At 41.4% G+C, this 185872-nt stretch carries 188 protein-coding genes, 6 pseudogenes and 1 riboswitch (1 of these 195 running past the window's edge); of the genes and pseudogenes, 37 read left to right on the top strand and 157 right to left on the bottom strand.

Annotated elements, in window-relative coordinates; genetic code table 11:
- Positions 1 to 127: 127 nt before the first annotated feature.
- The 3 genes and pseudogenes from ACFQ4A_RS14575 to ACFQ4A_RS14565 all read right to left on the bottom strand — a co-directional run.
- Positions 128 to 1531, bottom strand: a pseudogene (locus ACFQ4A_RS14575) (excinuclease ABC subunit UvrA); the annotation flags it as partial.
- A gap of 165 nt (positions 1532 to 1696) precedes the next feature.
- Positions 1697 to 3079 carry a histidine kinase dimerization/phospho-acceptor domain-containing protein gene (locus ACFQ4A_RS14570; RefSeq protein WP_382401895.1) on the bottom strand — a complete coding sequence of 461 codons (1383 nt, stop codon included), beginning with the start codon at positions 3077 to 3079 and terminating at the stop codon, positions 1697 to 1699.
- Positions 3076 to 3730: pseudogene (locus ACFQ4A_RS14565) on the bottom strand (response regulator transcription factor). The gene ACFQ4A_RS14570 and the pseudogene ACFQ4A_RS14565 overlap by 4 nt, the downstream one beginning before the upstream one ends.
- 147 nt (positions 3731 to 3877) lie before the next feature.
- On the opposite strand from ACFQ4A_RS14565, the gene ACFQ4A_RS14560 reads away from it, so the two are divergent.
- Positions 3878 to 4918 (top strand): C45 family autoproteolytic acyltransferase/hydolase, encoded by a 1041-nt coding sequence (locus ACFQ4A_RS14560; protein ID WP_382401893.1) that lies wholly within the window; start codon positions 3878 to 3880, stop codon positions 4916 to 4918.
- A gap of 296 nt (positions 4919 to 5214) precedes the next feature.
- On the top strand, positions 5215 to 5661 hold the full coding sequence (locus ACFQ4A_RS14555; protein WP_382401891.1) for a hypothetical protein: 447 nt from the start codon (positions 5215 to 5217) through the stop codon (positions 5659 to 5661).
- On the opposite strand, the gene ACFQ4A_RS14550 is transcribed toward ACFQ4A_RS14555, so the two are convergent.
- Together ACFQ4A_RS14550 and ACFQ4A_RS14545 are read right to left on the bottom strand one after the other, a co-directional pair.
- Complete coding sequence (locus tag ACFQ4A_RS14550) at positions 5552 to 6487, bottom strand: nucleoside hydrolase (RefSeq protein WP_382401889.1); 936 nt, start codon at positions 6485 to 6487, stop codon at positions 5552 to 5554. The two genes, ACFQ4A_RS14555 and ACFQ4A_RS14550, sit on opposite strands and share 110 nt — an antisense overlap.
- Positions 6488 to 6695: 208 nt before the next feature.
- Positions 6696 to 7343: an SDR family oxidoreductase gene (locus tag ACFQ4A_RS14545; protein ID WP_382401887.1), complete on the bottom strand. Its 648-nt coding sequence runs from the start codon at positions 7341 to 7343 to the stop codon at positions 6696 to 6698.
- Between the two features lie 120 nt (positions 7344 to 7463).
- On the opposite strand from ACFQ4A_RS14545, the gene ACFQ4A_RS14540 reads away from it, so the two are divergent.
- On the top strand, positions 7464 to 7703 hold the full coding sequence (locus ACFQ4A_RS14540) for a hypothetical protein (RefSeq protein WP_382401885.1): 240 nt from the start codon (positions 7464 to 7466) through the stop codon (positions 7701 to 7703).
- 597 nt (positions 7704 to 8300) lie between these two features.
- On the opposite strand, the gene ACFQ4A_RS14535 is transcribed toward ACFQ4A_RS14540, so the two are convergent.
- Positions 8301 to 8504, bottom strand: coding sequence for a CDGSH iron-sulfur domain-containing protein (locus tag ACFQ4A_RS14535; RefSeq protein ID WP_382401883.1), 204 nt, complete (start codon positions 8502 to 8504; stop codon positions 8301 to 8303).
- Between the two features lie 134 nt (positions 8505 to 8638).
- Here ACFQ4A_RS14535 and ACFQ4A_RS14530 point away from each other — a divergent pair, with 134 nt between their 5' ends.
- Entirely contained in the window at positions 8639 to 9643 is a 1005-nt protein-coding gene (locus ACFQ4A_RS14530; RefSeq protein ID WP_382401881.1) for a DUF3231 family protein, read from the top strand.
- A 213-nt stretch (positions 9644 to 9856) separates the two neighbouring features.
- Here ACFQ4A_RS14530 and ACFQ4A_RS14525 read toward each other — a convergent pair whose 3' ends face one another.
- The 6 genes from ACFQ4A_RS14525 to ACFQ4A_RS14500 form a co-directional block, all read right to left on the bottom strand.
- Positions 9857 to 10600, bottom strand: a complete 744-nt coding sequence (locus tag ACFQ4A_RS14525) for a hypothetical protein (protein WP_382401879.1) — start codon at positions 10598 to 10600, stop codon at positions 9857 to 9859.
- Between the two features lie 73 nt (positions 10601 to 10673).
- Complete coding sequence (locus ACFQ4A_RS14520) at positions 10674 to 11204, bottom strand: D-glycero-alpha-D-manno-heptose-1,7-bisphosphate 7-phosphatase (protein WP_382401877.1); 531 nt, start codon at positions 11202 to 11204, stop codon at positions 10674 to 10676.
- A gap of 108 nt (positions 11205 to 11312) precedes the next feature.
- Positions 11313 to 11447: a hypothetical protein gene (locus ACFQ4A_RS14515; RefSeq protein WP_382401875.1), complete on the bottom strand. Its 135-nt coding sequence runs from the start codon at positions 11445 to 11447 to the stop codon at positions 11313 to 11315.
- A gap of 136 nt (positions 11448 to 11583) precedes the next feature.
- Entirely contained in the window at positions 11584 to 12183 is a 600-nt protein-coding gene (locus ACFQ4A_RS14510; RefSeq protein ID WP_382401873.1) for a response regulator, read from the bottom strand.
- The gene (locus ACFQ4A_RS14505; protein WP_382401871.1) at positions 12180 to 13316 is read right to left on the bottom strand and encodes a sensor histidine kinase; all 1137 of its coding nucleotides are present in this window, start codon (positions 13314 to 13316) and stop codon (positions 12180 to 12182) included. The genes ACFQ4A_RS14510 and ACFQ4A_RS14505 overlap by 4 nt, the downstream gene beginning before the upstream one ends.
- A gap of 91 nt (positions 13317 to 13407) precedes the next feature.
- Positions 13408 to 14451: a fatty acid desaturase gene (locus ACFQ4A_RS14500; protein WP_382401869.1), complete on the bottom strand. Its 1044-nt coding sequence runs from the start codon at positions 14449 to 14451 to the stop codon at positions 13408 to 13410.
- Positions 14452 to 14898: 447 nt separating this feature from the next.
- Between ACFQ4A_RS14500 and ACFQ4A_RS14495 the strand changes: the two genes are divergently transcribed.
- Positions 14899 to 16476 (top strand): cation:proton antiporter, encoded by a 1578-nt coding sequence (locus ACFQ4A_RS14495; RefSeq protein WP_382401867.1) that lies wholly within the window; start codon positions 14899 to 14901, stop codon positions 16474 to 16476.
- Between the two features lie 165 nt (positions 16477 to 16641).
- Here the strand turns inward: ACFQ4A_RS14495 and ACFQ4A_RS14490 are convergent, their stop codons facing one another.
- Positions 16642 to 17658, bottom strand: a complete 1017-nt coding sequence (locus ACFQ4A_RS14490) for a YeiH family protein (protein WP_382401865.1) — start codon at positions 17656 to 17658, stop codon at positions 16642 to 16644.
- A 134-nt stretch (positions 17659 to 17792) separates the two neighbouring features.
- On the opposite strand from ACFQ4A_RS14490, the gene ACFQ4A_RS14485 reads away from it, so the two are divergent.
- On the top strand, positions 17793 to 18665 hold the full coding sequence (locus tag ACFQ4A_RS14485) for a LysR family transcriptional regulator (protein WP_382401863.1): 873 nt from the start codon (positions 17793 to 17795) through the stop codon (positions 18663 to 18665).
- A 170-nt stretch (positions 18666 to 18835) separates the two neighbouring features.
- Here ACFQ4A_RS14485 and ACFQ4A_RS14480 read toward each other — a convergent pair whose 3' ends face one another.
- Positions 18836 to 19453, bottom strand: coding sequence for a class I SAM-dependent methyltransferase (locus ACFQ4A_RS14480; RefSeq protein WP_382401861.1), 618 nt, complete (start codon positions 19451 to 19453; stop codon positions 18836 to 18838).
- Positions 19454 to 19654: 201 nt separating this feature from the next.
- A complete protein-coding gene (locus ACFQ4A_RS14475; protein WP_382401859.1) occupies positions 19655 to 20950 on the bottom strand; it encodes an MFS transporter in 1296 nt (431 codons plus the stop codon).
- Between the two features lie 165 nt (positions 20951 to 21115).
- Between ACFQ4A_RS14475 and ACFQ4A_RS14470 the strand changes: the two genes are divergently transcribed.
- From ACFQ4A_RS14470 to ACFQ4A_RS14455, 4 genes are all read left to right on the top strand, one after another.
- Positions 21116 to 21301, top strand: coding sequence for an H-type small acid-soluble spore protein (locus ACFQ4A_RS14470; RefSeq protein ID WP_382401857.1), 186 nt, complete (start codon positions 21116 to 21118; stop codon positions 21299 to 21301).
- Between the two features lie 81 nt (positions 21302 to 21382).
- Positions 21383 to 21562 (top strand): H-type small acid-soluble spore protein, encoded by a 180-nt coding sequence (locus tag ACFQ4A_RS14465; RefSeq protein ID WP_382401855.1) that lies wholly within the window; start codon positions 21383 to 21385, stop codon positions 21560 to 21562.
- Positions 21556 to 21726, top strand: coding sequence for a CAP domain-containing protein (locus ACFQ4A_RS14460; RefSeq protein ID WP_382401853.1), 171 nt, complete (start codon positions 21556 to 21558; stop codon positions 21724 to 21726). The genes ACFQ4A_RS14465 and ACFQ4A_RS14460 overlap by 7 nt, the downstream gene beginning before the upstream one ends.
- Before the next feature lie 163 nt (positions 21727 to 21889).
- On the top strand, positions 21890 to 23128 hold the full coding sequence (locus ACFQ4A_RS14455; protein WP_382401851.1) for a dicarboxylate/amino acid:cation symporter: 1239 nt from the start codon (positions 21890 to 21892) through the stop codon (positions 23126 to 23128).
- 499 nt (positions 23129 to 23627) lie between these two features.
- On the opposite strand, the pseudogene ACFQ4A_RS14450 reads toward ACFQ4A_RS14455, so the two are convergent.
- From ACFQ4A_RS14450 to ACFQ4A_RS14410, 9 genes and pseudogenes are all read right to left on the bottom strand, one after another.
- Positions 23628 to 23999, bottom strand: a pseudogene (locus ACFQ4A_RS14450) (hypothetical protein); the annotation flags it as partial.
- Positions 24000 to 24038: 39 nt separating this feature from the next.
- Entirely contained in the window at positions 24039 to 25073 is a 1035-nt protein-coding gene (locus ACFQ4A_RS14445) for an LCP family protein (protein WP_382401849.1), read from the bottom strand.
- A gap of 236 nt (positions 25074 to 25309) precedes the next feature.
- On the bottom strand, positions 25310 to 26197 hold the full coding sequence (locus ACFQ4A_RS14440) for an LCP family protein (RefSeq protein WP_382401847.1): 888 nt from the start codon (positions 26195 to 26197) through the stop codon (positions 25310 to 25312).
- Positions 26190 to 26714 carry a sigma-70 family RNA polymerase sigma factor gene (locus tag ACFQ4A_RS14435; protein ID WP_382401845.1) on the bottom strand — a complete coding sequence of 175 codons (525 nt, stop codon included), beginning with the start codon at positions 26712 to 26714 and terminating at the stop codon, positions 26190 to 26192. The genes ACFQ4A_RS14440 and ACFQ4A_RS14435 overlap by 8 nt, the downstream gene beginning before the upstream one ends.
- A 439-nt stretch (positions 26715 to 27153) precedes the next feature.
- Positions 27154 to 27564, bottom strand: a complete 411-nt coding sequence (spx, locus tag ACFQ4A_RS14430; protein WP_382401843.1) for a transcriptional regulator Spx — start codon at positions 27562 to 27564, stop codon at positions 27154 to 27156.
- Between the two features lie 67 nt (positions 27565 to 27631).
- Positions 27632 to 28240, bottom strand: a complete 609-nt coding sequence (locus ACFQ4A_RS14425) for a TetR family transcriptional regulator (protein WP_382401841.1) — start codon at positions 28238 to 28240, stop codon at positions 27632 to 27634.
- 163 nt (positions 28241 to 28403) lie between these two features.
- A complete protein-coding gene (locus tag ACFQ4A_RS14420) occupies positions 28404 to 28931 on the bottom strand; it encodes a helix-turn-helix domain-containing protein (RefSeq protein WP_382401839.1) in 528 nt (175 codons plus the stop codon).
- 261 nt (positions 28932 to 29192) lie between these two features.
- Positions 29193 to 30098 carry a hydroxymethylglutaryl-CoA lyase gene (locus ACFQ4A_RS14415; protein WP_382401837.1) on the bottom strand — a complete coding sequence of 302 codons (906 nt, stop codon included), beginning with the start codon at positions 30096 to 30098 and terminating at the stop codon, positions 29193 to 29195.
- 231 nt (positions 30099 to 30329) lie between these two features.
- Positions 30330 to 30944 carry an NUDIX hydrolase gene (locus ACFQ4A_RS14410; protein ID WP_382401835.1) on the bottom strand — a complete coding sequence of 205 codons (615 nt, stop codon included), beginning with the start codon at positions 30942 to 30944 and terminating at the stop codon, positions 30330 to 30332.
- Between the two features lie 710 nt (positions 30945 to 31654).
- Between ACFQ4A_RS14410 and ACFQ4A_RS14405 the strand changes: the two genes are divergently transcribed.
- Positions 31655 to 33592 (top strand): heavy metal translocating P-type ATPase, encoded by a 1938-nt coding sequence (locus tag ACFQ4A_RS14405; RefSeq protein ID WP_382401833.1) that lies wholly within the window; start codon positions 31655 to 31657, stop codon positions 33590 to 33592.
- A 30-nt stretch (positions 33593 to 33622) separates the two neighbouring features.
- Here ACFQ4A_RS14405 and ACFQ4A_RS14400 read toward each other — a convergent pair whose 3' ends face one another.
- Positions 33623 to 34654, bottom strand: coding sequence for a S66 family peptidase (locus ACFQ4A_RS14400; RefSeq protein WP_382401831.1), 1032 nt, complete (start codon positions 34652 to 34654; stop codon positions 33623 to 33625).
- 810 nt (positions 34655 to 35464) lie between these two features.
- Between ACFQ4A_RS14400 and ACFQ4A_RS14395 the strand changes: the two genes are divergently transcribed.
- Positions 35465 to 36214 (top strand): hypothetical protein, encoded by a 750-nt coding sequence (locus ACFQ4A_RS14395; RefSeq protein WP_382401829.1) that lies wholly within the window; start codon positions 35465 to 35467, stop codon positions 36212 to 36214.
- Between the two features lie 105 nt (positions 36215 to 36319).
- On the opposite strand, the gene ACFQ4A_RS14390 is transcribed toward ACFQ4A_RS14395, so the two are convergent.
- Entirely contained in the window at positions 36320 to 38137 is a 1818-nt protein-coding gene (locus tag ACFQ4A_RS14390) for a YhgE/Pip domain-containing protein (RefSeq protein ID WP_382401827.1), read from the bottom strand.
- 4 nt (positions 38138 to 38141) lie between these two features.
- On the bottom strand, positions 38142 to 40190 hold the full coding sequence (locus tag ACFQ4A_RS14385; protein ID WP_382401825.1) for an efflux RND transporter permease subunit: 2049 nt from the start codon (positions 40188 to 40190) through the stop codon (positions 38142 to 38144).
- A 162-nt stretch (positions 40191 to 40352) separates the two neighbouring features.
- On the opposite strand from ACFQ4A_RS14385, the gene ACFQ4A_RS14380 reads away from it, so the two are divergent.
- The 3 genes from ACFQ4A_RS14380 (at position 40353) to ACFQ4A_RS14370 (ending at position 42610) form a co-directional block, all read left to right on the top strand.
- Complete coding sequence (locus tag ACFQ4A_RS14380; protein WP_382401823.1) at positions 40353 to 40904, top strand: TetR/AcrR family transcriptional regulator; 552 nt, start codon at positions 40353 to 40355, stop codon at positions 40902 to 40904.
- A 237-nt stretch (positions 40905 to 41141) separates the two neighbouring features.
- A complete protein-coding gene (locus ACFQ4A_RS14375) occupies positions 41142 to 42095 on the top strand; it encodes an alpha/beta hydrolase (RefSeq protein ID WP_382401821.1) in 954 nt (317 codons plus the stop codon).
- Between the two features lie 14 nt (positions 42096 to 42109).
- Entirely contained in the window at positions 42110 to 42610 is a 501-nt protein-coding gene (locus tag ACFQ4A_RS14370; RefSeq protein WP_382401819.1) for an ImmA/IrrE family metallo-endopeptidase, read from the top strand.
- Positions 42611 to 42786: 176 nt separating this feature from the next.
- Here ACFQ4A_RS14370 and ACFQ4A_RS14365 read toward each other — a convergent pair whose 3' ends face one another.
- The 3 genes from ACFQ4A_RS14365 to ACFQ4A_RS14355 are packed head-to-tail and all read right to left on the bottom strand — an operon-like array spanning position 42787 to position 45197.
- Complete coding sequence (locus ACFQ4A_RS14365) at positions 42787 to 43518, bottom strand: ABC transporter permease (protein WP_382401913.1); 732 nt, start codon at positions 43516 to 43518, stop codon at positions 42787 to 42789.
- A gap of 3 nt (positions 43519 to 43521) precedes the next feature.
- Positions 43522 to 44454, bottom strand: coding sequence for an ABC transporter ATP-binding protein (locus ACFQ4A_RS14360; protein WP_382401817.1), 933 nt, complete (start codon positions 44452 to 44454; stop codon positions 43522 to 43524).
- Positions 44454 to 45197, bottom strand: coding sequence for a MerR family transcriptional regulator (locus ACFQ4A_RS14355; RefSeq protein ID WP_382401815.1), 744 nt, complete (start codon positions 45195 to 45197; stop codon positions 44454 to 44456). The genes ACFQ4A_RS14360 and ACFQ4A_RS14355 overlap by 1 nt, the downstream gene beginning before the upstream one ends.
- Before the next feature lie 535 nt (positions 45198 to 45732).
- Between ACFQ4A_RS14355 and ACFQ4A_RS14350 the strand changes: the two genes are divergently transcribed.
- Together ACFQ4A_RS14350 and ACFQ4A_RS14345 are read left to right on the top strand one after the other, a co-directional pair.
- Positions 45733 to 45954 (top strand): hypothetical protein, encoded by a 222-nt coding sequence (locus ACFQ4A_RS14350; protein WP_382401813.1) that lies wholly within the window; start codon positions 45733 to 45735, stop codon positions 45952 to 45954.
- Between the two features lie 188 nt (positions 45955 to 46142).
- Complete coding sequence (locus ACFQ4A_RS14345) at positions 46143 to 47600, top strand: aldehyde dehydrogenase family protein (protein WP_382401811.1); 1458 nt, start codon at positions 46143 to 46145, stop codon at positions 47598 to 47600.
- A gap of 214 nt (positions 47601 to 47814) precedes the next feature.
- Here ACFQ4A_RS14345 and ACFQ4A_RS14340 read toward each other — a convergent pair whose 3' ends face one another.
- From ACFQ4A_RS14340 to ACFQ4A_RS14300, 9 genes are all read right to left on the bottom strand, one after another.
- Positions 47815 to 49038, bottom strand: a complete 1224-nt coding sequence (locus tag ACFQ4A_RS14340) for a Zn-dependent hydrolase (RefSeq protein WP_382401809.1) — start codon at positions 49036 to 49038, stop codon at positions 47815 to 47817.
- A 71-nt stretch (positions 49039 to 49109) separates the two neighbouring features.
- Positions 49110 to 50297 (bottom strand): hypothetical protein, encoded by a 1188-nt coding sequence (locus ACFQ4A_RS14335; protein ID WP_382401807.1) that lies wholly within the window; start codon positions 50295 to 50297, stop codon positions 49110 to 49112.
- Positions 50298 to 50747: 450 nt separating this feature from the next.
- On the bottom strand, positions 50748 to 51737 hold the full coding sequence (locus ACFQ4A_RS14330) for a restriction endonuclease (protein WP_382401805.1): 990 nt from the start codon (positions 51735 to 51737) through the stop codon (positions 50748 to 50750).
- Between the two features lie 178 nt (positions 51738 to 51915).
- Positions 51916 to 52128 carry a YgiT-type zinc finger protein gene (locus ACFQ4A_RS14325; protein WP_382401803.1) on the bottom strand — a complete coding sequence of 71 codons (213 nt, stop codon included), beginning with the start codon at positions 52126 to 52128 and terminating at the stop codon, positions 51916 to 51918.
- Between the two features lie 203 nt (positions 52129 to 52331).
- Positions 52332 to 53354, bottom strand: a complete 1023-nt coding sequence (locus ACFQ4A_RS14320) for an NADP-dependent oxidoreductase (RefSeq protein ID WP_382401801.1) — start codon at positions 53352 to 53354, stop codon at positions 52332 to 52334.
- A gap of 129 nt (positions 53355 to 53483) precedes the next feature.
- Positions 53484 to 54770, bottom strand: coding sequence for a WD40/YVTN/BNR-like repeat-containing protein (locus ACFQ4A_RS14315; protein ID WP_382401799.1), 1287 nt, complete (start codon positions 54768 to 54770; stop codon positions 53484 to 53486).
- 77 nt (positions 54771 to 54847) lie between these two features.
- On the bottom strand, positions 54848 to 54985 hold the full coding sequence (locus ACFQ4A_RS14310; protein WP_382401797.1) for a hypothetical protein: 138 nt from the start codon (positions 54983 to 54985) through the stop codon (positions 54848 to 54850).
- Positions 54986 to 56266 carry an acetyl-CoA hydrolase/transferase family protein gene (locus ACFQ4A_RS14305; RefSeq protein WP_382401795.1) on the bottom strand — a complete coding sequence of 427 codons (1281 nt, stop codon included), beginning with the start codon at positions 56264 to 56266 and terminating at the stop codon, positions 54986 to 54988. It lies immediately after the preceding gene.
- Positions 56267 to 56623: 357 nt separating this feature from the next.
- Entirely contained in the window at positions 56624 to 58129 is a 1506-nt protein-coding gene (locus ACFQ4A_RS14300; protein WP_382401792.1) for a malate:quinone oxidoreductase, read from the bottom strand.
- Positions 58130 to 58364: 235 nt separating this feature from the next.
- Here ACFQ4A_RS14300 and ACFQ4A_RS14295 point away from each other — a divergent pair, with 235 nt between their 5' ends.
- Entirely contained in the window at positions 58365 to 59270 is a 906-nt protein-coding gene (locus ACFQ4A_RS14295; protein ID WP_382401790.1) for a nuclease-related domain-containing protein, read from the top strand.
- Positions 59271 to 59821: 551 nt separating this feature from the next.
- Here ACFQ4A_RS14295 and rlmH read toward each other — a convergent pair.
- Entirely contained in the window at positions 59822 to 60301 is a 480-nt protein-coding gene (gene rlmH / locus ACFQ4A_RS14290) for a 23S rRNA (pseudouridine(1915)-N(3))-methyltransferase RlmH (RefSeq protein WP_382401788.1), read from the bottom strand.
- 168 nt (positions 60302 to 60469) lie between these two features.
- On the opposite strand from rlmH, the gene ACFQ4A_RS14285 reads away from it, so the two are divergent.
- Together ACFQ4A_RS14285 and ACFQ4A_RS14280 are read left to right on the top strand one after the other, a co-directional pair.
- A complete protein-coding gene (locus ACFQ4A_RS14285; protein ID WP_382401786.1) occupies positions 60470 to 61027 on the top strand; it encodes a PadR family transcriptional regulator in 558 nt (185 codons plus the stop codon).
- On the top strand, positions 61027 to 61521 hold the full coding sequence (locus ACFQ4A_RS14280) for a DUF4188 domain-containing protein (RefSeq protein WP_382401784.1): 495 nt from the start codon (positions 61027 to 61029) through the stop codon (positions 61519 to 61521). Before ACFQ4A_RS14285 ends, ACFQ4A_RS14280 begins: the two co-directional genes overlap by 1 nt.
- Positions 61522 to 61617: 96 nt before the next feature.
- On the opposite strand, the gene ACFQ4A_RS14275 is transcribed toward ACFQ4A_RS14280, so the two are convergent.
- The 3 genes from ACFQ4A_RS14275 to ACFQ4A_RS14265 all read right to left on the bottom strand — a co-directional run bounded on the left by ACFQ4A_RS14275 (position 61618) and on the right by ACFQ4A_RS14265 (position 64937).
- Positions 61618 to 62295: a helix-turn-helix domain-containing protein gene (locus ACFQ4A_RS14275; RefSeq protein ID WP_382401782.1), complete on the bottom strand. Its 678-nt coding sequence runs from the start codon at positions 62293 to 62295 to the stop codon at positions 61618 to 61620.
- A 203-nt stretch (positions 62296 to 62498) separates the two neighbouring features.
- Positions 62499 to 63254 carry a hypothetical protein gene (locus ACFQ4A_RS14270; protein WP_382401780.1) on the bottom strand — a complete coding sequence of 252 codons (756 nt, stop codon included), beginning with the start codon at positions 63252 to 63254 and terminating at the stop codon, positions 62499 to 62501.
- A 264-nt stretch (positions 63255 to 63518) separates the two neighbouring features.
- A complete protein-coding gene (locus tag ACFQ4A_RS14265) occupies positions 63519 to 64937 on the bottom strand; it encodes a SpoVR family protein (protein ID WP_382401778.1) in 1419 nt (472 codons plus the stop codon).
- A gap of 330 nt (positions 64938 to 65267) precedes the next feature.
- Between ACFQ4A_RS14265 and gdhA the strand changes: the two genes are divergently transcribed.
- Positions 65268 to 66650 carry an NADP-specific glutamate dehydrogenase gene (gdhA, locus tag ACFQ4A_RS14260; RefSeq protein WP_382401776.1) on the top strand — a complete coding sequence of 461 codons (1383 nt, stop codon included), beginning with the start codon at positions 65268 to 65270 and terminating at the stop codon, positions 66648 to 66650.
- A 136-nt stretch (positions 66651 to 66786) separates the two neighbouring features.
- Positions 66787 to 67134, top strand: coding sequence for a hypothetical protein (locus ACFQ4A_RS14255; protein ID WP_382401774.1), 348 nt, complete (start codon positions 66787 to 66789; stop codon positions 67132 to 67134).
- Between the two features lie 168 nt (positions 67135 to 67302).
- On the opposite strand, the gene yhbH is transcribed toward ACFQ4A_RS14255, so the two are convergent.
- The 3 genes and pseudogenes from yhbH to ACFQ4A_RS14240 form a co-directional block, all read right to left on the bottom strand.
- Positions 67303 to 68466: a sporulation protein YhbH gene (yhbH, locus tag ACFQ4A_RS14250; RefSeq protein ID WP_382401911.1), complete on the bottom strand. Its 1164-nt coding sequence runs from the start codon at positions 68464 to 68466 to the stop codon at positions 67303 to 67305.
- Positions 68467 to 68631: 165 nt separating this feature from the next.
- Positions 68632 to 70116: pseudogene (locus ACFQ4A_RS14245) on the bottom strand (PrkA family serine protein kinase); the annotation flags it as partial.
- A 204-nt stretch (positions 70117 to 70320) separates the two neighbouring features.
- Complete coding sequence (locus ACFQ4A_RS14240) at positions 70321 to 70860, bottom strand: hypothetical protein (protein ID WP_382401772.1); 540 nt, start codon at positions 70858 to 70860, stop codon at positions 70321 to 70323.
- A 240-nt stretch (positions 70861 to 71100) separates the two neighbouring features.
- Here ACFQ4A_RS14240 and ACFQ4A_RS14235 point away from each other — a divergent pair, with 240 nt between their 5' ends.
- Positions 71101 to 72042: a thermonuclease family protein gene (locus ACFQ4A_RS14235; protein WP_382401770.1), complete on the top strand. Its 942-nt coding sequence runs from the start codon at positions 71101 to 71103 to the stop codon at positions 72040 to 72042.
- Between the two features lie 616 nt (positions 72043 to 72658).
- On the opposite strand, the gene ACFQ4A_RS14230 is transcribed toward ACFQ4A_RS14235, so the two are convergent.
- Entirely contained in the window at positions 72659 to 73888 is a 1230-nt protein-coding gene (locus ACFQ4A_RS14230) for an IS4 family transposase (protein WP_382401768.1), read from the bottom strand.
- A 218-nt stretch (positions 73889 to 74106) separates the two neighbouring features.
- On the opposite strand from ACFQ4A_RS14230, the gene ACFQ4A_RS14225 reads away from it, so the two are divergent.
- A complete protein-coding gene (locus ACFQ4A_RS14225; RefSeq protein ID WP_382401766.1) occupies positions 74107 to 74952 on the top strand; it encodes a Cof-type HAD-IIB family hydrolase in 846 nt (281 codons plus the stop codon).
- A gap of 311 nt (positions 74953 to 75263) precedes the next feature.
- On the opposite strand, the pseudogene ACFQ4A_RS14220 reads toward ACFQ4A_RS14225, so the two are convergent.
- The 20 genes and pseudogenes from ACFQ4A_RS14220 to ACFQ4A_RS14125 form a co-directional block, all read right to left on the bottom strand.
- Positions 75264 to 75443: pseudogene (locus ACFQ4A_RS14220) on the bottom strand (recombinase family protein); the annotation flags it as partial.
- Between the two features lie 556 nt (positions 75444 to 75999).
- Positions 76000 to 76857, bottom strand: a complete 858-nt coding sequence (locus ACFQ4A_RS14215) for a tyrosine-type recombinase/integrase (protein ID WP_382401764.1) — start codon at positions 76855 to 76857, stop codon at positions 76000 to 76002.
- Positions 76858 to 77326: 469 nt separating this feature from the next.
- On the bottom strand, positions 77327 to 78973 hold the full coding sequence (locus ACFQ4A_RS14210; protein ID WP_382401762.1) for an FAD-dependent oxidoreductase: 1647 nt from the start codon (positions 78971 to 78973) through the stop codon (positions 77327 to 77329).
- 87 nt (positions 78974 to 79060) lie between these two features.
- Positions 79061 to 79339, bottom strand: a complete 279-nt coding sequence (locus ACFQ4A_RS14205; RefSeq protein ID WP_382401759.1) for an adhesin — start codon at positions 79337 to 79339, stop codon at positions 79061 to 79063.
- Between the two features lie 46 nt (positions 79340 to 79385).
- On the bottom strand, positions 79386 to 81170 hold the full coding sequence (gene arsA / locus ACFQ4A_RS14200) for an arsenical pump-driving ATPase (RefSeq protein WP_382401757.1): 1785 nt from the start codon (positions 81168 to 81170) through the stop codon (positions 79386 to 79388).
- 15 nt (positions 81171 to 81185) lie between these two features.
- Positions 81186 to 81542 carry an arsenite efflux transporter metallochaperone ArsD gene (gene arsD / locus ACFQ4A_RS14195; protein ID WP_382401755.1) on the bottom strand — a complete coding sequence of 119 codons (357 nt, stop codon included), beginning with the start codon at positions 81540 to 81542 and terminating at the stop codon, positions 81186 to 81188.
- Between the two features lie 93 nt (positions 81543 to 81635).
- Positions 81636 to 82055, bottom strand: a complete 420-nt coding sequence (gene arsC / locus ACFQ4A_RS14190) for an arsenate reductase (thioredoxin) (protein WP_382401752.1) — start codon at positions 82053 to 82055, stop codon at positions 81636 to 81638.
- A gap of 1 nt (position 82056) precedes the next feature.
- The gene (locus ACFQ4A_RS14185) at positions 82057 to 82254 is read right to left on the bottom strand and encodes a hypothetical protein (protein WP_200411838.1); all 198 of its coding nucleotides are present in this window, start codon (positions 82252 to 82254) and stop codon (positions 82057 to 82059) included.
- 48 nt (positions 82255 to 82302) lie between these two features.
- Positions 82303 to 83592, bottom strand: a complete 1290-nt coding sequence (locus tag ACFQ4A_RS14180) for an arsenic transporter (protein WP_382401909.1) — start codon at positions 83590 to 83592, stop codon at positions 82303 to 82305.
- Positions 83593 to 83616: 24 nt separating this feature from the next.
- Entirely contained in the window at positions 83617 to 83961 is a 345-nt protein-coding gene (locus ACFQ4A_RS14175) for an ArsR/SmtB family transcription factor (protein WP_382401750.1), read from the bottom strand.
- Positions 83962 to 84128: 167 nt separating this feature from the next.
- Positions 84129 to 84278 (bottom strand): hypothetical protein, encoded by a 150-nt coding sequence (locus ACFQ4A_RS14170; protein WP_382401748.1) that lies wholly within the window; start codon positions 84276 to 84278, stop codon positions 84129 to 84131.
- Positions 84279 to 84342: 64 nt separating this feature from the next.
- Positions 84343 to 85227, bottom strand: coding sequence for a permease (locus ACFQ4A_RS14165; protein WP_382401746.1), 885 nt, complete (start codon positions 85225 to 85227; stop codon positions 84343 to 84345).
- 91 nt (positions 85228 to 85318) lie between these two features.
- Positions 85319 to 85639 (bottom strand): ArsR/SmtB family transcription factor, encoded by a 321-nt coding sequence (locus ACFQ4A_RS14160; protein ID WP_382401744.1) that lies wholly within the window; start codon positions 85637 to 85639, stop codon positions 85319 to 85321.
- A gap of 279 nt (positions 85640 to 85918) precedes the next feature.
- Positions 85919 to 86383, bottom strand: coding sequence for a VanZ family protein (locus tag ACFQ4A_RS14155; RefSeq protein ID WP_382401742.1), 465 nt, complete (start codon positions 86381 to 86383; stop codon positions 85919 to 85921).
- Positions 86384 to 86512: 129 nt separating this feature from the next.
- Positions 86513 to 86818 (bottom strand): ATPase, encoded by a 306-nt coding sequence (locus tag ACFQ4A_RS14150; RefSeq protein WP_209300551.1) that lies wholly within the window; start codon positions 86816 to 86818, stop codon positions 86513 to 86515.
- A 157-nt stretch (positions 86819 to 86975) separates the two neighbouring features.
- On the bottom strand, positions 86976 to 87485 hold the full coding sequence (locus ACFQ4A_RS14145; RefSeq protein WP_135109807.1) for a hypothetical protein: 510 nt from the start codon (positions 87483 to 87485) through the stop codon (positions 86976 to 86978).
- 93 nt (positions 87486 to 87578) lie between these two features.
- Positions 87579 to 88085, bottom strand: coding sequence for a hypothetical protein (locus tag ACFQ4A_RS14140; protein WP_135109808.1), 507 nt, complete (start codon positions 88083 to 88085; stop codon positions 87579 to 87581).
- 211 nt (positions 88086 to 88296) lie between these two features.
- Positions 88297 to 88809 carry a type 1 glutamine amidotransferase domain-containing protein gene (locus ACFQ4A_RS14135; RefSeq protein ID WP_010530576.1) on the bottom strand — a complete coding sequence of 171 codons (513 nt, stop codon included), beginning with the start codon at positions 88807 to 88809 and terminating at the stop codon, positions 88297 to 88299.
- 209 nt (positions 88810 to 89018) lie between these two features.
- Positions 89019 to 89636: a CadD family cadmium resistance transporter gene (locus tag ACFQ4A_RS14130; protein ID WP_382401738.1), complete on the bottom strand. Its 618-nt coding sequence runs from the start codon at positions 89634 to 89636 to the stop codon at positions 89019 to 89021.
- 41 nt (positions 89637 to 89677) lie between these two features.
- On the bottom strand, positions 89678 to 90046 hold the full coding sequence (locus ACFQ4A_RS14125; protein WP_382401736.1) for an ArsR/SmtB family transcription factor: 369 nt from the start codon (positions 90044 to 90046) through the stop codon (positions 89678 to 89680).
- A 425-nt stretch (positions 90047 to 90471) separates the two neighbouring features.
- Between ACFQ4A_RS14125 and ACFQ4A_RS14120 the strand changes: the two genes are divergently transcribed.
- A complete protein-coding gene (locus ACFQ4A_RS14120) occupies positions 90472 to 91578 on the top strand; it encodes an IS4 family transposase (protein WP_382401734.1) in 1107 nt (368 codons plus the stop codon).
- A gap of 372 nt (positions 91579 to 91950) precedes the next feature.
- On the opposite strand, the gene tenA is transcribed toward ACFQ4A_RS14120, so the two are convergent.
- Together tenA and ACFQ4A_RS14110 are read right to left on the bottom strand one after the other, a co-directional pair.
- Positions 91951 to 92637, bottom strand: a complete 687-nt coding sequence (tenA, locus tag ACFQ4A_RS14115) for a thiaminase II (protein WP_382401732.1) — start codon at positions 92635 to 92637, stop codon at positions 91951 to 91953.
- 91 nt (positions 92638 to 92728) lie between these two features.
- A riboswitch (TPP riboswitch) is annotated at positions 92729 to 92831 on the bottom strand.
- Positions 92832 to 93043: 212 nt separating this feature from the next.
- Positions 93044 to 94306, bottom strand: coding sequence for a transposase (locus ACFQ4A_RS14110; RefSeq protein ID WP_382401730.1), 1263 nt, complete (start codon positions 94304 to 94306; stop codon positions 93044 to 93046).
- Positions 94307 to 94323: 17 nt separating this feature from the next.
- Here ACFQ4A_RS14110 and ACFQ4A_RS14105 point away from each other — a divergent pair, with 17 nt between their 5' ends.
- The 3 genes from ACFQ4A_RS14105 to ACFQ4A_RS14095 all read left to right on the top strand — a co-directional run bounded on the left by ACFQ4A_RS14105 (position 94324) and on the right by ACFQ4A_RS14095 (position 95244).
- Entirely contained in the window at positions 94324 to 94578 is a 255-nt protein-coding gene (locus tag ACFQ4A_RS14105) for a hypothetical protein (RefSeq protein ID WP_382401728.1), read from the top strand.
- A gap of 163 nt (positions 94579 to 94741) precedes the next feature.
- Entirely contained in the window at positions 94742 to 94864 is a 123-nt protein-coding gene (locus tag ACFQ4A_RS14100) for an FbpB family small basic protein (RefSeq protein WP_382401726.1), read from the top strand.
- 218 nt (positions 94865 to 95082) lie between these two features.
- A complete protein-coding gene (locus ACFQ4A_RS14095; protein ID WP_382401724.1) occupies positions 95083 to 95244 on the top strand; it encodes a Spo0E family sporulation regulatory protein-aspartic acid phosphatase in 162 nt (53 codons plus the stop codon).
- A 101-nt stretch (positions 95245 to 95345) separates the two neighbouring features.
- On the opposite strand, the gene ACFQ4A_RS14090 is transcribed toward ACFQ4A_RS14095, so the two are convergent.
- Positions 95346 to 95552, bottom strand: coding sequence for a hypothetical protein (locus tag ACFQ4A_RS14090; protein WP_382401722.1), 207 nt, complete (start codon positions 95550 to 95552; stop codon positions 95346 to 95348).
- A gap of 93 nt (positions 95553 to 95645) precedes the next feature.
- On the opposite strand from ACFQ4A_RS14090, the gene ACFQ4A_RS14085 reads away from it, so the two are divergent.
- Both ACFQ4A_RS14085 and ACFQ4A_RS14080 read left to right on the top strand, forming a co-directional pair.
- Positions 95646 to 95876: a hypothetical protein gene (locus ACFQ4A_RS14085; RefSeq protein ID WP_382401720.1), complete on the top strand. Its 231-nt coding sequence runs from the start codon at positions 95646 to 95648 to the stop codon at positions 95874 to 95876.
- A 70-nt stretch (positions 95877 to 95946) separates the two neighbouring features.
- The gene (locus ACFQ4A_RS14080) at positions 95947 to 96282 is read left to right on the top strand and encodes a YolD-like family protein (protein WP_382401718.1); all 336 of its coding nucleotides are present in this window, start codon (positions 95947 to 95949) and stop codon (positions 96280 to 96282) included.
- Positions 96283 to 96422: 140 nt separating this feature from the next.
- Here the strand turns inward: ACFQ4A_RS14080 and ACFQ4A_RS14075 are convergent.
- The 9 genes and pseudogenes from ACFQ4A_RS14075 to ACFQ4A_RS14035 all read right to left on the bottom strand — a co-directional run.
- Positions 96423 to 96581: pseudogene (locus tag ACFQ4A_RS14075) on the bottom strand (JAB domain-containing protein); the annotation flags it as partial.
- A gap of 143 nt (positions 96582 to 96724) precedes the next feature.
- On the bottom strand, positions 96725 to 98593 hold the full coding sequence (locus ACFQ4A_RS14070) for an ATP-dependent DNA helicase (RefSeq protein ID WP_382401716.1): 1869 nt from the start codon (positions 98591 to 98593) through the stop codon (positions 96725 to 96727).
- Between the two features lie 195 nt (positions 98594 to 98788).
- A complete protein-coding gene (locus tag ACFQ4A_RS14065; protein WP_382401714.1) occupies positions 98789 to 99724 on the bottom strand; it encodes a tyrosine-type recombinase/integrase in 936 nt (311 codons plus the stop codon).
- A 186-nt stretch (positions 99725 to 99910) separates the two neighbouring features.
- Complete coding sequence (locus tag ACFQ4A_RS14060; protein WP_382401712.1) at positions 99911 to 101383, bottom strand: multicopper oxidase family protein; 1473 nt, start codon at positions 101381 to 101383, stop codon at positions 99911 to 99913.
- Between the two features lie 395 nt (positions 101384 to 101778).
- On the bottom strand, positions 101779 to 103272 hold the full coding sequence (locus ACFQ4A_RS14055) for an IS5 family transposase (RefSeq protein ID WP_382401710.1): 1494 nt from the start codon (positions 103270 to 103272) through the stop codon (positions 101779 to 101781).
- Positions 103273 to 103394: 122 nt separating this feature from the next.
- On the bottom strand, positions 103395 to 104006 hold the full coding sequence (locus ACFQ4A_RS14050; RefSeq protein ID WP_382401708.1) for a class I SAM-dependent methyltransferase: 612 nt from the start codon (positions 104004 to 104006) through the stop codon (positions 103395 to 103397).
- 207 nt (positions 104007 to 104213) lie between these two features.
- Positions 104214 to 105707 carry a multicopper oxidase family protein gene (locus ACFQ4A_RS14045; protein WP_382401706.1) on the bottom strand — a complete coding sequence of 498 codons (1494 nt, stop codon included), beginning with the start codon at positions 105705 to 105707 and terminating at the stop codon, positions 104214 to 104216.
- A 195-nt stretch (positions 105708 to 105902) separates the two neighbouring features.
- A complete protein-coding gene (locus ACFQ4A_RS14040; RefSeq protein WP_382401704.1) occupies positions 105903 to 106118 on the bottom strand; it encodes a CueP family metal-binding protein in 216 nt (71 codons plus the stop codon).
- A 76-nt stretch (positions 106119 to 106194) separates the two neighbouring features.
- A complete protein-coding gene (locus ACFQ4A_RS14035) occupies positions 106195 to 108285 on the bottom strand; it encodes a heavy metal translocating P-type ATPase (RefSeq protein ID WP_382401702.1) in 2091 nt (696 codons plus the stop codon).
- Between the two features lie 291 nt (positions 108286 to 108576).
- On the opposite strand from ACFQ4A_RS14035, the gene ACFQ4A_RS14030 reads away from it, so the two are divergent.
- The 3 genes from ACFQ4A_RS14030 to ACFQ4A_RS14020 all read left to right on the top strand — a co-directional run bounded on the left by ACFQ4A_RS14030 (position 108577) and on the right by ACFQ4A_RS14020 (position 111929).
- A complete protein-coding gene (locus ACFQ4A_RS14030; protein ID WP_382401700.1) occupies positions 108577 to 109770 on the top strand; it encodes an IS256 family transposase in 1194 nt (397 codons plus the stop codon).
- Between the two features lie 167 nt (positions 109771 to 109937).
- A protein-coding gene (locus ACFQ4A_RS14025; RefSeq protein WP_382401698.1) for an IS3 family transposase occupies positions 109938 to 111060 on the top strand; the annotation gives its coding sequence in 2 pieces (ribosomal slippage) (positions 109938 to 110206 and positions 110205 to 111060; 1125 coding nt in all).
- Between the two features lie 272 nt (positions 111061 to 111332).
- Positions 111333 to 111929, top strand: a complete 597-nt coding sequence (locus ACFQ4A_RS14020; RefSeq protein WP_382401696.1) for a DUF1541 domain-containing protein — start codon at positions 111333 to 111335, stop codon at positions 111927 to 111929.
- 94 nt (positions 111930 to 112023) lie between these two features.
- On the opposite strand, the gene copZ is transcribed toward ACFQ4A_RS14020, so the two are convergent.
- From copZ to ACFQ4A_RS14005, 3 genes are all read right to left on the bottom strand, one after another.
- The gene (gene copZ, locus ACFQ4A_RS14015) at positions 112024 to 112233 is read right to left on the bottom strand and encodes a copper chaperone CopZ (RefSeq protein WP_382401694.1); all 210 of its coding nucleotides are present in this window, start codon (positions 112231 to 112233) and stop codon (positions 112024 to 112026) included.
- A gap of 94 nt (positions 112234 to 112327) precedes the next feature.
- Positions 112328 to 114712: a heavy metal translocating P-type ATPase gene (locus ACFQ4A_RS14010; RefSeq protein ID WP_382401692.1), complete on the bottom strand. Its 2385-nt coding sequence runs from the start codon at positions 114710 to 114712 to the stop codon at positions 112328 to 112330.
- 15 nt (positions 114713 to 114727) lie between these two features.
- Positions 114728 to 115030, bottom strand: a complete 303-nt coding sequence (locus ACFQ4A_RS14005; RefSeq protein ID WP_382401690.1) for a metal-sensing transcriptional repressor — start codon at positions 115028 to 115030, stop codon at positions 114728 to 114730.
- Between the two features lie 226 nt (positions 115031 to 115256).
- On the opposite strand from ACFQ4A_RS14005, the gene ACFQ4A_RS14000 reads away from it, so the two are divergent.
- Positions 115257 to 115466, top strand: coding sequence for a hypothetical protein (locus tag ACFQ4A_RS14000; protein ID WP_382401688.1), 210 nt, complete (start codon positions 115257 to 115259; stop codon positions 115464 to 115466).
- A gap of 205 nt (positions 115467 to 115671) precedes the next feature.
- Here the strand turns inward: ACFQ4A_RS14000 and ACFQ4A_RS13995 are convergent, their stop codons facing one another.
- From ACFQ4A_RS13995 to ACFQ4A_RS13825, 36 genes are all read right to left on the bottom strand, one after another.
- Positions 115672 to 116430, bottom strand: a complete 759-nt coding sequence (locus ACFQ4A_RS13995) for a hypothetical protein (protein ID WP_382401686.1) — start codon at positions 116428 to 116430, stop codon at positions 115672 to 115674.
- 65 nt (positions 116431 to 116495) lie between these two features.
- Positions 116496 to 117602 (bottom strand): hypothetical protein, encoded by a 1107-nt coding sequence (locus tag ACFQ4A_RS13990; protein WP_382401684.1) that lies wholly within the window; start codon positions 117600 to 117602, stop codon positions 116496 to 116498.
- Positions 117603 to 117613: 11 nt separating this feature from the next.
- Positions 117614 to 117928 (bottom strand): helix-turn-helix domain-containing protein, encoded by a 315-nt coding sequence (locus ACFQ4A_RS13985; protein WP_382401682.1) that lies wholly within the window; start codon positions 117926 to 117928, stop codon positions 117614 to 117616.
- The gene (locus ACFQ4A_RS13980) at positions 117918 to 119015 is read right to left on the bottom strand and encodes a tyrosine-type recombinase/integrase (protein WP_382401680.1); all 1098 of its coding nucleotides are present in this window, start codon (positions 119013 to 119015) and stop codon (positions 117918 to 117920) included. Before ACFQ4A_RS13980 ends, ACFQ4A_RS13985 begins: the two co-directional genes overlap by 11 nt.
- 36 nt (positions 119016 to 119051) lie before the next feature.
- On the bottom strand, positions 119052 to 119567 hold the full coding sequence (locus tag ACFQ4A_RS13975) for a JAB domain-containing protein (protein ID WP_382401678.1): 516 nt from the start codon (positions 119565 to 119567) through the stop codon (positions 119052 to 119054).
- A gap of 112 nt (positions 119568 to 119679) precedes the next feature.
- Complete coding sequence (locus tag ACFQ4A_RS13970; protein ID WP_382401676.1) at positions 119680 to 120501, bottom strand: ArdC family protein; 822 nt, start codon at positions 120499 to 120501, stop codon at positions 119680 to 119682.
- Positions 120502 to 120590: 89 nt separating this feature from the next.
- The gene (locus ACFQ4A_RS13965) at positions 120591 to 121190 is read right to left on the bottom strand and encodes a 3'-5' exonuclease (RefSeq protein ID WP_382401674.1); all 600 of its coding nucleotides are present in this window, start codon (positions 121188 to 121190) and stop codon (positions 120591 to 120593) included.
- Between the two features lie 17 nt (positions 121191 to 121207).
- On the bottom strand, positions 121208 to 121609 hold the full coding sequence (locus ACFQ4A_RS13960) for a hypothetical protein (RefSeq protein ID WP_382401672.1): 402 nt from the start codon (positions 121607 to 121609) through the stop codon (positions 121208 to 121210).
- Between the two features lie 17 nt (positions 121610 to 121626).
- The gene (locus ACFQ4A_RS13955; RefSeq protein ID WP_382401670.1) at positions 121627 to 121902 is read right to left on the bottom strand and encodes a hypothetical protein; all 276 of its coding nucleotides are present in this window, start codon (positions 121900 to 121902) and stop codon (positions 121627 to 121629) included.
- A gap of 186 nt (positions 121903 to 122088) precedes the next feature.
- Entirely contained in the window at positions 122089 to 122466 is a 378-nt protein-coding gene (locus tag ACFQ4A_RS13950) for a hypothetical protein (RefSeq protein WP_382401668.1), read from the bottom strand.
- A 3-nt stretch (positions 122467 to 122469) separates the two neighbouring features.
- A complete protein-coding gene (locus tag ACFQ4A_RS13945) occupies positions 122470 to 122748 on the bottom strand; it encodes a hypothetical protein (RefSeq protein WP_382401666.1) in 279 nt (92 codons plus the stop codon).
- Positions 122732 to 123487, bottom strand: coding sequence for a PD-(D/E)XK nuclease family protein (locus ACFQ4A_RS13940; RefSeq protein WP_382401664.1), 756 nt, complete (start codon positions 123485 to 123487; stop codon positions 122732 to 122734). The genes ACFQ4A_RS13945 and ACFQ4A_RS13940 overlap by 17 nt, the downstream gene beginning before the upstream one ends.
- A gap of 12 nt (positions 123488 to 123499) precedes the next feature.
- Positions 123500 to 123949: a single-stranded DNA-binding protein gene (locus tag ACFQ4A_RS13935; RefSeq protein ID WP_382401662.1), complete on the bottom strand. Its 450-nt coding sequence runs from the start codon at positions 123947 to 123949 to the stop codon at positions 123500 to 123502.
- Positions 123950 to 123973: 24 nt separating this feature from the next.
- A complete protein-coding gene (locus ACFQ4A_RS13930; protein ID WP_382401660.1) occupies positions 123974 to 124639 on the bottom strand; it encodes a CHC2 zinc finger domain-containing protein in 666 nt (221 codons plus the stop codon).
- Positions 124623 to 124982 (bottom strand): hypothetical protein, encoded by a 360-nt coding sequence (locus ACFQ4A_RS13925; protein ID WP_382401658.1) that lies wholly within the window; start codon positions 124980 to 124982, stop codon positions 124623 to 124625. Before ACFQ4A_RS13925 ends, ACFQ4A_RS13930 begins: the two co-directional genes overlap by 17 nt.
- Before the next feature lie 63 nt (positions 124983 to 125045).
- Positions 125046 to 125357 (bottom strand): hypothetical protein, encoded by a 312-nt coding sequence (locus tag ACFQ4A_RS13920; RefSeq protein WP_382401656.1) that lies wholly within the window; start codon positions 125355 to 125357, stop codon positions 125046 to 125048.
- A 59-nt stretch (positions 125358 to 125416) separates the two neighbouring features.
- The gene (locus ACFQ4A_RS13915) at positions 125417 to 126544 is read right to left on the bottom strand and encodes a RecT family recombinase (RefSeq protein ID WP_382401654.1); all 1128 of its coding nucleotides are present in this window, start codon (positions 126542 to 126544) and stop codon (positions 125417 to 125419) included.
- 797 nt (positions 126545 to 127341) lie between these two features.
- Complete coding sequence (locus ACFQ4A_RS13910) at positions 127342 to 129537, bottom strand: DEAD/DEAH box helicase (protein ID WP_382401652.1); 2196 nt, start codon at positions 129535 to 129537, stop codon at positions 127342 to 127344.
- Between the two features lie 4 nt (positions 129538 to 129541).
- On the bottom strand, positions 129542 to 131377 hold the full coding sequence (locus ACFQ4A_RS13905) for a site-specific DNA-methyltransferase (protein ID WP_382401650.1): 1836 nt from the start codon (positions 131375 to 131377) through the stop codon (positions 129542 to 129544).
- Positions 131378 to 131513: 136 nt separating this feature from the next.
- Entirely contained in the window at positions 131514 to 134528 is a 3015-nt protein-coding gene (locus ACFQ4A_RS13900; protein ID WP_382401648.1) for a DEAD/DEAH box helicase family protein, read from the bottom strand.
- A gap of 114 nt (positions 134529 to 134642) precedes the next feature.
- Positions 134643 to 134789 carry a hypothetical protein gene (locus ACFQ4A_RS13895; RefSeq protein WP_382401646.1) on the bottom strand — a complete coding sequence of 49 codons (147 nt, stop codon included), beginning with the start codon at positions 134787 to 134789 and terminating at the stop codon, positions 134643 to 134645.
- A 56-nt stretch (positions 134790 to 134845) separates the two neighbouring features.
- On the bottom strand, positions 134846 to 135283 hold the full coding sequence (locus ACFQ4A_RS13890) for a hypothetical protein (protein WP_382401644.1): 438 nt from the start codon (positions 135281 to 135283) through the stop codon (positions 134846 to 134848).
- Positions 135276 to 136304: a DUF6094 domain-containing protein gene (locus ACFQ4A_RS13885; RefSeq protein WP_382401642.1), complete on the bottom strand. Its 1029-nt coding sequence runs from the start codon at positions 136302 to 136304 to the stop codon at positions 135276 to 135278. Before ACFQ4A_RS13885 ends, ACFQ4A_RS13890 begins: the two co-directional genes overlap by 8 nt.
- A gap of 138 nt (positions 136305 to 136442) precedes the next feature.
- Positions 136443 to 136685, bottom strand: a complete 243-nt coding sequence (locus ACFQ4A_RS13880) for a hypothetical protein (protein WP_382401640.1) — start codon at positions 136683 to 136685, stop codon at positions 136443 to 136445.
- Between the two features lie 19 nt (positions 136686 to 136704).
- Complete coding sequence (locus tag ACFQ4A_RS13875) at positions 136705 to 137622, bottom strand: hypothetical protein (RefSeq protein WP_382401638.1); 918 nt, start codon at positions 137620 to 137622, stop codon at positions 136705 to 136707.
- 77 nt (positions 137623 to 137699) lie between these two features.
- Positions 137700 to 138833 (bottom strand): DNA polymerase III subunit beta, encoded by a 1134-nt coding sequence (dnaN, locus tag ACFQ4A_RS13870; protein WP_382401636.1) that lies wholly within the window; start codon positions 138831 to 138833, stop codon positions 137700 to 137702.
- A gap of 123 nt (positions 138834 to 138956) precedes the next feature.
- Complete coding sequence (locus ACFQ4A_RS13865) at positions 138957 to 139295, bottom strand: type II toxin-antitoxin system PemK/MazF family toxin (protein ID WP_382401634.1); 339 nt, start codon at positions 139293 to 139295, stop codon at positions 138957 to 138959.
- Positions 139270 to 139506, bottom strand: a complete 237-nt coding sequence (locus ACFQ4A_RS13860) for a hypothetical protein (RefSeq protein ID WP_382401632.1) — start codon at positions 139504 to 139506, stop codon at positions 139270 to 139272. The genes ACFQ4A_RS13865 and ACFQ4A_RS13860 overlap by 26 nt, the downstream gene beginning before the upstream one ends.
- 46 nt (positions 139507 to 139552) lie before the next feature.
- Positions 139553 to 140491, bottom strand: a complete 939-nt coding sequence (locus ACFQ4A_RS13855) for a DNA methylase N-4/N-6 (protein ID WP_382401630.1) — start codon at positions 140489 to 140491, stop codon at positions 139553 to 139555.
- A 125-nt stretch (positions 140492 to 140616) separates the two neighbouring features.
- Entirely contained in the window at positions 140617 to 140997 is a 381-nt protein-coding gene (locus tag ACFQ4A_RS13850) for a YgiT-type zinc finger protein (RefSeq protein WP_382401629.1), read from the bottom strand.
- Between the two features lie 161 nt (positions 140998 to 141158).
- Entirely contained in the window at positions 141159 to 141572 is a 414-nt protein-coding gene (locus tag ACFQ4A_RS13845; protein WP_382401627.1) for a DUF4258 domain-containing protein, read from the bottom strand.
- Positions 141573 to 141672: 100 nt separating this feature from the next.
- Complete coding sequence (locus tag ACFQ4A_RS18955) at positions 141673 to 141786, bottom strand: AbrB/MazE/SpoVT family DNA-binding domain-containing protein (protein WP_449280307.1); 114 nt, start codon at positions 141784 to 141786, stop codon at positions 141673 to 141675.
- 739 nt (positions 141787 to 142525) lie between these two features.
- The gene (locus ACFQ4A_RS13840) at positions 142526 to 143758 is read right to left on the bottom strand and encodes an MFS transporter (protein ID WP_382401625.1); all 1233 of its coding nucleotides are present in this window, start codon (positions 143756 to 143758) and stop codon (positions 142526 to 142528) included.
- Between the two features lie 17 nt (positions 143759 to 143775).
- Positions 143776 to 144354: a helix-turn-helix domain-containing protein gene (locus tag ACFQ4A_RS13835; protein WP_382401623.1), complete on the bottom strand. Its 579-nt coding sequence runs from the start codon at positions 144352 to 144354 to the stop codon at positions 143776 to 143778.
- Positions 144355 to 144379: 25 nt separating this feature from the next.
- Positions 144380 to 145510 (bottom strand): radical SAM protein, encoded by a 1131-nt coding sequence (locus ACFQ4A_RS13830; protein WP_382401621.1) that lies wholly within the window; start codon positions 145508 to 145510, stop codon positions 144380 to 144382.
- 391 nt (positions 145511 to 145901) lie between these two features.
- Positions 145902 to 146042 (bottom strand): hypothetical protein, encoded by a 141-nt coding sequence (locus tag ACFQ4A_RS13825; RefSeq protein WP_382401619.1) that lies wholly within the window; start codon positions 146040 to 146042, stop codon positions 145902 to 145904.
- Positions 146043 to 146466: 424 nt separating this feature from the next.
- On the opposite strand from ACFQ4A_RS13825, the gene ACFQ4A_RS13820 reads away from it, so the two are divergent.
- From ACFQ4A_RS13820 to ACFQ4A_RS13810, 3 genes are all read left to right on the top strand, one after another.
- Positions 146467 to 147003 (top strand): DUF2975 domain-containing protein, encoded by a 537-nt coding sequence (locus ACFQ4A_RS13820; protein WP_382401617.1) that lies wholly within the window; start codon positions 146467 to 146469, stop codon positions 147001 to 147003.
- A gap of 12 nt (positions 147004 to 147015) precedes the next feature.
- On the top strand, positions 147016 to 147222 hold the full coding sequence (locus ACFQ4A_RS13815; RefSeq protein WP_382401615.1) for a helix-turn-helix domain-containing protein: 207 nt from the start codon (positions 147016 to 147018) through the stop codon (positions 147220 to 147222).
- A 273-nt stretch (positions 147223 to 147495) separates the two neighbouring features.
- Positions 147496 to 147714 carry a hypothetical protein gene (locus tag ACFQ4A_RS13810; RefSeq protein WP_382401613.1) on the top strand — a complete coding sequence of 73 codons (219 nt, stop codon included), beginning with the start codon at positions 147496 to 147498 and terminating at the stop codon, positions 147712 to 147714.
- Positions 147715 to 147803: 89 nt separating this feature from the next.
- Here the strand turns inward: ACFQ4A_RS13810 and ACFQ4A_RS13805 are convergent, their stop codons facing one another.
- The 39 genes from ACFQ4A_RS13805 to ACFQ4A_RS13615 all read right to left on the bottom strand — a co-directional run.
- Positions 147804 to 149687 (bottom strand): vWA domain-containing protein, encoded by a 1884-nt coding sequence (locus tag ACFQ4A_RS13805; protein WP_382401611.1) that lies wholly within the window; start codon positions 149685 to 149687, stop codon positions 147804 to 147806.
- 5 nt (positions 149688 to 149692) lie between these two features.
- Complete coding sequence (locus ACFQ4A_RS13800) at positions 149693 to 150160, bottom strand: hypothetical protein (RefSeq protein WP_382401609.1); 468 nt, start codon at positions 150158 to 150160, stop codon at positions 149693 to 149695.
- 16 nt (positions 150161 to 150176) lie between these two features.
- Positions 150177 to 150872, bottom strand: a complete 696-nt coding sequence (locus ACFQ4A_RS13795) for a hypothetical protein (protein WP_382401607.1) — start codon at positions 150870 to 150872, stop codon at positions 150177 to 150179.
- Positions 150873 to 150885: 13 nt separating this feature from the next.
- Positions 150886 to 151704: a S1 RNA-binding domain-containing protein gene (locus ACFQ4A_RS13790; protein ID WP_382401605.1), complete on the bottom strand. Its 819-nt coding sequence runs from the start codon at positions 151702 to 151704 to the stop codon at positions 150886 to 150888.
- A gap of 56 nt (positions 151705 to 151760) precedes the next feature.
- Positions 151761 to 153536 (bottom strand): type IV secretory system conjugative DNA transfer family protein, encoded by a 1776-nt coding sequence (locus tag ACFQ4A_RS13785; protein ID WP_382401603.1) that lies wholly within the window; start codon positions 153534 to 153536, stop codon positions 151761 to 151763.
- 557 nt (positions 153537 to 154093) lie between these two features.
- Entirely contained in the window at positions 154094 to 154906 is an 813-nt protein-coding gene (locus ACFQ4A_RS13780) for a DNA adenine methylase (protein ID WP_382401601.1), read from the bottom strand.
- A 31-nt stretch (positions 154907 to 154937) separates the two neighbouring features.
- Positions 154938 to 155429, bottom strand: a complete 492-nt coding sequence (locus tag ACFQ4A_RS13775) for a hypothetical protein (protein ID WP_382401599.1) — start codon at positions 155427 to 155429, stop codon at positions 154938 to 154940.
- Complete coding sequence (locus ACFQ4A_RS13770) at positions 155426 to 155617, bottom strand: hypothetical protein (RefSeq protein WP_382401597.1); 192 nt, start codon at positions 155615 to 155617, stop codon at positions 155426 to 155428. The genes ACFQ4A_RS13775 and ACFQ4A_RS13770 overlap by 4 nt, the downstream gene beginning before the upstream one ends.
- Positions 155618 to 155638: 21 nt before the next feature.
- Positions 155639 to 158653, bottom strand: coding sequence for a hypothetical protein (locus ACFQ4A_RS13765; RefSeq protein ID WP_382401595.1), 3015 nt, complete (start codon positions 158651 to 158653; stop codon positions 155639 to 155641).
- A 212-nt stretch (positions 158654 to 158865) separates the two neighbouring features.
- Positions 158866 to 159921: a replication-relaxation family protein gene (locus ACFQ4A_RS13760; RefSeq protein WP_382401593.1), complete on the bottom strand. Its 1056-nt coding sequence runs from the start codon at positions 159919 to 159921 to the stop codon at positions 158866 to 158868.
- A 340-nt stretch (positions 159922 to 160261) separates the two neighbouring features.
- On the bottom strand, positions 160262 to 161038 hold the full coding sequence (locus ACFQ4A_RS13755; RefSeq protein ID WP_382401592.1) for a hypothetical protein: 777 nt from the start codon (positions 161036 to 161038) through the stop codon (positions 160262 to 160264).
- A 380-nt stretch (positions 161039 to 161418) separates the two neighbouring features.
- Positions 161419 to 161562: a hypothetical protein gene (locus ACFQ4A_RS13750; protein ID WP_382401590.1), complete on the bottom strand. Its 144-nt coding sequence runs from the start codon at positions 161560 to 161562 to the stop codon at positions 161419 to 161421.
- 13 nt (positions 161563 to 161575) lie between these two features.
- The gene (locus ACFQ4A_RS13745; protein WP_382401588.1) at positions 161576 to 163105 is read right to left on the bottom strand and encodes a hypothetical protein; all 1530 of its coding nucleotides are present in this window, start codon (positions 163103 to 163105) and stop codon (positions 161576 to 161578) included.
- A gap of 28 nt (positions 163106 to 163133) precedes the next feature.
- Entirely contained in the window at positions 163134 to 163424 is a 291-nt protein-coding gene (locus ACFQ4A_RS13740; RefSeq protein ID WP_382401586.1) for a hypothetical protein, read from the bottom strand.
- Positions 163425 to 163442: 18 nt separating this feature from the next.
- Positions 163443 to 165167, bottom strand: coding sequence for a peptidoglycan DD-metalloendopeptidase family protein (locus ACFQ4A_RS13735; protein ID WP_382401584.1), 1725 nt, complete (start codon positions 165165 to 165167; stop codon positions 163443 to 163445).
- A gap of 19 nt (positions 165168 to 165186) precedes the next feature.
- Positions 165187 to 166500 (bottom strand): hypothetical protein, encoded by a 1314-nt coding sequence (locus ACFQ4A_RS13730; RefSeq protein WP_382401582.1) that lies wholly within the window; start codon positions 166498 to 166500, stop codon positions 165187 to 165189.
- Positions 166501 to 166516: 16 nt separating this feature from the next.
- The gene (locus tag ACFQ4A_RS13725) at positions 166517 to 167719 is read right to left on the bottom strand and encodes an Mbov_0395 family pilin-like conjugal transfer protein (protein WP_382401580.1); all 1203 of its coding nucleotides are present in this window, start codon (positions 167717 to 167719) and stop codon (positions 166517 to 166519) included.
- A gap of 3 nt (positions 167720 to 167722) precedes the next feature.
- Positions 167723 to 169594 (bottom strand): VirB4 family type IV secretion system protein, encoded by a 1872-nt coding sequence (locus tag ACFQ4A_RS13720; RefSeq protein WP_382401578.1) that lies wholly within the window; start codon positions 169592 to 169594, stop codon positions 167723 to 167725.
- 112 nt (positions 169595 to 169706) lie between these two features.
- On the bottom strand, positions 169707 to 170591 hold the full coding sequence (locus ACFQ4A_RS13715; protein WP_382401576.1) for a hypothetical protein: 885 nt from the start codon (positions 170589 to 170591) through the stop codon (positions 169707 to 169709).
- Complete coding sequence (locus tag ACFQ4A_RS13710) at positions 170578 to 170877, bottom strand: PrgI family protein (protein ID WP_382401574.1); 300 nt, start codon at positions 170875 to 170877, stop codon at positions 170578 to 170580. Before ACFQ4A_RS13710 ends, ACFQ4A_RS13715 begins: the two co-directional genes overlap by 14 nt.
- Positions 170878 to 170889: 12 nt before the next feature.
- Complete coding sequence (locus ACFQ4A_RS13705) at positions 170890 to 171276, bottom strand: hypothetical protein (RefSeq protein ID WP_382401572.1); 387 nt, start codon at positions 171274 to 171276, stop codon at positions 170890 to 170892.
- Between the two features lie 2 nt (positions 171277 to 171278).
- Positions 171279 to 171956: a hypothetical protein gene (locus ACFQ4A_RS13700; RefSeq protein ID WP_382401570.1), complete on the bottom strand. Its 678-nt coding sequence runs from the start codon at positions 171954 to 171956 to the stop codon at positions 171279 to 171281.
- A gap of 86 nt (positions 171957 to 172042) precedes the next feature.
- Positions 172043 to 172567 (bottom strand): RDD family protein, encoded by a 525-nt coding sequence (locus tag ACFQ4A_RS13695; RefSeq protein ID WP_382401568.1) that lies wholly within the window; start codon positions 172565 to 172567, stop codon positions 172043 to 172045.
- A gap of 20 nt (positions 172568 to 172587) precedes the next feature.
- Positions 172588 to 172845, bottom strand: coding sequence for a TM2 domain-containing protein (locus tag ACFQ4A_RS13690; RefSeq protein WP_382401566.1), 258 nt, complete (start codon positions 172843 to 172845; stop codon positions 172588 to 172590).
- Positions 172846 to 172887: 42 nt separating this feature from the next.
- Positions 172888 to 173268: a hypothetical protein gene (locus tag ACFQ4A_RS13685; RefSeq protein ID WP_382401564.1), complete on the bottom strand. Its 381-nt coding sequence runs from the start codon at positions 173266 to 173268 to the stop codon at positions 172888 to 172890.
- Positions 173265 to 173447: a hypothetical protein gene (locus tag ACFQ4A_RS13680; RefSeq protein ID WP_382401562.1), complete on the bottom strand. Its 183-nt coding sequence runs from the start codon at positions 173445 to 173447 to the stop codon at positions 173265 to 173267. Before ACFQ4A_RS13680 ends, ACFQ4A_RS13685 begins: the two co-directional genes overlap by 4 nt.
- Positions 173448 to 173465: 18 nt before the next feature.
- A complete protein-coding gene (locus tag ACFQ4A_RS13675; RefSeq protein WP_382401560.1) occupies positions 173466 to 174524 on the bottom strand; it encodes a ParM/StbA family protein in 1059 nt (352 codons plus the stop codon).
- Positions 174525 to 175041: 517 nt separating this feature from the next.
- Complete coding sequence (locus tag ACFQ4A_RS13670) at positions 175042 to 175704, bottom strand: pilus assembly protein TadG-related protein (protein WP_382401558.1); 663 nt, start codon at positions 175702 to 175704, stop codon at positions 175042 to 175044.
- 12 nt (positions 175705 to 175716) lie between these two features.
- The gene (locus ACFQ4A_RS13665; RefSeq protein ID WP_382401556.1) at positions 175717 to 177573 is read right to left on the bottom strand and encodes an outer membrane protein assembly factor BamB family protein; all 1857 of its coding nucleotides are present in this window, start codon (positions 177571 to 177573) and stop codon (positions 175717 to 175719) included.
- Between the two features lie 69 nt (positions 177574 to 177642).
- Complete coding sequence (locus tag ACFQ4A_RS13660) at positions 177643 to 178395, bottom strand: hypothetical protein (RefSeq protein ID WP_382401554.1); 753 nt, start codon at positions 178393 to 178395, stop codon at positions 177643 to 177645.
- Between the two features lie 140 nt (positions 178396 to 178535).
- A complete protein-coding gene (locus ACFQ4A_RS13655; RefSeq protein WP_382401552.1) occupies positions 178536 to 178988 on the bottom strand; it encodes a prepilin peptidase in 453 nt (150 codons plus the stop codon).
- Positions 178989 to 179107: 119 nt separating this feature from the next.
- Entirely contained in the window at positions 179108 to 179572 is a 465-nt protein-coding gene (locus tag ACFQ4A_RS13650; protein WP_382401550.1) for a TadE/TadG family type IV pilus assembly protein, read from the bottom strand.
- Between the two features lie 86 nt (positions 179573 to 179658).
- Positions 179659 to 180981: an ISL3 family transposase gene (locus ACFQ4A_RS13645; protein WP_382401548.1), complete on the bottom strand. Its 1323-nt coding sequence runs from the start codon at positions 180979 to 180981 to the stop codon at positions 179659 to 179661.
- Between the two features lie 241 nt (positions 180982 to 181222).
- Positions 181223 to 182863 (bottom strand): mercury(II) reductase, encoded by a 1641-nt coding sequence (merA, locus tag ACFQ4A_RS13640; protein WP_382401546.1) that lies wholly within the window; start codon positions 182861 to 182863, stop codon positions 181223 to 181225.
- A 24-nt stretch (positions 182864 to 182887) separates the two neighbouring features.
- Positions 182888 to 183280, bottom strand: coding sequence for an Hg(II)-responsive transcriptional regulator (gene merR, locus ACFQ4A_RS13635; RefSeq protein ID WP_017186745.1), 393 nt, complete (start codon positions 183278 to 183280; stop codon positions 182888 to 182890).
- A 324-nt stretch (positions 183281 to 183604) separates the two neighbouring features.
- Complete coding sequence (locus ACFQ4A_RS13630) at positions 183605 to 183862, bottom strand: hypothetical protein (protein ID WP_382401543.1); 258 nt, start codon at positions 183860 to 183862, stop codon at positions 183605 to 183607.
- Positions 183855 to 184217 (bottom strand): DUF192 domain-containing protein, encoded by a 363-nt coding sequence (locus ACFQ4A_RS13625; protein WP_382401541.1) that lies wholly within the window; start codon positions 184215 to 184217, stop codon positions 183855 to 183857. The genes ACFQ4A_RS13630 and ACFQ4A_RS13625 overlap by 8 nt, the downstream gene beginning before the upstream one ends.
- A complete protein-coding gene (locus ACFQ4A_RS13620) occupies positions 184214 to 185098 on the bottom strand; it encodes a type II secretion system F family protein (protein WP_382401539.1) in 885 nt (294 codons plus the stop codon). The genes ACFQ4A_RS13625 and ACFQ4A_RS13620 overlap by 4 nt, the downstream gene beginning before the upstream one ends.
- 21 nt (positions 185099 to 185119) lie before the next feature.
- Positions 185120 to 185872, bottom strand: partial view of a type II secretion system F family protein gene (locus ACFQ4A_RS13615; protein WP_382401537.1) — the 3' portion only. It continues 87 nt past the right edge of the window; 753 of the gene's 840 nt are visible here — the last part of the coding sequence; its start codon lies beyond the right edge, outside the window; the stop codon is at positions 185120 to 185122.

The raw sequence follows: 185872 nt of genomic DNA, 5'->3' as shown, positions 1-185872 counted from the left end.
TGATTCATAGGGAAGACCTCTTTTCTGTGAATGTTGTTGGCTAACTCTATTCTACAGGAAAGGGTCTTCCTTTTTCTATGAACATCATTTAGTCATTTCTATTTACACAAAATATTTTACACTCTCGATTTGCTCTTTTGATTGAAAAATAACGTTTGATATTCCTTGGCTTTTTGTTTATTTTTAGCTTATGGTTTAAAGTTGTTGCGACTTTAGCGTTTTTCAGTCCTTCCAATTTTCCTTGATAGATAACCTCTCCTCCATTTACGCCTGCTCCTGGGCCCATCTCGATTATTTCATCCGCCACTTTTATGACGGCTAGATCATGTTCGATGACGATCACGGTATTATGCTCGTCTTTTAGACTTTTTAGCATCTGTATTAACATATCCACTTCTTCTGGATGGAGTCCTGCACTTGGTTCGTCAAAAATGTATAGGATATTGTTTAGACTGCTCCCTAAATGACGCGCGATTTTTACCCTTTGAGCTTCACCACCGGACAGGGTGCCCATTTTTCTTGATAGGCTCAGATATCCTAATCCCATTTCAACGAGTTGTTTTATATGTGGGATTGCCTGTTGGGCTATAGACTCTCCCATAGGATCTTTTATCTTCGTTAGTTCCGCTAGTAACTCTGTCAGTTCTAATTGATCGTATTCTGCAATATTTAAGCCATTTATTCTACATTCTAACACCTTTGGGTTTAGGCCTGAGCCCCGGCAGGTTGGGCATAATGAATGTGTCGATACGGCTAAGACGTCGTCTAAGGATATCTGTTTTAGCTTTGAGATATCTCGATTTATATAGAGACGCGTAAATCTAGGCAATAACCCATCCCACTCATGATCTTGAGGTCCGTGTTTGGTGTGAAACGGCGCAAAAACTCTCTCGCCTTCTGGAGGACCGTATATGAATAGGCGGAACTCCTCTTCGGAATAGACCTTTATCGGTTTATCCGGATCGAATAATCCGCCGGTCATCATCCATCTGCCTTGCCAGCCTGAAGGTGATAACGGCTTAAATTTCACTGCATATTCCCGAAGCGATTTATCGCAATCGATTATCTTATTCAGGTCTGGTGCAATGACCCTCCTATATCCACTGCATTCTGGGCATCTACCAAATGAACTGTGACTCGAGAAGTCGGTGGCAGAATCTATTGAAGGATTTCCTATTCGTGAGAACAAAAGTCTAATCAATGGATGTATATCCATATAAGTGCCAACTGTTGAGCGGGAATTGCCTCCTATAGGTCTTTGCTCTACTACGACCACAGGACTTAAGTTTTGCATCAGATCGACATGGGGTCTTTCGTATCTTGGCATTTGATTTCTAACATAGAGAGGATAGTTCAACGTCATTTGTCTTCTACTTTCTGTGGCTAATGTATCAAAAACAACTGAGCTCTTTCCTGAGCCTGAAAGACCAGTAAATACGTTGATTTTTTCTTTTGGTATGTTTAAATCTACATTTTTTAAATTATTTTCTTTAAGTCCTCTTAAAATGATTTCATCTTTTATTTCTGACACTTTATCATCCTTTCTGATTTTATCTACTAAGAAAGTGTCTTAGATACGTTAGACGCCATCAATCCGTTGCTTGTGAATAAAGTCTTGCACCCTCCCCCTAAAGCCACAAAGCAATAAATCACCAAAAATTAGGGGAATGGCTAGATCGTGTTCATTTAAAGTTATCTACCATTGATCGTTAATGTCAATCGACGCCCCAACGTTTTGCTTCCTATGCTTTTTAATCCGAACAGCAGTCCCGCGTTCATCCGATTTCACATCCCAATCCAGCCCCATTTGACGGACCATCATATCAACGATCGATAACCCGATACCGGCACCTTTTTCAGGCCCTTTATTGTCCATACCGGGGCCACGGTCGGTGATGATAATGGCGTCATAGTCACTCGTTGTCTCAGTGAAAACCCCGATATACCGGCCATCTTTGGCATAGCGGATGACGTTTTGCAGCAGATTGTCAAGAACCCTGTCCATCCAGAGCGGATCAATCTGCCAATCATTGGTTTCAAAAGGCTCCAGGTGAACGTCAATTTCAAAGTTTTCCTGTTCAAACAGTGGATACCATGATGCCACGGAAGACCGTACGTGACGGATGACGTCCGTTTTTTCGGGCTGATAGTTCAACTTGCTTGCCGTTAACAACGTGTATGACATCAGGTTTTCGATCAGCCGGTCTATACTGTCAATGGATCCTTCCAGCCGTTGAACAGCTTGATGGCCATCTTGTGACAAATTTTCTTTGGTAATGGCATCGGTCAGTGCCCGCATTTTGGTTAAAGGTGTGCGCAAATCGTGTGAGAGATTGGCGATCAGCTCGCGCCTTAATTGTTCTTCTTCCTGCTCACGTTCTCTACTTTCGCGCAGTTCGTTGACCATGTTGTTGAAGGCCGTTTCAAGCTCACCAATCTCATCATCTTTCTTCACATCAGTCACGACCGGCAAATTGTCAACATCTCTTATAGCCATCGCTTGCTGCAGGTTCAACAGCCGTTTCCGGATCTGTCTGAAAAATATGAGGGATACCATCATAAACAGAACGATTAAAACAAGAAATGTGACCGAATATATCCAGATCCGGTCGCTGGTTACGTTATCCATGACAGCCCTAGGTAATTCCAAAACGATAAAGCCCTGGTTTCCTTCCTGACCAAGAAAAGCAACAACTGTAAATGGATTGCCGTTATACCGGTCTTTAATAAATTGTGCTGTATCCGCAGCACCCCATTCCGCTGGCAAATCCTCCACGCTATCAAGTTCTGCTGACAGCTGGCCATTATCATTGACCCAAAACATACCCGCATCCGGATAGGCTTGTTTCCATTTCTGAAAATGTGCCATGACCGCCTCTTCTGAAACATTTTCCATATCCCCGGCGTCTTGATGCCATTTGTCCTCAACCCCGGCATAATCATGCTCAAATGTGTCAACACCTGTATTAAACAAAATAAAAGCCGATATAAGTAGGCTGATTTGAACGACGAAAATCGCGATGAAGATGATCAACAAATATTTCGCTTGCAATGATTTAAAAAACCTGAAAAATTTCATCTTCTCACCCTATATCCGATGCCGCGAATTGTTTCAATAATCGTTGGCTGAGCCGGGTCCTTTTCAACTTTCTCCCGCAAATGCCGGATATGGACCATCAGCGTTTTGTCGCCATCGATATAAGGGTCGTCCCAGACACCTTCATATAGTTGTTCCTTTGTTAAAATCTGATTTAAATGGCGCAGAAAGTAATGGAATATATGATACTGCTTACCGGTCACCCGTTTCCCGATTGGTGATGTGCAGATCCTGTGTATTGACTGTCAAATGCTGCAATTCGAGCAGCTCATTCTGTTTATCAAACCGCCTCAAGAGAACATCGACACGTGCAGCAAGCTCATCGGGATGAAACGGCTTTGTGACATAATCATCTGCAAAACTTAATCCTTCCAATTTATCCTCTACCGCTGTGCGGGCAGACAGCATTAAAATCGGTATATCCGGCATTTTCTTTTTAATCCGCTTCCCAAGTGAAAAACCGTCCAACCCCGGCAGCATGACATCTAAAATAACCATGTCCGTCTCACGAATGTATTGATCCACCTTTTCACCGGATGTCAGCCACGTGACGTCATGACCTTTTTTCGTCAGACGCTGCTTTACCCACTCACCAATATCCATTTCGTCTTCAATATATAAGATGCGAGCCATTATGGAACCTTCTTTCTAAACGAATCGTTATATCCATTATTTTAAGTCAAAATAAAAAGTTTTCAATATCCTTGAATCATCATGATTTTCATTTTCTGACAGGGTGGCGTAAAATAAAGGTAATATGGCTATCAAAGGATGATCACAATGACTAAGGTACATACCGATATCACCCAATTCCGCGGCAGCCATTATGACTTCGGCTACGCACAGGGGCTCTGGCTCCAGGATTCAGCTGTACTGCGCAATCGGCAGGACAGTTGGCGCATGCGGAAACCCCGGTTTCAGTCCGATGAATACGATGCGAAAAGGGCGTTTATGCAGTTCGCCCCGGGTATCTGGGATGAGCTGACCGGTATGCGTGATGCACTTAGTGTGCCGATGACGGACGTGCTCCGCGATTTCGGCCATTACCGGGTGAATATGAAACCGAGCGGCTGTTCCATTTTGACGGGTGCGGATTTTATGGTGCGCAATTATGATTATCATCCACTCACTTATGACGGCCGCTACAGCTTTTTTCAGCCGAGTGATCAGGGTTATGCGATCATCGGCCCATCATCACGGGTAACCGGACGGATGGACGGCATGAATGAAAAAGGCCTGGTCATGGGGTACAACTTCATGCAGCGCCGCAAGCCTGGTGACGGCTTTGTTTGTCACATGATCGGCCGGATAATTCTTGAAACATGCGCCACCGTTGATGATGCGATTCAGCTCTTGAAAGAGATTCCCCATCGCGGATCGTTCAGTTATGTGGTGCTGGACCGGAATGAGGAAACATACGTGGTTGAAGCGTCACCAAGGGCAGTCGAAGTGCGGCAGTCCAATGCATGTACCAATCATTTTGAACTGCTACAGCATGAAAACCGCCATCATTTGGATGACTCGAAACGTCGCATACATGTTATCGATAAGGAGGCGAGCCAGTCCATCGGTGCCCATGACGCTTTCCGCCTCTTGAATGACAAAGATAAAGGTGTCTTTTCCGATCTGTACAAAAGCTGGGCCGGCACGATTCATACAACCGCCTATTTTCCAAAAGAATTAAAAGCATGGTTTGCCCTAGGCGGTGATCAGGAGCCGGTTGTATTTGACTTTGCCGATTGGCTGAAGGGCAGCGATGTTGCGGCAGAATCGATCCACGGTGAACTCGATACGCATTTGGGCATAGCGAATAGGGACTAATTACTTCTTCTACAACGATAATCGAAACTTTTTCTAAAAAAAGGGGCATGATTTTCAGAAAAAAATTTTTGAAAATCATGCCCCCTTTTTCATTTTGTTTTCGATTATTATTAAAAGAAGGTTTTTGTGAGGGTTGAAAAATTTACCACTTCGGTATCCTGTTGCCCGTTTGAGGGCTGGAATTTTACTTAATTGTGGTGCTGTTCGCGCGAATTTGAACCTTGGTCGCGCGATTTGCTCGGGATATCGCGCGAAATTATGATATTATTGCGCGATTTGTGTGATCGTCGCTCGAGTTGGGGCTGCTCTCGCTCGAGTTGGAGCCGCTCCCGCTCGAGTTGCGGCTGCTCTCGCTCGAGTTGGGGCTGCTCCCGCTCGAGTTGTGGCTGCTCTCGCTCGAGTTGAGGCTGCTCTCGCTCGAGTTGGGGCTGCTCTCGCTCGAGTTGCGACCGCTCCCGCTCGAGTTGCGACCGCTCCCGCTCGAGTTGGCTCCGCTCTCGCTCGAGTTGGAGCCGCTCCCGCTCGAGTTGGGGCTGCTCCCGCTCGAGTTGTGGCTGCTCTCGCTCGAGTTGTGGCTGCTCTCGCTCGAGTTGTGGCTGCTCTCGCTCGAGTTGGAAGCGTATGTTCACCCGTTCATGACTTTGAGTACGACCTTAATGCATCCAAAAATAGTTGCCAAAATTCACCCGAATCAAGCCGGCGGGCAAACTGGACATTTGACTCCCGGCCTGTGGATCCTTTAAAATCAACCACGGTCATACCGTACGTGAACTTACCTGTCGTCTCAACATCAACACGCACCTTATCCCATTCGAATATATCCGGGGCGATTAGGTAACCGATCGGACAAGGGTCATGCATCGCAGCACCGGCAAAATTTCCTTTGTATGCGCCAGAGTAAAAGGTCAACATGTCCGCAACTGCTTTCGCAACAGGGTTTTCAATGGCCTTCAGCTCCGCCAGCTTATCGGGCGTGGCCAGCGCCTGATGCGTGACATCCAGTCCAAACATTGTAATAGGTGCACCGCTTTCAAAGACGATACGCGCAGCTTCCGCATCAGCATAAATATTAAATTCGGCTGACGGTGTTCGGTTACCGAATGTTCCCCCGCCCATCATAGCGATTTCTTTAATTTTCGCAACGATACGTGGTTCTTTCCGGATAGCCAGGGCAATGTTTGTCAGCGGGCCGATCGGGACAAGCGTTATGTCCCCATCAGATGCCAGCAATTTCTCAATCAGCACGTCAACGGCATGCTGATCAATCGGTTGCTTCACCGGTTCTTCCGGCAAATCTGTTCCGTCCAGGCCGCTTTGGCCGTGCACATGGGAGGCTTCTGACGGTTCCTGGACGAGCGGGCGGTCAGCCCCCATTGCAACTGGAATGTCGTGCAGTCCCGTCAGGTCGCATACGCGCAACGCATTTACCGTGTTTTTTCCCACGCCAACATTCCCAGCAACCGTTGTGATCGCTTCAATCTTTAAATCACTTACACCGGACGCCGCCAGTATAATCGCCATCGCGTCATCTTGTCCGGGATCACAATCGATGATAATTTTCTTGTTCATATGCTGTCACCTCTTGTCTCAGGATAAAACCGTTTGTTATATGTAACACATCAAATAAGAAAAACTCGCTTACACCTCGACATTCTAGAGGTCAGAGGCCGGAAGTCAGACTTGAAGAAATGGCACTACAGCCGATTTCGGTATTGAAAATGTCGTCCAAAATTTAAAAAACACCAAAAGCAACATCACTCTTGGTGCTCTTCAAGGTTTACAGGTTTTTCAGAGCATCCGCAATCGCTGTGTCACCCGAGACCAGATCAAACGCGCGTTTATGTGTGTTTTCCTCGGACAGGGAAGCCACAACCGTACGGGCTACGTCTTCACGCGGGACCGATCCGCGTTCGTCCAGGTTCCCGGCTATGTGTACATTGCCTGTTCCGGCATCGTTCAACAGTCCGCCCGGCCGCACAATGGTGTAATTCAGGTTGCTGGCTTCAAGCATTCTGTCCGCATAGTGCTTGGCCACATAGTAATGTCTGATTTTTTCGTTCCAATTTTCACGATTATTGGCTTGCAGGGCACTCACCATAACAAAGCGGTCAACACCGGCTTCTTCAGCTGCCTCAATGGTTTTGACAGCGCCATCCAGATCGACCAGCAATGTTTTTTCGGCGCCTGTTTTGCCGCCGGATCCTGCTGAGAAAACAACCGCGTCACAACCTTTTGCCGCTTTGACGATGGATCGTTTATGACCTTCAAGATTGGCGATAACCGCGTCAATCCCTTTTTTCTTCAGTTCTTCTGCCTGCTCTTCTTTGCGGACCATCGCCCGTACTGTATGGTCATCATTGTTGTTCAATTGTTTAACGATATGTTGTCCAATTTGGCCATTTGCACCGACTACCAATACTTTCATACGGGTCCACTCCTTAGATTGTAAAGTTATTAACAAAACCTATTCATATTATTCCAAACTGGCGGGATCATGGCAACTATCCTGTTTTGCTTAAGTTACTTCATCAGATGGGGTTTGGGCTTGCAGAATCTGGCGATTGATATGGCAGTTTTAGTCTGCGTTCCCCCACTGATAAAAGGAACAAAGGCTAAGTACTCGGGCGTCCTCAAAAAAGAAAAGCACTTTTCTTACGGAGATGCATCACTGCTGAAACTTTCCTTGTCCAGTACGGCGCATCCCAAGACCCGCATCGCGCAGGCTCAAACAGAATCGGACATTAACTGGCAATTGAGCGGCGCGTCATCGACCGGTGAGCCCTGAACATCAACCGGAGCGGTGCGACTATCGACCGGCGAGCGCTGAACATCAACCAGAGAAGGGCATCTATCGACCGGTGAGCGCTGAACATCAACCAGAGCGGCGCGTCATCGACCGGTGAGCGCTAAACATCAACCGGAGCGGCGCGACTATCGACCAGTGAGCCTTGAACATCAACCGGAGCGGTGCGACTATCGACCGGTGAGCCCTGAACATCAACCGGAGCGGTGCGACTATCGACCGGCGAGCGCTGAACATCAACCGGAGCGGTGCGACTATCGACCGGCGAGCGCTAAACATCAACCAGAGAAGGGCATCTATCGACCGGTGAGCGCTAAACATCAACCGGAGCGGCGCGACTATCGACCGGTGAGCCTTGAACATCAACCGGAATCTCCTACTTATCTTTCCCGGTTTCGCCATCAGGCTTTTAGCGGGGGCTTACGATGCGATGCACAGGACGTGTCAGGTCGACATTGCGACAGGACGCGGTCTGACAGTTACATGTAAGACAAATGCTTCGCTACATTTAATGTTTTTGGAAATGCCTCACATGATAAAAGCCCTCTATGCCATGACAAAGCATAGAGGTGCCAGCCATCACTCCACCCGTGGTTCACTTTCAAAGCCGACTTTCTTGTGGGTCCCATCGCAAAAGGGCTTATTGGATGAATGGCCACAGCGGCAAATGGTGAAAGCTTTTTTCGTTTCAAAGACATTCCCATCTGCATCCACCATTTCCACATTTCCTTTCACCAGGTAAGGCCCATTATCATTGACTTTGATCTGTGCTTTTTCACTCATTTCCATTTCCCCCTCACTTGGATTTCTATTTAGTATATTCAACAATAGAGCGCCAAAACCCTTCCTAATACGAATAATTTAGATGACAGGATAAACAATAGAACACAACGCTATATTTCTGGAGGAATCAGCTCATGACACATGAATCGGTTAAACTGACATCCGCCGAGCTATCACAGCTCTGGATATCCTATCAGAACGATACGGCATCCATTTGCATTTTGACATATTTTTTGCAGACGGCTGAAGATTCTGCCGCTCAATCGCTTCTGGAGCATGCCCTGAAGTTGTCCCAAACACACGTTGACAAATTGACAGCCATTTTCAATGCGGAACAGTATCCGATCCCCATTGGTTTTTCGGAAAATCAGGATTTGAATATGGAAGCGCCCAGGCTGTTTTCTGACCAGTATTTGCTGCATTTCATGTTTCAGATGTCGCAAGTATCACTGAATGCCTACAGTGTTGCCAAATCGCTGGCTGTCAGATCCGATATCGATACGTATTTCGCCGAATGTCTGAGCGAATCGAACAAACTGAACACAATGGCAAAAGACGTCTTACTGGAAAAAGGGCTGTTTGTCCGCTCACCGTACATCCCTTATCCGGAGAAGGCTGATTTTGTAAAAAAACAATCCTTTCTAACCGGCTGGTTCGGGGAAAGAAGGCCACTGCTGTCGTTGGAGATCGCCAATCTGTTTGCCAATTTCCAGCGTAACACATTTGGAAGCGCAACACTGATAGGGTTCAGCCAGGTTGCCCAGTCCAAAAAGGTCGGGAAATTCTTTACACGAGGCAAGGACATCGCCGACAAACATGATGAAATATTCGGCTCGATTTTGCGTGAAGATGACTTGCCTGTGCCGATGGCGTCCGATTCGTTTGTGACCGAGTCAAGGGTGGCGCCCTTTTCAGATAAGATGATGCTGTTTATTGTGACATCCCTGATAGGACTCGGCATCGGGTATTACGGGACAAGTATTTCAACGAGTGTCCGACGTGACCTGACAGCGCATTATGACCGGCTGATGCATGAAATTCTTAAGTATTCGGAAGATGGGGCCAATCTGCTGATTGAAAACGGCTGGATGGAAGAACCACCCCGTGCCAGTGACCGGGACGAGCTGGGAAACCAATAACGTGACATGTGACGCAGAGGGTTTCAAACAGACAAAGTCCCCGATTGACGGTCGGGGATTTACTTAACAGATAAGAAAGTATAAAATTTTGGACGATGTTTTCAATGCCAAAATCGGTTGTCGCGCCGATTTCTTCCAATCCGACTTCTCACCTCCGGCATCTGAAAAGACGCGTTAGCGTTTTTTCTTAATGCTATATAATCGGACTCAGAATTATTCTTTCTTCATGTGGTAGCCTTCAAAAAAATTTCCGTGCTTATGTTCAAACGGATACAGGTTCTGCTCCTTCGCTTTGGCGGCATGCCGGGTCATAATCTCATCAAAAAGCTTATCCGTATCCTTATCAGTCGTTTCCATCCCTAACGCCTCAGCGGTGCGGACAACTTTTTGCTCATGAACGACCCTCTGTAATTCGTAAACATCTTTTTTTCCTGCATCGACGCCTAAATTCTCGGCCTCACGTTTGAGCGCTGCTTCCAGCACAGCTTTCTTCAGTTCGTCAATCTTCTTTCCGTTCGTTTCGACACCCAGTTCATTGGCTTTTTGCTTCATCATTTCTTCGTAAACGTTTTCCGCAAGCAATTGCGGGTCTTTCCCCTTTTGGTTAATGCCCAGTTCATCGGCTTTTTCCTTCACCTCGGCGTGGTGCACTTCTTTCGCAAGTTCCTGTATGTCCTCGCCTTCTGTTTCAATGCCATGTTTGTCCGCAGCTTGCTTAATTTTTATCTCGGCGACGGCCTTATGCAATTGCTCCTTATCCTTACCTTCCGTTTCAATCCCCAGTTCCCTAGCTTCAAGTTCCAGGAAAATACGGTGGTAGGTCTCTTTTTTCGTATTCTCTGCCTGCTGTTCATGCTGCAAGTCCTCGGCAAACCCTTTATAAAAGGCCGATACGGTCGGTACACTGATAAAGAAAGCCACCGTCACAGCCATGACGATTTTAAGTAAACCTTTCATGCCAGCTTCATCCTTTCGTGATTGTTTGTTTAACTGAATGTAGTATGCCACGAAACGAAAAATCCATGACCAATTAAAGGTGCTTTTTCAGCCAGCTGGCAAACGTCAGGAGGTTCGGAAAATGCTTGTCAGGCTCCGCGGTATGCCGATCTTTTGCGCCCACCAAAACGGTTGTCGTGCCGGCTTGTCTTCCCGCCTCAATATCCGGTTCCCGATCACCGACCATGTAGCTTTGACCGGGATCAACGACATGTTTTTCAGCGAGGTCAAGGATCATTTGCGGTTTTGGCTTGCGGCAGGGGCAACCGGCGTGCGGTTTATGTGGACAGTAAGCGATGTCATCAATAACGGCGCCATATTGCGCCAGATCGTCGGCCATTTTGTTATGGATTGCGGTCAGACTGTCTTCTGTCATGTAGCCAAGCCCGATACCGCCCTGATTCGTGACAACAAACACACGAAAGCCCATGTCATTGAACGCCTTAATCGCCTCCCCGACACCATCCAGCAGGTAAAAGTCACCCGGCTTGTTAACAAATTTGACCCGCTGCGTGAGCACTTCATTGATGACGCCATCACGGTCGAGAAACATGCCTTTGTCCATGCCATTACTCCTTCGTTAGAAAAACTCGGCTTCCACTTCGTCTTTCTAGAAGTCAGAAGTCGGAAGTCAGACTTAAAGAAATCGGCGGCCGCGGCAAATCACCGTCAATTAATCATCTTTTTTATTGACATACTCATTCAACTGTTCGCCGTGTACACTGTTGTTTTTATATTGGCTTTTGCGACCATTCCGATACTCACCATGGTTTTTATTTTCCTTGAATTGGTTGTTCTTTTCAGACATTGTTTGCACTCCTTTCATGCTTTAGCTTTTGGATTCGGGGCTGCCTTTATGCAAGATAGGATTGGTGCTTTTCATATACGATGTTGGTGATGACATGTGCATGAGAGACGTGTGATGCTTCCGTATGCAAAAAAATCTACGGAAGCCACCCTTTTTCTTTAACTTTTGAAATGGCTTCAATCCGGTTTGTCACTTCCAGTTTATCGAGGATCACGGAGACGTAATTGCGGACAGTGCCATTGGTCAAATAAAGCGCGTTCGCTATTTCCTTTGTATTTTTACCGTCAGCAATCAGTTTAATCACCTGTTCCTCTCTTTCAGTCAGCGGGTTTTCATTATCGTATACCATCTCAACCAGCTCAGGGGCATAAATCCGTCTGCCGTCCATAATCGTCCGAATTGAGTTTGCCAATTCCTCGCTCGGGCTGTCTTTTAATAAGTAACCACTTACCCCGGCCTTTCGTGCCCTTTCAAAATAACCTGCACGCGCGAACGTTGTTAAAACAATCACTTTGCACGGGTGATCCTTTAATGCTTCCGCTGCATCAAGTCCGCTTTTCAATGGCATTTCAATATCCATGATACAAATGTCGGGCGTATACCGCTCAACTAACGTTAGAGCCTCTTCACCATTCCTGGCTTTACCGATCACCTCCATATCCGTTTCTAAATCAAGCAAAGATCCCAGAGCACCGAGCAGCATACTTTGATCTTCGGCAATGACAATGCTTATCACGACGAGCCCTCCTGTTCAGTTCTATGTAGCACACTTGGCACCTGAATGGTAAGTGTTGTGCCGTTCCCCGATGCAATAGCCAAACGGCCATTTACAAATTCCAGCCGCTCTTTCATTCCTTGAAGTCCATTTTCTGAATACAAATCTTTATCTTTTGTCATACCGCGGCCATTATCCGCTATCTGAAGACACACTTCTTCCGGCGTTTGGGTGATCGTCACATGGCAGGAAGCAGCCTGACTATGCTTGACGACATTTGTGACAGCTTCCTTTAAACACATACTCAAAACATTTTCCACCAGTAGTGAAATGCTTTTGAGCTGCGGGTTCCCGTTGAGATGACATTTAATCCGGGCGGCTTCCAACACTTGTTGGATTCGGGTTATCTCATCTTCCAACTTTGTGCCTTTCATATCGGAAACCATCTGACGTACTTCTTTTAATGCTGTCCGTGCCGTCTGATGGATATCATCGATTTCACTTTTAGCTTTATCAGGTTTTACGTCGACTAACTTGCCAGACAAATCACTTTTTAATCCAATGAGGGAAAGCTTCTGCCCCAATGTGTCATGCAAATCACGAGCAATCCGTTGGCGTTCTTCCAAGACCGCCATCCGGGAAAGCTTTTGATTGGCATCTCTTAATTCGCTTTCCAGCTTTTCCCGTTTGTTACGGTAATATAGGGTTATGGGCAGAAGGATAACACCAATGACACTGAAGATAATAAACGGCAGCTGTGAAAGGAATATAGCGTTTTGGGTAAAAAAACCAATCGTAACAGCCGCAATCGTGGTAACAAGATGAATAACGTAGAGCGTTATAAAGCGGATTTTATGCTGTAAATTTCCAATGTAAAATGCTAAGAACAACCCAAAGTAAACGTAGCCTAAATATACGGTCATCACAATGCTGATGACCATTTCAACACTGACCGACAAGTATACCGTCCAGCCTTTTGAAAGGAAGGATACTCTGTATGCCGTGAAAAACAGCAATATCATTAAAATGCCGAAAATAATTTCCCATGTTCCGGATGTCCGAAATATAAAATAAAACGGCAGAATACAAAATATGATCCACGCATAGATACTGAGCCCCGTATTTTTCGGAATGATATGATACCAGTTCTGCATACCAGCCGCACTCCTTTCGCCAACTCCATTAAGTATAACAAAAAAGTAAGGCCCTCCTATACAATAAAAGAGGGCCTTTTGTGGAATGCGTTTAATTTTCCTGTAAACGTGAGTGATTTGTGCTTACGTGCTTCATTTTGCGCAGCCGTTCTTTTACGTCTCTAAAGCTTACAAACGACTTGTCAGCTTCATCATACAGCCGGAATCGAATTGACTTTAGACTGGATGCTAATGTTATGGTTGTTGCATTTTTTAAAGGTGGTGTGGATTCGTGCGCCTTTTCCAAATGATAGTTCGGGACTCTCGGGCTTAAATGATGGACATGGTGGAATCCAATACTGCCAGTCATCCACTGCATGATTTTCGGCAGTTTGTAATAGGAACTGCCATCCACGGCAGCTTTTACAAAATCCCATTCATCTTCATTTTCAAAGTAGGAATCCTCAAATTGATGCTGGACATAGAACAGCCAGATTCCCAGTGAACCAGCTATAAAGATAATGGGCATTTGGATAATTAGAAACGCCTGCCAGCCGATCACCCATATTAACAGGCCATATATCGCCGCAACCGAAGCATTGATGACGTAGGTATTTATCCGTTCCTTTCGCTTTGCGCCTTTTCGGTTAAAACGGTTCGAGAGGAGAAACAGATAAAATGGTCCTAACCCGAACATGACAATCGGGTTCCGGTAAAGGCGGTAAGCCAGCCTGCCCCAAAAGGTCGCGGTAGCATATTCCTCAACCGTCATGACCCACACATCGCCGGTACCACGTTTGTCCAGGTTACTGCTGGTTGCATGATGAATCGCATGACTTCGCTTCCATTTTTCAAAAGCAAACAGTGTCAGGATTCCAGTAATCGTCCCAACAATCCGGTTTGCCTTTGGGTTTTTAAAAAAGGAACCATGTGTACAATCATGAAAAATAATGAAGATGCGTACAACAAAGCCTGACGCCACAACCGCTAGTGCCAGGGTTAACCAAATCGATACAGCCAAACTTTGGTAGGCAAGAAACCAGATCAGGAGAAACGGCAGAATCGTATTAATAAGCTGCAGAATACTTGCTTTCTTATCCGGGTTAGCAAAAGCTGCGACACGCTTTTTTAAATTGGTTTGTTTTTGTTTGCTCATAACGGCCTCCTTGAGAAGGGTGACTTTTTATCAAGCGTCCTAATTTCTATGTTAGAGAAAACAAACATACTGTTGAAGTCATAAACGTCAAGGTACAGGCATGACAAATGTCATACAATCGTGTAATCCCGGGGGAACGGGGAGCTGATTTGGTGATCACATGCGTTAAGTGGAAACGATGGCAAATTAAGAAAAACGCCTGACGCGTCTTTCCAGAGGTCAGAAGTCGGATTGGAAGAAATCGGCGACATAGCCAATTTCGGAATTGAAAACGTCGTCCAACATTTTATACTTATCTTTCAAAAAAACTGATCAACGCCTGATCGGCTTCATTTTTACCGGATTTTTGAACATCCTCGAATAATAATCGGATAAACGCGTCACCGCATTCTATTGCGCCTTTTGGTCAAACTAAACGTATGTGATGATTGAGGGAGGTACATTTCAGTGGAAGACATGGATTTGCATCATATGTTTTCACTCATTCTCATATTGGTCATGATGGCTGCCGGCATTACCGCCATTGCCAAAAAATTTGATCGCCCATACCCGATTGCGCTCGTCATTGTCGGGGCTGTTATCGGTCTAATCCATATTCCGGTGCTTGAGCCGTTAATCGACTTCATAACAGAAGGCGAGGTGTTTAATTTTGCGGTGATTACACTCTTTCTTCCTGCACTGCTGGGTGAAGCCGCCTTGAAAATGCCCTTTTCCCAGCTGTTTGACAACAAAAAACCGATTATCTTGTTGGCGTTCGGCGGCACCTTTCTGTCATTTGTCGTCATCGGTTTTTCCGCCATGTGGTTATTGCAACTAACCATTCCGGCTGCCTTTGTATTTGCCGCCGTGATGAGTGCCACCGACCCGGTCAGTGTGTTATCCATTTTTAAAAACCTTGGTGTCAACAAACGGCTTTCTACCGTGATTGAAGGCGAAAGTCTGTTCAATGACGGCCTTGCTGTTGTCCTGTTTAACATAGCCGCTTTTTCACTCTTGACCTACGCCGGAATGGGGATTGAAGGTGTCGGTCTTGGCATCTGGTCGTTTATCAAAGTTGTGGCACTGGGGCTCTTGGTCGGCGGGGCTACCGGATACGTGGCATCACGGGTGACGCGCTATTTTGACGATTACCCACTGGAAATTATCTTCAGTATCATTTTGTTTTACGGGACGTATTTGCTCGCCGAAAGTATCCAGGCGTCCGGGGTGATTGCGGTGGTTGTAGCGGCACTGACGTTAGGCAATTACGGGGCCAAAATCGCCATGAGTCCGACAACAAAGCTGAACATCAAGAACTTCTGGGATGTCATCACACTACTGATCAATTCGCTCGTGTTTTTAATGGTCGGGTTGGAAATTACCCGGATCGATGTAGCCGACAGATGGGGACTCATTTTCCTGGCCATTTTGATTGTGCTCGCTGCCCGAAGCATTGCTGTCTACACCACGACCTTGTTCGCCGGCGGTATCCCAGCGGCATGGAAACATATTCTAAACTGGGGCGGGCTGAAAGGGTCCTTATCCATCGCATTGGTCTTGAGCCTGCCACGGGATTTCAACGGGCGCGAAGATGTTCTAATTTTTGTTTTCAGTGCTGTCCTGTTTTCCCTCGTCTGTCAAGGCCTTACGATCAAGCCGATTCTCAACTGGCTCGGCGTGAACAAACAGGATAAGGGCTTTAGGACGTATGAAACACTGCTGGCAAAGGCATACCGTTATGAAACAGCCATGGAAGCCATAACGCGGGTAAAAGATAAATTCCGGATGACCGAGACGATCACACGTGATATTACCGCGGATTATGAGCGCTATCTGGAAGACATCCAGGAAGAAATGGAACAGCTTTTCCAGGAGCATCCGGATTTGAAAGCTAAACAGCAAAATACCGTCCGGCGTCATTCATTGTATGCCCAGCACGAAGCTGTCGAACGTTTAGCGAAGGAGGATATTATCGCCGGCGATGTTGCCGAACACGTGACCGAACAAATCATGGATCAGCTGGCTGAACTGGACAGTGAGCATTAGAACACGTCTTTTCAGATGCCAGAGGGAAGAAGTCGGCGAGTCAGCCGTTTTCGGTCTTGAAACGTCGTCCAAAATTTTATACGTTAAAAAACCCGGCATACGCCTAACTGAAGGGTGTGTACCGGGTTTTGTGCATAAGCCGGGCAGGCACTACCGCCCCGTCGCTTACCATAATCCGAATGCTGATACGAGCAAAAAGCCAAACACGGCGAGTAATACGGATCCGACTAAGCCGGCTGTGAATGATTTAAGCCCGAGCCGCCGGAATGTGCCAATATCGACGCCCAAACCGATCCCCGCCATGGCCATCGCCAGCAGCAAGTAGGCAAGGTTGACGATTTGGTCGGCTATATTTGCCGGGATAATGCCAAGCGAATTGATCCCGCTGACAGCAAGAAATCCGAAGATGAACCATGGCACCATTGACCAGGAAAACGTGTTCCGGGCCGTTTCGTCATCCTTTTTCTGAAACAAATAACCAATGACCAGGACAACCGGCACAAGCAGCGCCACACGCGTCAATTTAACGATGACCGCAATGTCGACCGCAGCATCGCCTCCCGCTGCTGCCGCTGCGACAACATGCGCGATTTCATGCAGTGTTCCACCGGCAAAAATACCAAAGCCATTCTGGGATAAGTCAAACAGCGAATACAGAAACGTATAAACGAGTGTGAACAGCGTGCCCAGCACCGCAATCGTGGCCACCCCGACAGCTGTTTCATCATCTTTGGCTTTCACTTGCGGGGCAATCGCCACAATGGCTGCCGCACCGCAAATCGCTGTACCGCTTGCTGTGAGGATGCCAAGCTTTTTGTCAACACCCATCCAGCGGGAAATGAGATAAACGACAATAAGGGCAAACGCCAGGTTGAGCGTAGCAATCGTGAATACACGCCAACCGGCTTCATAGATGTCGACCATATTTAGCCGCATCCCGAGCAAAATAATACCGACCCGCAACAATTTCTTGCTGGAAAACGTCACACCCGGTGTCACACTATCCGGCAGACCAAGCGTCGCCCGCCAGGCGATACCGATCAGAATCGCAATCACCAGAGACCCCATAATTGATAAAAACGGAAACTGCGCTAAAAATTGGGCAACGAATGCGATCACAAGTGTTATCAGAATCCCGGCCGCAAACAAAATAGAGGGCCGTTTATACAATGGCTGTTCCATGGTGCTCCCACCTTTTTGAAAAACGTTCTATTTTCACTTTATCGGAGCCCCAGTTATTAGTAAAATACATATTAATGATAGTTGTAATTAGGATTTTTAATAACAAAATTAAACATACCAAAGGTGGGATAGCCATGTATTACGATGCCCTGAAAACATTTGTCGCGGTTGCGGATCAGCAAAATTTTACGAAGGCGGCGGAAGCCTTGCGCATTTCGCAACCGAGCGTCAGCCTGCATATTAAAAATCTTGAGGAAGAATTCCAGACTGAATTATTTGTCCGAACCCCAAGAAACCTGACGATTACACCAACCGGGGAAATTTTGTACGAACGAGCCAAACAAATTCTGGCCATGTATGAACAGACACGTCAGGCTATTCTGGAACATCATCAGGCGGTAAAGGGCGCGATCAAAATCGGCGCCAGTTTCACGGTTGGCGAGTATATCGTTCCTTCGCTGTTCGTCAGGATGCGCGACCATTTCCCCGATCTTGATCCGGATTTGGAGATTGGCAATACAACCGAAATCGTCCAGGCCGTCAAACAGCTCGACATCGATATCGGCTTGATTGAAGGACAGTCCAACGATCCCGAACTGCTGATTGAGCCCTTCATGGAAGACGAACTTTTCGTCGTGGGGCCTGCTGATCATCCACTTACCCAAAAACAGTGCGTGACCATCAGCGACTTGCATCACGAAACATGGATTGCCCGGGAAGAAGGGTCCGGCACACGAAAATATCTGGAACACGTCATCCGCTCCAACGGCCTGCAAGTCACGTCCACGATCACCATCAGCAGCAATCAGGGCGTGAAAGAGTCGGTCATCCGCGGTCTGGGCCTCTCACTGCTGTCTGGAAGCGTGGTTGAGCGGAATGTCCGCCATAACGATCTGGCCATCATTCCGGTAAAAGACCATGCGTTCAAGCGCCGGTTTTCCTATGTCTGTTCACCGATTATGGCTAGGAAAAAGAATGTGGAAGCGTTCATGGGCATGCTACAATGACCGGGATAGGCGTCACACCCACTACGGTCGACTGATGGCGCTTTGTTGTTCAGCCTAGCTCGGCTGCCGGCGAACGGCCTGCTTCACGTCCGGAAAACAGACACACGCTGCGAAACGTGCCTGCAAACGCCCGATCGCCGTGGACACCAGCCCCGCCAAACCCGGAAACTTCACCTGCTGCAAATAGCGATCCCGAGCGGATAATGCCGGTTCTCATTGGATGTGGCCGGTATAATCAGTGCCCCTCTTTGCAAGTAAAATGCCGTCGACGTATAACCCGGAAACAAATTCATAAATTCTGCAACCGAAAGCTGATGGACATGGAACGGCGACCCGCACGGCTTGCCGCGCCCTTTACCAAACGGCGTTGACAACACAAGTGTGCCACCCGGTTTCAATAAGTGATAAACATTGGTCAGAAACTGTTCCTCTTCAGCCACATGCTCTAGCGTTTCAAAGCTGACGATACAATCGAATCGGCCAAGTTCTTCTTGCAGCTTCGGATCGGTCACATCGCCCACAGCAAATGCTGAGTTCGGGTGATAATACGTTCCTTGGGCATAACGCACCGCATCCGGGTTACGGTCAATGCCGATGACTTCATCAACCCGTCCTTTTCCTTTCTTGGCTAGAATATGGGTACCATACCCGGCTCCACTGGCAAAGTCGAGCACGCGGCCATACACATAGTCACTGGCAAAATGATACCGCGCCACATGCTCAATCAAGAGTTCATTCGTTATAGTCATGTTTTCGGGAATGACGCGTTCCCCTGTATCGTTTAACATTAACCTTCACCGCTTTATCGTTATGTTAGTTACCAGAAGCTGTCGCGCATCAACCTTAATAGATTGCGCGATACTGCGCGAGATCGAATGGATGGGGCACAACGCGTTGACGTCTCACGGTCATTGCGCATCTAAGCCCTAGTGCCACGCAAATTGTGACTGCCCACGGTCGAGCAGGTCTTAATACCGCACGATCCCATTTTAATCCTGGCGTGCCCTGATCGCATCCAGTTTGGCTTTTTGCGGTCGTTTGGCTGTGACAGCACAAATCACGCCGGCAACTGGGAAAATGAGCGACGCCAAGAGCACCGGCGTGTAATTGTGAAATAGATCAAAGCCAGCCCCGAACGGAAGCGGCCCGAGCGAGGAGCCGATGACCACCATCGTCATCCCGACCCCATTAATACTGCCGACATATTTCCGGCCAAAATAATCTGGCCAGATGACGTTCATCCCGATCCGCTCGAGACCATTGGCAGCCCCCCAAACGACGCCAAATAACACCGCCAGCAGAAAACTTTCGGTTACGAGAAGCAACAATAAAAAGATTATTTCAATCACAAACACACTGGCAAGCAAATAATTGGTGGGGACTTTTTCCGTAATAAAGCCGGAAATGAGTGACATCGGCATCCCGACAAATGCCATCAGACTCAGCACCATCGCCGCGATGCCCGGCGACAGTCCATTCGTATCAAAAATGGACATAATATGGAAGGTGATCCCGGTATTGATCATCGCTGGTATACCGACACTGATCAAAATCCCCCAAAAAGCCCAAGTACGCATGGCTTCTTTCAATGTCCAGTCCGCTTCTGCTTCAGGCAGCGTGGCGGTACCCATGACCGGTTCTGTATTGTCGTCCTTCGATTTCTGCAAGCCGTCCGGTTCCAGCCCCATCTGTTCCGGGCGGTTGCGGACGCCAAACAAAGCAAACGGTACAAAGACAACGAGAAGCATCACACCCCAAAACTGCCAGGCGACCTGCCAATCCCACGTCTGGATGAGCCATGTATTGATAATCGGAAACAGCATCGCACTGATAAAGCTGCCCATTGTCATGAAACTGAACGCGCGGCCTCTTTTTTTCACGAACCATTGCGCGACCAGCGTATTCGGGATCAATGACATCGTGCCCTGGCCCAGTAGCCGGACCATAAAGAACCCAACCGCCAGCATGACCATATTCGTGACCATACTGTTAAAAAAGCAGGCGAGCGCAAAAACAATCCCAACTGTCACCATCATAAAGCGCTGGCCGTACCGGTCAATAAACCGGCCGACAAACATCATCGTCAAACCGGCAATCAATGTTGCTGTCGAATATAAACTGGACACTTCCGTCCGTGACCAGCCAAAATCCTGAATATACTCATCAATAAAAGCTGAATTCGAATACGTCTGGCCGGGGCCGGAAAAGAAGATCCCCAGACCACCGATAAAGACGATAAACCAGCCGTAGTAAAATGTTTGAAAAACCTTTCGTCTTGCTGTCAACGCTCCATCCCCCGTTTCAAATCCCCCTGTACTTTTTCACAGTCTAATGCTGATTTTACGTGAAATCAACCATAAAAACAATTTAGACAACTGGTTAATTCCTCCTCGCATATACCGTTCAGGGGCGGTAAAAAATAACCGTGAGGCCGTTGAAAGGAGATCATGATGGATCACGACCGCGCACAGGCCATTATCGATTCCATAACCATGGTCAACGTTAGCTATCACGGATTCCCCGTTTATTTAAAAAACATCAATCCCGACCAGGCAACAGCCACTGTGTTTCCACTTGATGAAATGGATCACATCCAGGAAGTGGACCTGGACGGTTTATTTGAGGATGGTCCTTAACGAATAAACAGCCGGACACGTGTAGTTGACGCGCCGTGTTCGGCTGTACAGCCAAATGTTACATTAATGGAGGTGGTCTGGTTGAACAGACAGCGGGCAGAGGAAATCGCCCAGTCAGCCGATATGAAGAATGTTACCTATAACGGCCAACAAATCTACATCCAGCATGTGAATGACCAGCAGACAGCCCGGGTCTTCGCGCTGGACGATCGGCAAAATGAATTCGATGCTCAGCTGACCAAGTTACACGAAACATGGTAGCCAGCTTTGATTCAGCCGGTGAAAACAACGATCGGCAAGTCGTCGAGGCCTGGATGGACAACGAAGAACAACGGGAAAACATTCTGAATGAGTCATTCACCCACATCGGTGTTAGCTATAACGACAGCGGCCGTTACGGGTCCCAGATGTTCATTGTACAATAAGCGCCTGACTTCAAGCCATGCTCGCCGGGAGCATGGCTTGATGATCGGCATTAAAAACAGGGATTTTGACACAGCCGGCCAAACAAGATACTGTCAAATAAATACCGATTAATTTTATCGGATTAAGTGTCATAGACTGATTACATAAAGGGGAGGGAAATCGATGAAAAACATATGTCGGGGGTATCTTAGCGCATCACTCATTTCCAAAATCACTGTTGCGCTGGCGCTTGGCATTATTGTTGGTTTAATGTTCGGTGAGGATGCAGCGGTGCTATCACCGTTCGGGGATCTTTTGCTTCGTCTGCTGCAATTTCTAATCATTCCATTAATCTTATTCACACTGATTGTCGGACTTAACCAGACGAAGCTCGCGAGTCTTGGCCGCATGGGCGGAAAAGTGTTTATCTATTATGTCGTGACGTCCGCTTTGGCTATCATTGTTGGGGTTACGGTTGCCAGTATCTTCAATCCGGGCACAGGGATGACACTCGAAGGAAGCGAAGCCTTTGACGTACCGGAAAATCCGGGTGTCGTCAGTGTCCTGTTAAGTATTGTCCCGGAAAATATCGTGACAGCATTTAGCGAACTGAACTTGTTAGGCATCATTTTTACAGCCTTCGCATTCGGGATTGCGATATCAGCGCTCAGATCGTCCGAGTCCACCAAAGAACTGGGCGAGACGGTGTATAAAGTCATTGACGGTCTGAATGAGGCAACGATGCGCATCATGAAAGTGATCATCCAGTACGTGCCGGTCGGCATTTTTGCCATCATCGCTGAGGTAATCGGCAATCAGGGTGCTAGCACATTATGGGAATTGGGCAGCATGATCGGCGTGCTTTACATTGCGTTAATCGTTCAACTATTGGTTTACGTGCTGTTTATGGCCTTCTATAAAATCAATATCAAGGACTTTTTCCGATTTGGCCGGACACCGATGATTACGGCGTTTGTCACCCAAAGCAGTTCCGGAACATTGCCGCTCACCCTGAATGCCGCCAATGGGCTGAAACTGCCTAAAAGTCTGTACGGCTTCAGTCTGCCACTCGGTGCGACCGTCAATATGGACGGAGCAGCTATCCGGATTGCCGTGTCTGCTGTATTTGCGGCCAATGTAGTCGGTGACCCGCTCAGCTTCGTCGAAATCCTGCAGGTCGTCCTAATCGGGACATTGGCATCCGTCGGGACCGCGGGCGTTCCGGGCGCCGGTATTATCATGATTGCTACCGTATTTGCACAAATCGGACTGCCAATGGAAGCAGTCGGCTTGCTGACGGCTGTTGACGTGCTGGTCGGTATGGGCTGTACCGCCATCAACGTGACCGGTGATTTGGCCGGTACCAGCATCATTAGTAAAACCGAACCGCCACAGAAAAATGAACAGGCCGCGGGAAGCTGACCAGAAAAAACATCTTCCGAAAAGACATAAGTCGTTCTCTTACCGTGGAGAAAACCCAAAATATCAGTACGATTTTCTTATGAAATAGCGACGTTTTAGATGGTCTTTGTTAGAAAGAATAAAACAGCTCAGGTCACATAAACTGAGCTGTTTGTTTTATTTGTTTATTAAACAATCGCGTCCTATCGTATTCCTAAAAAATAAAAGAAAGTAATATAGCAATGACCAAACTTTGTACAATCACCACTAAAATCGTCTTCTTATCAAGTTTATTTCTGTTTACAATCACCCTTTGGCCTATGTAACTTAAAATCAAGGCAATTAGAAAAGTGACAATGAAGGTGAAAAAGAATTCCTGTATCAAAACAATCATACCACCTATCCGTGTTTCTGACGTCAATAAAACTATAGCATATTCCTAACCATTCAAACCTCATATTAATTCAATTAAATGCCGGGATTCAGAAGGACGCCTTCTTATTCGATTAGGCCCGTTTGCTTAATTATCAACACCAAGGAATTTGATTAACTTCATGAATTTTTGATCGTCACCTGGATCAATGGACTCCGCCTTTGTATTCTCAATAATAGCTTTATAGACGTCTTCCCCAGTAGGATTCTTGCCATCCCAATGTAAAGGAACTTCGTATACATTAATCGTACCATCCCCATTACCACTATAAGTTACTGATCCATCTACTAAGCGTGAACCGGATAACTGGATAACGCCTTCTGGATAATTAGCACTTGTTTCGTCGTCGGGATTGAGTGGATCACCTGCTGAAATATGCCGAACATTCAATTCATTTATGTCTTGATTCGGCCCAAGCTGCAACCAAACACGAGCGTATTCGATTTCGTCAGAAGAATATTTGCGGATTCTTTTGTGGACACCGATTTATCTTGTTTATTATCCGTTAGATTCAGTACTATAAGAATCTAATTTCAAGATTTGTTTTAATTGGCGTGCAACCCTATTTAATCCTTCTTCTGTAGGAATGAAATAAGACAGACCATCAATCATTTCATTGGAACCCTTAATATCAAAAGTTTCAATTGAAGTGGGATCCATCGAGGAGTATGTTTGTTGTAAAGCAAAAATTTCAGATGGTTTCAAACTAGTTTTTACGTTTTTGCTTATTATATCGGATATTTCTCCTACTTTAAATATAGTTCCCGCTGAAATAGCCTGGTCAATTGCAGCCTTAATGAACTGCCTCTGCCTTTCCATACGTGTATATTCCACGGCAATATCCCGTTTTCTCATTCTGACAAAGGCAAGTGCTTCTTCACCGTTTAAACGTTCCAACCCTTCTTCAAAATAAATTCTTTTATCGTTGTTAAAAATATTTTTCTCCCAAAATCCTTTTTTTATATCTACAGTTACGCCGCCAAGTGCATTTACAATATCTCTAAATGCTTCAAAATTAACAGTTATATATTCATCAATCGGAATATCAAGTAAATCCTCAACTGTTTCCACAGTTAGTTTATTGGCTCCATATCCAGATATTGAGCCATAAGTGTAAGCAGCATTAATTTTGTGAAAACCTGCATACTTTCCAGCCTCTTTAACCGTAAATTCTACTCTGGTATCACGGGGGATACTCGTCATAGTTAGTTCTTTATCTTTTGGATCAAGCGTAACAACAATTAGTGTATCTGCGCGACCGTTTTTACCATTAGAAGAATAACTTTCAGTCCCAATTAATAAGATAGATATAGGTTCATCACTTATGTCGACTGTTTGTTCTCTCAATTCTGATTTATTACTAGGACGATCTAACCCCTTATAGGAGCCCTGGGCGGCATTATAAATTTGGTTGAACAAATAAATTCCTAAACCAATGACAATAACAATAAGTAACAAAAGGATATTTAGCGTCCATTTTTTCCATCTTTTGTCTTTTTTGTGTTTTCTATGTGCTGATCTTAATTTATTCAAAACAATACCTCACTAATGTGTTTAATAACCGCTTATCCATAGAGATGATAGGTAAGGGTTTGAAGTTGTCTTTCCCTTCTCCCCTGTTCACACCGTACGCGCAGCGCTCATCGCGTATGGCACTCCAACTCATCAAACATCCTTAATTAATACATTAAATTGAACAAAAGATTTCAGGAGGATACATTTATTCTCTGTTAACCTTGAAATCCAGAACTTGTAGTAGATGATTTAAGTTAATTATCATCCAAGTGGTTCTTTAAAGTATTAGAGGTCTTTTCCAATAATTTTTGGTTAATCTCTACATAATAGATATCATTCATTAATTTTTCTTCTATTCCTTTTGCCACATCTATCACCTGCATGGAACCAGAATTCATGTCCTCTATTTGGTTTAACACATCTCTTGGAATAGTGGTTTCACTTTCGTCTAAAAGGGTTTTAATTTCAGATGCAGACAATCGGTCTTTGATTAAACCGCCCATTTCATTAATTATTTTTCTATTCTCCCTTGCATCCTTTTCAGCAATTCCCAACTTTTCATATATATTTTTTTCTGACATAATGGCGTGATAATCGATAGAAATATCAAAAAGGTTCGAGACTGTTGTTATAGCAGCTTCAGGATCTGGCTCATAAGCTGAGGCATGCATTAACTTATCTTGGCCTATCATTTCCCCTTCAGAGTTAACAATTTCCACATACGTATCACGAGGAATTGACACTACATTCATACTGTTGTCATCACTATTGTAAGTAAGTAATATGTTAATATTGTTCCTACGATTAGTTTCATCAGCTGAATCCTTTCCCATTATTAAAACTGAAAAAGATGATTCTTCATGTTGAGCTGCTAGTTGTTTATCCGAGTTTTCCTGAACAATTTCGTTACCAATGTTTAGATTCGGTAAAAGTACAACAATTGCTAAAATTAATGCTGTTACAGAACCTAATACAGGAAGGACATAACGTTTGCTTATATTGAGCAGAGTCATGTTATTGTCTTGTTTTTTATGTTTCTTTTCTTGAATTTTATTTAAGGTTTCTACCCTATCTTCTTCAGTAAATTTCAAATCTTCCTTTTCCAAATATGAAAATACCTCCTTATTAAATTTATTATCCATAAGCATTTGCCTCCTCAATTAAAATTTTTAACCTTTGTTTTGCTCTTCTGAGTCTTGTTTTAACGGTATTGGTATTTAATTCTGTTACTTCAGCTATTTCATTAATGGATAAAGACTTATAGTAATACAAAATGATAACTTCCCGATAATTTTTGGATAAAGAAAAGATAAGACTTTTCATCTCTTCATCCTCTGTATTTTTAATCATCTTATCTTCTGCTGAAGGTAAAAAGGATCCCATTGCACTTTCCAAAAAGCTTCTAGCTTGAACTTTTCGAAAGTGCCAACTTCTTAAATAATCCTTACACTGATTAATTGTAATCCTGTATAGCCATGTTTTTATTGATGATTCAAAACGAAAGTTATCTAAGTTCTCATAGCATTTGATAAAGGTGTTTTGAACCATATCCTTCGCAGTTTCTTTGTCTTTAACGTAACTAAACGCCAATCTAACCAAATCACTCCCATGTTCTATCATGATTCTCTCTAGAATACCTTCTTTCTCCCTATCTTCCATGACTCCCCCTCTTTTCAATTTTTTATTATTCGACCTTTAGACGGTAGCTGAACCAAAATGGTTTCACGATCCTTAGTTGTCATTTTAGCTCTCTATAGTTACACGTGTTTTCTACATGAAAAAGAAAAAAAGCATTATATACAAGATAACTCAAAACCTTGAAAATAATGCTCAATGAAATAATTTCAGAACTAATCAACCTCTCTAATCAACAAAATGCCCCTAATCAAGAAGAAGGTTTATTGTTCAAGGATGCGATATTGGCGCTATGGGCTATACCAAATTGTCATGCAAGTTGACTGCCAAACTCATTTAAACGTTGTTATGTCATGAAAAAATAGCGTACCAAATATTATGTGATTTAGTACGCTAAATATAATGTCATTCTATATTGTCTCCACCGTAAGTAACGACTTTGAAAGGACGGAAATGTTTTTTCTTACCCTTCTGCCGGCCGCAAATGATGAAGACGCCAGTTCAGCCATTGACTTTCCCGCATTTTTCTTGGGATGAACTGACGAATTTCTTCTTCATTGAAGCCGATCTGCAGTCTTTTATCATCCGTCATGATCGGATTCCGCAACAAACCGGGGTGTGTCTGGATTAAATCAAGGAGCTGTTTTAATGACAGCGCACTGATATCTTTCCGCAAATCTTTGTAAACATTGGACCGGGTTGAAATGATGTCATCCGTCCCATTTAATGTCAAACGGAGAATCGCTTGAAGCTCATCAATCGTCAGCGGCTCCCTGACCGTATTCCGTTCCACATAGGAAATATCGTGTTCCGTGAACCATTCTTTCGCCTTTCGGGTGGACAAACAAGGTGTGCCATAAATCGTTACCGTCATATACCATACCTCATTCTTTTAAGGATTGTCAGCCATCAGCCTTACATTCGGGATTGCATCAGCTGTCTCATTCATGTTTGTAAACCCCCGCTTTTAAAAGGTTCAGTTCAATGCTTAAATGATCCATCGCCTCTTTATCAGATAAATTGCGGGCAAATGTCTCAACAAAGTTGTGCACCATGACAGACGTGAGGATCTGAATCACATGGAAAAGTTCCGTTTCATCTGTAATATTGAGTTTCTGTTTATCAATTAACGCGCTAACTTCCCTGAATTCCTGATTATCTTTCCGGTCACTGAAAATCCGTGCAATGCTGTCTTCTATTTCATGGGTCATATTTAAAAACGCATTTTTCATAAAATCCAGGTTTTCGCCTTCCGTTATCACCGTTTGGAAAAATGCCGCTATCGACTCGACCAGGTCGCCGTCATGCTGTTTCAACAGGCTGACGAACAGGTCTTTACGCTCACTTGATAGTTTATCCAACAGAAAGAAAAACGCATCTTCCTTATCGGCAAAATATTGATAAAAGCTCCCACGCGGGATATCAGCCGCCTTGACGATATTGGCAATGGAGGCTTCGTACATCGGCACGCGGGAAAATTCCATTTCAACCGCTCGCATTAATGTTTGCCTTTTTTTCTCTGGTAAGTTAAAAAATGTTTGCTTCGGCAAAGGCTTAGCCTCCAGTCCCTCAGGTCGGTCAAATCTCGTTTTCATTCTCTAAGTCTAATATAAATGACAGTGTGTCATACGTCAATAAAAAATGACACACTGTCACTTAAATGTCAAAAAACGCCGCCGTCCTGAAGACAATCATGGAACGGGAGAAGGCGCATCAGTCATCAATAAACACCGTTAATACCTTGGCGCCATCGTTATCGACCGGGATAAACAAATGGGGCTTGATCCCTTTGAAATAACCGGTATCCCCTTTTCCCATATAATGTTTTTCCCCATCGTAATAAAGTTCAATCGCGCCCTCAACAATATAGATGAATTCATCCTGTGTATGCGTATAAGGCTCATGCCGTTTATTATATTCCTTCGGCGTCACATGGACTATCGTCGGTTCAACCCTCGAAAAGCGGGAGCGATTGGCGAGCAGTTCAAACGAATAGCCCATATTCTCATCATCCGCATTGATTGTCCGATGCGATGTCGGCAGCATGACAAGATCTGTTTCCGGGTGCCCGTCCAACACCCAGGAAAGCGGCACATCCAATGCCTCAGAGATTTTCGATAAGGTTGCCACCGCCGAGGACGTCTGGCCATTTTCAATTTTGGACAACAGGCTTTTGGAGATGTCGCATTGGTCGGCGATTTGCTGCTGTGTATATTTGCTTTTTAAACGGGCTGCTTTCAATTTTTGGCCGATCGTTTGAAGGTCTATGGTTAATCGCTCCTTTCACCCACTCAACTACAACCTCTTTATCATAGAATAGATGAAATTTCCCCATCTGACAACAGGTAACCCGGAAGTCCCCCCTGGTATTGTTAAAGTCGCTGTTCATTGTGCTTCATGCGCTGATACCTGCCCGGCGCGCTGATAAAATCGAAAAGAGCCGCCGATAGCATAGGAAAACCCCACCTATGATGGGGTGTGAGGTCATCAATGTATCGTCTTTCAGCTCTGGCTTGCCACATAAGCGAGCGATTTACTCGGCAGTGTCTTGCCCAATTTATTCTGGATATAGAGCGCCGCTTCCTGGAGCTTTTGCTCATTCATCCCCGTTTTGATTCCAAGACCGTTCAACAAGTAGAGCACGTCGTTAGTCGCTACATTACCGGCGGCGCCCGATGCATACGGACAGCCGCCCAATCCGCCAACTGCGCTGTCAAACCGTGTGATGCCATGCTCCATCGAACGCATAATGTTGGCAATTGCCATACCACGTGTATCATGAAAATGCATGATCATTTTGTCGCTCGGAAAACGATCCAACACCTTAACAAGCAGCTGATCAACCTGCGATGGGACGGCCGTGCCAATCGTATCCCCAAGTGAAATATCATCGACGCCAAATTCGAGTAGCTGCTCACAGACACGCAACACCTGGTCAGGTGAAATTTTTCCCTCGTATGGGCAGTCAAAGACCGTAGAGACATAGCCCGTCACATGCTTGCCTGCCTGTTTGGCCTCCGTCACCACTGGCTGCAGCACTGGATACGTCTCCTCGATCGATTTATTGATATTTTTCCGGTTATGCGTCTCACTGGCCGACATAAAGACCGAGGCCCCATCAATTCCGGCTTCAAGCGCCAGCTCCAGCCCTTTCATATTTGGAACAAGCGCCGAATATCGAACACCCGGAATGCGCATGATGCGCTTGCCAACTTCGTGCGCATCCGACAATGCCGGTACCCATTTCGGATGCACAAACGATGAATACTCGACTTCCTTAACACCTGATTCGGAAAGCGTATTAATCCAATGTACCTTATCAGCCGTCGAAATCCGCTGCTGTTCATTTTGCAGCCCATCGCGCGGCCCGACTTCCTTAATCTGCACAAACTCCGGCATGCGTCCCATTTTATAGCCTCCTTTTATTTTCGGAAATTCGTTTGAATACGCTTTCAAATTCAAATTAACCGTAAAACTGAGGGCATCTTACTGTTCATTTCCCTGATACATTCTATCGTATTCACTGGGGTTCAATTTGGTTTCGTTTCATTCAACATTGTTGAATCTATTATAAAATAAAAATTCCCAAAATGTCAAATTTGGGAACAGTTGTGAAGTGCTATGGAATTTTCACGCTTTTTAACGAATCATGGCAACAAAGTGAGCCAGAATCCTTGCCGTTAACCCCCAGATCACGTTCTCATCATAAATATAAAAATACTCATCCATCTGACGGGTGCGCCAATTGTAGTTTTCACCACCAGGTATTAGCTCAAATGGAAAGGACGCTTCCGGCTGTACCTGTAAATTCACATGGTGGATAACCGGTTCGGTCTCCAGAAAAAAGGTAAGCGGCACCGTAAACAGCTCACCGACTTCTGCCGGATTGGGCTGAAATGGCGCCCGTGTGCTGATCAGTCCGGCATAAGTGTAGATGATCATGCCAAACGGTGTGACCAAATAATCCAGCGGAAACACGTCCGAAATCATCTCATCGCTGATGCCCAGCTCTTCTGTCGTCTCCCGGATGGCTGCCTCCCGAGGGCCCTTGTCCTGCATGTCAATCCGCCCGCCCGGAAAGCAAATTTCCCCTGGCTGCCGCCGCATACTTTTTGCACGCACTTCAAACAGGACGTGCAGCTCATTCTCTTTCTGAATAAGGGGCAAAAGGACAGCCGATTTCGTCAATTGTTCATGGCCAAGCACTGATGGCGTATGTTGTTTGATTTTTTTCATGATGCTTTCCAGATCCATCCAATCACCTCAACCCTGCTTCTTCTACTATAGCAGACTTATGTACCCTTAGATAACCAATATGCAACAAGCCGGTTAACATATGCAGGGCAAACAACATGACGTGATAGCTCGTCTATTTGACCTTACCACAACTTTCGGGAGCTACTCGGGCGATTAGAAGCCTTCTATTTTACCTTTCCGCGACTTTTGGGAACTGCTCGGGCACTTAGAAGCTTTCTATTTGACCTTTCCGCAACTTTTGGGAGCTACTCGGGCGATTAGAAGCCTTCTATTTGACCTTACCACAACTTTCGGGAGCTACTCGGGCGATTAGAAGCCTTCTATTTGACCTTTCCGCGACTTTTGGGAACTGCTCGGGCGATTAGAAGCCTTCTATTTGACCTTTCCGCAACTTTTGGGAACTGCTCGGGCGATTAGAAGCCTTCTATTTGACCTTCCTGCGACTTTTGGGGGCTACTCGGGCACTTAGAAGCTTTCTATTTGACCTTTCCGCGACTTTCGGGAGCTACTCGGGCGATTAGAGGCTTTCTATTTGGCCTTCCCCTGACTTTCAGGAGGTCTAATCCGCAAAAATCCAATTCTCAAAACTAACAATTGACCCATTGACTTCTTACATCACCGTAGTATAATTATAATAAGTATCACTTTATAATGATTATAAATAATTGCAAATGGTTATTATTATCAATTAGGAGGTACAATTCCACATGACCACCCAAACGGATGTCTTGAAAAAGGAAAACCGAAATCCAGTCCAATACCTTCAAGAAAACAACTATTTCATGAAGGTTCGTGACCATATTGAATTGATTGCTGCCCTTGTCAGTGGCACACTCATCTTATTGACATGGGCAATGGAAAACACGCTTTCCCAGCCAATGTGGGTCATCCTTCATTTGATTGCCTTTACGATTGGGGGATATGCAAAAGCCAAAGAAGGCATCACCGAAACAATTCGCACGAAACAATTAAATGTGGAAATGCTTATGATTTTTGCTGCGATCGGTTCGGTTGCCATCGGTTATTGGACAGAAGGCGCGATTCTTATTTTCATATTTGCATTGTCAGGTGCCCTGGAAACGTATTCCATGAATAAGAGTAATCAAGCGATTTCGTCCTTAATGGAAATGCAGCCTGAAGAAGCCCTACTGCTGGAGAACGGAGCCGAAAAAACAGTGCCTGTATCATCGCTGGCCATTGATGATGTCATCCTTGTGCGTGCAGGTGAGCGTATACCGGCAGACGGCGTCATCGTCAAAGGGTCGAGCGCTATTGATGAAAGTACCATCTCGGGTGAATCGATGCCATTGAGTAAAGACGGTGGCAACGATGTCTATGCTGGGACCGTCGCTCTGGATGGTACACTAACGGTGGCCATAACGAAAAGACCAACCGAAACAGTCTTTCAGAAGATCATTAATATGGTTCAGTCCGCACAGGCGGAAAAATCACCATCCCAGTTGTTTATTGAGCGGTTTGAGTCAACGTATGTCTATGGCGTGCTGACCACCGTTGCCATCATGTTTTTCCTGCCAACGCTTTTATTCGATTGGCCATTATCGGAAAGCATCTACCGGGCGTTAGTGCTCTTGGTTGTGGCTTCCCCATGTGCGCTCGTTGCCTCCATCACACCGGTCACCTTATCGGCCATATCCAACGCAGCCCGAAAAGGTGTCCTGTTCAAAGGCGGCATTCATGTAGAAAATTTAAGCCACGTGAATGCGATTGCCCTGGATAAAACCGGTACCTTAACAAACGGCAGGCCGGAAGTCACCAATGCCTATTTTACCGAAGTCGCGGACGAAGCGTACATCACAGCTGTCGTGGGGGCAATTGAAAGTGAATCCACACATCCACTGGCAGAGGCACTCACAGCGCATAGCGACAAACAATTGAGCGAAAAGCCATCCATCGACGTTCATGAGATGAAAACGTTGAGTGGAAGAGGTGTGACAGCGGTTGTTGACGGTAAAAAGTGGGTCATCGGGAATCCGGATTTTGTTGGAAAGTCAGAAGCAGATACATTTTCGAATGGCATCGCCGCAGAATTGGCAAAGGAAGGCAAAACCGTTATATTTGCTAAAGTGAATGATACCATCGTTGTCGTCTTCGCTCTGAAAGATACCGTCCGGAAGTCAACGAAAAAGGCCATCAGCAAACTAAAAAAAGCTGGTATTCACACCGTTATGATGACCGGGGATCATGAATTGACCGCCAAAGCGGTTGCTGAAGAAGCTGGCATTGATCACTATATCGCCAACTGCTTGCCACAGGAAAAAGTGGAACACGTTAAATCATTACGCGAGACGTACACAAACATCGCTATGGTAGGCGACGGGATTAATGATGCGCCTGCACTGGCGAGTGCCAACGTCGGCATTGCCATGGGTGAGGGGACAGGTGTTGCACTTGAAACAGCCGATATGGTACTCATGAAAAACAATTTGGAGCGCATCACTAACGCGGTCAACCTATCAAGCCGGATGAACCGGATCGTCAAACAAAATATCATCTTTTCCTTAAGTGTGATTGCCGTTCTTATTTTAACGAACTATTTGCAGATGCTGGATCTTCCCCTGGGCGTGATCGGCCACGAAGGCAGCACCATTCTGGTTATCTTAAACGGGTTACGTTTATTAAAATAATAAAAAACCACTTGTGGGGTGGCTGTCAAGCTACTCCACCCCGCTCTCCAAAATTGAAAACGAGCCATTATCACAATCCACTTCTGCCATGGCACCATACGGCAAAATCATCTTCGGCTCGGTATGCCCAACATTCAGATTGTACAAAATCGGTAAGTCTTCCAGCTGATATTCCGTCATGACAGTGCGGATGGCTTCTTTGTAGTCGCCATAGTATGTTTCATCCTGGGGTTTGCCAAAAATGATTCCGCTCGTTTTGTGCAAAATACCCTGGGCCGCATAATTACGCAGCCAACGTTTAATGGATTCGGGCGGCGGCTTTTCTTCTGACGTTTCAAAGAACAGAATGCTATCCTGCCAATATTTTTCATCAGGCCAGATGGCGGTCCCTTTGGCGAACTCCAACACGCCCATACAGCCGCCGATCAAACGCCCCTGGACTGCGCCAGACCCTTGCAATACGTCATACCCTTGATTGGGCTGCATGGTACGCCGTGTGTGTTTGTTCTGGATATCCCACTCCAGCCGCTCGCTCGTCCATTCCGATGCAGGCGGGATTTGTCCGATGGCTTCGCTGGAAAACAATGACCGCTTGACCATTTGAACTGTATACGGCAGCATATCGACATTCTCGGCAAAGTCGGTCATAATCGCTGGCCCGTAAAATGAGGACAGCCCTGCTTTGTGACAGAACAAATGCGAAATGGTCACATCCGAATAGCCCATGAAAATCTTCGGGTTCTCTTGGATCACGTCAAAATCAATATATGGCAACAGCCGGATGCTTTCACTGCCCCCAATGTTTGCGATAATGCCCTTGATGCTTGTATCCCGGAATGCATTCATCAAATCTTCTGCACGCGCTTCCGGATGGTCGTAAAGATAATCCATTCCTTTTAAACTATTCGGCATCGCCACCACTTCAAGGCCAAACACATCACGCAGACGCTCCACCCCTTGTTCATAGCGCCATCTTAATTCCGGCTCTCCAGCCAACCCCGATGATGGGCTTACCGTCGCCACTTTGTCACCGGGGGTTAATTTTGTTGGTTTGACCAGCATCCTGCCACCTTCCTTTTGATGTTTTCGTTATATTAACATAATTCGTTCATTCAGGTCATCATTTTTTAATTCGGGCGATATAAGTGGTCAGATGTGCTATAATACGAGATACAATAGACTGGCTTTGCATGAGGGGTTAGGTGCACCGTTTTACCTTCCGGGATCTTCCCGAGGAGGGAGGTGTTGCCAATGGATGTGGAAATAGCACTCACACTGATGATTTCTTTCGGTATGCTTGTTGCGTTTATCATGTCCGATAACAAAAAATAACCCCTCACATGCTCTAGCGGGCTACTGAGGGATTATTTTCTCATGTGCCTAGCCCTTCTTGATGGGGTTCGGTCTTTTGTAACCGTTCCATGTACAGCATGGAGCGGTTTTTACTATTTTATGCTTTTCTACCCATAGTATACCACGTTTTTGGAATTTGTACACTATAAACAATGACCAAAACGTTTGAATGTAAGCTTCTCAGGGCCAAAACGTCACTTGGGAGCATCGAATGTCGGATAGAGCACTTCTAAAGGACCAAATCGACCCTAAGAGACAGTGAAAAGGCTAATAGAGGCTTTCTAAAGGACCAAATGGCCTTCTGAATCTGCTGAAATGGCCAATAGAAGCCTTCTAAAGGACCAAATGGCCTGCAAGAGTCTTCAAAACGTCCGTTAGACGCCTCCTAAAAGACCAAATCAATCCTAGGAGACGCTAAAAAGGCCATTAGAGCACTCCCACCCTCACGATCATCTTTGAAAAATAGCCAAAGGTTAACTAAAATGAGTTCAATGTAGGTCACTCAAGGAGGTTCCATGAATGCCGCACACAACACTTAACCAATTTCTGCCGGCCATTCAAACATTAAACACTGGCAAATCACTCACCAAACAAGAATTACTGACAGCATCTTTCCGCATCGAAAAAGACGGAGATCTCAGCATGTACTATGCACCGCATAATGAATCCATCAACCCTGACGCCAAGATTGTGATTGTCGGTATCACCCCGGGATGGCAGCAAATGAAAACCGCCTTTGAGCAATTTATCACAAGCCTTTCATCCGATAAAACACTGGAAACGTGCTTGAAAGAAACCAAAAAAGCAGCCGGATTCGCGGGTTCAATGCGAAAAAATCTCACCGCCATGCTTGACCAATGCGGCGTCCCCCACATACTCGGCATGACACATTCAGCAGATTTATTCGAGCATCGAAGGGACCTCCTTCACACCACATCGGTCGTCAAATACCCCGTATTTATTAACGGTAAAAACTATACAGGACACCAGCCCCCCATCGATCGTGCGCCGTTATTACAGCCCTATGCCTATAATATGTTCCCGGACGAAATGGCCCAAATCACGTCCAATGCACTCGTCATCCCGCTTGGAAGAACAGTGGACAGCGTCATCGTCAGACTAGCCGAGGAAGACAAGCTGCCTCGTCATACGTTTCTAACCGGCTTCCCGCATCCATCCGGGGCAAACGGCCACCGTGTCAAGCAATTCCAACAGCAAAAGAGACAGCTTCAGGAAAAGGTGACATCATGGGCCGGTGAAATGAATTAAAAGTAGTGGTGGCGCACTATCCAGCCAGATGCTGCCATATTCCGGCCCGTTCCATCGACAAACCAGCCTGTACCTATGTCAGGCTAGTTTACTTCATTAAAAGCTTTACCGAAACAGGTCCATCAACCGGTCCCAAAAGCCTTTTTCCGCTTCTACGTCTTTTTCCTCTGTTGCTTCAGGTTCTTCCACTTCAATTGGATCGGTCTTTAATACGAATTGCACGACATCAACCTTTTCATTTTGATCCGATACAAACGATTGCGGTTCAAAATCGGAGCCATCGTATTCATCCATCATCTCATCGATTTCTGACTGCATTTGGCCGGGCAGATCACTGGTCTCGTCGTGCAGTTCCTCTGTCCCGTCTTCCAGCTCGCTGGCGCCGCTGTCCAGCTCAGACGTACCATCAGCGAGTCCCTGAATACCGGTATCGATGTCCTGGTAGGAAGTCGCCAATTCGCTTACGCCTTCTGTATAGTCCACCAGGCCACTATGGAAAGATTGGTACTCGGATGCCATAGAAGATAGCCCTGACTGCAGTTCACTTAGTTTATCCAGCTGGTCCATATTTTCCATGCCGCCCTCGATGTCTGTAGCAATCGTTTCAGCATTGTCGGCGATGTCCCTTATCGAGCCTGCTACCTGTTCCAATGTACCGGTCACAGCGCCAAATGCTTCCTGAACTTGCTGATAAGTTCCTTTAGCTTGACGGGCAGCTTCATACGTCTCGAGCAACTGGTTCACGACGTCTTGATTCGCATCACTGTTTTGCAGCTCATCAATTTTCTCGGGACCTATTTCGTAATCCGGAATTCCGTTCATGGCATCATCTAAATGACTATACGCTGTATCATAGTTGTCACGCAACGTATCAAGCCCATCAGCGGATTCCCGCAAGCCACTTGCCAAGTCGCGCATACCCTCAGGTAATTGTTCCAGTTCGCTGAGATCTGGTGCGTCATCGGGGGCACCTTGCATGGCATCATTTATCTGTTGCAACACATCACGGATCTCCGCAGAGCCACCTACCAGCTCGCCGGATGACTGATCAAGTTCGCTGATACCGCTCAAATAGTCGCTGGACCCGCTGCTCAGATCCGCTGCCCCTGAATTCAGGTCAGAAATGCCGCTGTTCAAGTCGCCGACACCGTTGTTAATATCACTGATGGCATCCGACAACGACTGCATGTCGCCTTCCACACCGCCCAAATCCGGGTCATCAATCGGCATGGAAGCTGGTGTGGCCGATATATCAATTGGGTCCATCTCTAAATCCGTTACGTTGGCAGACACAATGAATGTTTCCTCTTTTTCCGGCATGACAGTGAATGTCACTTGTGTATCTTTGCCGGAACTGGCCTTTGTCCCATCCGGTGCCTGAATATCGCTAAATACGCTCGGATCAAGCGTCAGTGAGATTTGCAGCATATAGTTTTCGAAAAACACTGGATCGGCATCATCATTACCGGCTGTTTCAATCTGAAGTTCCAGCGAACCGCTTTTACCGGCTATTTCATCCGGTGTCACGTCGTCGCCATCCAGCTTATACGTGATATCGATGTTCCACGGGAGCGGCTGATTTTTCATGTCGCCCTGATAATAAAATTCGTCGTCTTCCGCTTGAAAACGGACCGTATCATCATCTTGTTCCATCTCGTGTAAATTGCTTAAGTTACGCACATTCGTGTAAGCACCATAATCCACGATTTCACCCGGCTCAGTAACGTGGAACGTGTTCACCACATACATGTCCTCAAGCGTACCACCCGCATCCAGATTACCATAAATCGCTTCATCTTTTGCTGAAAATTCGCCGTCAGCCATCTCTTCATCGGCATTCTCGTCAGCCAAAGTAGGCAACGGAAACGAGCCAAACACCAGCACGGCACTCATCGTCACGATCGCTAATTTTTTCGGCCGCATAGCATCACTCCCCTTTATAAACGTTTGCTTTCCATGTTGTTTTGTCAATCACCCGGTCAAATACAAGCAAGAGCGCCGGCAGCAGGAGAACGACCAGGATAAACGCCAATAACGCGCCCCGTCCAAGCAGTAGCCCAATGGATGAAACGATCGGATCCGATGATGTCGCCCATAAGATAAAGCCGACACCGGACAGGATCGACGCAGATACACCAATCGAGAAAATCTTTTCATCAATGGTTTTCTTAATCGCATCCTTAGCGTTCATTTCTTTCCGGTTTTGCGTATAGTTTTCTGTCAACAAAATGGCGTAATCGACCGTTGCCGCCAGCTGGACCGTACTGATAATCAAATACCCTACATAGACAAGCGGCGAATCGGTAAAGTACGGCACCGCCAAATTGAACCAGACCGCGGACTGAATCGTTAGCAGCAAGACAACCGGGAAGGAAATCGACCGGAATGTGATGAGCAGAACAATCGCAATCGTCACCACGGTCAGTAGGTTGACCAGCGTATTATCCTGTTCCACAATATCCTTCATATCATACAGCGTGACACTTTCCCCAAGGGCATGATAATCATCGCCATAATAGTCAGCGGCAACATCCCTGACGTCTTCCACCAAGGCAAACGCTTCGTCACCTTCATTATCCGTTGTCGTATTGATCGTGATCCGGCTGTAATGCTCCGAAAAGAACTGCTCGGTTTCCGAATCATCGAGATACTCCGGCGGGATGCCTGCACCCACAGTATTGACGTAGGAGACGGTATTTTGCACATCATCAAAGTTATCAAGTTCGTGTACAAGTTCGTCCTCTTTAGCCAAGTCGCCTTTTGGCACGAGCAAAACCACCGGCGTAAATTTGTCGAATACGTCTTCAATCGCCGCAGCATCCTGGCCGGCGCGTGTATTCTCCGGGTGTCCCCCGGTGCCGTAAAGAAAATTCGTTTGACTCTGTGCCAAAAATGCCGGAACAATCAGGATCATCACAATCAGTAGTACCGGAATCCGCAATTTCATAACATGTTTCCCGACACGATAAACACTCGGTACAAATGGTTTATGGTGTGTTTTATCAATCCATTTGTACAACATCAACGTGAGGGCCGGGAGAAAAATCATCACACTGATAAAGCTGAGCAAGATCCCTTTGACCAGATTAAGGCCCAAGTCAGCGCCAAGCCCAAACGCCATAAACGTGAGGGCCGTAAACCCGAAAAACGTCGTCGATGCACTCGCTGCAATGGCCGGAAACGACCGCTTCATCGCCAGTTTCATGGCTTCTTTCGGATCTTCTGTCTCTTTCCGGTAATCGTCAAAGCTATGCAGCAGGAAAATCGCGTAATCGAGCGATACGGCCAGCTGCAGAATCGGTGCCACGGCCTGCGTTATAAACGAAATCTCACCAATAAAAATGTTCGTTCCCAAGTTGATCAGGACAGAAACCCCAATAGCTGTCAGGAAAAACACCGGCTCGATCCACGACCGCGTTGACAACAGCAGAATTAAAATAATAAGCGGCACAAGGATTAGCGCGGCATTCATCGACTCTTGGCCGGTGCTTTCCTGCGAAATCGCCGTATCCAGGGCATCGCCTGACATGGCACCATCCTCACCGATCAACTCATAGATGGTATCCGTTGTTTCCACTTCTTTTCCTTCTTCAGTATGGAAGGAAAACAGCGCATTGCCATCCTCGTAGTACGATTCAACGGTATCCTCATCCGCCATTTCGACCGGTGTTTTAATATCCATCACATCATCGAGCCACATCACGTCAGAGACACCGTCAACCGCTTCAAGCTCTTCCTTGAATGCCGATGCCTCCTGGATGCTGACATCGTTGATCATCACCCGTGTATTGGCCACATCCCCATCAAATTCTTTATCCATAATATCTGTCGCTTCAATGGATGGTGTGTCATCCGGCATATAGTCGACCATATCATGGTTGACCGGGACGCCGAATTGCACTATCGCACTGAGAACCGCCAGCATCATAAACGTGATCACAATCGATTTTCTATGTTTCAAAATACGTGTTGCCATATCAATCGGTGCTCATCCTTTCTTGCATCATCCATTCCAACACGATATAGTATATACGACACCGTGTTGGATTTACAACAAACAGTTTTATAATGTACGTCCAAAAGCCAACAGATGACGATAAAGTGTTGACGAACGCCAAAAAGAAAGTGTGACGATTTAATGAACAAAAAACTCGACCGTCGCAAAAAATATACCCGCATGGTCTTAAAGGATAGTTTAATCGATTTATTGAAAACCAAACCAATTACCGCCATTACGGTCAAAGAAATCTGTGGACTGGCTGATATTAATCGGTCCACATTCTATACCCACTACAGTGATCAGTTTGACTTGCTCGAGCAAATCGAGGAAGAACTGATCACGGACTTAAACATCTATTTAAACCAATATAATTTCGAGCAGGAAGAAGAGGCACTGCAGATGACCGAAAAACTTCTCGAATATGTCGTGTCCAAGCAAGAGATCTGCCAAACACTCCTCAACGAAAACGGGGATCATTCCTTTGAGCGCCGTGTTATGGACGTCGCCAGGCCATTTCTGATCCAAAATTGGATGGACAATAATGAAGTTGATCCCGACATATCTGATTATGCCAGTACCTTTGTCATAAGCGGCGGCATCTATGTCATTAAACATTGGCTGGCTAACGGAATGGACAAGTCTCCGAAACAGATTGCTGAGCTGATTAATAGTTTCAGGTTCAGAGAGTGAGCCGTCCCTTGTAATCACCAAGGGGGCCAGGAGAATAACCCCTCTTTTCTCTATAATCGAAGTAAGTTCTGAAAAAGAGGCATGTTCAGAAATAAATATTTTTTCTTCCAACCATGCCCCTTTTTTGCATCTCATTTCGATTATAATAGAGAAGGGTTTGACCAGGGTCATACCGGTAACCTGAACGGAACAGGCTTTGTTCATGAAAAACAATACGCAATTCAAGGGGGGATACACATGAAAAAGAAATGGCTTATTGGTTTAGGAAGTCTTATGGCTATATTACTTGTTGGCTTCATTTTTGCAGGCAATTATTTTTATGGCGAAGGGATTAAAAGGGGTACTGATGTGCAACTCCACCAGGAAACCTCAGCTGTGAACACTAAAGCATCCGATGCAGATCAAGCTCTTGTGGCGGAAGCGAATAAGTGGTTTGATGAGCGGGAGACCGAGAAAATCGACATGATATCTTATGATGATTTGAACCTGGTGGCGCAGTTCATTGACCATGATTCCACCAACAACAAAGCGGTTATTTTAGCTCACGGGTTCCGGAATACGGGCGATGATATGGGAAAGCTTGCGAAACTTTATTATGACGAAGGATTTGATATTCTCTTACCTGATGCGCGGGGGCATGGCGAGAGTGCAGGGGATTACATTGGATATGGATGGCATGATCGGCTCGATTACCTCGACTGGATCAATTTATTAGTTAACGTATATGGTGCAGAGGATATCATCTTACATGGAAACTCGATGGGCGCTGCGATGGTTTTGATGACCAGTGGCGAAGAATTGCCGGAAGAAGTGAAAGGCATCATCGCGGATAGCGGTTACAGTACCGTAAAAAATGAACTGGCGCATCAATTACAACATTTATACGGGCTTCCGTCATTCCCGCTGCTTGATGTCACCAGTATGATCACGAAAATCCGTGCCGGTTATTTCCTGGGTGAAGCTTCAGCAATTGAACAAGTGAAGGAAAATACACGGCCATTATTCATCATCCACGGGGAAGAGGATGAATTGGTACCAACCGATATGGCGCATGACATATATGAAGCAGCCGGCGGTGACAAAGAATTATGGCTTGTGCCTGAAACAGGCCATACAAAAGCATTTGATAATGTCACCGGAGAATATCAGGATCATGTGAAGGCGTTTGTTGATAGGGCTTTGGGGGGATAAGGTGTTTTCAAAAGTTGTATAGTGAATTCCATATTCTTACCTATAAATTTGCAGGCATATTTCTTCTCCCTGAAGAATCGTTTTTAGCCGATGTGCAAACGATAAATCGCGTGACAAACCCCGATGCTTATATTGACTTGAAAACGAAATGGAAAACATCCTTGCAAGTTTTAGGGTATCGGGCGGCGAGCTTAGGGATAATGGATCCTAAACATCATCGCAACTTTTATGCAGCACTTCATCGCAAGGGATATTTGAAAAGGGAACCACTTGATGAAGAAATACATCTTCAAAAACCGCAAAAGGTGAAATCGATTATTGATTTAGCTGTCAAAAAAGGACTGGTCGACATCCGTCAAATGATCGAAAACGATTGGATGGCTGATCTGAACTTCTTTTATCGTATAACAGGTATTAATACAGGCTTTTTTGATCGTTACATGGTTAGCGATCAGGTCTTTGAATTGGATAATGTAACTGATTTATCAACGGATATGCGTAAAAGGAAGGTATAGTCATGTATGATCTTTTTAATAGAGGGGCAAAAACGAAAGGAAGCAAACATTTGCTAAATAGCAAGTGATGCTTCCTTGTTTTCTCTGCTAAGGCAGGCGTCTCTGTAGTCGTACGAATGTTATGGACAAGCCCCGGACGATCCATTAATGACACGCCATAGGAAAATGTTACATGATTATTTTCGGTTTAAAATAAAAATAGCCCCACCATAACCCAATACACACCATATCAATAAATTAACGTAATTCCCTAAGCTTGCAGAAAAGGTGGAAGCTGCCAATGAAGCCCGCATTACTTCTGCCATTGAATAAATCGGCAATACTTCATGAAGGCCTTGAAGCCATTCCGGAAGCCGTTCTATTGGAAAATTAACAGGCGAAAACATAAGAGCTGCAAAGATGGTCACTTGAGAGATTCCAAGTGAGGCAACTGGCGATAATAGATAAGAAAACCCGTACCCGACGCCGATGGAAGTTAATGCAATCATGAACAGCGCCGGAATAACCGTCCATGATACATCATATCCTGGATTAAACATAACTTGTGCAACGATTGATGAAATAATGATGCCTGGAACCGTAATCAGTAACCATATGGTTGTATCAGCTCCGAGAACTACAGCCCGGTTGATGGGCCATGTCCTGATAAACTCCATATACCCATCTGCTTTAGAAGTGCCGATCTGCTGCGGCAGGATAACCAACCCGGTAAAGATTAAAATGATCGTTGGGGCTCCCGTTGCTAAAAAGAGAATCGTTCCCGTATCCGGATTTGGAATCAGATAAGTAAAGCCGATTACGATGCCGATTGCTATCAATATTTGGATCAAGGCGATAAATACAAAAAAACCTGAATTCCTGAGAAACTGCATTTGAAAGACATACTTGAATTGACTTATTGTGCTCATCACTTAAACAACCGCCTTTCCGGAAGTCAATGTTATATAGGCATCCTCAATTGTAGTTGGAGAAAGCGAATAGTCCATCACAAATCCTTTATCAACCTGATTTTTTGCCCAATCAATAGTTGCTGGTACGTTTGCCGGATCCATGGAAAACAATATACGTGATCCATTCTGATAGGAGGACAGCGCCCAGCCCGGAATCTCAATTTCTGCTGACTCTTTTGCTACACTGAGTTCAATTCGCATTTGATTGCTGACAGAGCTTTTTACTTCTGAAGGGGTACCTTGCGCCAGGAACTTCCCTTTATGCAGGATAGCCACCCGATCAACTGCTTTTTCGGCTTCCACCACATTGTGTGTTACGAGAATGACGGAAGTACCGTCATTTGTCAGATTCCGTATCACTTGCCAAAGATAACGCCTGCGAACTGGGTCCACATCATTAGTAGGTTCATCAAGAATCACTAAATTGCCGGGAGCAATCACCGCCATGCAAAATGATGTTAACCGCCGGAAACCGCCGGAAAGTTTTTCACCCACTGTATTCGCCCACTCCGTCATATCCAACGCGTCAAACAGTTCTTCCACCCGCTTTGGATCAAAATTTTCTCCTGCCCGCATTTTGCCCATAAGTGAAACGGCTTGCTTCGGAGTAAGTAATCCGAGCGGTACCTGAGATTGCGGCTGTACGGAGCAAATGGATCGTGCCCGTGCAGGTGATTGAAGCACGGATTCACCCATTAACATAATTTTACCGCTATCCGGAGTCGACAGGCCCAAAATCTGGTTGACCAGTGTTGTTTTACCAGCGCCATTATGTCCCAGAAGGCCGTATATTTCACCTTCATGAATACGAAATGTGAGATTGTCATTAGCAACGACCCTGGACTTTCGCCGACCGGAGAAAACCTTCGTTACGCCATTCACATCAAGAATCATTATTTGACCTCCTTACTATCCGCATACTTGATCGTTAATGCACGCTCGATAAAATGAATGACGTCTTTATCCATTGGGTAAAAGGCAATACCTTCTTTTAAGTTCTGCAGTACTTCCCACATATCACCAAGTAATTCTTCATCATTTCCGAACATGTTTTCTGCCTGGTTTAACCATCGTTCGGCCAACTGCCTTGCCTTTTCTGAGCTTGGGTCTATATCAAGGTTGTTTTTGATATCACCAATGACATTCATCCATTCCTTGATGTCTTCATCGCTTATTTGTTCGTTCACGTCCATAATTTTTCTCATTTCTTCATCATTAAGAAATTCTTTATATTGCTGTAAGGCATCCTCAGGGTCTTGTTGAAACAACCGGATCGTACTGAAGATAATTGGCCAGTTGATTTCTCCTTCAAATTCAATGGCATACGATACACCACGAAGCGCTTGCTCCAACGCCTTTAAACGTTCCTGCTCCTGTCTGACCAATTTTAATTGGTGTTTGATCGACTCCTGCCAGGTCAACGTTTCACTTTTCAACATGTCTTTAATTTGTTCCAATGTGAACCCCATGTATCTTAATGCCAAAACACGTTCCAGCCGCATCACGTCATCCGCATTATATAGACGATGACCTCCATTTGTTTTTGATGAGGGATTTATCAAGCCAATTTCATCATAATAATCCAGAGTTCTCACGGTTACTCCTGTGTTCTTTGATAATTTTCCAATTGTGTACATTTCCCCACCCCTTCTGTATTTTCTACAGTATATAACAACACGTTACGTGCGATTCAACAGTCAAGTATAAAAAAGTATAAATATTTTTATAACATCAATTTGATTTGCTGGATGAAATAAAGGAAGAAATGATTGCGGATATTAACGCGTATTTAAGTTAAATTTATTTCACGCGGGAAGAGGAATCACTTCAAATACAGAGAAGCTCCTGGAGTATATGGCTTCCAAGTATGATATCTGCAGGGATCAGACACCCGAGCAAATCGCCCGGTTGATAAACGGTATTACGATAACGAGTTGAAGCGGCGGGTGAATTTAATTTGACGGAGTCACCTGGGTATTAACGAAGCCGGTGATTTATTGGGGTTTTTCAATGTCTTTTAAAAACCACTATAAAACGGTAAATTTTTTATAAACGTTTCGTGTCCTTGTCGAGTTTTATGGCGATGACTTAATTGCTTACAAGCAAAAAATCGGAAGCCATAAACATGCCAATGCATTTCTCCGCATATTCACCAATTACCTAGCCGACCTTTTGGAAGATCAACGCCCAACATCAGAGGATTTCATTACGGTAACCGATATCGACTCCGGCTGCGTACTCCAAATTGTTGGTCTGCCTGCCGATGAACTGGCACCCGGAATCCTCCTGGAAGGCGTTATGGGCAAGTTTCATGATGACTTTTTCTACACTTGGTTGTTCACGGATAATGTCTATCCGGAAAGAGCTGAGAATTATTTCGTGTTTGTTGATTGAGATGACATAATCCACTCATACCTGCAGAGAAGATATTGTTTGGGTTAGCTGTAACAATGAAGGCGGGAAGAGGTTTGCAGGGTAAAATGAAATGGGAGCAAGTTATACATTAACCAAAGTTCCTAGATTAAACTTCCTGTAAACGGGAAAATTAACAGAGAGATTGTTTCAGCACAGGAGGTATAGCGATGAATCAATATCAACAGCTCAATCAAAACTTCATCAACGGCCAGTGGGTTGATGGAACCGAAGATACAATCGTTGGGATGCACAACCCGTACAACATGGACGTCCTGGCAGAAGTCAACATTGCTTCTCTTGATCAGGTAAACGAAGCATTCGACGGCGCTAAAGAGGCACAAAAAGCTTGGGGCAAGGATGCCGCATTGCGCAAAACGGTTATGACTAAAGCCATTCAATACTTCAAAGACCATAAAGATGACATCATGGAAATCCTGACCCTTGAATCAGGCAGCACAGCTGTCAAAGCAAACCTGGAATTTGATTTAACGGTCGGCGTAATGGAAGAGTCGTTAACGATGGTCGATCAAGTCGGCAAATTTGAAGAAAAAACATCAGTCATTCCGGATAAAATGAATGAAAACTACCGCCTGCCAAAAGGCGTCATTTCATCCATCGCACCATTCAACTTCCCGCTTTATTTATCAATGCGGACCATTGCACCAGCGCTGGCACTCGGGAATGCCGTTGTCCACAAAGCCGATCTCCAATGCGGCCTGGTATCCGGTTCAGCGGTTGCCAAAGCATTTGAAGAAGCCGGCATCCCGTCAGGTGTCTTTCAATCAATTCTCACAACACCTGATGTGACTGGCGATGTCATGTTCAATCATGAAGCGGCAAACCGAATCAGCTTTACCGGTTCCACAGCTGTTGGCCGCCAGATTGGTAAAGTGGCCGGCGAGCAGCTGAAGGACGTTTCACTGGAACTTGGTGGCAACGCTCCGTTTTGTGTCATGAGCGACGCCGATATCGACAAAGCCGTTGATGCAGCGGTCTTCGGTAAATATCTGCATCAGGGGCAAATCTGTATGATGACCAACCGCTTCGTCGTCCATGAAGATGTGTACAATGCGTTCGTGGAAAAATTTGTAGATCGCTCCAAAAAAGTGAAACATGGCGACCCGCGCGACCCTGACGTTATTGTCGGGCCGCTGATCAACGAAGAACAAATGGAAAAATCACTGAACAATATCCAAAGGGCGAAAGACGCGGGCTATGACATCCTGCTGGAAGGTGAACAAGTCGGCAACATTCTAACGCCAACAGTGATCGGCAACGTGGATAACGACAGTGATCTGACCCAGACGGAAATGTTTTCACCGATTGCCCTGATTATTAAAGGCTCATCAGACACCGATATCATCGCGAAAGCCAATGACACCGAATTTGGCTTAAGCTCAGCCATATTCTGCAACGATGAGGACAAGGCACGCGCGTACGCACTTGATTTGCAATTCGGCATGACCCACATCAATGATCAGCCGGTCAATGACGAGCCAACCGCCATGTTCGGCGGTATAGGCCAAAGTGGTATCGGCCGCTTCGGCAGCCCGTACATTATTGAGGAATTCACAGAAGGCAAGTGGATTTCCGTGCAGAAGAGAGCACGGGAATTTCCGTTTTGATATGAGAAGGAAAAAGGCCCGGTCCCCGAGAGTTTGGGGGCTGGGTTTTGGTTTAAGTGATCGTGTATTTATCCGGAATAACGATCCTATGGAAACCGATGAATCTGTAGTTAGCATTAGACTGTTCACGACTCATCAAATGATACCCGTCAAAGACGGTGATTTAAATACGACTTCCTATATCCTGCTAAGGGTAGGTCCGTCCTCTTTTCATTTAAGCCTCTGTCAACTTTTTAGCTGTTTCATACAAAACATTGGCACCTCGGGCCAGATCATCTGCATGCGTGAATTCTTCCGGACAATGACTGAGGCCATTCTCACTCGGTACAAAAATCAACCCGACATCGGTCACATCGGAAAAGACCATGGCATCGTGGCCTGCTCCACTATTCATCGTATAATGGGAAATATTTAAGTCATTGCACGCTTCCGACAGCAAGGAACGTATATCATCACTCAAAGCTTTTGGTTTAATATATAATGGATGTTCTATTGATGTTTTTATGCCATTGCCGTCATATGAACGAATAATTTCTTTAACGTTTTTAACGACTTTCAAGACCTTTTCCTCTTCCCCGGATCGAATATCGACCGTAAAGTTAACCGTATCCGGAATTACGTTCGCAGCATTCGGTGAAACCTGAAGGCGTCCAACAGTGAGAACAGTACCATCCCCTTCATCGATGGCCAGCTGCGGCAGTTTCGACATGATATTGGTTGCGCTCATTAACGCATCAGAACGTTTATTCATTGGTGTTGTGCCAGCATGACCGGCGCGTCCGGTTATGGTAACACTAAGCTGTGTCAAGCCCACAATCGACTGTACGACGCCAATCGGAATGTCATTTTCCTCTAAAATTGGTCCTTGTTCAATATGCATTTCCAAAAAGGCCTTGATCGTTTCCGAATCGCGATGTATCGGCAATGACGGATCTAATCCAGCGTTCGACATGGCTTCCGTTACTAATAGACCATCAACATCCCGAATGTTTTTAAAATCTGATTCTTCAATGGTACCTGTTATACCACTCGACCCCATGAGACCACGGAATCGGGAACCTTCCTCTTCAATCATTGCAATGATTTCCAATGGATAATTTGGTGTCAGTTTATTCTCCTGAAATAAAGCTGCCACTTCCAGTCCGGCTACAACACCACCTGCCCCATCATAGGCACCGCCGTTCGGCACACTATCAAAATGAGATCCCACCATAACACTGGGAGCATCTTGGATTTTCCCTTCCAATTTACCAAATATATTGCCGATGCCATCCTCTCTCACAGTTAACCCATACGCTTTCATTTGTTGTTTAATATACTCACGCGCTTGCAGATCCTCTTGACTGTAAGAAAGTCTTGTGACGCCATTTCCTGGTGTTTGCGTAAATCCACTCAATGTTTCAATGTGTTTTTGAATTCGCTCGATATTTACCTGCATGTTATGCCCCTTCCATTTCAACCAATGTTTTTAACGAACCATATCGTATTCCTGTTTTGAGATATATGGCTTTACAGAAATCCGACAAGTACACCCGCCAGTACAACAGAAACAATTGTTACCGTGACAAATCCCCCAACCAACATGGGCGGCAGCATATGACTCGTCAGGACTTCTTTTTCTTCCTCATCATCTGTTAACGATTCAATTACTTCATTCGTTATAATATAATCTGCCGGAAATCCATATAACGCCGTCAGCGCCACAGCAAAGGACATTTCTTTACTGAACTTAAGGAAAATCCCAGCAAGTAATGAGAAGATATACATACCAGCTACACCCAATAAAATACAGCCTATGAGAATAAATAATATATCCATCATCATGTCTGGTGTCGCATTTTTCAATCCATCAAGTATATACAGCATAAGTCCGAGCATAGCAAAACCGAATCCACTTGCCTTTTCCAATAAGTTCCTTTCGAGGAAACCAACATGTGTCGCCAGAACGCCCAACACCAAACAGAGGACATAAGGGCTGATTGACACAACAGGTTCCAAAACAGTTGATACAAGATAAGCCAAATAACCGACAAAAGCCAATTTGAAAAATTTGAAGTAATTTGTATTATATTTCTCTGGGATTTTTTCAAAGAACGTTATCCCCGTTTTTTGTGGTTGTTCTACTGTTGATGCCGTTTCCTTCCTAGCAAGCTGTCCGCTTCTGTTCAGCTTAAGTAGACGCTCGCCCTCTTTCTTCAACATGATGGATGTTAATGGATATCCCAGGAAACCTTGCATGACATACACAACAACAGCAAATACGGACAAACTCATCAGGCCTGCTTCCGCTGCGCCTTCTGACATAATAAGGGCAGAAACTAACCCACCTACCAATGGCGGAATAGCCACAATTACTGTTTCAATTCCAAATAATAATGTTCCAATGCTTAATAGGAGAGCAATGGCACCCAAGATCCCTGATAATGCGATAAGAACGGTTTTCCATTGTCTTTTCAATTCCTCTAAGGATAACAAGGTACCCATATTCACAATTAACAGATACATTAATGCTGTAGCGACAACGGATGGAATCCCTGCCTCCGCAACGATTTCTGTCGGGAAAAACGTCCAGTAGCCTAATAGAAAAAGAATGGCACAAATAAAAATGGACGGGACCCACGCCTTAGTCCGTACAGCGACAAAATCGCCAATGAATAGAATGAAAATAATAATAACAAGTGCAAGCATCTGTGACATAACTCTACAACTCCTGCTAAAAATAAAATAATAATTTACATTGTAACAATTCAGTCATAGAATTTAAAGAAAGTTTATGGAATAAACAAGTAATTTAAAAAATGCGACTTAACCCCATCCATCTTATATTTTTTAATTTTCAGTTATTATTGATGTTAACGCCGATGGTTATTCGTGAGGTGCTGGCCATGGTATGATTGGTGCAGCACCGGCGAATCAATGAAAGCACTGGAGGAATTAATTGAAGAAGCCGGTGGCGATGTGTGGCAATAGCAGCCATATTAGCTGAAGGCGATGCAGCTGCACGAGTTGACATATTGTTTTCGGAAAAATTACCGACGTTTTAGTAATGCCAAGATGTTAACTTTGCCCGCTTTTATCTACAAAACGAAAAAACGCAGGATAAAGGGGCATCATGGACCCGCCCCTTTTCATTTATCCCTCGGTTAGTTACTGCTCAGGTATGTACATTTTTCTTAGTGGCATTAATCCTTTTATATCGGACGGCATATTTTCATACCAGTCTACAAGCATTTTAACCAGTTGTTCCATATCGATCACCCGAACCGAATATTGTTTGGCTACCGTTAAGGCATTGGAGGTGAATCCACCAGTCGATATAAACAGACAACTTGAATCCATTGGGTGAGCACCTAATAATTGTTGTATTTCCTTGGATTCTGCTTTGCTTTTTCGATGTTTGACTTGTGTTTTAATAATCGGTTTTTGAAATCCAAAAGCATCCTTAGAAGCTAAAACGTCCACGCCTCCATCTGGTCCTTTAGCTGGTTCCTCAACATAATAGCCCATTGCAACCAATAAGCCGGCTGTTAATCTTTCCATTTCCCACGGGTCAAGACGATCGATCTTATCTTCTATCAATCCTTGTGCAATGCCTTCAAGGTCTTTTATGGAATCACTTTCTTGCTCATCGTCTTTCGTTTCTACGAATTCCCCGGCATGAGGGTCCATTAGAAGTTGTTCAAATGTATCGCCCCATTCATCAACCCTGAACACTGTCAGGGTAGAGCCCAGGCTGTTTTTGGCTCTTTGCGGTAGGGAATCTCTGGGGATGCGCTTACGCTCCCATGAAATCCGAATATGGTTCGGATATTTCGTATCGCCAGTATTTCTATCAAAAAAATGACTTTCTTGTACTGTTCCGATTAAATACTCCCGCTTCTCTTTCGAATACGTAATCACGCGGTCGTCCTTATGTATTTGATGACTAAATCGCCACACCTGATTAACCCAACTCGAACGCGAACGAGGGTTTTCATCACTAAAGACAGCGTCTGCCTTCCCCTTTAGGTCTGCCTTATCCGAATAGTCCTTTGGATTTCCCAATTGCGGCCATCCGATTGAAGCAATCCCCTGTTCCAGCCATATAGGTATTAACTCGTTATTATCGCCGGCCCTGATCATCCACCATCTTGTCATTAAACTCTCTCCCTTATGTTCATTAACAGTACTAATATATCAAAAATAGGGCACGAGCGACATCGTCTTGATTACTTTCAATGAGAATAATATTTAACCATACAAAAGGAGATTGAGAATCACCTCAATCTCCTTTTGTATGGTTAATCCGTTTTGCCTGTCCGATCATAAATAATATTTATTGATAAGAAATTTCGTTCAAGTTTTTAGAGTAAGCTTCTTTTAAAAGGTCGGAAACATTCACATCAGTACCATATGAAGCAGTTCCACAAAATTCACAGTAGTAATGAGGAACATTTTTTATAATTATCTTTTTTGATCCAATAACATGTTCGACATCACCAATTTGGTGCTTCGCATATCCGCCACATTTACAAGGAACATCCATCATAGTATGTGTAAGCTCCTTCACAGTACTCATATTTCCAATAACCATTTGTATATCATTTCCAGAAACCTTATTTAAAATCGTATGATCAGACATATTGTACCATAGGATTTATTGACTTGCTTTCACACTTTTTCAATTGGGTTGAATGTTTTAAAGGTTTTATAAAAGGAGACTGAGCATCAACTCAATCTCCTTTCTCCACCTTATCCGTATTGCCTGTTAGCCACCTTCACCAACAGCTTCCCAATGTTCTTCCCTCTAAACAGATCCAGGAAGGCATCAGGGATATTGTCAAAGCCTTCACGGATGGTTTCGCGGTAGGTCAGTTTACCTTCCTGCAGCCATTGGCCTAGCTGCTGGGCGCCTTCTTTGAAGCGATCGGAGTAATTGCCGACCGTGAAACCTTGCATTAGGGCGCTTTTCTTAATGAGGGTCTGCTGCACGCGCGGGCCGATGTCTGTTTCTTCCATGTTGTAAGTGGATATAGCACCGCATATTGGTATGCGTGCGTAGCGATTCAATTGCGTCATGACAGCATCTGATATCTCCCCGCCGACGTTATCGAAGTACACATCAATACCGTCAGGACAGGCGCGCTGCAAGTCGCTTTTTATATCATCCGTTGTCCGGTAATTGATGCCTTCATCAAAGTTCAGTTCGTCTTTCAAGTAACTGATTTTTTCATCGGAACCGGCGATGCCGACGACGCGTGTGCCTTTGATTTTAGCGATTTGTCCGACAGTGGAGCCGACCGAGCCAGCAGCACCTGAAATGACGATGGTCTCGCCTTCTTTTGGTTTGCCGATATCAAGCAGGCCAAAATAGGCAGTCAAGCCGGTCATGCCCAGTATGCCGAGATGAGTGGTGATCGGCGCGATTGACGGATCGATTGGGCGGACTTCATTTTCGCCGGCGACATAGTATTCCTGCCAGCCGAACATACCCGTCACGACATCGCCTTCTTTGAACCGGTCTGATTTGGATTCGATGACCTCGCCAATGGAACCGCCATCGATTACCTCATTGAGTTTAAACGGTTCAACGTAGGATTCCACATTCTCCATTCGGCCGCGCATATACGGATCGACGGACACATACAGCGTTTTGATAAGAATCTGGCCATCCTTAACGTCCGCAACATCTTTTTTCACAAATTGGAACGTATTGTTATCCGGCATGCCCTGTGGCCGTTTAGCCAGGATGATTTGTTTATTCACACGAGTCATGGGATCGTCTCCTTTGTATAAGCAAGTTTTATCGTAAGTTGTTTCCATGGTAAGCGAAATAACAGTGTAATGCCAGTGAAAATAACAACAAGGGGTTAGTACGAGCTTTCCCTCAAAGCAACTCACTACTCACCTTTCAATCACATCATCCGGATCAACCAAATTGGCAAATGACCATGTTTCGCCATCATCTACGGTTACAAATCTCGCCTTCACATTCCCACCTTGGTAATCGCCATTTGGGCCTTGGTTTACAAGCATTGTACCCTGAGATCCGTCAAATGTTGGAATTTCCGTAACGGTGAAAATGCCCTCATACTCAGCCGGAATGGGTACGTCAACGCGGTTCCATGTGTTGCCACCGTCTGCTGTTCTGTACAAGTCAGGCACTGCCGGATGATCATTTCTGGTAATCGACCCGAACGACACGAATCCAACCTCTTCATCGATAAATCCGCCGCTCGTTACCTGCCGTTCTGACGGTACGCTCCCGACTTCTTCCCACGTTGTGCCGCCATCGTTGGTTTTAAAAATCATATTGCCTTCCCAACTCATCGTTCGACCCCCGGTTAGAATCAAAAAGCCGTTGTTCTCGGAAACAAAATCAAGAAGGCGCATCCGTACCGCCTGGAATGGACTGGAAACTGATGATGTCTCCCATGTTTCGCCCTGATCCGTTGATTGAAGCACGCTTACACCTTGATGGCCGCCAACCACGAAAGCTGTCCTTTCCGGCGTAATCATGTAGCTGTCTTCAATCAATTCATTTTTTGGCCCGTTATAATCGCCTTCAAAGAACTCATTGATGTCTACCGGTACCTCCGTCCAATTGTCGCCGTTATCATAGGTGACTTCGAGTGTGTCGTTCCCTATCCGGTAGCGATTGTCCTCATTAGGCACATCGATTCCCGCTTCTTTTTGATAGGTATCTTCAACCGGAGACAAGTCACCGATGGCATTGGATATATCATCAATCCTGAGTAGCGTATAGTCGTTTTCGCCTGTCTTTTTAATCCGGAACGTCCATTGGATATTTTTTACCGTTCCGTCATCTTGTACGTCCCCCCAGCTGTGATGGGTGGACCAATTTCCCTTTTCCAATTGTGCCCAGAATGTTACCTCAACAGCAAATTCCCTTTCGTCTCCTGCCAGTAATTGAAAATCGTTGTAGCGTACGTCAGTCAGTCGTTTCCACGAGCTCACATCGTCCCCCTTGTACTGATTCATATAATCAAACCAGAAGCGATAGGCGATGTCTTCCGGTTCCTGATCATCCGTATCAACCGTGACGGTCATTGGCAGGGGTTTGTTTAAGTCTTCCTCGTAATAAAAATAGTAATAAATCAACGCGGCTGCTGCTAATAAGAGAAGGAGTGCAACGCCAGCTATTGCGGTTCTTTTTTTCGTGAAAATCATCCAGTTTCCCCTTTTACTAGACTTGATATGTCTATGATACCATTCATACTTATACGCTAGTAACGTATTTCACCTTTTCAGTCATATTTAACGCCTCGAACCTGTATTCTTTCTTCTGCTGTATATAATAGAGCCGCCGCAGCCGGATTGTTGGATTGAAGATATTCCCGCCAGTTCATCTTTCGTAGTTCAAGCATCAGAAAATTAAATGTCATCTATAAATACCCCATCCTCTTCGCCGCAAATGTCAGCTCATCCCTGAATCCTGGATGAGCGATGTCAATCAATGCTTTCGTTCGCTCCCGGATGGTCTTCCCGCGGAGTCGTGCAATGCCATACTCGGTGACGATATAATCCACATCATTTTTGGATGTGGTGACAGGCGTGCCTGGCTGCAGTGTCGGTACAATTTTGGAAATCGAATCACCCTTAGCCGTTGAGTGCAGGCAAATCACGCCCCTGCCACCATCTGACAGGTGGGAAGCCAATTGAAAATCCGCTTGTCCGCCTGTCGATGACCAGTACGTGCCACCGACCATTTCCGAGTTGACTTGGCCGAGGAAATCGACCTCTACACCGGCGTTGATCGTCACCAGATTGTTCGCTGCCTGCAAGCGGCCGACATCGTTCGTTTTGTTCACCGGTAGCATATAAATCGCGTCGTTTTCATGCATAAAATCATAAAGTTTCCGAGTACCATAAGCGAAGGTCGCGGTCATTTTGCCGGGTTTAAACGGGTTGTTTTCGTTCGTCACAGCGCCGCTCTCGTACAGCGCTATGATTTTTTCCGGGATCATTTCCGTATGAATGCTCAGATTCCGGTAGTGCTTCAGATTGTCGATTATCGCATTCGGAATCGACCCAAAGCCGATCTGGAGTGTATCCCCGTTGTCAATGAGCCCCGCGACATGGTCACCGATCAGCTTGTCCTTTTCCGATTGCGGTGCGGCGGGTGCTTCCGGAATCGGCTGATGATGCTCAATCAACGCGCTGACCTCAGAAATATGAATCTGGTTCTCCCCGTATGTGCGCGGCATGTATTCATTCACTTCCAGCAATACCGTGTCGGCATGTGGCAGCATCGCTGTTATATGATCGGCATTCGTCCCGAGTGAAAAATAGCCATTCTCATCCATTGGCGAGGCGACGGCCATGAGCACTGGCTTCCGGGCAATTTGCCGCAGGAGCTTCGGTACGTCAGAAAAATGGTTTGGCAACAGATCGATTTTGCCTTCCTTAAATGCCTTTCGTTCCGCTACTCCCATAAACATGCTGATGATTTTCAGCTTGTCCGGATCCACGTCCAGTACGTCACGGGTGGTGAACATTTGAAACAGACGATTACCCTGGAGCCCATCGTACGTTTCCAGCTGTTTTCTCAAGGCATTCGGTTCCCCGGCCAAAATCGGCGTGATGATATCGGATTTCGGTTGAATAAACGCGGTGGAGCCTTCTTTTGTGCGATGTTTTTGCTGGTATAACTGTGCAGGATTCATGATGTATTGCTCCTTTTATTAGAGATGACACCTTTAGCGTACAAAAATTTTGAGTAGAATGGTAGGGGGCATGACAATTATCCCACAATCATCGTACCCCATATAGAAACACTGGCAAAATGTGTCGCACCAGCCTTCCCTTTTGCCACGGGGTGTCATCCGGCCAGTTTTTGCCATATTCAGCTGATTTTATTTATAAACCGGCCGCTTTGCAAGTCTATCCGGCGGCCTATTCCCATTCTCCGGCAACTGTATTACCCCCGTCTTCAGGACTCCGTATCAGACATATGTAAAAAACAAAAAGAAGCATGCATTTGCTAAAGCGGCAAACGATGCTTCCTTTAAGAGGTCGTTCAATTATACCGGATTTGCCTGGTTTTCATCCACCAGCCCAAGTGCCTTTGCTGTTGTCGAATGAATGTCACGGGCCAGTTCCGGGTGGTCCTTCAGTGACACGCCATACGACGGGATCATTTCTTTGATCTTTGGCGTCCATTCGTCTACATACTGCGGGAAGCATTTCTCGATGACCTCCAGCATGATGGAAACTGCCGTGGAAGCGCCCGGTGAAGCACCGAGTAGTGCGGCGATTGATCCATCGGTGGCATTGACCACTTCCGTTCCGAATTGAAGGGTGCCTCTGCCGCTCGCGTCCGTATCTTTAATAACCTGGACACGCTGGCCCGCTGTTACCACATCCCAATCCTCGCTGTTGGCATCCGGAACAAATTCACGCAGTTCCTCGATATATTGTTCTTTCGACAGCATCAACTGCTCCATTAGGTACTTAGTTAATGGCACGTTCTTGGCACCCGCTGCTAACATGGTGAAGACATTATTCGGTTTGACCGAGCCCAGTAAATCCAAGTTGGAACCGGTCTTCAGGAATTTTGGCGAGAAGCCGGCAAACGGTCCGAACAGCAATGTTTTTCGGCCGTCAATATAGCGAGTATCCAGATGCGGCACTGACATGGGCGGCGCGCCGACCGGGGCTTTGCCGTAAACTTTGGCGTGGTGCTTCTCCACGACTTCCGGATTGTCACAAACAAGGAAGAGTCCACTTACCGGAAAGCCACCGACATGTTTGCTTTCCGGAATACCGGTTTTTTGCAGTAATGGCAGTGCTCCTCCGCCGGCACCGATAAAGACAAAATTGGACGTATGGGTTTGAAGCGTGCTTCGTTCGAAATTCCGCACCTTTACTTCCCATGAGCCATCCTCAGTCCGCTGGATATCATCCACCGTATGATTATAGTTGATCGTCACATTTTGGTTCGCCAAATGCGCCAGCAATTTACGTGTGAGCGCCCCAAAATTGACATCTGTTCCGGAATCAACTTTTGTCGCTGCCATTGGCTGATCGACTGTCCGCTCATCCATGATCAGCGGCATCCATTCCTTTAGTGTTTCCGGATCATCAGAAAATTCCATCCCCTGGAACAACGGGTTTTCTGTCAGCGCTTCAAACCGCTTTTTCAAAAACCGGACATTATTTTCCCCGTGGACTAAACTCATATGGGGCAATGGCATGATAAAGTCCTGCGGGTTCTCAATCAGTTTACTGTTCACAAGATAGGACCAAAGCTGCTTTGATACCTGAAACTTTTCATTAATATTCAGCGCTTTGCTGGTATCAATCGATCCGTCCGGTTGTTCAGGCGTGTAATTAAGCTCGCACAGTGCAGAATGCCCCGTCCCGGCATTATTCCATACGTTGGAGCTCTCTTCTCCCGGGTTTTCGAGTTTCTCAAAAACGGTAATGTTCCAATCTGGTGCCAATTCTTTTAATAGTGATCCCAATGTTGCACTCATGACTCCTGCGCCAATCAGGATAACGTCTGTTGTGGTATGTCTGCTACGCATAATTTACCTTCCTTATATCGTATGTTTTGCTGAAAGGATGTAAGCCGCTCCTGCGCATGTGCTAATGCGTCAAAAGCAACATGTCTTACGATTCAATATACTCTTATAATAGTTTACCACTCTTATCAACAGATTAAAATATTTATTTATTTTGCGTGCGCGATACCGATATCCATGCTGGGAAAATCCCCCTGTATTTAGTATAATCGTAAGAAACTAAGAAAGGATGTGGGACATGCCTTATAAATCGCGTACGAAAACGGCTGAATTGCAAATATTAAGCTCCCTGAACACGCGAATGGCTTTATGTGAAAAGGGCAAGCAACATTTTTTAAATCTGAGCAGAGGCTTTGAAGGGGAGGTCCTCTTTGATACCTTGACCGAAAAGCTACAATGCGACTGCCTCGTACTAAATGACCTGCTGCTAAGCGCCAATAACACCCTCTTTCAAATTGATTCGCTGCTCATCACATCCAAGACGATTTACTTGTTTGAAGTGAAAAATTATGAAGGGGATTATTCTTACGAGGCGGATAAATTTTTCAAGCTGCCTCACTATGAAATCATCAACCCGCTGCACCAGTTAGGAAGAAGTGAATCATTGCTCCGGCAGTTACTCTCCAAGCATGCCATTCATCTTCCAATTGAATCCTCCGTTGTCTTTATCAACCCAGAATTTACGTTATACCAGGCACCTCTCAGAAAGCCAATTATTTTCCCAACCCAGATAAAAAACTACTTGCGTCAATTAAATGCAACATCTTCCAAACTTAATGAAAAGCACAAGCGATTAGCAGATAAATTGATCTCGCTTCACATCAAGGAATCGCCTTATCAGCAGCTGCAGTCTTATCACTATGATGATTTGCGAAAAGGCATAACGTGCGCAGCCTGCGGTTCCTTCTCCACCAGCGTTGAAGGGAGAAAACTCGTTTGCAAGGAATGCGAGCACAAGGAAGCGCTTGCCGAAGCTGTCGTGCGGGGTGTCGAGGAATTCAAGCTGTTATTTCCGGAAAAAAGCATGACAACAGCTGTTATTCGGGAATGGTGCCGAGTCGTGGATTCCAATAAGCGGATTAGGAAAATATTAGAGGATCACTACACGAAAATTGGCTCAAAGCGGTGGGCTTATTATGAATAACCGGAGGCATAGGGCCGTGGTTTTGGGAACGGCATGGGGTGGGCACCGATTTTACCGACGAATTGAGGATGCGGGGTCGCTATTATCGGACGCTCTGGGAGGTGCTGGGAGCCGTTCGGGCGTTTAGAAGCGCTCTATTCGACGGTGCGGACAATTTCACGAGCCGTTTCGGCGTTTAGAGGCGCTCTATCCGACGTTGTGGACGATTCCGCGATCCGCTTCGGCGTTTAGAGGCGCTCTATTCGACGGTGCGGGACGATTTCGCGAGCCGTTTCGGCGTTTAGAAGCGCTCTATTCGACGGTGCGGGCAATTTCACGAGCCGTTCGGGCGTTTAGAGGCGCTCTATTCGACGGTGCGGACAATTTCACGAGCCGTTTCGGCGTTTAGAGGCGCTCTATTCGACGGAACAGACGATTTCGGGGGCCGTTCGGGCGTTTAGAGGCGCTCTATTCGACGGTGCGGACGATTCCGCGAGCCGCTTCGGCGTTTAGATCAGCTCTATTCGACGGAACAGACGCTGACGACTGCCGCTCGGGCGTTACCGTTTAGACTATTTATGGTACGGTTCCCCCCTCATAATCCTGAAAGCCCGGTAAACCTGTTCCAGCAGTATCATCCGCATCATCTGATGAGGAAATGTCAGCTTAGAAAACGACAGTGCCAAATCGCTGCGCTTTTGCACCGCTTCGCTTATCCCGACGGACCCGCCAATGACAAAGGCGATTTTGCTTTTGCCATGGATGGCGAGCTCGTCCAGCCGTGCGGCGAATTGTTCGGAGCTGAGCATTTTTCCGTCAATCTCCAGTGTGATGACATACGTATCTTGGCTGATATGCGATAAAATACGCTCGCCTTCTTTTCGCTTCACCGCCTGCATGTCGGCGTCACTCATGTTTTCCGGCGCTCTTTCGTCAGCCACTTCCACGATCTGGACCTTCGCATAGGGGCCGAGCCGCTTCAAGTATTCGTCGATCCCTTGTTTGAAGTATTTTTCCTTTAATTTTCCGACGGCGATGATCGATATTTTCACGAGTTGAACATCCTTTTTCATTGCATTTTTTGTCAGTTTACCAAAAATCCGGTACAAAAACAGCTTCACTTTATCTGGCACGTATTATCAAAATCTTATTTACAATTTTAATCGCTTCATGTATACTATATCCAATTGATATATATCATATTGATAGGGTGAAAGCCAATGAAGGGATATAACCATACAACATACGCCATACTCGGACTGCTCACAATCGGTTGCCATTCAGGTTACGCGATCAAACAAATGATTGACCAGAGCCTGAACCATTTTTGGAAAATCAGCTATGGCCAGATTTATCCGACGTTAAAGCAGCTGGTGCAAGATGATTTAGCTACGGTTGAGGAGACGTCACAGGAAGGGAAGCCACATAAGAAGGAATATTTTATTACATCGAAAGGCGAAGCAGAACTGCGCGAATGGCTTCAAAGCCCGATCGATGCTATACCCGTGGAAAAAAACAATGTGCTGCTAAAACTGTTTTTTAGCCGCCATCAACCTCATGATCATACCATTGCCCATCTGGAAGCATATAAACAAAAACTTCAAGCGCATTATCATACGTACGAAACGATTGAACAGATGATTGTCTCTCAATTGCACGAGGAGAAGGACGCACCGTATTGGCTTTTTACACTGGACTATGGAAAACGGGTGACAGCAGCTGCAGTTGATTGGTGCAGCGATACAATTCAAAAACTAAACGACTGGGAGGAAATATGATGGGAAAATCCATTTATGAAGGCCGGTATACGACCGAAAACGACCAGGATCTTGTTGTGTTTATCATTGGCATGCGCATCAACAAACGACTTGCCATAAGACAATGGCTGCCGGTGTTTACCGCGATGCCGGGGATGATCAGGGAGTTATACGAAAATAAAGAGGAGCTTGGTTTTCTTTCGATGGAAAACTTTTTCGGACTTCGCACAACCGTTATGATTTCCTACTGGCGATCCCAGGAAGATTTGCTTGCCTATTCAAAGGGACAGAAGCACCTGAGCGCGTGGAAAAACTTCAACCGAAAAATCGGCGATACCGATGCGGTCGGGATCTACCATGAAACCTACGTCTTGCCAAAAGGGCATTATGAAGCGATTTATGGGAACATGCCCGTTTATGGACTCGCCAAGGCAGTAAATCACAAACCGGTTACCGGTGAAACGATTTCGGCTAAAAAGCGTTTGAATTCTGTTCAAACCAAAACATCACCATAAAGCCTTATAAAAAATAGTAATATTGAACGTAGAGAAGGATGTTGAAGATGTTTAATTTAGGGTAAACCATTATCAAGCAGATGGGGACTTTTTTCATTAAAGGTCAAACTCATTGACGCCCCCCGCTTCTCTATTTTTTCTATCGAGCTGTTTGAAAAGCTTATCAACCTTTTGATCCTGCTCTTTCGTTGTAATAAAGTTATCTTCCGGAATTCGCCAATGGCCACCTTCTGATCGATAAGCGCCGTTGAACTTACCACTTTCACACATTCTCCGTACGGTTTGGTCGCTGAGACCCAACTTGTGAGCAGCTTCACTGGTTGTATAATATGGATGATTACTTTCTTTTTTTACTTCTGCTGGGCTTATTTTATCCAATGGTGAATGAACAGTTTTTCTAAGGCGCACCTTTTGTTTTGTCTTTTTTGCTAGAATAGACGCTACCATTTTCTTATTTGTGTCTTGAGCGTCTTCGGTCATTTCGCTGATCATTTGAATATAATCCAGTAGTTCTTCGAATGTCTGTTCGTAACTCGATGTTGAAATTTTCTTTCGTATAGCCATATCAAGGTGTCTTAATTGATCCAAATGCTTTTCATCCGGAATAGAAAAACGCAAATCTGAAATAATCGGCGTGTAAATGTTCATGAGCCTCATTGATTTTTCAAGTGTTGTTCTTAAGAGTGTTTCAGCTTTATTTGCATCCTCCAGCTGCGTGAAATACTTAACGGTATCCCATAGCGTTTCTTGTTCACGGTTCACAGTGGTTGTCATTTGAATGACCTCCTTTCTCATTATTGTTCACTATTAAAACTCAACATATTCAATAAATTCAACATAACTAACATCAAAAAAGTTTGGCATTCACCTCGTCTTATAACGCGTACCTAAGCTTTTCTTATAAGGTCATCCGTAAAAATTAATTTTTGACGTTACAAAAATGACGATACCCAATCCAGTATCGCCATATCACTGTTTTATTCGCGCCGATTGTCACTCCCGGCCTTCCGCTGGTCCATGTACAGCGTCATTGGCTTATCGGATCCGCTCACCAGCTTGTAAACATACGAGGAGGTAAGGTTGTAGCTGTCCTCGATTTTTTCGGCGAGATAACTGCTCCGCTCAAACAGGATGGCGCGGAATTCGCTGATTTGCCGGTGAACTTTTTCCATTAAGGCTTCCTGATTTTCCAACCGGGCGATCATGTCGTCCTGCCATTGATCGCGTTCAGTAAGCTGATTTGTTATTGATTGATTCATGTCAGCAAGCGCATTGATCTGCCGGATGATATCCTGATTGGCCGCTTCGTAAGCTCCCAGACGCTTCACGATTAGCTCACTGGCAGAACTCAGCTTCTCAACCCGTTCGGCAACGTCTTTTTTCATCGTATCGTCATGTTCGATAATATGCTGCAGCTGTTGGTTGTTTTGATCAAGCGTTGCCAGCCATTCCATCGCCTCTCGTTCAAACGACGCCTGTTCTCGTTCGCGCTCCCGCAGTGCCTGCAGCTGATCACCAATACGTTTCCATTTGCTGGCGTTATTATGCTGTTCCCGATGATAAAGCGTTTTTAATTCACGAAAAGCGTTGGACAGTGTTTGATTTATTTCTTTTTGCTCGTGGATCATGTCGGCGAAGTTATCTTTATGATAGTATCCCTGATGGGGTTCGAGGATGGTCTCGTTGTTTTTAAAGACACCGGGGTGTTCGTTATGGTTGATGAATAGTCCCACTTGATCACATCCCTTATCACATGATGGTAATAGCCTATGCGAATAGGGAAAGATGCGGGACAGTGGACGAATTAAGCCATTTTGGACTGTTTTTCATTTTCTTTCTTGCTGGCTGACCCTCTTTGCCCCTATATGATGATTCATCGTATCGTCAGATCATCTTTACCAAATAACAAGAGTCATTTAGGGCAACTGCCCAAATCATCCGGACAGTTGCCGATTTATTTTTTGAAGCAAAATATCTTAGGACCTTGACGCCCCTACCTATAACAACTTCCGCTTCACCCTGCTCCCATCGTAGGAAAACAATACCGGTTTATCTTCCACAACCGTTTCCAGATGGACGTTCCGGCCCCATAATTGATAAATATACGGCAGGACATTTTCCAGGTAATGTAGGTCAAGCTCAATGCCTTCAAACCCGTGCTGCAAATATAACTCGCCATTCCGCATGTAGTCGCCGTTCTCCACCGTAATATACGGAAAGCCGCCGTTCACCCGCATCGAGACAAGCTGATCACGAACATTTTCATAATCCTTATCGGTGATCGTGTAGTTGCTGCCCTGTTTTTCGAATAGGTACATGTCCTCCTGGTTCACCAGATCTTTCGTCAAATAATTCCGGATGAATGACAGGTCGGACTCAATCTCGCGTACTTCAAAGATTTTTTCCCTTCCCGTTCCTGGCTCCACCCCCAGCTCGCGCATTTCTTCTGTTGGATTGTTGAAGCGTGCTTCAATATCTTCATAAATTTTCAGCCCGAGGTAATACGGATTAATCTGCTGCTTCGATGGCTGGACAACACTTGCATTCAGGGAGGCAAATTCAATGGCTTCATCGGCAGTCAGATCCATCTCCCTTAATATCCGCTGATGCCAATAGGATGCCCAGCCTTCATTCATGATTTTTGTTTCCAACTGCGGCCAGAAATAGAGCATTTCCTCGCGCATCATCGTCAAAATGTCGCGCTGCCAATCCGCGAGCTCCCGGCTATTTTCCTCGATAAACAATAACAGGTCTTTTTCCGGCTGTGGCGGGAATTTTTTTGGCTGCTTTTTGACTAGCTGCAGCTGCTGCGCCCGATTCCGCTCATCCAGCTGCCATAAATCATCATATGGCGTCGTCTTCACGGCCGGCTGGTCCTGCTCATTCGCTGCCTCGTCCGCCGCATCGAGAGCACGTTCAGGCCGGACGAGCGACGGATCGATATGTTCCTGAATCGACAGGATCGCATCCAGAAAGCGTTCCACTTCGTCACGCCCGTAGATCATCTCATAGCTTTCAATTCGCTCGGCCGTTGCTGTCATGCTCTCCACCATATCGCGTCTTGTATTGGCAAAGCGCCTATTGTTTTTAAAAAAGTCACAATGTGCCAGGACATGTGCAACAATCAGTTTATTTTGGATCAGACGATTGGTATCCAGCAGGAAGGCGTAGCACGGATTAGAATTGATGACGAGTTCATAAATCTGACTCAGTCCGAGGTCATAATGTGTTTTCATTTTATGGAACTGTTTTCCGAAACTCCAGTGGGAAAATCGTGTCGGCATGCCGTATGCGCCGAATGTATAAATGATATCAGCCGGGCATATTTCATAGCGCATCGGGTAAAAGTCGAGTCCGAAGCCGGTCGCTATTTCCGTAATGTCATCAATCGCCCGATTCAGCGTTTGTGTCTCCATCAAATGATCCCTCCAAGTGTGCTTTTTATAGCTTATGACACGAGAGGGAAAAATTTGACCAATATAAGCTTGCTTCGAGATTTGATGTTGGTTATTTCAGTTTCAGAAAAAAAACGACAAAAAAATGAAGGTTTGTTTATATTTAACGATAATTCATAAAATTGTCAATTGGTTTTCTTTCCTATTATGCGGCTGATTAAAGCGTTTTCAAATAATCAATCCCTTTAAAATTTTCAGTATTCTTGTATTTATCATCCATTTCGTGTAAAATAATACTATTACATTAAATTTATCGAAGCATTTTAAAATTTATACGAAAGGGGATGACCAATGAATACAATCGAGACAACGTTACGTTCAGACGAACAAGCAGCGAACCAATATGTGAAGAATGTCTATCATGCCACTGAAAAGCGTAATCCTCATGAGACTGAATTCCTGCAGGCTGTTAAAGAAATAGTCGACTCCCTCGTCCCAGTATTAGCCCACCAGCCACAATACATGGAATCCGGTATACTTGAACGACTTCTGGAACCGGAAAAAGTGATTTCGTTCCGCATTCCGTGGGTGGATGATCAGGGAAAGGTACAGGTCAACCGCGGCTACCGTGTACAATTTAATAGTGCACTCGGTCCGTATAAAGGTGGATTACGCTTCCATCCGTCCGTTAATGCCAGCATCGTGAAATTTTTAGGGTTCGAGCAAATTTTCAAAAACTCCCTGACTGGGCAGCCAATCGGCGGTGGAAAAGGCGGATCGGATTTCGATCCAAAAGCTAAATCAGATATGGAGATCATGCGGTTCTGCCAAAGTTTCATGACAGAGCTGTACCAGCACATTGGACCGGATACCGATGTACCAGCCGGTGATGTTGGTGTCAGTGCCAGGGAAATTGGCTATATGTTCGGCCAATACAAAAAACTTCGCGGTGCCTTTGAAGCCGGTGTGCTAACCGGAAAAGGACTCGAATATGGCGGCAGCCTGGCACGCAAGGAAGCGACAGGGTATGGACTTGTTTACTTTGTCCAGGAAATGCTAAAAGATAACGCCCTCGACTTTAACGGCAGTACCGTCGTCGTATCCGGTTCTGGCAATGTGTCCATTTATACGATGGATAAAGCAATGGAATTCGGGGCAAGGGTCGTGGCATGCAGTGATTCAGACGGTTGCATTTACGATGAAAACGGTATTGATCTGGATACCGTCAAAGAACTGAAGGAAACCGGTAACGAACGGATCAGCGCCTATCTCGACAAGCATCCAAATGCCCAATACTTGGAAGACTGCAGTCAAATTTGGTCGATTCCATGTGATATCGCCTTACCGTGTGCGACTCAGAATGAAATCGACGAGGAAACCGCCAAAACATTGCTTGCTAACGGCGTGAAAGCTGTTGGTGAGGGGGCTAACATGCCATCAACGAATGAAGCGATTAATGCGTTTTTGGATAATGATATCCTGTTTGCCCCGGGCAAAGCAGCCAATGCCGGCGGGGTAGCCGTTTCTGCTTTGGAAATGGCTCAAAACAGTGGCAAGCTGATGTGGTCATTTGAAAAAGTCGATGCCAGACTACAGGACATCATGAAAACTATTTATCAAAACAGTATGCAGGCCTCTTCGGATTATGGCACACCTGGCAATCTGGTTGCCGGTGCCAATATCGCAGGCTTTATGAAAGTTGCTGATGCGATGATGGCGCAGGGGGTTATTTAAGCTGGAAAGCTGTCTCAGGACTGAGGCAGTTTTTTTTCGTGCTGCCTTGGTTCGCCTGACAGCTGTAAAAATTACCACGATCACTTCCTGTATGTTCATGATGATAATGCTCATTCTATGGACAGGAGGGATCAACATGGACGTAACATTTTTAACGGTGGAAGAATTCAATGACTTATTGCAGCAATGGAATGGTGAGGCCATTAAAATTTCCAAGCATGAATTGGATGACTTGGATGAGACACTGATGACACTCCAGGCTATTTCGTATGAGCGCAACACACGCCGGATCGACGACTATGAACCGATGCATGCGCTGCACTTAAATGGGATAGGCACAATTGAAACCGATGCCAGCGATACCCAGCCGCTCCCGTCATCTGTTTATGAAATACCGCTGGAAGACAATACGTTGTACGAATTTGACGGGCAGCAGTTTTTGCTCAGCACCTCCCGCGGCGTGTACAAAATCCAGAAAGAATGATCTATATTTGCACGTGTGACTGTTAGAATTTATAGGGAGTTTGCGCGCGGTAGATCAGCCAAGATTCGCTGTTGTTTGATCCGAATTCGCTGTAGCTTGCTATCGATAGGCGAGCGGACGGGATGTGCGCACCTCTGACACGAAAAACCCCCGCCGGGTGCGGAGGTTTCAGATTCTGGCTGCTTCTCTTTGGAAAAATGTCTTTAACGCGTGATAAACATCCGCTTTACCTTTTAAAATATGATGCCGGAATTTCGAATCTTCCAGTTCTTTATACGCCCGCATCAGCGTTGACTGACGCTGATACATATTCACCTCAGCATAGCCGAACATGTTAGAAACAGCCATAATCTCATTCACCAGCCGGATGCATTTCGGGTTATCGGACGTAATGTTTTCCCCATCAGAAAAGTGGAATGGATAAATGTTGTACCGGGCCGGGCTATATTCATCCTCAATCAAGTCCAATGCCTTCTGATAGGCGGATGAACAAATCGTACCGCCACTTTCCCCCTTGGAAAAAAACGCTTCTTCTGACACCACTTTTGCCTCAGTATGATGCGCAATAAAGGCGATTTCCACGCTTTCATATTTCGTGCGCAAAAAACGGAGCATCCAGAAAAAGAAACTGCGGGCCAGATATTTCTCAAAAGTTCCCATCGATGCACTCGTGTCCATCATGGCCAGAATGACAGCGCGTGACTCCGGTTTCTCAACATCATTCCACGTTTTGAAACGCAAATCATCATTGTCAATCGGGGCGATTTGCGGTTTTCCTTTGATGGCGTTTCGTTTCAGTGCTGTTAAAATGGTGCGCTTTTTATCAACGTTCCCCATCAGCCCTTTTTTGCGGACGTCATTGAATTCAATATGGTCGGTCGTCATGTCAGCTGCTTCTTTTTGCTTTAGGTCAGGCAGTTCCAGCTCCTTGAAAAGCGCTTCTTCCAGTTCCGCCATCGATACTTCTGCTTCGTAGTAATCGCTTCCTGGCTGATCGCCTGCTTTTTTTCCTTGACCGGAACCGCTTCCCTGATCCCCGTTTGGGTCACGGGCGATCACATCACCGACTTCACTGTCACCGTCCCCCTGGCCGACATGTTTCGATTTATCATGGTTATAGCGGATTTTGTATTCATCCAATGAGCGGATCGGGATTTTAACGACATCTTGGCCATTGGACATAATAATATTTTCTTCACTGATCAAATCGGGCAAGTTGTTCCGGATGGCGTCTTTCACCTTATCCATGTGCCGCTTTTGATCCTGATAGCCTTTGCGGTGGAGGGACCAATTTTCCTGTGAGACCGTGAAACTTTTATCCTCTTCCTGCACATTCTCCCCTCCCGTTTGAATTCTTTCATTTGCCGTCCATGACGTCGCATCTTTTGCTTCTATCACCTACAAGCTCGTTTCTTCAGCTTATGCAACCAGTGTTGATTTGCTTCGTATAGAAAAACAACAAGACAGATTTGGGCTGTCTTGTTGTTTCGTGAGCCATCACCGGTTGAGGAGGCTGCCGACATACCTTAGCAATTCGTTGGCGGACACGGAGTTATAGCCATACTCGTCGATCAACCGGGCGATGACGTCATTGATTTTCTTCAGCTGGGACTCATCCGGTGTTTGCGAAGACGTCGTGATTTTGACAACGTCTTTCAAATCGGCAAATAGTTTCTTCTGGATCGCCTCCCGCAAGCGCTCATGCGAGTTGTAATCGAAGCGCTTCCCTTTACGCGCATAAGCGGAAATGCGAATGAGGATTTCCTCTCTGAATGCTTTTTTCGCATTTTCCGAGATGCCGATCTGCTCCTCAATCGAGCGCATTAATTTCTCATCCGGATTCATTTCCTCGCCGGTGAGTGGATCAGGCAGCTTCGTCTGGTTGCAATAGGCCTCCACATTGTCCAAATAATTATCCATCAGCGTCTTGGCCGATTCCTCATACGAATAGACGAATGCCTTCTGGACCTCTTTTTTGGCAATGTCATCGTATTCGCGTCTGGCAACCGCGATATAATTCAAATAACGTTCCTTATCCTCATCAGAAATGGACGGGTGCTGTTCGAGACCATCCTTCAATGAACGCAAGACATCCAGCGCATTAATCGATGGTGTTTCTTTGCGAATAATGGTTGAGGAAATCCGGTTGATCACATAACGCGGGTCAATACCACGCATCCCTTCATCCGGGTATTCCTTCCTCAACTCATCCACATCCACCTGATTAAACCCTTCAACACTATCGCCATCATAAAGCCGCATTTTTTTCACGAGATCGACACTTTGTTTTTTCGATTCTTCCAGCCGTGTCAAAATCGAGAAAATCGCCGCAACTCTCAAAGCGTGCGGCGCAATATGCACATGCGCCATATCACTTTCATTAATCATTTTTTGATAAATGTGTTCTTCCTCAGTCACTTTCAAATTGTACGGGATCGGCATAACGATGATCCGTGATTGGAGCGCCTCATTTTTCTGGTTGGCAATGAACGACCGGTATTCTGCTTCGTTAGTATGCGCTACGATGAGTTCGTCAGCGCTGATCAACGCAAACCGCCCGGCCTTGAAATTGCCCTCCTGGGTGAGCGACAGCAGGTGCCAGAGAAACTTTTCATCACACTTGAGCATTTCCTGAAATTCCATCATCCCGCGGTTCGCTTTGTTCAACTCCCCGTCAAACCGGTAGGCACGCGGGTCTGACTCCGAGCCGTATTCTGCAATTGTCGAAAAGTCGATACTGCCGGTTAAATCAGCAATATCCTGTGACTTCGGATCGGATGGGCTGAATGTGCCAATACCAGTTCGCTTATCCTCGGACAAAAAGATACGCTCGACCATGACATCTTCAATCCGCCCATCATATTCTCTTTCCAGCCGCATCGCATTGAGTGGTGACAGACTCCCTTCGATGCGGATGCCGTATTCTTCGGAAAAATCCTCCCTTAAATGCTGTGGAATTAAGTGCAGCGGGTCTGCATGCATATGATAAGTAACCCACTTTGTTAGTGTATTTTACCGCTATTGTCTTATCACAACAATAATTGTATTGTAAACGTATGTAGGGTATATAAAAGTAGTTCAACTTGCAAAAATATCACATATAATATGTTTATAATATCATTTCAAAATTGATACAATGGGACTCCACTTCAATTGAAAATGGTTATGGGGGGGGGATTACCCATGTTATTTTTTCACTTTTTTCTCACGTAAATATTCAATAAGTGAAAACAGTATCTTATCCTCTATATTTTCATAACTTTGGTCCATTAAAAGACGTTTGGTATCAAATAGGAATGCATCCAGTAAATAAGGAATTCTCGGGGTCTTATAACCTCTTTTGTTTTTCTTTAAATTTTCCCACACATATATCTCAAATTCCTTTGAATACCCTTTATGTTTTACACATTCACGCACTCTCGATTTTTTGATTTCGAGAAAGTCCTCAAATATATTTTTTTTAACTATTTCCCACCACATTTTTGCTCTAATATCATCTTCACTAATTGCTTCTGTTACAAAATTTGTTGTATTAAATTCCGGAATCCGTTCTTTTACGAATGACACTAAGTCAGCTTCGATTATTTGCCAGCCTTCTTTCCGTGAAACAGGGGGAATTCCTTTTATTTTTCCTTGCCGCAGCCATCGACGTACACTTTCCTTATTAGTAGTGATTTTATATTTCTTTAAGAGAGCAAATGCTGAATCCACATTGTATACTCTCATTTTCCTTAACCCCCTTTGACACAACATTTGTTGTAATAAATATTAAAATAAATATGGAATTATCGCAATTAAAAAAGTTATCTATAAAAACGACGCTTTGTTCTGTCAAATTTCAAAACCCTCTTAATTTTCCTTAGAATCTTCAGAGTTAAAAGAATGCTAGAATGGTTAACAAATGACAATTATTGGATTAGAATAAAGATATATTACAATCTCAGGTAGTTGGGAGGTAATCTCGAATTGTCGGAACAGTTTAAAATCCGAACCGTAAGAATACTAATAATACCAGTCATTATGACGCTTAGTTTTGTTATGCTGGGCTGCGCCGACGTAAGCTCACAATCGACGAATGGTATACAGCAAGAAAAACAAACGCAACAAACCGACGATAAAAAAACGACAGAGAAAGCTGGTGAAACAAAACAGAATCAAGAACAGGTAAACCAAAAAGAGAAAAATATAATGGAAAAATCTGATTCTGAGGCAGATATACTAAAGTCACAGCAAAATAATGCTCCGGAAGATGCTGAAAAAGCAACCATCTCCAAAGTCGTCGACGGGGATACAATTGAAGTAAATTACAATGGTTCAACCGAAGATGTGCGTTTGCTTTTGGTAGACACGCCCGAGACAGTTCATCCTTCCAAGCCGGTACAGCCATTTGGACCGGAGGCTTCCGAATTTGCCAAAGACACATTAACCCCCGGCGAAAGCGTCAAAATTGAATTTGACGGGCCAAAACGGGATAATTACGATCGACTGTTAGGTTATATCTGGCACGATGGCCACAACTTCAACAAACAATTGTTGAAAAAGGGATTAGCCCGATATGCGTATGCTTATGATCCGCCATATACCCATCAAGAGGCATTTCAGCAGGCAGAAGCGAATGCACGCAATAATGAGATTGGAATTTGGAGTATCAAAGGTTACGTCACACCAGATGGATTTGCCTCTCAATCAAGTGGATCGGAGGATAACGCCACATCAGATTCTTCCAATTCCGGAGATTTGTCAACTGTATCAGGTTATGACCCGAATGGAACGGATCGGGATTGTAGTGATTTTGATACACAACGGGCTGCACAGGCGTTCTTTGAGGCTGCCGGCGGACCTGAGAAAGATCCACATCGGTTGGATGGCAGTGATAATGACGGGAAAGTTTGTGAATCATTACCTTAAAATTATTCCAGATGATCACATGTTTTTCTGTCAATTCTATAAGTTTTTCCATAAGCAAATACAATCGCTTATTTGTAAACGAATTAAAATGGTACCAGAAAGGTAAATTCTGATGACGATATAACACAAATAACCCTTTATTTATGGATCAATCAACATACCCACTGCCTTCTACGACTTTGGCTAATTCCGCTGATAATTGAGATTTTGCACTTTTTCCCGAATGGTGTCAATATAATGCTCTAACTGACCTACATCATCCGTTAAGGTATAACGGTAATCATTAAAGTCACCAATAACACGTTTAGCTTCATTAATCGTATCTTTCACCTTTATTCGGGTTATTTGCTTAAACGAGACGAATAACATCGGGAAAGGGGGAAGGTATTATAACTCGGTTGATAATCCCTATTCTGTTACGAGTTTTTAGTTTATCCCATACCCATCTATTGGAAATTGATCACTAGCGTTGCATAAAAAAATAATAGCTCAGTCAAATAATTGAATTTAAGGTCTGTGATAATTGATTGAATTTTCGGATATATACGACCTACTTTGAAGAAAAAAGGACAATAGGGCTTTAAAGGTAGTCCTACATCCATTTTTTTACAGTTATTTAGTTGACAGGATCATAAGTTAGATCGTTCAAATGATCGACATCACCCGATTCGTACTGTGATAAGGTTTGTTCAAAGATACGATGATGCTGCAGTTTTCGACGGCCGCTGGATGATCGGTCTGGTTCTTTGACTAATTCAAAAGCAAGTGTTTCAAGTTGTTTGTGCCAGCAATCACAAATCCAGTCCCGCATTTCCAGTAAAGTACCTTTATATCCCAAGGTGTGCTTCATTAATAAGGTTAAGCAGAACACAATCATGGCGATATAAATCTGGTTGAATACGGCGTTTTGGCTCTTACCATAAAGCTTTTTCAAAACCAAATGCTGCTTGCACCATTTGAAAAATAATTCAATTTGCCAGCGTGTTCGATAGAGATCACTTATTTCCTGGGCACTAATTTTAGCGTCATTGCACACAATAGAAATTTTGTTCCCTTCACTATCCAATGTTTCTATCAAGCGCAAAGGATGTTTCATTTTTCCGATTTTCACCACGGCATCCCGGATGATCGGAGAAGAAGATTCAACAGGTAACTCCTCTATCACATGAACAACCGTATTGGTTTTAATTCTGGTGACAAATCGAATCCCTTTTGCACAGTAGAAATCAAACTTTTCAAAGTTGAAATAGCCTCGATCAAATACGTGAAGTGCATCTTTATCCGGTACAATTAAGGCGTCTAACTGTGTTTCATCTGCCGGTCTGGCGGGCGTCATAATCATATCGTTTGGGTAGGCTTCACCATCACAAAAGACAACAGATGTGTGCATTTTTACCCCGGATTTTGTATCCCGAAAATCCGCCCATTCATATTGGCTGAGACACATGGAAAGCGTTGATGAATCAATTAAATGAATTTTCCCAAGCGCCTTATCAGCCCTTTTGGGGCCAAGTGTTTGGTGCAGCTTTTGAATCAAATGATGCAGGATAACTTGGAATATCTCAGATGGTATATCACCAAACTTTCTTGAAAGCTGGGATTTACTGATACTTTCAATCCCAACTTGCCTTTGTACCGTTTTTTTACGACTAACGTTTTCACTTACACGCCGTAAATTAGGCAGCCTTTTTAGTTGGGCATAGATGAAAAGCCTGGTAAACGTCAATACATCCAGCTTTTTAACATATTTGTCTATCCCGGCGTGATCAATCATTTTTTGGATAACTTTCGAATCTAATGGATGTATGTATTCCTTGAATACAGTTTTTATGGTATGATTGTCCATGACTTCTCCTTATAGTTAGGGATTTGGACAGGACTACCATACCCTAATTATAAGGTTTTTTTATGGCTTTTAATAGTGAAAATTACCATCATTCATAATCTTGACACAATATTTATTGCTTGACTTTTACTTGAAAATTTTATGCAACGCTAGTGAAGTATTGCATGTATTGTTTTTATAATTGACAAAAAGATTTACAGTAAAGGAAGGTTATACTTATGACTCTTAGAGCAATCGCACTGGACATGGATGGTACTTTTCTCGATGCGCATAATACAGTTAATGCGAAACTAATTCAACTTATTGGTGATTTGCGTTTAAAAGATTATCATATTTTTTTAGCAACCGGACGTACCATGATAGAGATTCTAGATGTTGTGCCTGACGACTTTGAAGTGGACGGGATTGTAACGGCAAACGGCATGATTTGCTATAAAGAGAACACCAAAATTGTGCAACATACGCTGGATTCAGATTTGATTAATAAAGCAATATCACACGCTCGTTCAAATAATATGTACTATGAACTCCACCCGGCGGAAGGTAGACGTTTCGCGCTAAAAAGTGATTTTCAAACCTTTAATTCAGAATTAAAGAAGAAAAAAAGCAAGACACTACCCACTAATGAATATCACTCACGTGTAGAAGCGCTTGAAAATGAAATAGAGTGGGTAGAAGAGCTCACTTATAAGGACATTATAAAGGTTTATTTTTTCAGCATGGATACTGAGGTAATAAATAAGTGGAAAAATCATTTGAATCAGTTAAAAATGGAGAAAACGTTCACGACATCATCCTCCTCCCTGCACAACGTTGAAATAATGGTTGACAATGTATCGAAGGCAACAGGAATTCAACTATTGCTTGATAAATATAATCTTTCGCCAAAAGAACTGATGGCTGTTGGAGATGCAGAAAATGACCTGCCGATGTTTGATCTTGCAACACACGCTGTAGCAATGAAAAATGCTCATGAAAGCATCAAACTAGAAGCTGATGACGTCACCGAACACCCCCATAATGAAAATGGTCTTTATCATTATTTGAAGGAGAAATTTAAATAGATTCTACATTACTATATAAATCTAAAATACTACGGTGCTGAGAGCTCACTGAAGAAGAAACTGAAAGGTGTTAAATATGATTTAGCGAGTCTGTCATTTCTTGTAAATCTTATCACCAATTATTTTAGTTTAATGTGCCACCCACTCAGCGTACACGGGTGGCACATTGGTAAAATCGAGATATTTTTATACCTTTTATAAATAATTGAAATAATTAAATACTATTAAAATAAGCCTATTTCTGCAATGGATTAGTGATTTATAAAGGGGCTTCCGAATTTTCTCTTACTATAAAACTCCCCTTACACTTACTCTTTCAATGATTTAAGATTCGCTCCTTTGTTACGGATCGAATCAATTAATGTAAATAAATCCTGTGTACTTCTGGTTATCAGTGTTAAGTCGGTAACGTAAATAGTGTCACCATCTTTCAGGTCCTGCAGCAATTGTTCTAATTGTGGCCGATTATCCTGACGTATCCCTGATATTTTTCCTGATAAATATTTTCTTCCTTCACAAAATATAAACTATTCAAAAAACACACCAATATCTGCCAAATATGCTATAATCTAATCGGGTGATAAATATGATACAAGTAATTGGTGAAACAACCTTATATTTTAAAACGGATAAATTTTCCATGAACCTAGTTCAAACAAGATTAAATGATGCATTTGAGAAAATTGACATCATTTCTCACGACATCTATAAAGTGAAACACAAACTACATATTAAATTTATTATGAATATGCAGGAAAACCACAAATGCAAACTTCTCGATGACTACATAAGCTACGTATTACCAGAATTAAAGAGTCATTTTCCGTGGGAATTCGAATTTCAGCCTTTAATAGTTCACCAAATCACAAAGTCATACCAATCTCTTCAGCCAAAGAACAAGCATATGACTGCGTTTATAAATAACAAACTAAGCAATAATGATTAACGCCTAAAGCTCCCTTTATGTCTTCGGGCCAAAGACCATTTATTTGAGGTTTACTTTTTCGGACTTGTTTAAAAAATAACCCAACAACTGCCAAACTTGAGTTACAGTTGATCCATTTTATCCAACATTTCAGTCTTAGTTGGATTCGTATACAACAAAGTAGTATGAATATTCGAATGACCAGCCTGATTTGCCACTTCATGAATACTCAAGCCTTTGGCAATTGCATTGGAACAAAAGAAGTGCCTCAACACGTGAGGGGTGATTTTTTTACCAACTTCTTTGGCGTATCTTTGAAACGCTGTATTGACAACAGTCCGATCAAGACGCTGGTTTCGATTACTCGGAAACAAGTATTCACTATCTACTCCGTTGTTTTTTCTTTCTTTTAACCAGGACTGTAATGCGGTGCGAACCTTCTCGCTCATGTAAACAATTCTTGTTTTATCCCCTTTTCCTTCTCTTACCGTAATTTCTCTTGTCACCAGATGAACATCATGAAGATGCAAATCCAGTGCTTCTGATAGTCTTAACCCCGCATAGGCAAATATCGTAGCTAAAGCATAATAACGCATATGATTGTTATCCAAAATAACCTGACGAAACTTCTCCACATCATGATATTCTACTGTCGATAAAGAGGCGTATTGTTGTTGCACTCTTTCGAAATCTTTCTTTCCAATGACTACTTTAGTTTGCACACGGTACTCTTCCATCAGAAATTGATTGAATTTTATTAAGCCGCTCAGCTTTGTGTTGATTGTTTTCGGATTTAATTTTTTAACGGTCTTTAGGAATGAAACATACTCAAGTACATTTTCTCGGTGAAGTTTTTGAAATGGAACATCTTTTGATTCATCAAACCATTTCAAATAACCTTTGACTGACTGAAGGTACCCTTTTATGGAATTTTCCTTTAAATCTTTATTCTGCAAATAAACATAAAAGGATTCTATCAACATGTCCCGCCTCCTCTTAAATTATGTTGGGTTTTCTGATTCGCTTTTTCTTCTAAATTATGTTGGATTATATACTTATAATTCTATCAGATGACGAGAAAAACACAACATAAATGACATTATGTTGTGTAACGAAAAACTTTCAATGTATCATCTGTATGTCACTTTGATTGATCGCTATTTTGCACCTTTTTTGAGCGATATTTTGCACTCACATTGTGTAAATAAAGCCTAACCTCTTTTCCTTTGATCTAGAGATTGGCTTCCTCACTTGTTTGTTCAACAATCGCGCCCGATTGCGGCACAGTCAAATCAAGGTATCTAAAGCCCATTACTAAATGAACATGTCTTCACATTAAATATAGAACGAATACATAACATTTAAGATTTGCACTCGATGGATTGAGCAAAAAGTAGGAAGTGCTGTATGACTTCCTACTTCTTCTTACACTAAGATATTTTTCAATTTTTATCCTTTTCCTTTATTAAAGCTCTGATAATTCTTATTTCCACCAGATAAGTTATATACTTCTTTAAAGCCCATATTTCTTAGAACATTCTGGGCTGCATTACCAGTTACTCCACTATTACAATAAGTAACTGTTGGTATTTCTGGATCAAGTTCTTTAACTTCTGTTCGTAAACTGGCCAGTGGAATATTAATTGCTCCATTTACATTGGAGGATTCAAATTGCTTGGCAGCTCTTGTATCGATGACTTGTATTTTTTCTCCACTTTCTATACGATCTTGTAATTCCTGTGGAGTAATAAGTCTGTTTTTCTTATCAATTGCATTCTGTAAAGCCATGCCAGTATACATAACCGGATCCTTCGTCGTACTAAAAGGCGGTGCATATGCAAGATCCAGATGGAATAAATCTTCTGCTTTTGCTTTAAAGGAAATAGCTGTAGCAAATACATCTATTCTTTTATCAACGCCGTTTATACCAACAATTTGCGCGCCTAAAATTCTCCCGGTTTCTCTATCTGCCAGAGCCTTAATGACCAATTCTTTTCCTCCAAGATAATCCGCACTTGCAGGTTTAATATTATGAAGCACTTCAACATCATAACCAGATTCCCGGGCCTCTTTTTCACTTAAACCGGTATGACCAACAGCTAAGTCAAATACCCTTAAGATGCCAGTACCCAATATTCCACGATGCTCTAATGTGCCTCCAGTAATAACATCTCCAGCAATACGACCCATTTTATTTGCTGTAGAACCTAATGGACGATAAATAGGCTTTTCTGTAATAAGAGAGAAGCTTTCTGCACAATCCCCTACAGCGTAAACGTCAGTAAGATTTGTTTGCATTTTACTGTTGACTGCTATGGCACCAGTAGTCCCTAGTTTTACACCAATTTCTTTTGCTAATTTTGTGTTTGGCCGAACCCCGACTGCTAAAATTACCATATCTGATTCAATAACTCTTCCTGATTTCGTTTCGACACTATTGTTCGAAATGGCCGTAGCTTCTTCATTCAACAGTAAATTAACACCTTTTTGTTCTAGGTGTTCCTCCACCCTATACGCCATATCTTTATCAAAATGCGGCATCACTTGATTACTACGTTGTACAATCGTTACTTCCAATCCCTTTTGGATGAGTTGTTCAGCCATCTCAAGGCCGATAAATCCAGCTCCTACAATTGTAACTTTCTTAGGCGAGTTATCTCTCATATACGTATCAACTGCAGCAGTATTTTGGATGGTACGTATTTGAAAGACATGATCTTTCTCGACCCCTGGAATATTTGGTGCTGTTGGTGTTGCTCCTGTTGCGAATACTAACGTATCATAATTATCTTCTATTACTTCATCTGTATCCAGATTTTGAACCTTAACCTTCTTTTGTTCTGGATTTATCTCTGTTACCTCATGACGTGTATGGATATCAACATTGTAGCGCTTTTTAAACCATGGAGCACTTCTAGGTGTTAAAGACTCCAACGTATCTACCTCTCCTCCTAAGAAGTAAGGAATCCCACATATAGAATAAGATATATCGTAATCGGCGTTATACAAAGTTATATCTGCCTGTTCATCGTTTCTCCGTGCTTTTGCAGCAACAGAAGTACCAGCAGCAACGGAACCTATTATGATGATTTTCATGTTATACCTCCACGGTGTTAAATAGGATTAGTTTTATTGATTTTCAATTAAATATACGATACCTTTGAGAAAATATAATACGCGTTTTTAACATTGATCCATTCCCAGTAAGACAAATCGTGATCCCTCTGGAGTTTCATCGTTGTCTAGTGTTAATTCCGCTACAGAATCTTTTATATCGTGATCAAGAGCTACCCTAACCCCATTAATTTCCTGGACAATGTCTGTATCCTTTGGTTCGTCTAAGGATAATCCAACCTGAGGCCCACAGCATCCAGCTCCATTTGAATAAAAACGTATGCCTTTCGATCCTTTTTCTTGGAAAATCACTTCTAATTTTTGTTTCGCTCCATCTGTAACATTCATTCTCATTTCCTCCTTAATTTTTAATAAAAAATTGAAAAGACCTTGGTTACGCGTTGATCATTTCTTTTAGATTGTTATAGCCGATTTTTTCCTCATGCATCCAAGGAATCAATGCACATTGGTGTGATAGCTCTTCGTTAACTTTCCGGATCCATTGTTTTTCAGAAACGGCACGGCCTTTTAGAACCGGGTCGGTTGTGCCAGTTGCATACAAACTTTGATTGATTACCCACCATGTTGGAACGATTTGAGCACGACCGAGATCTTCTTGAAGTCGTGATGCTTCCAGTACTGGTGTTGCCTCAGCAAGTGTTACGATGACTACGCCTGTTTCTTTTGGGTTACGAAGTCGAGGCAATAATTTTTTAACACTTGTTGGAACTTCACCCGTGGAACGGCTCATTTCCTTATGGTAAGCTTCAGTTGAATCAAGTAACAGCAAGGTATGACCTGTTGGTGCCGTATCGATAACTACAATCTCCTCATCTGACCTTTCAACAACTTCTGCAAATGCTTGAAACATCGCAATTTCTTCTGTACAAGGGGATTCCAGATCCTCTTTTAAATAGGCAAGGCCTTCTTCATCCTGTTCTTTTCCCACTGTTGAGAGTACTTCCTGTTTGTATTTTTCAACTTCTTCCGTTGGATCAATACTACTGATAGATAAATTTTCTTTCATCGTACCCTCATCATGAAACATATATCCCAGATTTGCTGCTGGATCTGTCGTGGTCAAATGAACCTTATGACCTTTTTCCGAAAGACCAACTGCAATGGAGGATGCAATGGATGTTTTACCAACCCCGCCTTTTCCCATCGTGAAAATAACACGTGTGCCTTTTGATGAGAAATCGTCTATAATACTGTTTAATTTCGGCAACTGGATCTTTTCGGTATCGATACTACTTTCATTTAATGCAGATTCAAGTAATGGATCATCACTAACCCATTGCCTGAGGTTCCCAATCCCTGTTAATGAATAAGATACGTATGGCAGCATAAATGTTTCGACTTCTTTTAGTTCATCCGGCATTACCTTTAATGCGTTTCGCTGGCGCATATAAAATGCTGTAGAAACTTCATCATCTGGTTGATACGTTTGGAGCAAACCATTTACAATCAGCATCTGATTTTGAATACCAATATCTCTCAGTTCTGATGAAGCACGGTTTGCCTCTATTAATGAAGATTGATCAGGCCGGGAAACCAAAACTAAAGTCGTTTTCTCTTGGTCTGAGAGCGACTGAACAGCCTCTGCATAAGCTCTTTTTTTATCTCCAAGGCCAGACAACGGGCCTAAACAGGATGCACCATGCGTACTTTCTTCTAGAAATCCATTCCATGCTGTTGGTAACTCCAACAAACGAAGCGTGTGTCCTGTTGGTGCCGTGTCAAATACAACATGGTCATAGGTATTCAGTATATTCTCATCAGAAAGCAAATGAGAAAATTCATCGAACGCCGCGATTTCAACTGTACATGCACCTGATAGTTGTTCCTCCATGGTGGCAACCACAGAATCAGGTAGTTTCCCTCGATAAGGGCCAACCGTTTTTTCTCGATAGATTCTTGCCGATTCTTCAGGGTCAATATTTAATGCAAATAGATTGTCGACACTTGGTATGGATACTGGATCATTTGTTAGTTCCATTTCAAAGACATCCTGCAAGTTTGATGCTGGATCGGTACTAACTAATAGTACCTTTTTTCCTTGATCCGCTAGGGATACAGCTGTTGCACATGCTACCGATGTTTTGCCAACGCCGCCTTTACCAGTAAAAAATAAAAACGGTGTTTCTACATTTACTTTTGGATTGAATGATTGATACACAAGAACTCCCCCTACTTAATTAAAATCAATTGGAACAGCAACGCGTGGCTTTTGTTGAAGTTCATCTGCTTTTACATCTAGCCATTTTGCTAGTTCATCATTCGTTGGATAATTGCCCACTTTCACGACTTCATTATTTAACAGTGTAATTGGTAGTGCATCGGCACCTTTTTCATGAAGCACTTGATTTACTTCCTTGTTATCTGTAAAAGCTGCAGGGTCATTAGCTAAGTTATAACGTGTAACATCAAAACTCTTTTGTTCCAGAGAATAAACAGCTGATGCTACACGTGTTAAATCAGGGTCAACACTCGGTCCGCAAACGCCTGTTGAACAGCACATTGCCGGATCAAAGATTTCTACTTTTTTCATTTAAAATCTCTCCTTCCATATTATTATATAACTATACACTTATATAGTGACGATTGGAAAAGCCTTGAGATCATCTCATGGCCCTTTAGTCACTTATTCACCAGTTTCCGCAAAGCGTTTAATTCTTTCCTCAATTTCATCTCTAACTCGTTGGAAAACTGCCCATTTTTCTTCATCTGTTCCTTCTGCTTTTGCAGGATCATCAAAACCCCAGTGTTCTCGCTTCACATGAGGTGGTGTCGTTGGACATCTATCTGCTGCATCCCCACAAAGCGTAACAGCCATCGTTGCATGATTCAAAACTTCCGTATCAATAACTTCTGATTTTTGATCAGAAATATCAATACTTATTTCATTCATTGCTTTAACTGCATTAGGATTTAAACCATGCGCTTCAATTCCTGCACTTTTAACTTCCCAATCTTCCCCAAGATAGTATTTTGCCCAACCTTCGGCCATTTGACTTCGGCAGGAATTGCCGGTACATAAGAAATAAATTATTTTCTTAGACATCTTAATGCTCCTTTCTAATTTGTTCTTCTTTTTTCCCCAATAATCTTGAAATATGCCCTGCTAGCAGGAAAAATAGTATCCCTACGACAATCCCAAGTATTGGTACATAAGTGTTTATATTTCTTAGCCCTACACCTGCAGAGATAAAAAACACACCCACTAAAATTAATAATCTAGGAACTACGAATGAGCCTCTCATCTTACCATGTCCTTCCCAATGACATAGTCTTTAAATGAAAACGTTTCTTTATAAAACCGATAACGTCAAATATAGTCCTAATAAGGTAATGAACAAGATTGGAATCGTTAAAATGATTCCTGTTTTAAAATAGGTTCCCCATGAAATCTTCACTCCTTTTTGCGACAACACATGAAGCCATACTAACGTTGCCAGGGATCCAATCGGTGTAATTTTTGGACCTAAGTCAGCCCCAACTACGTTCGCATAAATCAGTGCTTCCCGGATCGCACCGGAAGTATTTGTTTCAGCGATAGCCATAGCATCGATCATCACGGTTGGCATATTGTTCATGATGGATGACAAGAAAGCAGCGATAAAGCCCATGGCTATCGTAGCAACGAATAAACCTTGTTCTGCTGCAGCTTGAATAACGGTAGCTAATGCATCAGTAAGCCCAGCATTCCCCAGCCCGTATACCACTACATACATGCCAATAGAGAAAAAGACGATATTCCATGGTGCACCTTTAATAACAGCTTTTGTATCCACTGCGCTACTGTTTCGTGCCATAATCAAGAAGAAGATGGCTATAATACCAGCAACAATGGAAACAGGAAGGTTCATGAACTCACTTGCAAAGTAGCCGATAACTAGCAGCCCAAGTACATACCATGATAGACGAAACATTCTCATATCCTTAATGGCATCTGCAGGTTTGCTTAATTTGGATACATCATAAGATCTCGGGATACTTTTCCTGAAATAGATCAACAATACGGTGATAGTTGCTATCAGTGCAAATAAGTTTGGAATCATCATTCTGGAAGCATATTCCACAAATCCGATACCAAAGAAGTCTGCGGATACGATGTTCACCAGATTACTGACCACGAACGGTAGGGAAGTGGTATCTGCAATAAACCCACTTGCCATGATGAACGGAAAGATCATTTTTTCGGTAAAATTCAAGTTCCGAACCATTGCCAGCACAATTGGTGTCAATATCAAAGCTGCACCGTCGTTTGCGAAGAAGGCAGCTACAATTGCACCTAAAATACTGATATAGACAAACATCTTGATCCCGTTTCCTTTTGCAATTCTGGCCATATGTAGTGCCGCCCACTCAAAGAGCCCTATTTCATCTAATATTAATGAGATCAGAATAATCGCAACAAAAGCCAGGGTTGCATTCCATACGATTTCTGTTACTTCTATGACGTCGCTAAATCCAACTACCCCAACTAATAAGGCAATAATGGCACCACCGATTGCGGACCATCCAATTGACAGCCCCTTTGGCTGCCAGATAACTAAAACAAGCGTTACTACAAAAATTAAAATTGCTAGTATAAGCATTGATGACAAAACCTTAACCCCCAATTAACAACAAGTAATTCGTCCGCCACTTTCTTCCAATTGCTTCAATTTATCATCCTGGTCAGGCAAGGGCTCAAGTAGCTGTTGAACAAATGGATAATATTCATGCTCTTTATTAATCGAATAAAATATCCACTGTCCTCTTCTTTCTTCCTTCACCAGCCCAACATCCCTAAGTTTTCGCAGGTGCTGACTGATCGACGGCTGGCTTGCTTTGAATATCTCCACAAACTCACAAACACAGCAATCATGTGCATCAAGTATTTTTACCATGGTTAAACGCGTTTTATCACCCAACAATTTGAAAATCATCGCAGCTTTATCCATTTCAATTGCAGTTTTAAGCATATATATACACCACCTTTCTTATTCGTTTATTAGTATATAATCACTTGCTTATATATGCAAATTATATGATCTAAAAAATAAATTGTGATTAATTACTATTACAGTATCAAAAAAGGACTTCTCAATGAAGCCCTTTTTACAATGGTTCTAGATCCTAACTTCCCTGATTACGCCTCTTTCTGCTGCTTTTCAGTGTTCTCCGTTGTCGATCCGCAGCAACTATCTTCAGTCGATTTGACTTCTTCAATTTCAACACTGCAGCAAGATTGATTGGGTTTAGAGAACAACTTTTTAAGACCAGACTTTTTGTCTGCCATGAATATCACCTCCTTTAAAGGGTGATTTGATAATGCAAACGCAACAACTATTTTCTTTTTAAAGCTAAAGAATTAAATTAACTATAAGACCAGTACCTATAGCTACGATTAAGATGGCTGAAATGAATGCAACTAAAAACTTCTTCTTAAATAGTTTAGACAACATAACTACTTCTGGAATACTTGCACCTGCACCACCAATAACTAAAGCAATTACAGTACCCATAGACATACCTTTTGAAACAAGTGCTTCTGCAATAGGTAACATTGTTTCAGGTCTAATATACATTGGAATACCAATGACCGAAGCAATCATTACAGAGAAAATGCCGTCACCACTTGCATATTTTGTAATAAACTCTGCTGGAACAAATCCATAAATAAATGCACCAATAAAGACCCCTATGAATAAATAAGGAAGCATTGGATAAAGAAATGCCCATGCATCATTTAAAGCTTGCTTAACTCTTGACCCTTGTTTATTACTGAAAAAGCCATCACCTTTGACAGTTACATCTTTGTACGTCCCTGCTAAATTAAGTTTCGAGAATACAAACCCTACTAAAATACTAAAAATACCTAGCACGATAAAATATACCAGTGCAATTTTCCAACCTAAAAGTACCCAAAGCATAAAAACCATAAGCGGATTCATTAATGGTGATGCAATTAAAAAACTCATTGAAGGTCCAAATGGTACTTTGGCATTTAATAATCCTGCTAGCACTGGTATTGTTGAACAGGAGCAAAATGGTGTAATTGCACCAAATAATGTACCAAGTAAATAATTAACAGCTTTGTTTGGACGACTTAAAAATTTTCTGATTTTTTCTTCTGATACTACTTGTTGAATTAAACTCACTACAAAACTCACTACAATAAATAAAGCAAGCAATTCAAAAAATAGCATTGAAAAGGTTTTTATGAATTCTAAAATTGAATCTGTCATAAGTATTGCTCCTTAATCTTTTATTTATCAACTTTTTTTGATATATAAATCAATAAATATTGATTTATATGGTAAATAACTAAGATACCTGTTAGAAAATTTTACAACAAGTATCTTCAGATAAGACAACCTGTATTTGTTCTTCATTTATTTTATAATAGTTCCATGTGCCGTGTTTTTCTGGAATAAGAATATTAGCATTTACTAATTTCTTTAAGTGATAAGATAATTTTGATTGCTTTAACTCTAACTTTTCTTCTAAATCACAAACACACAAATTTTTATTTGGACTTTTACTGATTTCATTTATAATTTTAAGTCGAATTTTATCAGCTAAAGCATTGAACATATTCTCATAAAAATCAAGTGCCTCATCTTCGCTTAAATCATTTACAGCTTTAATTAACTCCATTATTTCACCTCCAAGCAACACATCAATTTTTTTTGATTTATAAATAGTATATTATTCATAAAATGAAATTGCAACCTTAATCATCAAAAAAAATTGATTTATTTATACAATAAATCAACACGACTTAGGCTTTAAACTAAACTTTCATTTCCAATAACTATATGACAATATGGCCCTTTAACAGCATAATCCTTATTCCAGAATGGCGCCCTATAATTGAAGACCGTTTTCCTAAGATTTAAGGGTACTTGTTCAAGAAGTGCACAGAATAATTAAATGCTACCTTAATAATTTCTGAACAAAATTCGTTTTCCAAATTACAAAACCTATCAAAGCGCCAAGCATATTAAGTATGAAATCATCTATGTCAAAACTTCCCCTTCTTGTTACTATTTGTATCACTTCAATAAAGAACAGCACGACAATCATTGAGATGGAAAATCTGCCGACTCTTTTTATTTTTTTAATAAAAAATGGTAGATAAATTCCCATTGGCAAAAACATAAATAAATTGCCGACAAGGTTTTTTATAGGTATATCCGCATTCATACTGCCATCAAATATCGCCTGTATATATGTACTGATTGTTTTAAATGGAACAAAATTTGAAGAGGATTTTATATATTCCAGTAATGAAAGGTCTGTAAATGTAAAACCCCTACCGCCCATAAACAATAGCATTACCAATGCGAATACATAAATTATGAAACTGAAAGCAAAAACGGTTTTTATAATCTTTTTCATTCAATACACCACATTTCGTTCTTGACATTACTGCGTTAATAATTCGGCAAATTCACAATGTGTTGCTCCCCAATTTGGTTTTAGGCGCTAATATTTATTCCAGATAGGCGCCCGATGATTGAATAGTTGTCACCTTTCCATTTTCCTCCACATTTTAAAATTATAAAGTAGTTGAATAGCAAAAACCAAGAAAAGTAATAATCCAATAATTATATTTGCTAAGATACTGAAGTCTGAAAAAAAGTAGACAACAATCAGAGCTAATATTACGACGGGGAGGCTTGTTAGGGTTCTAATCATTTTTCTTCTGTAAGATAATTTAAAATAATTTAATTTAAATCCTTTATCCACTTTAGCTGTCCCTTTAAAAACAATGGATAAAGTAACAACAACGATTACCGCAATAATAGAGGGAATAATGAAATCTTCAAACACTTAATACCATCCTTTAAAGCATTCTTTCTTACGTTCCCTTTTCATTACATATTTTGGCCGATGAACCACAATGATCGCACTTTTGTTCCTGGTAAGCACCCTTTTCTTTAACAAAGTCGTTCACTATTTATTACATCCGTTGTATCTATATTGACAGCTATCTTGAACTTTTGTTCTCTGCTTTATTATTTTCCTGTAAGTACTCAATAAAAAAGACAATACAGGCTACTACTATTGCAATCAAGAAGTTACTTGTTTGACTTAAACCAAAAATTAAGCCAATACCATAAAAAGCAAGTATCCGTATGAGCAGCAAGGCAATGTGATTAAATATGTTGTTCCCCATAATATGTTCTACTAATACACATATGAAGCTGTCAATAGTATATAAATATAGGAACAGAGAAATAGTTAAAAATATAAGTTGACTCGTGCTTATATTCAATGAAAACACTGTATTAGCAACGTTTGTTGACCCAAACAACGCTAATAAAACTAACGTAATTGCCACTGTAGGAGCCATTGCAAGGATAAAAGCAGTTCCAATAACGTGGAATAAATTTGCTTTTGTTTCTTCACGTTCTTTTTTTGTACCTTTGTAGATCCATATAGACAGAAACAAAAATAATATAACAAATAAAATTATTGCTGGTATAAATATTGTCATATAAACGCTCCCAATTATTTGGTGATTCGCCCGAACGTATTGTGGTATAAGGCAAATTAATGCTGAACTATGAAAGTACGCCGGAAAAATACTCTAACGCTGATTCGATGCCGCCCAAAATGCATAGACCACCCCTGCCAGCAGAATCGGCTCCAGTGTTAAACGTGAATCAAATACATCAACTACATAACGACTATTGAAAAACAATCCTTTTGCTTTTGTTTTTCCGATATGTTCATTATCAAGCATTAAATGGCCTTCCGTTTTAAATGCTTTTGCTTCAATAGCAAGAGTCATTTCTTCATTTAATAATTGGAACCCCACCCCGTCCTTGGCTAATAACCCTTTACCAGTACTCATTTTTGCAATTAAATTCCCATTATTCAAGACATCCCATTGCACACCATCGCGAATGGTGAAATATTGTTGGGTAATTTCATACGTTTTATCGAATCCTAACATTTCAATATTCACATCGTATTTAGCATTATGGGAATTGCCTTGACGCCAATAACGCATTTTTCCTATTTTCTTGGCATCTTGATGTACATCTAAATATTTTTTTGTCATAAACATTGGACGTTTAAATGTGATTATCACAGTATTTAGTCCCCTTACATTAAGATTGCATTTAAGACATTCACTCTTCAACCAATCTGGATCTAAATTGCATATTGGGCGTTTTCCTTTATTCCGTAATGGCGCCCGTTTGAGGAAGATCATGGCAGATGGGCATGAGCGCTTTATCTATTATCAAATAAAAAATAAAGAGAGGCTGCATGATTAACAGCCCCCCTATACGATCGACGAATTATTTTTCTAAAAGCTTTAGAGATTCGCGATTGAATGCAGGAAGATCATCAGGTGTTCTGCTTGTTACAAGGTTTCCATCTACGATTACTTCTTCATCTTTTACAGTTGCTCCTGCATTTTCCAAGTCTTTTCTTACGGAAACAAAGCTTGTTAGCTCTCTACCTTTTAGTTGGTCTGTATTAACGAGAAACTGTGGACCATGGCAAATTGAAAATATGGGTTTATTATCTTGGAAAAATGTTTTCGCAAACTCACTATTCTTCGGATTAATACGTAGTAAGTCAGGAGAAAACCCGCCAGGTACGAGTAATGCATCATAATCGTTTGCATTTACTTCATCTATACCTCTATCTGCTTGTATTTCGTCCCCATTTTTGCCATTGATGGTTTTTTTTGCTTCATTACTGATAATATCTACCGTATGCCCAGCTTCTTTGTAAGCTTTCACAGGATCAGTTAATTCAATTTCTTCTACCATGTCTGTTACAAGGACTGCAATGTGTCGACTCATATAGCACTTCCTCCCTTTATCATTCTCGAATATATTCTAGCAGACTGCCCATAACTTTATTAAGCAGTATGCTCATGAACCGTATTATACACGAACCAAATAACGATGCTCTAACTGACAGGCACTTGTTCCCTTCTACCTTATCGTGTTACATAAACGTGCACTACAATGGCATTTGGGAGCTGGTCTTTATTCCCCAACTGCGCCCGTTAAAGGAGGAATGATAATAAAGCGTTGAATGTGCCATTTTCAAACATAATATAAATTCCTAGCCCTATAAAAACAATTGGAACAATCCAACGTTCATATTTCTCAACTTTTTCAGAAACAAAATCTAAGGAAGCTAAGCGATAGCTGACATAGCATAAAACCGCCACCATAATTAAAAAGACAATAATAGCAACAATGATTTCGAACATATTTAACGCCGTGAAGTATGGTATATAAATGGAAAAGTCATCCGCGCTGGAAGCTAATACAATGAAAGTAACCGTTAAAAATAATTGATTAAACTTATCTGAGGAGAATAAGGATAAAATGTTATTTTCATCTTCCTCCTCTCCCCCTTTAATCCATGTTTTCACACCTAAGTAAAGTGGTACAAGTCCAAGTAGTCCTACAACCCATTGCTGGGGAATTAAATTCGCAACCCCTAGAGCAACTAAAAGACTTAATCCTATAATAATTGCAGTCCCTATATATTGTCCTATCCAAATATGTTTTTCCTGACCTTCTTTTATTTGTGAAAACAAAAGAATTAATATAACGAGATAATCAATTCCTGTCGCTACATAAACAGCGGCAGCTGTAAGTATCGTTGTAATCATTTTTCCACCTCCAGAATATTCCCCGTAATCTTTTTTGCTAATTAAATATTAACCTCTCCCACATTCCTTTGTGTCAACGCAATCGTCATTATCTCCTTGATATGTTCACCATCTAGAGAATAAAATGCAAGTTTCCCTTTTCTTCGGTACTTCACAACTCTCTGTTTATGAAGTTTTCGTAAATGTTGAGAAGCATTTGCAACTGTGATACCTATAATATTTGCTATATCGCACACACATAGCTCTTCATCTTGACACAAAGCATAGGTAATTTTTGCTCTATTTTCATCAGCAATGGCTTTTAACATTTGAGAAACACCAGAAATATCTACTGTCTGTAAATCCCCTTGTATTCGATTGACCTTTTCTTCGTCATAACAATAAATCTCACAAGTATCTTTCTTTTTCATATCATCACCTCATCCTCATTCAAATATTTGCTTGAATATAGTCTAACCGTTTTTCATTTATTACTCAAGTGATTACTTGAATGATAAATAAAAAAAGAATTGGGAAATCCCAATTCTAATAAAAATTTCTTCAACTAAATGGCCCGTTTGTTTAAACTCGATTCATCACACACTCTATATTCATTTTACCATAAATATTCAGAATACCCTATAAAATCAGGTAAGTAAATTATCTTTGATAATTTCTTCCACCAAAAATGTGTAACAAATTACATACTAATTTGTAACCACTAGCGTTGCATAAATAATAAAAGAAAATTGATAATCTTGTTAATTATCCAAAACATAGGTTTCTGGGTATAAAAAAATCCTTTATAATGGAATTGGTGGTTGTTGTCCAAATCCAATATAAAGGAACTCAGAATATGGACAATCATACACTATTATCATCATTTGGTAAATGGGTTGCACCCATTAATATTGAAAAACTTACAGAACAAATTACGCAAACCGGGCAAGATCGCTATACGAAAAAGTTTACGACTTATTCGTACATCAAACTGTTATTATTGTCCCACCTGGAAGAAGTGGAAAGCTTACATGCAATGAGTGATACACTTTTTGACGACGACGTTCAACAGGAATTGGGACTGGATTCAATTAGTGTTTCCCAATTGTCACGAAAACACCGTACTGTGGATCCCAATTTGTTGGCATCCATCTTTTATCAATTAGTTGGTCAGATACGTCATTCTCAACCAGGTCGAACAGTTATGCCCGTGAAAATCATTGATTCGAGCACAATGCCATTAAACCTGACGAATCACCCATGGGCTACCTTTCGTAAAACGAAAGGCGGCGTCAAACTGCACTTGCGGTTGGTATTCATGGAAAATGGTTCTTCTTATCCGGAATACGCCAACATCACGACGGCCAACGAACACGATCGTAACCAACTAGAAGTGTTGGTGGATGACAAGGAAGCAACCTACGTATTTGATCGTGGTTACATAGATTATGAGCGTTTTGACCGCATGACGGACGACGGTTATTTCTTCGTCTCCCGGTTGAAGAAAAACTCGATTACACGGACGATCAAGGCCTTTGAGGTGGAACAGGGTTCCACAATCGTTACCGATCAAATGGTAGCTGTCGGTGGTCCAACAAAGCGCATGGATAATTTGTGTCGCTTAATTGAAGTCGATGATACAAAAGGCAATCGACTGCGTCTCATCACAAATCGGTTTGACCTAAAAGCCAGCGAGATCAGTGACATGTATCGTTCACGCTGGACGATTGAATTATTTTTCAAATGGCTGAAACAGCACGTTAAAATCAAACATTTTTATGGCCATAGTGAAACAGCTGTGATAAACCAGATCTTTTTAGCGCTGATCGTTTATTGCCTGCATGTGCTCATTCAACTGGAAACAGAATCCAGGAAAACCATATTGCAGATTAGCCGTTTATTAAAAGCGAAACTGTGGAAGGACTGCCGTCACTGGCTTCGTCGCATCAGCGGCATACCATAATCAATTAAGTTGTCGGTGTCCCTTCCGGATTAAATGGATAATTTTACCAAATGGACAATGCCACTTTTTTATTAAGGTTTGTCTTTTTGGCGAAAAATAGAATTAAATTAATTACCGAATATTCAATCTATATTAATGCAACGCTAGTGATTTGTAACAGGAAATGAAAGGGTACAATAGCTATTGTATCCCTGCGAATTGGGATACATTTTGCCATACAAATTTACTTCTATTTTCACATAAAATCCCTTCATATCAATAAAAAATGACTATCAAATTAATCTTCATTTTGATAGTCATTTTTGCTTACATTTTTAATGTTTGCGATAGGTACGGAACCCGTTAGGGTTACCCCGCCTTTTCTTTCTGTGCTTATGCATCTGCTAGTTCTTTTACTGGCCACATTGAAGTGTTTTCTGCCATATCCCAGAACATATATTCAAAGTAGCTCGTTTGTATGACAATTTCCTCCATTTTTTTCAGTTCATGCTCTGGTTTATCTTTTGCGATATCATTTATTAAATGAAGACAGTCGTCGGCAATTTTGGTAAACCCATCGGAAGAGTACATTTTAACCCAGTTTCCATATAACTCATGGTCTAAAGCGCCTGGCCATTCAGCTAATTTTTTTCCTATCCAATTATAGCTCCATGCACAGGCGAAAACTGCTGCAATGGCATTTTCTACACCACCCAGTGCAGCTTGGCTAATCATGTAGCTAGTATATGCCGTCACTATTGCCGATGGTTCAGTTGCTTCCAGTTGTTCGTTTGAGATACCGAACTTTTCCGCATATTCACGGTGTAAGTCCATTTCAAAGTTCATTGTTCCATGGAGTAGGTTCGCAAAAATCGTCATCGTTTCAATGTCATTTGCTTTGGCACTTCCGATTGCAAACACTCGGGAATACTCGATTAAATACACATAATCTTGCTGCATATAATGAATAAACTTCTCCTTATCGAGTGTCCCCTCCCCGATTCCTTTGATAAATGGATGTTCCAAATAACTATTCCAAACTGGTTCGATCTTTTTGAATAGGCGATCACTAAATGTCATTGTATCTTTTCTCCTTTTTGTGATTTTGAATAATGAATCAAAAAAACCATTCCACTATCTGAGGAAATGGTAGAATCATAGATACAATTCGTGCGTATCGCCACCACTTCCCTACGCTAGTATGACCTAGATCAGGTTCAAAGGGTCAAGACATGTCTTTCTCAGCAAAAAAATTTGCTCCCCTAGTGATTCATATATTCAATTAACTCTAGCCAAACATAAATTGAATTTTTTGTCAAATTGGTTTCTTTTAAGTTTACCGATTTTCAAATTATAACTCGATTCCAATCGGTGCTTTTTAGTGTGAGAAAGTGGAATTTACGTTTTTGTGTTGGAAAGGTCTATTTTTCCCAGCACAAATAAACGTCCGGAATGCACGTTTTTAAAAATTATTCAGTTGCTTTATTCAAAGTTTAAATGCAAGCTGCCGTGGATTTTTCGGTTTTTCAATATACTTGAAATGCTGGATTCCATGCTTGTCCTTATGTAGTATGGCTTTAATGCCTGACGAAAAACGGTAGAGGAACATTTTAATCCGATCCCTACTCTTAATACCCTTCGCCCGTTCGATCACGGCTTGAAAGAAACCATTTTGCTTCTCTATTTTCATTGTCATGAAGGTGATCATGATGGCTAAAAGCAAGTACATTCTTTTCAGTCTCGTTAGCGTTCTGACACGAATGTCCTCCAGTTGAAATTCCTGCTTTTGGACACGAAACATCTCTTCTATCCGCCATCTGGTAATATAAGCCTTTAAGATAGAAAGCACTTCAGCTTTTTTCCTGACCTGTTTATTGGTCAGCAGCACCATAGGCTCTTTTCCGTATCCGTAAACGACTACCATTGTGAGTTTTCTGCCCTTCATGGAAGGGATTTCAACCGTAATATGAGACACTTTTAAATCATAGACGGTTCCCTTAATTTCAGTGCGGAAATTGATTTTTCCTTTCCGTCTGATCGCCAAATCATGTACTGATAACTTTTTATTCTGATACAGTAAATGCCGATTTTTCTTTAATCGGATAATAAAATTGTCCCCCTGTTTCAGCACCCTTTTTATTACTTCAATATTGTCATAACCGCGATCCATGACAAAAGTGGCCGTCTTCTTGCCAAGCAGGTGATCCACATAGCGAAAGCCTTTATACGTTTCCTCGTTTTCACTGATGAAGCCGGTCTCAGCGGACGAATACAAATGCGAATAAACAGGAATGGGATGCTTCGTCTCGGGGGAGACCGCGATCATATTGGTTGTCCAGTAGCCATCCTCAATCTTACCGGTCGTTCCATCTCTGACACGTCCCAGTGCTTCCATTTTTGAGGAAGCTGGTTTTACAATCTCAGAGGTATCCACCAGAATTAAATTATCTTTTTCCTTCAAATAGGGTTTCACGATTTCTTCATAGTTTTCCAGCAGCTTATCTTCTTCATGAAACTCTTCCATACGGCTGGATAACCGTTTTATCGTCTGTATTGCCTCGATTGGTTCCTCAAGTGCCCGAGCAATCGTAGACAGTAAAACGGACTTGCCTTTTGCCAGACCGAAGAAAATATCCATCATGAAATTTTTGTTGGGCTTTTGCATCCCTTTGCTTAGTTTTGAAGCGAAATCAAAAACAGATCGTTTAGTGGTATAAATATCCTGATTAAATGTGTTAGAATTAGACATAGAAAAAGTCTCCTTTTGTGTTTAAAAATTTTGTTTTGGTCGATGAAATTTTGACAGACATCCTGGGGGCTTTTTCTTTTATTTTACCATTAAATGGTTCCATTTTGGACAAAAATAACGAAAAACAGGCATCCGAAAGTGCTTTTTTGCACCAATTTTCGGATGCCTGTTTTTATTTCAAAGTCAAGCTTTATTTTTGGGTAAACTTAAAGGTTTCTGAGAAAAGTAACGCCAAGAGAATTTTTAGTGATGAAGGAAAATTACCATGCTGATTTTAAAATAGTAGTATGCTAATGTATTTTGTTCAACCAAAAGTTATCAGACATACACAAAAACAACGAGTTTTCACACATTTGTTAGAATTTTGTTGTTTAGTAGTAGGGATTTTGTACTATAATATAATTAGAAATAGTCAGATAAAGGGAGTGAGAAGCTATGCGGGGACAAATTAGCATAGAGGAACTTATTGACCTAAATAAAGAGGATTTACTCAATGATAAAGAAGCATTGAAGGAAATCGAACAAAAACTTGATGAAAAATATTCAAAGGAAACCTAGCGGGAGTAAACCTCGCTGAGTGTTTCTATTATTCCATTGCGTTTATAAGGAAGAAAAAACTGGATCAGCCACTGCTTAACGACAACAGAAAATGTTTAAACATTTTCTACCTATAACTTCATCTTTTAACTAGTGTAGAATTTGATTTTTTTGTCACAAAGAAGTTAAGTGAAGGTAGTATTATGGTACCATTATCACAAACATTCTAAGGAGATTAAATGACACAGACTTTAAGTCACCTATCGCATATTATCGAACAGAAAAGAGAACAAATGCTGTCAGTGGCCAGTAAGTATGGTATGGAAAATGAAAAAACGTTGGAATGCAGCCAGGAGCTAGATAAGTTAATTTTGGAATATCAAAAAAAGAAGAAGACATAGATGACTTATCTTTTTAGGAGAGAGAAAACCTGTTAAACGTGTGAACCATGAGTTACATAAACGGTCTATGTTGGCATCCGTTTAACAGGGTCATCTTCTATTTATTTCATCTTATATATTTTAGCCTCTCCAGACAACTCCTTACAGATCAGATCACACTCTTCTTTGCTTGGCACATCCTCGTAAACACGGTACTTACGTGCAGTCATACCCGCATCAGTGAACTCTCCGTAGTAATCCTCTTCTAAGCGTTGCAAGTCCTGAACCGACCCAAACCCAACAAGGTGTCCCGGTAATTTCTTTTCCATGATATCCCCTCCTACAACTATAATCGAAAAATATTGACAAAAGGGGGCATCGAAAATAAAATTTTTATGTATAATGGAATGCAGGTGATGAAAATGAAATGGAAAAACCCACCACATAGTGGGAAATATAAACTAGTAGCCACCAAAAAACATACAAATGATATTGGTTTAATTGTACTCGGTCCGGATCGGAGAGAATACTCCTGGAACAGTGTATCTTACCTCCCTGATGGTGAGCTGAAGGATTATTTATTGTCCATGAAAGACGATATTGAATCCGGCGCATTTGACATTGAATTATTAGACCAAGAATTGGAAGGATAAGGTCCATTTTATATGGGCCTTATTTCTATGTTATAATACAAACAAACGTTTGTTAATAGGGGGTACTGAAATGAGTTCAGTCAACGACAGAGGCACTAAAAAATGGACAGCTATGATGATACCGGAACATGAGGAAATGTTACAGCAAATGTGGGATGAACAAAAATATAAAGAGAAGCCGATTTTGGATGAACAAAAGCAGTTTGAAATAAACAGCAAACTACAGCTAGCAATTAACAACGACCTCACTGTTGAAGTTGAGTATTATGATCACGATGTGCATGACTTCCAGACCATTAAAGGCAAGTTGATTATGGTTGATAATCTGGCCAGGGTGTTGCGATTTGATGATGCTAGTAGTACAGTAGTTTCCCTCAACGATGTAATGGAAGTTGTTGTTGATTAAACTCCCTTCATCCGATAGGGTTTAGGGTTCCCAACATTTTGTCCACATTTATTTCATTATAAGTCATTTTTTATGTTTATTCCTAACCATTGAAATTCACAAAGGAACCCTCAGAAGGATTCCTTTGTGTCTGTCTGACCTTAAATGTACCCTTTTTCTTTTAAGGAATAAAATCTCCTATCCCCAATAATAATGTGATCAAGTATTTCAATACCGGTCATTTTGCCACATTCTACGAGACGTTTTGTGACATCAATATCTTGACGGCTCGGGATGGGGGTTCCAGATGGATGGAAATGGTTAAGTTCATTTCAGGTAAGTTCAGCGTATTTTAGCTAACACTTAATTTTCTTGTTTTAAGCTAAAGATTTATAAAAAGAAAAAGTGTACGCTCAGCGAAATTTTATACAGAAAAAGCTGAACGTACTCCAAATTTATACTTTTATAATTTTTGTAATGAAGAATCGACAAAACCATTTGCTTGTGCAAAGTCCTTTAATTCATTAAAAGGAACTAAATTATTTAATGGAATTGAGTTTAATATTTGATCTTTATAGTTTGTATAGGCACGTGTATCCAATATACTTACTATTCCTTTATCGGAATCTGTTCTAATTAACCTACCAATCCCCTGTCGCAATTTCATTATCATTTCTGGCATTAAAACTTCCATTTTATCATCATATAAGGATGTTTTATATTGAATTATTGGATCTGGAACTGGAAAAGGCAATCTAGGGATAATAACCTGTGACAGATCTTGTCCCTTGATATCAATACCCTCCCAGAACGTTCCTGTTGCTAAAAGAATACCTTTGCTTTTTGTAAATGATGAGATCACTCCCTCTTGGGATGATCCTGAGTGTTGCCGTATTATTTCAAATTCACTGGAATATTCATAAAGGTGTTCATTAACCTTATTTAAATCTTCTTTACTTGTAAATAGCACAAGACACCTACCATTAGTTAATTCAGACAATTTAATTATGTATTCAGATACACCTTCCAAATATGATTCTTTATTTTGTGTAGGACTTGGGATATCATCTGCAATAAACAATCGTGCGTTTTCTTTATATGGAAATGGAGATGATTCAATATCACCTTTGAATCCATATTCTTCGTTAAATCCGATGCTATTTTTTATATAATGGTACGGATCATCCAATGATGGCTGTGTTAGTGTTGCCGAAGTAGCAACCACAGGTGTATCATAAAGGAATAACATGTCCTCGAGCTCTTTATTGATTTCCTTCGGAGCAAAAAATATCGTTATTTTGTTTTTAAGAGTCAGCCAAAAAAGAAATTTAGAGTTTTCTTGATTACAAAGTTCAGTTATTAAAATCATAAAGTCTTCCATTTGTTCGATGGTATTATCTAATAATGATTCATGAGCATATTCTGTAAGCTGTACCCCATCATATAATAACTCAAATATCTCTATAAGAGAGTCTAATTTATTCTTTGAAACGTTTACGGGATGTCTCATTTCATTATTTAACTCATCGTTTTCCCGAATAGACTTTTTTACATCCTCGAATATATTATTAAACATTTCACTGCTGCATCTCTCAAATTCTTTAATTTTAGCTTGGTATTCATTTTTATATAACTGATTTCTCCGAAGAACTTTATCTATGTTATTAATCATAAAATTCACTTTTTTTGATGACCATTCCCTTTGAAGGGCATTCCTTGTTTTCTCTTCCAAATTGTGAGCTTCGTCTACTATTATTGCCAAGGAATTTTCATATATTATAGGATTTCTGTAATCATTAACCTTAAGCAAATGTGCCACTAATAAATCTTGATTTATAATAATAATGTCCTTTAGCCCTGACTTAATATCCTGTCTCATCTTGTAGAAAGCACAATCACGGTGAAATTTACAATTTTGGTAAGTGCACGAATCAACCTTAACCTGATCCCACAGATCATCACTTATCCCGTTTTTTATATCACTTCTTTCATTCACTGTACCGTTTTGAATTTTCTCCAACAAGTCTTCTGGAAATTCTTTAGTTTTTCCTATATTAAATGCCCTTTTCATACAGGAGTAATTGCCTTGTCCTTTTCCTATAACTGTTTCAGCTATTAGGTTACCGACAATTTTCCTTGCTTGTTCAACATCACCTAATAATTGATTTTGAAGCTGTATTGTTGATGTTGCAATAACTACGGGTATATTTAATACTTTATTTATAATTAATGATGGAATTAAATATCCAAATGATTTTCCAATACCAACGCCAGCCTCTTTAATTAAATTTTTATTATCAAGTATTGCTTCTGCTACATCGAATGCAAACATTTCTTGCCCGTCTCTTCTTTCTAAACCCAGTTCTTCAAATCTTTCAAAGGTAGCATTTAATCTGTTGAAAACTTCTAATTTTTGTTCTCTTGTAAATCGATAGCTAATTTTACTTACCCCCGTTTCTATTTCCCCATTGATGTAACTACAAAAGATGCAATTTACGCAATAACTGGAAATTAAAAGTTTATCAGTTCACCCTTTAATCAAATTTAGCTTTTCTTTTATTTGCTTTCTACTTACTTGGGTATATCGCGCAGTGGTTTCAATGGCTGGAGTCCCCTTTTTTGTAATATGGCCGAGATAATATGCAATTTCCTCCATTGTCCAACCGGCCTCTCTAGCTCGATGTGCAAAATCATGACGAAGATCGTGAAAGGTTATGTCTTTTATAAGCTTCCACTGATCGATTGTAGCTTTCTTTTTCAAACCTCTGAACCAATGGTGTATACCTGCTTCTGTTAACCGTACAGCTCTCTCAGATGTAAAAATGTAATGACTGTTCTTTTTTCTTTTTCCTTTCTCTAAAAAATCAAAAAGTGGGCGACGCGCTTGATTTTTTAAATCGATCTCTCTTGCTTTATTATTTTTAAATCCCACACGAAGCCAACCAACTTTCGGCCCCACATGTACATCATTTTTCATTAACCAGGAAACATCGCTTACACGACATCCTGCCCAATAACCAAGAGCAAACATTGCCTTCCCACGAAATGATTCTTCCCGTTGTTCAACTAATGTTCGAAGAACATATCGCTGATCCTGACTTAATTCCCTTGGCGCAAGGAGAGGCTGCGGGGGAATTTCCACACCCTGAGTCGGGTTTTGTTGTAGTAAGCCTTTTTCTATCAACCAACGCGCAAAACTGGATACGGCTGATTTAACGCGGTTACGATAATTAATGCTGTACTCATTGGCTTCTAATTCTTCAAGGTACATTTCCATGGCTGTCGTTGTTAGCTGTTCCGGCATAAATAAGCCTCCACTTCCTGGCCGTTCCGATAACCAAGAAGTAAACTGCCAAATGGAACGTAGATAAGCATCGACAGTCTTATTTGATTTGTTAGAGAGAAATTGTTCATATTCTTCCAAAAGACTTTTTTGCTTGGGAAAAGAAATCACGTTCTCCATTGAATTCACCCCTAAAAATTCTGTTACGAGTTTTCACTTCTCATTTTACCACTCTTAGATCTATTTTTCCTCCAAAAAGTTAAAAACTCGTAACAGAAGGTTAGTTCTGTTACGAGTTTAGATGTTTTAGTTTTTCCTTTTTATATTTATGTCCCTTTGAATTCCTTTTAAAAAATGAAACGTTCTTCATTCTTCAACTTCAAACTGACCCATCATACCTGCATCCTCATGTTCAAGAATGTGGCAGTGATACATAAATTCACCTGGGTGCTTAAAGGTAGCAATAACCCTGACTTTTTCATCTGGATTAACGAGAACAGTATCTTTCCATCCTGTTTCGTTTGCGGGTGGTGGGTCCCCATCACGATCTAAAACCTGGAATTGTACGCCATGCATATGAAAAGGGTGCATCATACCTCCCATCATTCCCATACCACTCTCGTTGGTAATTTCCCATATTTCCGTGTCATTCATTTTCAACTCTTCATCAATCCGATCCGCATCGAACTGTTTTCCATTAATATTTACCCTAGGTCCCATTCCTTCAAAGGCAAATTTCCTCGTTTTCACCGCTTGATCGGGATCTATTTTATCAACAGTAGTTAATTTGGTTGGAATTGTATAATCTTCCGGATCTCCGCCCTTTGCTTTAAACTTCATAAATTCGGATCCTTTATTTTCTAATTGGACCGTTTCGCCCTTTTTCAAATCCGAAAAATCAACGAGAATTTCTGCCCTTTCAGCGGGGCCTAGAATAATTTTGTCCATTTCCTCTGGCTCTTCAAGAAAACCACCATCACTAGCAATTTGATGAAATGATTGGTTATTATTGAAATTCAATTCATAAACACTTGCATTGGATCCATTCAATAAACGTAGCCGCACCATGCCCCTTGGAACTTTTAAAAATGGATTAACAGCACCGTTCACAAGCATTGTATTTCCTTGCAAACCATTCATCACATCACGCATTCCCAGATCATAGTCAATTCTTCCGTCCGAATCAAATCTTTTATCCTGCAGAACTAATGGTACATCATCCACTCCATATTCTTTCGGAATATCCAAACGATCGGAAACTTCATCCTCAATTAAAAACAATCCTGCTAAACCTTTATATACCTGCTTTCCTGTTTCCTGTTCAGGATGAGGATGATACCATAAAGTGGCTGCCGGCTGTTCTATTTTGAATTCGGGGGACCACGATTCTCTAGGTTGGATTCCGGAATGTGGCCCTCCATCTTCATCACCATCCACTTCGAGACCATGCCAGTGGATAGTTGTCATGTCATCCAGTTTATTTTTCACCTTTACAGATACTTCCTGACCCTTGTGAACCCGAATCACCGGGCCAAGGTAATTACCATTATACCCCATTGTTTCTGTCTTTTTTCCGGGGACAAACTCCTTTGTAGCGTTTTGCGCCGTCAAATGAAATTCCGCTTTACCCGGATCAGGATCATGGTCTTTTAATAATGGCGGTATCGGAAGGGCTGTTTCTTTCGTATTAATTGTTTGATTATCCGTATTATCAGATGGCTGTTTCATGGATAAATCCGGCAATTGTCCGGGCATATCCCGTCCCTGTACAAAAAAGAGAATGAGTACCCCTAGGATGATTATGACCCCAGCAATTAAAATGCCAAAATTCTTCTTCATTGTTTTTCACCTATTCGCTAAATAAAATTGTGATAACAAGCTATTATCGATAATGGGTCATACCCCTTACTTTTTTATGGCGAGCTTTACAGCAATATATACGACAGCCCCAATTACAATTAGGTTAATAATATACCCAAAAATCCCGAAACCTCCCATCATTCCATTAAACCCATCCATCATTCCTCCGTGACCATTCATCATCAGTAATCATTCCTTTCCTTAACTATTAACTAGCGAAAAATCTTTATCTAATCCGTTATACTAAGTTGCATGTTCTGGAATATGGTATACCTGTCCCTTCTTGACCTATTTTTGGGGGTATATTTACTATTATCCCTTCATCCTAAGCGAAGAGACAGTAAGAACACTATTTAGGGACTGCTGAACGATTTTCAAACAGCCCATTTTAGTTCTACAGAAATCCCAAAAAAGCGTTGGAAAAAATAATAAAAAAGAAGGCGGAGTCTGCGCTCCAGGTTCATTACCAGCAGTTGTATGGAAATGACCGTTTCACTTGTTTGTTGAAGGCGTGCGAAAATAAGCCCCATCCCATAGTGGCGCTTGCCTTCTCCAAATTTGCCTTCGATTTCGTTTCGTTCCGCGGCATCCTGTTTGGCCAGCTGTTTTTGTATTTGGGCCTTCTCTTTCGATGGACGTCCGAGAGCGGGGCCGCTGAGACGGATCCCTTTTTCTTTACAGTATTGACGGTTCTCGCGGTTTCGGTAGATCTGATCGGCAAGTATGGCTTCCGGATAATGACCAAACCGGCTTTTATACCTTTCAGCCGACTCCTGAAGTGTCGTACCCTCGTTGTAGTTGTCCCAGTCAAGGTTTTCCATCAACGCATAACCATTTACCAAGCTGACGGATACCTTAGCGCCAAATTCTGTGCCGGCCTTGGCCTTGCCGCGCACAATCGGGCGCACGTGAGGCTGTGAAATACTGACGATCCGATCATCGATACGTTTTGAACGTTTATCATACATGTCACGCTGCTGGCGGCACAATTCACTGATGACAAGAAGTTGCTTGTACTCCTGTCTTGTCAATAACGATAAACTGCTTTCTTCCTTGAGGCTGGAGACAATCTTCAAATCACGTTCAACGAATCCCAGTTGTTTGCCAATGGCTTTGCGCATTTTCTTAGCTTTTGGTTTACGCTGTTTGGCAACGGACAAATAAGCTTTTCGGGCCTTCTGGCGATAGGTGCGGGGCTTTTTCTTCTTTCCCCGATGCGGTGCATGCAGCACATCGATGATATGTTCCAGCTTTTCGCGTGCTTCATTTAACAGGCCCAGGTCCGTTGGATAGGCAATATCTGCAGGCGTACAGGTTGCATCCAAAAGCAATTTCCCTTGATTAGCTGGCTGATCATCGGATTGTGTATCAGCACTTTCTGAAGACGTATTTTCCGACGGTGGGGCATCGTTATCATCTGAATCGTCATCCTGGTCGTCATCATCTTCCCGGCTTTGCCCAGCCAGTTCTTCCATAACGATTGCTTCATTCAGTTGATTGATCATGTCTGCATCAAGCCGCTTACGAAAGTGTGTCATCATCGAAGGATTGAATGGTGCCTCCTCCTGAAATTCGGGCAAGCCAATGAAGTATTGAAGATACGGGTTTTCTGTGATCTCTTCAACCGTATCCCGGTCACTTAGGCCTTTACGCTGTTGAATGTACAGCGCCCCAAGTGCCATACGAACGCTGAATGCTTGCTGGCCACGAGATGAGCGTTTCATCGTATTGGCATAGGCTTCTTCAAACTGCCACCAGGGAATAAGATTGGCCAGAACGACCCAACGGTTTTCTTTATTCAATTTGCCGCCAAATGGCAGGAAAAAATCTTCTGGCAAAACAAGCTGATTTTCGGTCATTTTATACATGTTTAACTGCCTCCAGGTGCAAGGGTTTTGAACGAATTCTTATAAAAGTCCTTGCACCTATATTCGACATAATACGATCAAATTCCTTGTATGTATTGGATTTTTTGTTTGTTCAGCAGTCCCTATTTATTAGGGCTAAGGGAAAGACGTCGCATGACTGAACCAAATAAATGCACTTCATTCTCGACCTTTAAACCGGCCCGTTCAATATTTTGTATCGTTCTCCTGTTAATATTGGCACCATACGTACCGACCACAATTGGATTTATTACGTCCATTGCTTTGCCAAGAATCGGATTATCACTCCGCATGTGTTCCAGAAGGAGAATTTTACCACCCGGCTTACACACTCGCCGCATCTCTTTCATCCCTTGAATAGGATCAGGTACAGAACAATACACGCAGGTTGCTACAATAAAATCAAATGTGTTGTTTTCGAAAAACATCTCTTGTGCATCCATTTCCAGCAATTTCAAAGGAAATGATATCTGCCTCGCTTGCTTACGGGCGTGGCTTAACATCCCCTTACTGAAATCGATTCCTGTAAGCTGGATATGATCGGGATAGTACGGAAGGTTGGAACCGGTGCCGATACCAACCTCCAAGATTTCACCGTGTAGATCATAAAGGAGCTGTTTCCGCCATTTGTCTCTAATCATTCGATCCATCAAATTGTAAACATGGGAAATGCGATTGTATCTTTTCTGGATGACTTCGTTTCGATTGGACTTCATTTTCTATCCCTTTCCAAAAAACCTTATTCCATTACCCTAAGGGTGGTGATTCATATAAATTTCTTCCTGTATTGGTCATTCCTTTTTAATGGTTTCCCAACTGATTCAGGACGATTCTATCCTTGTTAACTTCCTCTGTATTTAAACCGGGGAACATAAAATAACAACAAAGGGGTTCTATCCCCCCTTGCCCTTTGATTCTGAACCCTATTCCACTTTAACCTGTCCCATCATACCGTTATCTTCATGTTCGAGGTTATGGCAATGGAACATATAAACACCCTTCTCCTTAAATTGCACAGCTACTTTTACTGTCTCATCCGGCTCTACGGAAATAGTATCTTTCCAGCCCTGCTCATTTTTCGGTGGTTCTTCTCCATCTCTGGAAAGGACTTTATATTGAGCCCCGTGAATATGAAATGGATGGACCATCCCTCCCATTTCATCAGGCTTATTATAAATTTCCCATACTTCGGTATCCCCTTGTTCCTGGGTGAAATCAATTCTGTCCGGATCAAACTTCTTCCCATTTATCGTTACTTTATCCATCATTCCATAGAGTTCCACCTTCTTTGCTACGGGCAAATTCTTTTCTTCATCTGTAATGGAAAAGTCATTCATCTTGTCCGGAAGGTCGCTATCCTCTCCCTTTTGATCCGAAACCTCAAATGGTAAAAGGGTAGATCCATCCTCGTCGTTTATTAACGCCAATTCATCTTCCGCGTCAAGCTGTGAAAAATCGATAACGATTTCAGCCCGTTCTGATGGTGTTAATGTAATTTCATTTAATTTTTCCGGTTCATTTAACATTCCCCCGTCCGTTGCGATTTGCTCAAAGGAATCCCCAGTATTCAATTTAAATGTGTAATTCCTCGCATTAGAGCCATTTAATAAACGCAGACGAACCTTTTCTTGATTTACCGTCAACTTGGGGTTTAACGTTCCATTAATCAAGGACGTATCGCCAACGGTTCCATCCTCATTCATTGCAGCACTGTAGTTTAATTGCTTCTCATCATCGAATGTTTTATCCTGAAAAATCAAGGGGATATCATTTTCGCCATACTTATCCGGCAATCCGAGATCCTCTGAATTGTTATCTTCAATATATATTAATCCAGCAAGTCCATTGTATACCTGCTCAGCCGTTTCTCCATCCGGATGGGGGTGAAACCACAGTGTTGACGCCTCCTGTGTCACTTCAAATTCGATTACTTTTTCTTCTCCCGGTTTTAGAGATTCATGTGGGCCGCCGTCTGCTTCCCCTGGTACCTCCAGCCCGTGCCAATGAAAAGTTGTCTCCTCATCCAGATCATTTATCGTTTTGATTTTCACCTTATCCCCTTTATTAAAGCGAAGCACCGGTCCTAAAAAGTCCCCATTATATCCGAGTGTTTTCGTTTTAGTACCATCGAATATTTCAGTTTCTCCTTTTTGGGCCCGAACCGTGTATGCAACTTCATCTTCCTTATCACTCTCACTTCCAAGCGCGGCGGGTATTTCTAATTCATTTTCTCCTGTTGAATCGGTTAAGTTTGGCTCTTCATCATGATCCATATGACCTTCCATATCATGATCCATAGCTTCTCCCATGGAATCAGAATCTTCTTCGGGTGCTGGTTCATCATTCGTTGCACAGGCTGATAAAATAAATATAGTCATTAAAGAAATAAAACTTAATAATAATATTTTCCTTTTCATTGTCCTAACTCCCCCAAAATAATTTCTGTTTACTAATCAGTCTTCTACAGCAAAGCATTAGTCATATAGATGGTGATAGAAAAATAATGATTTGTTAATTAGTCGGCACACTACGAACTTGGCTATGTAGCACTTTGTACTTTGTTTAAATAGTTAAAATGTTTATTTTTAGTAACGTTAAATACAATTGCAAACTTAACCTAACTGCATAATCGTAATGCATGTTTTGTCTTCCTCAAATGTGGAAATCTCAGATGATTTTTCTTTACCATCTTGTGTAATTGTTACATTAAATATATCGTCACGCGGAAGCCATAGATCAATAAACCCATTGGCTTCCGTCTGCTTCATTTCATCTAAAATAACATTGCCTGACGAATCTTCTACATGGACCTCAAGAATTGCTATCATTTTTAATCGTATTTTTCCATTCCCCTTGTTTATCCACATCGGATTATACGGTATCGCCATCGTTCGAATAGTTAATTTATGCTTTTAGAAGCTTGGCATTAATAGCTACAATAATAGTACTCAGACTCATTAATACAGCACCAACTGCCGGGCTTAATACGATACCAATTGGAGCTAAAACACCTGCTGCAAGTGGAATAGCCAAGATATTGTACCCGGCTGCCCACCACAGATTCTGAACCATTTTTCGGTAGGTTTTTTTCGATAAGTCAATTAAAGAAACAACATCTTTCGGGTTACTTTTGACAAGAACCACATCGGCTGTTTCCATGGCTACATCAGTACCAGCCCCAATAGCAATCCCTAAATCGGCAGTTGCCAGTGCAGGGGCATCATTGATCCCATCGCCGGTCATGGCGACTTTCCATTCCTTATCTTTCATGATTTTCTTCACTTGATCTGATTTTTGATCGGGTAATACTTCTGCGTAAACCTCGTCAATATCCAATTGTTTGGCAACCCAGTTGGCAACTTTCATGTTGTCACCGGTGAGCATAATGGAATGGACGCCATTTTTCTTTAACGTGGCAATGGCTTCTTTCGCTGTCTCCCTTACGATATCTGCCAGGGCAATCATGCCAGCTATTGCATCATCTAACAAAACAAACACAACTGTTTTTCCTTGTTCTGACATTTTGTCAAATTGTTTCTGATCATATGACAGACCGTTTTCATTAACATATCCAGGGCTTACCACATTAACTTTTTTATTATCAATACTCCCCTGGATTCCTTTTCCAGTAATGGACTCGAAATCGGCTATTTCCTTGAGCGATATCCCTTCGTCTCTAGCTGATTTTACAATACCAGTTGCAATTGGGTGTTCTGAATGTTGTTCTAAACTAGCCGCCCAGTTAAGAACTTCTTGTTCTTCATATCCTTGATTTGGAACAATATTGGTTATGCCGAACTCTCCTTCTGTCAGGGTTCCTGTTTTATCAAAAACAACTGCATCTAAATTCCTTGCCCCTTCAAAATTGGAGCGATTTCGGATAAGTAATCCGTGCTTAGCAGAAAGAGAGGTAGAAACAGCTACGACCAGTGGTGCGGCTAAACCAAGCGCATGAGGACAGGTAATAACCATAACCGTCACCATTCGTTCTAAGGCCACATCAAAGGCATACCCAAGTGCGAGCCAAATAAACAACGTAATAAACCCAGAAGCAAGAGCAACGTAGAACAGCCATTTTGCTGCTTTATTTGTAATGTCCTGTGTTCGAGATCTTGATTCCTGCGCTTCTTGAACCAATGTGATTACTTGAGATAAATAGGAATCTTCCCCTATTTTATCAACTTTTAGGGTTAGCGACCCTTCCTTATTAATCGAACCACCAATCACTTCATCTCCATTTTCCTTTTCTACGGGCACGGATTCTCCAGTAAGCATGGATTCATCAATAGCTGAATTTCCGTCCATAATGATTCCATCGACAGGTATTTTTTCACCTGGCTTGACAAGAACACGGTCTTCACTTTTCAACTCGGATACCTTTACATCCTGTACATTACCATGTTCATCTAATTTGTGGGCTTCACTGGGCATAAGCTTAACCAGTTCCTCCAGTGCATTGGATGCCCCCATAACCGAGCGCATTTCAATCCAGTGTCCTAGAAGCATAATGTCAATTAATGTTGCCAGTTCCCAGAAAAAGTCGCTTCCTTCTAAACCAAAAACGGTTAACGAACTATACACATATGCAACTAAGATAGCTAGCCCAATAAGGGTCATCATACCGGGATTTTTATCTTTTAACTCACTAACTGCTCCAGTAATAAATGGCCAGCCACCGTAGAAAAAAATAAATGTAGCAAGCACAAATAAAATATACTGATCATATGGAAATTGCCAATCCACTCCAATGAAACCTTGGATCATCGGCGATAAAATAAGAATTGGAATGGTGACGATAAGCGAAATATAAAACCTCTTTTTAAAATCCTTTACCATGTCACCATGATCATGATGTTCATGACCACTGTGTCCACCGCCATGATCATGGTCTCCGTGCGAACTATGGTTAGCATGATTATGTGCCGCCCCATGTCCGCCATTCATATGTCCAGCATGGTCATGTTCACCTTGTTCATGTACATTATGGTCTGTCATACATATCAAACTCCTTTAAAAATTTTTGAATAAATATCCTTTTTAAGGATAAGATATTCCATTTATATACCATACCCCTCCATCGTATTTTGTATTCCTTATTTTAAACATTCCCGTATATAAAAGCAAGTATTAGAAATATAAATATAAAAGTAAATCTATAGATAAGCAATTCAAGAGAGCGTACAATATTTTGTGTAAACGACTGTGATGAAAGATGGTCATAGAAAAAGGAAGACCCTTTCCTGTAGAATAGAATTAGCTACAAAACACCCACAGGAGGTCTTCCCTATGAGCCATCTTACTACAGATTTGCTTGAAGCACTAGCCCAAAAACAAGATATTGAAGAAGTTTTTCGCTGCCATCTGGAAACGGCGATCAATCAGCTTTTAAAACATGAACTAACGGCTTTTCTGGCCTATGAACCTTATGAGCAGGCTGGCGTTAACTCTGGTAATTCCCGTAATGGATTTTACGGCCGGACGTTCAAAACGGAATACGGCAGCCTTGAGCTGCATATTCCAAGAGACCGCAACGGTGCCTTTCAGCAACAAACTCTGGCGCCTTATAAGCGTTCCAACGACACATTGGAACAATTTATCATCCATTTGTACGAAAAAGGCATCACAACGGATGAAATCGCCGATTTGATCGAAAAAATGTACGGTCAGCACTATTCCAAACAAACTGTATCCAACCTGACTCGTCTCGTGTCAGAAGACGTCCAGGCTTTCCATGAACGCCAATTGGAAAAGCGCTATGTCTGCATTTATCTGGATGCCACACAAATCCCGATCCGGCGCCAAAGCGTGGAAAAAGAATCGGTCTATATCGCTATTGGCATTGCGGAGGATGGCGGCAAAGAAGTGCTGGACTTTACCATTGCCCCAACGGAATCCGCCGAGGTGTGGGAAGAGCTGGTCCAGCGTTTATCTGAACGTGGCGTTGAACACGTTCTTCTGTTTATTTCGGATGGTTTGAATGGCATGACAGATGCGCTGCATCGCGTCTACCCGAAAGCCAAACATCAGGTGTGCTGCGTTCATGTTTCCCGCAATATCGCTAACAAAGTGCGTGTGAAAGATCGCGCCGCCATTCTGGATGACTTCAAGGCTGTTTATGAGGCTGAAAGCCGCCAGGAGGCGCTGAATGTCCTGGACCAATTTCAAAACAAATGGCATAAAACGTATCCACGCGCTGTCAATGCGGTGATGAAACAGGATCGTCTATTAACGTTCTATGATTTTCCGGCATCCATCCGACCCAGCATCTATACAACAAACCTCATCGAAGGATTTAACAAGGAAATCAAACGCTACGTTAAACGCAAAGAACAGTTTCCCAACGAAGATGCCCTGGAACGTTTCCTGGTGACCCAGTTTTTAGACTATAATCATAAGTTCGGTATGCGGTGCCACAAGGGCTTTGGAAAGGCAAAGCCTGAATTACTGCAAATGTTTGAATCGCTGGAGGAGAAAGTTTAAACGATAAAAACACTGGCTAACGAAATTCAAAAGGGATAGGGTCATTTACACAAACTTGTTGACGCCCCCCAATTCAACGATTAAGCGAACATATTAAAAATAAAACAATCAATCTATAATGGACCCAAGATTCTAGACACGAAAAAAGGAGATGTTAAGGTAGGTTTATGAAACGCAAAAGTTATACACCTCAGTTCAAATCACAAATCGTGCTAGAAATCTTGAAGGAAGAAAAATCAATGAGCCAGATTGCTTCAGAAAACGAGATTCACGTAAACCAGCTTCATAAATGGAAGACACAGTTTCTTCAGGAGATGCCTCAGGTCTTTGAAAAACAGAACAAAGATCTGGAAAAAATGAAAGTCGACTATGAAAAACAATTGGAAAGTCTTTATTCTGAAGTCGGGAAATTAACCACGCAGCTGTCGTGGCTCAAAAAAAAATCTGGCATCTACAACGACTAGACAGGAACGCATGGCGATGGTGGATTGGACAGATTCAGATCTCCCTGTTTCGCAACAGGCCGAACTGCTGGGCGTTAACCGTTCCAGTCTTTATTATAAACCCGTTCAGCCATCACAGGAGGAGGTGGACATTAAACATCGAATTGACGAAATCTATACCAAGTTCCCATACTTTGGGTCGCGCAAAATAACAGAAACACTTCATGCAAAGGGGGTAACCATTAACCGCAAAAGAGTTCAGCGCCATATGCGTGAAATGGGCATTCAGGCTGTTTATCCGGGACCCAATTTAAGCAAGCGTAATCTGCAGCACCGGGTTTACCCCTACCTGTTGAAAGGTTTGGTGATTGATCATCCCAATCAGGTTTGGAGTATTGATATTACCTATATTCGCCTGCATCGAAACTGGATGTATTTAACCGCTGTCATCGATTGGTACTCCCGATGCATTATCAGTTGGGAATTGGATCAGACACTAGCAATGGACTTTGTTCTGAAAGCTGTCCAGCGCGCCTTCACAGTTGGCGGAATACCTGAAATTTTCAATAGTGACCAGGGCAGCCATTTCACTAGTTCCAGCTATATCAGCCTGTTGCAGGAACATCCATCCATAAGCATCAGTATGGACTCCAAAGGACGTGCCCTGGACAACATTAGAATTGAACGTTTTTGGCGCAGTCTCAAATATGAAGAGGTTTATTTAAAAGACTATAACACGCCAAGAGAAGCACGCAACAATATACGGGCGTATATGGAACTCTATAACCATGAGCGTCCTCATCAGTCATTAAACTATCAAACACCTGGATCCGTTTATTTTCAGTAGGCTTTAATCCTTTCCATCTTCTGCTCATTATCTTTCCCATGTCAGAACCCGTCAAGGGAAAATACGCCCCTTGACAGAACCTGACATAGGAAAGAAGCCCTTTTTAAGATGGAAAGGATGACAAGGAAGATTCACTTTCACCTTATTTTTATAAAATATGTGTCTTGACACTGGGGTCCACCTTAATCCCTTTGAATATTTTGGTTTACATATATACATAAGGGGGGTATAGAATAAGTGTTAGCATTTAATCATGTTAAGGAGGGAAAGTTATGAGTAGAAAATTAATGATGGGGGTCATTGTTTTATTCATGTCTGTTGTGTTGGCAGCTTGTGGTGGAAATGATGATACGGAATCTGACAGTAATACTAATAAAGAAGATAACTCATCCGAAAATAGCGAGATGGACGAGGAATCTGACCACTCAGATATGGATCCTTCAAGTTCAGGTGAAGTACCGGATGACTTAGCAAAGGCAGAAGATCCGAAATACCCAGTTGATAGTGAAGCTGAAATTACAGCCGATCATATGGAAGGAATGAAGGGCGCAATTGGAACCATTGAGGGTGCCTATGATACAACTGCTTATGTTGTCACTTATGAACCAACAGATGGTGGAGAAAAAGTAGAAAATCACAAATGGGTTGTTCATGAAGAAATTGAAAATGAAGAAGGCCAACCGTATGAACAAGGAGACGAAGTTGTGCTTGAAGCAGATCACATGGAGGGCATGGAAGGAGCCACAGCTAAGATTGATTCGGCAGAAGATACCACTGTCTATATGGTAAGTTATGAAGATACAGATACTGGAGAAGAAGTTAAAAATCATAAATGGGTGACGGAAGACGAATTGTCGGAAGTTAAATAAAATATTATTGAAATAAGCCCTCACTTTTTAAGTAAGGGCTTATTTCAATATGGAAAAGGGCTGAATCCTAATAGGACTAGCCCATATATACGTTTTATGCTACAACATCGTAGCCTTGATCTTCCACTGCTTCACGCATGTCGGCAACTTTAACCTTTGCATCATCATACGTCACATCTACTTTTCCGGTATCTAAATTTACCTCAGCGTTTGTTACGCCTTCAAGGCCTTTTAGAGCACCTTCAACAGATGACTTGCAATGACCGCATGACATACCTTTCACATCGAGCGTCATGGTTTTCATACGATTTCACCCCCCTTCAAAGGGTTCCAGATAAGGTTCATTTAAGTGTAATTATGAAAATTATTGTGTTTGACCGCACCTTTTTCCGCAGTATTTATATCTTCACCCTTTTTAAACGAAGGGAGTTTGTTACAACACTCACTGAACTAAAGGCCATAGCTGCCCCCGCAATCCAAGGAGCTAATAGTCCAAGTGCTGCAATCGGGATTCCGGCACTATTATAAGCAAATGCCCAGAATAAATTTTGCCGTATATTCTTAATTGTGGCGCGGCTTGTTTTAATAGCTTTTGGTATAAGCAATAATTCGCCACCAAGGATCGTGATATCAGCTGCCTCAATAGCAACCTCTGTACCAGTACCAATTGCAATACCAATATCCGCCACTGCCAGTGCAGGTGCATCATTAACACCGTCTCCGACCATTGCAACTTTTTTATCTTGGTTTTGTACCTCTTTTACCTCATCTGCCTTTTCTTCCGGTAGAACTTGCGCAATTACATGGTCAATCCCAACCTGTTTGGCAATTGCCTGTGCGGTACGTTCATTATCCCCCGTTAACATAATGACTTCTAACCCTTGTTCTTTCAACTGACTGATTGCTTGAGATGCTGTTTCTTTGACTGTATCCGCAACGGCAACAACACCCCGATATTCGTTGTTAATTGCAATTAACATGGCTGTTTTTCCATTGATTTCAAAGTCCACTAATTCTTGTTCAGCATCATTGATATCAATATTATTTTCAGTCATTAATTTCCGCGTACCAACAAGTACATGTTGACCATAAATAACGGCTCTAATACCATGACCGGGTATCGCCTCGAAATCGTCAACGTCCACAGGCTTCACATCCTGTTCTGTGGCATAGGCCACAATGGCCTCGGCCAATGGATGTTCCGATCCTTTTTCGGCACTTGCTAGTAATTGTAATGTTTCCTGATCACCAGTGAAATTCGTTACTTCCGGCTTTCCCTTTGTGACTGTTCCCGTTTTATCAAGAATAATTGCATTTAATTGGTGGGTACGCTCTAAATGTTCGCCACCTTTAAATAGAATACCATTTTCAGCTGCTTTTCCCGTTCCTACCATAATGGAAGTTGGGGTTGCTAAGCCTAACGCACATGGGCATGCGATGACTAAAACAGCAATCGCGGCAACAAGGGATGGCTCAAAACTGCCCGGCTGAACAAGCGTAATCCAAATAATAAATGTTAGCACCGCAATCCCGACGACAATCGGAACAAAATATCCGGAAATGACGTCAGCCAACCGTTGAATTGGCGCTTTCGATCCTTGTGCATCTTCTACCGCCTTTACAATGGATGCAAGTGCTGTATCTTTGCCAACTTTGGTCGCTTCCATTTCGATGGTTCCATTTTTATTCATCGTTGAACCAATCACATTCGCTTCTTCATCTTTTTCAATCGGAATTGATTCACCTGTTAGCATTGATTCGTCGATAGCTGTCCGGCCTTTGGCAACAATACCATCCACCGGAATTTTTTCACCCGGTTTCACTACCAAGCGATCCCCAACTGTTACATCTTCAATTGGGATCATTGTTTCCTCACCATTACGGATAACACGTGCCTGTTTTGCTTGTAAATTGAGCAATTTGGAAATAGCCATGGTTGTTTTACCTTTGGCACTTGCCTCCAAATATTTACCAAATAAAATGAGGGTAATTAAAATGGCACTTGTTTCAAAATATAGATGTGGATCATATCCTGGATTTCCAATGGTTTTTATCGCCTCATACAAACTGTAGAAATAAGCAGCACTGGTTCCGAGCGCTACCAGAACATCCATATTAGCGCCACCGCTACGTAAGTTTTTATAGGCACCATCATAGAATTGCCAGCCAATAATAAATTGAACTGGTGTTGCCAGGGCAAATTGGAACCATGGGTTCATCATAATGGCTGGCATTTGTATACCAAATAAATGGTCGAGCATGGTAAGCAATAAGGGAACTGAAAGCACAGCAGAAATGACTAATTTCCATTTCATTCGCTCAACCTGCTTTTCCTTTCTTGATTGCCTCTCTTGTTCATCTGCTTTTATCTGGGCATCATAGCCTGTTTTTTGAATGCGGCCGATAATATCCTCCACATTCATCAAACCGGGATTATATTCAACCGTTGCATTTTCCGTAGTAAGATTAACCGTTGCCTGTTTGACCCCCGGCTGTTTGTTCAGCACTTTTTCAATGCGTGACGAGCAAGCAGCGCAAGTCATTCCCATCACATCAAACTCTGCTTTTTCCTCTTCTACCCCGTAACCGAGTTTTTCGATCTTACTTGTAACATCATCAACAGTGGTCGTTTCTGGATCATAATTAATATTGGCCTTCTCAGTTGTTAGGTTGACCTGTGCGTCAACGCCATCCATTTTATTTAGTACCTTTTCAACCCTATTGGAGCAGGCAGCACAAGTCATTCCGGTAACACCGACTGTCATGTGCTTTTGTTCATTCATGATACATCCCCCTCCCTATTTGGAAAATTGCTTAATAACGTCCAATAGTTCATCAATAGCAGGATCTCCTTCACCAGATTTGATGGCATGACTGACGCAATGTTTGGCATGTCGCTCAGCCACTGAAAACCCTACTTTGTTTAAGGCTGCATTTATAGCATTAATTTGTACCAGAATATCCGGACAATACCGATCTTCTTCCACCATTTTTTGAATACCGCGAACCTGGCCTTCTATTCGCTTCAAACGATTGATAACCGCCTGTTTTTCATCTTTTGTCCGAGGGGTAATCGGGTGATCATGAAGAAATTCCCCCATGTATATCACTTCCTTTTCAATTATATATACTATACCCCCCTAATGTATATATGTCAATAAATTATTCTTGTGCAATATAGTAATTGAAAATAACGTTTGATTATTATTCACCCATGTTCTTTAATAATTTTGCCCGTTGCAGAACAATAACATTTATATTTGAAACAACACATGCCCCAATGGTCAGCATACAATGTTGCTAACTATGATAAAGGAGTGAACCACTTTGAATCCATATTATACAATTCCCTATTCTTATCCTTATTACTATATGGGTCGTTCTGAAATGAACATGCCTGATATGAACATGGAACAAATGCAACAGATGCAACAAATGATGATGGAACATGTAGAAATGACAAAGCAAATTAAGCAAAAGGTTGATAGAATTGAAGAACAACTTCATAGATTGGAGAAGCATATGAAAATGCAGTAGCTAGAGGTTATTTTGCTCTGATATTACTAAAAAAGGCCCATTCTCCCTTCGTTCACTCAAGAGATTGGGCTTTATTTATTGGGTAATATGGCTCAATTGCTAAACTATATTGCGTTAAAATATATTATTATTTGAATTAATAGCGTAAAATAAATTATAATCCTTCCAAAGAATTGCATTTTTACTTTACAACTTTACCTGTATATTATTCAATGTGTAACGTATTTTTACTAACTACATTTTCTATTTCATCGCTAATAATATCCTCAATAATCCAATCGTCGGGATTACCAAATCTCGCTGCGTGCGTTAGTGAGACGCCGAAACAATCATGTAAATATTCCGGTCCAAATACCTCTGCACAATATTGCAATCCAGCATGTCTCAAGTCACTAGGTGGGTATCCAACCAATTTTTTAGTATGGGATAGCACCCATTCTTTTGTTACTTGAACAGAAGCATTACATATAATATTAAAGAAGAGAAGGGAACTTTGAAAAAATTCTCGTTCATACTGAGTTAGTTTTAAATGATTATTTAATATTCTAAGCTCAGAGTCATCTAAGTAAGCCGGTGGTCTCCCGTCTATAAATATCGCTTTACGATTTGCATCAATATCAGAAAGCCTTATATTTCGTATTTGCTTTGAAGTTAATACATGAAAATAGCATAATGATACAAGCAAGGAATCCGTAGGGTTATTCAGCGATGAAATTTTTATTTTTTGGTTCAATAACACGTGGTCTTTCAGATTAAAAATTTTTTTGGTTATATTATAGGAACGAGCTTTGAAAGGAGGAATTGGATTTGCCAACAATAATTTATTTTTTTGACCAAATTCAAATAAATTATATAACTTCCTTTTCTCAATATCCCTGTGTTGTTGATTATTATAAATTAATAGGTAAGAGTTAATCATTTCCTGGGATATTCCAAGCCAGTCTTCAACTTGATAATTTGACATTAACCAATCGATACACTTGAAAAAAGAACCAAAAAGGTTCGTAACTGATTTCCATTCCAGTGTTTTTACGGCATTTTTTTTTCGAGTACATATATCTTTTTTGATTTCATTTCAAGATAATAATTTAGAAGCTTACGGAATCTACTTGGATAAGAAAGAATTCGTTCTTCTATTTTCGTTCGATCATTTTTATCCGATATAAACATTTCAACCGTTCTCCCCTCTATTCTTAGATAGGGAAGAATCACATCCGGAGAAAGAATATGTTGGCTATGCAAAAATGCACAAAAATGACCATATGCAGCTGGTAATTTTCTTAGGTTGGTACTGGACATTGACAACTGGGTGTAACTTTCAAAAGTAGAGCATATCCATTTAATATTAATTTTCTCTTGTAAAGTGTTGCCACTAAAAGATATAATTTTATTTCTTTCAGTTGAATCTAATAACTTTTCCATACGTATAAAAACATGAACTAACAAGTTTGATACATCGTGCACCGTTCTAAATTGCAACTGAGATTTTAGCATGAAATTCACAAAATCTAGGAAAAGGTTTTTGATTTCAATGCTTTCAAATGTTTTCTCTAAAGTAGACTTTGAACATAACCTTTTCAAAGACCTTCTATCTGTACACGTTTCACAAAAATTATGGGTTTGTTTTCCTTTGAAAACCCCACAATCATGACATCTTCTATCATCAAAATAATAATCAAGAATATCTTCATTGTAGTAATACCAATTATCGAGTATTGTTACGGACCAGGGGTAATTGTTTACATCAAAAGCAATTAAACTCTGGCTAAAGAAAAACACCTTAATTATATCTAAGTATTTTGGTGACTTATATGCACTAATATCATAATAAACATTGTTAAGCCATGACTCTGAAAGCCTTGAATCAAATGTATCATTTAAGCGATTAATAACCTTTTGAAAATCAACAACAATCCTGTACTTAAAAATCCTTGAGAAGCTAGAGCTCTCAATAAAATCATTAAATGAAATTATTAAATTAACCTTCCACTCCACTCGATGCCTCATCGCAAGAGAATCGTGGTCAAGTAAATTTAATAGGCTTTCTTCAGCATAACAATTGTTACATCTTCCGGTACGTATAATTGTTTTTTCGGAAACATTTCCTCCACATAAAGGACAATCAACATATTTCAAATTAAACACCTCTAAACCGGGGGAAGTGGTCGATTATTTATTGCTTTCTTTTCTTCTTGATCTTTGGAAATAACACGTGATTTTTTCATAGATCCGATATAAGTTGATTTATGAACTACCAGATCATTTGGAGTACATTCTAAGGCTGTACAAATCGCATCTAAGGTTTCAACTCGAATCAATTTCGGTTTTTCATTTAATAATGCTGAGATGGATGCAGGTGACATTGAATAACCTGCTTTATCCTCCATTAAGCGTAGTAATTCACTGCCAGTCCAAATATTATTTTTTGCCATAATGTGGCGTAAATTCCACTCAATACTCATCTTCTAGATCACCCTCCAAATCTTCTAATGATGCTTTCCACTTTTTCTGCGCAATTCTTATACGTTTTTCTACAAAATCACTGCTTGCATCTAGATATCCAGCAGTAGTAGCAATACTAGAATGTCCTAACAATTTACTTAGTGTTAGAATATCTACACCAGACTCTGCTAAATCGGTTGCGAAGGCATGTCTTAACTGGTGAGCAGAAAGCATAGATTCCGTGGGTATTCCTATTTCTTCTTGACGCCTTCGCAAATTTCCTCTCATAGCATCACGTGTAATCCTTCTTCCACTTTCTGAAAGGAACAATGCCCTTGAGTCATGTTCTCCCTCTAGGAAAAGAGGATATACATTTTCTAAATACCATTTCATTAAAACGTCGGCATCATTTAACAAGGGCACCCAGCGTGGTTTATAACCGGTTCCACGACTGCCTTTACCATACCTTACGTGGAGTTTTCCAATTCCTGAAGTTCCTAGATCAAATCTAACATCGTTTACATTTATCATTGTTAATTCAAAAATGCGTAACCCAACCATTCCCAATAACTTAAAAAAAACGTAATCTCTTGCTACCGTACTATACTTTCGATTCTTTCTCATGCCTTCCTTTAGAGAGTCGAAAAATAAATGAAGCACATCTTTTTTGGGAGGGGCAACTCGGACATCATTATCATCTTTCCTGTGGAAAAATTTATTAAACTGATCAAAAACATCAGGAACACGGACCCCTATAGTGTTGTAAATCTCGATAGATTTTCTACTACGTAAATACTCTAGAAAAGTGGATATGTTTGACTGATACGCTCTTCTTGTACTATGTGCTAAATTTCTCCCCACTAAATCTTCGTAAAAAAGTTCGATGTCCTCAGAGTCAATTTCCCATATAAACTTATTGATAAGTGTAAGAAATTCATTAACATTCCTTAACCCCAAAGTTATTGTGTGATCAGTATATCCTACAGCTTTCCTCTGAAGCTCCCAAGATGACAATAATTTAGTCTGAAGTTCCTTCTTTTGACTTAATGTTACAAAGTTTTGTTTCTTTTCACCTCCATCAATTAAAATCAGGTTGGAATTTGTCATATTGCGCACCACCTTTTTAGGCATTACCTAAATTTATTAGGTGTTGCCATAATACCACGGGCAATAATCAATGTCTAACTTAAACATAATCCGATGATTATGCAAGCACATTATAGATGCAGCCCCATAACGAAAAGCATTTTTAAATACCTCTCTTGGGTGAACAACCGAAGCATTAAGACTACCAATAAAGACTGTTTTTTTATTGATAACCTCATTTTTCGAATTAAGGTATAAGCATACAAAATGCTCTTGCTGCAAAAGACGCATTTCTTCCATCATCAAATCAGCAGCGTCTTCCGGTGAACGGATTATATTGTATTCCTGTCGTTTACAGCTTACCAATTTTTTCGACATGTTAAAGGCTGCAACAATTCGTTGTCCCTCAATTTTTGACAAACCTTCTTTTTGCAATTCCCAAACCGTCATGTCGGATAAATACCGGATACCGTATGAAGCAAGTTTTCCACACAATTCCGGCGTTGCATTTGATCCGATTAAGACAGCTAGAATATCTTGCAAATTAAGGTTGTTAGTTTCGTAATGTGTCACGGCTTCTCTCGCAATATTAAGATATTTCTCGATATTTTCTCCTTTCCGAATCCCCGGCCACGATGGCACGAGGATTCGTACCATCGTTTTATGCCGGATGGAAAGGCAAATTTTATTCGGTTCCTAGTATGTGGTCACAAGCTTTTTGTGCTTGTTGTGACGCTTGAACAATCAATGTTTTATCATTCTTTAAAGCTCGCAACCATGATTGGATATAACTGGCTGAGTTATCTATTGTTTCATTGTTAATACCAGTTACACCGCAAAGCATGGAAGCTCCAAGTTCCGCCACTAATTCCTCTTTACTATAATTTTCACTTCCAAAGCGATTATGCTGAACAACACCTTTTCGGTTTAAACGATCACTATGGCCAGTTGAGTGAATCATTTCATGGAACAGTGTACTGTAATATTCGTGGATGTTAGGAAAATCCTCTTTTGGCGGTACATTAATGTGATCGTCAAAAGGTTTATACCATGCCTCTCCAGGGAGGTGTGTATACGTTGGAGAATTAATATAATTCTCTTTCACAGCCTCAGCTTCTTCAATAGGGTCATGCTGAAACTTTTCCTCAATTCGTTTTCGTTCCAGCCCTTCTACCTGTTCCCCGACTTCAAAAACTCGGTAGTATCGTAGAAGTGGAATGGTTTTTGTTTCTTGCTCGTTTTCTTCATCATCAACCTCGATCATTTTCCAAAATACAACAAGATGTGATTTTTCACCTTTCTTCACTTTACCGCCAGCCTGTTGGATTTGCTTGAATGTGGCATACTCTCCGCCACTAAGCAGCATCGTATTAATTCCCCTGTATGGTTTTTGCGTTACCCAATTGACTGCAACGCCGCCATTCCAGGGTTTTTTCCACGGGACTGTTCCTTCCTCTAACTTCTTGATAATTTGATTCGTTACGATTTCATATACTTTCTTACTCATGTTCCTCCTTTCCACTACAAGCTGCACCGAATGGCACAGCTTATAGTGCCACTCGGTTATGCCAGAGTGGAAGGCAGCATTTTAAACATCTAGTTCCTAAAATCCAGTACCTTTGCATTGGATGGACAATATACTAAATCTCGTTCAGGTGTCCTTACCACTTTATTAAGGAAAAACACCATCGCATTTTCTCCGTGTACCTTCACTTGTTCATCAAAGACAGCTTTGGTCATGGCAACATCGTCACCAGCCCGATGTGTTTGTTGCTCATCCGCTACATAGCGTGGATAGACATGCTTTAATGATGACGACAAATGCGGATTGGTGAGATACTCAATCGTTCGAGTACACATGAAATGCTTTGGAGCTATCCCAAAATGATGATAAAGAAAACCTAAGTCGAAATTAGCATTATGTGCAATAACTAGCGTTTCGTCATCAATAAATGTATTCAGAATGGATTGAATTTCTTTTCTGCTTATCCCCTGTTTATTCACGTTTTTAGCAGTTAATCCCGTCAGTTCTGTAACAAACGCAGAAACTTCAACCCCTTCGGGAAGTTGAATTTTTGATGAAAACTCCTGTTGGTCTGCACCATCTATTTTCAGTAATGCAACTTCCGTTGGATAATCCTCGTTGGGAGATAAGCCAGTTGTTTCAAAATCAGTGAATAGTATCTTTTCAAACATACCTCTAATTCCCCTTTTTAGGCTGTTTTGCCAGTAACTTTAATTTTTCCTTCCAATTTTAACGACTCCAGCTTTAGCATCAGGTTAAATGTTTCACCTGCTTCAAAGCCAATAAGGTCGATGCCGTCATTTGTAAATTTCTTCTTTAAAAATAAAAGGGTTCCTGCCAGCTGTTGCGTACCATATTCCGTTTGGATTTCTATAACAGGATTTCCACTGACCATCAATCCTTCATCGTCTACAGCAATGTCGAACTCATCATCGAATGGAACAACGTCCATGAAGTCAGCACCGATTAAGTTACAAAACGTTTTGTAATCACTATTTGGCTGAATATCAACGATATCCTCTTGAAATGCCATTTCTTCCAGGCTGAATCCAATACGAATAGCTTTTTTTACACCCGTTTTTGTTGCCATGTTAATAACGCCCCTTTTTACAATTCCGTCGCTATATTACGTGCTTCGTTACGATCTTCCGTCCGGTGAATAATCCGCATGGATGACTTGTCCAATAACTTCTCACCACTGTTGATTTCTTCTAACAAAGACACCAAGCGTACATTGGAACAGCAGAAAGTTACTTCCTCATTCGTTACCGAACCATCCTGTTCCGTCAGTTTCGCTTTATAAACGTAATATTTGATAGATTCCTTTTTCCCGTATTTGCGAGTACACCTTGCACAAACAGAACTACAATCGGTCATTTCCATCCCGTCATCCCCAAAGAAGTGACATGGAAATCCGCAAATTATGCAAAGTTCATTTACGGTGGCATGGTGCTTCTTATGAGCATTATTCATGGTAAACACACACCTTTCATTTCAACGAAAAAGCGACCACTAAAAAACTTAGCAGTCGCTTTTTTGTCTAAAATATGCTATCTTTATTTAAGTAAATTATTTTTTTCGAGACGTAAATCGTTGCGTCTCTTTTTTTATGCCATATTGAGCTAAAACATCATCTTCCCAGCCAAGTTTATCCAAACTTTTTTTAGGAAGTGATAATAGCTCCCAACGGTTATATCCTTCTACTCCCATCATCTCTGATATGCTTTTTAATGCCTCAGGATCAAACTTCCAAGATGTGGTTGTAGACATCTCCCACACTTTATTTGAAGTCTTGATTGATCCATATTCTTTGACATATTCCTTCAATTTGTCTTTCATCGACTTAACGGCAGCCTCCGCCCATTCAATTTCTCCGGCGAGTTCGACAGCTTCTTCTTCCGTTAAATCAATACCCCTTTTTTCAGTATTAGCAGTTGCTGTACTCATTAATTACTGAACCCCTTTCTCTGGCATTTTTGTTGCACCCGTACTTAAAATTTTGTATTTCTTATCGTTTAAGCGCCTTAACAAGTGAAAAAAGCTTTCAGAATACGGGCGATACTTTTCTTTCGTTTGTTGATTAACAAGGAATAATTCCCCGTTATCATAAACGAGGTTTTTGGTATGACCTGCTTCATCCTCAAAACTGACAAAGCATTTGGTATATCCCTTATTAATTAACCTTGTTACAAACCGATCAATTTTTAACTGCTCATACGTTTTTCTCATTTTTAAAACCTCCATTATTTTGTAATGAATATTGACTGAAATTGCGGAAGCATTCCAAGACAAACGGACAATGACTACACGCACTGGAAGGCGCTACCGGGAATAGTTCGTCTGCCTTTTCCGGCATGATGTCCAAAATGGACAACTTGCTATTAATTTTATTAGCAAGCTGTAACGCCCATTGTCGTGCTTGTTCCGTGTCATCCCTGTCAAAGATATGGTTACTTTCTTTTCCATATCTGAGGAATGCCAAACGTCCCTTTACTTCATTCACACCTTTTAAATGTTGGATAGCTAAGGCATACAGGGCAACCTGATGATTGTCCCGTATGTCGTAGGTTTTCCAGTTTGTTTTCCAGTCGGACACCGTAACCCCAAATTCACTCTCCTGTACAAGGTCTATGTAACCCTGTATATAAGGAGAATACGGGGAATCATCAAGAGGGAAACGAAAATATTGCTCCGTTTTCCCCATTTCTTTATGGATAGGTGCTTTTTTGACAAGCTGCTTGATTTCTGTTCCGGTTACTTCCGGATGAAAGTCTGCATCTATCCATCCTTTTTGGATTGCATTTTCTAAACTGTCCCCATTTATCATTTCCTCGATGGCTTTATGCACTGCTTTACCAAGTGCCAATGGTTTTGTTACAGGTTCCTCTCTTTCGAGGATGTACTTGTAATAAAACCGTTTTGGACACGTTTGGTACAGTTTCAATCGACTGAACGAAAATGTTTTCATGCGACCACCGCCTTAAAAGGGTAGGTCATCGTCTTCAATATCAATAGGTTGTGCATTATCGAACGGATTTTGCTGTCGGTTGTTTTGGCCGGTGTTGCGATTACCGTAGTTATCGCTATTGCCATTACCGTTTTCCCATTTCTTTACTTTAAGAAATTGTGGGAAGCCTTCCACAACAAATTCCGTCATAAACCGATTATTGCCACTCTGATCTTGATAAGTTCTAGTCTGAACGCGGGATTGAATAGCAATCGTATCCCCTTTGTAAAGGTTGTCCGCCATGGTCTCGGCTGTTTTACCCCATGCCTGGCAACGAATGAAATCAGTATGGCGAGTTCCATTCTTATCTGCTACTGGACGGGTTAAGGCGAGTGAAAAGTTTGCCACAGCCTTTCCGTTTGGGGTATAACGCATATCCACGTCTTTTCCTAACCTTCCAACAAACGTACAGTTATTTAACATAATCAAAACACTCCTTCATATTTTTTAATCTATAATAAAAAACGCTTCATAAGGATGGGACTGGCCGACAAGTGCCGCAGCCCTGCATTCCAAATCAAACGTTTTATCACTCTTGCTTTCTTGAAAAAGACAGTCAAGAAGTTCCTGCAAAAATTCGATTTGCATCTCCTGCTCCATCTCTTTCACTTTTTGTATACTTCCTTTTAGGTCACCACTGCTCAGTCCTACGAATAGTAATTTGTAGGCAAGTTCCTTTTGCTTGTCTACATAAGTTAACCATTCACGGTAGACTTTTTCTCGAAACGCTCTATAGAGGTTCACGTCATATTCTCGGTTTTTGACCCAATTAATCTTTGGATAACCGATTAACTGCAGTTGAGACGTGGTTAAGCGTTCCGCAGGGTGTTTTTTGTACGTCGATCCATTCTTTTTCCGGATTTTTTCAATCAGTTCTTGCTCTGACACACCATCCAGTAACGAAATGAATCGTAATACGCCCCCACTTTCCTTGCAATACCAGCATTTAAACACATTTTTATCCTTGTTTAAGGATAGATAAAACTTGTTTTTGCCGGCATCAGCATGACAGAACGGGCATTTTGTTCGCACCTCTTTTTTACCCTGTGTTTTGCTGTCCAATTGCAGTCCGTGTTGGTCCGCAACTTCTAGCACATTAGGTAACAGGCTCATTTTCTTGAACCCCTTTTCTTTCAACCTCAACAGTCGGAACAGGGATCTGTTTCCATTTCGGATTGACCGGTACATGGCGTCTAAGGATGTTATAGGAAGAAAAGCGTTTTTCCTTATACATCATAAAGTGCTTAATCCCTTCTTTGATATAGGGGCAACGCTTGTGTCCGTATGCCTGACATAATGTGCAATCATGAATAACTTGTACCACGTCAGCATTTTTGGCTTTAGCACAAAATACAACGGTTACCCCCTGAAAAATAGAAGGATACACCATAACCAGATGAGAACCGGCAACCTCAAAAGCTGTAATTGGTTGAATATTTAAATCCTCTATCCTCATTTGATCACCCTTATTTTTATGATGTTTGGCGACCCAATGTTTGAAAATATCCCCTTCAAAAAATTAGGCGTCGGTAACTTGATCGCCGAAGTGTTTTTCGAGAGCCTCAATCCCATCATATTTCTGAAGAAATTCAAAGGCTTCATCTTCGCCGATGGGTTCAATATCTTCGCTACCTGAGAACGAATTATCCCATACGGCTACCGCCATATCTGTGTTTGGACCGCCTACATGATGGATGAACCATGCACCTTTTTTCGTATGGTATAACGTCTTTCTGCGATAATTAAAATCGCCTGGAATCCCTCGACTCCAATCATAAATTTCTGTCGCAGTTTCTGTGTTATACCGCTTTCCTTCAATAATCTTTTTCATTTTTAAATCCTCCTTAATGTTTTATAGATAAAGACGGGATCATATCCCGCCTTATTTAACTAAGCTGCTCGGGCTGTTTTTTGCCCGTTAACAGATTCAAGGAAGAGAAATCCATTCTCTTCACGCACTTCCATGTTAAACGGTTGTTCTTCAGGAATTTGTGCTGTCAGGTCTAATGCTTCCTGACCTTTAGCCAGCACAAGTTGTTCTTTGCCTGTTTCCTGATCTGTCACCGATATTTTTGCAAAAGGGACACCGGATGGTGATGTTCCGGATTTGAAATTCTCCAGAATATACTCTCTGCCATTAGCAGAACCATCATTAGAAGGTTGCTCGTTCTGCTGAGTTTCCTGCTGTTCTTGTGGTTCCTGCTCTTTTTCAGCAGTTTTTTCTTCAGTTGGTTGATCATCCTGCTTATTATCCGGGTTCTTTTGCTGCTCTGTTTGGTCATTTCTCGGTTCTGTTTGTTGCGCCTCTTGTTCCGGTTTCTCCTGCTTTGTACCGGATGTCGCCTTTTTCTCTTTCTCATTTTGTGCAGATGAATCGGCTGACAATGTTTCCGGAGATTGCACAGGCTGTGTTGCACCTGCATTGCTCTGAACGCCAATGTCATCAATCCCCATTTCTTCGGCAGTGTATAGACCGCCTAACGGAAATTGTCTCTTGAGAACAAACACCTCGGCTACTTTAGTAATCATAGCTGAAGGCATACTGTCCCAAATCGGAGATCCGCCTTTTGGTTGTTGTGACTTGGCATTCGCTTTGAAATACTCCTCGAAATCTACGAAGACGGAAACAGGTCGGAAACGCCTATGGTACATGACGGCGTAAGCTCCGAGAATTTCCCCCCGCTTTGTACCAAATTTGTGTTTGACGTCGCCTTCAGAAGGGATAAATTCAAATTCATCGCCCTCTTTGACTACGCCAGCATTTGGTGCACCAACAAAGTCAGGTTGGTGTGATGCAACCCGCAACAAGCCATCACGAGTAGTGATGAAATTTGTTTTTGGGCCGTTTTTTGTGTTGTATCGTTGGAACACGATATCCCCTAATAACGGGTTCAATCCGAATGTCTCGCAGATTTCCACAAATTGCATTGCCTCTGCTTCCGTTCCACCAACCGGCTGAATAAACCTTTCCCAAATAAGAGATTTTTGTTCGCTAGAAAAAGTTAATGCTTTTTCCATTTTAAACACTCCTTTAAATTTGTTTTTAAAATAAAAATGCCGATAGATACCCACGCAGGGAACTATCAGCATTTTATAAATCCTTATTCTATTGACGCCTACCGACTATTTTGGCTTTACCACGCAAGACGAAAATGCCTTGTCGTAGTTATGGTCATTTTCATCACCCTTTCATTATTTTGGAAATACAAAAAAGCCGATAGTACCCATATGGGTTCCATCAGCTTTTAATTTACTATATAGATTCACAGGCATACCGAACAAGGTACACGTTGCTCTTTTATACTTGCTCTGATGCCTGTTTCAACCGATCCTCAGTTTATTATGCTGAGGGGCAAACGCAGCTTTTGTGACGGTGTTATCCATTGCCGCCGATCCAGTATCTTTCTCAAACGGAAAGTGTCTGGAAAAATTCGCTAAATAACTATCTCTCTGCCTCGAATGGGCAGTGTGATAGATCCACTCAAAAAAGTGACTACTAAAATGATTATAATAATAGTTTACAAGAAATTGGCCCCGTATGCAAGCTAGAAAAATGTTTATTGTAACAACAGTTATTATTCTCTAGCTTGAAAAAAACGGATACTTTTGGATAATTAACTCGTATGGCTCTTTATCCTTGATGAATGCTGTTACCTCATCAAAACAGTTGTGTTGTTCAAATAACCCATGATAACAGCATCCATGTACTGTAATGGATCATGGCATTTCCGCAACAAATATCCATATGCCTCCTTGCTTCCTATTCTATTGTTTTAACAATTGTGCTGTTTGTTATTCCTTTATAAAAATGAAAGTCACTCCAAAATCTCGTCCAAGAGCCTCCAGGCATCACTTCTTATATCGTCTGTATACTCATCTGTACAAATAAATAACTCATTGTTGTTTTTATCTTTACGGACAAACCCACCTTTTAGATTATGTTTATTCAAATACCTTTTTAAAACATCAAATTTCTTTGGTGAAAAACTGTCAATGTCTTCACTTTCTCCGGTTCTATTAAAACCACCTTTTGTTTCTATAATCCATATTTCTCCTTTACACGAAAGGACATAATCGGGATAAAAAGATTTTTGCTTCCCAAAGTTATCCTGGTACACAATGGAAAAGTATTCGCTTCCTTTATCACCATTTTTATATACCCAATCAATACTTTCAGAGTTTTCACAATACTCTTCAAATGTTTTCTCAGAATCTGAACGAATTTCCGCTGAAGACAAATAACCGGAATAGACATTACTTTGATACTCGCGTTGCACACGATTTTTTCCATCAAACGTGAACAAAAATTCTTTTGGAATATGGAATTCTTTTTCTGTTACACCTTTGTAATTTTGCACTCCTTGTTGTACAGTCGCACTTGACATTGCTGCAAGGAAATCCTCTTTTAGTTTTTCAAAATTGTTAATCACAAAGGCATAGACCTCCCTTGTATCCAGCCGCAAGATTTTGTGCGTATATTTTACATTTTTATCAAATAATCGTCTGATTATCGTATTCATTTGTTCATAAGGTAAACCTAACTTTACACCCAATGTGCCAATACGATTATGGTATTCACGGCCATGTATGTGTGTGTTTAATGGTTCTTTTACATTTACTTGATCAAGCTTTTTAAATTCATCTGTTTCCAATTGACGTACTGAACCTGTGGAGGTATGTTTAATAATTTCATCTGAAAAGATATATCCTTTAGTTTCCAACCGGGTTTTATTTTCCTTTGTTTTGGTTGACGTTTGGTATTGGCTTTTGTAGAAGCTTACCATGGTCTTAAGGGACTGCACGGGGTCGATAGTTACGGACACATCAGTCTTTTGTTCACTAATTAACGTAATATCTCTATGTTCCTTCTTTAAAAACAATTTCATTGCATCCAATGCCCCTTTACCCAAATGTGTTTTAACGCCTTCAGTAAACTTTTTATCCAGTGTGTAAAGATAGCAGGAATCCAATAAATCATTTCCATAGTGCTTTATCTCTGGCATACGTCTTATACGTCCTATCGTTTGAATATCAAATGTCTCACTAGTATTTTCGCGTAGTTTCACTAGTATTTGCGCTCTTGGGCAGTCCCATCCAGTTGCTACTGCTTGCTTCATAATAATTGCACTAGGCTTGGCATCTAATGCTTCAATTTCTTCTAGATTTTGCTTCTTATCGCTAAGCCATACCGCAAGTAATCCATTTTCATAAGTAACATTTTTTGACCTTAAATACCGTTCCACCTCATCCTGTAAAACTTCACTCTTATTAGGTAGTTGAATAATAATCAAAGGATTGACAATCGACCTTTCATCATCGAAAGCAGCTTTCAGTTCACTTTGTTTGGCTAAAGCATTATCAAGTAGATAGCTAACCTGATTTTCAACTTCAATATTTCGATCAAAATCCTCATTGATAACCAGCACTTTCTTAATTAAACCTTCCGCAATCACATCTTCCTCACGCACTTCAACCATTGTTGCATTAACATTATTGACAGGTGTTGCAGAAGTACGAATAATCTTTTTTGGCTGAAACAGTGAAATAATATCATCAGCTTTGACCGTATCATTCTGGTGAGCTTCATCAACAATGACAATAAAATTTAATCCCTTGTTATGTGCATCTGCAATGTGTTCCTGGAAATTTGTTGTCTCACTTTCTTTTAATGCGTTGTTTCCCGTTCTGGTGAGTTTTTCCCAATTAATAAAGCAGGCATCATTTTCATTAAAGCCATCAAGCATTACATCGGACAGCAACTTTGTTTGACTGTTATGGATGTACCTGTCCATTTTGGCTTTACTTTGTTCTTCAAGATCACCCTTGCCGGGAGTTAACCAAACAAACACATTCCCAAAATGTCCTTTGCCGTATTCATCCATAAAGTGTGTTAAGACAATGGTTTTCCCTGAACCAGTGGGACTCTTAAATATTATTTCCCTATTATCGTCTTCTATACCTTCTATTAATTTACCAACAACTTGTAATTGAAAATCAGCCAATTTTATCATTATCCTACCCCCTAAGCTCCTTATAGTAGTAGTCTGGTATAATATTCACTTTAATATTTTTTTGCTTGAAATACTGTCCTTGTTCGGCACTAAAAAGAACATCGTGTCCCAGGTAAATAGCTCTGCACTTACTGTTCCTATCAGGATTTTGCATAAACGCTTCAAGTTCATCATCCGTTAAAATAATTTCAATTTCCTGATTATCTGTAAAGTTAATACCATTTTCCAATTCAACCAATTCCCGAACGTGCTTCAACAATTCATCTGCATATTCATAGTAAAGTTTTTCTGATATCGGAACAAAATCAATTTTGAAATATTTAAGACTAGCATTAGTTCCTTCTGTAAACCCATCATAGTTTTTGATTCCATTAACTAGTAACTTGTTGTCTTTCATGGTGGTTTTAATGTTGTCGTAATTTTCCTTTTCTTGTTTTTTGATAACCTCAATTTTCTGTAAAAGTTTCTGAGATTGTTTTAATACGGTCATATTTAATTTCTTTTCAAACAAATTAGTGCTTTTTTTACCTTTAAAAGGATAACCGTTAATAATTCTTTTCATTCTTTCATAAGTAACATCCTTACATATATTATTTTCATTGTTGGTGCAAAGTATGAAATTTCTGTTGCCACCATCTTCTTTATTCAGTTCTAACACTGCTTGTCCGGTTGTGCCTGAGCCAGCGAAAAAGTCTAATACAATAGAGTTTGATGTTGTATATAGTTGTAATATCCTTTTAATTAATTTTACTGGTTTAGGGTATGTAAAAACAGAGTTTCCTTCAAATATTTCTTTTAAATTTTTACTTGCTGTTTGTGAGTGATCAACTTCATCATGCTTCCATATTGTCAATGGTGTAATTCCCTCTTTTACTTCTGAAAGGAATTTTTTTAGTCGCGGAACATTATTTCCTGATTTTCCAAACCATATTCTGTTATCTTCATTTAACTCATCAAATCTATCTTTACTAACAACCCAACTTCTTCCGCTTGGTGGACTTAATTTTTTCCCGCTGGGTGTTGTAATTTCATAAACATTTTCTTCGACAGCTGGTCCAACAGTCAAATCTGATGAGGTCCACGGTCCTCTGTAATCATTATCAGGATTTGAGTATCTAGAATCTGAATATTCGTTTCTAGGCAACCCATTTGATTTTGTTAATTCTTTATTTTTAGCTGCATAGCATAATAAATAATCATGGTTCTCTGAAAAGTGCTTTTTTAAATTAACAGGGGAAAATGCTCTTTCCCATATTATTTGCGCTATAAAATTGTTTTCGCCAAACACTTCATTCATAATCATTTTCAAATTTGCTTGCTCATTATCATCAATACTTACAAAAATAATGCCCGTATCAGAAAGTAAATCTTTTGCCAATTTCAAGCGTTTGTACATAAAGGATATCCATTTTGAATGCCGAAATGTATCATTATTGTCCACTTTTTTATCATCATAAACAAATCCTTGTTTCTTTATGTTATAGGGTGGATCAATATATATTAAATCAATTTTACCCGTATGAGTTTTCTTTAGTGTTTGAAGTGTTGCTAAATTATCTCCTTCAATTAAAAAATTCATATCACCATCATTATTAATAAAGAGATCTCTATTTTCTCTGAGGACTGGTGTTTTTTCTTCAAGAATTTCATCTATAGATTCCTTATGTTCCTCAAAAACCAGTCCATATTTTTTCCCATAAACCTCTTTTTCCAATTCGCTTACATAACTCAATAATTGCCGAGCATTTTCATCATCTGATTTTTCTTCGATAAACGATTTTATGCTATTAATGTTTGAAATTAATTCATCCCGTTTTTGTTTTGACAGGTTTATACTCATCATCCACACTCCATATCGCTGTATAGCTTTTCAAAATCATTAGTTTACATGTATTATTATAACATTTTTACCCCACGTTTGAATCTGATATATAAAAAAAGACGATCACTCTAAAAGAGTGATCCGCCTTATTCCTTCAAATCAATTCAAATGCCAACTGTCCATTTGTTTTACTATCCGAGTCGTCATGTTTAATATAATCATCCATGTCGATAACATCCACATTGTCAGACTGTTCTTTTGATACCCCCTCTAATACTGGTTGTTCTGACTGCATTTCCTGCATTGGTGGTAATCCGCACAGTTCTCGTGTTTTATTGGACAGCTGTTCCATTCTTTCTTGTAAGACATCTTTAAAATTCGCTTCATCCACCATTTCCACATGCTCCAATTCCTTGTCAGCCAGTGATTTCCACACATCAGCCAATCCGGAATCGGCAAAACAGTTTGCAAGGTCTGAAGCAAGATTATTCTGTTCATCCTGTGCATAGCCGGAAAGTGGTGATTTATCCATCACACCTTCAACCATCAACGCATGAGAACGCTGCTTCACGAGGTGAAGGAATTGCGACATTTCCTGCGTTCCGTCCGCTACAAGGTAAATGACTTTGCATTCCTTATCCTGTCCCACACGCCATGCTCTGCGGCTAGCTTGCCGGACGGTATTAATTTCATAGTTGAGTTGGTTGAAGATTATCGTTGGCCAAGCCATCAAATCAAGTCCAACCTCAACCAGCTTCATTTGGCAGATGATAACTTTTACACCATCATTCTCAAGCTGTTTTAGCTTCTCAGAACGTTTTAAGGTATTGGATTCATTCAGGATCGTGGCATCAATACCGTGTACCTCCAAAACATATTTTGTACGGTCGTTCATTTCATAGGTACCGGTATAATTGTTGTAGATGACACAACCTCGACCCTGATCCAGCTCTTTCCGAACCGTCTCAACGAGTTTCCGTTCTTTGGCGGTGAAATAATCCTTTGGCAAAGCTTCCGCCTCGAACGTTTCAACGCTCTTTGTTCCTGATTTATCCACCTTTGTAAATGCAACACGTGCCCCAAGTGAAGGGTTATCGGCATAATTAATGGTTGCCGGAATAAATTTCGCAAAAGCCCCTTTACTGCCAGCATGTGCTTTCGTTTTACACGCTTGATGGAGTTCTTCATGAAACACTTTATACTTTGCTTCATGATCATCGTCCAATTTCACAATTTCTGCTTCCTCTTTTAAATTCACCAGTGGCAGGCCAATATCAGGTAAGTCTAAAAAGGCAGTGAAATCCAATAGCTGCACGGTGAGTTGCGGACTAATACCAGCTTCCTCCCGTGGCTGCTGGGCTTTCCGTTTTTTACGAACCACCCAACCATTGTCCTGTTCCTCATGGTTGATAACCGTTTTGATTTTACCGTATCGTCTCGCCCAGGCAACAGCACTGGTACGGTGATCAAACCCTTGTTTAAGTAAGTGATACGGCATGGTCTTCCAAAGGATTTCTTTAATGGATGAAGAAAGTCCGGTTGTTAAAGTTCCGGTCAACAGCAACTGCTTTGGTGCGGCTTGGACTAACTGCCCGAAAGCGTCACCCCGTCCACTGTCCTCAGCCTTTGCCTGATGCACCTCATCACAAATATAAAGGTCAAAAAATCCTTTGATTTTCTTCATAATCAGACTGATGTTCCAACGGTCTTTCATTCGCGTTTCGCCCCGGCTTTTTACAGCAGGACGCCATAATTTAGAGTTACAGCTTGGTTCCTCACCTGTCATTAGGTGATGATTGCATTTCCCAAACTGTTTCGCTTTTTTCTTCCACTTTGGCACGAACGACAAGCCATTAGGATTCAAGCTGTCATAAGCACGCAAATCATCTGGATCAGGTGCTTCCCCTTCGGCAATGTCATCCCATTCCACATGGACATATTCCTCACCATCTTCATCCTTTTTAACAAGGGGCTGATAGCAATCAGGACAATGCCATGTGTATTGGTGTTTTGATCCCCTCACTCGTTTCCAAATGCCAGCAAAGTGCGGCACATGACCGAGTTTTGCCCGGTCTAGTGAGAGAAGATAAAACTCCATGCCTTGTGGCTTATACCCGTTACGGACTTTATCCAGCAGCTTTAAAGCCTGTTCTGTTGAGTTGATAATGGTTACCTTGGCATTTGGTAAGGTTTTTAGTATCTCTTCATATTTCCATTTATTCAGCGTGATAGATGGGGCTGAAATCAGGAACGCAGAACCGCTTTTTCCGTTTTTTATGTTCTCTGCGTGGAAACGGTTGGCCATAGCACAGGCTATGATTGTCTTACCCACGCCCATAGCACCATTGACCATCGTCATGGGATTTCCATCCTGAAAAACATTCCATAAGCCCTGTACGACACCGGCTTGTGATGGAAACGGAACACGTGCCATATCCCCGATAGATGGATGTATAGGTGCTCCTTGCAGATAGCGAGGCTCTTTATTCCGTAGTTTCTTGGCCAGGATTTTCGCATTTTCCGTCAGGTATTCCTTCATCGACATACCGGGATGGAATGTACCGTTCAAATCGCCCTGCTCAATTTTTAAAACACCTTCTGAAATTTTCTCTGTTATGAGAACTTTGACTTGTTTTTCGCTGATGTTCAGCCGAAACATCTTAAAGTCCGGCCAAAGATTTTGAAACGCCTGATTGCGAATAACTTTCAGTTCCCGGATAAACGGGCTGAAAATTGAACTGTATTCTGCCTTCCAGGCGTTCGGCAAACTAAAGCGACGTATAACATGTTCAGCAATCGCTGTTCCCACATCGCCGTCTGTGCACACGATATAGCCTTTTAATGTATCTTCTTCCTCAGCATTGGCAATATCGGATATACCATCAATCGTTGCCTGAGCATGATACACCATACCATGTGCCACATCACCCTGCCCTATCGGTTTTACAAGCATTTTATGATGTTCCCCGGAAAATCCCCGGTATTCATCATGTTCAATTCGCATCGGTCTTCCTTCAACAAAACCGGCTGTCATTGCCCGGACTGCTTCCGGCAACCCAACAAATGATGAAAAAACAAGATGTTCACCGATCTCCGAATCATCATCAATTGCTGCAAGGTGTAGTTTACCGTCAAAGTGTCTTTCGTTTGCGTACATTTTAATATCCATTTAAATGCCATAACCTGAAATAACAGGGAGGGCGCCCCTCCGACTGTTAATTCCAAGTCAGAGGGCTTTGCCTCCTTTGTGTTATTTTCGACTAGCGTTATATTGTTAAATTTTTCATTGGTATAAAACTAAATACCGATTCTTATTCTCTTGTGTTACTGAGAACTTAATATCTAAAATCGTTACATTATGGTTTTGTAACCATTCCCCTAAATTTCCGTAAACAACTGCTATTTTCATTTCTTTGGAATTACCTAGCATTTGTAGTCCTCCTCTTTTGCAGTACTGGTCTTATTTACACAGCCTATATTTAAGGCTCAGACCAATTTAGCCTTCTGCCAAAACCCTTTTTTCTTCATTCCTTTTTCCTTATTTTTTTGCATAATCGTTTCATAACCATTAGTTCCGAAACGTGCTATCTTCTGCTGTCGATCACAAATTGCTGCACCAAGCAAAATATCGCAATCAGTAAGTGGAAAATAATACTTGATATTTCCCCACTTGTCTTTGGCTGCAATCCGTTCCGGACAACAACTCAACACGTTATAACGATAGGCTAAGTGTTGTTTTCCTTTATGATCACTTATCCTAATACTGTTACATACCCCGTAGTCCAGTTTGAGATAAATACTATTTGTGCTATAACTATCGTACCGCTGCACAATAAATCCATCCTCTTTCAAACGGTTGGCGAGGTATCCGGCAATATTTTTAAGTCTACGCTGTTGTTTCCCTTTCCGGCGGTTTCTACTCAAGATCAAAAACCCCCTGTTTGGAAAACACACGGACACGGGACTGGTAATGTTCAGTGATTTCTTCATCTGTGATATTACCTTCATCATCCCTGTTTTCTTTCTCGCTTTTCTTTTTAACAACATCGGATACAAGGAAATGGTCCCCCATATTTCCGCCCCGATCCGTATCAGCCATTGTAGCTACGGAATAATGCATTGGCTTTAATTCCAGGATTGGGCGTTCAAACGAAATATCGAATGACGAGTTATTAAAAACACGTCTTGTTTCCTCAAATATTTCTGAACCAGCCAAATCCTTTGCCAGCTCATAATCGTTCAGTTTGCCGGCACGGAATAATGCCACTGGTTCAGACGGGATTAGCTCATAAGTAATGCCATCTTCCTCATCCAATGTTGGTAATGTGTCCCGATCCCCTTCGGCGATGTCTTTCAGCCATTTTAAATTTTTCTTTTTCGTTGCTACATCAGGTCTGCGGTGACGACCGAACAGAACAACTTGACGAAATCGGCTGTAATTGTCATCCGTGAAGCGATAAACATTCAAGTCGCTGAAACGGGCTGACAACACGCCTGAAGCATCCTTAAGAACATTTTGCGGAATGACATAAATCAGTAGTCCATCCGGTTGTAAGATATTCCGGCTCCGTCCAGTCAGTTTCCGTAGAAAAGTGGTTTCCACTCTTTCAGCAAAACCGTGCTGATATGGCGGATTCAGATACAAAAGCGAATAATGCGGTTCTGTTCGCAGTTGCTCATATCCGTCCCGGATGACATGATCCAGTTCAATAACTGCATCAAAGGCTCTTGATTCCTCCAGCTCTACGCCATAGGACTGTGTGTCAGCCCCTCCGGCTTTCAAATGCTGGTTGATGATACCGAGTGCCTCGCCTGTTCCGCAGCAGGGATCAATTAAATTGATTGGCTCACTGCTGGCCATGGTCAATCGTTCATTAATACGCTTAACTTCATCAATGGGCGTGGGATAGTATCCGCCTTTCGATTCTGACGCAAGTCTTGCCATCTCAACGCCTTGCAAGCATAATGTAGAAGGGATACCCCCTCTACAATAGTGTTACTTGCAGAGGGCTTCCCTCCTTTGTATTTATTAAATTACATGTGCTTTCCTACTTTTATGTGAGCTCTACAATTGGTGTAAATTCTACATTTCTTTTCTTTCATCACAAGTGGTGCAAAATTTGATCCAATTTGGATGTTCGTCGTACATTGGTGTCATTGTTCCGCCACAATGACAAGGTTCACTGTGATCCGGTTCATTGTCCTTATCCTCGTCTTCAACTTCCATATGAAAATTAAGTTCATGTAGAAGGTAGTCCTGATCCAATTTCAAATCAGCTACTTGCGCTTCCAATTTTTTTATTCGTTTTGCTTTTTTAAAAAACATTTTATCAACTCCATTTTTATTATCGTGAATGCAGCCTTTTTAAACGTTCCTGATCGTCTATGATCCGTTCGATATCCTCATCCGTCAGCGTTGCCTCATACTTGTTCATGGACCATCCATCGGGATAAATGTACTTGATGTTCGGATTCATTCGTTCAAGATTTCCGGTTGCACAACCCATATAGTCCAAAATGAGTTTTATCGTCTTTTCGTCTTCTGCTTCACATAAGCAAGCAGTTTCGAAGACGGTAGGCATTAAGCGTTTGAACTCCGGATAAGGGGCGATTGGAACGGTGGATTGTCCAAAAGTCCAATCCTGTCTACCGCAAAAGAAAGCATGGTTACGGAATAAATCTTCCATCTCGTCAAAATCGGTTATTTCCATGACGAGTTCCGCTATTTTCGGAATCACATATTTCTTTTCCCATTTCGAATCAAGGCACTTCATTCGTTTTCCCCTTGATTCTGGAACTTCTAGAAAATGTTTTAACCCCAGTGTTTGGGCTGCCTTTTTATTGATTTCGTGTTTAGCCCGTGACACTTCCTGTCGAACCTTTTTGTTTTGCCAACGAATAGGTGAGGATTTACCGTTCATAACAGGAAGAACATGGTTATACCAGTTGGTGTCCGGTCTGTTCAGAACACGGTTCATCGCTTCCTCATATTCTTTAATGAGTTCATCAGCTGTATGATAATCCAAATATTCATCCGGTATATTAATACCTGAACCAAACTCCTTTTCCGTCCAGCCTCTTTTTTGAAATTCATCCAAATACATGATGAGGTCTTTTGGCATTTCTTCTAAGCGCATGTTATAGGCATTCTGTTTTTCCTTGAATGCCTGTTGCAACTGTTTGAATTTTTCCAATACCTTTTCGTCGGAAAACATTTCAGCATTCGATTCTGTGAAATCAAAATCAAATAAGTCTAGTCCCATTTGATTGCCTTACAAGCGTGTAGAGGATAACCCTCTACAATTACTTGCAGAGGGCGCCCCTCCTTTTCTTGTTTGTTTTAGTAAACTCTTACCGGTAAAATCAGTTGAACGAAATGCGTTTTATTTTCCGGTTTTATAATAAACGGTCTCATGGCGCCATTAAATTCAATGACTACTTTTTCGTCGTCAATCCTTTTGAGTGCATCAATCATGTATTGGGCGTTGAACGAAATTTTGAGTTCTTCACCCTCTGTTTCATCGACGATGATATCTTCTTTGGATTGACCGACTTCACCATTGTTGTGTGATAGCTCAATCGTTTCAAAGATCCCACTATTTTCGTCTGTTATTTCTAACGTGACAACTTTTTGATCTTTATCTGCCAAAACAGTTGAACGTTCCATTGCTGACAGAAAATCCTTTCTGTTGGTTGTTAAACGTGTTTTATGCTCCGCAGGAATCAATCTGTCCGTTTGCGGATAATTACCATCCAACAACCTTGAGAAAACCTGGGCTTTCTCTGTTTGGAATACGATTTGGCTCTCTGTCTGCTTTACATGTACGGTTTCAGCATCACCAATCAGCTTAGGCAGTTTTTGTAACGTTTTTTCCGGAATGGTGACAGGTGATATGTCCCCTTCAACCTGTTCATCCCCGACGACTTTAGAAAGTCTGTGGGAATCGGTTGCCACCATGCCTATACTGCCTTGCTGGTAAAACAAGTTTGCACCGGTCAGGACAGGTCTTGTTTCCGTTTTGGATGTTGCGTATGCAGTCTTTTCGACTAGCTCTTGCAACACCTGCCCTTTAATTGGATAACTGTCACCTTCCACTGTCGGCAGTTTCGGATATTCGTTACCATCCGCACCATTGAGGGTGAACTTCGACTTACCAGATGAAATTTGCATTTGCGTTTCATCGGTTGTGGCAAAAGCAATCAGGTCTTTTGGCATCTTTTGTGCAATGCCTGCTAATTCTTTTGCCGGAAGGATAATGCTCCCTTCCTCGATAATCTCAACCCCTTCTGTTTCATCACTAGGGACGAACGTGCGAATGGACAAGTCCGAATCACTGCCGGTGATGGTTAATCCATCCTGGTTAGCAGCAAGGTGCATTCCCGTTAATGCAGGGACAGGTGTATTTGGATTAATGGCTCCTGAAACCTTTTTAATAGCGTTATTTAATACAGCTTTATTAATTTTGAAATTCATTTAAATCGCTCCCTTTAATATTTTTATTGTAGAAAAAAAGCCGACAGCATACCTATATAAATAGGTAACTATCGGCTTTTAAAAATCAATAAAATAAACGTACTAAGAAAAGTACGTTGGTTTTTAAAATAACTCTCTACATTTTTTTAGGACTTTATTTAAATCAGACTCATTCAAGTCCCCTAACCTTTTAATTAACATCTCTCTACTGATTGTTGTGATTTTAGTGGTTCTTGCTACTGAAGGGCGTTCAAGCCCTGCTGCCCTCCAGTTTTCTAACACTACATCAAATTTATTTCTGTCTTTACGAGAAGTGGTTGGTGCCACAATAACATCAATATCAAGAACAATTTCATTGTTCACAATCACTACAGGTCTAAGTTTACTTTTGTTAATTTCTTTAAAGTAAATTCGTGCCAGCCATACACTTCCTTGCTTAAAGATGTCCGTATTTTTCATCATATACTTCATCCTCTTTATTTAACCAGAAGTGGTAATTCTCGCCGACAACAAGAGCATCTTCATGCCCTTTTAGCCCCAATTGATTGAGAAATTCTATATAATCCTTATGAAACTCCCTTAATTCATCAGTATCCATTTTCTTAATTTCAGATAGAATTTCTGATTTTTTCAATGGAATCACCTCAACACTAGTATAACCCATTTCAGGCATCCATGAACACTCCTTCGTAAAAATTTTATATATGCTGACTTCCTCTTTATGCAGCCACTTTTGAATTGGACTGATAGACACCACGTTTTACTCGGTGAAAATCAGGGTACATTTGCAGGGTCTGACGAATCTTTGCTTTCCAGTTGGTGTTATGAACAGCTTTTTCGCACCCTTGCAAAAGGGAATAAATCTGTTCCAATGTTGCTTTTCCTCCTAAGTGTTCCATAGAGGCTGCAACAAGGTCACGCCATGTCGGAGTGTCCGATTCTGTTAAATTTCTCACCCCTTTTTTTACTGCTGTTATGGGAACAACCCATACTCCCTGTTTACGGAAAACCAGCAAGTGTTCGTGAGAAATACGGATAAAGTTACCGGAATAGGAATTATTGTCACTCAGGCAATGATGTTGTGCCTTAATCATGTGTGATTCCAATTCCCCGTAGTAAGCCATATCCTTGATGATCGAATAATACTTCCCTTTGCGACGTAAATCACCAATCAGGATTGCATGTCGTCCGCCACTTTTTAGAGACGCATAAACCTTTGCATTAACAAGGTTCAGCTTTTGAATAAATTCCTCATAACTAGCACATCGTGACAGGTCATCAGCATGGGGTTTACCCCATTGTGAGCCGGAATAGACGACCATATTGTGATACGGGGGATGTGAGAATACAAACTCACTCGAGACAGGTATATCGTCAGTTAGCGCATTCCAACCGCCGATTTTCCCGTTCAGTTCCCCTGAACGTAGTGCTTGGTGAAAATCTTGGCCAAACCCTTCATTCAGATCCATATGCACGCTGTCCGTATATCCCATTTCACGTGCCACATCGTAACCTGTACCGGAACCGCCAAACAGTTCCGTGAATTGTCCCGGTTGAAAATACTTGAGCAAGTCTTTGATAATATGACCGCTGCAATTTCCCCGATAAGAGGATTTTCCCCAGGGTCCACGATTTTTGTATGAAAGGATACTATCCATTTTTATATGCACTCCCTTTTGGAATAAAAAAAGCCGATTACTCCTACTGGTCGCAGGTGTCATCAGCTTTTTAAAATTCTCCCTTATTCATTTTCATGTTCCCTTTCCAATATAAAACGGATTTTCTACCCGTTTACTACTTGTTGCTCAGGCTCCCTCTTTTCCAACATTTCATCAAAAGATAGATGCATTTCTTCCGGTATTTTATCTCCCGAATTTAGGAGACTTTCAAATACCTGATCCGTTGACTCTTCAACTGCTGCCATGAGTGTTACATCTTCCTCCACTTCACCACATTGTTGACATTTCCACATGGGAATATCGGTTACATGGATAATGCACTCTTGATTGCCATAGATGTAGGGAAATGATTCGGTGTTATGGATGACGGTCATTTCTTCACCACAGCAAACATTCTTTTGCAATGTTGGCTGATAGGCTTCCACAGCTTTCCGGATAAGGACTGCTGTACTTCCACCTAAGAACCCTGCTTTTAAATCAAACATTCGCTTTTCCTCCTTTGTTAACCTTACTTCTGAAACGGTAAAAGAACGAGGATTATTTGATTTCGGTCTGCCTCTTTTCGCCATTTTATTCTTCCTTTCATTTCTTTTACCTTTATTATAATTGTTGCACGACAAAAAATCAAATATTTGCAGTGCAAAAATCAATTACAAAAGCAAACTCTCTCTTGGTAATTACGATCCCATTTCCACGCTTTCGAACGTGGGTCGTAAACTGTAACCACTTTTAATTTCTCTTTATATCCTATAACCACATGAATTGGTCGATAGGAGCCTTTGCCAACTTTGAAATGGTGCAGGATGTGTAATGTCATCCGCTTGGGGCTATATTCGATAACCCAGCCATTTCTCACCGCATTATTAATTTCTGTTGGTGAAAAAGCACGGTATAATTCTCTTTTCCCTCCATGTTTGGACATGCTTAGGGGAGTACCGTTTTCATCCATATCTCGAATGATTTCCTCATGGATTTCTTCACCCTCGAGAATGATTCTTTCTTGCCATTCTTTCCATTGCGTATGCTTTTTATGGCATCCCTCTGGATCTTGACAGCTCATTTTAGTCCTCCTTTCTGAAAACAAAAAAGCCGACTTCATCCCGCAGTACGGGAATCCATCGGCTTTTAAATATTTTCATTATTTTTTAACAATTACGCCTTCAAATTATTTCATTACCTTGTGGTTTTCCCCAATCAACTTCCCCATGTTGATTTTCAGGTGTTATTTGAGCCAACAAATCTTCCAATGTTGGCGTTTCTTTCTTTTGAATCAATTTTATACCACCTTTCACTTTATGTTATATATAAAAAAGCTCACAGTCCTCATACGAGTCCTATCAGCTTTAATCACCTATATTTTGCTTCGTGCCATTAGATACACGTCGCCTTTTAATACATCTGATGTCTGTTTCAACTAACCCGACCCTTGTTATTCGCCGGAGCAAACGCGACTTTTGTGATGGTGTTGCCATTGCCACCAATCCGTTTTCTCTCTAAGTGAGAGTGTACGGAAAACTCTTCCCTATGCAGGGAACTAACATGTCGAATCTCCTTCTAAAACGAAGGTGTGACGACTTTTACTCAAAAGAGTGACTAATAATGAATATACTGATATTTTACTTGAAAAACCCCTCAATTTCAAGGAATGGTGTGAAAAATTGAACGTGTATTTGTATGTATGACGTACTTTTTCACTTAAAACTACTTTTGAATGAAAAGGGCAAAAAATAACCCTCCTACTATTGAGTGAAAATAAAGATCTTTATTTTTGATGGTGAAAAGCCGCATTCTTCCGTTGAAAAATGCAGCAGATTCTAAAAATAGTTCTTTACTTTTTACACCGATCTAAAGCATTACAATGGTCCTTATGGTAATAAAGTGGTTTACTGTTATTCAACAATCGCGTCCTTTAACGAAACAATCTAATTGTTATTTTAAATGAAATATCAAGGTACTATCGTGAGTGTTCCTTTAAACTTTTAAGAACTTCCTTCTTTACTCATCCCAGAATTATTATAAACTATTATGTTCAGAGATTTTCCTCGTATCACCAACATCAATATTATTTTGCTTATGAGAAATCGAAAAACCAATCGTACCGGCCACAAACATTATAATTGAAGCAAATATAAAAATTAAAGATGATGATAAAATATTCATAAGACCACCAGCCGCTAACTGTGAAAGTGGAACGGAACCGAAGGACGCTAAAGAAACAAAGCTCATCGTTCGGCCGAGCCAATCCAATGAAACGGATGAGTGAATTTTGGAAATCAGAATGACATTTGAAATACCGTTAAAGATTCCAACAAAGCACAGAACTGTCAAAACAACGGGTAGCGACTGTATAGCCAGCAATAAAAGCACCAAACCCTGGAGTGCTTGCAAAACATAAAACGAGTGAAGACTTTTGTATCTTTCTTTGATTTTTGGGACAGTGAACATGCCTATTACCGATCCTGTCCCGTATGCCGACATAACCAACCCTAACTGTCCACCCCCTAAATTGAGAGTCTCCTCTGAATAGAGTGGTAATACAACAGTTAATGGACCGACTATTGCAAAGCTGACAAATAAATCAACGACTAACAGATTAAATAACCATTTGACACGCCATATATAACGGAATCCATCTACAAATTCTTGCCAGACGCGGGATTTTAATCCTTTATCTTGTACTTCCTTCTTCACTTTTATAAATAACCCAGAGACACCTGCAAATAGAAAAGTCAAGGCATTAACAAAAAAACCTGCCATTACCCCAGCACTGCCAACTAGTAAACCTGCTAAAGGCGGGCCAATGAGGATAGCGGTTTGAGAAATTGATTGCACCCATGAATTGGCCTTCTCTAATTTTTCTTTTTCAACTATATGGGGAACAATACTATTAAAAGCCGGATAAAACAACCCGCTGGCTAAACCGGATAAAAAAAGCAATACATAAAGAAGTATGAAAGCCATATTCTCAATATATAAGAAATAAAGCAGCACAATTGTTATAAAAAATCTGAATATATCTGTTCCCCACAAGATATGCTTTACATTCAGGCGGTCAACTAACACCCCTCCCCAAATTAGTGAAACGATACGTGGGGCAACTAAAGCTGATTGAGCCAATGCCAACTCAACGCCTCCACCCCCCAATTGTAGAACTAAAAAAACTAAGGCAATCTGTTGGAAACCATCGCCAATGGTTGAAACCGATTGCCCGAAAAAAAACACTGAAAAGTTTTTATTTGAAAACAAAGAATTTCGAAAAACCTTTATGATTCGTCACCCCCATCACTTTTTCGTGGAACAGAAGGATGAAAAAAGTAACTGAATGAAAACGGCTTTAATTCGGTTTCCGAAGAATATTCTCTTTGCTTCGACGTTTCTATAATAGCGTTCATTTCGTCTAAATAATGGCTTATCATCTTTATTTCTTCTTCTGTTAAATCCACAATATGATTACCGACCATTGCTTGAGATAGTGATCCATTATAAAAATTAATACTATCAATCAAATTACGATATGTTTCATGGAAAGTGGATTCAAAAATCATATGTTCATCCGTTTTTGTTAATTCAAAAGAAGGGGAAAGACGAAAAGATCTTGCCGTAGACGTATAGTACTTTTCAACAATATTTCGATTCTGCTCTTCCTTTGTCATTCTAATCAATTCGGCATCCAATAATTGTTTTACATGAAAGAAAACTTTTGCTGGTGTTTCCTTAAGTTCTTCCGCAATGCTCTTATTGGTCATTTCTTGATAAGAAAGCAAGGAAAGTATGCGTTGTCTTAAAGGATGTGATAGTGCATGAAGCTGCTCCGTTGTTTCAATCACCATTTCATATTTCATTGCTGAGCTCTCTCCTTATAATTAATTAGGCATTTGTAAATTGTTTAACAATGCTTTCGGCATGATTCATCGTTTTATATAAGTCGTGACAATAAATGGTTTTCTTATTAAATTGATGCTCTTTGCTGTATCTGGTAGTGATCCTTCCCCCACCGCATTTGTCTACATATTTACACCCTGCGCATTCTGATGGAACCATATCTTCTTTAAGCAGAACACTTTCAAAAAAATTATGCTTACACAAATCATTAAAATCATTGTCAAAAATGGATAGTCCCATATTCGTCATTCTATCTTCACACATTTTAAAGTTATCAGTGGGCTCTATTGATCCATCTGTTTCAACGACAGCTACTCTAATTGGCGAATTTCCAAAGACATCAGATTGTGAATCACCATTTAACGCTGATCGAATTAAACGGTCGGGTAATCGTACAAACACATCTGGATTGTCCTCTTCTAACCAAGCATCGAACACCTCGATTATAAAGTCAGCAAAAGGGGTTTGGTTAGAAAAAGGTTTGTAATCAAACGGCAAATGAACATAGTTGCCTTCCGGCAATAAAAAATCAATCTTTTCAACCCCTAAGTCTCTTAAATGATTATACATTACCCTGCCTGAATAATTTGGATTGATTACTGACAACACACCAATATTTAATCCCCTTAATTTATAGTTTAAAGCTGCTTTTAATCCTTTTACAGCTCGTTTGTAAGTCCCACGCCCTCCTAAATCTACTCGATTCTTATCATTTACTGCTTCGGGACCATCAATGCTAATACCAACATTAACATGATACTTTGCCAATAAGTCTAACCATTCATGGTCAAGCAAAACAGCGTTTGTTTGGATCTTTCTTCTAACGACAACCTTGCTCTCCTCAATTCTATTAATCTCTTCCATCATAAAACAAAAAAGATCCTTTCCCATTAGCAAGGGTTCGCCCCCATGTAAAGAGACATCAATGTATTTTAGGTTATGATCATGTGTATGCTCTATTATTCGGTCAACAGTTTTTTTAATTAAATCCTTACTCATTACCTTTGGCCTGCCTAAATAGGAAGTATCTGCCCCATTAAAATAGTAGCAATAGGTGCAATTCAAATTACATATTGCTGCTGTTTTTATAATAAACGTATCAATATAATTTCGCATAACACACTATCCTTTCTTATTCGTGTTGGAAGGCTGTTGAAAACAGCCTTCCTAGTCTGTCTTCTCGTTACATCGGAATAGTAAAAGTCCAGTCAGTTATCTTGTTGGAATCAGTGTCATTGATTACTTCTTTTTGAATCTTTTTTAGAATCTCCATAAATAAAGCTCCTTTCTTTTAAATATTATTAATTATAATTAATCGATTAATTATAATTAATCATATACAATATACCACATGTTTTTAAGTAAGGCAATATTTTTTTAATTTTTTTGATTACTGTGGCTAGAATAAAGTTTGATTAAAAATAACCAACAAACTCGCTTTTTACGTTAATTCAAAAAACCTGTTTTGAAAAAAATTGATCAAAACAGGTCTTCTCTTTGTGAAATGTTATACAATTTTTTCAATGGTTCCTGTAAAGGTTACTTTTGGCTCATTACCACCTGTTTTGTTGCCATTAGAGGAACTACACGCAGATAATAAGCCGATTAATACAATTGCGAATACAGTAAATTTAATTTTTTTATCCAAAATGGTTCCACCTCATAACATAAAGCTATGTCGCCCAAAATGGCCCTTATCATGACCTGCCAGTCATGACGCATGCAGGAGTATTGACGGGATGGTTTCGGAAAACGTGGTTCCGTCATTCCCATTCTCCGTTGTAAAGTTTGTTAACTATAAGTAATCCTCTGTATTTCACGCTTCAAAGCGCTTATAGCATAGCTTGTCGAACGGCGCCCGATTGTTAAGCTATGTTGGAACAACACTGCAATTATTAGGCTATTTTCAATTTCTTTAGTTATGGAAGATTTCTTTCGAGTCGCCCATCGTTCATTTTTAACACCAGCATACTTTTAATTTTTTTGAATAAGCTATACGTCAGTTAATTTCCTTAAAACAATAATGAATTATTGTTTTAGAATAATTCACAAAAGTAAGGAGGCGATTTTTAATGGATCTTTTTACCAAGATCGTTCTAAAGTTTTTGTCAATTATGTCACTAATCGCTCAAGTATTATCTGCGTTTGCAGGATTTATGCTATTATTTGCGTCTGGAGCTTTATTGTTAGTACCGAACGGAGTCAAAAAACAATTGCTACAGTATGCAGATTTAAATTCAAACACAAACCTATCAGTCTGGTTTTTAGCACTATCTTGCTTAGTTGCGCTAGCAATCATTGCTAGTTTGTTTATCATTATGTATGCTCTACATAAAATAATTGGTAATATTTACGAACAACATTTCTTTGTTTTACAAAATCTTACATACCTCAAACTAATCTTAATCTCAATCACTAGCTTTATCATTTTGGACTTCATTAGTCAGCTGTTTTTTGCACAAGCACATTTGTACAATGTCAGTGACGTTTTTACAGATTCTTGGCCTAGTTTAATAGGAAACATTCTTTTGTTAGCCATCGTTTATACGCTTTATGTGGTTTTTAAATACGGTATATCTTTACAAGACGATTCTAACAGCGTGATTTAGGTGGGAGCTTCTATGATAAAAATTAATTTAGATCGTGTAATGCTAGAAAGAAAAATTTCTTCGAAAGCGTTAGCAGAAAAAATTGGAATAACCCAAGCTAACTTATCAATACTAAAAAAAGGTAAAGCACGTGGTATTCGCTTTGCTACATTAGAAAAAATCTGCCAGGCATTAAATTGTCAACCTGGTGATATACTCGAATATGAAGAAAAAAACTGACATCTAACAATTATTTGATGTCAGTTTTCAACTATTCCGCAATCAAGCCTGATTCTTGGATAGTTAAATCCTGCTTACTATATAATTGTAACAAACTTTATTATAAATTATCGGACTTCATTCAAAATAATCAATCTTTATTATAAATTATCAAACTTTATTTCATTCCATAATCATTACTCAAGTTTATTATACACCCATAATTATAAAAATTTTATTATTGATGCCCCCTTTTACTAAAAACTTTCGATTGTAGGGGTAGGAGGGGATATCATGGAAAAATTCGTTAAAGGACACTTAGTTGGATTTGGATCTGTGAGGGATATGCAGCATTTGGAAGACGATTATTATGGTGAGTTCACAGATGCAGGGATGTCTTCACGAAGGTATACCGCCTTTAAGGATACACCAAGCAAGGAAGAGTGTGATTGGTTGTGTGCAGAGTTGTCAGGAGAGGTTAAAGTGTTTAAAAAGCATAAAGAATTGGATTGAATCAGCAGCAATGAACCAGTATTCAAAACAACTTTTGAAATGCTAAGATAAAAAAAGACCCCTTCCGGATTCCGGAAGGGGCAGTATCTTTATTGTGTCAAGTGAACGTCCGGATCGACTTTATCCGTAATATTGATAAGCAGTGGTTCTTGCACCACTTGCCCGTCGTCGAACGTTGCACGGACAATCCACGGGTATGGGCCTTCTACGATGTGTTCAAGGTCATTACTTGTGAGGCTTACGTTCCATTCTGTATTACTTTCATTCGCATTTAGTGTTGATTGATCAGCCAGGTTGGCGGGAGGTATAACTGAGACATTTACGGCTGTTTCAGTTGTTTCCGCTTCTACCACGAATCCCTCCCCGGCAAGAAAATCAGGATCTGATCGAGATATGCCACGTTCATCCGCCCATTCCTCTGTATGCAGGATTTGGGCGTTTAATTCATTTTTCTGATAAACCGTGATAGCTTTTGTTATGGAATCAGTTCCTCCGTATTCATCCTCTACATGCAGAGTCACTTCCCAATCGCCAATTTGCTCCATCAGCTCCCGGAATTCCTTAGATGTCCCGAATGCTCCTGTATCACCATTTGGAGCCGTATACTCCCATTGATACGATAATTCGTCTCCATCAGGATCGGTGCTGGTGGAATAAACCCTTGTGTTACTTTCATTCACAATAGGTTCTCCCGGCGTCCACTCAAAGTTGGCTTCCGGCTCCCGGTTCGGGACATTTGTCCAATACTCACGTTGATTATTGTCTTCGGATTCTTCCATAACATCATTATTGGCATCGGCCACAATCTCAATTTTGTGATCGCCTTGTGAATGGTTGAATTGATATGAAAATTCTACCCATCCCGGTTCGGTCAATTCAACGGACTGAACAGGGGTATCATCCACTCTTAATTCGACATCAAACGGTGATATTTCCTGAACGCCGCCAATATTATCTATATAGGCCCGCACCGATAACATATCTCCTCTATGAATCGAATCAGGGGGAGGATCACTTACTTCGGTTATTTCGATATCCGGTGCATTAACCGTAATATTGATTAATTGTTCAACACCCTCTCCCCACGTATCCTGAACGATTGCATGGATGGTCCAGGTACCGGTCACATTCGCCGGAAATGAAATGTCGCTTGACTCACCGAGGAGGCGGGTATTGCCATTTGGCAGAACAGCTTCCCATGTGTAATTCAAATCGTCACCATCTGGATCAGTGGCAGTCATACTGGCCTCAACCGTTTCACCGATGTCCACCATTTGCGGTTCAACATTAACAGATTGAATGACCGGCGGCTCATTCATCCCGATTTGATCCATGATATCGTCATATACGTCAGGTAAAAAATTATCCCATGAACCACTTTCCTCGTACAATGTGCCGTCTGTATAATTATCCAGATAGTCAAACAAACTCGAGCTGGTACCATTTAAAATTGTATTCAAAACAACGTCCTGCTCCTCCAATAAATCCCGAACATTATAACGATAACTGTCATCATCATTAGATTCATCCGTTAATAATATGACCATCTTGCCAGCATTTGACCGTCCTTCATCTACTAACTTTTCGATGGCATACTCTACAGCATGAGCTCCATTTTCAACACTGCCGCATAAACTATTCATTTGATTAACCCAACTTTGAAATGAGCCAACATCATCCGTGAATCCCTGCCAGCCAAGACCGCTGCAGGAATAAACATCCTCTTCATAGCCGACAAGCCCCAACTGAACATCAAATTGTTCGTCATATAAATCTTCTACAAATTCATTGGTTCGATCCCGGACAGCATCAAACCCGCTGCCCATCGACCCGCTTTCATCCAGAACAAACACAATATCCACGGCGTTTTTGAGAATTGGTTCTGCTGCATGGGTTGTATACGGAAAAATAAGACTCGTCAAAAGTAACACCGAGAACAACACGGTCATTGTTGTTCTTCTTATCCATCTCATCCTCATCACTCCCCGTTAATCATTGTCATGCGTTCGATTCCTGACAATAAATCGTCATTGGCCATAAATTTCGATTGGTCAGCTCTGATTTGCATAAACGTTTCATTATTGTTATCCGGGTATAATGTTAACGTAATATAATTCATCTCCTCATTCTGGAACAAAAGCGTCAGGAGTTCACCTCCCAGCTGCATGGTTTTGTTGTGTTGCAATGTTTGGTTCATGATGACCTGAACATTAAAACTGTCATCGAGTTGGCTTATTTCAATCTCAGATATGATATCTTCATCTCTCACAGATTTTGAAAGCTCCTGAATAGATGTTGAGTTGACTTCTGTTTCCTGCCATTCCTTTTTGATGTCATTTAGATTGGATACAACAGGCTGATCTGCGAAAATCGTGACATAGGAAACACCAGCAACCAAAGCGATTATGAGGAATGTTGCTATTGCCCATATTATCCACCTTTTCAATATAAAACTCCTTTCGCTACGTTTTTACTGCAGTCTGATTTTCCTTGACCCATCCACCATCCCATTTATAAAACAGATCCTTGAAATCGCCTTGCAAATCTTCATCTGTTGTCACCCTCGCCTTGATATCCGGGGCATAAATGTTAAGGGGCTGCAAGTGATTGAGTGATTCCGTTACAATCAGCATCCGCTCAGTAAACGGTTTCCATTTCAGTTGCATCAGCAAATCCTGTATATCTCCCCGAACCACATACACATACATTAAATGACTTTTATATTGAATAGCCCCTACAAAAGGGGCTGGTGCCGGCAGCATATTTGCTTTCGGAAACTTGTGATACAGCTCAAAAAACAAAAGGCGTTGCAACACGTCCGGCACATCATACTGAGCCCAATAGCCCCCTTCATAATCTGTCAGTTTGATCATTTCCGCTCCTGTTGGGCCAAGGGTGAATATCGGGATATTCTTCTTCCCCTGATGGATTTCATGCCGGATGAGTTTACCTTCTTTTGCCATTTTCTTTTTCTTACTTTTGTCCACATTAATATATCGGGAGAGCTGTTGTCCCCCGATAATGCCGGTCGTTGCTGCTGCTTTCACTGCCTGTTCTTCCTTTGGTGAATTGCCCAGATACGCTGGTCTGTTAAATCTAGGCTGCCGCTGCCAATTAAGGTTCCAGTCGTGAAACAATGAAAAAGGGCTTGAAGCCATAAGCCTCAACCCCTTACAAGATACGGGTAATACGGGAACGGATCTGTTCTTTATCGACATCGACGCCAAGAATCCGTACCAGTACCCGATCGCCTCTATTGACGTTTTGGAATTTCAGATGACGGGACAAGCTATCCACGCCCGGCTCCAGGTTAACAAACACGCCATATTCTCTTACACCGGAAACCTTGCCGACATATTCGTTGCCTTCCTCGTACCGTTTAGCGCAATCCGGCCAAGGATTTTGCTGTGCTGCTTTGGCACTTACCATTACCTTTTCATTTTCTTTATCCAGCTCGGTTACTTTCACCTTGAAGTGATCGCCCGGTTTCACTTCGTCTGTTAAGTCCTCAATCCAGCCATAGCGCACTTCCTCTATCGGAATTTTTACTTCAATACCACCAATGTCAGCACGAACAAGGTTTGGCGACACAGTACGGGCAACTGCCATGATAATTGCCCCTTCCTCTAATTTTTCCCATGTGATGGCTGCCATTTGTTCCAGCGCCTGTTTCCGGCTCGCGGTAAACACACCCGCCTCCCGATCATAGTTTAATACTTTGAATGCTACGTTTTTACCGGTCAACGAATGCAATTGCCGGTTATTCTCCATTCCAGATGCTTCCAACGGAATGTAACCACGTACGTTTCCGATATTAACTACAGCACAAGGTTTATCCAGTTTCGTTTCAATACCGGTTACGAGTGCTTGCAAAATCGTGCGGTTCTGATAAGCCCCATAAATTTCCTTCCAATGTTTGTCCACTTCATTTTCCTTTACCTTTCCTGGATCATATCCTTCAATCAATACTTGTAATCTATCATCTGCCATTTGATATACTCTCCTTTTTCAATAATTTTTTTAAATAGATTTTAAATTCCTTTTTTTTAACCCCAAAAGTCATCGGTTTCCTCTGCTACAGTTTCTTTTGCAACATATTGTTGCTTGTCCTGCTTCACATCATTATCACCCCCTTTACTATTTTCCGGTGTGTTGTTCCCCGGATTATCTTTCTTATCATCCACGACAATTTCTTCCTCCGTTTCCATGTTTTCTCCAAAGTACGGTTCCTGCTCAAATGACCATTCTGTAAACTGCCATTCCGTGAATTGCCATTCTGTTTGATCACCTCCTTCAAAGACTGGTTCGCCATTACCAATGTTCCATGCCTGTTCTTGCTGTTTCGTTTGACCCTGTTGAGTTTCCTCGTCATCGGGTATCTCGCTAAAATTGGCTTCAACCGATTCATGGGCAAAGGGCTTAATTGGTTCTTTTATCCAGCGCCTACGTTTTGGCTTGAGTTCCTGTGTCAGTACACGGGCTGCTCGTTTAAAACGCTTGTTTAACGGTGTTTTTTCCTTACCCTGATCCAGCCATTCTTTCCGCTGTTTCCAGTCCCTCGGTACGAATATCCCTTTAGCAAGCCCCGGAGGTTGTTGGACGCCATCCTGCAATAATTTATGAACGTAATGGAATCGGGGCAGCCCATCCATAATTTCAGTGAAATAGAAACGGTATTCTTCGGTTTCCGTTTCACGGTAAGATTTTGGAAACAAACTCGGCAACAAGACGTTGTGCTCGTATGTGTCCTGTGTCATAGTTACCCGTTTCATACCAAATTCCTCCGCAAACTCTTTGGCATCATTGGCCGGAAGTCCGCCGAAAGCGATTTTGTTCCGGCAAGAGTTCATAATGGCTGTTTTCATCGCCAGTGGTCCGATATCACCGGATTCCACTTCCAACTGTGCAAGGGACTGGACAGCCAGCACACCGGATACACGGTATTCCGCTGCCAGTGAGAGAAACATCTCCACATCCGGATTAATGTACCGGCTGTATTCATCCACAATCATAAAATGTGGTATACGGGTGTCTTCTGATCCGGGGCGACGAAAGGTTGCGTTCTGCAGGTGCATAATCAGAAATTGGCCAAACGCATCCCCTGATTTTCGCAATTTCCCCAATGCTGTGTTAACCGCCAGTACACCACCCTCGGCAAAATGCTGATCCATGTCGATGTCGCTTTTGCCTGTCATGATCCGGCGCAATAGCTCGTTTGACGTGATGTTTTCCAATTGTGCTCGAAGTCCAATCACGAACTGTCGGTACTTCTCACCCATACTGCCAAGTAGTTCTGATTCAAAAAAATGGACGAGATCGGTCACGCCGTCTCGCCGCTTTAATTCATCCACTTTTTTCTCTAACACTTCCTGGTCACGCAATGTGTTCATCACGTCAATAATATCCATTTGGTCACCATGGAGCTCTTTCAACAGTTTGGTGACATTTCGTGCGGACAATTCCTGTACGGTTTTAAAGAATGCTTCCTGTTTCCCAAACAAACCTTGCAACACGACAACAGTGGCTTCTGCGACGTCATCTATGTCGCCTTCCATTGGATTAAACCGATGGCTGTTTGGTGATTCAGGGTCGATGTAAACATCAGGTATGTCCATTTCTACACACATTTCATGGACCATTTGGGCAACGTCGCCTTTTGGTTCCACCACAGACAAGCCGAGTTCCGTACCTTTCTTTTTTTGGAGCAATAACTGATAAATCATCGGTTTTAAGACGGTGGCTGTTTTACCGGAACGGGTCGGTCCGACAACGAGCATGTGGGTAAAACAGTCATCGCCCTTCCATGTTACTGGTTGTGGCATGGCTTTCCTCCTTTCATTGATGTTCACATTCCGTTACTGGAATCTATTCAAAGAATGAAATAACCTGTCCCTCCGTAAGTTATTACAATCAGTGAGGTGAAAATTAAAAAGTTTAATATATTCTGTCCTCTGAATCTTTTATATTTCCTGTCGAAAAAATTGATAAGTAAAACAACATTTAATGCATTTAATAGACATCCATACGCCAATAACCCAAATAGATTATTCACGCCATTAATTTTTCCTGTCAGCATAATAATAATAAAAAGAAGATGAATAGGAATGGATGCTAAATTAATCATTAGATAAGTACGATAAATGCGGATAATCCCCCACCTCCTGACCATTCATTTAAAAAAACCCCGACAGTAAAATGTCGGCGTTATACAGAGCAACGGTATTACTTAAAACTAAATCCGCATTAAAACAATATTTTTATCCAACCATATACAGACAACCACAACGGAATACTTAACAAAGTTCCATTGAACAATCCTACGAAAAAGTTACCTTCCTTAAGTATCATTGTTTCTCCCTCCTTTCGTTTAAAATGAGTGTTATGTGCCAAGTGAGAAAAGCGTCGGCTGGCTAATTTGTTCCGCTGCAACAGGGTTGATCCAAAGAACCTCTGTCCTTGTCGCCCCGTTTTCTGCTGCAACATATTTCTGTTCTCGGCTCCAATACTTTAGTTTTTCATTATAAAGTGGATGGTCATATCCTGATAACAAGACTGGCCCAGGGTGTTCATTCAATATATCCAGCAATTTCTTATGATCTTCCTCGTTCATTTCCTGTGCGTAATGCTGATTGGTCCTTGTATCACTCACATAAGGCGGATCTGCATAAATCAGCACTTCTTCTCGTCTATATCGCCGGATTAGCTTTTCAGCTGGCTGATTTTCAATTTGAGCTTTTTTAAGTCGATTGGATACCACAATAATCCGTTCAGGAAGACTTCCCCATTCCCGTGTTACATTCGGTCCATTAAGGCTAATCAAGCTCCGCCATCCGGTTTTGTTGTTCATTTTTGTTCCGATTGCTTGCCAACACCGAACCAAAAACCGCCGAGCATCTTCGACAGGATCGCCCGTTAATTGGTATGACTCGTCATATTCCTTACGGGAAAATGGTGTAAATTCTATTAATCTTGCTAATTTGTCCGGCTGATTCCGGATGATACGAAATAGATTAGTGACATGCCCGTTCATATCGTTGATTGTTTCGATTTGTGATGGATGTTTTTTAAAGAAAATAGCACCTGAACCAAAGAATGGTTCCAGGTACGTTGTGTGTTCCGGCATATGCGCAATAATCCAATTTGCCATTTTCCATTTGCTACCGGGATATTTTAAAATCCGTTCTGTATGCAAAATATTTCCCCCCCATTAAAAAAAGCAGCCATTATTGGCCACTTGCGTCGTTTTCGTGATGTTCCTCTGCTGATTCCCCGAGTACAATGGATACCTCCCGCTTGGTTTCTGTATCTTTTTTCCGCTTTAAGAGCTGTTCGACAAAGCCCTTGAATGATTTATTGTCGTTATGGCGGGAACGGTTCTTATCCCCTGAACTTCTGCCTTTGATAAATCCGACAAGCATAACAGCTGACAGCATTAAAGCTACTATCAGCATGAAACGTGTTGTCCATAATGGATATGGATAACCGTGGGACTGCCAAAACTGATGCACCCAACAGCCAAATGCCATATTGGCGTAGGTCAGGACCGCCGAAAAAGTAACGGTATTCCGTTTCCGTAAAAAGGTGAGTTCAATCAGCAGGAAGATGAATAAACCCATGCCAATAGTAAGGGCTATGTTCGGTGAAGGTATCCACCAGCCAGTAAATACAACCAGCCATCCTATGCAGCCTAATACGAGCAATCCAAATAAAATCATTGCAACGTCCCCTGTAATGGTCGGTTCCGGTATTTTTCAAGTTGTACAACAAATCTCAGTTCATCTTTCATTATTTCCTTCATCAAGTTGTACATATCATGCTGCACTTCATCAGGAAATGCAGCAATTTCTTCGGCTATTTGGTCATCTTCTGTAATTTCGACAATTGCTTGGAATGGTTGGATCATGTTATTTCACTCCCTTTTTGATTATTGTGTTAGTTGAATATTGACTGAAGCTTTACCTTTAATCTGAATAGTACGTTGAATTTTTCGTGTTTCACCTTCCCTTGTTTCTAATAAAAAGGTGAAGGTATAAGACTCGCCAGGCTGGAGTGTTGCCAATTGTTTATCATATAACGTGTGTGTCCAGACCCTATCCTGTTTTTCTTTTAATTCTATTGTTTGATCACCAAAGGAAAACGGAGATTTGACTTTGACATTGGTAACGTTAATCCCAACTTTTGCCCATAATAAAAAAGGCTCTCCAGCAAGGTATGTGTTATCATCCAAGCCAAGCCTTTCTCTTTTACCCTGCCATTCCGGAATATGTTTCACATCGACTTCACTGAATTGTTTAATGGAAACCGACTGAGCTGTACGATTTCCCGCTTTGTCCTCTGCAATAAATTTGTATGTGCCATTTTCTCTGACTGTATAAATCAAGTGATCAATACTCTTCCATTGGTTGTCTGGGGTTTGAATTTGTTTGACACCACTCATTGAATCCGTTGCTTCTACTGTTAGCTCTATATCTTCATGCGTTATTTCAGATAAGTCTCTATTAATTTTTAGCTCTGGTGGTGTTTTATCAATTTTGTAAGGCCCAACTGTTTTTTGAGACACATTTCCTTGGTTATCTTTTGCTTCAAAATGAACGAAATATTCTCCTTCATCTGTTAAGTTTATACGTCGGCTTGTGTTTGAATCCCATGAACTCCATCCTTTCGTTGGGGGAGATTGAGATTTAGTGACAACATACCGCTGACTGTTAAAGTCACTTCCACCTTCATCTGCAAAGTTTGCATTTATTCTTACGTTATTCCTTGTCCAGTCTTGTTCTTCTATATCAGCCTTAATTTCAGGAGCAATATCATCAACGGAAATATTGATTACTCTGCTAAATTCTTCTGACCAAATATTTGCATCATTTTTAACCCTTAATGAGACAATATATTTTCCTTCACCATAAGGATTAAAATCGGTTATCGGTTCAGATCCTTGATAAATTTCTACACCATTTCTTGTAACCGTCCATTCTGCTTCTGTTATATTTCTTCCTGCTGGGTCGTAAGATGTATTGTTTACATCAACAGGATTATAAATAAGTGAAGTTGGCGGCATATCAAAATTGGCTATCGGTTGTGCAACAACATCAGAAGTTGTAATGTATCGAGCTTCTGGTTCTGACCAAGTCCCTTGATGGTCTTTGACACGTAATTGCACAACATAATCTTTTCCTGCGGGTAAACTTGATGGCACTTTCCCTTCATTCCAAGTCGTTGCAGTGGTTTCTTTCCATTTCCATTCATGCTCGGCAATACCATTATCTTCATTTGATTGTAAATCAAGGTCATAAGACATATCCTCTATACTCACACTATATTCATCTTCCATATCCTGAACTTCTGTCGAATAACTCGCAATCGGTTGTCTATGAGCATAAATGTATTGCGGTTCTGGGTGTCTATCTTCAAACCACAATTCGTACCTTCCAACTTTATCAAAGGTAAAGTCAAAATCTGATTGATACACGCCTGTATTTTCGTATTTGCCATTGTTGTTATCAAAGTAAGTATAGTCATGATCGACACGCCAACGACCATCAGGATAGGCACTATTTTCAGTATTTCTTTGATATTTAGAAGGGTTCACTTCTAATGCTAAAGGCTTTCCAACTAAGACATATTTAGAAGATGTTCCTTGTTCTACTTCAATCTTGCTCAAAATATAGTCAGCAATTTCTTCAATGATCTCATTGTAGTCTCTACTGCTGTTAATAAATACGCCATTATCATTGTTTCTGGAAATAAATCGTTTGGCTTGTTCTTCGTTAGTGTTTGAACCAACACCGATATAATCTATTTGTTCATTCGTTAATCGAGTTAAAATTTCCCCTAACGCTTGGGAATCATCAAAATCAGAAACAATTTCGTCTTCCATATTGACAATAAAACGTTCAGAACCATCTCTCCATTCAGGTTGCCTGATAACTTCACTAAAGGCTCTGGTTTCCTTTGTGGTTACACTGAAATTTCGATGAGTCGCATGAGATTGACTTGCTGCATAAGGTCCGTATCCACCTGTTAAAATAGGATTTTCGTCATCTATATAATCAATTTCCTTTTTTCCATCAACCCAAATCTCTATATGATTTTCTACTGCTTTAATCTCTATGTCTTGAAAGTCATGGCGTTTCCATCTTAATCCGGATGTGTTTGTGGTCTGCAAAGAAACGATTTTTCCTTTGGCATCATTGGTTGGTTTACCTTCATGTTGTATAGGTGTGTCACTATTGGATTGTGTAAAATAAGCTGTTAGGTTTCCGTTTCCTTTATTGTGGTTGACGTTCCACATTCTATGTTCGCCGACTTTGTTATTTTTAAAAGGGGCGTTTTCCATTTTAAACAAGGCACTTTCTCCACTACCTCCACCATCTATCCCAAAGAAATACATATCATAAGCATCGTAATCACCATTATAAGGATTTTGTGGGTCGTTCGGTTCATGTCTATTCATCCGAAAAGCAATTCCAACCCAATCGTTATCTCCGCTTGTTGTAACAGATAATTCAGAATCAATTTCAATATGACTAGCATCATCTTCTTCCCAAAAACCTGTCCATTGTGTATTTACTGTTGAACGAATAACTGGAATTCCATCAATTGTAGTCAATTGCCATTTACCAACATCATTAGGATAATTTTCCCACTCGTTAAAAATAACATCGGCATCAGCATCATTTGTTGAGAAACTGGTTGTATCAAATGCTTGAATATTAACCCTACCTGGATCAACCCCTTTTGCTTCCAATTCGCTTTTTAAATCTTCTTCAAAATCTTCTACTTCAATATCAGTATTCCCAACGGTTAATGCAACGTCTATTTTAGGTAATTCTGTTACACTTATATTCATTTTTTCGTCAATCGCTTTAATTGGGGCTTCGCTTATAGGAGAAATTAATACCACTAATATCAAAAACAGTAATAGTACTTTTCTTCTCATTTTTTCTCTCCCTTCTCATTTATAAATTGATAACCAGCACGTTGCGGATTTTTTTGCCAAAGCATTTCATGCGTTCAAAGTCCTTGGAATACCCTTCTATTGCATCCGGTTTCGTCAGATCCGTATATAGCATATTCACAATATAAACTTCACCCCCTTTATACTCCGCGACACATTCAAAATGACTTTTGTCGGAAAGAGTGATCTGGCAACTACTGGACAATCGGCACTTTCTTACGCATCCAACTCTCGTTTTGGATCATTTTATCTCCTACATCCATATAGGACACTAACGGGTTGCCTTGCATTAGCTGCTTAATCGTTGTTTTCATTTCCGGTATCACCAAAACAAGCACCCGATAGTGTTTTTCCTGGAAACGTTCTGCCCGGTTTATATCTTCTGCATAATGATTAATAGCACGTATCTTCATAATATCTGCATTCATCAGGTTGACGAGGTACTTTTCTTCACCTTTATGCATGACCTTGTACTGAAACGGTGAACGGTCGCCGGAAAACGGGACAACCTCAAAAGGTGTTTCCGGTGATTGGATAATGCGCTCAAAAATTGTTTTGTCAGAAAATCCGGATTGCAGGTACTTTATGCCATAATTAAAATCCATGACGCTTAGTTCCCCTGTTATGCTCATCATGTTGTTAGCTTCTGTTGCTCTTTCTACAAAGTGATTACGGGATTCTTCACCTTTTGCTAATACAATATAGTTCGGGAATTTATCTGATTTAATTTCTCTTATAATTCGGCGCATATTTTCGTCTTTGGTGCGTTCCATCAGGATATATAGGGCATAACGTTTACCAGTTGGACTCACCAACTCACCATGGATTAAATCGTTCCGGTTTAGGTTATAATTTGCCTTTGTTTCTCGGCTTTCGTATAGTTCCCATCCATAAGGAAACAGTTCTATCATGACATCGTTAGTTGCTAACACATATGGCAGCATATTATCTCGAACTCTCAATTTTGCTGCTTTTTTATTAATTAGTTCTCCTTGATCTCTCAATATAGCAAGTGCTGTATCCGTTAAGCGGTAGCATGTCGTTTGCTTTCTTCCGTTTTTACCCACTAACGGAAATGGAATTATCCAATTACTTTTCTTCATAGCGTATATTTTATTTTTTACATAGCTGCTATGCGGAAAGTATTTCTTTCTTAGGTGTTGTGTTGTTAATACACGGTATCGGTATAAATCTTTCAGTATCGCAATATCACGTTCTGTCGGTTGCGTGATGATTGGATTACTCGGCATCTTCTCACTCCTTATTTTGGCGTTAAAATGACCGCTTTTAGTATGTTTTTGTGAACAAGTGTGTAGGGCTGTTTGTTTTCGCTAGTTCTCCACTTTCGTTATGAACAAGCTCTACCAAACTTCAGCTTTTTCACATTGCTCACAACAAAAAAATCAAAACCCTTTTATATCGACGGGTATAGCTCATTTCTCGGGGGAATACTTGGTAACTCATTTTTAAATTAGTAAAACGCCGGAATTCCAATAAGTCACCCCATTTTTACAGGGGGAAAATAGAGGGAAGGAAAACAGAAGGGTATAAAAAAACTTAGAGTTTTCCCCCTGTATTCACCCTGTTTTCCTATTCATCTTTGCTTTTTGCTTGCTGGCTACTGTTTTCCCCTTCGTTTTCTTCCTCAGTACTATCCCAAAAATCGTCCCCAAAACTATCATCAATATCATCGATGTCATAACTTGCATCTTCTGAGATGTAAATTTTTTCTTGTCGTTTTCGATTCGATTTTTTTATTGCTTCAACATACTCGTCTTGCGTTATTTCGGGTTGTTTCATAACCTCTAAATGGTGCTTTTTCATATAAGCATGAAAGTCCGGAAAGTTCTTATCGTCCATCACGTACATTTGAACATGGTTATTCTCCGAGGGGAAACCCATTTCCAAACAAGATAAGTCTCTCCAGCTATCATCTTTAATAAGCCCTGTGGCACGGAGCCCATCCTGCAAATATTTACGGTTGCGATTATCCAAATCCCGAACCATTTTACTTTTAAAGTAATGGGCAATTAACAGACCAGCTTTTTCAAACTGTATATCAACCTTTTTCCAATCATAAGCGTCTAATGTTGCCCTTAAATAATAATCCCGAATCCTCGTTTTGTAGGTATTTTCCTTTTCATAAGGCGGTAACATACCTTGATAAGAAAACCGGAACACCGGATAACCATTTACCAATATTGGTTTGCCTGTTGCATTCGGATAAATAGAAGGTAACTTACGAGCTTCTGCATCCCTCTTTTTGTTTTTTTTATACTCTAATACCCCCCAACGATATACAAGGGATTCTTTTAAATCATCCAGTTGCCTAATTAAACCTTTCAATCCTTCTTGATCTTCCCACATTATTAATCCCTTCCAAAATTTAGTTTGTCAGACGCGATTTCACCTTGTGAACGCCGGCATGGCACGATTTTGTGACTTTACCGTCTGACGTTATATCCTTTTAAAACAGCTGAAAACTAAACGTCTGACGTTCTAAAACAAAAACCCTGTCATATCAAAGGGTTATACAAGAAAGTAACGTCCGACGTTAATCATTCGCAACGTCAGACGTTCAAAATTGAAAATCCTTTTATATCAAGCGTTTAATCGTTCAAATTACGTCGGACGTTAACGATTATGCTTCAGCAGCATTTTATTGTTAAGCCTTCACAACGTCGGACGTTCGTAAAGAAAAATGCTGTCACATCAAGGCATAACCACTCAAATCACGTCAGACGTTTTCAATTTTGATTTGCTTTAATAATAGCTAACTTGTATTTTAATTCCCTATAAGATTTTCCTTTTGTATCGTTATAATTTGCCTTTTGCAATTGGCTGATAACGTGTTCTTTTTTAGCATCTTCCAATACATCAGTCATTTTCATCTTCCCATCCTCCTTATGACGAACGATTTATTGAATATACATTGTTTTGGCCACTTTGCGGTAAAGCTTCCTGAACCGTTTTAGTCGCCATTTCAAATTCTCTTGCTGCTGCTTGGTTCGTTGTAACAACCGGACGACCAAAACGCATAGCCAAATAATGATTAGGCTGATCATCCAGTACAATATCAGCGCCTAAACGGATTTTTTGTTCCTGTCCACTATTTAAAACGTTGGAAACAAAACGGTTCAGAACATTCAACACCTTGTGCCCCTGTAATTTTTCTCTTGCACGTTCAACTTGCCGGTGATGAACCACATCCATATCCGTCACATAAAGAAACAAGGCATTGTCCCAGTCCTTTGCCTTGTCCCATTCTTCGTATGGTAAATCTATGACACGATATTGTGCATTTCTCGTCATATTTTTAAACGGAGAAATGACCAAGTTAGGTAGTCCTTGTGGTGATCCTGGTTTCATGATTTGCATATCAAGATACTGCCAAATATCATCATCACCCTCAAAAGCTACTAATTCCGTATTTGCCCCCTGTTTGGATAATATTGTTGCGAGATTCATAGCGATATAGGTTTTACCGGCAGATACAGGTGACGTGACAATAATATTATAGCCCTGTGGCAAAGGGACTGACTGCACCGGTTCCGGCTGGCGGAAGTTCCAAACAGACGATACATCTGCCTGCTCGGAATTACCTGTAGCCTTGTTATTATCAGTATTATCAACTGTTGGCTGTTCCTCACCATTGGATTGTTCCTCAGCTTTTGCATATTGTTGGCTAATAAATCCCTCTGTCGGCTGTTTATTTTCCATTGTCCATTTTTCATCAGGCACACTGTTAGCCATTTGCGTAGTCTGTGTGACGTTTTCCTGTTCCGGAGTATGATTAGTCTCCGTTTGTTCAAACGACCATTGTGTGGTCATCTCTGTTTGTTTTTGAGGCATATCCGGAACTGACCAGTTCATTTCCTGCTTCATGGGTTGCTGAAATGTATTTTGTTGCATGGCTGGCATATTATGTTGCCACCCATTTGGTGTATCTTGATTCTCCGTTTGCTGTTGCTTCTTTTCTTTTTTTCGTTTCCATAAAGCACGACGTTTCTTTTTTGGTTCCTCCGCCGGTTGGTCAGTCTCATCCAACTCGCCCCGTTCAATTTGTTGCAGGCGTTCTTCTGCCATACCGAGCGTCGCCGGATATTCCAATGCCATTCTTATTTTTTCTTCTGTTACAGGGTCGGTAATGTAATCATAAACGCCTAGTGGTATCCAGTTTTGACGGATTTCCTCCGGTTTCGTATTTCCAATAAGCACTATCACCCGTGCGCCCTGTTTACGAAGTTGATATAAGACATCTTCGTTTTTCATGCTGCCCTCTAAAAATGCGGACAGAACAACAACATCCGGTCTGTACCGCCCGCAAAGGGTTAACACCCCTTCCTTATAGGCGATTGGCGGTATGGGTGAATTGGTGAGCTGTGTCATAAATTGATCTAATTCTTTTTGTCCTGTGGCTACAAGTACGTTCAACATGTTTACCCCCTTTTTCTGCTAAAGATTATGGCGCGTTATTCGTAAAGCTTTCGAGAACGCCAACCACTGTTTCTGCATTTCTTACAATCAAAAAGGCGATGATAGCAAAGAGTAAACCACCACCGCCTGCTCCTCTTAATTTGTTAGAGCCTAATAGAACCCCCAAGACCAGCACAAAGGCAGAAATACCTAAAACCACCATAAATAAAGGGGAAGAAATATTTTGCAACATGGTCAAAAATTGCTCAATAGTTTCCACAATCCAATTGCCAAATTCGCTCAGCGATACGGACTCTACTTCTCCTTTCTCGTTCATAATAATCCTCCTAACTTATTAAAATGACATATTAAGAAATGTCATGGGATTGACGGATTCCTTATTCTGCTCTACTTGGAAGTGCAGGTGACAGCCAGTCGATTTACCGTTCGAGCCTACACGGGCAATCATTTGACCCTGTTTAACTGTATCACCGGCGTCTACCAATAAATCCTTAGCGTACATATGACCATAAATCGTTGTTAAACCTCCGTTGTGGTTAATGACAATCCACTGGCCATAACCGCTTGCCGGGCCAGAAGCACTCACTTTCCCATTTGCTGCTGCAACAATCGGTGTACCGCAACTTGCACCAATATCAATACCATCATGAAAAGATCGGCTACCATTCACAGGATCAACACGAGTGCCATACGTTGATGTGACATTGGAAGATGATGGTGTTGGCCAAGCAAATTGACCACCGCCACCACCAGTCATGATTGTCCGTGAAAGTTGTATGGCTTCTTTGGCATATTCATCACTCCCTCCGGAATAATCATATAATGCTTTGTAAGCATCCTCATTCACTCCTAAATGGTTTAGATATTTAGCTGCACTAAAGATGGAATCTATTGGATCAAAAATATCTTTTTCGCCATCATTATTACCATCTACCCCTATCCACTCAAAGGTACTAGGTAAGAATTGCATCATCCCTCGTGCCAGTTCACCGCTTGAATTAGGATCACCGACTAAATTCGGACGGAATCGTGTCTCGATGAAACCGACTGCATACAATATACCGACATCCACATTATATTCCTCACTGGCATCTTCAAAAGCCTGACGCCATTCTTCCGGTAAACTGGAAATATCAATACCACCGAATGAATCCGCTGTAATGGTTGGCTGTCCGGTTAAAAAACCGAGTGATGGTTGGCCACTGCCGGCTGTTTGAGCTGTCTGCAACACCATTTCTCGATCGGTATCGCTGATTGTTTCCATTCCCAATTTTTCTTTGAGAATATCGTCCAACCTAGAATAATTCTGCTCAAAATCGACACCGGAAACAACTTTCTTTTTTACCGTAACTTCCATATTGTCGTTCTCTGTGGTTGTTTCGTCCCATTCGTAAGAATAAGAGTAGTCTCCTTTCACGGTGTCAACATGTTTTAACAGCTGCACCTCATTTTCCTCCGTATTCGTTACTGTTTTTGTGACGGTTTTAGTTTCACCGTTAGGCATCTCTTTTTCCACTTCTTTCTCTGTTTCTGTTGTAATGGTTACAGTGCTTGTTTCATATTCAAAAGAAGGTGCTAAATCTTCTGCCAACGCATCCAAATCGTTATAAGGCATCTCGTGTTGAGCTTCTTTTGTTTCTGCACTGTAAAAGTCAACACTATAAATCATCCCCCAATTCAAACGATATTTTAATTCTTCACCGGACTCTGTTTTGACACCAGGGAAAACACTGTCCGCCGCATCTTTATATTCCTGTTTAAGGGCTTCGTCCTGCTCGTTTACACCACCGTGACCATCAATATCCCCACCGGACACGCCGCCAAAAATAGCGGTCAGAGCCAATATAATTAATATAATCAATAAAATGACCCCGATGGTTACCCAACCATACGGGGTGGCAAAAATTTTCGTTATCAATGATTTACCAGCTTTTGCTAACAGCTTTATTACCTTTTTACCGATTTTCTTTGCTGCTTTTCCGGCTGCTTTTCCTGTTCGATTGCCGGTTCCTTGAAGTTTCCGTTGCGCATCTTCTTGTGGATCTTTTTGTTCTCTCAAATTTTCACCTCCTTATCTGCTATTCCCGCTTAAAGTGGGAACGTTGTGTATTGCGCTGTGGCTGTACACTGGAAGGAGATTGCATGGTTGAGCTTTCTTTTTCCGGTCTCGTTGGTTCTGATAGTTTTACGTTCTTGCTTCCGGTACTTCCGCCTGAATTGACTGGTTTAGATGATGGTTTTCTTTGTTCTGTTACATTAGTCTTTTGCATTTTTTGGACTGAATCCATCCGTTTATTTATTGTTGTCTGTTGTAAGCCTTGATTTGAGGGTGTATATTTCACACCTGTATTTCCGTTTTTTCCTTGCGTCGATGTGTTATTTGTTGTTCCGTTCATGCTTGGGAGTGTCTTTTTTTTTACATTTTGATCAGTTCCGCTATTTTTTACGTTTGCAGATTGTTCCATACCTTTAATCGGACTCTTATCTCCTGACCGGATTTTGCTAATTCCGCTTGCAGTGGCTTTAGCAGCTTTCATTCCACCATGCGCAGCAAGTCCTGCCGTACCGCCTACCGCTTTACCGGTTGCTTTCGATAAAGCTGTTCCACCTTTGGCCACCATAGCTCCGGCAGCCCCTCCAAATGGTATCGCTAATCCCATACCAACCATTGTGGATGGAATCTTTCCAACAACACCGCCGATTTTCCCACCCACATCAGTCCATTTTTTAGCCCGTGATAAGGCAGTTGGTTTCTGTTGAGAGTGATGGGGCGCAGAACTGTTTGGGTTAGGTGAACCGGTATTCGACTGACCGGATGAAGTAGCATTATATCCTGCTGCACCGGTATCATTGGAGGTACCTACATGTGCACTTCCCCCTGTTCCTGATGAAATAGGCCGACCATTTTTATCAAGAATGTGAGAGTTATTCCCTGCACCTTCATTTCTCTGCCCCGATGAAATAGATTGACCATTCTTGTCAACAATCGAGGAACTATTTCCTGTTTCTGCTGACCGTTGCTGTGCAAAACCCCTAGTTTGTGACTCATTTGTACGCTTTTCGGGCAGGTATCCGCCATTTCCTTTTCCATTTTCATCTGAAGGTCCTCCCGCTTTTCCGTTAGAGCCTCCGCCTGTACTGGGTGCATTCCCGGACTGTTTCCCTTTACCACCGTCAGCACCTCCGCCACTGGAACCGAACTTTTTCATTCCGGCTAAGGCTACAAAGCTTGCATTTCTCATTCCACTACTTAACGCGCCTTTTGTATGATCAGAAGCGTCGCCCCCATCATACACATCCAATAACCCAGCTATTAAGGTGCGGACTATCTTTGCGGTAGGTATCAGGACGAATAATAAAATCAATGCAGCTATTGCGTTTATCTCTAACAATTATAATCCTCCTTCCCTAAAACATAAGACCTCTCAATACGTTGACGATTACAACTGCCCCTATACAAATCAAACAGCCTATGATACTAGTTCGAATACCTTTAATAGCATGTGCCCTTGCCATCGGGTTACCACTTGAAAAGGATAGTCGCAAACCGTTATATGTTAATGCGCCGACAGCAACCACACCGCCAATGGCAATCAAGAAAGAGAGTATCGGGTCAACAACTGACTGCATGCTATTTCCAACAACTCCTAAGTTATCTAAATTGAAAATGCTTGTACCGTTGTTCGACGCATTAACAAAGGCTAAATAGAGTACAACAACAACCGCATGGGCTGATTGAATAAATGTCTGACTCAATAATTCTGATAACCAGAGTTTAAAGACTTCTCCATCCTTATCACGTGCATAAGCAACAGCTGCTAAAGGGCTGATGACAACAAGAAAGCCGATAATAAATTTTCGGAAAATGTAATGAATCAATAAAACAAGCGTCATAATCGCTAACCCTAAATGGAGAAATGCATCACCAAATGAATTACCGGTAAGACTTTTATCGTCCCACGATTGATCCAATACACTAAATACATCTCCGAACACTTCATTATCGGTAAGCTGTCTGAGACCATCCACGATTGCATAGTTTAAATTGAAAATAATAAAAACCACGATATACATAAACACCAGCATGGCTGCGCCGCCAATCCAGGCATAAATATTTTCAATTAAATGTGAACGTTGAATAGGGTTAGTACTTTCCTTCATCAACTTAATTCCGTAGTGAGCAATCATGACTACAAACAGTATCCAAGCCCCAAAAGAAAAAGCAATCCGTAACGGATTGACCGCGTAATTCCATTCTGCTGCCGAGAAAATATGACCAACAGAGGAAGAACCAAATTCCTCCCCGGTTAACGGGTTCACTGAACCGAATAACACAGACTGTAAATCCGTACCGGCAAACATCCACTCAATAGCTTCCGCTAAAACGTCAATGACCGTGGCAAGCAGGTTAATCATAATCCCTGTAATCATGCCGTGATCATCTTCAGCCGGATGTTCATCTTCAGCAGGTTTTTCCGGATCGGTTTCTGGTACATAACCTTCATTATCCTCCGGTACAGATTCAAAATCGGTTGCCGCCATAGTGACCGATGGCGTTACCGTAATAAACAGTGTTAAAACTGCCATAAAAGCTAACAGGAAGCGTTTCATAGTTTATTCCTCGCCTCCTCCTGGTGTCGTATTCACAAATTCATGCTCAAATGGGGAGGCATCCATACGCAGCAATGTTGCGTTTTTACCGATTTTGAGTAAAGCCTCACCAGGATAAGCTCCTTCTAAAAACTGCCTTTGTCCTTTTGGCAGGTGATACTGTTCCTGCACGTAATCAATGTCCGATTCACTTTGTTTTAACAACATCGTGGCGCTTGCATTGGTCAGAACAGCTTTTCCCTGCTGTGAACGGGTGAATTCCTCAAACGACTGCGAAGCCACACAAAAACTTGTATTCCGTTTCCGTACACGCCGGCTCATTTTTTCGAGAAACATCGCTGATTCTTCATGGTACATAAACATCCATGCCTCGTCCGCTATGGCCAGTTTTCGGATATGTGGATTTTGTTTTATAAATTTTTCCCACGTCCAACTCAGCACGATATGCATAGCAAGTGGACGCATCACGCCTTCTTCCAAATGTGATATGTCAAAGTCAATTGCCGGAACGTCTTGTAACTGTACCCGACTTTGTCCATCAAACAAGCCAAGTGAATTGCCGGCTGTAAACGGATATAACAGAGTTTGCAATCGTCTGCCATGTTCATAATCCCTTTCTGCCAGCCAATCCACGACATCACTAATCGTTGGCATCTCTTTCTTCCGGTAACCAACATAGCCAACACGATTATCCTTTTCATAAAGCGAGTTTGGATCACGTGTAATCCCTCGCTCGGAATACAAGGACATAATACACTGATCCAAAAGGGCATTTTCTTCCGGAGACAAATAATAACCACCATTTGATTTAAACATCACGTCAAACGTGGTTTTTAAATCCTGCAACTTTTCTTGCAGGTTTACCTTTTTGTTCCCGTTTTCGTCTGTTTCTTCCTCTATATCAAACGGATTAATAAGAGCCGGCTCATCAGGCTTAAAGTCCACAATCGCCCCGCCAAGCCTTTCTGTCAGTGCCCGGTATTCACCATCCGGATCGATAAAAACACTGCGGACACCCTGTAAGGCGGAACGGGCTGCTATCAATTTCAAGGTGTAACTTTTTCCGGCACCGGATTGCGCAAATACGTTGACATTGGCGTTCGGCATAACCGGCGGTCCAATAAAGGGATCAAAGATAACAGGCGCATTCGTGTTTAAATTTGTACCAAGATAAATACCGTCTTCATGTGCCATATTGCTCGCTGTAAATGGAAAAAGAGCCGTCGAGGCTCCTAAGTTAAAGTTACGATAATCATCCATTTTGTTTTCAAGCACTGGCAGAGTACTTCTCAGCCCTTGTTCCTGTCTTAAAAAATTACGCCGCAAATGAACAGAACGCCCGCCAAGACGTTCCTCTAATATTTTAGATAATTTATCCAATTCCTCTTTGTCCTCAGCTTTCAGTGTTATCAAGACCGTAACAAAAAACATCTTGTCCTCGTTCATCGTGACTGCATCCCGCAATTGCCACGCATCCTGAATACTTCGTTCCAACTCGCCGAGTTTGGAGATATTCCCTTTTTGTTCCGAAATAAGACGCTGTGATTCCAAACGTGTGATTTTGGCTGTTAAATCCTTTTCCACTTCATAATCCTGAACAGGTGTGATGTGTGTTGAAACCACGACATCCCCGACATCATAGACATCATCCAAAAATCCCATGCTAACTTTACGAGGGAAGTTCTTAACGACAAAGTTTCGCATCCACATGCCCGAACCAAGCTGAATGGCATCTTTTTCAATGTAAGCTCCGTCCGGTGCTAAAAAATCCTTAATATTAGTTACGCCTTTTTCCAGCCCTGATGTTTCGGCCGGCTTAGGTGTTTGTTGTGCTTGGTGTTTTGATTTCTTCTTTTTAAGGTTAAAGCCAAACATTCAATGCCTCCTTTATTTAAAACATTATTTATTTAAATATTTGTTTAAGTCTTTATTTAACTTAATATTACTTTATATCCGTAAAGGTTTATATATTGTTTTATTTATTCCTTTATAACATCACTAATTTCTTGCCTTCCTGTTGTTGTGAAGGTTCTTGTGAAGGATTAGGTTGCCCTGTCTGGAGCTGGCCTGTTTGCCCTTGTGATTCAAAATACGGGTGAACTGGTTTATCCCGTTCCACAGCAAATGATGTGTGTTCATCACCAAGCGCATCTTTCAAACGTGCGTTAATCACCCGATTGGAATGAAAAACGTTGTAGAATATATCAGACGCCTCTTGTGTATCCAGGACACGTGCGATATGACCTGCACGCCGTAAACCAGATATAATAAGTCCGCACCGGCGATCTAATTCGTTAATGGCCTGTTCTTTGTCTTCCATGTCATCAACCCCGACAACAAGATAATCTTGCTTAATGAGAATTTCTTGTTTTGTTTCCTCATTCAAATACTGTATATGTTCCTTTGCATATTCCTGTATGGCATCCGGCAGTATATGCAGTCTTTTCTCCATCTTGTTGATATAATCTTGCAAATCAACAGGACTGGTAATGGAAACCGGCTGAATGCTGAAACTTAATGAAGCCAGCACACCTGCCATTGAACCGTCCACAGTTTCCTGTTCCGCATCACTCAACGAGTGATAATTCAGGGAATCCACCCCAATCACTGCACGAATACTACGTCCATCATCCATTGTGATGACGCCTTGTTCTATTCGACGGAATCCTAATAGATCCTCGGCTTTTCCTTCCTGCGTATTATTCTGTTTTCCTTTTTTCTCCTTTGTTTCAGATGTCAGGGTTTGTGCTGTTTCTTCATCATCATCTGCTTTTGGTTTTTCCAACTTTTTGGTATAGACAAAAAGCACAATAAGGGCAACAGCCAGGACACCCATTATTCCAAGACCAAAATAGAGACTAATACGAATCACCCCCTCTTACATATGCCTTAGGACGTTTAATATAGCGATAATAATTCCATAAAAACTTGTCCAAGCGTCCATGTTCAGGGTGTTCAAAGAACGCCATCCCCAAAGCCCCGACCGTAATCGGAGCCATGAGAATCAAGCGAACAGCAGCCGGCAGAAAGCCTAAAAACCAAATACCAGTATCTATCAGACCGGCCACACCGATATAAGCAACCTGCCGGAGTGAAAGCTTCCCGCCAATAATTTTATCTTCTGCATCAAATTCCATTGGAACGTCATAACGTGGCACTCTGTTTCCTCCTTAGACGATATTTTGTATAAGCCCAACGATGACACCGGCAAAGACGGACGCACCAATGGCAAGAATACCACCAGCAAGCGACCACATAATGCCATGAATGGCTTCTGTCCTTGTTTGTGGGTTACCACTTGACCCAATTAATTTCATACCATCCAACACTAATTTACCGAGTAAAATAACACCGGCAATTCCGGCTAAGAATCGAATGATAATCTTGACAATTTCCCCAACTGTTGAGTCCAAGTCACGTGATGTAATATCAGATGTTTGATCCGGTACTGAAGCCGCCTGAACAATATCCGGCATCATAAAAAGAATCATCGCTGTCGAAAAAACAGCCATGATCCCAAGAACTTTCCAATTCATTTTTTGTTTGATAGTCGTCATGTTTATGCTTCCTCCTCTGTTTGTAAGTAATTAAAAAAGCCGGTTAAAATGTGCATTCCACCCCAAACATCTTGAACCAGTGGTCTGCGAAATTCCTCTAACAACGTTTCAATTTGTTCATTAGTATCACCCCCTTCAAAAATTTGTTCATATCGTTGTCTTCCTTCCTCACTGTCCATAGGGGTTTCAAGAATTTCAAAGAAGAATCCCGTCGTAAAATCAAATAAGCCGGGACGGGCATCATAATATTGGACATATGCTTCACCGTCATTGGCACTGAATCGTTCAATCAAACTTGCATAATTGGCTTCGGTATGTGCCAAATCTTCCAAAACTGTCCCGAGACCCTCATGTTGTTCTCGTTCCCGTAAATATTCCATCATATGAGCGATCTGCAAGGCTGTCCAACCCAATATTTCGGCAGAACGCCAGTTAATGTCCTCGGCCCATTGTTCCCTCGGACTTTTTTCCAGCACGTCCTGTATGTCTGCTTGTAGTACCTCACCTAATAAAGCGTCAGCTATAATATCCTCAGAAAACGAACGGAAACCGAGCCAATGTCCTAACCAGTTGTCAATATCAGTACCGATTGTGGAACCATCCTCATGTTCCAAATAACGCTGATAATACATTTCAGAATAATCCTCTGCTAAATTGAATTGATCGATTAACTTTGTCAAAATAATCATCTCCCTTTTCCTGATTAAAAAATCAAATTAAAAACCCCCGTTCATACGGGGGTAAGCTGTCACCCATCCTAGCTAAGCTACTTATTTATAGTGACAATATTTTGTGCTTTCTTTTTAACAACATAAGTACCGAATAAATAATCATGAAACCCTCGTTTGTTCCTGCTGACAATAATAATTCCCATATTCCCAAATAATACAATGGCGGTGATTGCACCACCTATATCCGGGTTAATGTCTCGAAATATTAAGCCCCAAATCCCCGCACTAACAAGCAACAGGGGTGCTCGCCATAGAGATTGTGTCCAATTCAGTATTCCTCCTGTTTTTGGCATGATCGCAATACTCATGGCTCGTTTTCCAATTGTTTGTCCGTAACTGTATCTATTCAGTAGTGCAAAATATAACAAACAAAAGCCTAAACCAATTAAATCTAAAATCGTTTGATAAGGGAGTACCTCAAGGCCATAATGATTAATCCCTGCCCATGCAGCTCCACAAATAGCAAAATCAATAATAATAGCAATCCCTCTACGTATCACGCCAGCCGGTTCGAACTCATTTGCTTGCAGTTCCACACGATACTCATCCAAAAGTGCCATTTTCTCCCTCCCTTCCTAATTTAGCGTGGGTGCCGGCACATGCCTGGAATTAGAAAGATATCAATAAATAACCAAATCCATAGTGGAATCAACAACAAATAGCCAACAAGCAACCATGACGTTGCCCAACCGATTAAACCGAGCAATAATTGCGTAATCCCTGATCCTACACGACCTGTATAGAAGCGATGAATACCAAGTTGTCCCAAAAAGAACCACAGAATATAACACAAGGCAATATTTTTTGCTGCATATGCTTTTCGGGCTTCTACTTCCATGTCATTTACCTCCCTTCTAATGGGAATATCGGAATTGTCCCGTTAATCTTGTAACCCAAAAGAGCTTAGCATCGCTTGTGCAGTCTCTTTGACCTTTTCATCAGCGACTTGTGGTTCTTCATCCTGTTGTTTATTGGTTTCCTCTGTTAAGGGACTGGTCGTAGTGTTCAGCTTGTTTAATTGTGTCTGTATAGCTTCGTAAGACGAATCATGACTTTCCCGTAATGAACGAATTTCCTTTAGCAATTGCTGGAATTGCTTTTGTTCCTGTTGCTCCTGTTTCATCTGCCGGTAGGCAAATCGGAGCATCTCCCGGATGACCTTGCTTGTTTGTGCATGCGGAACCTGTTCTAAAAATGTTGCAAGCTCCTTATCTTCCTCCTGTAAGCGAAAGGCATATCGTTTTTTCCATGCATGTGTCATCCTGATTCACTTCTCTGTCCTTTTAAAATCTGTAGTTTAGCCTCAGCAACTTTCATATTAAACACGGCCATCGGTTCATGAACTTTTAAGTTTTCAGGATCATTTCTGTATTTGCGGCGAATGTGAAGTAACTCGTTTTCCGCCGCAAGAAATTCCTTTTGCGCTTGTTCTATATCCATCAACTGTAACCCCCCTTATTAGCCAGTGGTTGAATCCGACGACTCAGATTGAAAAACAGCCTTGCCAAGCCGGGCATATCCAACTGCGTTGGCAAACTGGCTGGACGGAATAGTTTTCAGTCGATGATCAAATGCCGGTTGAAAATGTTCAGCGAATAATGTCCCGCCCCCGCCGGCAAGGAAAATAGCATCAAATAAATCCGATTCCTCAGCCCATACAGACTTTAGCCGATCCACAATATTGGCTGTAATGGCCTGCAAACTTCTGCCAATTACTTGTGAGAAATCCATCTTTTCTCCACGGTAAGTCAGCTCTCTATCACGTAAAATACGGTCTACATAAGACTCGCTTAAATCGGCCCCGCCTGTTTTTGTCTTATACGCTTGCCTGATCTCCCGATACAGGTTAATAACCCCTTCATCCACTGTTCCGGAAAGTTTTGTTTTTGGTACGAATGAGCCACCTTGCTTCATTTCCACCACGACAAAGTCTGTTGTACGGAAACCAATATCAATCAGCCCGATAATAGAGCCTTCCCGCATTAAATCAGCGTATACTGGGCGTCCTCTGTCATCCATTAGTGCCGCAAATATTGCCGCTGCGCCTTGTGGGAATACAAGCGCCTGCTCAATGGCAACTTTCCGCATACCGGACACTGGTCCTGACTGCCATTCTAACTCCGGTTGCACACCAGTAATCGACGCCTGAAAATCTTTTGCCTGTGACTGATAAAAATCCAGTGGCAAGCCTGTCACGACTTTTACAGCATTCGTATTTTCGTCTGTAACCAGTTGGATAGCAGTGTTTAACAAAATATGTGTATACCCGTGATTAAATCGTTCCCGTTCAAATATGCGTGACTGTGAACGGGATTCTTTGGCTAAATCTCCTACAAAATAATCTTCACCCTGTACCTTTACATGGATATTGGACAAGTCACGGGATGAATCACCAAACAAGTTCATAAGCCCCCGTTCATATCCGTTTCCGACAATAGATGGGAATAACACCTGTTTTCCATTAGAGGACATAGCTTTGACATAGCCATATCCTAAATCAACTGCAACAATTTCCATTTTGCTACCTCCTTGAATAAATAAAAAGTGGCCCTTCCTCAACAGAAATGCCCCTGCCTTCATCTTGCTATTGTGATGTGTACAAAACATCTTTTCGTGGTATAATAAGGAATAGAAAAAGAGATACTCCCATATAATAAAAAAGACCGCCGAGAAATATCGACGGTCAACAACAGACCGAACCCCGTCAAAGGGGGCGGCTCTTTAGGAAGATAAACCTCCCGGTTCCGAGCTACCAACTCAAGGGAGGTTTATTTATGTCTATCGGACATAATGAACGCCACAAGCATTCCGAATGCGAACAATAATGTGAGCACTTGAAAAGTTGACATATGGCATCACCCCCTTTCAGGGATGAGCCACCCTCCCATGAGAAGCCGGTCTATTGTTCTTTTATTCTATCATATTTCTAGCACGTATTTCCCTTAGTCCTATAACTTTATTTGCAGTTTAACATATTGTTTTATTTATAGTTTTAAATATTTATTTAAATATTCATTACCTTAAATAAATACCGTCACCATTCATTTACTTTTGCCCAACCTTCTGCTTCTTTATGAATATCTACATCATTAGGAACATCTTCACTAAAGAGACCCTCTGAAAAGAAAGGGAAATAGTCATAGGTTACATTCATATCAACCTCAGTTGTTATTTTATCCGGATCTGATAAATAAGCATTGAAATTTAAATTTCCACCATCTTCTTCTTGTTCTTTGGCCAAAGTTGATGATTGCGCATTTTTATTGAACAATTGACGAGCTAGCTCTTTTGCATCTTTTGGTCGAATTTCAGCCCATTTATCAACAATTGTCCGTGTCGGCGGTTCCTCAATATACTTCCAGTGGTCAAAAACTTTCTCAGTATAAGCCGGAATTCGTTCACATTCCCATTCATCCCCAGTAAAATAACCACACTCATAGTTATAAACTGGTTCCTCTCGAAATACTGGTTCTTTATAAGCATGTTGCTCATAATCAACAAGTTCATGTGCATCAGCTTGAGTTGCACCGGCCAATGCTGCCGCATCAGCCGCTTTATATGCATCACTTTGGATAATATGTGTGTTACCAATGTCAAGAATTAACAAGACAATCAAAAGCATGACAATGCTTGACATTGCAAAAAACGGAAGAACAGCACCCTCTTGTGATTTTAGGCGTTTTTTTATCTGTTTCATTACTTCACCCTCTTATCTGATCAATACCGGATTAACACGGTCTTTCTTCACTTCATGCTGTGTCCATGTTTTCACGCATTTATCGCCATCCCATGAATATTCACCTGGACAATTAATAGATGGCGCACCCGTTACGGTATACGTTTCAGTAATAACATTATTCGTTTCAATTGCTTCGTCAATCTCATCGTAGGCATCCACAACAAGTTTAACTTCGTATTCACCTTTCTGACTTGTTGCAAAATAAGCATCTGTTTTGGTCCATTCGCCCTTTCGTTCATCGGGTTTCAAACTGTTAAATTCGCGAATTTCAACCAGTGAACCATTGACGTATAGTTTGGTCGAAAAACTTTCACTGATGGTTTCTGTACCAATGTTGGTCGGTGTATTAAATATCCGCAGTGGAAGGGTTCTTTCGACTTCATCTGGTACAACAAGGTCACCTGATAAATCTTTTGACGGATGATCATCTTCCCATGGCGTTGAGTAAGCATACAATGTACCGTTTGTACCACTGGAATTTGGCTCTGCAGAAGTGTTAGCTCCAAATACAATATGTCCATCAGCAATCATAACCTCGGTTGCCAGCCCCTCACCTTGATAATAAGAACTACCGCTACCATCAATAGCGTTTAATACATATTTCTTATCGCCATCTTCCTTTGTAATAAAATGCGGTTCACCGGTTTCCAAATCATAGGACCGTAATTGACCATTTGTTGTCCCAACCATGACGATTGAATTTCCGTTACCATCTGTATTAATCGTAGGGTCATTGGCAATCTCACCGTCAAAGTTTCCGGATGATCTTGGGTCACCTGACGATGTGCGTGTCCATTTCACATTTCCATTATCTTCATCAAATGCAGCTACCATCCCAGTTTCTCTATAATCTTGATAACGAAATGGTACGACTAACGTGTCGCCCGACAATGCAGGTGAGTTGTTCACAAGTGTGATATGTGCCGAGTAAGAACTATATTTTTCGTTTTTCCATATTTGTTCACCAGTTGAAGCATCCACAGCATAAACTGTTCCGCTTTTGTCAGCGAAATAAACTCTGTCATCTCCCTCATCATAAACAGGAGTGGTAGAAACACCGTTGTCAGTTGTAAACGGTTGTGACCAGACAGGCTGAATAGAAGGAGCTTCACCAAAACCGTTATCAATAACGCGGAAAGCATCAACAAAACCTTCACGATTTAGGTGTTGATAGCTTACCGGGACAAATATAATAGGATTGTTACCTTCCTTAACTGCTGGTGTGCCCGTGATTTCCATAGGGCTAGACCCAAGACGAATTGGTTGGCCTTTACTTCCTTTAAAAAACTTTAAAACAGCATCCCCATTACCGAAAGCAATTAATTCTTCTCCAAGCATCGTAGGGGCATTAACCAAACGTGCTCCAGCTCGATATGTTCGCTCATTATTTAAGGTATTTGGATTTATTTTTCTGATTCGATCATCACCGGTTCCAACGTAAATTGAATCGGTTTTCGTATCATAAACCGGATGACTGGTGGCATGATAATCATTACTAATTTTAACCCTTTCTGCCCCTTTATCTAATAGTGACCCTACTGACAAATCCTCACCTGAGAATGGCATGTCCGATGGAATTTTATACAAATAGCCGCCTGCCTGATGAAAAATATAGCCATTGGCGACAATCGGTTGCGAGATTGACCAGCCAATATTCGGTATTTGCCATTTCAAATAGAGTGGCGGTTGCGTGTGTTGAGCAACTGCCTCATGTGTACGTTGTTGATCTTTACTTAAAGTTGGCCATGAGGACGATGCTGAAATGGATACAGGCAATAGCACCATAAATAATGCTAAAAGAAACAACCAACGTGCTTTTCTTTTCACTAATGTTCCCTCCTACCTAAAAAAGAACCAACACAATAAATGTGCTGATTCTTATAAACTTATATTGAATTATTTATAACGGTCACTAAAGTCTTTTTCTTCTTCCCATTCAATTTCAACAACTTCCCCTTCATCAATTCCACTACCATCAGAACTATCATCAGAACCACCAGAATCGCCCGATGAACCTGTTGATTCATTTTGTTCCGGAGGATTGCTGCTGTCTTGAGAGGAACTATTATCCTGCTTTGATGTACCTTGACTGTTATTGCCGGTATCCTCATTGGCTGATGAATCATTATCCGGTTCAGGTTGTGGATTGGTACGCTCACTACTGAATGAATTATTACTTCCACCTGCTGAACCTGAATCGCTCGAATTATTATTTGATGATGGGGCTGGATCGTCATTTACCTGATGACTGGTATTGCCCCCGGATGATGTGCCCTGACTTGCTGAAGAACCGGTACTACCAGCATTACTACTGGACGATGTATGATTATTCGTTGAAGGGCTGCTGTCACTGCTAGAAGAACTGTCACTTTCTCCATCAGATTGCTCTGTCGCTTTATCCTGTCCCTGCTGTTTTTTATCTCCTTCTTCACCTTTATTGTCCTTCTCATCCTTGCCCAATTCACCCTGTGTCTTTTTAGCATTAGCCAGCCAATCAGGGGAATCTGACATCCATTTTTTTGCGTTTTGAGCTGTCTTCTTTTCCGGCGATTCTAATGCTGCCCATATTGCACCCGAACTAGCCAATACAACCACAACTGCCCCGGTAATAATCACCCATTTTTTTCTTAATACTTTCTTAAGGTTCATTGATAATCCTCCCTTGTTTCTAATGTACCGCATTAAATAAAATTTTGAATAAGTGCCTGTAAGCAACAAATCCCGCGGATAACTCTACAGGATGTAATCTTTATTGACAATTTCAAATATAACACGATTATCAGACTATTTCACATAATCAACAAATTGTTGAATCCAGTGTTTATTATAAACAGTCCGGCTAGTATACCACCGCCTAATGAGACGCCATATGGAATAGGTTCTTTCCTTACCTCTTTGTACTTCCGTTTCTTTACGCCTACTTTCCAAATAAGCATGATCATAATATGCAATAATCCAATGACCGAAGCCAAAGCGAATGATATAAGGATGAACTGTATGCTTGTCCAGGCTCCAATTCCAGCCATCCATTTCACATCACCCATGCCAACCTGACCAAATAGCGCCGGAATGAGAAAAATCAACCCACTCACAAGACAGGAAATAATCGCCTGCATGACATGACCATTGAAAAATGATAAACCAATCCCGGACAGGATAAGCGAAACAGTCAGCCAGTTCGGGATAATCATCCAGCGAACATCGGTATAAACTGCAATCATTACAGATATTGATATAACCAATATAGCGACTCCGGTAATGTTACATCACCCCCTGATAAAATAAACAAGAATAGATAAGCAAGGGCCAATACAAAAATAAGGGTACAAACGCCAAATAATATATTCCATAACAATCTCATTTAACCAGTTCCCTCCGGCACAAGTTTAGTTTCATCTAAAAACCTAGCCGATGATTCCAATTGAATGGAAGTTCCCCAAAAGTCAGGATTTCCTAATAAGCCACCAATTAATGGAACGATGGTCGGCTGTTTGTACTGGATTGTGACTGATACCGTCCCATCACTATGTCTATTAATCGTGATATCATTTTCCGGATCAAAAGTCGTCATTGATTCGTACTGATACATAAGGCCACCATTAATCACCCCATTTTCCGCGATTGCACGAATTTTATCTTCATCCGTTGTGACAGCTGCAACCCTTGCCGCTTCATGACTGGCATTGGAAATCGTCAACTTACTATTAATGGCTAAAGCTAAAATAAGACCAACAATGATGAGAAACAGCATTAGGGGCAACATCATGGCAAACTCAGCAAAGGCTTGTCCTTTTCTACCTTTTAATTTTTCTTTTACATATTTCAAATTATGTCCTCCTTTCATTGCATAAATATTTAAAGAAATAAAACTTTAAATATTTAGGGTATTCGGTTTTTATGGTGGAAAAGGGCTTATAAATCACCCTTCTCCAAATTCTTAATAAGTGTGGAAAAATCGACACCAAAGTTGTCTGTAATGTTATGATCATTCACTTCATACCAATTGAAATTATCGTGTAACATAGCTTTATTGAAAGCACTTGAATTAAATCGTGGCTTACGCTTTTTATGGAGCTTCTCATTGAAAAGGATTTTGGCTCGTAAGGCATCAAACGAGTAACCTCTACCCATTCGCTCTACCTGCCTAATAATGCTGTTAATTGACTCCGTATAAGCGTTAGTGAGCCTTTTATAAAAGTAGTTGAATATTTCGACATGCCAGTTGTCTACGGCTCTCACGAGGTCTTTATATGCATCTTTAGAGTTACTGGACATACAACGGTGTCTCCATTGACTATAACGAAGACGACCTTCATCTGAATCAGGAGTATCCCATATCCAGTAAAACTCTTCTTTGAGTTCATAGGCTTCTTTTAAGGCAGGAAGATTACCTAACCAAGTCTCTAAGAGGAATGATTCACGTTCATTTAGATCGTGTTTACGCTTTAGAAGGATAAACCTTTCACGCATAAGGGTACGTCTTTCTTTTTGGCTCATATGAGCTTTCAAAGACTTTCTGACGTTATCTAAGGCTTGATTAGCCATTCTAATTACATGAAACTTATCTACGACCACTTTAGCGTGTGGAAGGATAGTGTTCACTGCGTCTTTGTAGGGCTTCCACATATCCATTGTGACGTACTCAATATAAGTCCTGTCACTGATTTCTGAAAGACGTTGGATGACTGTTTCCTTGTTACGGTTAGGCTTGATGTCATAAATAGTCCTGCGTTCAATATTAGTCAATACAAGCCGAGGTCTTCGGATAATATGTATCTCGTCTATCCCAAGCCACTTAGGAGTTTCAAACTGGTATTCACGTTCTTTGAGTGCCACATAGTCCTTAAAAACGTTCCTAATAGTTTTCTCGTCAACGCCAACGCTTTCTGCGACTTCTACAAAGGTCTTAGACATGGATTGCTCTTGAATAGACTTTAAAAGCCTTTTGGTCATACTACGCTTTTCATCTACAGATACTAGGCGTTCCCAGAAGGTAGATTCGCATTCACGACATTTGTATCGTCTACGGTTCAATTGTAAGCCCACTCGCTTTAAACGAATGGGCAAATCCATAATTAGTTGATTTCTTGAACTGTGTTTGTACAACTTGTCAAAACCACATTCAGGACAACGTTCAGGTGGTCCGACTGCTTCAACTTTAAACATCATATCGGTTTCATTTTCTTGTGGTGATTCTATTGTTTTAATGTCTGGTAGGGATAATAAGTCTGACATATTGTTCATCCTTTATTACTCTGCGGTGTTAAGGTATCAAATATAGATTTGATGTCGAAATCATCAGTGTTAAATTATTTTTGTGACCACAAATGCACTTAGAAAACCCCTTAAAGCATTTATATAATGGGTGATCGCAAAATAGTGTATGAAATCCTTTTGTAGACTTTGCTAAACTACTGCACACTTTAGTACAGTATTAGCTGGTTCACTTGAATAGGGAATTGTAAAAAAAGTTCCCTTAGCCTGCACAACAAGATAATTTCGAAACATCTTTATCGAACGTAAGTGCAGCTAATTTTAGCCCTTCAGCCATTGTTAAATATGGTGCTAGGGTTTCTGTTAAATCTTCTATCGTTAAGCCAAATTTAACAGCTAATGATGCTGCATAGATGACATCTCCTGCATTCTCAGATACAATATGAACTCCTAATACTTTTAGTGTTTCTGCATCTGCTACTAGTTTAAATACACCGGTTGTTTCACGGTTTACAATTGCTCTTGGAACAGCATCTAAAGGTAATACAGATGTCTTCACATCATACCCTTTCTCTTTTGCTTGTTCTTCTGTTAAACCAACCGTTGCAACCGTTGGATTCGTAAACGTAACAGCAGGGACTACCGATAAATCTATTTTTTTGTTTAACCCACCGATAGCATTATCAGTAATAATTCCACCTTCATAGGCTGCTACATATACAAATTGCGGTCCTAACGTCACATCTCCTGCTGCATAAATCTTTTCATTACTTGTTTGACCAAAATCATTGATCAGGATTTCATTATTTTTTCCGGTTTCAACACCTGCCGCACTTAAATTTAAAGAATCCGTATTTGGTTTTCTTCCAGTGGCAACAAGTAACTGATCTGATTCAATAACTTCTTTACTGCCATTTACTGTTACGTAAACCTTTTTTATCTCTCCACTTTGTACAACACGCTCAAAAGTTGCCCCTTTGACAAGGTTTATACCCTGTTCAATTAACGCTTTTTCAACTGACTCTGAAATCTCAGGATCATACTCCTTTAAAAGTCGCTCACTTCTTTGCATAAGCGTTATTTCTGAACCTAAATGATGAAATAGTTGTCCAAGCTCCATTCCAATGTATCCTGAACCAATTACAGTTAATCGTTTTGGTATTTTCTTTAACTCAAGAAGTGTTGTACTAGTTAAATAGTCCATTTCTTCAAGTCCTGAAATTTGGGGCAACGAAGGAGATGCACCTGTTGCAATTAAAAAGCGTTTTGCAGATAACTTTGCCCCATTGACCTCAACCGTACTAGCATCAACGAATTTTGCTTCACCTTTAATTAAATCAAAATTATATTCATCAATTAAATCCACATATTTTTGATTCCGAAGTTCGCTCACCAATTTATCCTTTTGCGTGATTAAACTAGCTAAATCCACTTCTCCAGCGGATGTTTGTAAACCTATAAACGGGTTGTCTTTTGATAAATGATTGATTTCCCCTGCCCTAAGAAGAGTTTTTGACGGAACACAGCCAATATTCACACAGGTTCCCCCAACCGTTCCACGCTCAATCATTCCAACTTTTGCACCGTATTCTATAGCTTTAATTGCCGATGAAAAGGCAGCAGCACCAGAACCAATAATAAGAAGGTCATAATTGTCTTCATTACTTAACGCCACGTTTTCTTGTGACGATACTTCTTCAATTTCTCCGGCTTTGTAATTTGCTTCATCAATCGCCTTTATTGCACTTTCAACCTCAATATCATTGGGTAGTTCAAATACTGCTTCACCACGACGAAAACTAGACTCAATATTTTTAGCACCTATCTTTTCAAGTGCTGATTCAACGTGTTTTTCACAACCCGCACAGGTCATTCCTTGAATGTTTACCTTAAATTTATTCATAATAAAGCCCCTTTCGTTAATCTCTCATGTTAATGTTTCTATTATTGGACACGAATGTAATTGCTTTTCATCTGGACATCGTTGTTTTAAGTCGTCTAACATAGTTTCAATTCGTTTTAAATCCTCTATTTGTTTTTGAACTTCCTTTTGTTTTTTAGAAACAAATTCGAACATATCTTGACAACGAACTTCATCTTTATCTACAACACCAAGTAATTTATAAATCTCGTTTAAAGAAAATCCAAGTTCCTGTATTCGTTTAATAAACCCAACACGCTTAACGTCATCATATGAATATATCCGATAACCAGCTTCCGTTCGGTGAGGTTCTTGTAGTAAATTTTTTCGCTCGTAATATCTAATCGTTTCTTTATTAACGCCACATTTTTCTGCAAACTCACTAATGCGGTAAATCATCTTATTTCACCCCATGAATATTATAAACCGTGTACCATAGTACACGGTCAAGTAAATTGGACTATTTTATTTTTTTCCCAACGTATCACTCGTATGTGATTGATACTTTTATAATACTATTGATTGTCCTAACATCCCACTAGAAAATCCGATTTAAACACCAGTTGTTTTTAAACTATTAAAAAAGTAATTCCACTATATATTCCGAAGACCCAATATTTATTGATTGTTTTATTTACTTCCGTGAAGAAATATTTATTTATTACAATATTTCCTCACACAAATAAATAAAGTAGAAAGCGACTCAAATGAGCCGCCTTCCTTTTACCATCCGCCACCGCTACTACCGCTGGGCTCTTTAATACCGATAGCGTCGGTAATACTATTAAACAATTGCATTAGCTGGTCGCCAAATAGTCCAATCACTAATACGATAATGAGAATGATACCGCCGATAATCATTCCATATTCCATCCAAGTCTGTGCTCGGTTATCACGGGCTTTCAGGTGAATATTTTGTAACGAAAAATTATCTTTTACAGCTATCAAAAATGCTAATACATAAGACATTACCTTATACACAAAGCATTCCTCCTTTTGTTGTTTGGTCTAATTCGATATAATGACCTGTCATCATGTCACCAAGTTTTCCACTCGGTACTTCCAACACCATTTGCGCTTTACGGACAACTTTTGTTGCACGCCACGGTTTCATATCCAATACGGCATGTACCACTCTCCCTTGACGATCTAAATAGAACACATCAATGTTTTGTTTCATAAAAAAGGTATGGACGCTCTTAGTTGGTAGTAACATCCCCCCTTTCCAGTTAGGACGGAACAACAGCCCTCGAAGGCGCTGCAACACCGTCTCAGCAATCAATACTTCACAGGAGTGGCCATCATTTCGGACAGTGATCTTTTTAATGCCCTTCATACCAAACCACTCTGCCCAAACGACATAAGTACAGGTGCAAACAGAATAGCCATCATTGGCATGAGAATGAAGAAAAACATTGGAAACAAAATTTTGGTGCTCATTTTTTGCACCTTCTGATCAATCTGATTATGTCGATTGTTTCTTACTGCAAATGAGAATTGACGCAAAGAGTAAACAACATCCATTCCTGCGCCATATTTGTTTGCCTGATGAAGTATTGTCACCAATCCGTTTAGATCCGGCTGATCCACTCTTAAAGACATCTGATGGAGTGCATCTGTCATACCTCTTGTCTTACTCTGCCGGAGCATCACATTCATTTCTTCACCCAATGGACCACTAACAGCCAGTGCTGCCTTTTCCATGCCGGAATAAATCGAAGCACCTGTTTCCAGCATTAAAGAAAAGACATCAACGAACGAAAGTAACTGATCGTTAATGTCTTCTCTGCGTTCTTTCCATTTTTTATTGAGTGCCACTTGTGGGCGCACCCATCCGGCAAATCCAAAGAAAAGCAGTATTAAAATACCCATTCCGCCGGCCAAAAAGCCAACACTTCCGAATAGAATACCAATGAGTGCGCCTGCCAATTGCTCGCTTACCATTTCTTCGGGCGTCCGTTTTACCCCTGCCTGATCCAGTTTTTGTTCCAGCTTCTTTTTCCGTGAATCATTTAATACAAGGGGAACAAATCCCCGCATTTTTTCTGCCAATTGCTTAAATAATCGGCTTGTTTGTTCTACCGGTTTATAAGAACGGTCACGAAATGTTTCTTCATGCAGTATCACATTATCCAATTTCCTGCGCCGGAATGTAAGCACTTGATAAATTCCGCCAAACAGCAGTAATACCGAAACCCCTGCCAGTACACCAATCACATGCAAAACCTCCTTTTACTGTTAAACTTGCGTCATACGCCGAATTATCAAGTAACCGGCGAGCATCATCATGTAACATACTGCTGTAAAAATTTGTATAATCAAACTCGAACCACTGGCCAATGTAGGATTTTCAGATATCGAACCATACACTTGTAAAAGGGCTGGGACACCGATTCCTATTCCAAGCAATAGATTAGCTGTTAATACTCCTTGTGTTGTTTTGGACTCGATTTCCTGTTGCAACGCTCGTCGGTTTCGCACATCAGATGCAAACATCTCCACAACCTCAGCCAAGTCAGCACCATTCTTTTGTGCTTCCTCCAAAGCTGATGCCATCATACCAAGATCAGGCAGATCCGGATTATCCTCTGCTGCCTTTTTTAGTGCATCAATAGGTGGTGTACCCAAATCCTGTATCGAAACAAAAGCCGTATCAAAGACATCATGTAACGGTTCAGGTGTTTTCTCCGCAAGGTATTCCATAAACTGATACAACCCACCGCCGCCTCGTAAAACGTTAATACCTTGGTACAGCACATCTTCCAGTTGTTTTTCCATTCGTCGTATTTGCTTTTTCTTTCGCCCACCGCGTGTAAAAAGTGGCATAAATAAACCGACTACTGCAAATACAGCTCCCCAAAATATGCCGCCAACCAAAAACCAGCCGGCAACAAAAAAGCTACCGGTAAATATTAGGTAGCGAGGAAGCCCTTTAAAGGATATGGGAATATTTTTCTTGTCAGATGTTGCCTGTTCACCGAATATAACTTG

This window comes from Lentibacillus salinarum (assembly GCF_042679865.1).
In the GTDB taxonomy this organism is placed as follows: domain Bacteria; phylum Bacillota; class Bacilli; order Bacillales; family Amphibacillaceae; genus Lentibacillus; species Lentibacillus salinarum.
Note: the sequence above shows the minus strand (reverse complement) of the source record. Positions and strands in the feature narration are given on the sequence as shown.

Coding starts and splice junctions, on each gene's coding strand:
- ACFQ4A_RS14520 (WP_382401877.1), bottom strand. CDS start 11,204: ATGGACAAAGGCATGTTTCTCGACCGTGATGGCGTCATCAATGAAGTG.
- spx (WP_382401843.1), bottom strand. CDS start 27,564: ATGACGGTAACGATTTATGGCACACCTTGTTTGTCCACCCGAAAGGCG.
- ACFQ4A_RS14325 (WP_382401803.1), bottom strand. CDS start 52,128: ATGATGGATGTTCCTTGTAAATGTGGCGGATATGCGAAGCACCAAATT.
- ACFQ4A_RS14295 (WP_382401790.1), top strand. CDS start 58,365: ATGCCTTATAAATCGCGTACGAAAACGGCTGAATTGCAAATATTAAGC.
- ACFQ4A_RS14055 (WP_382401710.1), bottom strand. CDS start 103,272: ATGTATAAAATGACCGAAAATCAGCTTGTTTTGCCAGAAGATTTTTTC.
- ACFQ4A_RS13965 (WP_382401674.1), bottom strand. CDS start 121,190: ATGTTTGAAAAGATACTATTCACTGATTTTGAAACAACTGGCTTATCT.
- ACFQ4A_RS14490 (WP_382401865.1), bottom strand. CDS start 17,658: ATGGAACAGCCATTGTATAAACGGCCCTCTATTTTGTTTGCGGCCGGG.
- ACFQ4A_RS14480 (WP_382401861.1), bottom strand. CDS start 19,453: ATGTTAAACGATACAGGGGAACGCGTCATTCCCGAAAACATGACTATA.
- ACFQ4A_RS13915 (WP_382401654.1), bottom strand. CDS start 126,544: ATGGAAAAAGCATTAACTTTTTCTAGCGAACAAAAATCTCTTATTTGG.
- ACFQ4A_RS14180 (WP_382401909.1), bottom strand. CDS start 83,592: ATGCTTATACTAGCAATTTTAATTTTTGTAGTAACGCTTGTTTTAGTT.
- ACFQ4A_RS14125 (WP_382401736.1), bottom strand. CDS start 90,046: ATGAAAAAGAAAGATACTTGTGAGATTTATTGTTATGACGAAGAAAAG.
- ACFQ4A_RS14360 (WP_382401817.1), bottom strand. CDS start 44,454: ATGATTCTTGATGTGAATGGCGTAACGAAGGTTTTCTCCGGTCGGCGA.
- ACFQ4A_RS14020 (WP_382401696.1), top strand. CDS start 111,333: ATGAGTAGAAAATTAATGATGGGGGTCATTGTTTTATTCATGTCTGTT.
- ACFQ4A_RS13900 (WP_382401648.1), bottom strand. CDS start 134,528: ATGGATATTAAAATGTACGCAAACGAAAGACACTTTGACGGTAAACTA.
- ACFQ4A_RS14550 (WP_382401889.1), bottom strand. CDS start 6,487: ATGAACAAGAAAATTATCATCGATTGTGATCCCGGACAAGATGACGCG.
- ACFQ4A_RS14355 (WP_382401815.1), bottom strand. CDS start 45,197: ATGTACACAATTGGAAAATTATCAAAGAACACAGGAGTAACCGTGAGA.
- ACFQ4A_RS14265 (WP_382401778.1), bottom strand. CDS start 64,937: ATGGAGACACAAACGCTGAATCGGGCGATTGATGACATTACGGAAATA.
- ACFQ4A_RS13645 (WP_382401548.1), bottom strand. CDS start 180,981: ATGTCAGACTTATTATCCCTACCAGACATTAAAACAATAGAATCACCA.
- ACFQ4A_RS14335 (WP_382401807.1), bottom strand. CDS start 50,297: ATGTCACAGATGCTTGCACTTGTTATTATTATTTTCATTCTATTCATT.
- ACFQ4A_RS14285 (WP_382401786.1), top strand. CDS start 60,470: ATGAAGGGATATAACCATACAACATACGCCATACTCGGACTGCTCACA.
- ACFQ4A_RS13690 (WP_382401566.1), bottom strand. CDS start 172,845: ATGGAAGTAGAAGCCCGAAAAGCATATGCAGCAAAAAATATTGCCTTG.
- ACFQ4A_RS14205 (WP_382401759.1), bottom strand. CDS start 79,339: ATGAATGTTACAGATGGAGCGAAACAAAAATTAGAAGTGATTTTCCAA.
- ACFQ4A_RS13695 (WP_382401568.1), bottom strand. CDS start 172,567: ATGGCACTTTTGGATGAGTATCGTGTGGAACTGCAAGCAAATGAGTTC.
- ACFQ4A_RS14070 (WP_382401716.1), bottom strand. CDS start 98,593: ATGTTTGCATTCGATGTAGCAGAAGCAATACTTGATAATAAAAATTTA.
- ACFQ4A_RS13815 (WP_382401615.1), top strand. CDS start 147,016: ATGATAAAAATTAATTTAGATCGTGTAATGCTAGAAAGAAAAATTTCT.
- ACFQ4A_RS13705 (WP_382401572.1), bottom strand. CDS start 171,276: ATGACGACTATCAAACAAAAAATGAATTGGAAAGTTCTTGGGATCATG.
- ACFQ4A_RS14305 (WP_382401795.1), bottom strand. CDS start 56,266: ATGAATCCTGCACAGTTATACCAGCAAAAACATCGCACAAAAGAAGGC.
- ACFQ4A_RS13940 (WP_382401664.1), bottom strand. CDS start 123,487: ATGAAAACATTTTCGTTCAGTCGATTGAAACTGTACCAAACGTGTCCA.
- ACFQ4A_RS14365 (WP_382401913.1), bottom strand. CDS start 43,518: ATGAGCACAATAAGTCAATTCAAGTATGTCTTTCAAATGCAGTTTCTC.
- arsC (WP_382401752.1), bottom strand. CDS start 82,055: ATGTCTAAGAAAATAATTTATTTCTTATGTACCGGCAATTCCTGCCGA.
- ACFQ4A_RS14345 (WP_382401811.1), top strand. CDS start 46,143: ATGAATCAATATCAACAGCTCAATCAAAACTTCATCAACGGCCAGTGG.
- ACFQ4A_RS13790 (WP_382401605.1), bottom strand. CDS start 151,704: ATGGCAGATGATAGATTACAAGTATTGATTGAAGGATATGATCCAGGA.
- ACFQ4A_RS13770 (WP_382401597.1), bottom strand. CDS start 155,617: ATGATCCAACCATTCCAAGCAATTGTCGAAATTACAGAAGATGACCAA.
- ACFQ4A_RS13725 (WP_382401580.1), bottom strand. CDS start 167,719: ATGAAACGCTTCCTGTTAGCTTTTATGGCAGTTTTAACACTGTTTATT.
- ACFQ4A_RS14005 (WP_382401690.1), bottom strand. CDS start 115,030: ATGGGGGAATTTCTTCATGATCACCCGATTACCCCTCGGACAAAAGAT.
- ACFQ4A_RS13755 (WP_382401592.1), bottom strand. CDS start 161,038: ATGTGGGAAGATCAAGAAGGATTGAAAGGTTTAATTAGGCAACTGGAT.
- ACFQ4A_RS14230 (WP_382401768.1), bottom strand. CDS start 73,888: ATGGACAATCATACCATAAAAACTGTATTCAAGGAATACATACATCCA.
- ACFQ4A_RS14280 (WP_382401784.1), top strand. CDS start 61,027: ATGGGAAAATCCATTTATGAAGGCCGGTATACGACCGAAAACGACCAG.
- ACFQ4A_RS14470 (WP_382401857.1), top strand. CDS start 21,116: ATGGATCACGACCGCGCACAGGCCATTATCGATTCCATAACCATGGTC.
- ACFQ4A_RS14500 (WP_382401869.1), bottom strand. CDS start 14,451: ATGAGCAAACAAAAACAAACCAATTTAAAAAAGCGTGTCGCAGCTTTT.
- ACFQ4A_RS13685 (WP_382401564.1), bottom strand. CDS start 173,268: ATGACACATGCATGGAAAAAACGATATGCCTTTCGCTTACAGGAGGAA.
- ACFQ4A_RS13795 (WP_382401607.1), bottom strand. CDS start 150,872: ATGGCTTCAAGCCCTTTTTCATTGTTTCACGACTGGAACCTTAATTGG.
- ACFQ4A_RS14185 (WP_200411838.1), bottom strand. CDS start 82,254: ATGAGAGGCTCATTCGTAGTTCCTAGATTATTAATTTTAGTGGGTGTG.
- ACFQ4A_RS13865 (WP_382401634.1), bottom strand. CDS start 139,295: ATGATGAAAAATACGGACATCTTTAAGCAAGGAAGTGTATGGCTGGCA.
- ACFQ4A_RS14515 (WP_382401875.1), bottom strand. CDS start 11,447: ATGTCTGAAAAGAACAACCAATTCAAGGAAAATAAAAACCATGGTGAG.
- ACFQ4A_RS13950 (WP_382401668.1), bottom strand. CDS start 122,466: ATGAGTACAGCAACTGCTAATACTGAAAAAAGGGGTATTGATTTAACG.
- ACFQ4A_RS13765 (WP_382401595.1), bottom strand. CDS start 158,653: ATGAGAAGAAAAGTACTATTACTGTTTTTGATATTAGTGGTATTAATT.
- tenA (WP_382401732.1), bottom strand. CDS start 92,637: ATGACATTTAGTGATCGCCTATTCAAAAAGATCGAACCAGTTTGGAAT.
- ACFQ4A_RS14530 (WP_382401881.1), top strand. CDS start 8,639: ATGACACATGAATCGGTTAAACTGACATCCGCCGAGCTATCACAGCTC.
- ACFQ4A_RS13860 (WP_382401632.1), bottom strand. CDS start 139,506: ATGCCTGAAATGGGTTATACTAGTGTTGAGGTGATTCCATTGAAAAAA.
- ACFQ4A_RS13985 (WP_382401682.1), bottom strand. CDS start 117,928: ATGAGTATTGAGTGGAATTTACGCCACATTATGGCAAAAAATAATATT.
- ACFQ4A_RS13875 (WP_382401638.1), bottom strand. CDS start 137,622: ATGGGACTAGACTTATTTGATTTTGATTTCACAGAATCGAATGCTGAA.
- ACFQ4A_RS14320 (WP_382401801.1), bottom strand. CDS start 53,354: ATGACTCGTGTGAATAAACAAATCATCCTGGCTAAACGGCCACAGGGC.
- ACFQ4A_RS14460 (WP_382401853.1), top strand. CDS start 21,556: ATGGTAGCCAGCTTTGATTCAGCCGGTGAAAACAACGATCGGCAAGTC.
- copZ (WP_382401694.1), bottom strand. CDS start 112,233: ATGAAAACCATGACGCTCGATGTGAAAGGTATGTCATGCGGTCATTGC.
- ACFQ4A_RS14040 (WP_382401704.1), bottom strand. CDS start 106,118: ATGATAGCAATTCTTGAGGTCCATGTAGAAGATTCGTCAGGCAATGTT.
- ACFQ4A_RS13720 (WP_382401578.1), bottom strand. CDS start 169,594: ATGTTTGGCTTTAACCTTAAAAAGAAGAAATCAAAACACCAAGCACAA.
- ACFQ4A_RS14095 (WP_382401724.1), top strand. CDS start 95,083: ATGACACAGACTTTAAGTCACCTATCGCATATTATCGAACAGAAAAGA.
- ACFQ4A_RS14415 (WP_382401837.1), bottom strand. CDS start 30,098: ATGGGACGCATGCCGGAGTTTGTGCAGATTAAGGAAGTCGGGCCGCGC.
- ACFQ4A_RS13680 (WP_382401562.1), bottom strand. CDS start 173,447: ATGGATATAGAACAAGCGCAAAAGGAATTTCTTGCGGCGGAAAACGAG.
- ACFQ4A_RS13920 (WP_382401656.1), bottom strand. CDS start 125,357: ATGAAAAAGATTATTGAAGGAAAGCGGTATAACACAGAAACTGCGACA.
- ACFQ4A_RS13810 (WP_382401613.1), top strand. CDS start 147,496: ATGGAAAAATTCGTTAAAGGACACTTAGTTGGATTTGGATCTGTGAGG.
- ACFQ4A_RS14485 (WP_382401863.1), top strand. CDS start 17,793: ATGTATTACGATGCCCTGAAAACATTTGTCGCGGTTGCGGATCAGCAA.
- ACFQ4A_RS14405 (WP_382401833.1), top strand. CDS start 31,655: ATGACCACCCAAACGGATGTCTTGAAAAAGGAAAACCGAAATCCAGTC.
- ACFQ4A_RS13945 (WP_382401666.1), bottom strand. CDS start 122,748: ATGAGAAAAACGTATGAGCAGTTAAAAATTGATCGGTTTGTAACAAGG.
- ACFQ4A_RS13930 (WP_382401660.1), bottom strand. CDS start 124,639: ATGAGCCTGTTACCTAATGTGCTAGAAGTTGCGGACCAACACGGACTG.
- ACFQ4A_RS14375 (WP_382401821.1), top strand. CDS start 41,142: ATGAAAAAGAAATGGCTTATTGGTTTAGGAAGTCTTATGGCTATATTA.
- ACFQ4A_RS14410 (WP_382401835.1), bottom strand. CDS start 30,944: ATGGATCTGGAAAGCATCATGAAAAAAATCAAACAACATACGCCATCA.
- ACFQ4A_RS14080 (WP_382401718.1), top strand. CDS start 95,947: ATGAGTTCAGTCAACGACAGAGGCACTAAAAAATGGACAGCTATGATG.
- ACFQ4A_RS14570 (WP_382401895.1), bottom strand. CDS start 3,079: ATGAAATTTTTCAGGTTTTTTAAATCATTGCAAGCGAAATATTTGTTG.
- ACFQ4A_RS13830 (WP_382401621.1), bottom strand. CDS start 145,510: ATGCGAAATTATATTGATACGTTTATTATAAAAACAGCAGCAATATGT.
- ACFQ4A_RS14400 (WP_382401831.1), bottom strand. CDS start 34,654: ATGCTGGTCAAACCAACAAAATTAACCCCCGGTGACAAAGTGGCGACG.
- ACFQ4A_RS13805 (WP_382401611.1), bottom strand. CDS start 149,687: ATGAGATGGATAAGAAGAACAACAATGACCGTGTTGTTCTCGGTGTTA.
- ACFQ4A_RS14340 (WP_382401809.1), bottom strand. CDS start 49,038: ATGCAGGTAAATATCGAGCGAATTCAAAAACACATTGAAACATTGAGT.
- ACFQ4A_RS14240 (WP_382401772.1), bottom strand. CDS start 70,860: ATGAGAGTATACAATGTGGATTCAGCATTTGCTCTCTTAAAGAAATAT.
- ACFQ4A_RS14165 (WP_382401746.1), bottom strand. CDS start 85,227: ATGACAGATTCAATTTTAGAATTCATAAAAACCTTTTCAATGCTATTT.
- ACFQ4A_RS14030 (WP_382401700.1), top strand. CDS start 108,577: ATGAGCCATCTTACTACAGATTTGCTTGAAGCACTAGCCCAAAAACAA.
- ACFQ4A_RS13850 (WP_382401629.1), bottom strand. CDS start 140,997: ATGTTTGATTTAAAAGCAGGGTTCTTAGGTGGAAGTACAGCAGTCCTT.
- ACFQ4A_RS14225 (WP_382401766.1), top strand. CDS start 74,107: ATGACTCTTAGAGCAATCGCACTGGACATGGATGGTACTTTTCTCGAT.
- ACFQ4A_RS14560 (WP_382401893.1), top strand. CDS start 3,878: ATGACTAAGGTACATACCGATATCACCCAATTCCGCGGCAGCCATTAT.
- ACFQ4A_RS14535 (WP_382401883.1), bottom strand. CDS start 8,504: ATGAGTGAAAAAGCACAGATCAAAGTCAATGATAATGGGCCTTACCTG.
- ACFQ4A_RS14060 (WP_382401712.1), bottom strand. CDS start 101,383: ATGAAGAAGAATTTTGGCATTTTAATTGCTGGGGTCATAATCATCCTA.
- ACFQ4A_RS14380 (WP_382401823.1), top strand. CDS start 40,353: ATGAACAAAAAACTCGACCGTCGCAAAAAATATACCCGCATGGTCTTA.
- merA (WP_382401546.1), bottom strand. CDS start 182,863: ATGAATAAATTTAAGGTAAACATTCAAGGAATGACCTGTGCGGGTTGT.
- ACFQ4A_RS13935 (WP_382401662.1), bottom strand. CDS start 123,949: ATGTTAAATAACTGTACGTTTGTTGGAAGGTTAGGAAAAGACGTGGAT.
- ACFQ4A_RS13775 (WP_382401599.1), bottom strand. CDS start 155,429: ATGATTTTATTTGGATTGCTCGTATTAGGCTGCATAGGATGGCTGGTT.
- ACFQ4A_RS14395 (WP_382401829.1), top strand. CDS start 35,465: ATGCCGCACACAACACTTAACCAATTTCTGCCGGCCATTCAAACATTA.
- ACFQ4A_RS13895 (WP_382401646.1), bottom strand. CDS start 134,789: ATGCTAGGTAATTCCAAAGAAATGAAAATAGCAGTTGTTTACGGAAAT.
- ACFQ4A_RS14310 (WP_382401797.1), bottom strand. CDS start 54,985: ATGACATTTAATTTTCTGATGCTTGAACTACGAAAGATGAACTGGCGG.
- ACFQ4A_RS14390 (WP_382401827.1), bottom strand. CDS start 38,137: ATGCGGCCGAAAAAATTAGCGATCGTGACGATGAGTGCCGTGCTGGTG.
- ACFQ4A_RS14545 (WP_382401887.1), bottom strand. CDS start 7,343: ATGAAAGTATTGGTAGTCGGTGCAAATGGCCAAATTGGACAACATATC.
- ACFQ4A_RS14155 (WP_382401742.1), bottom strand. CDS start 86,383: ATGAAAAAGATTATAAAAACCGTTTTTGCTTTCAGTTTCATAATTTAT.
- ACFQ4A_RS14505 (WP_382401871.1), bottom strand. CDS start 13,316: ATGCAGAACTGGTATCATATCATTCCGAAAAATACGGGGCTCAGTATC.
- ACFQ4A_RS13970 (WP_382401676.1), bottom strand. CDS start 120,501: ATGAGTAAGAAAGTATATGAAATCGTAACGAATCAAATTATCAAGAAG.
- ACFQ4A_RS14525 (WP_382401879.1), bottom strand. CDS start 10,600: ATGAAAGGTTTACTTAAAATCGTCATGGCTGTGACGGTGGCTTTCTTT.
- ACFQ4A_RS14170 (WP_382401748.1), bottom strand. CDS start 84,278: ATGGCAGACAAAAAGTCTGGTCTTAAAAAGTTGTTCTCTAAACCCAAT.
- ACFQ4A_RS14100 (WP_382401726.1), top strand. CDS start 94,742: ATGCGGGGACAAATTAGCATAGAGGAACTTATTGACCTAAATAAAGAG.
- ACFQ4A_RS14175 (WP_382401750.1), bottom strand. CDS start 83,961: ATGCTTAAAACTGCAATTGAAATGGATAAAGCTGCGATGATTTTCAAA.
- ACFQ4A_RS14385 (WP_382401825.1), bottom strand. CDS start 40,190: ATGGCAACACGTATTTTGAAACATAGAAAATCGATTGTGATCACGTTT.
- ACFQ4A_RS13660 (WP_382401554.1), bottom strand. CDS start 178,395: ATGAACCTTAAGAAAGTATTAAGAAAAAAATGGGTGATTATTACCGGG.
- ACFQ4A_RS13675 (WP_382401560.1), bottom strand. CDS start 174,524: ATGGAAATTGTTGCAGTTGATTTAGGATATGGCTATGTCAAAGCTATG.
- gdhA (WP_382401776.1), top strand. CDS start 65,268: ATGAATACAATCGAGACAACGTTACGTTCAGACGAACAAGCAGCGAAC.
- ACFQ4A_RS13955 (WP_382401670.1), bottom strand. CDS start 121,902: ATGGAAATGACCGATTGTAGTTCTGTTTGTGCAAGGTGTACTCGCAAA.
- merR (WP_017186745.1), bottom strand. CDS start 183,280: ATGATTTACCGCATTAGTGAGTTTGCAGAAAAATGTGGCGTTAATAAA.
- ACFQ4A_RS13785 (WP_382401603.1), bottom strand. CDS start 153,536: ATGCCACAACCAGTAACATGGAAGGGCGATGACTGTTTTACCCACATG.
- ACFQ4A_RS14050 (WP_382401708.1), bottom strand. CDS start 104,006: ATGAAGTCCAATCGAAACGAAGTCATCCAGAAAAGATACAATCGCATT.
- ACFQ4A_RS14275 (WP_382401782.1), bottom strand. CDS start 62,295: ATGACAACCACTGTGAACCGTGAACAAGAAACGCTATGGGATACCGTT.
- ACFQ4A_RS13845 (WP_382401627.1), bottom strand. CDS start 141,572: ATGAGCTGTCAAGATCCAGAGGGATGCCATAAAAAGCATACGCAATGG.
- ACFQ4A_RS14300 (WP_382401792.1), bottom strand. CDS start 58,129: ATGCGTAGCAGACATACCACAACAGACGTTATCCTGATTGGCGCAGGA.
- ACFQ4A_RS14435 (WP_382401845.1), bottom strand. CDS start 26,714: ATGGAAGATAGGGAGAAAGAAGGTATTCTAGAGAGAATCATGATAGAA.
- ACFQ4A_RS13760 (WP_382401593.1), bottom strand. CDS start 159,921: ATGCCGAGTAATCCAATCATCACGCAACCGACAGAACGTGATATTGCG.
- ACFQ4A_RS13995 (WP_382401686.1), bottom strand. CDS start 116,430: ATGTCAAATTATCAAGTTGAAGACTGGCTTGGAATATCCCAGGAAATG.
- ACFQ4A_RS14455 (WP_382401851.1), top strand. CDS start 21,890: ATGAAAAACATATGTCGGGGGTATCTTAGCGCATCACTCATTTCCAAA.
- arsD (WP_382401755.1), bottom strand. CDS start 81,542: ATGAAAAAAGTAGAAATCTTTGATCCGGCAATGTGCTGTTCAACAGGC.
- dnaN (WP_382401636.1), bottom strand. CDS start 138,833: ATGAATTTCAAAATTAATAAAGCTGTATTAAATAACGCTATTAAAAAG.
- ACFQ4A_RS13820 (WP_382401617.1), top strand. CDS start 146,467: ATGGATCTTTTTACCAAGATCGTTCTAAAGTTTTTGTCAATTATGTCA.
- ACFQ4A_RS14440 (WP_382401847.1), bottom strand. CDS start 26,197: ATGGATAATAAATTTAATAAGGAGGTATTTTCATATTTGGAAAAGGAA.
- ACFQ4A_RS14010 (WP_382401692.1), bottom strand. CDS start 114,712: ATGAATGAACAAAAGCACATGACAGTCGGTGTTACCGGAATGACTTGT.
- ACFQ4A_RS14145 (WP_135109807.1), bottom strand. CDS start 87,485: ATGACAATATTTATACCAGCAATAATTTTATTTGTTATATTATTTTTG.
- ACFQ4A_RS13670 (WP_382401558.1), bottom strand. CDS start 175,704: ATGAAACAGATAAAAAAACGCCTAAAATCACAAGAGGGTGCTGTTCTT.
- ACFQ4A_RS13910 (WP_382401652.1), bottom strand. CDS start 129,537: ATGATAAAATTGGCTGATTTTCAATTACAAGTTGTTGGTAAATTAATA.
- ACFQ4A_RS13625 (WP_382401541.1), bottom strand. CDS start 184,217: ATGAAGGGCATTAAAAAGATCACTGTCCGAAATGATGGCCACTCCTGT.
- ACFQ4A_RS14090 (WP_382401722.1), bottom strand. CDS start 95,552: ATGGAAAAGAAATTACCGGGACACCTTGTTGGGTTTGGGTCGGTTCAG.
- ACFQ4A_RS13880 (WP_382401640.1), bottom strand. CDS start 136,685: ATGTTTTTTAAAAAAGCAAAACGAATAAAAAAATTGGAAGCGCAAGTA.
- ACFQ4A_RS14210 (WP_382401762.1), bottom strand. CDS start 78,973: ATGAAAATCATCATAATAGGTTCCGTTGCTGCTGGTACTTCTGTTGCT.
- ACFQ4A_RS14255 (WP_382401774.1), top strand. CDS start 66,787: ATGGACGTAACATTTTTAACGGTGGAAGAATTCAATGACTTATTGCAG.
- ACFQ4A_RS14085 (WP_382401720.1), top strand. CDS start 95,646: ATGAAATGGAAAAACCCACCACATAGTGGGAAATATAAACTAGTAGCC.
- ACFQ4A_RS14120 (WP_382401734.1), top strand. CDS start 90,472: ATGGACAATCATACACTATTATCATCATTTGGTAAATGGGTTGCACCC.
- ACFQ4A_RS13905 (WP_382401650.1), bottom strand. CDS start 131,377: ATGAGTATAAACCTGTCAAAACAAAAACGGGATGAATTAATTTCAAAC.
- ACFQ4A_RS13980 (WP_382401680.1), bottom strand. CDS start 119,015: ATGACAAATTCCAACCTGATTTTAATTGATGGAGGTGAAAAGAAACAA.
- ACFQ4A_RS14065 (WP_382401714.1), bottom strand. CDS start 99,724: ATGGAGAACGTGATTTCTTTTCCCAAGCAAAAAAGTCTTTTGGAAGAA.
- ACFQ4A_RS14110 (WP_382401730.1), bottom strand. CDS start 94,306: ATGTCTAATTCTAACACATTTAATCAGGATATTTATACCACTAAACGA.
- ACFQ4A_RS13835 (WP_382401623.1), bottom strand. CDS start 144,354: ATGAAATATGAAATGGTGATTGAAACAACGGAGCAGCTTCATGCACTA.
- ACFQ4A_RS13740 (WP_382401586.1), bottom strand. CDS start 163,424: ATGAACGAGAAAGGAGAAGTAGAGTCCGTATCGCTGAGCGAATTTGGC.
- ACFQ4A_RS13750 (WP_382401590.1), bottom strand. CDS start 161,562: ATGAAAATGACTGATGTATTGGAAGATGCTAAAAAAGAACACGTTATC.
- ACFQ4A_RS13960 (WP_382401672.1), bottom strand. CDS start 121,609: ATGGCAACAAAAACGGGTGTAAAAAAAGCTATTCGTATTGGATTCAGC.
- ACFQ4A_RS14330 (WP_382401805.1), bottom strand. CDS start 51,737: ATGACAAGATGGTGGATGATCAGGGCCGGCGATAATAACGAGTTAATA.
- ACFQ4A_RS14035 (WP_382401702.1), bottom strand. CDS start 108,285: ATGACAGACCATAATGTACATGAACAAGGTGAACATGACCATGCTGGA.
- ACFQ4A_RS13885 (WP_382401642.1), bottom strand. CDS start 136,304: ATGGCAAGACTTGCGTCAGAATCGAAAGGCGGATACTATCCCACGCCC.
- ACFQ4A_RS14135 (WP_010530576.1), bottom strand. CDS start 88,809: ATGAGTCGACACATTGCAGTCCTTGTAACAGACATGGTAGAAGAAATT.
- ACFQ4A_RS14045 (WP_382401706.1), bottom strand. CDS start 105,707: ATGAAAAGGAAAATATTATTATTAAGTTTTATTTCTTTAATGACTATA.
- ACFQ4A_RS14160 (WP_382401744.1), bottom strand. CDS start 85,639: ATGGAGTTAATTAAAGCTGTAAATGATTTAAGCGAAGATGAGGCACTT.
- ACFQ4A_RS14315 (WP_382401799.1), bottom strand. CDS start 54,770: ATGATTTTCACGAAAAAAAGAACCGCAATAGCTGGCGTTGCACTCCTT.
- ACFQ4A_RS13855 (WP_382401630.1), bottom strand. CDS start 140,491: ATGGATAGTATCCTTTCATACAAAAATCGTGGACCCTGGGGAAAATCC.
- ACFQ4A_RS14130 (WP_382401738.1), bottom strand. CDS start 89,636: ATGATTACAACGATACTTACAGCTGCCGCTGTTTATGTAGCGACAGGA.
- ACFQ4A_RS13925 (WP_382401658.1), bottom strand. CDS start 124,982: ATGAGGATAGAGGATTTAAATATTCAACCAATTACAGCTTTTGAGGTT.